Source organism: Butyricicoccus porcorum (assembly GCF_002157465.1).
Taxonomy (GTDB): domain Bacteria; phylum Bacillota; class Clostridia; order Oscillospirales; family Butyricicoccaceae; genus Butyricicoccus_A; species Butyricicoccus_A porcorum.
In genome coordinates this window covers 172,533-403,218 of sequence record NZ_NHOC01000002.1, presented here as the reverse complement: position 1 = coordinate 403,218, position 230,686 = coordinate 172,533, and the positions used below count along the sequence as shown (strand labels likewise).

The window sequence follows — 230,686 nt, the reverse complement described above, 5'->3', positions numbered from 1 at the left end:
ACTCGATCATGGTTGACGGCACCGGCATGTGCGGCGGCTGCCGCCTGACGGTTGACGGTGAAACCAAGTTCGCCTGCGTCGACGGCCCGGACTTTGATGGTCATCTGGTTGACTTCGACGAAGCAATGCGTCGTTCCCGCATTTATAAGCCGCAGGAGCAGTCCGCAATTGAAGCGCACAGAGAGCACTGCAATCTGCTCAAGATGGAGGTAAAGTAAGATGGCAAACATGTCTCCCGTAAAGAATCCGATCCCGGAACAGGATCCTAACGTAAGAAATAAGAACTTTTTGGAAGTTTCCCTCGGCTATGACGAAACAACCGCAGTGGACGAAGCACAGCGCTGCCTGAACTGCAAGAACCGTCCGTGCGTATCCGGCTGCCCGGTCAACGTACAGATTCCGGATTTTATCTCCCTGATCGCAGAAGGCAAGTTCCTCGAAGCCAATGCAAAGATCAAGGAAACCAGCTCTCTGCCTGCTGTCTGTGGTCGTGTCTGCCCGCAGGAGAGCCAGTGTGAGAGCAAGTGTGTCCGCGGCATCAAGGGCGAGCCGGTTGCCATCGGCCGTCTGGAGCGCTTCGCTGCCGATTATGCCATGGCACATCCGACTGACGATGCAGTTGAAGTCCCGGCTCCCAACGGCCACAAGGTCGCAGTTGTCGGTGCCGGTCCGGCTGGCCTGACCTGCGCAGGTGACCTGGCTGCAAAGGGTTATGATGTCACCGTCTTCGAGGTTCTGCACACCGCAGGCGGCGTCCTGATGTACGGCATTCCGGAATTCCGTCTGCCGAAGGCAATCGTACAGAAGGAAATCGATACGCTGAAGGCAAAGGGCGTCAAGTTCGTCCTGAACTTTGTTGTCGGCCGTACTGAGACCATTGACGACCTGTTTGCTGACGGCTTCGAGGCAATCTTTGTCGGCTCCGGTGCAGGACTGCCGAACTTCATGCGCGTACCGGGCGAGGGCTATAACGGCGTTTACTCCGCCAACGAGTACCTGACCCGTGTCAACCTGATGAAGGCATATAAGGAAGAGTCCCCGACCCCGATTTACCACGCAAAGAAGGTCGCAGTCTTCGGCGGCGGCAACGTCGCAATGGATGCTGCGCGCTGTGCAAAGCGCATGGGCGCGGAGGACGTTTACATCGTATACCGCCGCAGTGAAGCAGAGCTTCCGGCACGTGCGGAAGAAGTCCATCATGCCAAGGAAGAGGGCATCATCTTCAAGCTGCTGGCGGCTCCGCTGGAAGTCCTCGGCGATGATGATTTCCATGTCAAGGGCGTCCGCTGCCAGAACATGGAGTTGGGTGAGCCGGATGCATCCGGCCGCCGCCGTCCGGTTCCGATTGAAGGCAGTGAGTTTATTCTCGATGTCGATGCTGTCATTGTCGCCATCGGCACTTCCCCGAACCCGCTGATCCGCACCACGACCCCGGGTCTGGACACCAACCGCAAGGGCTGCATTGTTGCCGACGAAGTCGGTGCAACCTCCAAGGAAGGCGTATTTGCAGGCGGCGACACCGTCACCGGTGCTGCTACCGTTATCCTCGCCATGGGCGCAGGCAAGAAGGCTGCTGCCGCAATGGACGAGTACATTCAGAACAAGAACAAGTAAGACTTCTGTCTGACACAGCAACGCCCGCCCGGGTTAACATCCGGGCGGGCGTTTTTTTCGTCTCAGAAGCAAAAAACGCCGCAGGAAAAAACCTGCGGCGCCTGTTCTTTTGGTTCAATATTCGTAATCCATGTTAAATTTGCGCATTCTTCTGTATTCAACCAGTTGGTCGCAGTAGATACAGCGCTCGCCCTCGCGTGTGCGGTGGGTTTCCATCGGCAGATAGGTCTCCTTGCGCGTGATGCACTTCGGGTTGGTGCAACGCAGATTCGGTCTGCCGGGAATGTTTTTTGGCATATGGATGCGCGGCTGCTTGGACAGCGTCAACAGCAGTGCCATGCGCGCATACATGCCAAAGCGCGCCTGATCGAAATAAACCGCGCGCGGATCGTCGTCGACATCCTGCGCAATTTCATCGACACGCGGCAGCGGATGCATAATGAGCAGATCCTTCTTTGCATCACGCAGCTTCGCCGCAGTCAGGCAGTAGATGCCGCGCAGGCTCTCATATACATCGATATCCGCAAAACGCTCGCGCTGAATGCGGGTCATATACAGAACATCCAGCATCGGGATAACCGGCTCAAGACCGGAAACCTCATAGAACTTCATCTTGTGCTCATTCATAAACTGGCGCAGGTATTCCGGAATGGCCAGCTCACGCGGCGCAATCAGATAAAACTGTACGTTTTCATAATTGGCAAGAAAATGAATCAGGGAATGTACTGTACGGCCATATTTCAGATCGCCGCAGATGCCGATTTTCATGTTATCCGCCGAGCCGCGCAGGCGCAGAATGGTCGTCATATCGGTCAACGTCTGGGTCGGGTGCAGATGTCCGCCGTCACCCGCATTGATGACCGGTACCTCAGAGAACAGCGATGCCGCCTTGGCAGCGCCCTCATTGGGATTGCGCATCACAATAATGTCGGCATAATTGGAGACCATCGTGATGGTATCCTTCAGCGTTTCACCCTTCGCCGTAGAAGAGGAGTTCGGATTGGAAAAACCGACTACACTGCCGCCCAGGCGCATCATTGCTGTGGAAAACGAAAGATTGGTACGGGTGCTGGGTTCATAAAACAGACTTCCCAGAACCTTGCCGCGGCAGGCCTCTGTATAGCCCTCCGGACGGTCAATAATGTTGCTGGTCAGTTTATATAATTCGCGGAATTCCTCCATCGTCAGGTCGCTGAGGTCATTGATATGTCTCATGGATGCGCTTCCCCTTCCTTATATTTACTATTCATTGTAGCACAAATGCTGTCGAAAGAAAAGATAAACTGTATATCGCCGTAAAAGAAAACGGCAAACTCACCGGACAGCCAGCAACAGCATGGCTGCCAGTACTGCGGCAGTGGCCAGCAGGATGATACGATACCGGATCATATGCGTTTCGCGCCCCCTCTCCTGCTGTACAGCATGGACGGCTGCGCCACATTTTATCCGACGAAAAGCGCTGATTCAAACAACCAGCGCTTTTCTGACATACATCGTATTTTACTTATTGAACAAGCCGGTAATATCCAGCGTTGCAAAGTAGTCTGCCGGTGTTTCTGCACGGCGGATCAACTCAGTCGAACCGTCCTCCTTCAGCAGTACCTCTGCGGAGCGCAGCTTGCCGTTATAATTATAGCCCATGGAGAAGCCATGCGCACCCGAATCGTGAATTACCAGAAGGTCTCCCATATCGATCTTCGGCAGCATGCGGTCAACCGCAAACTTATCACAGTTCTCACACAGGGAACCCGTGACATCGTACTTGTGGTCGCACGGCGCGTCTTCCTTGCCGAGCACGGTGATATGATGATACGCGCCGTAAATTGCCGGACGCATCAGGTTCGCTGCACACGCATCGACACCGATATAATTCTTATAGGTATTCTTCTCATGAATGGCACGGGTGAGCAGGCAGCCATACGGGCCAAGCATATAGCGTCCCAGCTCGGTATACAGGGCAACATCGTCCATGCCTGCCGGAACCAGGATTTCCTCATATGCCTTGCGCACGCCCTCACCGATAATGGCAATATCATTGACCGGCTGTTCCGGGCGGTACGGGATACCGATGCCACCGGACAGATTGATAAACGTGATATGCGCACCGGTCTCTTCCTTCAGCTCAACCGCCATCTGGAACAGAATGCGTGCGAGCGCCGGATAGTACTCGTTGGAAATGGTGTTGGATGCAAGGAATGCATGAATGCCAAATTCCTTTGCACCCTTTGCCTTCAGTGTCTTATATGCCTCCGTCATCTGCTCGCGCGTCATGCCATACTTGGCATCACCCGGATTGTCCATGACCTGGAAGCCTTCTTCCGAGCCGCCCAGCTGGAAGACGCCGCCCGGATTGTAACGGCAGCAGATGCGCTCCGGGATATGACCAATCGCATTTTCCAAAAACGGGATATGGGTGATATCGTCCAGATTGATGGTCGCGCCCAGCCGATCCGCCAGAATGAAATCTTCCGCCGGCGTATCGTTGGAGGAGAACATGATTTCCTTGCCGGAGAAACCGCATGCCTCGCTCATCATCAGCTCGGTATACGAGGAGCAGTCAGTGCCGCAGCCCTCTTCCTTCAAAATCTGAAGAATCCGCGGGGTCGGCGTAGCCTTGACTGCAAAGTATTCCTTAAAGCCCTTATTCCACGAAAACGCCTGATACAATCTGCGCGCGTTTTCCCGGATGCCTTTTTCATCGTACAGATGAATCGGCGTGGGATACTGCTTTACAATCTCTTCGGCCTGTTCCTTCGTGACAAATGGTTTCTTTTTGTTCATGTTCTTACCTCATCCTTTTCTATATCTGTCTTGCCAGGCGCTATCTGAAAACCAAGAAAATGACGAATATTTCGCAAAGGCGGGACTGGTTCAAGGCAAAAGCACGCTGGAATCCCTTCAGATTTCAAGTGTTTTTAACGAAAAAGCAGTCCGTATTTGTAGAAATAGTCAAAATTTTCGACTTTTCAAATACGCCCCAGGATAGATGTGTTTATTCGTTGCTGATATGGTCAAGAATCAATGCGAGGACTTCATCGCGTCCAGTGCCCTTTTCCGCGGAAAATGGGATCACCGGAATCTCCTCCGGCAGATGCAGTGTCTCGCGAATGGTTTGCAGACTGCCCTCGAGCTGGCTCTTTTTGATCTTATCATGTTTATTTGCGATGATGGCAAATGGCATGCCGGTCTGTAAAAACCAGTTTGCCATCGTCACGTCATCTGCCGTTGGCTTATGCCGGATATCGACAATCTGGAACCCCAGTGTCATCGTATCCTCACTTGCAAAATATTCATCCATCAGCCGGCCCCAGCGGTCGCGCTCCTTTTTGGATACCTTTGCATAGCCATAACCCGGCAGATCGACAAAATATACCTTTTCATCGATGCGGAAAAAATTGATGTGAATGGTTTTGCCCGGCTCGTTACCGACACGGGCAAAATTTTTGCGGTTGAGCAGACGGTTGATCGTAGATGATTTGCCGACATTGGATTTTCCCGCAAATACAATCTGCGGCAGCGGATCCTGTGGGAAATCCGCCGTTTTTACCGCGGAGCGGACAAATTCCGCCTTGTGTAAATTCAGCATATATCTCCTTGTCTGGTGATCCGTGCCGGAACAGCAGCCGGAACGACCGGCAGGGTCGTGTGCGGCTCTGCCGCACGCACAGTCTCCTGTGCCGGGCGGCGCAGTGCGGTATCAAGCACGGTCTTCATCGTTTCTGCCGTGACAAATTCCACATTTTCACGGACAATTGGGTCGATATCCTGTAAATCCGGTTCATTTTCAGCTGGAACAATGACGGTTTTGATGCCAGCGCGATAAGCTGCCATGGTCTTTTCCTTCAGTCCGCCGATCGGCATGACACGACCGCGCAGCGTCACCTCACCGGTCATCGCCACATCATGGCGTACTGGAATGCCCGTGACAGCGGAGGCAATCGCGGTTGTCATCGTCACGCCCGCAGACGGGCCATCCTTCGGAATGGCAGCTTCAGGGAAATGAATGTGAATGTCGCTGTCTTTGTAGAACATCGGGTCAACACCGAGATCCTTTGCCGAGGAGCGGACACAGGTGACCGCTGCCTTTGCGGATTCCTCCATGACCTTTCCGAGATTGCCGGTAATCTCCAGCTTTCCGGTGCCCGGAATGACATTGACTTCAACCTGAAGCATTTCACCGCCGACCGATGTCCATGCAAGGCCATTGACCACACCGACTTCGTCCTTTTTGCTGACGTTGTCCTGCTTATAGCGCGGTGTGCCGAGAAATTTCTCCATGTTGGAGCGCGTCACGGTGACGCGCTTGCGCGCTTCGGTTGTCCCCTTCGCCTGCTGATCGTCGGCAATGATCTTTGCCGCCTTGCGGCAAACCTGTGCAATCTGCTGCTCCAGGCGGCGCACACCGGCTTCGCGCGTATAGGCGTCAATCAGATATACCATAGTCTCACGCGACAGGCTGAGATTGGACTTTTTCAGGCCGTGCTTTTCCAACTGCTTGGGCAGGAGGTGTCGCATGGCAATTTCCGCCTTTTCCTGTTCCGTGTAGCTGGAAATCTCGATGACCTCCATGCGGTCGAGCAGCGGGCGCGGAATGGTGTCCAATGTATTCGCAGTTGTGATGAACAGCACATCCGACAGATCGAACGGCAACTCAATAAAGTGATCACGGAACGTGCTGTTCTGCTCGATATCGAGCACTTCCAGCAGTGCCGCTGCCGGATCTCCGCGCGAGTCCGCACCCATCTTGTCAATTTCATCCATCAGCAGCAAGCAGTTTTTGCTGCCCGCCTGCGTCAGCGCAGTCATAATGCGTCCCGGCATTGCACCGATATACGTTTTGCGATGGCCGCGGATATCCGCCTCATCGCGCACACCGCCGAGTGACATGCGCGCATATTTGCGTCCCATTGCCTCCGCAACCGAACGCACGATTGACGTCTTACCGACGCCCGGAGGGCCAACCAGGCACAGAACCTGTCCCTTGAGCTGCGGTGCAAGCGACTTGACCGCAAGAAATTCCAGAATACGATCCTTGACCTTATCCAAACCATAATGGCCGCGGTCGAGAATGCGGCGCGCTTCGGCGAGGTTGATGTTTTCCTTCGTGGTAGTATTCCACGGCAGCTCCAGGCAGGTATCGAGATAGGTGCGAATGACACCGCTTTCCGCAGACAACGGCTGCATCTTCTCCAACCGTCCCGCTTCCTTGAGCAGCTTTTCCTCTGACTCCTGCGGCAGCTTCAGCGCGCGAATCTTTTCACGGTATTCCTCTACCTCATTGCCAAAGTCCTGCTCTCCCAGCTCGTTCTGGATCACCTTCATCTGCTCGCGCAGATAATATTCCCTCTGGTTTTTGTCTACCTGTTCTTTGAGCTTCTCCTGAAGATCGGACTCAATGCGCAGGATTTCTATTTCATTTCCGATAATGCGGATGACCTGCTCCAGACGGCGCACATCGCGCAGTTCCTCGAGCAATCCCTGCTTGATCTCAAAACCAAGCGGCGTATTCTGTGCGACATAGTCTGCCAGATAGCCCGGTTCACCGCCGTCCAGCACAGTCAGCACAACATCGCGCGACAGGTGCGACGACAGCGTTGCATAATCCTCGAAGCGTTCCTGCAAGGTGCGCACCAGCGCCTGCTTGCGGCGCTGGGACGTGCGTCCCGGGTCAGTTTCCAGCCGGAACACCCGTGCAAACAGGCAGTCATCCTGCATGGAAAACGCTTCTACAGCCGCACGGTGCGTGCCTTCGACGAGCACACGAATGTTATCACCCGGCAGCTTTAAAATCTGCTTGATCGTGCAGACTGTACCAACGGTATACAGATCGTCCTCTTCCGGCGAATCTGTGCGGATGTCGCGCTGTGCCGTCAAAAAAAGCCGCTGGTTGTCCTTCATGGACTGTTCCAGTGCCTTCATGGAAATCAGTCGGCCGACATCAAAATGTATCAGCATGTCAGGAAATGCGACCAGCCCGCGCAGCGGCAGAACCGGAAGCGTTTCATATTCCAGCTCCAATCCAGTCTCTATTTCTTTGATTTGAGCCATATGTGTGGGTACCTCCTTTCGGCAGCACATGCAGCCGATGAGCGTCAGGCGCTGCACGCCGTTTTTTCCATCCCAATGACGCGAGCGCGCACCGGACTTGCACAAACGGCGTGATGTTATTTCATACTTCCTAAAATTATATAGTATTTGATACGTCATTTCAAGCCCATTTCCGGTTAGAAATGTGGATAAACTACCGAAATCTGACTTCACTTTGCACCGCTTCACCGTGAAAAAGACGAGTCCTGTGCAATTTATACAAATACAGTATGAAAATCCGCAAAAAAAGCGCCCGCAGACACAGTTGCTGTCCGCAGGCGCAGGCCGCTACATCCTCAGAGCTTGAGCAGGTTTTCGTAATAATTGAAATTGTCATCGCTCAACGAGATGATGTTTCCAAACTCGTCAAAGCCGACAACGAGGATCGGGCCATAAAAGGTTTCATTGTAAATCGAACGGTTTTCCTGCATGTTCAGTCGGTCGGAAAAAGCATTGTGAATGACACAAATACCTTCATCAACACCGATTGATGCAATTCTTCCGTCGACAAGATCCTCCATCTGCGCCTCCGTGCCGTTGAGGAATTCCTCCTTCGGCTGTTCGCCCGGACGGACATAGAGGGCACGGATAATATAAGGATTCAATACGTCCATGTTCCGTTCCTCCTGTTATGCAGATTTCGGAGCCTTCTGAGTGACAACCGGCTTGCCGGTTTTGTCAATGACTTCCTTTGTAATACGGACGGATGCAATCGTATCGTCGGACGGGATTTCAAACATGATTTCCGTCATGACATCCTCGATGACACCGCGCAGGCCGCGCGCACCCGTCTTGCGTTCCAGCGCAATATCCGCAACGCGCTCCAGCGCGTCGTCGTCAAAGATCAGCTCAACGCCATCCATGGCGAGCAGCTTCTGATACTGCTTGACCAGCGCATTTTTCGGCTCCTTGAGAATGCGGATGAGCGCCTCTCGGTCGAGCGAATCCAGCGTAACCAGTGCCGGCAGGCGACCGATGATTTCCGGAATCAGGCCGAACTTCATCAGGTCATGCGGCTCGAGATCGTGCAGCACTGTGCCGACATCCTTTTCTTCCTTGGACTTGATCTGTGCGCCGAAGCCCATACTGCTCGTGCCAGTGCGCGCTTCTACGATCTTTTCCAGACCATTGAATGCGCCGCCGCAGATGAACAGGATGTTGGTCGTATCGATCTGAATGAACTCCTGATGCGGATGCTTCCGTCCGCCCTGCGGCGGAACATTGGAAATCGTACCCTCCAGCATCTTCAACAGCGCCTGCTGTACGCCTTCGCCGCTGACGTCGCGCGTAATGGACGGATTTTCACTCTTGCGCGCGATCTTGTCGATCTCATCGACATAGATAATGCCGCGCTGAGCGCGCTCGACATCGAAATCTGCCGCCTGAATCAGGCGCAACAGGATGTTCTCGACGTCCTCGCCGACATAACCGGCTTCGGTCAGCGTCGTCGCATCCGCAATGGCAAACGGAACCTCCAGCGTCTTTGCGAGTGTCTGCGCAAGCAGCGTCTTGCCCGAGCCGGACGGGCCGACCAGCAGGATGTTGCTCTTTTGCAGCTCCACATCATCATCCATATCCTTGTTGAAAATACGCTTATAGTGATTATACACCGCGACGCTCAGCGCGATTTTTGCGCGGTCCTGCCCGATGACATACTGATCGAGCGTTTCCTTGAGCTGGCGCGGGGTAGGCAGCTTTTCCAGAGAAGGCGCATTCTCCTCTGCTGCCGCAGCGGCAAATTCGTCATCGGCAAGGCCAAATTCCTCGTCCAGAATGCTCTGACAAATGTTGATGCATTCGTCGCAAATATATACATTCGGGCCGGCAATCAGCTTGTGTACAGCCGACTGCGGTTTGCCGCAAAACGAGCAGCGAATCTCACGCTTATCGTCGTTTCGTGCCATAATACACCTCGAATTCCCGGGGCGTACCGGATCACGCACCAATGCGCCCCAATAGTAAATAGCCCGCCATCGCGTCCGCAGCGCGCACCCGAAGACAGGATCACATGGCGAAATCACCGGAACGGCTGTACGCCAGCCGTTCCGGTGATCGGGTAACAATTATCTGTGAACCATGACCTGATCGATCAAACCGTATTCCTTCGCCTGGTCGGCATACATGAAGTTGTCGCGCTCGGTATCGCGTGCGATTTCCTCAATCGGTCTGCCGGTATTCTTCGCCAAAATCTCATTGAGGCGGTCTCTGGTGCGCACCAGATGATCGGTGTGAATCTTGACGTCGGTCGTCTGACCGGACAGGCCATTGCCGCCGATCAGCGGCTGATGGATCATGATCTCACTGTTCGGCAGCGCAAAACGCTTGCCCTTTGCACCGGAGGACAGCAGGAATGCGCCCATCGATGCCGCCATGCCGACACAGATGGTCGATACATCACATTTGATGTACTGCATGGTGTCATAAATCATCATGCCGGACGTAATCGAACCGCCGGGCGAATTGATGTAAAACTGAATGTCCTTGTCAGGGTCCTGCGCCTCCAGATAGAGGAACTGTGCAACGATCAGCGACGCGGTGGTGTCGTTGACGTCTTCGGACAGCATAACAATGCGGTCGTTGAGCAGGCGGGAGAAAATATCATACGAACGCTCTCCACGATTGGTCTGCTCTACAACATAAGGTACCAAACTCATAAAAATACTCCTCCTTCCCCATTGGGGGTATGTATCGTCGGAGGGTTGTTTACTCAGCAGCCTTTGCGACGACAACAGCGTTTTCCTTGAGCATTTCCATCGTCTTGGACATGGTCAGGTCGGACTTGATGGAGTCCTCCGGTACGAACTGGCGAACCTTCTCGACCTCGAGACCGTACATCTCAGCCAGTCTGTCGTACTCAGCGTTCATGTCCTCTTCCGACGGCTCAATGTTCTCCAGCTCAGCAATCTTCTTCATTGCCAGCTGAACCTTGACCTGGCGCTCAGCCTGATCGCGGAAGATATTGCGGAATGCAGACATCTCCATGCCCATCTGCTTGACGTAATCCTCCAGCTTGATGCCCTGCTGCTGAACACGGTAACCGTAGTCCTGCATGATGTTATCCAGCTGGCTCTCGTACATTGCTTCCGGAATGTCAGCTTCCATGCCTTCCAGAACCTTGTCCAGAATCTTCTCCTCGAAGTCGCGGTCAGCAGCATTCTTCTTGCTTTCGGCGATCTTGGACTCGGTGTCCTTCTTCAGCTCTTCCAGCGTCTCGAACTCGGAAACGTCCTTTGCGAACTCGTCGTCCATCTCCGGCAGGATGGTCTCCATAACCGACTTAACGGTGCACTTGAAGACTGCCGGCTTGCCAGCCAGCTCCTCAGCCTGATATTCCTCCGGGAAGGTAACATTTACATCGCAGTCCTCGCCGGCAGACTTGCCAACCAGCTGATCCTCGAAGCCCGGGATGAAGGTGCCGGAGCCCAGCTTCAGGTTGAAGTCCTCGCCCTTACCGCCTTCAAATGCCTCGCCGTCAACGAAGCCCTCGAAGTCAATGACAACGGTATCGCCCAGAGCAGCTGCGCGCTCAACGGTCTCCGTGCTTGCAGCGCGCTGTGCCAGACGGTCGAGCTCTGCCTTGATGTCATCCTCGGTTACAGTAGCATCAGCCTTCTCGGCCTCAACGCCCTTGTACTGGCCCATGGTGACCTCCGGCTCAACCGGAACGGTGCAGATGAAGTCGAATCCCTCTGCGGTCATGTTGTCAACGTCAACCGTTGCAGCGCCAACCGGAGTGATGCCAGCTTCCTCAACAGCCTTCGGATAAACTTCCGGATAGACGATGTTCAGCGCGTCCTCCAGGAATACGCCCTCGCCGTACAGCTTCTCGATCACCTTGCGCGGAGCCTTGCCACGGCGGAAGCCCGGAACCTGGATCTGGTTCTTGCTCTTCTTGTATGCGGCGTCCTTTGCCTTATCTAATTCTTCAGCGGAAACAGCGATGGTCAGCTTCACCTGGCTGTGTTCCAGCTTCTCGGTATTCTTGAGTTCCATGTTAAATGACTCCTCCTAATAATATGTCCAATCTATTCTATCAGATAGTTGGCTTTTTGGCTACATTTTTTTCTATTTTTTTAGCAGGACGGGCGTAAAATCAATATAATCGCCCGATACCAGCGTAAAATCGATGCCGTCATGCAGGCCGGTCACGGCGTAGCACAGGCTGTCGGAATGGAGATGCCCGTACACGCACCGTCCGACGCCATAGCGCTGCATCAGCTCAATGATCTCGCCGCAGCGGAAATTCGCATAGATCGGCGGATAATGCAGGAAACAGATGATTTCCTCTGCGCCCTGTGCTCTTGCGGCCTTGAGTGATGCTTCCAGCCGGATCAGTTCCCGCCGGAAAATCTTTTCGTCATGGCATTCCTTAAAGGATTCCTCGAAAAACCATCCGCGGGTTCCACAAATACCAATGTTATCATAAATGAAACAATTATTAAAGAGGAAATCGATATTTTTTATGCCGTTGTCCTCAAAAAATTGCCTCATCTTCCGGACGGTGTTCCACCACAGGTCATGATTGCCCTTCCCGATGATCTTTTTTCCGGGCAGGCTGCTGAGCAGCTGGAAGTCCGGCAGGGCTTCAGAAAGGCTGATGCCCCACGAAATATCCCCGCCGATGACAACCGTATCCTCAGGCGAAATCATCGCCCGCCAGTTCTTTTCAATCTTCTCCATATAGCCCTGCCATCTGCCACCGAAAATATCCATCGGCTTTTCCACGCCGCGTGACAGATGCAGGTCAGAGATTGTGTACAGCGCCATGCTCAGATTTTGTTCAGCAGGTCAACCGTTCCCAGAATGTCCTCGCGGTCAATGACCAGATCAAAGCGCGGCTTAAGACCGGACAGGGCTGCCAGCGGAGCCGGTACCGGTGCGCCGGTCATGTCATGCAGCTGGTCGAGCAGCTCAGTACCGTCGCTTGTGACCTCGCCGCCCAGCGCAGAAATGACGCTCTGGCAGAACTTGAACGGGCTTGCAGTAGACGCAATCACCGTCGGCGTTGTGTCGCCCGTGCGCGCACGGTAATCCTCATAAACCTTGACAGCAACGGCAGTATGCGTATCGGACAGGTACTTGTTTTCCTCAAACAGGCGCGCAATCGTCTGCTTGGTCTGTGCATCGTCACAGAAGCCCGCATCGAACTGGCTGCCGATGTTTGCAAAGACATCCTCCGGTACGGTATACGTTCCGGTTTCTGCCAGCTGTGCCATCAGATCAGCAACCATGGTGTCATTATAGCCGGAAACCAGGAACAGTAAACGCTCCAGGTTGCTGGAAATCAAAATATCCATCGACGGGGAAATTGTCGTGTGAAACGGGCGGACACGGTTATAGGTACCGCCGGAGGTGAAGAAATCGGTCAGGACGTTGTTCTCATTGGAGGCGCAGATCAGCTTTGCAACCGGCACGCCCATCTGCTTTGCGAAATACGCCGCGAGGATGTTGCCGAAATTGCCGGTCGGCACGCAGACATTGATCGGATCGCCCAGCTTGATATCACCGCGGTTGAGCAGGTCGCAGTACGCCGAAACATAATAGGCGATCTGCGGTGCCAGTCTGCCCCAGTTGATGGAGTTTGCAGACGAAAGCGTCATGCCCTGCGCATCCAGCTTGTCAATCGATGCCTTATCGGTAAAAATCTTCTTGACTGCGCTCTGTGCATCGTCAAAATTTCCGCGGATGGCGCAGACCTGTACGTTGCTGCCCTTCTGGGTGACCATCTGGAGCTTCTGAATCGTGCTGACACCGTCCACCGGATAGTAGACCATAATCTTGGTGCCTTCCACATCCGCAAAGCCATCCAGCGCTGCCTTGCCGGTATCGCCGGAAGTGGCAACGAGAATGCAGGCCGTGCGCTGCTCACCGGTCTTGCGCAGCGATGCAGTCAGCAGGTGCGGCAGCATCTGAAGCGCCATATCCTTGAACGCACAGGTCGGACCGTGCCACAGCTCCAGAATATACGTGCCGTCTTCCAGCTTGACCAGCGGCGCAGTATCCGGGCCGCCAAATTTCTCATCCGCATAGGCGCGCGCTGCATAGGTCTCAAGCTCCTCCGCAGTAAAATCGGTCAGAAAGCGGCCAAGGATATCAGCGCTTCTGCCGCGGTAATCCTTCGCGCACAGGGCGGCAAAGTCATCCGCCGTCAGCTGCGGGATTTCCGTCGGGCAATACAGGCCGCCGTCCGGCGCAATGCCTGTTGCAATCGCCTTGGCGGCGCTGACGGTCAGATTTTTGTCTCTTGTGCTTACATAATCCATGATTTGAAAACCTCCCGGGTTGTTTCATTCTCAGAATAAGTATCTATCAAAAGTTCGCTGTCACGAACCGTTTTGCGTTGTCATACATCAGATTGCGAATCTGTATATCGGTATAACCGTGCCGCGCCAGCGCTTCCGCGAGGCGCTCTATGCCGGTTACGTCCGAAATGCCGTCGGGCAGTCGGTCACAGCCATCCCAGTCCGCACCAATGCACAGACTGTCCGCGCCGCCGAGCGCACAGAAATGCTCGATATGGCGCAGAATGTCTGAAGGCTCCGCATGTGCGTTCCGCGTCAGGAACGGCACATACAGATTGATACCAACCAGACCGCCGCGCTGCACAATGGCAGTAAACTGTGCGTCGGTCAGATTGCGCAGATGCGGGCACACTTCCCTGCTGTTGGAATGCGTCGCCAGAACCGGCGCTGAGGTATTTTGCATCAGATCCCAGAAGCCGCGCTCAGACAAGTGCGACACATCGGGAACAATGCCGTGCACCGACAGCTTTTGCACGAGCCAAATGCCTGCTTCGGTCAGTCCGGCATCGTTGTCCGCCGCCGCACCGCAGCCATAGCATGAGCGATGATTCCAGGTCAGTGTGACAATGCGCACGCCCGCGTCAATGGCTGCCTGTATGTCCGCCTCGCTCTGCAAAAGCTCCGCGCCCTCGATGGACAGGAAGGCTGCCACCTTCCCCTGCCGCTCTGCGGCTGCAAAATCGTCTGCCGTTTTACAATGTACCAGCACATCCGAGCAGGAAGCAAAGGCATTCTGCGCCGTTTGCAGCAGGTGCGTAAAGCGCACATGTGCCTCTTCTTCGGTCTGTATAGGCGTCGAACCGCAGAACAGCGCAAACACCTGCGCATAGTGCGCATACCGCGCAGTACGCGCCAGATCGAGCTGTCCGCCATTTTCGCGCAGCGTGCCGCGTGACCGGCGGTACAGGCCGTACTCGCTCAACTCGTAAATTGTGTCACAGTGCAGGTCAAAATAATCCATCAGGACACCTCGAATGCATTGGGGATATGATTGATGCGGCACAGATCACCGGAAACCAACACCTCCACAACATCAAAACGGGGCTGCAACGCTGTGGGATGTTCCAACAGCCACTTCTGTGCTGCGAGTATCATCCTGTGCTGTTTGGACAGCGTGACCGCTTCGCGCGGCGCGCCGAATTTCGTGCTGCTGCGCGTCTTGACCTCGACGAATGCGATGCAGCCCGCACCCGCGCAGATCAGATCAATCTCGCCGTACCGGGTGCGGTAATTGCGGGAGAGCACGGCATAACCGTGCCGCTCCAGAAACTCTGCCGCCCGCTGTTCGCCGCGCTGCCCGGTTGTCATTTGTTCAGCACCTTTTTCAAAAAAGTCTTACGATGCAAGGGGCAGATGCCATACTGTTCAATCGCCGCATAATGCGCTTTGGTGCCGTACCCCTTGTGTTTTTCAAAGCCATATTGCGGGTACTGTTTCGCCATTTCGCGCATGTAATGGTCTCGCGTGACCTTTGCCAGAATAGACGCCGCCGCAATCGACAAAACCTTGCCGTCGCCGCCGATGACGCACTCCGACGGGATATCCAGCCCGCTGATGCGGTTGCCATCGACCAGCGCAAAATCCGCCGAAATTTGCAGCGCATCTACCGCGCGGCGCATCGCCAGAAAGGTCGCCTGCAAAATATTGATCTCATCGATTTCGGCTTCGCTCGCTTCACCGATTCCCCACGCCAGTGCATGTTCTTTGACAAAGTCAAACAGTACCTCGCGCTTTTTCTCGGTAATTTTTTTGGAATCGTTGACGCCGGGCAGTTCGATGCCATCCGGCAGGATGACTGCCGCCGCGACCACCGGCCCGGCGAGCGGACCGCGTCCGGCTTCGTCGATGCCGCACACGGCGGCAAAGCCCTGTGCCCGAATTTCCGCCTCTTTGTCCATCGTGAGCAGGACAGACGGCTTATTCTGTTTCATCGTCCTGTCCCTCCGCGCCAGCGTATTCGTCCGGTGTCTCCAGCGTAATGCGTCCGAGCTTTCCGCCGCGGAACTCGTCGAGCAGAATGCGTGCCATGCGCTCTGTATCGATCTCGCCGCCGGAAATCAGGAAGCCTCGCTTGCGTCCGGCACGCATCAGCAGCTCATAGCCGAGGAAATCAAATTCCTCATCCTCTCCCGGAAGTTCAATTTTATACCGCCCGGTGAGAGACTGCGGTGAATGGTGATAGAGAATCTCCATCAGCTTACACGCCAGTGTTTCGACGTCGAGAATATCGTCTTTGACTGCACCGGTGACGGCCAGGTAAATACCGGTGCGCTCATCGTCCAGCTTTGGCCACAGGATGCCCGGCGTATCCAGCAGCTCAAGGCCGCCTTCAACGCGGAACCACTGCGAGCCGCGCGTCACGCCTGGCTTATCCGCCGCCTTCGCAGATTTCCGGCCGAGCACCCGGTTGATAAATGTGGATTTGCCGACATTCGGAATACCGACAACCATGACACGAACCGGCTTACCGGTCTGCCCTTTCGCGTTCCACTGCGCGATTTTGTCCGCCAGCATTGCGCGCACGGCAGCGGAAAATTTCGCCACGCCGGCACCGCTTCTCGAGTCGGTGGTCAGCACGGCATACCCCTGTCTGCGGTAATACGCCGCCCACAGCTTTGTCGACTCCGGGTCTGCCAGGTCGGTGCGGTTGAGCACAAGCAGGCGCGGCTTACCGGCTGCAATGTCATCCATATCCGGATTGCGGCTGACCTGCGGAATGCGTGCATCAACGACCTCGCACACCGCGTCCACGCGTCGGATATTTTCCGCCATCTGTCGACGGGTGCGCGTCATATGGCCGGGATACCACTGTATATTCATGAATCCTCCTTATGATACCGTTCCAATTTCATTAAACGGATAAATGCGCATCAAAACCTTGCCGATGACATAGCGCGTATCCACCATACCGAGCGCAGCATAGCGGCTGTCAGTCGAATGATTGCGGTTGTCACCCATGACAAAAATGCAGCCCTCCGGCACCGTCTGCGGGAAAGTCACATCGTAAAAGGTCGTTGTCGGCTCCGCAATGTATTCCTCCTCGAGAACCTCGCCATTGACCGTGACAACACCTGTGTCAAAGTCAATATCGACTGTATCCCCCTCTGTGGCGATCACGCGCTTGACAATCGGGCTCTCCATAAAGGAATCCTTCGTCAGAATCACGATATCGCCCTTTTGGGGCGTATAGAACAGGTTGGACACGAGCAGTTGGTTGGCATCCTGAAGGGTCGGCTCCATAGACGAGCCCTGTACGCCGATGATACGGACGCCGAAGACAAAAATCAGGATCACAGTCGCCAGTGAGATCAGCAGGGCCTCGCCCCAATCGAACAGCTCGCTGTGAAACCGGGATGCTTCCTCTTCCGCGGCAGCTTTGTTTTGTTTGCGCATTGGTTCCATCATCCTTTCGTCGGATAAGCATATATATTGTTATAATATACCGCTTTATGGGTACTTGGCAAGTAGTTTTACCTATCCGGGACAAAAACAAAGAAAAAAGGAGAGGAACATAAGCTGTCCTCTCCTTTGTGGTTCTGAATTTAGGCTGAAACTTACAGCTTTTCCTGAACCTTCGCCGCCTTGCCGACTCTGCCGCGCAGGTAGTACAGCTTGGCACGACGAACCTTACCGTTGCGAACAACCTCGAACTTTGCGATGTTCGGGGAATGTACCGGGAAGGTCTTCTCAACGCCGACACCGTAGGAAATACGTCTTACGGTAACAGACTTGTTGATGCCGCTATGCTTCATAGCGATGATGGTACCCTCGAAAATCTGAATTCTTTCACGGTTGCCTTCCTTGATCTTCTGGTGTACCTTGACGGTGTCACCAACCTTGAGCTCCGGCAGGTCGGTCTTGATCTGCTGCTCTGCGAGAACCTTTACTAAGTCCATCGTATTTTCTCCTCTCAATCTTAGACAATCGTGTCTCTCTTAAAACCTCAGATCCCGCCCGCCGTGGAAGAACTCCGGGCACAATGCTGCGCCGCAGCGGACCGGTGGCCACGCCCCGTGACCGGGTGGACAGAGGATTGTCCGGTTTCGGTTAATAAGTCTACCATGAATTCTGCGAAAAAGCAAGAGAAAGATACAAAAAATACCACGACTTTTTGTACAGATTTGTTGTTGCATGTTCACAAATATGGTATAATATGGTGGCAATAGCACTTCACTTTTTCATATCGAGGAGGTCATCTTTCGTTATGTGGGCATATGAGAGCGTTTTTTATCAGATTTATCCGATGGGATTTTGTGGTGCGCCGTGGGAAAACGACGGCAAAACCGTCAACCGTGTGAGCAAAATCGCCACATGGGCGAAGCACATCGCTTCGGTCGGCTGCAATGCACTCTATCTTTCCCCTGTCTTTGAATCGGACAGCCACGGCTATGACACCCGTGACTTCCGCAAAATCGACTGCCGCCTGGGAAGCAATGCGGACTTTGCAGCGGTCTGCGACACGCTGCATGAAAACGGCATCCGTGTCGTGCTGGACGGCGTATTCAATCACGTCGGCCGCGGCTTCTGGGCTTTCCGAGATGTACAGGAAAAGAAATGGGACTCTCCGTACAAGGACTGGTTCCTCATCAACTTCGACGGGAATTCCAACTATAACGACGGCTTCTGGTATGAGGGCTGGGAGGGTCATTATGAACTGGTCAAGCTCAATCTGCGCAATGAGGCAGTCATCCAGCACATCTTCGACTGCATCCGCGGCTGGGTTGAGGAATTTGACATCGACGGCCTGCGCCTCGACGTCGCCTATTCCCTCGACCGCGACTTTATGCGCCGCCTGCGCGCGTTCTGCGACACGCTGAAGCCGGACTTCTTCCTTGTCGGCGAGGTCATGAGCAGCGACTGTTCTCCGTTCCTCGCGGACGGCATGCTGCATGCCTGCACCAACTATGACTGCTACAAGGGCCTGTATTCGTCGTTCAACAGCATGAACATGTTCGAGATCACACATTCGCTCCAGCGCCAGTTCGGCCCGGAATACTGGACACTGTACAAGGGCAAGCATCTGCTGTCCTTCGTCGACAACCACGATGTCACACGTGTCGCTTCCATCCTGCAAAATGAAAAACACCTGCCGCTGATTTACGCACTGATGGTCGGCATGCCTGGCATCCCGTGCATCTATTACGGCAGTGAGTGGGGGGAAAAAGCAGTCAAGCAGCCCGGTTCGGATGCAAATCTCCGTCCGTGCTTCGACGAGCCGCAGAGCAATGAGCTGACTGCATTCATCGCAAAGCTCGCAGAGGCGAAGAAAAACTCGAAGGCGCTGTGCTACGGCAATTTCACCACGCGCCTGCTCACGACCAAACAGGTTATTTTTGAACGTGCATTTGAAGATGAGCGCGTCATGGTTGCAATCAACGCGGATGACCAGCCGTTTACCGCACATTTCAACGCAGAGGCTGGACGCGCCCGCGACCTGATTACCGGTGAAGTTCACGACTTCGGCGGCGGCTCGGAGCTTCCGCCCTATTTCGCCGCTTACTGGCAGGTCTTTTAGGGCGTATCGGAAAAGTCGAAACGTTTGACTAGTCCTACAAATGCAGATCGCTTCATCGTTAAAAACACTTGAAATCCGAACGGATTCCTGCGTGCTTTTGTCTGGAATCGACCTCGCCTTTGCGAAATATTCGTCATTTTCTCGGTTTTCAGATAGCACCTAAACACTTCCCCATCTGAAAAAATCACCGCTCGCTCGGTTCTGTCATACAAATGGCTGTACCGAATGCGGGCGGTTTTTTTCAGGGGGGATTTTTTTGGACTTTTTTATCATCATCGCCGTCACGATGGACGTCATGTTTGCCGCCATGGCCTGCGGCACCTCAGACATCTGGATTCCATGGTACTCGCGCCTCTGCATGGCGGCTGTAAGCAGTGGATTCCTGCTCGTGTCTGCCGCGGGCAAAAATATCCTGTTCGACGACCTGCCGGAGCTGTACATCCGTCTGCTCGGCTTTTTCGCACTCATGTTGATCGGTCTGATGCAGCTCTGCGGCGATCATATCTCTCTCGCCGTTCAGCGAACCAAGAGCCGGTGGCTTGCACCGCTGCGCACCGGTGCGGCAGTCTTTCTCGACCATGCACAAGCGGACAAGGACAATTCCAAGGTTCTTTCCCCGGCAGAGGCCATTGTGCTCGCCGTCCCGGTGTCCATCGACTCACTGATCGGTGGTCTGGGCATCCTGACAGAGGGTCTTGCGTTGCTGCCGCTGTTTGGCATCGCATTTGTGTGGAATTTCTTCGCCGTCTGGTATGGCAGATGGTTCGGCACAAAGCTGCCTATTCCGGGCGAAAAAGCACGCTCGATGGCGTGCGGCTTCGCGCTCATGGCGCTCGGCATATGCAAGCTGGTGCTGTAATCAACTGTTTTGCTGCTCGATGCGTTCTGCCAGTTCCTGTAGCTCCATCCACCGTTCGGTTCGTTCCTCCAGCTTCGCGGACAGTTCTTCGATCTGTCCGGCAAGCTGCTGGAGCGCCACAAAGTCTGAGGTATTCGCCTGTTGCTCCGCCTGCAAGCCCGCAAGCTGCTGTTCCATCGCCTCAATTTCGTCCTCGATATGCTCCAGTTCATACTGATCCTTATAGCTCATGCGCAGCTTTTCGCTCGGCTTTTTACGCGGCTTCGGCGCGGCTTCTGTCTTCTTCGACACCGCTTCCGGCGCATCTCCGCGCTTTTCCAGATAATCGGCATAATTACCCAGGTACTCCCTGACATGCCCATCCGGACGAAATTCAAAAATACGCCCGGCGATTTTGTCGAGGAAGTAGCGGTCATGCGATACTGCAAGCACTGCGCCGTCGAAATGTTCCAGATAGCTTTCCAGAATGGTCAGTGTCTCAATATCGAGGTCATTGGTCGGCTCGTCCAGCAGCAGAATATTGGGCGCACTCATGATAACACTGAGCAGGTACAGGCGCCGCTTTTCTCCGCCGGACAGGCTGCCAATGCGTGTCCACTGTGATTCACCGGAAAACAGGAAGGTTTCCAGCATCTGGGAGGCCGACAATGTGCCGTCTGGTGTGCGCACGGTTTCCGCGATGTCACGAATAAACTCGATCACCTTCTGATTGTCATCCATATGTCCGCAGTCCTGCGCAAAGTATCCAATGCGAACCGTTTCTCCGAATTCAATGGTACCGTTGTCCGGCTGCGCACGGCCGGTCAGCATGCGCAAAAAGGTCGATTTTCCTGTGCCATTTCGTCCGACAATGCCGATCCGGTCCTTCCGCGCCACTGTCAGGTTCAAATCGCGGATATACGTCACACCATCCCAGCCCTTTGTCAGATGGGAAACCTCGATGGTCTTTTTGCCAAGGCGCGTGGAAATAGATTTCAGCTCCAGTGTATCCGCTTCCTGAATTGGATTCCGGCTGGACAGCTCCTCAAAGCGTTCGATGCGGCTGCGGCTCTTGGTGCCGCGCGCACGTGCACCGCGCCGCATCCATTCCAGCTCACGCCGCAGCAGGCTCTGCCGCTTGCGCTCGGATGCAATGGCGCTTGCCTCGCGCTCCGCCTTGCGCGCAACAAAGCCCTCATAATTCTCGTCGTAAAAATACAGCTTCGCATGATCCAGCTCACAGATGCGGTTTGTCACACGGTTGAGAAAATATCGGTCATGCGTGATGATGACAATCGCGCCGCGGTATGCCTTCAGCTGCTGTTCAAGCCATGCCGCCGTTTCGTTGTCGATGTGGTTGGTCGGCTCGTCCAGAATCAGAATTTCACTCGGATTGATGAGTGCGGATGCAATCGCCACGCGCTTTTTCTGTCCACCGGACAACCGGCGCACGGATTTGTCAAATTCCGCAACGCCCAACTGTGTGAGCAGCGTCTTCGCTTCATATGCGCGTTCCTGCGCAAATTCCGTCGATGCACCGCGGAACACCTGCTGCAATACTGTGATATCCTCCGAAAAATCCGGTGCCTGTGGCAGATAACCGATGCGCGCACCGTTCGCCAGCGTCACAGTTCCTTCATCCGCCTCCTGTAAACCCGCGAGAATGCGCAAAAATGTCGATTTTCCTGTGCCGTTGACACCGATGAATCCGACCTTGTCGTGTTCCTCCAGCGCAAATCCAACGTCGTCAAACAGCACCTTTTCTCCCCAGCTGAGTGAAATATGCTCCGCATTGAGTAGTACCATACTGCTCCCTCCCATACACAACAAACCGCCGAACTTGCGTCCGGCGGTTGTGGAATATTTTTCGTAACTTACAGCGAATTGACGATATCTTTAAACCGGTTGCCGCGCTCCATAAAGTTTTTGAAAATATCAAATGATGCGCTTGCCGGAGACATCAGAACAATGTCACCGTCCTGTGCAGCGGCTGCCGCACCGCGTACAGCTGCTTCAAAATCATTGTAGGTTTCAATGACAAGCTGTTCCGGATCAAAATTCTCTGCTGCACGTACCGATGCTTCAATTGCCGGTGCCGTGCTGTCATCCGGATTTGCGTCGATCAAAATCAGTCGTTTGACATGGTCGCATACAATTGGGCCAAAGCTGTCATACGGAATCTTTTTATCATGACCGCCCGCCAGCAGGATCACCTTCTGTTTGAAGGCACGCAGACCTGCCGCTGTTCTCGTCGGGCTGGATGCAATCGAATCGTTATAATAGCGCACGCCATTCAAGGTGCGGACAAGCTCCAGACGATGCTCAACGCCGCCGAACGAACGCGCAACCGTAATGACATCGTTAAACGAAACCTTACCGTGTGTCAGGCAGGTCGCCGCCATATAGTTTGCAATATTGTGCGCGCCCGGAATGCGAATCTCCGAGGCATCCATGATCTTACGGCGGTTACCGTCCTCTGCATACCAGATTACGCCATCCTGAAGATAAACACCATTCTGTACCGGCTCCTTCATGGAAAACTGAAGCAGTTCCACACCATCTGCCGGATGGAAGCTCTGCGAAACAGGATCATCTGCATTGAGCACCAGCTTTGCACCTGGCTTCTGATGCTTAAAGATATTGGTCTTCGCCTGAATATACTCCTCCATATCCTTGTGGACATCCAGATGGTTCGGCGTGACATTCGTGACAAGCGCCGCCGCCGGAGAGCATTCCATATCCATCAGCTGGAAGGAAGATAACTCGACAACTGCAATGTCCTGTTCTGTCATCAATGGGACATCTGCCAGCAGCGGGCGTCCGATGTTGCCGCCGAGATGGCAGGTATACCCTGCCGTCTTGAGAATTTCACAGGTCAGCGTGGTAGTAGTAGTCTTTCCGTCCGAACCAGTAATGGCGACAATCGGGCACGGGCAAACCTGCATGAAGACCTCCATCTCGCTGGTGATCTCGCTGCCCTGCTCGCGCGCCCGTACCAATGCCGGATGGTTTGGGTGCATGCCCGGGGTACGGAAAATAATATCTCCGCCAAGATTTTTCAGATATTCACTTCCGACACAGAAGCGAACGCCCAGATCAGACAGGCCCTCATAAATCTCTCCCAATTCCTCTTCTGTTTTCCGGTCATGTACGGTGACATATGCTCCTGCCTCCAACAGCAGGCTGATCAGTGGCGTATTGCTCACACCGATGCCGATCACCGTGACCTGTTTTTCATTCATCGATTGCAAAAAACGATCATATGCGCTCATTTTCACTTGCCTCCGAATATTCTGCGCACCGAAAAGCGTCCCGCTCTCCTGCCGCACGCAAACATATCATCTTCATTTCATTTTATTATGTCGGGAATGCTTCCTTGCCCGGATGCGTTCCCACAGAAACCCTCGCACCAGCGGGGAGAAAATGCAAAAAGAGTGAGCAAAGAGTAAGCCGGGTTCTGTCATTGGAACAGCCATCTATCTGGGATGCATGTTACCACACACCTCTAGCCACCTTCTCGGGACGGGCCGGGCAAGCCCTGTGTGTCCCTCTGCGGTGTTGCTGCGGATAGAGTTTACAGAGTCGCATAGTTACCTATGCGACTGGTGAGCTCTTACCTCGCCTTTCCACCCTTACCCCGGCAATGCCGTGGCGGTATATCTCTGTTGCACTTTTCCTGGAGTCGCCTCCGGCGGACGTTATCCGTTATCCTGCCCTGCGCAGCCCGGACTTTCCTCATAAACGGCCTTTCGGCACTGTTTACGCGGCTGTTAACTTTACTCACTCCAATTTATTATACAGAAATCCACGATTTTGTCAATCTCCTGCACATCTGAGCTGAGGAAAAGCCTGTTTCAGATACGGGAAGACAAATGCAGCAAATTCACCGTCATGACAGCACCATGCGTCCCGTGAAATGCGGAATGGTACGCCATCCAGCGTCTTTGCCTCAATTTCACGCGCATTTTCCAGCTCCATACGGCAAAATTCCTCCGCACGCACACAGATCATGCGCGCAACCTCCTCCCCCGGTGCAAATGGTGGCGTATCCTGCCGTAACACATAAACATTGGAAGTCTCGCGGTCAAAAAAGCCGGGCAGATGCAGATCCGGCGCACGGTACTGTCCGAGCTTTGTCAGCTGTCCCGATGCAAGCCGCAAACCGGTTTCCTCCCACACCTCGCGGAGCACAGCCTTATCCGGGCATTCCCCTGCGCCAATATGCCCTCCGCACGCCAGATCATAATAATCCGGAAAATCCGCCTTCGTATGTGCACGCTGCTGGAAATACAGCACCGGTTCACTCTCACCAATCATCCAGCAGTGTACAACCTGATGCAGCAGGCCCTCTGCGTGTACACGGCTGCGCGGTGCTGTGCCGATCCAGTCCATCTGTTCGTCAAAAATATCAAGCTGTTCTTCCATGCCAATCACCGTCCTGCATCTATCATACCGCAGAACGATATCGTACGCAAGGCATTCAGCAAATCGTCACGTGATACAGTGCCATCCAATGGTGAAGCTGCAAAAAATAAGCGATGGTCTGCGGTGTCTGCATCAGCTGCCCGTACCACGGTTGTGCGCGGTGCTCAGTGAGCAGCTGCTCAAGTGCCTCTTTTTTGACGATATCGAACATCGGCGATGTCCCGTCATCCAGCACCTGGCGCAGCAGATTGGACACGGCACGCAGATAGGCCGGGTTGTGTGTTTTAGGATACGGGCTTTTTTTGCGCATGCGGATCTCCTCCGGCAGCAACCCGCGTACAGCTTCACGCAGCAATCCCTTTTCCATGCCGTCTAAATCCTTCATGTGCCATGGCACGCTGTACAGATATTCTGCAATACGGTGGTCGCAGAACGGCACGCGTACTTCCAGCCCGCTGAACATACTCATGCGATCTTTACGATCAAGCAATGTCTGCATAAACCAGTTCATATTCAGCCGTGTCATTTCCCGGATTCGGCAGTCATCGACGCCATGTACTCCAATCGGCTGCACTTCTGCAATGGTCTGCTGATATTTTGTATCAACATATGCCGCAGCATCTATTTGTTCCTGCCATTCCCCCCGCAGGAAGGACGCGCGGTATTCTGTCGACTGCGCCCAGGGGAATCCCTGTCTCCGGCGCACATCTGCATCCCGATACCACGGATATCCCCCAAAAATTTCATCCGCACATTCGCCGGACAGTGCCACCGTGCCGATCTTTCTGATCTCGCGGCAGAACAGCAGCAACGAAGCATCCACATCTGCCATGCCCGGCAGGTCGCGCGCTTCCACTGCCTCAAACAGCGCCTGTACCAGCTGCGGCGTATCAATGACAACCAAATGATTTTCCGCACTGATAGCGTCATTCATTTTGGAAATAAATGCATCGTCACTGTTGGGCTGGAAGTGCGATTTCTGAAAATATTTATCATTATCACGATAGGTGACAGAAACGGTATGCAACTTCTGCCTTGCTGCGGCATAGGTGCGCGCAGCAATCGCAGAAATAATACTCGAATCCAAACCACCGGATAAAAACGTACACAACGGAACATCTGACACCAGCTGCCGCTCCACGGCATCACACACCAGTTCCCGCACATGCGCTACAGTTTCCTCTGTGCTGTCCGTATGTTCCCGATCCTTCAGCTTCCAGTACTGCCGCAGATGCACACCCTCCCGTTGGGAATAGGTCCCGCACCAGCCTGCCGGCACTTCATGGATGCCGCAGAATACGCCATAGCCCGGCGTGCGCCCCGGGCCAACCAGCATCAGCTCTGCGACCGCATTCACATCAATCCGCGCGTCGATATCGGGATGGGCAAGCAAGGTCTTGATCTCTGATGCAAACAGAAAATTTCCGTTTTTTTCCGTAAAGAACAATGGCTTTACACCGATGCGGTCACGCGCAAAAAACAGAGATTTTTTACGTATATCCCACACAGCAAATGCATAGATTCCATTAAACAGATCCAGACAGGCCTCGCCCCATTCCAGATACGATGCCAGTACGACTTCAGTATCTGAATGAGTGGAAAAGCTGTGGCCACATGCTTCCAGTCTGCGGCGCAGCTCAGCCGTATTGTATAGCTCACCGTTATATACCATGCAATATTCCTTTTCGCCCGCCCATCGTGTCATGGGCTGCCGTCCGCCCTCGATATCAATAACCGCAAGGCGCGCATGGATCAGTGCCGCACTGTCCCTCTGCCAGATCCCTCCCTGATCCGGTCCGCGCCTCCGCATGGTCTTCCGCATTCGCTCTAATATTGTCCGGGACGGAATATCCCCCACAAGTCCTGCAATTCCACACATGCTCTCTGCCTCCGTTCCGCAGTATCATAGAATCGCTCCGATCATTGTATGCAGCAGCACATCGGGATATGTAAAATAAAACCGTTTCTGTTTATGCGTATATTTACGCACGAACTTCTTATTTTGTAGTATAACACACTGGGGTTCTCTGTCATTTCTGGTGAAATTTTGTATAATATACACGAATCATTGTAATTTTTTTGTTTATATCCGTACTTCCATATACGGCAAAAAATCTTGACAATCCCGTCGGAAACAGCGTACAATATATATAAGCAAAGGTGCTCCAAGATAATTGGAGTGCCTTTTTCTTTTTCCTGTTTTGCAACCTATAGAAAGGGAGAGGTTCCCATGAAAGATATTATCGCCCATGGCGACAACATTAACGTACTTCTCGCACGTTATGGCGTAAAATTCGGAATATATAAGAACGGGACATTTCACGAGCAGCTGTTTCCGTTTGATCCGATTCCCCGCGTCATTCCGGCAGAAGATTTCGACTATCTTGAGCGCGGTTTACGGCAGCGCGTCGATGCGTTGAACCAGTTCCTGGCGGATATTTACAGCCGGAAACGTATTATTGCTGACGGCATTATTCCGGAGGATTTCGTCTTTTCCTCCTCCGGATATCTGCCCGAATGTGAGGGCATCATGCCTCCCGCAGGTATTTACAGCCATATCTCCGGCATTGATCTCGTACAGGCCAAGGATGGCACGTGGTACGTCCTCGAAGACAATCTGCGTATTCCATCCGGTGCCTCCTATCCCTTGATTGCACGAGAACTGTCCCGAAAAGCAAGCCCGGGTGTTTTCCGCTCATATGCCGTGCGCGACAACCGCGACTACGCGAACCTGCTGCGTGAAACGATGGATAATGTCAATCTCGGCGGCATCAATGTCATTCTGACACCGGGACGCTATAACGCCGCATTTTTTGAACATTCCTATCTTGCAGAAAAGACCAACAGCGTACTCGCCATGCCGAACGACCTGTTCGTACAGGACTGCAAACTGTATTACCGCGATGACCATGGCAACAAAAAACGTGTTGGTGCCGTCTATCGCCGCCAGTCGGATGAATTTCTGGATCCATGTACCTTCCGCTCCCATTCCCTTATCGGTGTGCCCAACCTGATGGCAGCTTACCGTGCAGGTAATGTTGCTATCATCAATGCACCGGGCAACGGTGTTGCGGACGACAAGGGTATTTATTACTTCGTCCCCAAAATGATCCGCTATTATCTGGGGGAAGAACCGATTCTGAATAACGCGCCTACCTATCTTCCGATGTACGAAGAAGATCAGAAGTTTGTTCTGGAAAATCTGGAACGCCTGGTTGTCAAGGATGTCGCGGAGGCCGGCGGCTACGGTGTCGTTTTCGGAGATAAAATGTCCGAACAGGAGCTTGCTGACTGGCGCGAGCTTATCCAGCGCGAGCCGCGCCGGTTCATTGCACAGGAAGTCATTGATTTCCGCGATCTGGACATCATCGACGAGGGCAAACAGGTTCCGCGCAAGGCTGATCTCCGTGCCTTTGTGCTCAGCGGCGCGGAAACCAAGGTCTGGGCAAGCGGCCTGACCCGTTTCTCCCGCAACCCCGATTCGTTTATTGTCAACTCATCGCAAGGAGGAGGATTTAAGGATACATGGGTACTATCTCGTTAGAAAAAAGGGACAGCCTGTTCTGGCTGGGACGCTATACCGAACGTGTGTACACAACACTGAAGGCGTTTTACAATTATTACGATCAGATGATTGACCGCCAGGCAGATGCATACAAAAATCTATGCGAACGTCTGGATATCCCAAACATCTATCAAAGTGAGACGGATTTTATCCATCGTTTCCTGTTCGATAAGGATGATCCGAACTCGATCTTTACTTCGCTCAACCGTTCCTACGACAACGGTATTATTCTGCGAAATGAAATCACCAGCGATTCGCTGGCTTACATCCAGATGTCGCTGGATATCTACGCGGCATCCTCCCATTCCGATGTTCCCACAATGGCTCTGCTCCCGGTGCAGGATTACCTGCTCGCTTTCTGGGCAAGTATCGATGACAACGTGCTGGATCAGCGCTGCCGCAGCATTATCAAATGCGGCCGCTATCTGGAGCGTCTCGACCTGTTCCTGCGTCTGAGCTTCCCGACGGCAGATATTGAGCGTGCACTCTGCAAGATGACACCGCGCCTCAGACAGAGCGGCATCGCATACGACGAAGAGGTTCTCGACTTTCTGTACGCCCATGTGCGCGAATCCATGCTGCACACCCCCGGCTGGCGCCGTGAATGTGCCCGTTCGCTCATGACGCTGATTACCGAATAACAAAGGAGACGCGTATGAGAAAGCTGAATTTCACGCACTGCAAAAAGCTGGAATTTGACACACCTGTCATTTCGCACAGCTTTTCCCTGCGGCTTGTTCCCCGCACAGACAGCCGCCAGATTATCTGCGACCTGCACAAAGAAATTACACCTGCCGAGCATCTGGCCAACGTCACCGATGAATGGGGAACAACCATGTATATCGGCGACTGCTACAGTGAACATACTTCTTTTTCGTATTCTGTAGCAGGCATTGCCTGGGTGCGGGATACGCCGTATGTTGACGGCCCGCTGCATCCAATCTACCGCTATCCGTCCGAACTGACACGTCCGGGGGAAGCGATCGAATCCCTGTATGCCGGTGCTGCCATCAGCGGCAAAGAGCCGGTGGAACGTGCACAGCAGTGGATGCATCTGTTGCACAGCATCATGACCTATGAAAAGGGTGTCACCAACATCTGCACCACCGCAGAAGAGGCTGCTGCGCTGAAAAAAGGTGTCTGCCAGGATTTCACGCACATCATGCTTTCCCTGTGCCGCCGCGACGGTATTCCGGCGCGCTATGTAGTCGGTTATCTGTTCGGCGAGGGGGAAACACATGCCTGGGTCGAAGTTTTCGACGGCCGCCGCTGGTGCGGGCTTGACCCAACCAATGACTGCATGATTGACAGCGGCTATATCTGCCTGACAACCGGCCGCGACTACAACGACTGCATCCTTGACAAGGGCTTCTTCCGCACGCCGGGCTACGCCCCCTGCACGGTTTCCCAAAAGCAGAATGTAACTGTGACTGTGCGCGATGTGTAATTCTTACATATTCGCATATAATTAAAAAATATACCACATTGACCGACAAGGAGTATCCCTGCCGGTTATTGTGGCGTTATGGAGGGAATATTCATGATACAAGAAGTTGTGTCCGTCGGCCTGCCGGTCGATGAGCGATGGAAAATCATCAAGAACCGCATTGAGCCGGAATCCGGTACGCGGCCGGACATGAAGCGCATCTGCATTGTCACCGGTACACACGGCGATGAGCTGGAAGGCCAGTATGTCTGCTATGAGGTCGCGCGCCGGATCAACGAACACAAAGAACTGCTGAATGGCATTGTCGACATCTATCCGGCACTCAACCCGCTCGGCATCGACTCGATTACGCGCGGTATCCCAATGTTCGACCTGGATATGAACCGTATTTTTCCCGGCTCAAACACAAGCGCTACAGCGGAATTTGTCGCGGCGCAGATCATGAACGATATGAGCGGTGCTGATATGGCAATCGATATCCATGCATCGAATATTTTCCTGCGCGAGACGCCGCAGGTGCGCGTCAATGAAACAACTGCGGACAATCTTCTGCCGTATGCCAAGCTGCTCAACACGGATTTCGTCTGGGTGCATGCCTCTGCAACTGTTCTGGAAGCGACGCTGGCACACAGTTTAAATAAGACCGGTGTGCCGTGCCTCGTCGTGGAGATGGGCGTCGGCATGCGCATCACAAAGGAATACTGCATGCAGTTGGTAGACGGCATTTTCCGCCTGATGTGCGAACTTGGCATCTGGAAGGGCGAAGCGCCGGCAGTGCGTGAACCGATTGTCTCGCGCGATGGCCATGTCAGCTTTGTCAACGCAGAGGCATCCGGTATTTTTGTCTCCTCAGTCGAGCACTGGCAGCGCGTGAAAAAGGGCGATCATCTGGGCGATATCGTCAACCCGGCGACCGGAGAGATTCTGCACGCCGTACAGGCAGATGTTACCGGACGCGTGTTCACGCTGCGCGAATACCCGGTCGTATATTCCGGTTCACTGATTGCACGTGTACTGGAGGAATATGAGGAGGATGCCGAAAATGACTAAGGAAACACTGTTTACACTGCCCTCGCCTTACCGCGATACACTCAATGTCACCGGCTATCGGTTTGGACGCGGTGAAAAATCGGTCTGCATCATGGGTGCGATGCGCGGCAATGAAGTCCAGCAGCTGTATATCTGCGCACAGCTTGTACACACGCTCGAGCAGTTTGAAAAGCGCGGCATGTTGGTCAAGGGCAATGAAATTCTTGTCGTCCCGTCGGTCAACCACTATTCGATGAACATCGGAAAGCGGTTCTGGGCGATGGACAATTCCGATATCAACCGCATGTATCCGGGCTATGACCGCGGCGAAACCACACAGCGCATTGCTGCCGGTATTTTTGAAAAAGTACAGGGCTACCACTATGGCATTCAGTTCGCCTCGTTCTATATGCCGGGCGACTTTATCCCTCATGTGCGCATGATGGATACCGGTTTTCAGTCCACCTCACTGGCAAACCTGTTCGGTCTGCCGTATGTACTCGTGCGCAAGCCGCGTCCCTATGACACCGGCACGCTCAATTACAACTGGCAGATTTGGGACACGAACGCTTTTTCCATCTACACCAAGGAGACCGACCACATCGATCAGGAATCCGCACGCACGGCAATTGTGTCTGTCCTGCGCTTCCTTTCCCGTATGGGTATTCTGAAATATCACTGCCACAGCGGCTTTATCGCATCTATTATCCAGGATGACGAGCTTCGCCCCGTGCAGTCTCCGTGCGGCGGCATTTTCACGCGCATCAAGCATCCGGGTGATGAAGTCTCCTATGGTGACGAGCTGGCACAGATTACCCACCCACTCGAGGGTTATGTCATGCAGCACATCTATGCCCCGTGTGACGGCATTGTATTCTTCTCTCACTCCGCTCCGCTTATCAACGAGCAGACGACTGCATTCCGCATTATCCGCCGCCTGCACGGTTAACCGCCGAGCTGTGTACGGATTGTTTCCATGCGTTCTTCTCCATATTCCGTATTATAAATCGCGCGGATCGCGCAGTACATCAGCGCCGCATCCCAGTCGGGGTGCGGCGTCTGTAATGCTGCAAATAAGGCGCGTGCCGCCGCTCCCACTGCATCCTGACGGTCGAGCTTGCGGAAATTATCGGTGAAGTCATCCGGATAGTAGCCTTTGCCGAACAGGCACTGACAACCGGGATTGAGGTCATACTTTGACTGGTGCAGGTCAAACAGCAACGCATCGAGCTGCTCTGTGCTGCAATCCTCCCCCAGCGCCGCCAGCGCGCGGCGCACCAGTGCGTTTCTCTCCTCTGTCATCTCAATCGGATACAGTGAATAAGTCAGGCTGATAACAGCGCCCAGCACGCGGTTCTGTTCCTCTCTGTTCATAAATGTTTCCTCCGGTTTCCTTTTTCTATCAGTATATCACAAAAGCAGCGGACTGCATGGCAATCCGCTGCTTTCTTTTTTTCGTTCAGAATTTGCTGTCCAGATATTCTACAGCGCCCTTGAGTGCGTCGTGATTGTTGTCCGGCACGACAACATCGGCAATTTCCAGCACATAATCGCGCGCATTGGCGGGTGCAAAACCGATGCCTGCGTTTTTCAGCATCGGCAGATCATTCTGGCTGTCACCGATGGCGCAGACCATCTCCGGCCTGATACCGAGATAGTCCGCAACGCGGCGCACGCCGTCACCCTTGTGACCGCCCTTGCAGGTCATCTCATAGAAAATCGGCGTGGAGAAGGTCAGATTAAAATACTCCTTCATCGGGTCGACAAAGGCACGCACCGGCTCCATCTCGTCCGGCTGTCCGGTGAAGTTGATCTTTCCCCACTGCTCGCACGGCTCTGGGATGTCATCCAGTGCCATTTCTGTATATGGGATGTCCAGCAGTCGAAAATGGTCGCGCGTGGTATCGTTCATCCGGCAGACATACGAATGGTCGAGCAGATACACCTCGATACCAATATGCGGGAACTCTTTCATCACCTCATGTGCCAGTGCCTTTGCGCGGTCATCCAGACCCTCCATATAGACCATTTTCTCTGTGCTCTCATCACAGATGATTGCGCCGTTCAGATAAACGCCCGGCGCATTGCACGGCAGCAACGTACGATATGCCGCCGTCGCAGGACGGGTGCGGCCGGTTGCGAGCGCAAAGTGTCCACCGTTCTGTGTGAAATAATTCAGCGCTTCGACCGTCGCGCTGCCGATCTCGTGTTTGTCGTTCAGCAATGTGCCGTCCATATCGGATGCAAGTAAAATGCCGTCAAATTTCCCCATATTGATTCCTCAGTTTCTGTAAAACAGTGGTGAAATACGCCGGAAGCGGCGCTTCAAATGTCATGCGTTCTCCAGTTGCCGGATGTGTCAGCGTCAGCTGCCCGGCGTGCAGGCACTGCCCGTCCAGCTTCCATTTGTCTTTGGACGGGCCATACAGCGGATCGCCGATGATCGGATGCCCAATGTGTGCCATATGCACACGAATCTGATGCGTGCGCCCGGTTTCGAGCTGAAACGCCATATAGGTATAGCCGCGATAGCGCTCCAGCACTTCATAGTGTGTAATTGCCTGTCGTCCACCCTCTGTGACCGCCATTTTCTTTCGGTCTACACGATGGCGCGCAATCGGCGCGTTGACTGTTCCTTTGTCCTCGCGCGGTGCGCCGTAAACCACGGCATAATACCGCCGTCCGGCGGAATGTTCCTTGATCTGTTCGGCGAGCGACTGATGCGCGCGGTCATTCTTCGCCACAACCAGCAGCCCGCTCGTGTCCTTGTCAATGCGGTGGACAATGCCCGGGCGAATCTCTCCATTGATACCGGACAGACTGTCCCCACAGTGGTACATCAGTGCATTGACCAGCGTGCCGCTCCAATTGCCCGGCGCGGGATGTACCACCATGCCACGCGGTTTGTTGACCACAACAATGTCATCGTCCTCATAAATGATGTCCAGCGGGATTTCCTCCGGAACAAGTTCAGTTTCCTTCGGCTCCGGCAGCTCAATCCAGATTGTGTCGCCGACAGCGGCCTTTGCATTCTTCCTCAGCGGCGCGCCTGCCAGTGTAACACAGCCCTCCCGCATCAGATTTTGTATGGCGGATCGCGTCAGTTCCGGCAGCTGCTCCGCGAGCAGCTTATCCAGCCGCTGTCCCGCGTCCGCCTCAGTTACTGTAACAATCTGTCTCATTCGCGCTCCGTTTCGTCCGAATCCTTGTGCTGGAACAGGTAATAAATGGCGAACATAACCACACCGACCGTGACATAAATATCCGCAATGTTAAACACTGGGAAGTGGATAAACAGAACTTCAATCATATCCACAACATAGTGGTGTACAATGCGGTCAATGACATTGCCGACCGCACCTGCACAGATAATCAGCAGGCTGATCTTACCCCATGTATTCTGTATCAGGTTTTTGCGGAACGCGTAGACAATCGCGCCTACAACAGCCGCTGCGAGCAGCACAAACAGCCAGATCTGATTTTCCAGCAAGCTGAATGCCGCACCGCGGTTTTCCACATAAGTGAGCTGCAAAATGCCCGGGATCAGTGGAATGCTGCCGATCGGTGCCAGCACCGTAACAGCCCAGTATTTGACAACCTGATCGACCAGAACCATGGCGAGCACCGCCAGCAGCGTCATCAGAATCGTCATCGGGAACGCCCCCTTTCAAAAAATGAGGCAGAGGACGCACCCTCTGCCTCAGCGTGTCTGATAAAATTATCGGCTGATTACAGAAGCGCAGCGTGCGCACAGGCACGGATGCTCTGCATTTTCACCGACCGTCGGATCATAAATCCAGCAGCGGGCACACTTCTCGCCCTCCATGCGGCTGACTGCAATCTTGATGCCGCCGAGTGCTTCGTAATCGTCGCCCTCGCCTTCGCCGCTCTGGACAGAGACAGCGGAAACAATGCACAGCTTTGCCAGATCCTGACCACAGCTGTCCAGGAATTCCTTTCCTGCGTCAGACGCAGTGATGACAACCTTTGCCTCCAGCGGCTTGCCGATCAGCTTTGCACCGCGCGCCTGCTCCAATGCCTTATTGACATCGTCGCGAACTGCGATGATCTTTTCCCACTTAATCATAGCCGCTTCATCAAATGCCAGCGACTCGTCGTAGGACGGCATGTCGTTGAACAGGACATTGTCCAGATCGTCACCCTGCTGATGCGGCATTGCATGCCAAATTTCATCGGCGGTAAAGCAGAGGATCGGTGCAATCATGCGAACCAGTGCATCCAGAATGCGGTAAATCGCAGTCTGTGCGGACAGACGGCTCAGGCCTTCGTCACAGTACAGGCGATCCTTAATGACGTCCAGATAGAAGTTGGACATATCAACAACGCAGAAGTTGTGAATCGCGTGCGTAACGGTGTGGAACTCATAGCTGTCATATGCAGCACGAACGCGGCCAACCAGATCGTTGCACTTCATCAGCGCCCACTGATCCAGCTCGAGCATCTGGTCATACGGTACCATCTGATCGACAGTGAAGCCGTCCAGATTGCCCATGATGTAACGCGCGGTGTTGCGGATCTTGAGATAGTTCTGCGACAGCTGCTTGAACATCTTCTTGGAAATCTTCATATCAACGCGGTAATCCGCAGAAGAAACCCACAGACGCAGGATATCTGCACCGTATTCCTTGGTAATTTCCTGCGGGCTCATACCGTTGCCCTTGGACTTGGACATCTTCTGGCGCTCCTCATCGACAATCATGCCGTGGGTGATGACCGTCTTATACGGAGCGGTGCCCTTGGTCGCAATGGCGGTCAGCATAGACGACTGGAACCAACCGCGGTACTGGTCGTTGCCTTCCAGATAGACGTCAGCCGGATAAGTCAGATCGTCGCGCTCATCCATAACAGCCGCGTGGCTGGAACCGGAGTCGAACCAGACATCCATCGTGTCGGTTTCCTTGGTGAATTCGCCACAGCCGCACTCGCACTTGATGTCGTCGGTCAGGATCTCGCTCGCGTCCATATCGAACCATGCGCTCGTGCCGTGTTCACGGAACAGGTCGGCAACCAGCTTGATGGTCTTCTCGTTGACAATCGGCTTGCCGCACTTCTTGCAGAAGAAGATCGGGATCGGTACGCCCCAGGTGCGCTGACGGGAGATGCACCAGTCAGAGCGCTCCAGAATCATAGAGGTCATGCGATCCTCGCCCCATGCCGGAATCCACTGAATGTCATGGCAGGCCTTGACTGCATCATCCTTCATCGCGTCGACAGAGCAGAACCACTGCTCGGTCGCACGGAAGATGATCGGGTTCTTACATCTCCAGCAATGCGGATAGGAATGTTCAATGGTCTCGACAGCCAGCAGCGCGCCCTGCTCCTTGAGGTCTTCCAGAATGACCGGATTGGTCTTTTCATAGTACATGCCGGCATATTTACCTGCATCCTCAGTTGCATAGCCCTTGCTGTCCACCGGAACAATCATCGGGATCTCCGGATATTTCTGGCAGACAATAAAGTCGTCTGCACCGAAGCCCGGTGCGGTATGAACGCAGCCGGTACCGGCGTCCAGCGTGACATGCTCGCCGACGATGACGAGCGACTCGCGATCCATCAGCGGATGCTGGGTGGTGATATATTCCAGTTCAGAGCCCTGAATCGTGCCGACGATTTCATAGGATTCAATGCCGGCAGCCGCCGCAACAGACGGAATCAGGTCGGTTGCCAGAACGTAAATCTCACCATTCGGAACCTTGACAAACGAATATTCAAAGTACGGATTGACGGAAATGGCGAGGTTGCCCGGCAGCGTCCAGGTCGTCGTCGTCCAAATAACGAAATAGACGTTCTCAGTGGTGCCAAGAATCGCACTGATCTTGCCCTTGTCGTCCTTTACGGCGAACTTGACGTAAATAGACTCACAGGTTGCGTCCTTATATTCGATCTCCGCCTCTGCCAGTGCGGTCTCGTCGTGCGGGCACCAGTAAACCGGCTTCAGGCCCTTGTAGATATAGCCCTTCTTCGCCATCTCGCCGAAGACCTCGATCTGCTTTGCAACGAAGTCATTGGTCAGCGTCAGGTACGGATGTTCCCAATCGCCTACAACGCCGAGGCGCTTAAACTGCTCGCGCTGCGTATTGACATGCTCCAGTGCGAATTCCTTACACTTCTCGCAGAACTCCTTATTGCTGACCTTATGGCGATCCAGACCAAACGCGGCAATCGCCTGACGCTCAATCGGCAGGCCGTGCGTATCCCAGCCCGGAACATACGGTGCCTTGTAACCGGTCATATTCTTATAGCGGATGATAAAGTCCTTGAGGATCTTATTGAGGGCGTGACCCAGATGCAGATTACCGTTTGCATACGGAGGGCCATCATGCAGAATAAACAGGGGCTTGCCCTCGTTTTTCTTCATCAATGTATCATAAATATGATCCTCTTCCCACTTCGCCAAAAACTCCGGCTCGCGCTTGGGAAGACCCGCGCGCATCGGGAAATCAGTCTTGGGAAGATGGATTGTCTTGTTGTAGTCCTGCGGCATTGAACCGTACTCCTTTCTAACTCTGGCGTCAAATCGCCAACCGCCAACGGGCGGCATCTCTATATCGCAAACAGCTGACGCTGTTTATCGTCAAGGGTTATGTATCTGCGCCTGCCTGAGAGCCGCTCACCTCTACGGTGAACTGGGTCTCCTCCATGCCGTTTTTGCGGGAGGCATGGGATGCATCGGCAAATATCTTCAAAATATCGTCCGGAATCTCTGTTCCGGAGGTATGCTGCTCACGCGGCGGAACTGCCGGCTCCGCCGGACCCTCCACATGGCTTTCCAATGTTTCGCTCTGTACAGTCTGTCCGGAAATCGAAGTAAATTCCAGACCAACCTGTTCGGGTATGGACGCAATGCGCTCGCTCTGCTCGCGGAAGGCGCGCGTCATCTTATCGATAAACGCCGCACACTCGCGCTGTGCCAGACGCAGGCGCGCCTGCTCCTGTGAGGCCTGAATCTGATACTGTCGAATCACTGCCTCGCACTGGCTGGACGCATCCGCTTTCATCTGCTCTGCCTGTGCCCGCGCACGGCTGAGCAGCTCCTCGGATTCATCCGTTGCCTTTCTCGTCGTCTGCTCCGCCACATTCTGCGCCGTCATCAGCGCCTGACGGATGCCGCTTTCAACCCTGCGGTATTCCTCGATTTTGTCCACCAGAACCTTGAGCTTTGCCCGCAGCTCTGCATTTTCCTTTTCCAGCGCCTCCATATCGTCTGCCGCCTGATCCAGCAGCGAATCCACGCTTTTGGTATCATATCCGCCAAAGACGGCCTTTTCAATGGAGTACTCCCGCAATTCCCTGGAACTTAACATGTTGACCTCCTGAAATCCGGCAGCACACGACTGGCGGAGAATAACTGGAAAATGGCCGGGCAGAAAACCCGGCCGAATAAAATCTGTGCGAATCAGCAATCAATACAATGCGTACAGCAGACTCTGCGCCATGGCCAGAATGACAAACGCCAAGAGCGTCGAAAAGTCCAGCGGCATGGTACGAAGCGAGCGAAACCGGCTGAGAAAACTGCGGCAGGGCGCAATCATCGGCTCGGTAACTGCATACAGCAGCTCTCCGATGCGCGAGCTCTGCACCTGCGGGAACCACGAGGCAATCGCCCGGAACACAAGCAGCCATTGCAGCAGACTGAGCAGCCTAATTGTCAAGTAAACTATAATCATATCAGCACTATCCTACTCTCTGGCCGGAGAGCAGCAATCATAATTTCATGCCGCTGTTTTCCAGCTCACTGATGAGGTCATCGCCGACAATTTCAACATCCAAAGGCGTAATCAGATATGTGTTGCTCGCAACGCGCTTGATCTTGCCCTCAATGGCATAGGTAACACCGCTGAGGAAATCGAGCATACGCTTGGAAACTTCCTTGTCGGTCGACTCAAGATTCAGCACAACCGTCATCTTATTTTTGAGATGGTCGGCGATATCGGCAACATTGTTGAACTGATCGGCCTTCACCAGCACGACGGCCAGCCGGGTCGTTGCACTGATGTTGACGACTCTATTATTTCTGCGCGGCTGAACCTGCGTGTGCGCCGCCTCAACCGGCGCGGATGCAGCAGACTCCGGGCGGCTGTAATAAGACGGTTCCTCCGGCTCTGTGGACTCCATGGTCTCGTCGTCCAGATCAAAGTCGTCGTCGTCCACTTCTCCGCTCACCCAGCGCTTGAAGTCATTCACTAATCCCATTTTCTGCTTCCTCCTGAATGGAACAATTCTTCCAAATATATCAATAATGGCGGGCGCCAAAAATAGCCGTACCCAGCCGGACGATGGTTGCCCCACAGGAAATTGCCTCTGTATAGTCGGCACTCATTCCCATCGACAAGCAGTCCATGGTAATATTATCGTATTTTTTCGCCGATATGTCAATAAATAGTTTGGACATTCTGTCGAAATAAAGAGTTTTTTCTTGATTTGGCTGCGGTTTTGGTGGAATTGCCATCAAACCGCGAACACGGACATGCTCCAATTCGGCAATTTGCTCGGTAACAGAAAACAGCTCATCCGGATCAATGCCCAGCTTGCTCTCCTCCCTGCCGATGTTGACCTCCAGCAGGATATCCTGACGGATTCCTGCCTTTTCCGCCTCTTTATCGATGACGCGCGCCAGCTTGAGCGAGCTGACGGATTCGATCAGTGAGACCTTGCCGATGAGATATTTGACCTTGTTGGTCTGAAGCGTGCCGATAAAATGCAGCGGGCATCCGTCATACGCGTGCTGTTCATACTTTTCCAGCAGCTCCTGCACGCGGTTTTCGCCGCATACATCCACGCCCGCCGCAATCGCCGCGCGCACGCGGTCCGCGTCGTTCATTTTGGTCGCCGCTACCAGCGTAATATCCTCCGGACGGCGTCCGGCCGCAGCTGCGGCCTCTGCAATGCGCTCCCGTGCCTGCGCAACCTTTTCTTCAATCTGCCTGCGTTCTTCCTCTGTCATTTCATTACCTTCTTGTCATCCAAATCTTTTGCTTCCACAATGATGTCGTCGCCCGCAACCAGAGAATCATTTCCGGTTACATTCTGCTCGACAATATAAAATTCCTCGCCTTCAAACAGTGGCTCAATCTTCTTGTATCGTGCCACATCGTTGGACAGGACATAGACACCCATTTCGTCATCCTGCATGCGGACGGCGGATTTTGGAACCTTGAGGCCGGAATAAGACGCCACAACGACCGTTGCGACCTGTTTGCGCATGGAAATGAGATCCTCATTCATATCCTGAGACTGGAAGATGACCAGTGTATCCTCGCTGTCCGCATCGTCACGGATTGACGCGACGGTTGCCTGCACATCCTGACTGACCTGCGCAAAGCGCAGCTCCACCGTTTTGCCCTGCGTCAGATGCTGTGCATCTGTATCTGACACCCGTGCGGCAAAATACCACGTATAGCTGGAGACAATTTTGCCCTTGTCAGATGCTGCGGATTTCTTTTTGTCCACCAGCTTGTCCAGCCCGGACAGCGTGAGGTCATCGACCACATCCGGTGTGAGCACTTCTTCATAACCATCCACCGACTCGCAGAAATATCCCGCATACGGCGAGGTAATCTCGGAGGTCTTGCCTTCCAGCCGTTCCTCCAGAGATTCCGCCTGCGATTCCAGGCTTGCAATCTCTGCGTCAATGTCATCGCTTCCGTCCTCCAGCGAGCCGCTCTTGAGCGCGAGCTGACGCAGCTCCGAGGTGAGTGAAGCAAGCTGTCCCAGCGACGCGCCTTCCGCCTCGCTGCTGATGGCATTCATCTGCGCAATGATTTTCTGATTGAGCTGGCTGGAATTGGTGCTCGTCGACGACATCGTGCGCAGTGTTTCCAGCTGCTCGATGTTGTCGCGTATATTTTTCAGCTCGCGGCTGACCGTCAGTGCATCCTCATCCTTATATTCCGTGACGAGCGAAGCTCCCTTTGCGACCTTATCGCCCTCGGAATAATTATATTCCACTGTGTCGCCCTCCGCAATATCAATGATGTTTTCATCGCGGATAAAATATCCTGTCGTTGAAAACGAATCATCCATCGTCAGCTGGATTGCCGATGTTGTTCTGACCGGATTGTAGTGGTTGACCACAAAGCTGACCGCACTGTAAACCAGAATCAGCGCGAAAACAATAATCGGCATGCGGAGCGTTTTATTGATTTTTATTTTTCCGATCCGCCACACGCGGTTCGGCTCTTTTGCGGAATTTCTCCGTGAAAACGGAGGCCATTTGAATGCCATAGAAAGCTACTCCTATCGGCAGTTCGGGTTATGCTGTCGCTGTTTCCCTCCGTCCGCCGGACATATCCAGCCTGCGCTGCGGTATCACTGTAGAAATCGCATGCTTGTAAATCATCTCCTGCTTGCCGTCGCAGTCAAACAGGATGATAAATGTATCGAACCCACGCACAATGCCGCGAAGCTGGAAGCCATTGGTCAGGAAGACAGTCAGCGGAACCTTTTCCTGCCGTGCCTTGTTCAAAAAGTTGTCCTGTAAATTGATTTCAGTTTTCATTATAGAGCAATCCTCCCGAGTTGTATAGATACTTTTCATATGGTACACCCCGGGCAGACAAAATTTCTGTCGCTTGTTGGAGAATTGCGGAAAATTCATCGGGAGAATTGTAATACAGCCAGTTGACACGGGTATCGCGCCGCAGCCAGGTGAGCTGCCGCTTGGCGTAATTGCGCGAGGCACGTTTGAGCGTGTCGAGACACGCCTCAAGCTCTGCTTCTCCGCGCAGGTATGGCAGCAGTTCCTTATAGCCAATCGCCTGCCCTGCTGTGCCGGTCAGCCTGCCGTCCTCCCACAGACGGCGCGCCTCTTCCACCAGTCCCAGTTCGACCATCTGGTCAACACGCCGGTCAATGCGATCGTACAGCGTCTGTCGGTCGGTCGGACACAGTCCGAACAGGATTGCGTCATATTTTGGTTCCGGTCGTTTGTTGCGCGCATTCAGCTCACCGATGGTCATGCCGGTCTGCGCATAGACCTCGAGCGCGCGCACGACGCGCTTTACATTGTTTTCGTGAATGCGTTCAGCGGACTCCGGATCGACTGCGCGCAGCATTTCATGCAGCGCATGCGCTCCCTGTTCGCGTGCAATTGCGTTGTATTTCTCCCGCGCCGCCGTGTCGGTCTCGTCGCCGGAAAAGGTGCTCCCCTCGATCAGTGCATCGAGATACAATCCAGTGCCGCCGCAGACAATCGGGATTTTCCCGCGCGACAGGATATCCTGCGCGCAGGCATCTGCCATTTGCTGGTATCGCGCCACGGAAAAATCCTCACCCGGCTCCGCGACATCGAACATATGGTGCACGACACCGTCGCGCTCCGCCATATCCGGCTTTGCCGTGCCGATGTCCATGCCGCGATACAGCTGCATGGAATCGGAGGAAATAATCTCGGTGTGCAGCTGCTTCGCCAGCGCAATCGAAAGTGCTGTCTTACCCGATGCCGTCGGGCCCGCAATACAAATTAGCTTTGGTTTCATCACTGGTTCACCCGCTTAAACATCTTGTCCAACTCGTATTTCGTCAGGCGGACGGTCACCGGTCTGCCGTGCGGACAGCATGTCACAGCCGGGTCGGACAGCACGCGGTCGCACAGCGACTGCATTTCCTGTATGCTTGTCTTGCTGCCCGCCTTGATAGCGGCCTTGCACGACACGGTATGAATGAGGTCATCCAGACGGTCAGGCACAGGCGTGCGCCGATCCATCAGCTTCTGTGCCATTTCGGATACCGTCACGGGAATATCTCCCGCATCCAGATAAGCAGGCGCTTCGCGCACCGCGACGCTGTGCTGTCCGAAGGATTCCATGACAAAGCCGAGCATCTGAATCTGTTCCATGCCATCCAAAACTGCGGCATATTCCTCACCGGACAGATCGACGACGACCGGTGCCAGCAGCATCTGCGTCGGAATGTCCGCCTTTTCACGCAGCTGGTTGAACAGCATGCGCTCATGCGCAGCGTGCTTGTCGATCAGGATCAGCCCGTCGGCGTCCTCCGCAAGGATATAGGTCTCAAAACAGCTGCCGATGACGCGCGCGGACGGCAGGTCAGGAACAAGCGGCTCGGCTTCCTCCTGCTTCGGTTCTGTCCGCTCCGGCATGCTCTGTACAGCCTTCTCTGCTTCTGCCTCAGGCACAGCAAACACCGGTTCCGTCTGTACCGGCTGCTGTGCCTTGGGCATTTCAGGCGCAAACAAATCGATTTTTGCCGGTTTCTTTGTCTCGTGCGGCATGCGCAGCGCCTGTTCGTCGCGGTCATCCACATCGACAAACGGCAAAAATCCGCTGCTGCGCGGTGCAGGCCGTTCCGTGGCACGATAGGCGGGCGGATGGTGCATCGTCCCGCCGGAAACCGCCTTCGGTGCCGCCGACACGGCAGGCGCTGCCGGCTCATGCACCTCTGTTTTGGGCACGGAAAGCACCGTCTGCTCCGCCTTTTCCTGCGGCACAGCGGCAGCCGGACGCACCGGCTTCGCCTGAATTTCCGGAACATTGTCGTCGCCCGCCAATGCATTTTTGCATGCGGCATAGACTGCGGAGAACACCTGTTTTTCCTGTGCGAATTTCACTTCTGTCTTGGCCGGATGAACATTGACGTCCACCTGCGACAGTGGGAGCTGGACGCACACACAGCCGTACGGATACTTGCCCGTAATCATGCTGTTGCGGTAGGCCTCCTCCATCGCCGCCTGAATCAGCTTGGACTTGACAAACCGCCCGTTGACAAAGAAATGCTGATACGTGCGGTTGGCACGCGGCGCATGCGGCTTGGAAATATACCCCCAAACCTTCACGCCATTCAGCTCGTGTTCCGGCATTTCGATCAGATTTTTGGACAACTCCTTGCCGAATACGCTGAATACGGCATTTTTTAGGCTGCCGCCGCCGGGCGAATGAAAGACATCCTTTCCGTCACGGATACAGCGGAACATGATTTCCGGATGGCTCTCTGCCGCATGCTCCACCACCGACAGGACATAGCCCGCCTCAGTAAAGTCTTTTTTCAGGAATTTCATGCGCGCGGGCGTATTATAAAACAGGTCACGGATGACAAAGGTCGTGCCCTCCGGGCAGCCCGCTGGCTCATTCGCTGTAATTTTCCCACCTTCGAGCGACAGATGCGTGCCTTCCACGCAACCGATCTGCTTGGTAAACAGATCGACACGGGACACGGCGCAGATGGCGGCGAGTGCTTCGCCCCGGAAGCCCAGCGTGCCGATGGCTGCCAGATCCTCGCGCGTGCGGATTTTGCTCGTCGCATGGCGGCGGAATGCAACCGGTGCGTCCTCCGGCGACATGCCGCAGCCGTTGTCACAAATGCGCAGATAGGAAATGCCACCGTGCTCCAGCTCAACCGTGATCTGTGTTGCACCGGCATCAATCGCATTTTCCACCAGCTCTTTACACACAGACGATGGGCGCTCCACCACCTCGCCCGCGGCGATCAGATCCGCCATGTGCGAATCCAGTTCATGAATGACTGCCATACGGCGCTGCCTCCTTTCGGTCATTCGACCATTTTCTGCAATTCATATACCAGATTGAGCGCCTCGATCGGCGTCATTGTGTTGACATTGACCGCGCGCAGCTTTTCCGCAACCTCATCCGACTGCATGCCCATCAGAGAAATCTGGTCGTCCTCCGGCTCATCTGCAATCTCATGCAGGTCAATCTTCGGCGCAGTCGATTCCAGTTCCTTCAGGATCTGCTTGGCACGGCGCAGCACGGGCTTCGGAACACCTGCCAGCTTTGCAACTGCGATGCCATAGCTGTCATCTGCGCCGCCCGGCACGATTTTGCGCAGGAATGTGATGTCATCACCGCGCTTTTTGACCGCGATGTTGTAGTTTTTAATGCCGTCAATCAGATCTTCGAGGGCGGTCAGCTCGTGATAATGCGTTGCAAACAGCGTGCGTGCGCCCAGCTTCTTCGGGTCTGCAATAAATTCCACCACGGCGCGCGCAATGCTCATGCCGTCAAAGGTGGAGGTTCCGCGCCCGATTTCGTCCAGAATAACGAGGCTGAACCGCGTCGCATTTTTCAGGATATCCGCGACCTCGCTCATCTCGACCATAAACGTAGACTGTCCGCTCGCCAGATCGTCCGATGCACCGACACGCGTGAACACGCGGTCGGCAATGCCGATGCGGGCAGATTTCGCCGGGACAAAGGAACCCATCTGCGCCATGACGGTAATCAGTGCGACCTGACGCATGTATGTGGATTTACCTGCCATATTCGGACCGGTGATAACCGCGACACGGTTCGCACGGTCGTCCAGCAGCGTGTCGTTTGCAATGAACATCGTATCGCGCAGCATGCGCTCGACCACCGGATGGCGTCCGTCCCGAATATCAATGACGGACGAATATTCGACCTCCGGACAGCAGTAGTTGTACAGGTCTGCCACCTCAGCCAGCGAACACAGGACATCGGTCTGTGCCAGTGTCTGCGCTGTGATCTGAACGCGGTGCACGGCGGCGGAAATCTGCTCACGCACTTCGGTAAACAACTGGTATTCCAAATCGGTGATGCGCTCCTGCGCCTGCAAAACCGTGTTTTCGTATTGCTTGAGCTCATCGGTGATGTAGCGCTCACAGTTGGCCAGCGTCTGCTTGCGGACATAATGTGCCGGAACGCTGTCCGAATACTGGCGCGACACCTCGATATAATAGCCGAATACGCGGTTATAACCGACCTTCAGCTTCTGAATACCGGTCGCCTCACGCTCGCGCTGTTCGATTTCGGCAATCGCTCCCTTGCCGCCGGAAGCAATGTCTCGCAGGCGGTCGAGCTCATCGCTGTAGCCTGCACGCATAAAGCCGCCCTCGCGCAGTGAAAACGGAGGATCGTCGACAATTGCGGACTTGATGAGTGTCTTGACGTCCTCCAGCTCGTCCATCGAGCTGCACAGCACCTGCAACATGGAAGCGCCGCACTGTGCCAGCTCCGCACGGATGGCGGGCACATGCTCCAGCGTCGCGCACATGCTGCGCAGATCACGGCAATTTGCCGTGCCGTAGACAATGCGGCTGATGAGGCGTTCCATGTCAAACACCTGCCGCAGCTCATCAGTCAGCGCACTGCGGCGGACAAAGTCCTCCTTGAGCTCTCCGACCGCCTTCTGGCGCTGAGCAATCTGATTCGGGTTGCGCAGCGGCTTGCTCATCCACTGCCGCAGCAGGCGCGCGCCCATCGCGGTGCGTGTCTTGTCCAGCACCCACAGCAGCGAGCCCTTTTTCTCCTTCGTGCGCATGGTCTCGAACAGCTCGAGATTGCGCCGCGCATTCATATCCAGCTCCAGATACTGCCCCTGATGGTACAGCTGGATGGTGTCCATATTGGACAGGTCGGATTTCTGCGTGTCTGCAAGATACAGCAGCAGCGCGCCAACCGCGCAGACAACAGCGGGATGGTTCTCCCACGCGTCGCCATCCAGATCGGCAAACCGCGCGCGAACCAGCTTCATGCAGGCATCCGGGTCATAATCCGCTTCCCGTATCTCCTCCACGCCGCATTCAATGTTGTCGTGCAGAAACCGCATGAGCTGCTCCTCGTTGGCAGCCGCCGGATTGACCAATGTCTCGCGCGGCAGAAACCGTCCAAGCTCATTCATCGCGTAGGCACTCAGATTGCTGCCGGTCATATCGGTCGCCAGCATCTCGCCCGTCGTAATATCGGCAAAGCATACGCCGACACCGACCGCACTCAGATAGACAGATGCAATATAATTGTTGCAGTCCTCGTCCAGCATGGAGGCCTCGATAACGGTTCCCGGCGTAATCGTGCGGATGATCTCACGCTTGACCAGCCCCTTCGCCTTTTTGGGGTCCTCAGTCTGCTCGCAGATGTGAACCTTGTGCCCGTTTTTGACCAGTTTGGCAATGTAGCTCTCGCACGAATGGAATGGAATGCCGCACATCGGTGCGCGCTCCTCCTGACCGCAATCGCGCCCGGTCAGCACAAGATCGAGCTCCTTCGACGCAATTTTCGCGTCATCGTAAAACATTTCATAAAAGTCGCCCAGCCGATACAGCAAAATACCGTCACAGGTTTTTTTGATGTCAAAATATTGCCGCATCATCGGCGTCAGTTCAGCCATGGTATCCCTTTCCAATTTCCCTGCCGTACAGCGCACGCAGGGAGGTTCGTTCGATTTCCACATCGACAAAATCGCCGATGTGCAGGTCTTCACCGCGCACCAGAACAAGCAGACCGCCGTCGGTGCGTCCACAGTGCGTGTATTCACTTTCCTGCTTGCCGTTGGACAGGCCGTCAATCAACACGGACAGCTTCCTGTCCTGATAGGCATCCTGCCGCTGCTGGTTGATGCTCTCCTGCGTCTGCAACAGGCGGTTGAACCGATCCTGCTTATCCTCCGCGGGCGTATTGTCCGGCATCTCTGCCGCGGGCGTGCCGCTGCGTTTGGAATACAGGAAGGTATACAGCAGATCATACTGTCCCCGGCGCACGACATCCAGCGTACCCTGAAAATCCTCCTCCGTTTCACCCGGGAAGCCGACAATGATATCAGAGGACAGCACGAGGTCAGGCATATAACGCCGCGCCTGTTCGATGAGAGCGAGATAGCCCTCCTTCGTATATCCTCGGTTCATCTTTTTCAAAACCGCATCCGAACCGGACTGGAACGGCAGGTGAAGCTGATGGCAGATATGTTTTCCCTCTGCCATCGCAGCAAACAGCTTTTCCGATGCATCTTTTGGATGGCTGGTCATAAAACGCAGGCGGTATTCACCCGGCACGGCATCCAGCCGAGTCAGCAGGTCGGCAAAGTCCATGCCGATGCCCAGATCCTTGCCGTAGGAGTTGACATTCTGCCCGAGCAGCGTGATGTCCTTATAGCCGTCAGCGACCAGCTGCCGCAGCTCGGCTTCGATGTCCTCCGGCTGGCGGCTGCGCTCCCTGCCGCGCACATACGGCACGATGCAGTATGTGCAGAAGTTGTTGCAGCCGTACATGATGGATAGCCATGCATGGCAACCCGCATCGCGCTGTACCGGCAGACCCTCGGCGATTTCGCCCTTCGGGTCGCCGGAGATTTCAAAGATACGCTTACTGCCGTTCAGCCGCCGCAGCAGCAGCTCCGGGAAACGCCACAGCATGTGCGTGCCAAAGACAATATCGACGCGCGGATAGCTCTTTTTAATTTTTTCCGCAATGTGCTCCTGCTGCACCATGCAGCCGCACATGCAGATGGTCACATCCGGGCGGGTTTCCTTGATGTGCGTATACTGCCCCATGATGCCGAACACGCGCTTTTCCGCATGCTCGCGCACGGCGCAGGTATTGACTACAATGACATCCGCTTCGGCAGCGTCCTGTGTGCGCACATAGCCCATCTCCGCCAGCATGCCTGCGATGCGCTCAGTATCCGCTTCGTTCTGCTGGCAGCCGAAGGTCTGGCAGTAAAAATGCGGCGGCTCAGGGCGCAGCGCATTGCGCCGGTGTATCTGTTCGATGCAATCCAACTGATGCGCGATGTCCGCCTTCGGTATTTGTCTTGAGGTAAAATCTATCATAATATACTTCTATCCCGTATTATCGAAATTCATTCAGCTGCGCGTCGTATACCATCAGGTGATGGTAGTTCGTGCCATCCGGCGCATACTGCGGCAGCTCACGTAAAATCAGTTTGGTCAGATATTCCGGGCTGAGGTTGTTATTGCCCGCGCCCAGAATGGTATACGCACGCACGCAGTCGGTATCCGGCTCCAGCGTGATGCCGCGCATGTAATCGCGGACATTGACTTCCTTCTCACCGCGCTTGGATTTTTTGAGAATGGTCAACTCGTCGCGGGCAAACAGCGCGTTCGCCGCATCGACAAAGCCCTCCGGCACGCCATCATCAAATTCCCATGTGATCTCAAATTTAGAGTAGGCGATGTCGCGCACCTTGCGCCCGCCGTCGTCCAGCGGATAAATCTCCTGCACGGACAGGCCGGATGGCATAACCGCATTCAGACGCTCCACCGCATCCGCCGGGAGTTCCTCTGCCGTACAGTTGAAATCGAGAAATTCCCACTCACCGGAATAGCCGGTGGACAGCGGCAGCGCGACAGAAATATAAATATGCGGGTTAAATCCCTCGGTATACCACACCGGCAGGTGTGCGCGCGCAATCGCACGCTGCATGCAGTGCATCAGATCGAGGTGTGAAATATAAGCGGCTTCGTCCGTCTTGGAAAAGCGCATTCTTGCTTTAAACATGGCAGGCACATCCTTTCATCAGGCTGGCGGCACCGCAGCCCGCACATTTTTCCAGACAGGACGGTGTCGGCTCCGCGCGGCGCGAGCGCTCCCACTCACGCTTCAGGTGTTCCTTGCTTGTGCCGCAGCCGATGTGATCCCACGGGAATACCTCATCCAGCGGGCGCTGGCGGTTGGCATAGAACGCCGGGTCCAGACCACAGGCACGGAACGCATCCAGCCACTTATTGTAATCAAAGCACTGATCCCATCCGTCCATCTTACAGCCGGATTTCCATGCAGTATACAGCGCATCCGCCGTGCGGCGGTCGCCGCGCGCGAATACAGCTTCCAGATAGCTGGTGTCTGAATCGTGCCAGCGGAACGTAACATTTTTGGTCTTCATGACGACGCGCAGATACGCGGTCTTTTCGTCCAGCTCCTCCTTTGTCACCTGTGCATCCCACTGGAACGGAGTCTGTGGCTTGGGCACAAAGCAGGACGCGGACGCAGTGATGCGCACACCGCGCGCCTTGTTCGGTGTATTGCACTTCCAGCAGTATGCGATATCGCGGCACAGCTGCGCCATTTCGTCAAAATCCTCGTTGGTCTCGGTTGGCAGGCCCATCATAAAGTACAGCTTGACGTTGTTCCAACCGCCCTTGAATGCATAGGTGCAGGCATTGAGCAGATCGTCTGCCGTCAGATTTTTGTTGATGACATCGCGCAGGCGCTGACTGCCAGCCTCTGCCGCGAATGTCAGGCCGCTCTTGCGCACCTTCTGTACGCGCTCCATCAGCTCGAGGCTGAACGAATCGGCGCGCAGGGACGGCAGCGACAGGCTGACGCGGCGCGCCTCACAAAAGTCGAGCAGCTTGTCCGCCAGCTCCGGCAACTCGGAATAATCGCTTGTCGACAGCGACGAGAGCGAAATCTCCTCATAGCCGGAATGTTCCAACACGGCCTCCGCCTGTCGGAGCAACGTTTCCGCACTCTTTTTGCGCAGCGGGCGATAGGTATGTCCCGCCTGGCAGAAGCGGCAGCCGCGCGGACATCCTCGGAACAGCTCGACCATCGCACGGTCGAACACAATATCTGTCGACGGTACGACAAAAGATTCCGGATAGTACATGCTGTCCAGATCGCGCACAATACGCTTCTGTATAAATGCCGGTGCGCCGTCCTTCGGCGTCACCGCCTTCACCGTGCCGTCGCCGTTATAGCTGACATCATACAGAGACGGGACATAAACGCCTTCGATATGGCAGGCGCGGCGCAGAAATTCATCTTTGCTCCAGCCCTCCCGCTTCGCCTGACGATACAGGTCAGTAAATTCAATCATGATCTCCTCGCCGTCACCGATCTGGAAGGCATCGATAAACGGCGCAAGCGGCTCCGGGTTATAGGCACACGGGCCGCCGCAGATAACCAGATTTTTCAGTCCTTTGCGCTCACTCGCGTACACCGGAATGCCGCCGAGGTCGAGCATATTCAGAATATTTGTAAACGACAGCTCATATTGCAGCGTGAAGCCGAGGATATCCAGTTCCGCGATGCTGTCACCGCTTTCCAGACCGTACAGCGGGATGCCCGCCGCTCGCATTTCATCCTCCATATCAATCCACGGCGCAAACACACGCTCGCACCACACGCCGTCCTGTGCATTCAGAAGACCATACAAAATGCGGCTGCCCAGATGCGACATGCCGACCTCATAGGTATCGGGAAAGCACATGCCAAAGCGCAGATCGACGCTGTCCCTGTCCTTGACAACAGAGCCCCATTCGCCGCCGACATAGCGTGCCGGCTTTTGCACGCGTGGGAGTATTCGTTTGAGCTTTCGAGAGAGCTTCATATCAGTACCTCATCCATAATTCGTCATTTTCTTTCCAGATAGCGCCTGCTCCATTCCAAAAGAAAGGAGCTCTCCGACCGTTTGACCGAAGAGCCCGCTGTTTGCAGGGTTCAGGCTGATTTGCGCACAGACGCGCGCGGTTTTATTGCGCGTCATCCGGCTGCTGTTCGGGTTCGGATTCTTCCTGTCCCTCTTCCGTGCCGAACAGCTCCTGATGGCGCTCAAAGTCCGTACGCCGCTCGCAGTATGCATGCTCGAGACGCAGTGTTTCCTTGAGCAGAACCTCCAGCTCGGAGGAATATGCATCCAGTTCCTCCGCCGCGTCCAGCTTTGCGAACGAGATAATTTTCAGGTATTTTCCGACTGCCAGGTGCAGCTTGACCTGTGCACGGTTGAGCTCGCCGTATTCCATCTCATTGATGATCTGCTGTAACTCGGCGCGGATACCCAGCGTCATCAGCTGGAAGACGACACGGTCAGCCGGCACAATCAGGCGTGTCTCATAACGCGTCAGCAGCTGCTCGAGCAGCTTGTTGTTCGCCTCATGCATCTTGTGCAGATCTTCCATCTTATAGGAATGCATTTTCAGGCCGACAGATTCCTCCGTCAGGCGGATTTCTTCCATCTCCTCCGGCGTGATGTCCAGATCATCCGGGAAGCCAGTCGAGCTGTACTTGGTGATCGCTGCGCGCATTGCCTTATAGAGGTTGGCCATACAGTAGACCTGCCGCTCACAGTCCTCAAAATAGGTCTTCGCTTTTTTGAGCTTCGCTTCGATCTGCTCCAGCTCTTCCGCAGCCTCCGCCTCACGATCAGCGTACTCCGCCACAATTGCCTCGCGCTCCGCTGTCACCTGCTTGTGAATGGCAATGACAATGTCGTCCTTTCTGGCAATGGTTTCTTCGCGCGCGCGCAGCTCCTCCTGCGCTTCTGTCAGCTTTTCCTCCAGCTCCTGTAACCGGGCTTCCGCGTCTGCAATCTTTGCGTTGGTGGCATTCAGTGACTCACGGGCGCCCAACAGTTCTTTCATGCTCTCAAACATTGGTGTATCTCCTATCCGGACTCAGCCGTTATGTGAAAATCAAAATCCGATTAAAATCAAGGTTATTGTACTACTTTAACGCCATTTCCGCAATAGGTTCCGCGAATTCCGGCAAAAAAGCCGGAGAAATTTCTCCGGCTTTCCGCATCGGCTTTGGCAATATTGCGTGCTTTCGCACATCATCCGCAGTGCGGCGGGCGCTCACAGCGGCAATCATCGTATTCGGGCTGTCTTCCGTTGCGGCCGCCCGAATCCGCATTCTCCCGTCTGGGCGGGAAAAATTCCTCAACCGGGAAATCAAATCGTTCAAACATATCGCACGGGTCTTCCGCACGACCACAGCTCCCGTCATCACCGGTGCAGCTGCAATCCTTTGCAGGCATGCAGATGTCATAGGCAGGCATGAGCAGTTGAATGTCACGTTCCAGGCGGATAATCGAAAACTGTCCGAGCGTGACGTACAGCTTTTTCACATCAGTATCCAGAATAATGTCATCCCCGAACAGGCAGCCAATGCTCTCCGGCACCTTGTTCAGTTCACAGCAGCAGCCGCAGCGGCAGCCCGGATCCACCATCTTTGCCGAAAGAATCAGCGGGTCAAGTGTTTCTGTCTGTGCCGCAATAATCGGAACAATTTTCCTTCCTTTTCCAGAAAATGCGCACCGTCCGATCCTCTGCCACCTCGATGCGGGACAGCAGACGAGTCAGCTGCGCATGCGGCAGTCCATGCACGCAGGACACATCTGACTGGGTGAGATCACGCAGACAGCGTTCCAGCAGGTCAAATACAATCGCTTCCGGGATGCTCACGGCATTCGTGCAGCCGTTTTTGCCGCGGTCATGGTGCCAGCACATCCAGTACCGGCGTCCGCCGCGTGTGCGCGGGGAAAATACGCCGCCACATGTCTCACAGAACAAAAGACCACTGAGCGGCAGCTTTGGTCGGTGAGTTTGGATCCGCTGTCTGCCCGCCGCGATGGTCCGTCGCCGCGTCATCTCCTGCTGTACGGCGTCAAACTGTGCGCGGGGAACAATTGCCCAGTCGGGGCGCTCATGTGAAAACCATTCCCCTTGCGGCAGCGGCTTCACCGTGCCGTCGAGATAATCCACAACGGTACTCCGATGGTTGATCAATGTGCCGCAGTACACCGGGTTGCTCAGGCAGCGGCGCACGCCTCGCGAGTTCCACTGTTTTCCCAACTTGGTCGGCGTACCCATTCGATTGAGCTCCTGTGCAATGCGCGCTGTACCCCAGCCATCCAGATACCGCGCAAACAGAAACCGGACTGTCTCGGCCTCTGCCTCACAAATGCGCAGGGTGAACAGATCGATGCGGTCATAGCCGTACAGCATCGGCGGCACACGCCCCTTTTTCGCATTGATTTCCTTGCCGAATTTGACACGTTTGGACAGATTTGCGCTCTCTTCCTGCGCAAGCGACGCATACACCGTCAAAATAAATTCCGAATCGCCGAGGCTCTCCTGCCCTGATGACAGGAAACGCACAGCAATGCCCTGTTTTTTGAGTGTACGGATCGCCTGCAAACAATCGACAGTATTGCGTGCAAAACGTGAAATATCCTTGACGGCCACCAGATCAAATGCGCTGTGTGCGGCATCGGACAGCATGCGCACAAACTGTTCCCGCCTGCGCAGCTGTCGGCCGGATACACCTTCGTCTGCATAAATTTTGACGAGCTCCATGCCCTCCCGCGCCGCATACTGCTCAAAAAATTCCTTCTGATGTGCGAGGCTATCCATCTGTTCTTCTTTTTTGGTCGAAACGCGGCAATAGGCCGCAAAGCGTACCGGCTTATTGCTCATCCTACCCCTCCTTCAGCTCGCCCAAAACAGTAAGAATCCATTCCCTGCACTGTATATGGTCGGACTGCACGCGGTAATCCGATGCACGCAGACGTTTGCCCATATGCATTCCTCCTCCCTGATGATATATGCAAATAACCGTTGCGTTTTGCCGCAAAACCGCCTACAATAACTACGAAAGGAAGGAATCCCGATGAGAAACACCACGCTGTGCTATATTGAACACAATGGCAGCTATCTGATGCTGCACCGCACCAAGAAAGAAAATGATCAGAGCCATGACAAATGGCTGGGCATCGGCGGTAAATTTGAGGACAGAGAGAGTCCGGAAGAATGTATCCTGCGCGAAACGCGCGAGGAAACCGGCCTGACCCTGACGAGCTACCGTTACCGCGGCATCGTCACCTTTGTCTCGGATATCTGGGAAACGGAATACATGCACCTGTTTACAGCAGACGGCTTCACCGGTACTCTGATCGATTGTGACGAGGGCGACTGCGTGTGGATTTCCCGCGAAAAGCTGCTTTCGCTGCCCATGTGGGAGGGCGACCGCATCTTCCTGAACCTGTTATTTGATCCGGAACATCCGTTCTTTTCGCTTAAGCTGGAATATCAGGGCGATACACTGGTATACGCCGCAAAGGACGGTGTGCCGCTCCCTCTGGACTGATTTATTCCGATTGCTGCGGCACAAGACTCAACCACCGCCTCCGGCTTGTTCGTGCGTTCAATCGTCTGGGCATTGGGGCATCCTGCCTGCGATGAGAAAATGCGTGCAGAGCCCTCGCTGCCGTACAGAATCGCACGTTTGTCATAATAGGCGAGACCGCACAGCTCCTGTGTACAACCGCAGCCTGTGCTGACCTCTGTGAAGACCTTGTAAAAATAGCGTACATCTATGCTGAAAAATCCCCGGTTGAAATCAACCGGCTGTACGTCGATGTCCACCCACAGCAGCTCCGCACGGCGCGGCTTGATGCTCGTCGCACGCTCCAGCAGCTCCTGTGAGCAGCGTGTCAGATACACACGCAGGTCGCGGATACATTCCTTGGATCGGCAGGCATCAAAGATTTTTTTCGTAAGATGTTTCAAGTTACACACAAAGCCTCCATCGGTTATTGCAACTGATGGAGGCTTTCCTGTTTGCGGTGTTAACTTTTCCACTTTTTGAAATACCACAATACCCACGCAAACACAATGCTTGCCGCACATACAACTCCTGCGCCTGTCGTCAGGCTGTTAGCAAACAGATTCGCACACGAACCGAGAGTAAACAGTGTATAAAAACTACAGAACCACAACATACAGGTGTTACCGGAAAATTTATAGATAAATTTATAGGCACAGTAAACGCCCAGCAACGCTCCGGCAGATGCAAAAAACAGTTGGACGGACTGTCCCGGAACCAACAACTATTTGAAACCACAGGTTGCTTACAACATTATTTAAGATGCCTGCAACAATCAACACCCAAACAACATTCCACGCGCCCGTCTTCTCTCGACTTCTTAAATCTTTCATTCGATCAACTCCTTGCATATATCGTACTACGCAGAGTGTGGACTTGCAACAGCAAGATTCTGTGAATTTTGATATTGTGGAAAAAACATGCGGAGGTAACTATATGGTATACGCAATCACATTTGCATTCATTGTGTTGGATTTTGTCACAGGGCTGATTAAGGCGGTCAGTTCCGGTAAGTTCAAATCCTCGATGATGCGCGAAGGGCTGTTTCACAAAATCGGAGAAATCCTGTGCATCGCACTGGGTATTCTCATCCAATACGCGGAGGGGTATCTGGATTTGGGTATCAACCTGCCGGTTGCCGGTGCGATCTGCACCTACATTGTTCTGATGGAAATTGGCAGCGCGTTGGAAAACATTTGCGCGATCAATCCGGATTTGGCAGCGTCCAAGCTGTTGAAAATCATTGGAATTGGAAGAGAGGAGTCGGACGAATGAAAAAATTGTTTATTTCGCAGCAGATGCGTGGCAGAACCAATGACGAAATTCTGACAGAACGTCGACAGGCAGTTCAGGATGTTCAGCGGATGATCGGCGAAGAAGTTGAACCGCTGAATACATTTTTTACGGACTATGACGGTAAGCCGCTGGAGTTCCTAGGTAAGTCGATCATGATGATGGCGCAGGCTGATGTGGTGTATTTCTGCAAAGGCTGGGAAGATGCGCGCGGATGCCGTGTGGAACGCTCTGCCGCAGAAAACTATGATGTGAAGATGGTGGTGTCGGCATGAACTATACAGTCAAATTCCAGACAGAGCCGGAATACAAAAACATCCGCTATGGCGGAAACAGCATCTATAATTCCGCATGCGGGCCTGCCAGCCTGTGTAATGCTCTGAAGGCGCTGGGCATCGCGGATATCAGCATTCCGACAATGTGCAATCTCGCCGTATCGTGCGGTGCGCGTGTGGAAGGCGGCACGGATGAAGCAGTTCTTCTCCGGTCAGCAGCCTCAAAGTATGGGTTTGAATGGCGCAGCACCAGCAAAAATGCTGAACTTCTCTCCCACCTGAAAGCAGGCGGCGCAGCAATTCTGCATGCCGGATCAACGTACAAGCTGTTTTCCAACAGCGGGCACTTTGTCGCAGCTGTAGCTGCATCCGGACAGACAATTACGGTGCTCGACAGCTATTGGTACAGCGGGAAATATACCGCGTCATCCATCCGGCGCAATTATGTCAGCGTCGTGAGCAAGGGCGTAGTCAAAACCAGCCTGACACAGTGCGGTAAGGCGACCATTGACCGCAGTCCGAGTTATTATCTGATTTCCAAGCCCGCACCTGCGAAGAAAACAGAACCGAAGAAGGAGGAAACTGAATTGGTCGAAAAGACAAAGTTTGAAATCGGCGGAGAAAAATTCACGCTGGATGCCATTACAAAAAACGGGACGACCTATGTCTGCTTGAAACAGTACAACAATGTTCTCGGTCTTGACACCGGATATGATGCGGCAACTGATACCCGTGCAGTCAATTTTGACCAGCTGAATATTGCTGTTAACGGGACGGAACACACAGTTCCCGGTTTGATCGCTGGCAAGGGACATTCCTATGCATCGGTTCCCGATTTGCTGAAGCTCACCGGCTGTACAGTCGGCTGGAATGACGGCAGCATTGTTGTTACATCGTCCGAAGGTGATGTCTGATGCTGCACGGAAATCGACTCCGTCAGTGGGACAGCAACCGGAAACTGGAGCTGTACGATCCGGAGGATGTGACGGTTTCCCGCGTGGAATTCTGGCGCAACGGCATGCAGCAGCCGATTCCCATCGAGCCGGATCGCAGTACATCCCCGCCAACGGTGGCAGTGCCGAACATCCTGCTACAGTCCTGCGAACCGATTATCGCCTATGAATGCGTTTCTGAAACAGAATCGTTCCGCACGATACGGAAACAAATTCTGCATGTCGAACCTCGTTGCAGACCGGCGGATTATGTCTGCGAAGAAACGCCGGTCAAACAGTGGGACAATTTAGATGTCCGACTTGATCAGCATGATACCATACTGGAACAGCACAGCAACACGTTGAAGCAGCACAGCACGATGCTGAAAACACAGGAAACAGAAATATCTGACCTGGGCAACGAGCTGAACGACGCCAGTGCAGAATTACAGAAACTGGAACAGGCACAGACATTATCTGATGCTGAAATCGCACAACGTGTAAAAACCGTGAATGGAGTATCTCCGGACAAAAACGGCGCAGTCAGTGTACCAATTGCAAGCTCCGAAGAAATGCAGGGTTTTGTCGACACATACTGCAAGGCGAACGGCGTGCAGGCTGGTGCGACTGCCGCACAGGCGGAGCAGATCGAGAAGAACACACAGGACATCCGTTTATTTACAGAAGAACTTGAAAACAATATCAATTCACTCTCTCTGTGGGAAAGCGGACAGATCAATTCGGATGGAACGAACAATACAAACAACACCCGAATCCGCACGATCAGCTACATACCCGATAATGTCATTCGCGTCAAAGCGGACGATCAGGCAAATGTCAGGGCACAGTTGTATGCCGCAGACGGTACATTTGTGAAGGTGTCCGATCTTGGATTTACACAGGATTTTTTGGTTGCAGATGTGCTGGCAGAAGATGCGCAGGCATCAAAAATTCGGTTGACTGCCAGACACGTAAAAACGACGACGGCGATTGACACAGATTATGCGGAACATATTCAGCTGCTTACTCTGACGGACACGGAACTGACTGCCGCCGGAAAGTCGGCAGACGCAGCGGCAACCGGTGCGGCGATTGCGGCGCTGGAAAAAACAGACAGCGACCAGCAGTCACGAATCTGTAGTATTGACCATATCCTGTCCCCGGTGTGGGAACAGGGTCACATCAAGACTGCGGATGGTACAGACGGTTTGCCGACTGCAAACAGTTTTGCCCTGCGTATCCGAACAGGCTTTCTGCCGGAAGATGTGCAGAAGATCACGACGTCCCGGCTGGGATGGCTGTATCTGTTCCGCTATGACAAAGATGGAAATTTTGTGGATTATATCGATTACGAGGCGTCAGCAGAGGTGACCGATTTCGACCACAGCCAATATTTATACCGTGCGATGCTGCGCGACGGCTTGGATTATGGCGCTGCGACAGATCTGTCCTACACGGCGTATGTCAAAATCGAAAATAAGATCAACCGACCGCTTGTGCGGTTTGAAATCGACCATACTATGCGCGATGTATCCGGCGATTTGTCTGGCGTGGATTTATCTGCCGACACCCTGCCGGAGAAAACGCTGGAGCAGGTGTACAGTCTGTTTGACGGGCTGGTTACAGCATATCCCGACTATGTGACAAAATCAGATGCAGCGGGGCTGTGCAGTATGACATACCCCGATTATGCCAACGGCGTATCGGGCAGCAGCATCTATGCGGATACACCGGCATACAAGACATATCTGTACACCCTTTCTGAATCCAATGCATCTGCCGGAAATGATGGCACGTGCAAAAAGGCAAAGCTGCTGATTGTCTGCGGTGTGCATGGAAATGAATATGCCGCACCATACAATGCCTATCTGTTTGCAAAGCAGCTGTGCGACAGCGTTTTGACAGACGAAAATTTCTTCAAGCTGCGGGCGGCCTTTGATATCTATATCATCCCGTGTCTGAATGGCTATGGCATGTACCACGGACTGCGCGGCAATGCCAACGGGGTAAATATCAATAGAAATTTCCCTGTTGAGGACTGGAAGGTGCGGAGCGAAGATACGAAGGACACAGCAGCGAACAATTACAGTGGCCCATCTGCCGGAAGCGAATTTGAAACACAGCTCGTCATGAACATAACGGATTTGATTCAGCCGGATATGTGCATTGACCACCACAACTACAACAAGGAAAAATGGCAGTTCTATACAACGGTATGTGATTACCGATGGCTTGGGTTGATGTATCAGTCGTTGGTGGACTGTTCGTGCGCATTCAAAAAGAACTATCCGCAGTATTTCGGAACCGGATTTTCCCTTCTGGTAGATAAATCCGGCGCGGCGCCATCCAGCGTGTCGAAGGATAAGACGCTTTGTACGGCGTCCAAATGGTGGTATGAAAGCGGTATGACATTCGCCGCCACAGTAGAAGCAGCCGTGTCAATCAACTATACCGACGGCGTTTATACGGATACCACTACAAATTACTACGGTATGGACACGTTATCCGTCGCGGAATACACGCTGCGCAATGTGGTTTTGCACGCGGGACAATATGTGCTGGATAACAAATAACGCAAAATAGGCGCAGGGGCGAAAACCCTGCGCTTCTTTGTGCCCGTATGTATGCTTGTATGTGGCAGTTGGCACACCGTCAGATAAAATGACTATCAGTCATAAAAGCCGGAGGATGAGTATACGCTCGTCCCCCGGCTTGCTGCTTTGTGGGATATTTTATTTTTATTACCCGCGATTTTTATAATAAAGATCCCACATATAGGTAAATTGATCGTCTGAAAATCCTGCCTTTTTTGCATCGGCACGTTTGGCGTCCTTGGTATATCCGGTGCGCCGGTCGCTGACGATACGGTACATCTGCTGGTAGTCGTCGATATTCCAGCCTGCGGATTTCGCGGCAGGCCAGCGCTTCTGGGCGCTTTCGGACATCTGCGTCGCTTGCATGGTCTCGCTGCTGCTGTAGTCCACATTTGCCTCCTGGTACACGAACTGGTATCGGCTGATGAACATTTCATCCAGCTGCTTCTTCTGCCCGGCAGACAGATCGGTAGACATAATATACTCACGCTGCATCGTCTGCATCTGTGTCCGCTTGGTACCGTCTGCCTGCGCCTGCTGCTCGATTTGCTGCAGGTTGTACCGGATCGCAATGGCAGTTGCCGGATCAATGCCGCTGGCGTTGATTTTCCAAATCCATGATGTCTTCGTGACATTTTCATTCAGGTTGCATTTTGCCAACTCCCGTACATAGTCGTAGCAATCACGTATGAGTGCCATTTTGTCCTCGTCTGCTGCGGATTTGTACGCGGCGGACGAAATCATTTTAGTCAGCAAATTGTAGCTGTTTACGCCGATTTCGCGCTTCAATTGCGTATACTGGTCAGCCGACAGCACAATTGCTGTCCCGTTTGCCAGTGACAGGCGCTTATCCGGCAGGCCGGGGAGTAATGCGGCATTGCCCGTTTTGTCGTACAGTCGCAGCAGCTCCTCGTCTGTTGATGTCTTTTGGATGCGGCTATAATATCCCGGACTGACCATGTTGGCAAACACTCGATACGGCACGCTGCCGTTGCTGGTCGTGCGTCCCCAACTGTCCAGCAGATCTGTGCCTGCCGCAATCGTACAATGGCTGTTGTACCATTTCAGCAGGTTTGCCATACTGTCCGGCGCGGCGTCAATCACAGACTGCGGGATCGCCGGGATTTTATTGCGTGATTTGTACAGGATTTTCTGCGCAAAGGTCGGAATCCAGCTGTCCGGATCGGTGTATGTCGTTTTCGCATTTTCCTGTCCGATGCGCGCCAGTTGTCCGAAAAGCGTCGGCACTGCCTGACTGACATACTGCCCGGTTGCAGATGTCGCAATACTGGCGATTTTATTGTCCGATTGTGCAATCTGGGTCAGCGTGTTTTGCAGACCATCCATCATGGACAGCGATACCAGCGGCTCGCTGATCAGCGACAGACTATCCAGCAGGGTCGCCACGCTGATGCCATCGCCCTGCTCCAGCTGTTCCATGCGGTACAGCTCCGCGCCTACCATAAACGGCATGACGGCAGGCGCCATCCAGTCAATCGTATAGCTGTTATCCCCGATCTGAATGGCATAGTCCTGATATCCAAGCGTGTATTCGTCGTAACCGTCGCGGTCATCGTCCCCGCTGCCGGATGCACGGACAATGCCGGATGCCGCGGCCCACACGCCCAGCGCGACAATCTGCGATCCTACCATGCCAGCAGACAGCCGATCAATGAACTGGGATGCTGTGATGCTGCCGCGCCGCAGATCACGAACACCGCGCGTCGCTGTGTCCAGCAACCCAATCGGGCTGTATTCTACAGCGCGCTTCACGATATTGATCGGGGTTTTCTTAAACGGCATCAGTCCTTCCACGATCAGATTGGCGGCTTTTCCCTGCCTGCTCAGCTGATTCAGCGTAGTTGCCAGCTTAGATGCGTCACGATAGGTTGCACGCTGTGCTTCTGCCGTTGCATAGCGGCGGGCACGGGCAAGATGCGCGGTTTCATGCCCGTCAGGCGTTGTCATATGCCAGCAGGTTGGACAGCGGGACAAGTACTTCGCTCCTGTCTACCCGATAGTACCGGGAGCAGGCGCGGGACAGCGTATAAATGACCGCTGACCCATACAGCACGACCGGATTGACGGACTGTGCCGGAAGCACCGCGCGCGATGCGCGGGAAATCAGATCCTCCAGTTCTCCGGTTGCGTCGCCCAGCAGGTAATCAACCTGCTGGGAAACGGCGAACACATCCGCAATCTCGGACACCAGGGCGTCCTCCGTTAAGGCGCCTGCGCCAAACAGCGCGTCCGCCTGCATGTACTCGCTGACCTCCTCAATGAGCTTGTTCAACTGGGCGTACAGCCCGTAGTGCTGCGCTACTGCAACCCAGCCGGTTGCCTCATTCGTCGGTGTCCGTTTCATGCGTAAGCACCTCCTTCCCTGCAACATCCGCAGAACAGAAGGCACGCATGTTGACATGCTGAATAAAGCTGCCGCCGAATGCTTTCTTTCCATTCAGGAACGCCACATCCTCCGCGTTTTCGCAAGTGAATGTGATGGGACAATATGTATCCTGCGGGTTGATCGTCACGCTCCCGCGAAAGCCGTTGGATTTCATCGCAAGCGCGAGACCTCGCGCTCCGCCAAAAATAAGCTCAAGATTACTATTCATTTTTCGTTCTCCTTTCTCATTCTGCGCTGCTGGAAACGTGCGCAGCTGTAGACAATTGTGGGCGATACGCCTGCGGCAACCTGCTGCTCACAGGCAATGAAGTCAATGGCACCGCGCGTAGCCATCTCTGCACGTGCCATATAACGGCGGTTTTTGTCATCGTATATTCGGCGCTTCAGTACATTGTTACTCGCCACTACAGCTCACCTCACACCAAACGCCCAGCCCCCACGCATATGTCTCATACAGCCAATCCTTGACACAGTCTGCATGCAGCATCCCGTCGAATTCTGCCGGGATGTACGCGGAGTCTCCGGGGTAAATTTCCCCTCCGCAGTAGTCGCAGTATGCGACCGGCTGCTCTTCCTGCGGGTCGGGTCTGCCGTAGATCATTTGGCATCACCTGCCGATGTGCGAACCAGAACGACTGCATCTTTCTCCGGATGGTAAAACGCAGCCACCGGAAAATTTCGTTTTTTAGATACCGCATTGAATCGCGAGGCGTTTGGCGTATATCCACCGGCGTCATAATGCCGTAAAACCGAAACCTCATGTACCGATTCTCCCGATGCGATAAAGCGGGCAAGTTCACCGGTATAATCAAACGGAGCACTTCGCTTCGGAGATTGTGCTGGTACAAGCACCGGTTCAGCTTTCGGTTCAACATCCGGTTCAACCGGCTGGACAGGCTGCACGGACTTCATACTGTCTACCAGCGCCTTCCAGCCGGAAAGCTGTTCCAGCAGGTCTGCGTTCTTCTCGCGGAGCTTGTCCGCTTCCGTCATCGCGCTGATCAGTGCGGTGTTCAGGTCTTCCATATACGAAGCGGCTTCTCGCATCGTCGTTTCTGCATTGTGGTTTCCGGTACGTCCCGCCATGTGGCGCAGTTCCGCAACCTTCTGTCGTGTGGCATCCTGTGTTGCTTTCATTTGCGTTTCTCCAATCTCTGTGATAATTCGTCCTCGTTCGTGCGTTCCTGCGCGGCGAGGGCTTTTTTCGTTTTGCGATACTCCCGCAGGTACTCTTTGCGCTCCTCCATCTTCTCCGGATGGCGCTCCCGGTACCTGCGGCTGCGTTCACGTTCGAGTTCCCGCTGGTGCTCTGTCTGCGGCCCGCGCATCTCGCGCTCAAGTTCGATGTCATCCAGCGCAAGATGCAGCAGCTCCAGTCCGCGGATATGAGAGACACCCGCACTCATGAGTACAAATCCTCCGACAGCTTGCGCACCAGCGCAACCTGATTCAGATAGGTCATGTCCTCGCACTGCCGCAGGTTTTCTGCAAGGCGCGCATGCTGCGCGGCATATCTGCGGCGGTTCTCTGCGGTCAGCTCGTCCAGCGTGGGCGTGCGGCGCGGTGCAAACCGCGCGCGAATCCGATCAAAAAGTTTCATGTTTTCTCCTTCTTTCTTCTCATATGGTTCTGATAAATCCTGCGCGCGGACGCATAGGCCGCTTCCTCGCGCCTGTGCATTTCCTCCTGCGAAACACCACGGAGGTATGTGTCCATCACATAGACATGTGCGCCGTTGTATTCATACTCTCGAATTACATTCCCGTCTTTCATGGGAATTCACCTCCGGTAAATGGTATGCGGTCAGAGGTTGTCAGCTTCAGTGAATACGCCATCTTTGAGTGTGTACCATGTATCCGGCTTGATTTCCACGCCATCCACTTGTGCAGTTCTCACGCACAGTAACGGATAATCTTCCCCATCAAATGCGCCGTATTCTGCGGCAACGAGCCAGCACCCAATTGACCCAAGTACCTTCGAGTTACGGCCCGTTGCGATCGCCACAGAATCGCGCCCTGTAACGCTTGCAGCAGAGCGGTAGCCGGTGTTCGTTGCAGCAGAGCAGTAGCCGGTGTTCGTTGCAGCAGAGTAGTTGCCGGTGTTCGTTGCAGCAGAGCGGTAGCCGGTGTTCGTTGCAGCAGAGCGGTCGCCGGTGTTCGTTGCAGCAGAGCGGTTGCCGGTGTTCGTTGCAGCAGAGCGGTAGCCGGTGTTCGTTGCAGCGCATGTATTATCTATCTTGCTGTTGATATACTCAACATGGGCCTTTACAAGTCCAGGAATACCGATTTCTGCGCCGATCTTGATTTTGCGAGACGCAATTTTAGAATCGTCTGTATCTCTGTCCATATCTCCAGATTGCTCAACCTCGAAAAATCGGCTATCTGCCGGATCGTAATGGCAGAACACATCCAACGGAACTTCGCAAGCATGAAAGCCGTTCTCACAAGCGCAGATTTCACCACTCTGGTTATATTCCTTGCCGACTTCATACTTAAACCCGCCATAACCGGTCATGTTCTGATGTAAGCCCTTATACGATTTGATAATTTTTTCTTCCATTGTTTTCCTCCAGTTTCGTCAATCAGTATGTAACGGTTGTCTCAAAATACCGCCTAAAAATGCGTTGATAAAATACTGCTGTCCCTTGCCGGTAACCTTCGGCGTCTTGTTTATGGTCTGGTGTCCGTCCGCGTGACTGACAACGGTCTCCTTGATCTCAAACAGCTTCAGCTCCATCGCGCGCTGCGTTGGCATGTTGTAATCCGTTCCCTTTCGGCGGATCAGATAGCCGTTGCTGCGCAGCCACTCGAACAGCCGGTTCTGACCCATATTCTCCACGCCGTTCTGCTTCAGAATCTTTGCCAGCTCGCCGATTAAGATACTGGTCTTGCTGGCTGCGACGGAATCTGCAAACAGCGCTTTCGGCTGCATCTCCGCAATGCGCGCATCGCGCTGATTGATCTGTCGCTGTGCAACCAGCAGCGCTTTGGCCATCAGGTCAGCATCTGACATCGTTTCCTGCCCGGATATGTAACCGCCGGTTTTGCGGATGCTGGGAAGCACCTCGCTGGTCACCCAATGTTTGAATTTCTTCGCAGTCGGCAGCTTACTCGACAGGATCAGGCTGTATAAGCCAGATTCGTTGATGATGGTCATATTCTGATTTCCGCCAAGGGTGTAACAATTCGTTACCCCCTTGTCTTCTTCATCGACATGATCTGCAATAGCTTTGCGAGGGTTGCTGTAACCCAATGCTGCCGCCACGTCCTTCCCGACGAACCACGGCTCACCGTCCTTTTGTAGCGTTCGGATACTGCCGAACTCAGGGTTTTCAAAAATTTTGATTTTGTTCATTTGGTCTCCTTCCCTAACGATGCAAGTCACATGCATTCGCTAGCTTAAAGCTAACAATCAGGGTAAAAAAATAAAGTCTATCGGATAATTGTACAGCTTCTCGATCTGCCGAACCAAAGTCCAATCCGGAGTGGTTTTACCAGATTCATAGTTTTGCAACGAAGCAACCGAAATATTGAGCGCTTTTGCCGCTTCTTTTTGGGTAAAATGTGCGTTTACACGTGCCGCTTTCAATGTAATCTTTGGAATCTGCATCTGCAATCACCTCACTTTCTCTGATCATGTATTTAGTATAGCTCGCTTTTAGCTAGCTGTCAAGCTAAAAGCGAAATATTTTTTATTTTATATTGATTTTCTTTCGCTTTTGGTGTAGTATACATATTAACAGGAGGGAGATGAATTTTATGGAGATAAATGAAACAAGAGAAATTTTTGCTCGAAATCTTCGCCGAATTGCAAGCGAAAAGCAAATTACTCAGTCGGATATCGTGTCGGCAACAAATTGTAGTTCTGCGACTGTATCTGACTGGTTCAACGGAAAAAAATATCCACGTCCGAATCGAATGCAACGCATAGCCGATACGTTAGGCGTTTGCATGTCTGATTTAATAGAAGATCAATTTTCAAAATCACCTCTTCCAAAGGATGCGCTTCCCTTTAACCCGACGCACCGCATCCCGATCTTGGGGCGCATCTCTGCCGGGTTGCCGCTGTACGCAGAGGAGCACATCGAAGGCTGGACATATACGGAGTTAAACGGCGGCGCGGAATATTTCGCGCTGCGGGTTCACGGAGACAGCATGGATGCTCTTGGCATCAAAGACGGCTATCTTGTTGATGTCAGACGGCAGGACATGGTGGAAAACGGTGAGGTTGCCATTGTGATGGTTGGAGATGACGAGGCGACCATGAAGCGATTCTATCAGGACGGCGATACCGTCACACTGATGCCTCAGAGCACAAATCCGGCGCACATGCCACAGATATACAATCTGAAGGAAACACCGATCCGAGTCATTGGAAAGGTCGTCAAAGCAGAGTTTCAGGTACTGTAAAACGCCACCACAGAAACGGAGGTATACGATGCGTCAATGCAATGAACTATATCGCCAGCTTGCCGCGCTCGGTCGGAAGTTCGGCGCAGCTCGAATCGTCCTGTTTGGCTCGCGTGCCCGGGGCGATAACCGGGAGCACAGCGACATCGACATTGCGGTTTATGGACTTCCCGAACCGGCATGGTCAGATTTTGAGGATGCAGTCGACGCACTCCCCACTCTCCTTCCTTTTGATTTGATAGATATGAATCGACCAATTTCAGAAGAATTACGCGCCAATATTGAAAGAGATGGTATTGATCTTATGACAAAATTCAATGAAAAATACGCCAAATATTGCATGGCAGTAGATCGGCTCGAAGAAGCGATTTCAGAATATGAGAGCAACCCATCTGATATTATCCGCGACGGCATCATCCAGCGCTTTGAATTTTGCACGGAACTCGCATGGAAAACGACACGAGAATATTTGCTGGAAGAAGGTGCGGAATTTCGCAATACACCAAAGGCAGTCATGCGCGAAGCGTATGCAGCCGGTCTGATCAGTGAAGATTCTTTATGGAGCAAGTTATTGACGGATCGCAACCTCACCTCTCACACATATAACGAAGATACTGCACAGGAGATATTCGGTTGCATATGCACCGATTACAGGCGCTTACTGCGTCGGTTAGCAGATAAATTAAAAGAAACGAATCCGACGGCATAAGCTGTTGAAAACAAAAAAATCCCGCCTCGGTGCGCCAACACCAAGACGGGACAAGGGGTAGATAAACTTTCCACGGTACATCTACCCCTTTATTTTACTATATATTTTTATAAAAGTAAAGAAAGGGGATCAAGTATGGACGCAATGTATCTCAGAAAATCCCGCATTGATCTCGACGCCGAAAGAAGTGGAGAGGGCAACACGCTGCTTCGACATAAAACCACTCTGCTGGAATTGGCAAAACGGCAAAACCGCACAATCGGCGAGATTTATGAGGAAGTCAAAAGCGGGGAGACCATCGCTGCACGCCCGGAAATGCAGAGACTTCTCGCAGATGTCGAAGCTGGCAGATGGGATGCTGTACTGGTCATGGAGGTGGAACGCCTTGCGCGCGGTGACAGCATCGATCAGGGCATTGTATCACAGGCATTCAAATCCAGCGGCACGCTGATCATCACGCCGGCGAAAACCTACGATCCAAACAACGAATTCGACGAGGAGTATTTCGAGTTCGGACTGTTCATGAGCCGCAGAGAATACAAATCCATCCGGCGGCGCATGGAGGCTGGAAAGCGCGCCGCAGTGCGCGAGGGAAAATACATGGGAAAAACCGCGCCGTTCGGTTACCGGCGCGTTCGGGTCGAAAACGGAAAAGGCTGGACGCTGGAAATCGTGCCGGAAGAAGCGGAAATCGTCCGGCGGCTGTATGACATGCATGTCAGGCAGGGCGTCGGATTCCAGCACATGGCACGCATGCTGAACGAGGAAGGCGCACTCACACGGCGCGGCAATCCTTGGTGTCCATACTCTGTGCGTGCAATACTAGACAACGTGACGTATGCAGGATATGTTTATTACGGGCGCGTCAAGACGGTAAAGACATCAACAGGACGGCGCGGAATCAAGCGCAGACCGCTTGCAGATGAAGTCTTGATTTGCAAAGGTATCCATCCACCCATCATCTCAAAGGAACTGTTTGATGCATCGCAGGCGCGGCGCATGAAGTATAGAAGCGCGCCGGTCAGAAACGACGAAGACCTTGTGAATCCGTTCCAAGGCATTCTCTTCTGCCGGGACTGCGGCGCGAGAATGCAACTCAATGTCCGTCCGGCGAAAACACACTCGCTTCTGTGCCGAAACATATCGTGCAGCAATATCTCTGCCCGGCTCCCTGTTGTAGAAGAGCTTCTCCTGCACATGCTGGAAGACTGGCTGGATTCATATCGGGTGGAATGTAATTCGGAGACCTCAGACCTTCTGCGGCAGAGGCTTTCCGAAGCCCAGACATCTTCGCAACGGATAGACTCCCAGATCTCGCAGGAAAATCGGAAGCTGCAAAAAGCCTATGACCTACTGGAATCCGATGTATACACAACCGACGAATTCACCGCACGCCGCGCATCAATACAGGAACGGATTGCAGAGCTTACGCAAAAAAAATCCCAAATAGAAAAAAAGATCAGCGAGTACGAGCAGGCAGTCGAACAACAGGAAGATATTGTTCCGGCGGTTGAACGGCTGGTTATGATGTACAAATACGCTGATACTGCCCGTGAAAAAAACGATATGCTCAAAGCATGTCTGGAACGTATCGAATATAAAAAGACAAAACAATACAATGATTCCAGCATAAAGTTGTGGATTTACCCTCGTTTGGGGCGAAAAAGTTAATGTGTAACATGGAGGGTCTTGTTCGTGTGGGTGCACACAGCTTCCCGAATCTGCGCATCGCTGCATACGGGGCCGGGTGTTACGCGTTCACTCATAACTTCTCCCTCCATGTCGGTATTCTGGACTATACTATGCCGCACAGGGAAAAAGGTGATTTCACAATAAAACTGCTGTCAAGGAGGATGATTTTTATTACTGCACAAGACTATCAGACCTGGACACAGCCGCTGCGCCGCAGGCCGCGCCTGCGGCGCGCCATGCTGTTGCTCAACCGCATTTTGCCGCTGCTGCTTTATGCTCTGTATCCGATTTTGCTTCTCTTTCTGCTGCTGCGGCAAGATGACCGCTTTCTGCGCGTACTGCTGACACCGGGTATCTCCTTTGTTCTGCTCTCGATTTTCCGCGACCGGTTCAACGCGCCGCGCCCCTATGAAGCACTCGATATCGATCCTCTGATCCGCAAAAATACCAAAGGACATTCCTTCCCCAGCCGCCATGTGTTTTCTGTCTCTGTCATCGCCTGTACGTTCTGGTTTGTTTGTCCGCCCGTCGGGATTCTCCTGATGCTCTGTGCCGTTCTGATTGCCATCATTCGTGTGCTCGGCGGCGTGCACTTCCCTCGTGATGTAATTGCAGGTCTGGGCATCGGCATTCTCTCCGGCATCATAGGCTTCGTTCTGTTATAAAGGAGAAATTGATTTCATGTCTGTCTATGTCATGTCTGATTTGCACGGTGATTGGGCACACTTTAAATTGATGCTGCTCAAAATCCGTTTTTCCAAATCAGATCAGCTGTATATCATCGGCGATGTCGTCGACCGTGGCCCGCACAGCATCAAGCTGCTGCAATTCATTCGCCAGCAGGAAAATATGACGCTTCTGATGGGAAATCATGACCTGATGCTGTTGCAGGGGCTCGCGCACTTCGATAACCCGGACAGCGCAGACTGGTTTGACCCGCAGACCTATGCCGAGGTGTGCCAGTTATCCGCAGAGGAACGCGCCGCACTTGCGCAGTATCTTTCCACTCTGCCGCTGTTCCTGACGGTTTCTGCCGGCGGTCAGGACTATTTCCTGGTACATGCGTGTCCCGCACCACAGGGCAGTTCCAACGCGGACGCGCTGGAATACTTCCTCTGGACACGTGTTTCCCCCGACAGCACCTTTGACATGCCTGTCATTGCCGGACACACGCCGACTGCTTATTATCAGGAGAAAATTCCACTGCGCATCTGGCGCAACGGAAACTTTACCGACATTGACTGCGGCACAGCATTCCGTTCGGTTGTCCCCGGCGGCTGTCTCGCCTGCCTGCGCCTGGACGACAACAAAGAATTTTATGTATAACATGGAAATGTTGTACAATATGTGATAGAATAACCATACTGCATCGGTGATAGGATGACCATGAAGGAGAATAGATCATGAGAGAAGTATGTGTAAGAGGCTGCTCCATCGGAACGGGCATGCCGAAAATCTGTGTTCCGATTGTTGCGCGCACCATGCGTGAAATTTTTTCCCAGGCACGTGCCACAAACAATAAAACGTTCGACATTGTCGAATGGCGTGTCGACTGGTTTGAAGAATTTACTAATCCGGATACCGTGCGCCGTGCGGCGCGCGTCCTGCGCGGTATTCTCGGCGAAACGCCAATCCTGTTTACGTTCCGCACAAAGAAAGAAGGCGGCGAGGCAGATATCGACCCTGCGTATTACATGGAACTCAACCACATCGTTGCATCTGAGCATCTGGTTGACCTGATTGACGTCGAGCTGTTTGCGGGCGATGATGTGGTACGCCAGATCATTGCAGACGCCCATGCCGTCGATGTTCCGGTTGTGGTCTCCAGCCATGACTTTGAAAAAACCCCGCCGCACGACGAGCTGGTTGCCCGCCTGCGCCGCGCGGAGGAGCTCGGCGGTGATATCCTCAAGACCGCCGTCATGCCGCACAACAGCCGCGATGTGCTCGACCTGCTCTGTGCGACCGAGGAAGTCTCCCGCACCAGCGAACGTCCGGTTGTCACGATGTCGATGGGCGAACTCGGCATGATCAGCCGCCTGAGCGGTGAGGTCTTTGGCAGTGCGATGACCTTCGGCACGGTCGGCTATGCGTCCGCGCCCGGCCAGATCGGCATCGAGCCGCTGCGCGAGGTGCTCGAGCTACTGCACCACAAGTAACCCCCCATATCCCCGGATGGAAAACGCCGCGGAGCAGTCGCTCCGCGGCGTTGAATTTTATTTGCCTTTCTTTTACAGCTTCAGGCAGCTCTTGGCACTGACATAGATCATGCCGAAATATGCCAGATACATTGCGCCGACAAAGGCTGCTGTCGCCGCAATGCTGCCCGACATATTCCCCATTCCTCCGTCTGCCATCAACGTTTCATTCGCCGCCCACAGGCCGAAGAACGAATGCACCACCGCCAACAGCAGCGGCAGCAGGAAATATACAGCGATCTGCCGGAGCAGTGCACGGCGAAGCATGGGTTTATCTGCACCCAGCTTGTCGCGCCGGAAGGCTGCGAGCTGTTTTTCCTTCATTGCCGTAATATCTGTTCCCCCGATGCAAATCTGTCCGGCCGTCGGGCGGTCAATCGTGGAGATACAGCTGAGCAATGTTGTTTTGCCGCTGCCTGATGCGCCCATAATACCGATAAATCCCCCCTGTTCGACCGAAAAGCTGATGCCGTCGACCGCTTTGGTCAGGTTTCCACTTCCACCATAATATTTTTGCAACTGTTTTACTGTTAAAATCGATGCCATTGCATAGAACCCCCTGTCTGGTTTGCATCATTATTGTACCATTACAGTAATACAATTTCCATCGATTTTCCTTGCTGAAAACGAACAGTTTTGTAAGGTTGGCGAAAAAAATCCGGTGAACCGTTCCCGATTTACCGGATCTCGATACTCTCTTGTATGTTTTGTTATTTCTTTGCAAGATAAACCGTACGGTTTGGAAAGGCTCCGTCCTCGTCCGTCCGGTCTTCTTCGTACACAGTTTCACAGTCACTGTCGGCATATACCTCATATCCATCCGGTGCCTGTACCAGAACCGAAATTCCGTCCGGCACGGCTACAGTATCCGTTGAGCCATCCGGATAGTGTAGTGTAAACGTACGGCTCCAGTCCGCTTCTATGATATCCTCCCGCATGAAATCCGGCAGGGATACAATCTTTTTGTTGTAGGTCATGCAGCGCGAGCGCGTACACTCCTTTACCGTTCCATCGGTATCGGTGAAGCGGTATGTGCGGAAGACATCCAGAATGCGCAGAGTTTCCTTCTCCACATCGTATTCCTGCGTCGTGTAGGTATAGGTTCGTCCGGTGCTGTCTGTGAAGGACATTGCGGAAATATCCGTAATAATATGGTAGGTATCTCCGCTGTCCGTGCAGGAAACCAGCTTTTCCTTGCTGCTATAATCGCCGAAGCTGTACTGATGGAACAGCTTTTCCGCATAGGTGATTTCCTTTTCGCCGCGCTGCTCCGGATCATCGGCCAGAATGGTCAGCACGGTGTCCTCATCCTCTGTAATGGCAGCGGAATAATTCACATCATCGCGTGTAAAATAATACCGAAACGACATATCTGTTTTGCGAAAGCGCGAAACCAGACCAAGGTCTTCCTCCCAGTACAGGGTAAGCAGGGCGTTGGTCTCCCGATTGTCCGGCCCTTCACGCAGGCAAGTGCTCAGGGAAGGCTGGATATTCGCCGCATGATATACCTCCAGCGTGTTTGCCGCATAAATTTCTTCCAGTGTCGGTGTGCCCGCAGGCAGTGCTGCGCTGCCGGTATCGTTGTTCGATGCCGCACCGCAGCCTGCCAGCAGAACAGTCATGCAGGACGCAAACACAAGCGCGGCAATTCGTTTTACATTCATAATCTTATCTCCATTGTTTGCCCAGAATCCCTGTGTAGCCGGCACAGGTTCACTGCATATAGTACCATACTTCCCGCTCCGATTCAAGGAATGTATGCCATTCATGCAAACAAAAAGGCTGCCGCAGCAGCCTTTTGCCGGTATTTTCCTGTTATTCGCCGAAGAAGCGTTTGATTTCAATCGCAGCAGTCTCTTCGGAATCCGAGCCATGGATGAGGTTTTCCGTTGTTGTATTGGCAAAATCGCCGCGAATCGTTCCCGGCAATGCCTCACCGAACTTGGTTGCGCCCATCAGCATGCGCATGCCCACAATGGCGTTTTCTCCCTCAATAATCATCGCCAGCACCGGACCGGAGGTCATATACGCAACCAGCTCAGGGAAAAACGGCTTATCTGCGATGTGTGCATAATGCTCCTTCAAAATCGCTTCATCCAGCATCTTGAGCTCACAGCGCACCATATGATAGCCTTTTTTCTCAATGCGGGAAATAATTTCGCCCGCCAGACCACGCTGCAACGCATCCGGCTTGAGCATAATATACGTCTGCTGTACCATATTCCTCTTTCTCCTCTCAGGTCAGATATGTTCCAAAATGTATTATACCGTTTTTGCACAGGAATTACCAGCAATTTTACAGAAAATTTTCCAAAGCCTGCGGAACGCGAAAGATTTGACATCCTTGCATGACGGTGGTATAGTAATATAGAATGTAAATCAGACAGTTCGTTTGCACCATCCTGTCTCTAAACAAAACCAGGGCTACTGTACCATGATACGCTATCTGTTACAGCAGGCCGTTGTGCCTGCTTTTTTGTTTGCTTTGAAGGAGATTGTATGTTTTATTTGAAGGCGGAATCCAGCTTTGATGCGGCGCATTTTCTCGCCCATTACGAAGGCAAATGCCACAACATCCACGGGCACCACTGGATTGTCCAGCTGCGCGTCTGCGGCGAGGCGCTACAGGACACCGTGCAGGAGCGCGGCATGCTGGTGGATTTTTCCCAGCTCAAGGGTGACCTGAAGGCGATTGTCGAACCAATGGATCACACACTGATTTATGAAGCAGGCACGCTTCGCGCAGGTACGCGCGATGCGCTCGCGGAGGACGGCTTTTCTCTGACGGAAATCCCATTCCGCCCGACTGCCGAGCACTTTGCAAAATACTTTTTTGAGCGCGCTTCGGCGCTCGGCTACCACGTCGCAGAGGCGACTGTATACGAAACGCCGAACAACTGCGCCTCCTACACCGGGGAGGAAGACTGAAACATGGCAGAATTCAACGTAGCAGAAACCTTTGTCAGCATCAACGGCGAGGGAGTGCTCGCCGGACAGCTCTCCGTTTTTGTCCGTTTTACCGGCTGCAACCTGCGATGCTCCTTCTGTGATACGATGTGGGCAAACGATGCTGATGCACCACATACAACCATGACAACCGAGGAAATCTGTGAAGCTGTGCGCAAAACCGGTGTGCACAACGTCACCCTGACCGGCGGCGAGCCGCTGCTGCGCGCGGGCATGGCGGAGCTGCTGCACAGGCTGACAGAAAATCCGGCACAGCGTGTGGAAATCGAAACCAATGGCAGCATCGATCTCACACCGTTTACCGGCATCTCTTCCGCCATTTCATTTACCATGGACTACAAGCTGCCGGGCAGTGGTATGGAATCGCACATGCGCACGGAAAATTTTGCGCTGCTGACCGAACGCGATACGGTGAAGTTTGTCGCTGGCAGCCGCGCTGACCTCGAGCGCGCACTGGAAATCATCCAAACATATGACCTGACCCACCGCTGCCATGTCTACCTCAGTCCGGTCTTCGGGCGCATCCAGCCGGTGGAAATTGTCGAATTTATGCAGGAGCATGTGCTCAATGACATCACTATGCAGCTCCAGATGCACAAAATCATCTGGGACCCCGACCAGCGCGGCGTATAAGCACCGCAGAAAGGGAAAAAATTATGGCTATTGATACCAATGCAATCAAGGAATATATCCGCGGCATCCTCATTGCCCTCGGCGATGACCCCGACCGCGAAGGCTTAAAAGACACGCCTGACCGCGTCGCACGCATGTACAGCGAGGTGTTCGAGGGCATGAATTACACCAACGAAGAAATTGCGCAGATGTTCGACAAGACCTTTGAGGACGAAATGGATTTCGCCAGCGATTCCAAAGACCTTGTCATTGTGCGTGACATCCAGCTGTTCAGCTATTGTGAGCATCACATTGCTCTGATGTATGACATGACCGCGACCGTCGCCTATATGCCGAACGGCAAGGTCATCGGCCTGAGCAAAATCGCACGCATTGCTGATATGGTGTCCAAACGCCTGCAACTACAGGAGCGCATCGGCTCGGACATCGCCCAGATTATGCAGATCGTCACCGGTTCGGAAGACGTCGCCGTGCTCATCGAGGGCAGTCACAGCTGTATGACCGCGCGCGGCATCCGACAGGCAAATGCCCGCACCACAACCACCACCCTGCGCGGACGGTTCCGCACCGATTCCGATTTGCAGATGAGACTGTACCGATAAGGAGATATCACCATGAAGGCTCTTGTTTTATCCAGCGGCGGCGTGGACAGCACCACCTGCCTCGGACTGGCAATTGAAAAATACGGAAAAGAAAACATAGTTGCACTGTCCATCACCTACGGCCAGCTGCATACAAAAGAAGTCGAAGCAGCGAAAAAAATTGCCGACTATTACGGCGTCGAATTTCTGACGCTCGACCTCGCAAAAATCTTCCAGTACGACACCAAATGCTCCCTGCTCCAGGGTTCGCAAAATGAAATCCCGGAGGAGTCGTACGCCAATCAGCTCCAAAAGACCGACGGCAAGCCGGTTTCCACCTATGTGCCGTTCCGCAACGGCCTGTTCCTGTCCTCTGCAGCCAGCATTGCGCTGTCCAAGGACTGCTCTGTCATCTATTACGGCGCACACAGCGACGATGCGGCAGGCAACGCCTATCCGGATTGCAGCAGTGCGTTTCATAACGCCATGCGCGATGCGATTTACATCGGCAGCGGTAACCAGCTGACCATCGAGGCGCCGTTTGTCCATTCCACAAAGGCAGATGTTGTGCGCGAGGGTCTGCGCCTCGGCGTGCCATACGAGCTGACCTGGAGCTGTTATGAAGGCGGTGACAAGCCGTGCGGCAAGTGCGGCACCTGCCGCGACCGCGCAGCAGCCTTTGCCGCCAACGGTGTCGCCGATCCGGCATTGCAGGAGGGATAAGCATGGCAGGAAGAAACACGGAAGAAACGCAGGGCATCACCCTGCTCGGCAATCAGGGCACAAAATACCGCGATGATTACGCTCCGGAAGTGCTCGAAACCTTTGTCAACAAGCACCCGGAAAACGATTATTTTGTCAAGTTCAACTGTCCGGAATTCACCAGCCTGTGCCCGATCACCGGACAGCCGGATTTTGCCACCATTACGATCTCCTATGTGCCGTCCGAGCGCATGGTGGAGAGCAAGTCGCTCAAGCTGTACCTGTTCAGTTTCCGCAACCACGGTGATTTCCATGAGGACTGCGTGAACATCATCATGAAGGATCTCATTCGCCTGATGGATCCGAAATATATCGAAGTCTGGGGCAAATTCACCCCGCGCGGCGGCATCTCCATCGACCCCTACTGCAATTACGGCAAGCCCGGCACACGCTGGGAGGAAGTCGCATGGAACCGTATGGCAAACCACGACCTGTATCCGGAAAAAATCGACAACCGATAACAAACCTGTATCGATAACAAAAGCGGAAGCCGTTGGCTTCCGCTTTTGCGTTTCTCTGGTAAGATGGGATTAAATCATATAGTCATCGCTTGTACTGCTGCGGTAGACAATCCGGCGGAAGGTCTCAAAATGCAGCCAGCGGTTGAGCTTCTTCTCATCCGCCCGTGTATGCGAATCATATGCCACGAGGAACTGCTCCAAATCGTCCTGTGACGGCACGCAGATGGCTGCACCGCGCTCGTTGACAATCGGCAGACCGCTTGTGACATACTGTCTCAGCGGCAGCAGCTGGGCAAACACGCCGTCCCGGATGCGGACAACCGAACGGCTCGCCAGATCAAGGATATCAAAATCCTGTGGGTAATGGTAGCCCTCACCGCTGAGCGGAACGGCATCGCCGATCTGGAAGCGGACACCCTCCGGGTCATAGCTGCCGAGCAGACCACTTTGCAGCTGGACATAAACGGTTTCAAACAGGTGTGTCTTGACAATCTCGTCTCCCTGCTGGAACTGTACTGTGCGGCCGATGTCTGTTTCATGAACAATCGCCTGTACCACGCCGCATGCCGATGTCATATTGGTCACGCGGTCGATCAGCAGCAGCTCGCCCAGCGTCTTGTGATTTTCAAACGTATCAATCGGAATGTTTTCGTCTACTGCAATGTCGCAGTAGGCGATTTCATTTTTCTTCAGGCTGAGCGCAGGAAGCTGCTCACCGGTGTTGACATCCGTCTTGTATCGAATCGCGCGGACTACGCCGGGGATCGTGCGGGTGCCGAGCTTGATAAAGTATTCCTTTCCTTCTGTCAGCTGGCTGTCATCCATCCACAGAAGCGTCGCCTGGAATGCCTTCGCAGAGGAAATGCTGTTGCCGCGCGTCAGAACACGGCCGCGCGAAACATCGATTTCACGGTCGAGCTGGATGGTAACCGGCTGCCCCGCATAGGCGTGATCTACCTGCTTGTCGCCGACCAGAATTGCCTTTACGCCTGCCTTTTCTTCGCTCGGCTGGACGGTAATTTCGTCGCCGATGGCGATTTCACCCGACTCAATCTGACCCTGGAAGCCGCGGAACGTATGATTGGGGCGGCAGACACGCTGTACCGGGAGATAAAAGCCCTCTTCTGACTGTGCTTCGGTAATATCTACAGTTTCCAGATAATCCAGCAGTGTTGTACCCGTATACCACGGTGTGTTGTCCGATTTTGTCGTCAGGTTGTCACCCGCCGTCGCGGAGACAGGAATAATCTGCACGCTGTGCAGGTGCAGCTCTTCGGCGAGCGCATGAATCTCCGCCTCGATTTCGCGGAAGCGCGCCTCACTGTAGCCAACCAGATCCATCTTGTTGAGCGCAAAGACAAAGTAGCGAATGCCCATCAGTGCACAGATACGCGCATGTCGGCGGGTCTGCACCAGCACGCCCTGGGAAGCATCGACGAGGATGATGGCGAGGTCGGCAAACGATGCACCGACTGCCATGTTTCTCGTGTATTCCTCATGTCCCGGCGTGTCCGCAACGATAAAGCTGCGGTTGTCTGTAGTAAAATAGCGGTAAGCGACGTCAATCGTAATGCCCTGCTCGCGCTCCGCCATAAGGCCGTCGAGCAGCAGAGAATAGTCAATTTCACCGCCGCGGCTGCCGACCTTGCTTTCCAGCTCGAGCGCCTGTTCCTGATCGGTGTACAGCTTCTTGGTATCGTATAAAATATGTCCGATCAGTGTGGACTTGCCGTCGTCCACACTGCCGCATGTAATAAATTTTAACAGATTCTTCATCAGAAATACCCTTCTCTCTTTCTGCGTTCCATGCTGCCGGCAGCTTCCTTGTCAATCACACGGCTGGTGCGTTCCGAAGTGACAGCCGACAGCGTTTCCGAAATGACCTCGTCCAGTGTGGTTGCATCCGATTCGACCGCGCCGGTCAGCGGATAGCAGCCGAGTGTGCGGAAGCGAACCTTTTTGATCTGCGGCACTTCGCCCTCGTTCAGGCGCATGCGGTCATCATCGACCATAATCAGGTTGCCGTCGCGCTCAACTACCGGATGCTCCGCCGCAAAATACAACGGCACAATGTCGATGTTCTCGCGCTTGATGTACTGCCAGATGTCCTTTTCCGTCCAGTTGGACAGCGGGAATACGCGGATGCTCTCGCCCTTGTTGATGCGGGTGTTGTACAGCTTCCACATCTCCGGACGCTGGTTTTTCGGATCCCATGCCTGTGCTTCGTTTCGGAACGAGAAAATGCGTTCTTTTGCACGCGACTTTTCCTCATCGCGGCGGCCGCCGCCGAAGGCTGCGGTGAAGCCATATTTCTTCAGCGCCTGCTTGAGCGCCTGTGTTTTCATGATATCGGTATACGCAGCGCCATGGTCAAACGGATTGATGCCCTGCGCCAATCCCTCCGGGTTGGTGTAAACCAGCATCTCAATGCCGAGTTCCTTCGCCTTGCGGTCACGAAATTCGATCATTTCACGGAACTTCCATGTCGTGTCAATGTGCAGAAACGGGAACGGCGGCTTTTCGGGGTAAAACGCCTTCATCGCCAGGTGCAGCATAACCGAGCTGTCCTTGCCGATAGAATACAGCATAACCGGGCGTTCACATTCCGCCGCGACTTCACGCATAATATAGATAGCCTCTGCCTCTAACTGGTCGAGGTGGGAAAATTCACTCATTGTTATTCATCTCCAAACGTTTAATATTTGTTTGCATCACGCGTATCGACCGTGATGGTTTCCGTTGTATGATCCGGGCGGGCAACCGTCCAGTGCAGCAGGCTGTCCTCGCGTCGCACCGTCATGCGGCTGCCCATGCCGCCGATGTCGGCGCCGAGATACAGCGAAATCGCATGAACCGGGCATTCCTTGACGCAGGACACACAGCCCCAGCATTCTTCCGGATAGCGCAGAGACGCCCGTCCATCTGTCATACAGAACAGTGTGCCCGGACAGATATTGGCGCATCGCCCACAGCCGATGCATGTATTCCGGTCAATGTGAATGCTCATATCGCTCGTGCCTCCCTACCAGCTCACGGTGGAGCATGTGGATTTCACCGTTTTCATAACGGGAATTGACATATTTCAGCCAGCTGTCATCACTCTGCGGATGATCCAGATTTTCCGCGAAGCAGTGCCAGCGGGTTTCCTTTCGATCCGCCAGATGCGCGATGACCACGCGGCAGACAAGCAGGCGTTCCCGCAGCTCAAACAGTCGCGTCAGCTCCTGCATATCGGAGACATGAACACTGTCACTCAGGCGGAGCAGCCGCTGAATTTTTCGGTCAGCCAACTGCAAGCCGGATTCGGTAAAGCCGTAATCTGTGCTGATGCCGCCCGCGTAATGATCCATGATGCCCTGCATGGCTTCTTCCAGCTGTTCGGTCGTGAACAGCCCTGTATTTTCAAAATACTTCTGTATTTCTTCTTCGCGCTGCCCGATATATTCCTCAGAAACGCTGCCCATCGGTTTCTGTACATACGCCGCTGCGGCTTCCGCCGCAATCTCGCCTTCGGCCAGTGCGCCGGTGACATATTTCTGTGGGCTTCCGCCCGCTACATCGCCCGCCGCAAACAGGCCGTCAATGGTTGTCATGCGGTCAGCGTCCACCCAATAGCCGCTCGCAGTGTGTCCTCCGACGATATATGGCTCTGTACCCTCAATTTCGACGTTTTCTTCGTCCGGAGAGCTGCCATTTTCCAGCCATTTGAGTGTCTGGGACGGCGCCATGTTCAGATACGCCTTTTTCAGGCTGTCCGCCTGCTCGCGCGTAATGCCCTTTGTGCGCAGATAGCAAGGGCCGCGCCCCTCTCGGTTTTCCATCACAGTGCCATATACACGCTGGGAAGTCGTCAGACCGTATTTCTGTTCATAGACCTCGCCATGTGTATTGACCTGCTTGGCGCCGACGCCCTGTGCGAGTGTACCGGTCGGTGCAATCGTGTCCTTACAGCGCAGCGCGATAAAGCGCATTTCAAATGTCGTCATTTCCGCCCCTGCGCGGATGCCCATCGCATAGCCCGCTCCGGTGTTAAATGGCGGATACCACATCTTGTGCCGTGAAAAGCCCGGATGATTGGGGCGGTACAGTCCCGCCGCGCCGCCGGTCGCGCAGATACATGCGCGGCAACGGATAAAATACAGCTCCTGTTTGCGCACATCGTTGGCGAACACGCCCGCGATACGGCCATTTTCCACAATATAATCCACCGCATTGACGCGGTTCATGACCGTTACATTCGGACATTCCCGCACCGCCTGCGCCAGCAGCGGCTTGATGTTCTCGCCGTTGATCTTCACATTTCGATTGCCGCGCGTGACATAATTTCCCTTTTCATCCTTCAGAATGACAAGTCCGAGCTGCTCCAGACGATGTGTCACCTGGTTGAGCCGCTCGCTCATACTGAGCAATAAATCCTCACGCACAATGCCGTGTGCGTCCTTCTTTGCATAATCGACGTAAAAATCCGGCGTCTTGCCCGGCACAATATAGGCGTTGAGTGCATTGACACCCGCTGCAAGGCAGCCGCTGCGCCGGATATCCGCTTTTTCCAGAATGAGCACCCTTGCATCCGGTGCCTTTTCGCGCAGGGTAATCGCGGCATAGCATCCCGCTGCACCGCCGCCGAGGATGAGAACATCCGTGTCCAGAATTGTTGTTTTCACAGAATGTCCCCCCCTGTTAAATGACGACCGAATCCGGCGAAGTCAACGCCTCATTTTCAATGACATATGCTTTTTCGTTGTCGAAAGCATACAGACGATAGATGAAAACGCGCACTGTTTCACCGACGGAAACCGGTGTATCATCCAGTAAGCGCTTCGCCGTCAGCAGCGTATCCTTGACGCGGATGGTCAATTCGATTTCGCTGCCGCGGAAAGCAGTGCGTTCGACCACGCCGGTCTCGGTATTGACCGGGAACCGGAGCGGTTCGCCCTGTTTGGAAACGCTGATGTATTCCGGACGGACAGCGGCGCGTGTCGCGTTGCTGCCCGCATGTGCAAAGCCTGCGAATCTGCGGAAATCCTCGACAATGGACGACTGCCCGATAAACTGTGCGACAAACGGCGTATCCGGCTGACGATAAATGTCCTTCGGTGTGCCGATCTGTTCAATGTGGCCTTGATTGGTAATGATGATCTCATCCGCAACCTCAATCGCCTCGTCCTGGTCGTGCGTGACAAAAATACTCGTGACGCCGACTGCCGAAATCATCTCGCGCAGCCAGCTGCGCAGTTCCTGCCGCACCTTTGCGTCGACCGCGGCGAACGGCTCGTCAAGCAGAAGCAGCTGCGGCTGCGGAGCAAGTGCACGAGCAAACGCAATGCGCTGCCGCTGTCCGCCGGACAACTGGTTGGGATAACGCTTTGCGGTATCTTCCAGCCCGATCAGACGGAGCATTTCCTCCACACGCGCCCGGATTTTGTCCTTCGGCCACTTCTGTACCTTCAGACCGAATGCGATATTTTCATATACAGTCAGATAGCGGAACAGTGCATAATTCTGAAAGACAAAGCCGATGCCGCGCTTACTTGCCGGTACATCGTTGACCACCTTGCCGTCGATGATAATATCGCCGCTGTCAGCGGTTTCCAGTCCCGCCAGCATGCGGAGAATGGTGGTTTTGCCGCTGCCGCTCGGCCCCAGCAGACCGATCAGCTTGCCTTTTTCTATTCCAAAACTGATATCTTTCGATGCCTGAAAGCTGCCAAAGCTCTTATTGACTCCTTTCAGCTCGACATAATAGTTCTTTTCCATGCTTACTCCTCGTTTTTCCTGCCCCGGTATTCCAATACACTGCGAAGAACCAGAATGATGATCGCCATGACAACCAGAATCGATGATACGGCAAAGGCGCCGGTGAAGTCATAGCCCTGATACAGCAGCTCAATGTACAGCGGCATGGTATTTGTCTTGCCTCTCAGATGTCCGGAGAGAACGGATACCGCACCGAATTCTCCCATAGCACGCGCCGTGCACAGCACGATGCCGTACAGCAATGCCCATTTGATATGTGGGAAGGTGACGCGCCGGAAAATCGTCCAGCCGCCTGCGCCCATCAGCGCTGCCGCTTCCTCCTCGTCCTTACCTGCTGCCGTCAGCACGGGAATAATCTCACGCGAGATAAACGGGAAGGTGACAAAGATGGTTGCGAGTACAATGCCCGGAACGGCATAAATGATCGAGATGTGTGCGCTTTTTAGATATGGATACAGGAAGCTCTGCCGTCCGAAAGTCAGGACATAAATCAGGCCTGCAATAATCGGCGAAACCGTCAGTGGCAAGTCGATCAGTGTGGAGATGATCTTTTTCCCGCGGAACTGAAACTTTGTGATAGACCATGAGGCGAAAAGCCCGAATACTGTGTTGACGATAACCGCAATCACGGTCGCCTCCAGCGTCAGCTGGATGGACTTGAGCGCATACTTATCAGTGACTGCCTCAAGGTAGGGCTGTATGCCCTCGCGGAACGCCGTAATCAGGACATACACCAGCGGCAGAACCAGCATCACCGCCAGAAAAACCGCGCTGAACGCAATGAGCAGCCATTTGACAGCGCCGGACTGTTCGTTCTGTTTCAAAGCAAATCCCTCCTTATCCGATGCCACTGACAATTTTGGAAGCCCTGCTTTGCAGGACTGCGTTGACAAACAAAATCAGGAACGCGGCTGCCAGCATGACCAGCGCAATCGAGGTTGCGCTCGCATAGTCATATTCCTGTAACTGGGACATGATGAGCAGCGGTGTGATCTCCGTTTTAAATGGGGTATTGCCCGCGATAAATACCACACTGCCGTATTCGCCGAGGCTGCGGGCAAATGCCATCGTGAAGCCCGCGACGAGTGCGGGAAAGATTTCCGGGAAGATAATTCGGAAGAAGCTGTAGGTGCGGCCCGCGCCAAGCATGCTCGCCGCCTCCTCGTACTGCGGATCGAGCTTTTCCAGCACCGGCTGGACGGAACGCACAACAAACGGAATGCCGATAAAAACCAGTGCAATCGTGATGCCAATGCGCGTATACGCAATTTCAATGCCGAATTTATGGAAGATACTGCCAACCCAGCCGCTGTCAACTGTCATATGAGTCAGTGAAATGCCGGCAACCGCCGTCGGCAGTGCAAACGGAACCTCAATCAGTCCGTCCATGATGCGCTTGCCCGGGAACTGATACCGAACCAGCACCCATGCAATGATCAGTCCGACCACTGCATTGATGAGCGAAGCAATCAGTGCTGTCTGAAAACTGACCCGATAGCTCGCCAGCACACGCGGACTGGTGATGGTCTCAATAAATTCTGAAAATGATAACTGTGAGGAGAAAACTACCAGTGAACACAGCGGAATGACAACGATCAAGCTGAGCAGCGTGACAGTAATGCCCAGCGACAAACCGAACCCCGGTATAACCCTCCTCTGTTTTCTCTTTTTTTTCAAAGTGATTCATTCCTTTCCGCTGTCTTCACCGGGGGCGGGCATTTCTGCCCGCCCCGTACAGATGAATCTCGTTATTTTTCTTCGTAAATGCTGTCAAATATGCCGCCGTCGACAAAATGCTTCTCGGTTGCTTCCGTCCAGCCGCCAAAATGGTCAATATTGGTCAGCTCAAAGCCATCGGAAACAATCCACTTGTTGTCTTCCGGAATTTCCGTTATGGTTCTGCTTTCGCTGTCCGATGTGTATTCCTTCAGGATTTCCTCATTTGACGGGCGATAGAAGTTCTCTGCCTCTAAGCGCTGTGCCTCGTCGGAGTACAGATAGTTCAGATATTCGGTCGCCACATCGCGCGTACCGCGGCTGTCCACAACCTCATCTACAACCGCTACGGTCGGCTGGCACAGAATGGATACGGATGGAATGACAATCTCATATTCGCCCGGATACTCCTCCAGCGACAGGAATGCTTCGTTCTCCCACGCCAGCAGCACATCGCCCTGCTTGTTTTCCACAAAGGATGTCGTCGAACCGCGTGCGCCGGAGTCGAGAACCAGTACATGAGAGTACAGTGTCTTCATGCTCTCCTTGATCTGCTCCTCACTCTGACCCTGCTTCTCGAAATAGTACCACGCCGCGAGGTAATTCCAGCGTGCACCGCCGGAGGTCTTGGGATTCGGCGTGATGACGCCGACATCATCGCGCAGCAGGTCATCCCAGTCCTGAATGTTCTTCGGATTGCCCTTGCGAACCAGGAAGACAATGGAGGACGTATACGGTGCGCTGTCGTTGTCAAATTCTTCGGTATAACCGTCCTCAATCAGACCGGCATCCTTGATTGCATCGACATCGCCCTCCAGCGCCAGCGTCACAACATCTGCTTCCAAACCGTTTGCAACTTCAAGCGCCTGCTTGCCCGAACCGCCATGCGACTGCGTTACTGTGACATCCTGACCCGTCTGTTCCTTCCAGTGCGCCGCAAATGCCTTGTTGTATGCCTCATACAGCTCACGAGTCGGGTCATACGATACATTGGTCAGCTCAACCGAGCCGCCGTTTTCTCCGGAACCGGAAGCCGAACTGCTGTCCGACGTGCTTCCGCAGCCCGCCAGCACGCCGACGGTCAGTGCGGATGCCAGTAAAATAGCAGATACTCTCTTTTTGTATGTCATCATAGATTCCTCTTTCTTTTATTCGATATCGTTGTGTGTGCGTCTGTCTGTCATCCACAACATCGCATTCGCAGAAGAGGGAGATTCTGTCGGTCGGTTTCGTACTGCATAAACAATCATCCCTTTCATTTTCTTATTCCTACTTATTCTGTAGGTTTAGTAGATTTAATGTGGCTATTATATCTGTCCCCTGCTCGAGATGCAACCCCTTTTCCAGAATTATGAAATTTTTCATGGATTTTGGCAGATTCCTGAAAAATTTACCGTATTTTCCTGTTTTTCCGCGTAACGCGCTGTGTCTGCACATAAAAAGCACCCCCTCGGGAAAATTCTTCCTTTGGAGGTGCCCTGATTCAAATTTGATAATCCTGTGTCTGCTGCCGGTACTGCGAGAGCGGAACGCCATAGCGCTGCCGGAAAATACGGGAAAAATAATTCACATCCCGGTAACCCAGTTGCGCGCTGATTTCATATATCTTCTGGTCGGTGTATTGGAGCAGATACTGTGCGCGCAGCATCTTGATATCCGTAACATAGCTGCGATATGACCGTCCCAACTGACTGCGGAACAGCTCACTGAGCGCCGTATTGCTGAGATAATGCGCTGCCGCCACATCCTTTTGCAGGCAGCCGCCATCCACATTGTCCAACAGATAGAGCAGGATGCTGTCCAGCTTGGCGCAGCCCGTCTTTGGATACAGGATGGCAATCCTGTCACTCAGCTCTCCCAGCCTTCTCCTGCAATAATCGCGCACCATACTCGGGCTGCCGGCGCCCATCCAGTCGATGGTATCATATGCCTCCGGCTGCTCAAAGCGCGACAGCCACGGGCGGTCTGCGAAGGTGCGCTCCACGACAGCTCGGTAAAGTGTGCGCACCATGACATCGATACGGGCATCGTTTCCCTGTTGAATCCCGGCAAGTGCCTGTACCACCTCGTCAAAACGCTGCGGGAGCTGCGGTGAACCCATCTCTTCCGCCAGCGCAACGCTCTCCTGCTGCAAAACCGAATCTGCCTGTCCCATGCGGTCGCGCACGCGCAGCAGGACAGGCAGCAGCGTTTCCTCCGTCAGCGGGCGCAGCAGATAATCAAACGCGCCATATAAAATCCCCTGCTGCGCATACCGGAAATCGGGAAATTCGCTGGTCAGTACGACAAACCCGCACAGTTCCTGCTGCCGGATGCGCCGCAGCAGTTCCAGACCATCCAGTCCGCTCAGCATCAGGTTGAGAAACACAAGGTCAAACTTCTGCTCACACAGCAGGTGGTACGCACATTCGCCGTCACGCACTGCCGTCACCTCAGCATATTCCTGAAATCGATCCCAAATGGAATCGCGCGGTTGGTCAACCGCTTCCAAAATCCGGAGTCGTGTTTCCATCGTTTCCTCTTTCCCCATTCATTTCACAGTGGAAGAGTATGGTATCATATTTCTGCCATTCTGTCAAATTGATACCTGCGCAGCGTCCTCAGCTGCGCATACGCTTTGCTACCTGCTGTCCGGTTGGGGTTGTTGCAAGCCCCTCCTGGCTTGTCTCGCGCAGGCAGGCGGGCAGCAGTCTGCCGATGCGGCGCATGGAATCGATGACCTCATCCGGCGGAATGACACTGCGGACGCCGGCAAGCGCCATCTGGGAACTTGTCACCGCATTGACCGCACCGGAAACATTTCGCTTGATGCACGGTACCTCTACCAGACCCGCAACCGGGTCACAGGTCAGACCGAGCATGTTTTTCAGCGCCAGTGCCGCCGCATGCACAATGTCTTCTTCCCCGCCGTTTTCCAGATAAGCGACCGCCCCGGCAGCCATGGCGCTTGCAGAGCCGATCTCCGCCTGACAGCCGCCCTCCGCACCCGCAATGCTCGCACTGGCGGCGATCACCTCGCCGATGCCTGCCGCGACAAACAGTGCTTCAACCATGCGATTCTCTTCTGTTCCCTTCTGTTTTTGATATGTGAGCAGTACAGCGGGGATGACACCGCAGGAGCCTGCGGTCGGTGCCGCGACAATGCGGCGCATGCAGGCATTGGACTCCGCCATTTTGACAGCCTTTTCCATAACCTCGGACAGATAGTCGCCGACCAGATGATTTCCCTGCCTGCGGAACTGCTCGAGCTTCGCACCGTCGCCGCCCGCCATGCCGCTGGCAGAACGCAGCTCTGCGTCGTAGGCTGTGTCGGCTTCCTTCATTGCGCGGTACATATGGCGCATGGTCTCAAAGGATTCCTCTTCGGACACGCTTCGCTCCGTGCAGTCATCTTCCAGAATGACTTTCCAGAACGGAATGTGCCGTTCCTGTGTGCAATCCAAAATTTCCTGTAATTTTTCAAAGCTCATTGTCATTCACCGTCCTTCAGGCTGTAATAGGTGACCTTCTGTACACCCTCGAGGTGTTCCAGCCATGCGATAGACTCCTTCGGCACCTCCTGGTCACATTCGATGACCATAACAGCATAGCCGCCGCGCGAAGCACGGTACAGCTGCATCGTGGCAATATTGACCGACTTATGTGCCAGCATGCTCGTGACCTCCGCGACATGCCCGGGCTGGTCGAGGTTGTGGACAATCAGCGTCGGATAATCGCCGGAAAAGTTTGTGGAAATGCCGTCGATCCCCGCAATATTGATGCGCGAGCCGCCGATGGATTCCCCGACAACCTCCAGCTTTCTTCCGTCAATGCCAGTCAGGATGAGCTGGACGGAATTCGGGTGCGCGTCGCGCAGCTCCGCCTCTCCGAAGGTGATTTCAATGCCGCGCTCCTCCGCAATGCGCATGCTGTCCGGAATGCGGCTGTCATCTGTCTTCATGCCGAGCAGTCCTGCGACAAGCGCGAGCGTTGTGCCATGTCCTCTGCCGGTCGCCAGAAAGGAACCGTACAGCAGGATCTCTGCCTTTTTCAGCGGTTCTGCCAGCAGCTTGCGCGAGACATATCCGATTTTTACCGCGCCCGCTGTGTGTGAGCTGGACGGGCCAACCATTACCGGCCCGATGATATCAAATACATTCATGTTTTCTCCTTCCATTTTTCTATGCTGAGTGAAAACATTGATAAAAAAAGATAACGACAGTTTTTTCAGACGCCGTTATCCTGTTCCTATTATATCCACCCGCAGTCGTTTTTTCAATATCCCGGTATCGCTTTATACAGCAGATTTTTGTCTGGACAGAGAAACGGAGCCCGGCGAATCTGCTGTACGCCCACGCACCTTTTAACCGAGTTTGAATGTAAATGATTTTTTATGAACGATATACAAAAAATATCCTGCATTTTTGTGAATTAGTTTGATTGATTTTGACCGTCTGCTGTTATATACTATAGTCAAGAAAAACGAAAGGAGAGAGAACATGATTTACACAGTAACGTTTAATCCATCGCTGGATTATATTGTTGCGGTAGATGACTTCCAACTCGGCATGACAAACCGGACGACCTTCGAGCAGATCCTTCCCGGTGGAAAGGGCATCAATGTTTCGATTGTCCTGAATAACCTCGGTCTGGAGACCACGGCGCTCGGTTTTGTCGCAGGCTTTACGGGAGAGGAAATTCGCAGGCGTGTGGAAGGAATCGGCTGCCTGTCGAAATTCATCCCGATTGAATCCGGTATTTCCCGCATCAACATGAAGCTCCGCTCCATTGAGGGCACGGAAATCAACGGCATGGGACCCGCTATCTCCGCCGAAAAGATTGAAGAACTGATGCGGCTGCTGGATGATCTGACTGACACTGACATGCTGGTGCTTGCGGGCAGCATTCCATCCTCCATGCCGGATTCCATGTATATGGATATCATGAAACGGCTCAAAGATAAGCATGTTCTGATTGTGGTCGATGCAACACGGGAGCTTTTGGTGAATGTCCTGCGGTACCATCCGTTCCTCATCAAGCCGAACAATCATGAGCTGGGTGAAATTTTCGGCGTTGAACTGAAAACCCGCAGCGCCGTAGTACCATATGCAAAAAAGCTCCAGGAGATGGGGGCGCGTAATGTTCTCATTTCGATGGCAGGAGAAGGCGCGGTTCTCGTCGCGGAGGATGGCAGCTTTTATGAAACGCACGCGCCAAAGGGAACGCTGGTCAATGGTGTTGGCGCAGGTGATTCGATGGTAGCGGGCTTCCTCGCGGGATGGCTGGAGACAGGAGACTACAGCCATGCATTTAAAATGGGTGTCGCCGCCGGCAGCGCCAGCGCATTTTCCGAACTGCTGGCAACAAAAGCAGAAATCGAGCAGCTATATGCCACATTATAAGAGAATGGTATACTATGTAAGAAGGAGGATTTTATGAGAATCACAGATTTGCTGGACGCACGCAGCGTGGAACTCCATGCGGCTCCCTCATCCAAGAAGGAAGCACTGGATATGGCCATCGATCTGATGTGCAAAAGCGGAAAAATCGACGACCGGGAAGCGTATCGCAAGCTGGTTTACGCCAGAGAAGAGGAAAGCACAACCGGCATCGGTGAAGGCATTGCCATTCCGCACGGCAAGGGTGCTGCTGTAACCCGTCCGGGGCTCGCGGCAATGGTCATTCCGAACGGTGTGGACTTCGACTCCCTCGACGATGAACCGGTACACATTGTCTTTCTGATCGCCGCCCCCAACACAAAGGATAACATCCATCTGGATGTACTGAGCAAACTGTCCATGATGCTGATGGACGAAGAATTCATTGAAAAGCTGAAAAACGCAAAAACCGTCGAAGAATTCCTTGCAATCATCGACAAAGCGGATGAGGAACGCCCGGATCTGGACGCATCCATCGAGACAACGCAGTCCATGACAGACGCATCGTTCAAAATTCTGGCGGTTACTTCCTGTCCGACCGGCATCGCTCACACCTATATGGCAGCCGAAGCACTTGAAAAGGCCGCCAAGGCACACAACTGCTTCCTGAAGGTCGAAACCCGCGGTTCGAGCGGCGCAAAAAATGTTGTGACTGCACAGGAAATTGCAGACGCGGACTGTATTATCATCGCAGCGGACGCAAAGGTGCCGATGGATCGGTTCCACGGCAAAAAGCTGATTGAATGCCAGGTATCCGACGGCATCAGCAAGGCGGACGAGTTGGTTTCACGCGCCATGAGCGGCAATGTGCCGGTCTATGAATCCGCAAGTGGCGGCGCACATACAGACACATCCGCAAAGAGTGGCGGTTCGATTGGTCATCAGCTGTATGTCCATCTGATGAGCGGCGTCTCCCACATGCTCCCGTTCGTTATCGGCGGCGGTATTCTGATTGCACTCGCCTTTCTGATTGACGGTTTATGTGTCGATATGACCGCGCTCTCCGAAGAAGCGCGCGCCAACTTCGGTACCATCACTCCGATTGCCGCAACGCTGAAAAGCATTGGCGGAATTGCCTTCGGCTTCATGCTGCCGGTACTCGCGGGCTACATCGCAATGAGCATCGCGGATCGTCCGGGACTCGCGCTCGGCTTTGTCGGCGGTGCAATTGCCGCCAACGGCAAATCCGGCTTCCTCGGCGCGCTGGTCGCAGGCTTCCTCGCCGGTTATGTCATTCTCCTGCTCAAAAAGCTGTTTGAAAAGCTCCCACAGTCGCTTGAAAAAATCTCGTCCGTCCTGTTCTATCCTGTATTCGGCATCCTGATTGTCGGCGTCATCATGACCTTTGTCGTTGAGCCGCCGGTAGGCGCCCTGAATACACTGCTCAATACGACATTGACAAACATGAACGGTTCCGGTAAAATTTTCTTAGGCCTGATCCTCGGCGGAATGATGGCAATCGATATGGGCGGCCCGTTCAACAAGGCAGCATATGTATTCGGTACGGCCTCTATCGCCGCAGGCAATTACAACGTTATGGCAGCCGTTATGATCGGTGGCATGGTTCCGCCGTGTGCAATTGCTCTGGCATCGCTGCTGTTCAAAAAGAAATTTACAAAGGAAGAGCGTCAGTCCGGCCCAACCAACTTTATCATGGGACTTGCGTTCATCACGGAAGGTGCTATCCCGTTCGCTGCCTCCGATCCGTTACATGTCCTGCCGTCCTGCATTATCGGCTCGGCTGTTTCCGGTGCGCTGTCCATGATGTTTGACTGCACTCTGATGGCGCCGCACGGCGGTATCTTTGTCTTCCCGGTTGTCGGAAATGCCCCGATGTATGTCATCTCTCTGGTTGTCGGCACGGTAGTCAGCGCCGTCCTCCTCGGCATACTCAAGAAAAATGTAGAAGAATAATACACCGTTGTATTTTCCCTTCAACAGCACGGCTCACAGTTCGACCCTCTTCCTCACACACAGAGGGCAGCTGTGAGCCGACTTTTATTTCCCGCGGCGCACCCCGCCCATATCTGTCACGAAAGGAAGGATCTGCCATGCTCCCGGAGCAGCGCCATTCAAAAATATTGCAAATGCTGGAGGAAAAGGACAGCATTACTCTTCAGGAAATCAAGGATCGCCTCGGTATCTCTGAATCCACAATCCGTCGGGATCTGAATACGCTGCACGAACAGGGGCAGCTGGTTAAAGTTTTCGGCGGCGCCGTCGCGCCGCATATCAAAAGCAACGTACTGACCCGCGAAGACGCAGTCTCTCTGCGTGAAGAAATTCACAAGGAAGAAAAAGTGCGGATTGCCCGCTATGCCGCCGGACTTGTTTCGGAGGGTGATTTTGTCTATCTGGATGCAGGAACAACAACGGGCAGCATGATTCCATTTCTCCCGGTCAACGAGACCACCTATGTTACAAACTCTGTCTCGCACGCCCGGCTGCTGGCCCTGCGCGGCGCACAGGTACGCATCATCGGCGGCGAGATCAAAGCGGTCACAGAGGCTCTCGTCGGCAGCGAAGCCTATATGAATCTGAAAATGTACCATTTTACATTGGGATTTTTCGGCAGCAACGGCGTCGATTTTGAGGCGGGCTTTACCACGCCGGATGTCAATGAAGCTCTCATCAAGCAGTGCGCGATGGAGCACTGCCACAGATGCTATGTTCTGTGCGACGCCAGCAAGTTTGGCCAGGTTTCCTCTGTCACGTTCGGCAGCTTCGCATCCGCCTCTATCGTCACAGACGATCTGCACAACGAGGCATATCAGCAATGTGAAAACATCATCTGCGCCCCCAAAGAATAAAAAAAGACAAAAAGAAGAGAATGGCGTGTGCCGGAAAACCGACCATACCATTCTCTTTTTCAGTTACAACAAATGCAGCAGTTGGCGGATATCGTAAATTTGCAGCACCAGCACCGCAAAGGTAATCGCAGAAACAGCAAAACCCACAGAAAACAGAATCCGGTTGACCAGTCCCTTGGACGAGCACACGCCAAAGCTCAGCCCCCATTTCAGCGGGTACAGAAGGCGTTCATCCCTCCGGTTACACAAATCGAGTGCGAGGTGCGAAACAAATCCAACCGCAAAATACGGCGCCGCGAGCGGAAAAATAATCTCCACACACCCCGTCAGCAAGACCAGCGCCGGAATCGAATGCATAAACGAGCGGTGCGGCTGTTCCTTCCCAAACGCACAGAGCAGCAGGAATGCTGCCACGCCCGCCAGAATCCGCATCAGGCTGCTGTTGCGCATCAGCCTGTCATAAATGCCGAGATGCATTGTGGCTTCCGCCGCAGCAACCGCAAAGCATGCCAGCCCAGCGAGTGCAATGATCTTATCTGCCTCTTTGTGGGAATCCGAGGTGCCGATGTCAATGTCGCTGATGACCGAGCCAACGGCAAGCGTTCCTGTGCCGACAATCAGCTCCTGTATGTTCTGCGGATGCATGACCACCAGCCCGGCGGCCACGCCAACCGCCATATGTGTCTTTCCAAGCATATACTTTTTCCTTTATTCCTACATTTTTTGATAAGCATTGCCTATTTTAACGCAAATGCAGAAAAAAGTAAAGCGTTGAAATACAGCAGATATCTTTCCTGCTGTATTTCCAGTATGCGACGGCAATGCCGATGACAGCATACAGCATGCCCGGCAGTACCATTTTCATGTCCAAACAGCCGTTTGTAACAATATCTGCGCCCTCCGTATATCCGAACGGCGTGATATATTTCAAAAACTCCGCCCGATCGGAGAGATTGGCGATGAGATTTAAAAAGTATGCAATGGCAGCAATGCCCAGCCCAAGCCCCAGACCACCGCGGCGCAGGAATGCGGAAATACCAAAGCTATTGTATTACATCAAAAAAGGCCGCCTTCCGGCGACCTTTTGTTTTCTTCGGGCAATCCTGTTGCATCACAGCACCTTGCTGCCATTGGCTGTCAGCTTGAACTTGGCACCCAGCATTTCCGCGGCTCGTCTGCACATCACCATGCGTCCGAGGAAGATTTCAAAATATTCGTACATCGTACAAATATGCTCGTCAATCTGCAAATTGAGTGCAACAGTAGACTTTTTGGCATTTACCTTTAATTTTGCTTCGGTAACTGCATAATTGACGCGGTCATGGATATCAAATGCCGCCTGTTCCTTCTCCCGGACACGATTCCGGCGCACATCGGTTTTACGTGCTGATCCATGCCGTGATAGCAGAGATGCCGCGGCGGCCGAATTCCTCGTTCAGGACTGCCGGATTTCTCGGATACTGGCATCCGATTTCTGTGCCGACATAACCGCTCAGTGCGATTTCACTGATGGTCTGGAGAAAGCTGTTCTCCGCGCCCATCTCCGGCATGTCATCCTCCGTCCATGCAATCGGAGCAATGCCGATTTTTACTTTCTTCGGGTCTAACATGATTCTCTCCTCTCATGTGCTGTGTTGATATGGATTTGCTTTTTATCCCAGGAACGGGCGGGTGGTATCCGCGCCCATCTTGATGACAGCTTCTGCGTCCATTGCCCAGTACTCCGGACGGAACAGCTCAAGGCAGGCCGGGCCATCATATCCGACAGCCTGTACTGCGTCTGCAACCTCCTGCACCGGAATAGCGCCGAGACCCGGCATCAGGCGGTGGCAGTGGTCGAGAATACCGAGCGGCAGGTCTTCGCAGTCATTGATATGGAAGACAAACAGCTTGTCCTTCGGAATCTTGCGGATATAGTCGACATCCGCACACTTGTCGTGCAGATAAACATTGATGCAGTCGACAGTCAGGCCAACGCTGTCACGGTTAACTGCCTGTACAATTTCCAGCGCCTGACGGACGCTGTTGCAGCACCACTTTCTGTCGCCGATCGGCTCAAAGGACAGCTTGACACCATACGGCTCTGCGATATCTGCAAGCTGGTTCAGAACCTTGACGGAATCCTCAAAGACTTCCTTCTCGTTCTTCGTGCAGATTTCATCGGTAACCGTTGGAACAACGATGATGTACGGGTTGCCAATCTGCTGTCCGATTTCGCAGCCGAATGTAAACAGCTCTACGAGCTCCTTCCATTCCTCCGGCGTGCAGAAGTTGATGTTTTCAATCGAATTGAACGCAAACGGCTTGAGGTGGCTCTTTGCAAAGAATGCCTTGAGGTCATCAACCGTATGTGTCTTCAGGTATTCCTTCAGCATATCGAGACGCAGCTCGATGTAGTCATAGCCATACTTTTCGCACAGTTCGAGATCTTTTTCGACCGAGGAATTTTCCTTGCAGGTCGCTTCGTTATAACCTAATTTCAACATGGGAATGTACTCCTCCTTACATGCTTACATTTCGCCGCGTGCTTCGCGCTCCGCCAGCTCCTTGATAATGGCAGGATACTTATTGTCCAGCTTGTACAGTGCCAGTACAACGACTGCAATGACCCAAACCAGAATCGGACCCCAAATGTAAATGTTCTGAATCATAGCCAGTGCCGAATCCGGCTGTACAACCGAAGTACCAGACGAGCTGATGTAGCCAGCTGCATCCAGCAGCTTGGAGATAATCGCACTGGTGATGCCGTTGCCCAGCTTAAATCCAACTGCGCCGCCGGCAAAAATCAGAGATTCCTGACGAATATGTGTTTTCCACTGACCGAATTCTACAACGTCACCCAGCATGCCGAAGACAACTGCCGTCAGCGGTGCCTCGCCCAGTGCACGGATGATGCAGGTAACCAGTGCCCAGGTAAAGCTGCCGGGATTCAGCAGGAATGCCGCATGGGCAACGACTGCCACAATCGCACCGACCAGAGAAATCTGCCGCTTGCCGAACCGGCGCAGCAGGAACGGGCAGAGCATTGCGCCAACAACCAGCGTCAGCGTTTCGCCCAGATACAGGACACTGTACATCCAGGTATCGTTGTGGAGCAGATACTTGCAGTAATACGGCAGTGCGGTGCCGACGATGGTACCGTGTACACAGGTAACAGTCCACAGAATCAGGCATGCCCAGAAATACTGGTTGCCCAGCAGCGCCTTGAGCGACTTGCCGAGGGATACCTTGCTGTCCTTGCTTTCCTGTGCTTCAATATGTACGGTTTCCTTGCAGCGTACAAAGCAGATCATCAGCATGATGAACGCAAGGATAACCCACATGGTCATGGCCTTAACCCAGGCTGCCTGATCGTCACCGAACAGCTTGACAACCGGCTGGGTGAAGGTTACGGCAATGATGCGGCCAATCGGTGCCAGCGACATGCGGAAGATGGACAGCATATCGCGCTCGTGAGAGGAACGCGTCATCATCGTGGACAGCGTACCATACGGTACGTTAATTGCGGTATAGAATACCGTTGTTGTCAGATTGTAGGTGATAAAGATGTACCAGAACTGCAGGGAGCCCTGCGTCTGCGGTACCGTAAACAGTGCGATCGCAGAAACACAGTAGGGAATGGACATCCACAGAATCCACGGACGTGCCTTGCCCCATTTGCTCTTGGTCTTGCTGACGATGACGCCCATGATTGCGTCGCTCGTTCCGTCAAAAATACGGGAAATCAGCATAACCAGACCAACTGTTGCGACCGAAACGCCGGCATAGTCCGTATAGAACAATACCAGCAGTGCGGAAATCATGCCGTAAACAATGTTACAAGCTGTATCGCCGAATCCATAGGCAATTCGTGTGCCAACGGTCAGCTTCGGTTCATTTCCCAGAACCGGCGTGCTGTTTTCATTCATAACTCTCTCTTTCCTTTCTGCCGCCCACTTCCATTGGAACAGCATATGATTGTTTCTGAAAAATAGCAGCACTCTTCTCACATTGTTTTTCTGCTCCGGATGATTTCCCACCCGGAGCAGCCCAATAGATAAATTACTCTACTTCGCTGATCTTAACCGGACGGCCTTCCTTCAGAGACTTCGCAGCAGCCAGTGCGATCTTGACCGGCTGGATGCCGTCGATGCCGGTTACCGGAGTCTCGGTGTCGTTCAGGACAGCCTCGGTGAATTCCTTTGCCTCGGAGATGAACGCATTGTTGTAGCGCTCCAGGAAGAACCAGGTCGGCTTTGCGATTTCAACGCCCTCTGCCGTGGAGATCATGGACATATCGTTCAGGTCGTTGGAAACCTGTACGCAACCCTTGTCGCAATGAACTTCCGTGCGCTGATCGTAGCCGTAATGTGCGGCGCGGCTGTTGTCAATGACGCCGAGTGCGCCGTTTTCAAACTTCATCATGATGATAGCCGTATCAACATCGTCGTACTGGTCATAGCCTGCGCCGGACAGAGCTGCACCGTATGCAGTTACCTCAGTAACCTCGCTGCCTGCCAGATAGCGAACCATATCGAAATCATGAATGGTCATATCCATGAAGATGCCGCCGGAAACCTTGATGTAATCCATCGACTGATGATCCGGGTCGCGGGAGGTAACCTTGACGATGTGCGGTGCACCCAGCTTGCCGGAAGCAACGGTATCACGAACCATCTTATGGTTGTGGTCAAAGCGGCGGACAAAGCCTACCTGCAGCTTGACACCTGCCTCTTCTACAGCAGCCAGTGCCTCACGGATCTTGTTCAGATCGGTGTCAATCGGCTTCTCGCAGAAGATATGCTTGCCAGACTTTGCAGCGCGCATGATGAACTCTGCATGGGTGTTGGTGGAAGAGCAGATGAAGACTGCCTCGATGGACGGATCAGAGAAAATCTTTTCCGGATCATCATAGCATTTTTCAATACCCATGGATGCTGCCCACTCACGGGTTGCGTCGTTCATAAACGGATCTGCAACCGCATACAGCTCTGCGCTCGGAACAGCGTGCGCCAGATTTTCACCGTGCAGCTTGCCAATGCGGCCTGCACCCAGAAGACCAATACGTACCTTTTTCATAATCATTCTCTCCTTTTTTGTGGCTGAGATGCCACGAATTTACGTGTTGTATCTGTCCCTGTACTGATTTACAGCAGCCAACAGATGGTTTCCCGCGAAGCGGCTGAATCGGCATTTCTACCCTGATTCCGCACCAAACAGCACGGATATTCTGTCGTCCGCAGCTCTCAACTTCATGCCTAAATTATAGCAAAACAGCGTAAAAATCCGTTAACCGATTATTGCTGAAAAAAACGCCTTTTTCGGGGCTTTTTTCGCGTTTTCACAAAATGACTTGCATATTATTGCTATTTCCGGTCAGATAGCACAATTTTTCTTTGTCTTTCACAATATCACCAAAATGTAATCATAAAGTTGTTATACGTGATAAATCGCAATAATTTGACAATTTTTCCGTACATTTAACAAGACGTTGTAAAGAAATTATCTGTAAATCATGGTAAAATTCCTTTCGAGATGAGTGGAAGGTTTTATGCGTCAGTCAAATTTTCTGAAAAGCCGCCTGCGCGGCGAGTGTATTCCCCAATGCATCAACAGTCACTTTATCAACGAGGAACACAGCAGCAAACATGTGTTTTTGCCTCACGCGCACAAGAATTATCTCGAATTGTTTTTGTCTACCAGGGCGAAGGACAATACATGGTTGACGGACAATATTACAACATCCGCAAGGGGGATATTGTTATCATCAATGCCGGTCTGCTACACAGCAAGAGCTGTGCCTTTGCCAAGAATCTCCGTTCCTACAGTGTAGGGATCTGTGATCTGGCCCTGTCTGGTCTCCCGGACAACTGCCTTTGCGCAAAAGGTGAACCCCCAGTGGTTTCCTGCGGTTTGATCTCCGATCAGATCGGCGAAATGTTCCGCCTCATCTATTTATTGCATTCTGATAAAAAGCATCTGAGCGATATCTGTGACTGTATGGCGCTGTCTCTGATTCTTCTGATCTATGAAATGCTCAACAGCCGCAGCCAGAACGAATCAAAAAAGCCGCGTTCTTCCGCTTCCGCTACAGCAGACCGCATCCGCAATTATCTGGATGAACATTACCGCGAATCCCTCACGCTGTCCGCCATTGCGCGCGAGCTGAATGTCAATGAATACTATCTCTCCCATATTTTTAAAGATGAATTCGGTATTCCGCCGATGCAGTATGTCATGCGGCGCCGCATCGGTGAAGCACAGAGTCTGCTGATGGACACTTCTATTCCCATCGGTGACATTGCAGACATGCTTGGCTTCAGTTCGATCAGCCATCTGAACACCATGTTCAGCAAATATGTCGGGCTTCCTCCCGGCAAATACCGCCAGTCACTCCGTAATATGGAGGAATAACTCTCCACTCACATTGTATATACCGTCTCTCAGGCAAAACCCGGTTCCGATTGTGGAATCGGGTTTTTGTCTGCCTGTCCAACTGCATAAAAAACAGCGCCGGAAAACGGGAATATAGTCCTGCTCTCCGGCGCTGCGGCCGTCTGTATTCACAATAGCTTAAACTGATTTTTGTAAAAATCAATTTTTCCCTCCCTGCGCAGCCTGCCCAGTTCCGCAGACATTGCGCTGCGCTCCACGCCGAGATAATCGGCAAGTGCCTGCCTGTCATACGGAATGGAAAACATCCGGCTGTTGTGCTGCTTTGCCTGCACCAGAAGGAATGCCATCAGTTTTTCCTTTGTGGTGCGTTTGGAGATAACTTCGATTTTCTGATTCAGCATCAGATTTTTCTCCGCGACAATGTGCAGGAGATTATGAATCACGCGCGTGTGAAATGCACAGCAGTTCGCACACGCGGTTATCATCCGTTTACATGGGATCAGCATAACCTCACTGTCCTGTACGGCGGTCACACTGACCGGCAGCCGCTGTACTCCGGCACAGGCAAACGCCTCTCCGAACAGCTCCGGCGGCTCGAGCCGGGCGAGCAGCGTGCGGTTGCCATTATAGTCGTTTTTTTCCACCTGTATCCTGCCCGAAAGGACAATACCGACGGTTCCCACCGGGTCACCCTCGCGCAAGATTGTCTGATTTTTTATATAGGCAGATACATGCGCCTCTATGCAGTTCAGCATGCCGGGCAGCTCTGATTGTCCGATCCCATCAAATAACGGACAGGTCTTCAGCGATTCAAAATATTGTTCCATCTTTCGCTCCGTTCGTTGGAATTCCAACATATAGTCTTCCCTCAACCGTGTAAGATATCCTCAGTAAGTGAATCGCTCACAAATTTCAGGAGGTAATAACGATGATTCGCAAGATTATCAAAATAGATGCAGAAAAATGTAACGGCTGTGGCGCATGCGCCAGTGCCTGTCATGAGGGCGCCATCGGCATGGTAAACGGCAAGGCACAGCTGCTGCGCGAGGATTACTGCGACGGTCTGGGCGACTGCCTGCCCGCATGCCCGACCAATGCAATTTCCTTTGAGGAACGCGAAGCTCCCGCTTATGACGAAGCCGCTGTGCAGGCGGCAAAGGCACAAAAGGCAAATGCACTTCCGTGCGGCTGTCCGGGCACACAGTCACGGGCAATTCATCATGGGGAGTCATCCGGCATCCGTCAGACAGCAGCGCCTGTCGTCAGCCGACTGTCCCAGTGGCCGGTACAGATCAAGCTCATTCCGGTGAACGCGCCATATTTTGACGGCGCTGACCTGCTGATTGCCGCCGACTGTACCGCTTATGCCTACGGTGATTTCCACAACACATTCATCAAAAACAGCATCACACTCATCGGCTGTCCCAAGTTGGACAGCGTCGATTATTCCGACAAACTGACACAGATCATTGCGGGCAACAACATCCAAAGCGTGACAATCGTCCGCATGGAGGTACCCTGCTGCGGCGGCATGGAGCACGCAGTCAGACACGCGCTGCAGGCGAGCGGCAAATGTATTCCCTTGCAGGTTGTGACCATCTCCACCGACGGAATGATTCTGGAATAACCCCCTCTCACATCAGCCAGCTTTGCAAGGAGACTCTCCCGCCCGTTGACAACTGCTTTTGTCACGCAATCGTGGTAATGCCCTTCCGGTGCATTCACATCCTGCGGATATACTGTGTATTCATTGCACGACGTTCTGCGGGTGTCCGTCCAGATAGCACCGAATATTTTCGTAGACAATGACCGCACGCTTTTCAAACGCTTGCTTTGTGGCAAAGGCGACATGTGGCGTTGCGATGACATTGGGCGCATGCAGCAGCGGATGTGACGGGTCAAGCGGCGGCTCATCCTCAAAGACATCAATGCATGCCCCGGCAAGACGGCCTTCCGTCAGCGCTGCGGCAAGCGCTTCGGAATCGACAACCGGGCCGCGCGCGGTGTTAATCAGAATTGCCCCCGGCTTCATCAGCGCGAGGTTGTCCGCATTGATAAGTCCCTTGGTTGCCGGAGTAGACGGAACATGCAACGATACGATATCACAGGTTGCCATCAGTTCATCGAGCGATACGTAAGTAATGCCCGGAATGTCCTTCCTGGTACGGCTGTAGGCATAGACGTTGCAGCCAAACGCCTGTGCGATGGAAGCCACACGCAGGCCGATGGCGCCCGTGCCAACAATACCAAAGGCCTTGCCTTCCAGCTCGAAACCGACCAGACCGTCCTTCGTGCCGCCCTTGCGGACAACCTCGTTACATGGGATGATATTTCTCGCCAGCGTAATCAGCATGCCGAACACGAGATCAGCGACAGCCGAGGTAGAATAGCCCGCACAGTTGCAGATCATAATGCCGCGCTCCTTACAGCATGCCGCATCAATGTGATCAACGCCTGTAAACGCGACACAGATCATTTTCAGCTTTGGGCATGCCTCGATGACCTCACGCGGGTACTTGAAATTAGACAGTACGACGATATCTGCGTCTTTGCTGCGTTCAATCAGGGTCGGAACATCAGTCACGCGGTCAGGATAAAAGACCAGCTCCGCGCGGTCACCGATCACAGTCTTGGCATCTGCGGTAAACTTTTCCATTGCCACGCCAAGCGGTTCCAGAAATACAACTTTTATCACAAAAACTCCTCCTTATTTCAAAGTACCTGCAAGACAGGCAGACCGTCTGCTGTCGACAGCAATTCCGTCGAAGCATCTGCTTGTACTTCTTTCTACCATATGGTTTATCACATTACAGCCGACTTTGCAAGCCGCTGCGGGATATTGGAGCATCCGATTTCACACACACAAATGAGGCCATCGGGAGATGGCCTCATTTTTACACAGCGCTCTTTTCACATCGCAGTTCCTCTGTTTCTGCCGATTTTCCTCACCCGCTCCATGTTTTTGCGCAGCTGAATGCCTGCGAAAATCAGCGCACAGGCTTCTGAAATCCAGAAAGCAAACCAGATTACATCGATTCGTCCCAGCTTTCCGAAGAGCAACACAACAGGAATCAGCACGATGCACTGGCGGATTGCTGTGGAAATCATATTCACTATTCCATTTCCCAGTCCGGAAACCGTATAGCCAATCATCATTGTGACCGATGCCGGAAGGAAACTGATACAGATAATCCGCAGAGCTGGAATGCCCATTTGTTTCATAACATCGCTTGCGGAAAAGGCATCCAAAAGCAGGCCTGGGATTGTCATGAAAATGACAGCGCCAATGCATGCGATAACCAATCCATATCTGATCGTAGTGCGATAGGTTTCCTCCACCCGTTTCAGTCGGTTTGCTCCGTAATTGTACCCGACAACCGGAAGCGATGCCTGTCCCATGCCATTGAGCGGCATAAACAGGAAGTTCTGTAATTTAAAGTATACGCCAAAAAATGCCACAGCAGTCGAAGAAAATACGATGAGTACCATATTCATCAGTGCAATCATCACACTGCCAAATGCCTGTGTGACGATAGTCGGAATGCCAACCTGATAAATTGTCAGCACATTGGCAGCTTTCATGCGAAAGCCTTTCCAGGCAAACCGCAATTCCTTGTTCTGTATCACCTGTAGCAAAATACCACACAATGCCGAAGCCCACTGCCCGATGACAGTGGCAATTGCCGCTCCCGCGATCCCCATTGCGGGACAGCCAAAATATCCAAAAATCATAATGGGATCGAGAATCAGATTGACAACCGCACCTGCCAGTTGGGCAAACATGCTGGAAACAGTTCTTCCTGTCGCCTGCAAAATTCTCTGGAAAAATGTCGCGAGAAAAATACCGGTCGCATACGTCTGGCAAATCTGTAAATACGTGGTGCCATAGTCCAGAATTGCCGGATCATCCGAAAACAGCACGATAAACGACCTGCTTCCACAGATTCCCCACAGGACAAAAATCAAAGAACTGAGCATGGTCAGAATCAGCCCGGTAGTAGCGGCCTCATTTGCTTCCCGATACTCTTTTGCGCCCAGCCTTCTGGAGACCAATGCATTGACACCGACACCGGTTCCCACTGCCACAGCAATTTGCAGCATCTGGGCGGAATATGCCAGCGAAGTCGCTGTCAGTGCCTGTTCGTTGATTCGCGCCACAAAAATGCTGTCCACGATGTTATACATGGATTGCACCACCATGGAAATCATAATCGGCACCGCCATGGATAACACCAGTCTGGGCACAGGCATGACGCCCATTTTATTTTCTTTCTGCATATCGTACCTCTTTCTTTTTGCCAAAACAAAAAGCGTGAAAATACAGAGGACTAGCAATCCTCAATACTTTCACGCAAAAATGCCGGCTAATCATTTTTAATTCATCTGCATTTTATCATAGAAAATTTCAAAAATCAATCTTTTCTTGCTCAAATTCTCCGCAATCTGCCATTTATCGGATATCGTTTCTGCGATGCTCCCGTCAGATCTTTCTGTTCACTCTACAGTCAAGTATCCTCTTTTTTTCTACTTCATCACAACCGAAACGGTAAACTGTTCTGCGCTGATGAGCATTTCCCTCCTGCACTTTGGACAAAACAGGGGGAAATTTTTCAGCACGTTTTCCGGCAACAGCTTCAGCCGCGTTTTTCCCCGGTAAAGCGGGCAGAGTACCCACTCAGATCGTTTCACAGTATCTTTCATACCAACTGCCCCTCATCAACAGAAAATTTACCCTTACTTATCAGAGAAATACTGCGGAATTTTAAAACATAAGTTTTAAAACCATTGTTTTGAATCATTTGTTTCATTATAGAGCATTGACATCGGACTGTCAACGGGCAGAAAAAAGAGGAAACCGTAACGCATTGCACGTTCCCCTCTCTTCGTTTTCTTTGCTGCATTCATATCCCGGTGTTGTACAGCGGAATGACATTGATGACCGGTTCTTCATACGGATGTACCGCTTTGATTGCCTGCATGGTCTCTTCCAGTCTTTCCGCCTTACAACAGACCTCAACCTTCAGTTCCGGCTCTTCACTGATTTCATTTTGTACGCCGATATATGGATCGGTGCCCGCCAGCGGCCGCCAGGTACCGGTGACCCGGCTATATGAAAGGCAGCTGTCATAATTTCCGATGTGCCCGGCATCCACCTGCTGCAATGTTGTTTGCAGTGCATGAAAATGTGTCTCCGGAATAAAAATTTCCAGTTTAAAATATTGAAATTGCATTCTGTCACCTGACCTTTTGGCATGCCCTGCACTATTTTTTTCAGTATAACGCGGCACAAATTCCCCGTCAAGGGTTTCTGTCCTGTATCCGCAGGATATCATCAGATGGAATAGTAATCTGCCATCATCTGGTTGCGCCCGACCAGATCTTCCAACGTGATGCGATCTACCACACTGTTGATTGCATCGTTCAACTCCTGCCAGACAGTCATAATGACACCGCTGTCGGCTTCCGAAGCCGGCTCGCCGTCCTCCACACAGGCCACCGGTGCAAGAGAGCCCTCGGTCAGGCGCAAAATGGCACCCACAGTATACTCTTTCGGTTGCTTTGCCAGCCGATAGCCACCGGAAGAGCCGCGTACACTTTTGACAAAACCCGCCTTGGTGAGCACACCAACGACCTGTTCCAGATATTTTCCGCTGAGATTCAGCCGTTTTGCAATTGTTTTAATCGAGATATTTTCTCCTGTGTCATAAATCGACAAATCCAGCATAACTGCAAGTGCATATCGCCCCTTTGTCGAAATTCTCACTGCAAATCATCTCCCTCATAGTTCAGATAACCTGTTCAGCGTCAGCGTTTCTTCCAGCAATCTGCGCCAGACAGCTGCCCCCTGTTATTGTTCCTTTTTTTCTGATTTTATCGACCTGCATACATCACCGCGATCACAGACAATGCGATACCCTGCTCCGCGCACGCGCCCTTCCTGGCACGCCCTGCACTTTGCTGCTTCCTCATCCATACAGATTTTATTGTCATACAGATCATAATACTGTCTGACCCGACGCGGCGTCAGATTTGGCATCATGACATTCGCACCTGCCTTGAGTCCCAGTTCCCGACCGATGGGACTGATTGTTCCCAATGCTGTCGTCGCCGGCAGCAGGACATATGGAAACATCAGCCGAAGAATGGCCAGCATGCGCAATGTCAGCTTCAGCGTACCAGCTTTTTCATGTAAAAATGGGGTGTTATGATGCGGGATAAACGGTCCGATACCAATCATATCCGGTTGTAGCTGCTGCAAAAAGCGCAGGTCTGCAATCAGCTCGCGTGTTGTCTGTCCGGGCGAGCCGACCATAAAACCAGCGCCGACCTGAAACCCGACTTCCTTCAGGTCATACAGGCATCGCTTCCGGTTCGTAAGGCTCAACTCCGGCGGATGCAGCTTTCTGTAATGAGCCTCACTCGCAGTTTCATGCCGAAGCAGATATCGGTCTGCTCCTGCATCAAAATAGGCCTGATAACTGCTGCGCGGCTTCTCGCCGATGGACAGGGTTACGGCACAGTCGGGGAATTGTGTCTTGATTGTATTGACCAGTGTACAGATAAAATCATCTGTACAGTGCGGGTCTTCTCCACCCTGCAGCACAAACGTGCGGAAGCCCATACGATAGCCGCTTTCACAGCTCTCCAGAATCTCCTCTGGCGTCAGGCGATAGCGCATTTCTTTGGTGTTATCCCGCCGGATTCCACAGTAATAGCAATTGTTTTTGCACACATTGGTGAACTCGATCAAGCCGCGCAGATAGACATCCGTGCCGTACTGTGCACGGCGCACCGCATCCGCCGCAGCGAACAGGGCATCATCCGGCTCATTGCTCTCGATCAGATCAGCCAGCGCGCCATCACACAGGTCGTGATCTTCTTTCAATTGTTCAATCAATCTCTTCATCATTTCATAGAAAAAAGCCCCTCGGTCAGACCCCTGGAGAAGTTCCGTGAAGTCTGGCCATGGGGCTTATCTGTTTCTGTGTGGGTTATTCCGCAAACAGCGCAGTCGACAGATAGCGCTCGCCGGTATCCGGCAGCAGGGCAACAATCGTCTTGCCCGCATTTTCCGGACGCTTTGCCAGCTCAGTCGCCGCATACACTGCCGCACCGGAGGAAATGCCGACCAGAATGCCCTCTGCCTTGGCGATTGCACGGCCAGTTTCAAACGCTGCTTCGTTGTCTACCGCAATGACTTCGTCATAAACGTCCGTATCCAGCGTATCCGGCACAAAACCTGCGCCGATGCCCTGAATCTTATGCGGGCCTGCGGTGCCCTTGGACAGAACCGGAGAGGTTGCAGGCTCAACCGCGACAACCCGGACATTCGGATTCTGATCCTTCAGATATTTGCCCGTACCGGTGACTGTACCGCCGGTGCCGACACCGGCGACAAAAATATCAACCTTGCCTTCGGTATCCTTCCAGATTTCCGGGCCGGTGGTCTCATAATGCACCTTCGGGTTTGCCGGATTGACGAACTGACCGAGAATAACTGCACCGTCGATGGACTTCTCCAGCTCTTCTGCCTTTGCGATGGCGCCCTTCATACCGGCAGAACCCGATGTCAGGACAACCTCTGCACCATAGGCTGCAACCAGCTTGCGGCGCTCAATGCTCATCGTTTCCGGCATGGTCAGAATGACATGATAACCCTTCGCCGAACCGACAGCCGCCAGACCGATGCCGGTGTTGCCGGAGGTCGGCTCAATGATGGTCGCGCCCGGCTTGAGCACGCCCTTTGCCTCTGCATCCGCAATCATCGCATTGGCAACGCGATCCTTGACACTGCCTGCCGGATTAAAATATTCCAGCTTGGCGACAATATGTGCGTTGAGATTGTTGGCTTTTTCATAATTGACAAGCTCGAGCAGCGGTGTCCCGCCGATCAGCTGTGTAATACTTGTTTTCACAGACATAATAGCATCCTCTTTTCCGAAATAAAAACAGAAAATTATGTTGGGAAGAAATGCACAGCACCCTTCTTTTTCATGGTACTACTCTCAGAACAAAAAATCAATGCCAGCTGCCGCGAATGGGGAAAGCTGCGGCAGGTGAACGGTTTACTCGTTGACTTTCCGGAACGCCTGATCGAGATCCCAGATAATGTCTTCATAATGCTCGGTGCCGATGGACAGACGAATGGTGTTCGGGTAAATGCCCTGATCTTCAAGCTCTGCCTCGGTGCACTGGCTGTGGGTCGTAGTTGCCGGATGGATGACCAGCGACTTGACATCCGCGACATTGGCGAGAATGGAGAAAATCTGAAGCGAATCGATGAACTTCTTCGCTTCCTTCTCGCCGCCCTTGATGCGGAAGGTGAAGATAGAGCCTGCACCGTTCGGGAAATATCTGTCATACAGGTCTTTATATTTCGGGTCGAGCGACGGATGGTTGATGGACTCAACCAACGGCTGGGACTGGAGATATTCCAGAACCTTTTTGGTGTTCTCTACATGGCGTTCACGCGCAGAGAGAGCGTTTCCAGACCCTGTAACAACAGGAATGCATTGAACGGGGACAGTGTTGCACCGGTGTCGCGCAGCAGAATCGCACGAATCTTGGTGGTGAATGCCGCCGGGCCGCACGCGTCGACAAAGCTGATGCCATGATAGCTCGGATCCGGATCGACCAGCGACGCAAACCGGCCGGATGCCTTCCAGTCGAACTTGCCGCTCTCGATGATGACGCCGCCGAGCGTCGTGCCATGGCCGCCGATGAACTTCGTCGCGGAATGGACAACGATATCCGCACCGTAATCAATCGGGCGCAGCAGGTACGGCGTTGCAAATGTAGAATCGATGACAACCGGAACACCCTGTGCATGTGCGATGTCCGCAACGGCCTGAATGTCAATCAGGTTGGAATTCGGATTGCCCAGCGTCTCAAAGAAGACTGCCTTGGTATTTTCGTCGATGGCATCGGCAAAATTCTGAATGTCATCCGGATCGACAAACTTGGTGGTCACGCCGTCCTTCGGCAGCGTGTGCGCCAGATAGTTATACGTACCGCCGTAAATCGTCTTCGCCGCGACGATGTTGTCGCCATTCTGCGCGAGCGTTTTGAATGTATAGCTCAGTGCGGCTGCACCGGATGCAACTGCCAGTGCGGACGAGCCGCCCTCCAGCGCCGCAATGCGCTTTTCAAAAACATCCTCTGTCGGATTGGTCAGTCTGCCATAAATATTGCCCGCATCGGAAAGGCCGAAACGTGCCTGTGCGTGGTCGCTGTTATGGAACACATACGATGTAGTCTGGTAAATCGGCACCGCGCGTGCATCGGTTGCCGGATCGGCCTGCTCCTGGCCTACGTGAAGCTGTAACGTCTCAAAGTGGAAAGTTCTCTCGCTCATTGTAATAAACTCCTTTTCAAACAAACATGGGATGGATTTCGGATTCAATCAACATCGGCACATTCGTCCGTAAGCAGTATACAGTCTTTGAATAAAAATTTTATGTTTCATGATATCCTCTGTTTCATATAATACATATTAGTTAAGTAGGATTTATTGACTAAATACAGAATACCATGTTTCTATCCAGCTGTCAAGCATTGATTTTTCAATTGCCGTATTTTTTATCTGAGCCCGGGCTTCACCAACGGTCAGCCGTCCACTTTTGGGCGCGGCTGCACAGTAGGATCATTCTGCTTCCCTGAGCGGATCAGCAACATCATTGCAGTAAAATCCTGACCCAGCAGGTCGTTGATTTCCTGCTCAGAGAAATGACACACATGCGCTGCGCACAGCGCGCCAATCCCGAACGTATAAATCCATACCTGCTGGAACAGCGCTCTGGCTTCCTCAGCATCCAAGTCATAGTCCTTTTGAATGACATCGACACACACCACTGCGGTTTCACCCAGATCGTCAAATACATCGTCAAAATTGCGATGACCGATGTTCTCTGCCATAAACAACAGTTGATACAGCTTCGGTTCCTCCATCGCAAACAGAATCATCTGCATCCCGAACTGTTTGAAGGCAGGCGTATAGTGAATGGCTTTTTCCGAAAACGCTTCAAACCGCTTCATCGCGGCAATGCGCACCTCCCGCTGCAATTCCTCCATATTCTGAAAAACAGTAAAAATGGGGCGGGCAGAGCTGCCCAGCCGTGCACCGAGGTCGCGGGAGGTCAGCGCCTCCATTCCCTTTTCGCTGACAATCTCCAACGCAGCGTCAATAACTTCTTCCCTTGTAAATTTCGGTTTCGGTGGCATATGGCTTCTTCCCTTCTGAATGTGGCATATTTCAAATCAAGTGTTTTGCATCATTTGATTTATTATAGCGTCTCGTACCATTGATGTCAATTGATCGGGTTGAAACATCGCATTTTACCGTCCAAACAGGTTCCCTTCCGGCAAAAATCCCGCGGCATACGCCGCGGGATTCGGGTGAACTGTATTTTTATTAAGAGATATAATCTCCCGTATCATGATGATTATACTGCTTGCGAATCTTGATAACAATCGAGCCGTCCGGCTGCGTGGTCTCCTCCGTAATCTGGTACTTCGTATTGCTGCGGTCGAGCTGTGCCTTATACTGTGCAACCTCTCCCTTTACGGCAGTCATTGCGGCATCATGCGGCATATCTTCCTTCAGCAGAAAATGTACCGTTTGCAGAAGGCACGCGGCTTTAATTCGTTTCATGGTAGAAAACCCTCCTTTTCTATATGGATATTATACCATTTTTGAATAAACGCGTGCAAACGAAATTTTCCGGCTTCAGAAAAATTCGTTCATTTCGCGCATACCATCCGGCTTTGATTTTGTGCAGTTTTCTTATCTTCCGACAACCGCAATCTGACACATCTCCATGGCACGCAGCGCATTTTCATGGCTCTCCGGTGTCACGCCCGCACAGCACGAGGCGTCCACGATGATCGGAACCTCCGGCAGAAATGCTTTCAGCAAAAGCGCATTGGAAATGACACAAATATCGGTACACAGCCCCACCAGCGTAATGCTGTCGACGGTATGATCGGAATGGCATTTCGCCAGCAGCTTTGCCAACTCTGTACTGCCGAACGTCGGCTTGTCAATTGGTCTGCGGGAAATCAGCGCCGCAACATCGGGATGCAGCTGCCAGCCATCCGTTCCCTGAATACAGTGTACAACAGGGAGCTTTTTCCCCTCTGCGGTTTGCAGATAGTTTTCCCCGTGCGTGTCGCGCGTTGCGATCACCCGCCCGTCGAAGTTTTCAATTTTTTCCACAACCCGTGGAACAATGGCCTGCGCTTCTTTTGTGCCCAGCGCGCCATCGATAAAATCCTTCTGCATATCTACAACAACCAATACATGCATGTGCAGCACCTCTTTTCCGTTTTATTATCATCAGTATACCACAATAACGGGAACTTTCTCAAAAAACAAGCTTTTATTTTTCAAAGCCCCCGCTGACTGCATGCACAATCAGTGTCGCCGCATTTCTGATATCAGAAATGCTTGCCATTTCATTTGGCGAATGGATATAACGCGTCGGGATGCTGACTGCACCAGCCTTGACACCGCCTGCCGTGCGCTGAATCACGCCGGTATCCGTACCGCCAAATTCCATGATTTCGCGCTGAACCGGAATGCCTGCCTGCTCTGCCGCATGGTACAGTGTATGCTTCACATCATGGTCGCAGATGACTGAGCGATCCATGACCTTGACAGCCGGGCCTTCACCGAGACGGACTGCCATCGGGTATTTGCGCTCCGGCATATCACCGGTATCCGTGACATCGACCGCAATTGCATATTCTGGCTGGACGGCAAACGCCGCAGTCTGCGCACCGCGCAGGCCGACCTCCTCCTGCGCCGTGAACGCGACATACAGGTCGCAGTCAGTCTGTTCGATCTGCGCCATTGCGGCGATCAGCGTCAGGCAGCCGATGCGGTTGTCAAGATACGGTCCGCACAGGATATCACCCTGGGCAAACGGTTCGCCGTCAAATACAGCAAAATCGCCGACTTGAATGCTGGCTTCCGCCTGTGCTTTGTCCTTTGCACCGATGTCGAGGAACAGATTGTCGAAGCCGAGATTTTTATATTCCGTCTTTTCTTCAAAGGAAATCACACCGCGCGTGCCGTTGGCAAAGCGCACGCGGCAGTCGATCAAATCGCCCAGCATCAGCCCACCGACCTGCGCGAAGCGTGCGAAACCGTTGTCGTTAATGTGTGTCACAACAATGCCGATGGAGTCCATATGTGCCGCGAGCAGAACCTTCTTTCCCTCGCCGGAACGGTGGTAAATCAGATTGTTCATCGCATCGGTGTGATGATCCCAGTCGCCTATGTGGGGGACGACCTCTGCAATTATCTCGGTGATTGTCTCTGCAATACCATGCTCCCGCCCGGACGGCCCAAAGGTCATGGACAGTGTGCGAAATGCTTCAAAAATATCAAATTTCATGGTGATCCTCCCCCATATATTCCAGGAACCGGCGGCTGAGTGCCAGCATGCCGTTCATATCGTCAATTGCTGCCACGCAGGACGGCGAATGAATATAGCGTACCGGTGCGGCGAGCGCGCCGGTTACCACGCCGTCACGCGTCAGATGAATGCGTCCGGCATCTGTACCGCCCGCAACACGGTGCTTGGTCTGCCATGGAATGCCGTTTTCCTCTGCCAGCTTGCGCAGTGTTTCAAACATGCCCTGATGGTAAATCGTCGCACGATCCATAAACGGAATGACAACGCCGCGGCGCAGGCCGCAGACCTGCTTTGCTCCGTCGACCTCTGCCAGATCTGCCGCTGTCGTGCCCTCCAGCACAAGGCAGATATCCGGATTCAGGTCAAACGCCGCACACCGCGCACCACGCAGCCCTACCTCTTCCTGTACAGAGAACACGAACCAGGTATCTACAGCAGGCTGTTCGAGAAGCAGTGTCAGCAAAACAGCACAGCCAACGCGATCATCAATCGCCTTTGCCTTGAGCAGTCCATCGCCGAACGGCACGCACGCAGAATCAAACACGCCGTATGTGCCGAGCGGCACGCGTTTTTCCGCTTCTTTTTTGTCCGATGCACCGATGTCGATATACAAATCTTTGGTTTTCGGCATGGTTTTGCGCTCCTCACGCGTGGTCAGGTGCACCGCCTTGATACCCACTACGCCGCGCACATCGTCAAACAGCACGCGCCGCCCGATGACAACGCGCGGGTCTACACCGCCGACAAAGCCGAATTTCACACAACCATCTTCTGTATAGCCTTTACAGATGATACCGACTTCGTCCATATGTGCGGCGAGCATGATTGTCTTTCCGCAGGATTTTTTTCCCTTTCGGAACACCATCAGATTGCCGATGCTGTCCTCCCGAATCTCGTCCGCAACCGGCTCCGCCAGTGCGCGGATGTAATCGCGCACTGCGTCCTCACAGCCGGACGGGCCGGGCAGGCTGCACAGCTTCTGTAATACTTCTATCATACCCGTGCCACCTCCCCGGTAAATTCGCGCAGAAATGCTGCAATCAGTGTGCTGACCGCCTCAACATCCGAGAGCTGGATGTTCTCAATCGGCGTGTGCATGTATTTGAGCGGGATGGAAAGCAAACCCATTGCAATGCCGCTGCGTACAACCTGCATATCCCATGCATTTGTACCTGTGTTGCCCTCCATGACCTCGATCTGGTGCGGGATTTCCTCTGCGCGCGCCGTGCGCAGCAGCATATTGGTCAGTCCGCGGTGCAGGTTTGGCCCCATGCCAACCAGCACACCGCCGCCAAACGCAAACGCCTCATCCGAACCGCTGTCCGGCGTCTTTGCATGGCTGACGTCAACGGCAATGCCATAATCCGGCCGGACGCGGTATGCCGCTGTCAGTGCGCCCAGCGAATCGGTCTCCTCATGTACCGAACCGCACACGACAACATCCACAGACAGGTCCACATGCTCCAGCCTGCGCATTGCATCCACAATGGCAGCAAAGCCCGCGCGGTCATCGAGGCATTTGCCCGTCATCTGTCCCTCTGTCAGCGCATATGGCGGCTGTGCAAATACAACCGGCGTGCCGATTGGAATAACCGCCTTCGCGTCCAGCAGGCCTGTATCGATCAGCATCTCATGCATCGGAACGGCGTTGTTCTCTTCTCCCGCCTTCAGCAGATGCGGCGGCATGCATGCAATCACGCCGTACCGCGGCGTTTCGGTCAGAATGGTCACCTCCGCACCGAGCAGCATGCGCGGATCAATGCCGCCCACCTGTGTAAAGCGCAGGAAACCTCCTTCCAGTACATCCGTGACCATAAAGCCGATCTGATCGAGATGTGCATCCAATAAGACGGTCTTTGCATTCGGTTTGCCGCAGCGTTTCCAGCCAAGTACGCTTCCGCAGCGGTCGATTTCCGTGCGGTCACAGTACGGTGCCAGCAGTTCTCGTGCGACAGCGACAGCGTTTCCCTCAAAACCGGTCACACCGTCTGCACTGCAAAGCCGTGTCAGCATATCATTCACATTTTTTCCTCCTGTCTAAAACAGATTGCCCGGTTCTATTATACGCGCCCACGCCGTTTTGTACAAGCGGATTGCGGTTTCGCACAAAATATGCTACACTTTTTTGTATGATACGGACAAGAATACAATATGAAATTTCCGCACAGGAGGAAGGCCGCACGGTCGAACGCTTCCTGCGCGCGCAGGGCTTTTCCCGCCACCTGCTCATTCAAACCAAATATACGGAAAACGGTCTGCTGCTGGACGGCGCACCGGTGCACACCAATGTCAAGCTCAAAGCCGGCCAGTGCCTGTCCGCCGCCATTGTCAATGGAGCACAAAACGAACGCATGCAGCCGATCCGGCTGCCGCTGTCCATTGTCTATGAGGATGAAGATATGATCGTCATCGACAAACCCGCAGGCATGCCCGTGCACCCGTCACAGGGTCATTACGACGACACGGCGTCCAATGCGCTCGCGTATTATTTTGCACAGCAGGGCGAGCCGTTTGTTGCACGCTCCGTGGGTCGGCTCGACCGTGACACCTCCGGCCTTGTGCTGTTCGCACGACATGAGCTCTCCGCCTGCATCCTCGCGGAGCAGATGCGCCGCCGCGAAATCCACCGCGAATACCGTGCCATTTGCACCGGCACGCTGCCGGAATGCGGTATAATCGATGCGCCGATTGCCCGTGCACATGGCAGCACCATCGAACGGATCATTGACTCGGAGCGCGGTGATCGCGCCGTCACTCATTACACCCGCCTCACTGTCAAAAACGGTTTTTCCCTCGCCGCCGTCCGGCTCGAAACCGGGCGCACACACCAGATTCGTGTTCATATGAAGCACATCGGCCACCCGCTGCCGGGAGACTTTTTATACAATCCCGATTACAGCGTAATCCAGCGGCAGGCGCTGCACGCATACCGTCTTGCCTTCCACCATCCAATCACCAGGCAGCAGATGGAATTTACTGCGCCCATCCCACAGGACATGATACAGATTCTGGCATAGAAAAAGAGCAGCCCTCGCTGCTCTTTTTTGCGTGTCATTGTTTCCTTGCTCTCAAAATTCCTTTTTCGCCCGAATGCGAACCGAAGCGCTGACCGATACGGGCAGCAACGCGAACACAACGGCCGCACTGCCCATGGTGATATATTTCATCGAGAGCTCCAGTGCGGCTGCCTGCTCCATCGTTGCTTCCTCTGCAATCGTTCCCACTACGCTGAGTGCCGCAAACAGCGCGACAAACAGAATCAACATCACAATGCGGCCTTTTTCCGCGCCAAAACGATACATCATCGGGATTAAAATCTCCATATATAATACGGCACACAGCATGCTCTGAATCAGCATCAGCAGCCAGTCCATTCCGGTAATCGCCGCATGTCCCGCCACAAAGGAAATGATACCCAGCAGTGCACTCGCCACAATGCCTGCGGCAACGCAGATACTGACCGAGCCATACCGCGCCAATACCAACTGACGAACGCTCACCGGCAGCGACGCAGTATAGCGATTCCAATGGTAATTTTCCTCATAGCTGAACGAGGCAATGCCGAACATCGCGCTGACAAAGACAAAAATATAGGAAAACATGCTGCCAACGTCGTTTACAATGCCCAAAACAGCCATAAAGACGAGATATAAAGCGACAAAACCGCCCTTTACGCCGCTGCAAATTTGCAGCAAATCATACTTGATGAGACCTGTCATTTTTGTTCGCTCCCTTCCAGCAGCACAAGAACCTGTTCGATATCCGTGCGGTCACACACGAGTGCCGGATATTTTTCTGCCATCGCCGCACGGTTCTTGCACAATGCTTCAAACGAATAGGCATTCCGCCTGAAACCAAGAATTTCATCTCTGTCCAGCAAATCCAGCTGGTCGGGACTGCCACGGAGCACACAATATTCATCCAGCAGGACATCCTTGCTCTCGTCCAGTTTCAGCTGTCCGTCCGAAAGAATCAGGATGCGGTCGGCGATGCGGTCGAGATCGGTCGTGATATGTGTCGACAACAGAACCGCATGCTGTCCATCCTCGATAAATTCCCAGAGATCATCCAGAATTTCGCCGCGCGCGACCGGGTCAAGTCCGCCGGTCGGCTCGTCGAGCAGCAACAGCTTCGGACTGTGCGCCAGCGCCGCCGCAATCGACAGCTTCTGTTTCATACCGCGTGAAAACGTCTTGATTTTTTTGTTCAGCGGCAGGCCGTACCGTTCGCACTGACCCAGAAACAGGTCAGGTGACCAGTTGTGATAAACCGAACCCAACACAGAATTCATATTTTTTGCCGTCAGAATTTCGCTGAAACAGCACTCATCATACACAATACCGACATCCTGCATCACATTCGTGCCGAGTTCCTGTCCCAGAATGCGGACACTGCCGCCATCCGGATGCACCGTACCGACAATGCTCTTGAGAGTCGTTGTCTTTCCTGCGCCGTTGCGCCCGACGAGGCCGGTAATCGTACCCATCGGCAGCGAAAAACTGATGTTTTCCAGTGTAAAACCGGGATACGTTTTGCAGATTCCGTTCAATTCCAATGCGTTCATGCATCTCCACCTCCATACAGCTCATGCAGACAGCCGGTCAGCTCTTTCTCGGTGATGCCCGCCCCCTTTGCAATTTCAACAGCCTCCAGCAGCTTTGCCTCTGCCCGCCGATACTGCTCCTCCCGCAGTGCCTGCCTGTTTTGAAGCGCCACATACGTTCCGCGTCCCGGCACGGTTTCCACAAACCCATCGCGCTCCAGCTCCTCATAGGCGCGCTTGGTGGTAATTACACTCACGCGCAGATCCTTCGCCAGCGTGCGGATGGATGGCATCTGTTCTCCCGCCTGCCGCACGCCCGTCAGAATCTCCGATTTGATCTGTTCGGTGATCTGTTCATAAATCGGCTTTCCGCTGGAATTTGACAGTACAATCGCCATGCGCACTCACCTCCGTGTTCACTGTTTATATTCTATATATACAGTATATACGTAGTCCACACCGTTGTCAACCCGTCCGGGCAAAAAAATACAGCTGCACCCAAACGTACAGCTGTATGCGGATTTTTTGTTATTTTTTGCGATTTTTAAGCCAAATTCGATGCAATCCGTACAGCACCATGTCATCCATGCACCGCACCTGTTCCCGCATGCGCCCCGCGATAAGTGGTGCGTCCATACCGGTCAGATATACAGTCAGGCTGTCGCCCAGTTGTTCGCGGCATCTGCCAATCATACCATCGACCATACTTGCCGCGCCGTTGAGCACGCCGGATGCCATCGCATCGACCGTATTTTTGCCGAGCAAACGGTTTTCCGGCAACGTCAGGCTGATGGACGGCAGCTGTGCTGCCTTTTCACGCAGCGCCTCCAGTCCGGTGCGCACGCCGGGCGCAATCACCGAGCCAACCAGCACGCCGCGGCTGTCCAGCGCAGTGAATGTTGTTGCTGTGTTCATATCCACAACAAGCGCGGGCAGACGGTTCTGTGCCGCCGCTTCCACCGCCACGCACACGAGGTCGCTGCCCAGTGCACGCGGATTTTCTGTCTGAATGCTCAACCCGGTTTTGACACCGGAAGACACGCTCACCACCTCACAACCGCACAAAATCTTCACCGCATCGTGCAGCACAGCGTTGAGCGACGGTACGACCGAACAGAGCACTGCACCGTAAATCTCCGTCGACGAATAGCCGCGCAGGTGCAGCACACTGTCGATCTGGCAGGCATACTGGTCTGCCGTATGGGTTGCCTCCGCCGCAATGCGCGCCACCGCGCGCAGGTGTCCGTCCTCGTCAAAGCAGCCGAGGGCAATGGCCGAATTTTGTGCATTGATTGCAAGCAGCATGCTGTCTCATCCCTTCGTTGTTTCTGCCTGTCATTATATGCTGATTTTCTCCCGGTTGCAAGAGGAAAGCGCGCGTGTATTCGGTTTACTTCCGCGCACAACAAGCAGATCGGCCAATCCCATCAGCGGCGCACTGAGGAAAAACCAAAGTACACTGTACCGCGCACACACCTGTCCTGCAATGTTGAACAGCTCGCCGGAATAGTCCCAGACATGCATGCCCAGCCCGAGATTGAACACGCAGCCGAAGAGAAATTCGACACCCGTAATTGCCGCCGAACCCGCTGCACAGCGCACCGGCAGACTTTTCCCTCGCAGCCTGTCCGAAATTCGTCCGAGCAGACCGAAGCACACACCGCCCGCCAGTGCCATCGACCAATGCGACCATCCCCGCCAGAGATATTCCAGCAGCGGATAACCCCAGCAGCCGAAAGAAACCAGAATCGCTGTTTTTTCCGTTTGTTTCACGCTATATCACCCGCAGACAGTGTGCGCAAAATACTTCCGGAATATTCGGCGGAATTTTGGATATGATACTATGGGTGAAAGCAATTGAAACAACAGCACAATTTGGGAGTAAAATATGGTACATTTGGCGGACTGTTTGTCCGTCCGAGATATCGTCTGCGCCGTGCAAATGCTGCGTTCAGGCTGCGTTACGGCTCTCTCGCACAGCAGCGCCTCCGATAATCCGATCTTTACGGCCCAGTCATTCCGTTGTATAATAGAGAAAACTTGAAATTACGAGGTGATTACAATGGGACTGAATGCCACTCCTTCGGCTGAACGCGTACATATCGGTATTTTTGGCAAGCGAAATGCCGGAAAATCCAGCTTAATCAACGCCCTGACCGGTCAGGATCTCGCGATTGTATCCGACATCGCGGGTACAACGACTGACCCGGTTTCCAAGGCAATGGAGCTGCTCCCGCTCGGCCCGGTTGTCATGATCGACACGCCGGGACTGGATGACGAGGGCGAGCTGGGCGCTCAACGCGTGCGCAAGGCAATGCAGGTGATGAACAAATGTGACCTTGCTGTCGTTGTTGTCGATGCCGCCGAAGGGCAGACAAAAGCGCATGAACAGCTGCTCGCGCGCCTGACGGCAAAAAACATCCCGCATGTCGTCGCTATGAACAAATGCGACCTTCTGGCTTCTGTCCCTGCGGACACCGAGGAAGTGCGTTATGTCAGCGCGGCAGACGGCACGGGCATCTATGAGCTCAAAGAGAAAATCGCACACCTTGTTCCGTCAGGCGACAGCGGGCGGCGCATCGTCGCGGATCTGATCGCGCCGAACGATTTTGTCGTGCTCGTCGTGCCGATTGACTCCGCTGCCCCCAAGGGCCGCCTGATCCTGCCGCAGCAGCAGACCATCCGCGATATCCTGGAAGCAGGTGCAACCTCTGTTGTCTGTCGAGAAACAGAGCTCGCCGAAACACTCGCAAAGCTCGGCCAGCCGCCGCGCATGGTCATTACTGACAGCCAGGCGTTTGCGTCCGTTTCCAGAGATACGCCGGAGGAAGTCCCACTGACATCATTCTCCATCCTGTTCGCGCGCTACAAGGGCCGTCTGGAGCAGGCAGTCCGTGGTGTCAAGGCATTGGATACTCTTCAGGAAGGCGATTCCATCCTGATCTCGGAAGGCTGCACCCATCACCGCCAGTGTGACGACATCGGCACGGTCAAGCTGCCGCGCTGGATTGAGCAGTACACCGGCAAAAAATTCGATTATCATTTCACAAGCGGCGGCGCATTCCCGGATGATCTCTCACCGTACAAGCTCATCATCCACTGCGGTGCCTGCATGCTCAATGAGCGCGAGATGAAATACCGCCTCGCCTATGCAGAGGACTGCGGCATTCCGATGACCAACTATGGTATTCTGATTTCGTATATCCACGGCATTCTGGCGCGCGCGGTCGAACCGCTTGGACTGGAGCTGTAAACAGTATAGATTCTTTGCGCAGAAATGTGACATAGCAGAAAACAAAAAGAGTGAAAAGCAGCCTTGTTTTTCACTCTTTTTTGCTAACCGACAAATCAACGCTGTTTTTCCATCATAACATTGGTCAAAACAATTTCGTCGCGGATCATCTGCTGTTCTCTGACCAGACGGTATCCCCGGCTCAGAAAAAACGGCTTTGCCGTAATAGGACAGTCTGATAAAACCATTGCGCACAATCGGATGACTGATATAGTCTGATAATCATACATTTCCTCTGTCATGTCAGTCGGTTCCTCCACTGCCGCGCATATATCCGGCAGCGTACAAAAAGGGCACGCTTTCGCGCGCCCTCTGTCTGTCAGACAATGGTGTTTACGGGTTGGCGAGTACACCAATGCCGAGCAGTCCAGGACCGGTATGTACCGCCAATGAAGCTGCAATCTGGCTTTCCGCCATGAGCTTTCCCTTCGGAATTGCCTCCTGCATTTTCGGTTTCACCTGTGCCGCGGTCTCCGCAGCTGCGCCGTTCATCAGTGCCAGCCATGCCGACCCGTTTCCAGCCTTTGCAGCTGCATGCTCAATCAGCTTGCTGACGCCCGCCTTCGCGCCGCGGATTTTTTCTACTGTATAATAAATGCCCTCTTCATTGCACGAGATGATCGGTTTGATCTTGAGCAGACTGCCGACAACCGACGTCACCGCGCCGATGCGTCCGCCCTTGCGCAGGTACTCCAATGTGTCCATGTAGAAAAAGACCTTGGAATCCGCGACCTTCGCCGGGAGCTTTTGACATACCTCCTCGAACGAAACACCCTGTTCCAACTGAACTGCTGCCCACATGGCGAGCAATCCCGCGCCAATGGAAATATTTTTGGTATCCAGCACGAAGGAATTGAGCTCCGGGTGCTCGTCCAGCACCATCTTTGCCGTCTGGCAGGTGCTGCTCAGGTTGCTCGAAATGAACACGCCGAGCACATTTTCATATCCCTCTGTCTTGAGCTCTTCGACTACATTATAAAAATCCTGCATAACCGGCGTAGAGGTATGCGGGATTTCCTGCGGGAAACGCCGATAAACCTCAGAAGCAAGCTCCACGCTGTCCACAAGACTCTCTGTCTCGTAGGAGACACGCAGCGGAAGCACCCTGATCTGATATTGTTTTACAAATGACTGCGGAACATCGCAACCCGAATCCACAAGAATTGCCGTCTTTTTCTCTATCATCGTCCGTCCCTCGCACAAAATAGTTTTCATAACCATATTCAATAGTATTACATAACACACTGTATTTGTCAAGAGCAATTCCCGGCCGCACATCGATATTTCCTGCCTCTTGCCGTATGTGCCGTTTCATGGTAAAATGACAGCACCCAAAGGAGTTGATATTTTATGGATACCATCGGTTCCTCTTTTACCGCGGAAGAGCTGGAATTCTGCATCTCTGCACTCCAGCTGCAAATCGAGGACATAGAGCGGGATTTGAACGAAAACAAGTACAGTAAGGACGAGCGCATCGAGCTGACCACCTACATCAAAAAACTCGATGAAATTCAGGATCAGTTCCTGCTCGAAAACAACGCTTTCAAATCCGCAGACCTGCTCCAGGTCAGCGACCTTGTTGAAAAAGAGCGCGACTATCTCAATACCATTCTCGATCAGGACGATATCGTCGGTGAAATGCGGAAGGAAGCACAGCGCCATCTGCGCACGGCAAACAGCCTGCTTCGCAAGCTGAAAAAATACTTCCAGTCGTTCGATATCACAGTATAAGACTGTACAAGGCACAAACTCACCCATCATTTTGTCCAAAATCCATCAGAATGCCGTACAAGTCTGATCGATTTTGGACTTTCTTTTGTTATATCTTGCAGATTTTCCGCATTTGTACTAAAATAGATTTGTCTAATTTATACAACCAGGAGGAACCCATGAAAAAACACAAGCTCGGCTTGCTCTCCCGGCTTCTACTCGGCATTGTCTGTGGCATGCTGCTCGGCTCACTGGGAGACCTGCTTCATATGCAGGACAACCCTGCCTTTGTGGGGATGGTGCGTCTGTTCGCCACCTTTACCACATTGTTCAGTACATTTTTGAATTTTATCATCCCACTGCTGATTATCTCATTCGTCTCGATTGGTCTGGCTGATCTCGGCAAAAAGGCAAATCGTCTGTTCGGCATCACGCTGCTGCTCGCCTATGGTTCGACCGTTATCTCCGGTCTTCTGGCATACTGCACAGGCAAAGCCATCCTGCCGAATCTCATCAGTGAAATTACAGACAGCGCAACCGACTCCGCTGCATTTGAAACACTGTTCACGATTGAAGCAGAACCGGTCTGCGGTGTCATGACGGCGCTGATTCTCGCGTTTCTGCTCGGCCTTGGCATTGCGAACAGCAAGAGTACAACCCTGCTCGGATGCATCCGCGATCTACAGGACATCATCACGCTGGCACTGAACAAAATCATCATCCCACTGATCCCGTTTTATATCGCCGGCCTGTTCTGCAAAATTGCCGCTGAGGGAGAACTTCTGTCCACCATTCAGGTGTTTATCAAGCTGTTCATCCTGATTCTGGTCTGCCAGTGGATTTATATTGCACTCCAGCATCTGACCGCTTCCCTGATTTGCCGCGACAACAAGTTCAAAGGCATCAAAAATCTTGCCCCGGCATATTTCACCGCACTTGGCACACAGTCCTCTGCCTCAACCATCCCGGTCAATCTGGACTGCACGAAGAAAAACGGCGTGCGCAATTATATTGCGGATTTTGTCATCCCACTATGTGCGACTATCCACCTCGCGGGTGACACCATCTGCCTTGTGCTCGGCTCGATGGGAATCCTGCTGGCAAACGGCATCACGCCGACCCTGTCCATGTTTATCCCATTCATCCTTATGCTGGGCATCACAATGGTCGCAGCCCCCGGTGTCCCGGGCGGCGGTGTCATGGCAGCACTCGGTCTGATTTCCTCCATGCTCGGCTTCACCGAACCGATGCAACAGCTGATTATCTCGCTGCATTTCTCGCAGGACAGCTTCGGTACTGCATGTAATATCTCCGGAGACCAGGCTATTGCCTATATTGTCGACCACGTTGACCGCCGTGTCGAACGGAAATAATCCCCTTAGACGCAAACAGGCGTATCCAAATTTGGATACGCCTGTTTCTTTTAGCCAATGGAGCGCGCATAACGTCCCCATCTGCCGGAGCCGCTCAGTGCCGCGAGCAGCGCGAGCAGAGAAAATGCAACCCAGACCCAGATGGCGGACGTCCAGCCAAAGCTGTCCGCAACGGCACCAATACCGAAGCTGGACAGTGCCGAGCCGACATAAGCCGCACAGTTGAGAATGCCAGTGACTGAGGACGCACGTCCAATTGCACCGAAATGAATCGGCATCAGATTGACCAGCATGATGTTCGCGCCAACCATGCAGGTGCTTGCAACGGTCAGCAGCAGCAGCGATGCGACTGCACTGCTGTCACACACAAACCCGAGCAGCGACAGCGCCACAATCGTGACGGCAAAGAATCCCGCTGAACCCTTCAGCTCATTTTTAATATGATTTTTCGCAATTGCCTTGGTGATAAAGACGCCCGAAATATTGACCAGCGGAAGAATGATATCCAGCGCGACCGAAGCCGAGGTGCCGAAGTGGAAGTTCTCCGTCATCAGCGACGGCAGCCAGGTCTGAATGCCGTCACGCAGCATGCCGTGCGTCATGGAAGAGATGGAAGCGAGCAGAATGCCCGACACAATCATCAGATGAATCAGTCCGTCCTTCTGCTTGCTGTTCGCCTGATGATGCAGCTCAATGGTTTCCATTTCACCGTGCTCTGCAATCGTGCGCTCAAACCAACTCATGCGCACAAACCAGAATGCAGCAGCAGCCACCATGACAATACCGGAAATCAAAAACACACTGCGCCAGCCCAAAAATGCAAGCATGACCGAAGCAAGCAGATAGGTCAGCACTGTCGCCAGCGGATAGGTTGCCGCCGCATTGCTGCACGCGCGTTTGCGCTGGTCTGGCGGCAGCTGTTCCGCAAAGATGCGCGCAACCGGAGACCAGATGAGCGACTGGAACACGCCATTGAGCGACCACAGTACAACCATTACACCATAGGTTCCCGTCAGCCCCATGCCCAGATTGATGACAGCCGAACCGAGCACGCCGGTAAACACCAGCTTTTTCGGGCTGATGTGGTCGCCGATCAGGCCGCTGAAAATCTGGCAGACACCGTACACAATAAACAGTGCCGTACCGACCAATCCCGCCTGCGTCTTGTCCATGCTGCCGGATGAAATCAGATCAACCATGACGGCTGAATAACTGAGGCGTCCAAACAATCCGATAATATACGTCGCAGCGCACAGCAGGAACAGTCTCTGTGACAGTGCATGCGGGCAAACGCGGCGCCTGATAACCTGTGTCATAATAAATTTCCCTCGTTTTCCCGTAATCTGTAAAACCTCACCCAGTATATTCCCTTGCAGTAAAAGAATCAATCCGCATTGATACCATGTTTCCATGTTTTGAACTGCCTTTTATAGGCAAAATGCCCACCTCTTCCCAATGGAAAAAGGTGGGCAACCCGTCCTGTTTACAGATTCTTGCGGTGCTCAATACACCAGATTGTCCGGATTCAGGCCAGACCAGCCGCAATCCGTCAGTGCACTGATCCGCGCCATGTCCTGCGGCTCCAGTTCAAAATCAAAAATCCTGCTGTTTTCCGCAATGCGTGACGGCGTGACGGATTTCGGCAGCGGGATAACGCCGCGCTGGACATGCCAGCGCAGGACAACCTGTGCGACGGTGCGGTTATATTTCGCCGCCAGCTCCTGTACCTCCGGGACGGAGAAAATGCGTCCGGTTGCCATCGGGCTCCAACCCTCCACGACCATGTCGTGTTCACGGCAGTAGGCAAGCATATCGTCCTGTGCCATGCCCGGATGAATTTCAATCTGGTCAACCATCGGCTTAATCTCACAATTGTTGAACAGATTCTCCAGATGACGCGGACGGAAATTGCTGATGCCAATTGCCTTGATGCGACCATCGTGATACAGCTTCTCAAATGCGCGCCAGGTCTCGATGTTTTTCTCTTCCCAATTGTCGAAATACTTGCGGTCATGCGGCCAGTGAATCAGATACAGGTCGAGATAATCGGTCTGTAACTTTTCCAGCGAGCGTTCAAATGCGTCCAGCGTGCTCTGGTAGCCCTGATGTGGGTTCCACAGCTTACTGGTGAGGAAGATTTCCTCACGCGGAATGCCGGACTCCGCAATCGCCTTGCCCACACCTGCTTCATTTCCGTAAGCTGTCGCTGTATCGATGTGGCGATAACCCACGCGCAAGGCTTCTGCGACCGACGCAGCCGCCTCATCGTTGGGCGTCTTCCATGTACCAAAGCCGACGCACGGGATGGATGTCCCGTTGCAAATCGGAATGCGTGTCTGTAAATCCATACAATTTCCTCCCATTGTTTGCTGTTGCAGATATATTTAGTATATCATATTCCTGCATGCTTGCAAAGCAAAACAACCAGACAGTTATGACACCCGCGGCAGGTTCCATCGGTAATGTGCTGCCAGAATTCGGATGGCAATGACCGTTCCGGCTCCCAGGAGCATCCCGACAATTTCCGGGACATGCCGATAAAACAGCACAAATACCAGTGCACCTGCCAGAGAAGCTACAGCATAGATATGCTTCACAAAAATATATGGCATTGTTCCGGTCATGATATCACGCATCATGCCGCCTCCCACGCCGGTCACGACGCCTACGAAGCACAGAAGAAAATAGTTGTCGCCATAGCCTGTCTGAACGGCCGTGTTCATGCCCACAACCGTGAAAACACCGAGTCCCACCGTGTCAAAAAGGTTCATCACCTTATCGTACCAGATCAGAAAGTTCCCGGAGAAAAGCTGTCTGCGCAGGCACATCAATGTAAAAATCACGAGAGAAGTCACGATTGCCATGAGGGCATACTTGAAATCACGAAACATAGAAGGAGGAGTTATTCCGAGAATCAGATCCCGGATAACCCCTCCGCCAACTGCTGTCGTTACTCCCAGTATTGTCACACCAAAGACATCCATCCGCCGCTGGATCGCCAGCATAGCACCGGAAGACGCGAAAGATACCGTTCCCAGGATTTCCATCATCAAAATGAAATAATCTGAATAATTCATACACATCTTTTTTACCGGAAAAGCTCCGGTATCTCCACATTTTTTCTTTTCAATGCATTCTATCACAGTCAATACGGATATGCAAGTCTCAAATGATCCATTTTTCTTTTCATTCAGGCGTTACCTGAAACAAAAAATGACGGTTCGGCATACGCCGAACCGCCTGTATTATGCGAGATATTTTCCGATTTTCGGAATTTTCCGGATGAGATACGCCAGCGCACCTGACACAATCAGAAGGCCGATTGCCGCGACCGGAATGAACACGCCTGCCGGAAGGACAACGCCTGCGCGGTTGAGCATATAGCAGAGAACTGCCAGCAGAATCGGATGAATCAGGTAAATGCCAAAGCTGAGCTGAGACAGCGCTGCAATCGGGCGCAACACCCTGCGCGACAGGCGCATACCGGACAGCGTATTCTTGACAACCAGGAACAGCGCCATGGCGATGAGCACCGCGTCAGGCGAAACAATCATCATTGCCGGATCGGTGGTGAACGCCGTCGAGCCAAACCAGAAGCCGCGCAACGTCAGCAGCAGACAGATGCCACCGAGCAAGTAAATGACGCGCAGCTGCCTGCGCGTGAACATCGCGCTGCGCAAATACCAGCCTGTGACAAACACAGCGATCAGGCCAAAGCCCAGCATTGCGTAATCTGCCAGATGGGTCGTGCCCAGCAGGATCTGGAAAAACGGGTACACACATCCAATCAGATAGCCAAAGATAACGACAAACTGTAATTCCTTCGGCTGTGCCGCGCGTGTAAATACGCGCAGAACCGGGGAAATGGCATACAGGATAATCATGACAAACAGGAAGTTCAAATACAGTCCCTGTCCGCTCAAAATGCCTTGGAGCACGCCGCCGGTGGCCTGATTGACGACCGCCGCGACAACAAACCAGACGATGTACGAAGCCAGCAGCCGCATGGCATATTTCCGCGCCATATCACGCGGACTGATGTACCAGCTGCCGTCGAGGAAAAACATACCGCTGAGCATAACAAACAGCGGAACCGCCCATGTCAGCAATCCACTCAGCGCCGTGCTGCCCGCCGCCATGGATACACTGAGGAAAACGACCGCGATACAGCTGAGCGCACGCAGGACATCAGGATAAACCATTCTTCGTTTCATTGTGTGCAGATCAACTCTCTTCTGAAAATTTCATCAATTGGGTTTTTTCGCTATATTCACGCACAAAACCCATGCATACATCATACCACATTGGAAAAACTATGAAAACACATATGCATCAATTTTTTATGAAGGAAGTGTGAATTTTGACAAATTCCCGAAAATGTGGCATCATCGGCTGCGGCAGCGTGGGGGCAGCGGCAGCCTATACACTCGCCACACACGGCCTGTTCTCCGAGCTTGTCCTCATTGATATGAACCAGAAGCGTGCACATGGCGAGGCGATGGATATCAGCCACGGTGTTTCATTTTCTCAACCGTGCCGCGTCATGGACGGCGATTATGATGACCTGAAGGACGCCGCCATGGTCATCATCGCTGCGGGCGTCGGACAGCGGCCCGGCGAGAGCCGTCTTGACCTGCTGACACGCAACGCCGCTGTCATGCGCTCGATCATCACAGAGATCACGCGCGTCTGTCCGGATGCGATCCTCCTGATTGTCTCCAATCCGGTTGATCTGCTGACCGGCATTGCACTGCGTATCTCCGGCTTTCCCTCTGAACGCGTCATCGGCACAGGCACCGTGCTGGATACCGCCCGCCTGAAATTTCTGCTCGGTCAAAAGCTCGGCGTAGATGGCAGAAATGTACACGCTTTCGTCATCGGTGAGCACGGCGACAGTGAGCTTGCCGTATGGTCGAGTGCGAATATTTCCGGCATTGATCTGGACGATTACTGCATCGGGCGCGGACTTTCAGATGATTTTTCCGGTCTGTTCGAGTCCGTGCGCCATGCCGCCTATGAAATTATCGAGGGCAAGGGTGCAACCTACTACGGCATTGCCATGTCCGTGCTGCGCATTGCCACCTGCATCATGCGCGGCGAGCACAGCGTACTCCCCATCTCCTGTTATGCCGAAGGGCATTACGGGCTCGGCAAGGTCTGCATCGGTCTGCCATGCGTTGTCGGACGCGGCGGCGTCGAAACCGTTCTGGATATCCCGCTCAGTCCCGACGAAATGCAGCAGCTGCACCGCTCGGCTGAAACACTGCAAAATGCCCTCGACCAGCTCCAACTGTAGCCTGCACATTGTCTTCAATCCACTGCCTGCGTGCAGTGGATTTTCTTTGCCCGCGTTGACTTCTTCTGCCGGAATCGCTATACTGAACGTATGGAAACCTGCACCACGGGAGGGATATCCTCATATGAAATCTATCACGAAAATCGTTATCACCGGCGGCCCGTGCGGCGGCAAATCCACTGCCATGACCTGGATTGAAAGCAACCTGTCCAAACGCGGCTATAAGGTGCTGTTCATTCCGGAAACCGCGTCCGAACTGATTTTGGGCGGTGTCGCGCCGTGGACGGTCAGCTCAAACTATGAATTCCAGAAGGCGCTGGTTTCGCTGCAAATCCAGAAGGAACGCGTGTTTGAAATGGCAGCGCGCAACATGGATGACGAAAAAATCCTGATTGTCGCTGACCGCGGCATTCTGGACAACAAAGCCTATATGACTGATGAGGAGTTCCAATCTCTGTGCCGTGAGCTGGGCGGCAGCGAGATCTCGTTCCGCGACAACTATGATGCAGTGTTTCATCTCGTTACGGCGGCACAGGGCGCAACCAAATTCTATACGCTCGCCAACAATCAGGCGCGCACCGAAACGCCGGAACAGGCGATTGCGATGGATCAAAAGCTGATTTCCTGCTGGACGGGGCATCCATACCTGCGTGTTATCGACAATTCCACCGATTTTAACACCAAAATGAAACGGCTGGTCAATGAAATCACACAGTTTCTGGGTGAACCCGACCCATATGAAATTGAGAGCAAATTTCTCATCCGCATGCCTGACCTCGAACATCTGGAACGCATGCCGAACTGCAAAAAGGTAGAAATCATCCAGACTTATCTCATCAGCAGTGACAGCAATGTAGAGCTACGCATCCGCCAGCGCGGACGGGATGGCAGCTATATCTACATCAAAACAGCCAAGAAGACCGTCGCAAACGGCAAGCGCATTGAAACAGAGCAGCGCATTACCAAGGATGAATATCTGAGCCTGCTCATGGATGCAGATACCTCTCTGCGGCAGATCCGCAAAAACCGCTACTGCCTGACAGAAAACAACCTATACTTTGAAATTGATGTGTACCCATTCTGGAAGCATCAGGCAATTCTCGAGGTTCAGCTGAACACCCCGGAACAGCATGTTATCTTTCCACCCTATCTGATTGTTCTTCGTGAGGTTACGAATGACAGCACCTATAAAAACCACAGCCTTGCACGCAGCATCCCGCCGGAGGAAATCGAAGCCGGGAGGAATTGACAAGCGCGCGCGAAACGGGTATACTAAAGATAGAAAAAGGGCGCGCCGCCTGTAGACGGTTATCCCCTAAACATTGTCAAAAGAATTTGACCGCATGTCTTTGGAAGGATGGCGGTCATTTTCTTTTGCATATCTGAATAATCAGATCGGCAAATGCGACAAGAAACGTCAGAAGAAGAAATAACCCTTCATAAGTAACCATTTCGCACCACCTCCCCTCTGTAAAGGTTCGGTGGGAATAACCGCCTACCGCAGGGCAGGACGACGCGCTGAAAAACAAAGTTTTCCTGTTCGACAGGATAGCATATCCCCTCACGAATTTCAACAAAAAATCCCGCCCCGGCAGACCAATACCGGGACGGGACAGGAGGGAACGATTCCCTGTCGCAGGAAAACTGTTCGCTCTTTTCTTTTGCTGTCATCTGTTATTTAGGCAGCCAGACACGGATTTCTGTTCCGACTCCCAATGTGCTGTCCAGCTCTACACGTCCGAGGTGGTATTCCACCACATGCTTGACGATGGAGAGACCGAGGCCTGTGCCGCCGATTTGCTTGGAACGGCTTTTATCCACGCGGTAAAAGCGCTCAAAAACACGCACTTGCGACTCCTCCGGAATGCCGATGCCAGTGTCTTTCACCTTCAGCTCGATCTCGCCGTCATCATCGGTGAGCGTAACCCAAACATCGCCGTCCGGGCGGTTATATTTGATGGCATTCTCGCACAGGTTATACACCATTTCACTGAGCATGGCCTCTGCGCCGGAAATTGGCGGCACAGAGCCGTCCAGATGCAGGCATACCTTCGCTTTCTTCGCGACCGGATCGAGAGATTCCAAAACGGCCGCACACAGCTCGTTCAGATCAACCGATTCCATTTCATCTGCCTGTCTGGGCGATTCCTCAATGCGCGACAGGCGGATGATATCTTCAATCAATGCAATTAACCGCAGCGCCTCCTTGTGGATGCTGCCGGAAAACGTGCGGATATCATCCATGCTGGAAACCATGCCATTTTCCATCATCTCGGCATAGCCGGAAATCGAAGTCAGCGGTGTTTTCAGCTCATGTGAGACATTTGCGGAAAATTCCCGGCGGCTGCGTTCGGCAAGACGCTGCTGGGTCTCGTCCAGTACAATGACAACAACGCCCTGCACCTCCGCCAGCCGGATCATCGGGCTGGCATAGACGTGATAAATTTTCCCGTACATCGAGAATACCGCATCGCGGCTGTTGCCTTCCAGCGCCGCAGTGACACATTCGTGCATCTCGCGTGTACGGTTGACAATCAGGTAATTGTGTCCCTGGAATTCATATACATCTGCCTTCCGGCCGGTCAGCATATGAATGGCACTCGGATTGATGGATACGACATTTTTATCCTTCGATATCAACAGCAGACCCTCGCGCATACTGTTCGTGATGATGCCGAGTGTTTCACGCTCCTGCTCCAGTGTTGCTTTCTGGTCATTGATCTGCTGATCCTGCGCCCGGATGTGCGAGACAAACGGCGTCAGTTCATCATAGGTCGCGCCGCTCTCCTCGTCGTGATCCAATGCGCGTGCCGCCCGCTCGACCGGGCGGATCATCCACTTTGTCAGCCTGCGCGACAGGAAGAGCGCCAGTCCGAACAGCACAATCAAAATCACGGCAATGCCCGGAATGGTATTCAAAACCATACTGCGGATGCTGGCATAGCTGCGCGACAGGCGCAGGACACAGCCATCCGGCAGACTGACTGCATAATAATACGTGGATGTATTCATTGTGGCGGATTGCCGGATATCCTCGCCCTTGCCATCCTGCATTGCCTGCTGAATTTCCGGGCGGCCGAGGTGATTTTCCATCTCCGATGCAGCCGCATCGGAATCATAAAGCACTGTGCCGTCCTGTGTGATGAGCGTGGCACGTGTATTATCCGGCAGATGTGCGAGCATCTTCGTATACTCATCCTGTGTCATGTAGGAATATGACTCGCTGATGGTATCCGTCAGATCGCAGATCATCTGCTCTGCCTGCCGCATGGAATACTGCATGGCAACTGTCAGTGTCAGGATGCAGGCACTGACAACGCCAACCGCACTGAGCAGCAGCAGTACCCAGTAAATACGTTTTTTCATCTGTGTATTAAATTGCTGTTTATTGTTACTCATTTTCCGATCTTATAGCCTACGCCGCGCACGGTCTGAATCATCGTGCCGTCATCGCCCAGCTTTTTCCGCAATGTATTGATATGAATGTCTACTGTGCGCGTTGCGCCGCCATAATCAAAGCCCCATACCTGTTCCATAATCTGGTCGCGCGTCAGCACACGCCCCTGATTGCGCATGAGGTCGCACAGCAGTTTGAATTCCTTGCGCGTCAGCATGACCTCCGCGCCATCCACTGTGACGATATGGCTCGCTTCATCGACACGGATATTCTGGTATTCAAAGATACCGTTTCCCTCTTCCGCAGTCTGTCTGCCGGATTCCACCGTGCGGCGCGCCACGGCGCGAATGCGCGACAGCAGCTCCAGAATGCCGAACGGCTTTGCCACATAGTCGTCTGCACCCATATCCAGCCCGCGCACCTTATCCATTTCCGTAGATTTCGCCGTCAGCATAATGGCGGGAATGCGTGCTGTCTTTGGCGTGCTGCGCAGGCGCTTCAGGATGGAAAGCCCATCCTCACCTGGCAACATGATGTCCAGCAGCACGAGATCGGGGGCTTTTTCATCTACTGCCTGAAAAAAAGCCCGGCTGTCTGAGAACCCTCTCGCCACATAACCGCTTCCGTTCAGCGCATATACTACCATCGTGCGGATGCTCTCGTCGTCCTCTACCACGTAAATCGACAGATTGTCCATAGTTTCCTCCGTCTTTGAAAAAATCTTAATCTCATTTCTTATTATAGCAGATTCCCACCGACCCCAACGTAAAATGTATGTAAAGTCTCAAAGAAAAAGCAATCCCCGGCGCTGTTTGCCGGGGATTGTCATGCTATATCCGATTTTATAAAAACAGTTCGATCTCTGCCCGGCGGGTATACCCCTCCTCCAGCTCATGCTGGTGGTACAGATAACCGGCGTCATCATAGTACCGTGCCTGCTGCGGACATTTTTTGATGCACGCGCCGCATTTAATGCAGATTCCGGTATACTTTCGCACATCTGTGCGGTCAATGGAACCCATCGGGCAAACCTCCGTGCACAGGCCGCAGGCATCACACCGGTCATTCACCTTTGGCTTTACCTTGAGAATATTGACCGGATTGCCCTGCCGGTCGCGCGGCGTGTAATACGGTCGGATCGGAGTCTGTCCGTTCACAGGAACCGGCTGCTCCGGCACACATTCCAGTGTCCGCACTTTATGCGCAAGCGCGTGTGCAAATTCCTCTGCGCGCTTCAAATCCGCCGCATCCGGGCGCCCCGCCGCCAGTATATCCGAGAACGAATGCTCTCCGACAAAGGCCGCGCCACCCACTGTACGGAAACCGGCTGCCTCCAGCAAATCGCGCAGCTCAATCAGCGCATCGTCATAATTCCGGTTGCCGAACAGTACAATCGGAACGGCGGGTGCTCCGCTGCCCGTGAGCTGTCCCTTCAGATAGGGCAGCAACACATTCGGCACGCGCCCGGCATATACCGGCGTGCCGACCAGCGCGAGTTCATCCGGCATACATGCTACCGTCTGCTCCCGCGCCGCCGGAAGCGTAAAATCGTCCTCCTGCACCGCAGCCCCCAGCTCCTGTGCCAGTGTTTCGCCCATACAGCGCAGCACCTTCTGTGTCGTGCCCGTCGCACTGAAATAAATCAGCCGAATGCGCTGAATTTTCATATCCTTCCCTCCACTGTCTGTAATAATTATAGTATATCACAAACAGTCGAATAACCCAACGACTTTCTTGCGGTCTGGCGGCAGGCATCAACAAATGCCTGAAAAATCCGACGGCTGCTCGCATCCTTTTCCCACGAAAATTCCGGGTGCCACTGAGTTGCAAGGAAAAACGGCTGCTTTCTGTCCTCTACGGCTTCTACCAGCCCATCCGGTGCCCATGCGCAGGCCGTCAGCACCGGGGACAGGTCGCGTACACCCTGATGATGATAGCTGTTAACGCGCAGGCTGGATTTGCCGAGAATCCGATACAGCATGCTGTCCTCATCGACCGTAACCGGATGCACCGCGCGGTCATACGGCGGAGTCATATGGTGCTCCACCTCGCTCGGAAGCTCGTCCGGAATATGCTGATACAGTGTGCCGCCCAGTGCGGCATTGAACAGCTGAATGCCGCGACAGATACCATAAGCAGGTTTGCGGCGCACGCGGCACAGGCGCAGCAGCTCCCATTCCATCTCGTCACGTTTGCGGCAGATTTCTCCACAACTGTCCTGCATCTGCTGTCCATAGCGCGCAGGATCCACATCCTGACCTCCGGTAAACAGCACACCGTCCACACGGTCGAGCAGCTGCTCCAGCTTCTCTCTGTCGCATGTCAGTGGAAAAATAACAGGCAGACCGCCCGCCTGCACAATTCCCTCCATATAGCCGGGAACCATCCAAAGACTTTTGCGCTGCTTGTCATAGAGCGGTACAATGCCAATAATTGCTGGTCGATTCATAGTTATTTCCTCCAAAATGGCAAAAAAATAGAACGGATACCTATCGCATCCGCTCCATTGCTGCATTTATTTCGTATTTGATTAAAATTCCATCTTCGAATGGCCCATGCTTGCCACGCTGACTGCTACAATTGCTGTTCCCAGCATAGTAATCAATGCGCCAAGGGAAAGGGTCGCAATACTCAGACCTCTGTTCATGGTTATTCACCCCGCATTATCTGAAATCTTCTCTGTTAGTATACCACAACGATCCAAAGATTTCATTCTTTTTCTGAAAAATATACAGAACAATATTTTTGAATGACACGCAGGATTGCTTTCGACTCTTTTTTTGCCCTGCCGTCTGCACCTGCAACCGCCTGCACCTCATCCTCTGTCTGCGGCAATGCGTGCACCAGTGCCTCCAGTGTCCGGTCGGAAAAGACACTGTGCGGTGGAATGCCATGCCGTGCCGCTGATTTCTGCCGGTATTTGCGCAGCTCGCGTGACAGCTCAGGCCGCTCAGACTGGCTGGATGCACGCGCCAGCCGCGCCTCCTTCTGCGAGACACGCACGCGCATCCTCACTTTTTCGCCGTGAAACAGCACATTTTTTGCCCCCGCACTCAGCCGCAGGCGAATATGGGGATTTTCCTGCCGTATCAAATATCCGCGGCTGATGAGGTGACTGATGACCGCTGCAATGTCCTCCGGCTCAGCATCGCGCAGAATGCCATAGGTAGACAGCGCATCATACCCGGCCGCGCAGATATCCACATCCGCACAACCGCGCAAAATACGGCAAAGCATGTCTGCGCCGCACTGCTCCTTTGTGCGGTAGACGCACGACAGGATTTTCTGTGCGTCTACCGTGACATCCTTTTCAATGCTGGAGGCCTCACAGTTGCCGCACTGCCCACAAAAGTCCGGTGCCTCCTGTCCAAAATACCGCAGGATATGCTGCCGCAGGCACTGATCTGTAAACACGTATCGTTTCATCTGGGACAGTCGTTCCAGTCTGCGCTTTTTGAGCCATTCGACCTCCTCGTCGGTCAATGCGGGGTTCTCCGGATCGAGCCCAATCAAATATTCATGCAATGCAATGTCCGACTCGTCGAACAGCAGCAGGCAGCGTGCCGATGCGCCATCCCGCCCGGCGCGTCCCGCCTCCTGATAATAGCTCTCGATGTCGCGCGGCATGCCATAATGCACCACAAAGCGCACATCCGGCTTATCAATGCCCATGCCAAACGCATTGGTTGCGACGATGACAGGAATGCTGCCACCGACAAAATTCTGTTGTACTGCCCGCCGTGCCATCGGCTCCATACCTGCGTGATATGCCGCCGCCCGAATGCCGTTATCACACAGATAACGTGCCATCTCCTCCGTCTTTTTGCGCGTCAGGCAGTAGACAATCCCCGATGAACCGTCCTGTTCTGCAATAAACCGTACCATTTGTGCTTCACGGTCATAAACACGCCGCACCTCATAATGCAGGTTCGGACGGTCAAAGCTGGTCACCAGCCGTTCCGGTGCATGCAGCCCCAGTGCCTGCGCAATATCCTCACGCACCTGCGCTGTCGCCGTTGCGGTAAAGGCGGAAATGACCGGCCGTCTGGGCAGGCTTCGGATAAACTCCGGTATCTTCCGATAGCTCGGACGAAAATCATGTCCCCACTGCGAAATACAGTGCGCTTCATCTACCGTAACCATGCCGATGGGCAGGTGGTTGACCAGCTGGGCAAAATCCGGCTGCATCAGCCGTTCCGGTGCGACATAAATCAGCTTGCAGCGCCCCATGGCAGCCTGCCGGATTGCCAGCCTGCGCTCCTCCGGTGTCTGTGCGCTGTTGAGCAGGCAGGCGGAAAGCCCGACCCGGCGCAGTGCCGCAACCTGATCCTGCATCAAAGAAATCAGTGGAGAAACCACCAGTGTCACGCCCGGCAAAAGCATGCCGGCAATCTGGTAACAGATGGATTTGCCCGCGCCGGTCGGCATAACACCGAGCACATCGCGTCCCGCGAGCATCGCATCAATCAGCTTCTGCTGTCCCGGACGGAACGACGCATAGCCAAATGATTCCTGTAGCAATCTGTGCTTTAAATCCATCCGTTTCCCTCCTTTTCCGGCTTCTGTGTATCAGTATGCCATATTTTCTGCCATCCTGCAAGCCACAGCCTTTACTTTTGCAAACAGATACGGTATACTGATACCAATCGTTTTTTTGAACACACAAAGGAGACAGTTATGTTTATCGAACTCATCAAATCATTTGTTCTCGGTATTGTCCAGGGCATTACCGAGTGGCTGCCGGTCTCCTCGACCGGACATATGCTGCTGTTCGATGAATTCCTTCAGCTGGACTTCCCGAAGGAATTTACCGACATGTTCTTCGTCGTCATCCAGTTCGGCTCTATTCTCGCCGTACTGGTGCTGTACTTCGACAAGCTCAATCCGTTTTCCGCCAAAAAATCACCGGCGGAAAAGAAAAGTACATGGACACTGTGGAAAAAAGTCATCATCGGCTGCATCCCGGCAGGCGTCATCGGCATCCTGTTTGACGATCTGATTCACGATCTGCTGTATGGCCCGCTGGTCATCGCAATTGCACTGATTGTTTACGGTATTCTGTTTATCGTCCTCGAAAGCACACACCACACCCCGACAACGACTTCGCTCGAATCGCTGTCTTACCGCAAGGCGCTGCTCATCGGCGTCTTCCAGACGCTGTCCCTGATTCCGGGCACCTCGCGTTCTGGCTCGACCATCCTCGGTGCGGTTTTCCTCGGTTGTGCGCGTCCGGTCGCCGCTGAATTTTCATTCTTCCTCGCTATTCCGGTTATGCTGGGTGCGAGCGGACTGAAGGTTCTCAAATATGGCCTGAACTACACCGCCGCACAGGTCGGTGTCATGATTGTCGGCATGGTCACGGCCTTTGTCGTTTCCCTGTTCTGTATCCGATTCCTGATGAATTACATCCGCAAACACGATTTCAAAGTGTTCGGCTGGTACCGCATTGTGCTGGGTATCGTCGTCCTGCTGTACTTCGGACTGTTTGCATCATAAGCCAAACGAGCCAAACGCAACAGCGCTCCCCAAATATTTCTAAGGCAAATTGTTCAAGCAGCCGAAAGGGCTTGCTGTCTGTGAATTGCAGGCGGTAAGCCCTTTCGTCTTGCCTTAATCCTGCGGTTGTTGTAGTAATCCAGATATTCAATTAGTTCCTGCTTGAAGTGTTCCATAGATTGAAACTCCTGTAAATATAGAAGTTCGCTCTTGAGCAATCCAAAGAAATTCTCTATCACTGCGTTGTCCAGACAGTTGCCTTTCCGGCTCATGCTCTGGCGGACTATAATGGTCTCATAAATTAAGACACTTTTTCGGACAGATTTTAATGAATCTGATATACTTAAACCAGTATGTAAGAAAGGAGCCATTATCATGTCCAGACAGAGAAGAAGTTTTAGTGCCAAATTCAAATCAAACCTTGTAATTGAGCTGCTTAAGGGTGAGAAAGATCTCAATACCCTGGCAGCTGAAAATAGCATCCAACCAAATCTGCTCCGTAACTGGAAAAAGGAGTTCCTGAACAATGCTTCGGTTGTGTTCGACGACAAGCGCGAGGAAAACCTCAAAGAAAAGCTTGCCGAAGAGCGAAAAGAGAAAGCGGAGTATGCCAAAAAGGTTGGTCAGTTAACCATGCAGGTTGACTGGCTCAAAAAAAATCTGAAGAAATTTGTGGACCTGACTACGAGAGTAAGTTTAGTCCAAAACCTTTTGACGACTAAGGAAATTCCGGCTTCCGTTGGTGCCAGGTTGCTTGACATCAACCGTACAAGCATTTATTACAAGTGCGCCCCTATTTCAGATGAGGAACTGGCCTGCAAAGAGATCATTGATCATCTCCATACAGATAATCCCACTTGGGGCGCAAGACAAATGTCTGCACAGTTAAAAGCCCRTGGTTACCWGGTTGGGCGCCGCAAGGCAAGACGCTACATGAATGAGATGGATATTTACCCGATCTATCCAAAGATGAATCTTTCCAAGCGAATGCAGCAGGCGAAAGTATGTCCATATCTTCTTCGTAATGCGGTCATAGACAAGCCAAATCAAGCATGGTCTATTGACATTACATATATCCCGATCAAGCGCGGATTTCTGTATCTGACAGCCGTGATCGACTGGTATAGCCGTTGTATTGTCGGCTGGGAAGTGGATGACACACTTGATACCAGAATGGTTATCAGTGCCCTGAAAAAAGCTTTCAAAGTGGCAAAACCTCAAATCCTGAATTCAGATCAGGGTTGTCAGTTTACAAGTCAGCAATACATTGACTTTGTAAAGGAAAACGGCATCCGTAGAGTATGGATGGAAAAAGTCGCTGGGCAGACAACATCATGATTGAACGCTGGTTCCGCAGCTTCAAGTATGAGGAAGCCTATCTGACACAGTACAACAACATCAGGGAAGCAAGAGCTGCTATCGGACAGTATATCTACATCTACAACTTTGAGCGGCGCCCATTCTGCACTTGATTACCAAACACCGGCTGAATGCTACTATCCGGCAATGTTGATGCCATATGTAGCTTAGCATATATTGAATCTGGGGAGTGCTCCACTGTTCTCCACATGTTCCTTGTAACTTGTCCACTATATCAGTTCATTATAAAAATCTTAGATTTTTGTCTTGACAACTGAGCCACTATAGACGCCCTTCTTCTTGAGCATCCGCTGATATTGTTTGTGCTGGTACTGCCAGCCCTGATCGGAATGAAGGATCAAGCCTGTGTCATCCGGAATTTTCTCAAAAGCCTTGTCCAGCATGGAAGTAACCATGCCTAATACCGGGCGATCTGAGATTGTGTAGCTGACCAGATCTCTGCTGTGCAAATCGAGAATTGGAGACAGATAGAGTTTCTCTCCGAATAAGCTGAACTCTGTTACATCGGTGACCCACTTCTGGTTCGGCTTCTCAGCGTGGAAGTCCCGATTCAGGAGACCCCTGAAAATTTCGTGTAAACGACAAGCTTCGGCAGTATGATTGAACTCCAATCCGTCAAGAATGGAAGCAACCACCTAAACGGAAAAGGAGACAATAATCATGCAGAGAGTACCACAGGATTTATTACGGGAATACGTGAAAAGCCAACACTTTACCAGCACAGCCGACATCATGCAAGCTATGAAAGAGATGTTCCGAGACGTCATTCAGCAGGTGATGGAAGTGGAGATGGAGGAGGAACTCGGTCATGAAAGATGCCAGCGTTCTGCCCCTACAGCAGGAGATCAACCCAGGAATTACCGCAACGGCTATTCCCGGAAGAAAGTAAAAACCCAGTTAGGCGAGATTGACATCAGGGTCCCGCGTGACCGCAACGGCAGCTTTGAGCCAAAGATTATTGGCAAGTATAGTCGGAATGCGGAGGGGATGGAGGACAAGATTCTGGCCCTATACGCCTGCGGGATGAGCCAGCGGGATATTGCAGAGCAGATCAAGAGCCTGTATGACGTGGACATTTCTCCTGAGTTGGTCACAAAGATCAGTGAGAAAATTATGCCAGAAGTTACAGCCTGGCAAAATCGCCCGCTGGAACCGGTCTACCCATTTATCTTTATGGATGCTATCCACTACAAGGTCAAGGAGGATCACCGATATGTGACCAAGGCTGCCTATGTAGTGCTGGGTATCACGATGGACGGTCAGAAGGATATCTTAGGTGTCTGGATTGGAGAGCACGAGAGCAGCAAATTTTGGCTAAATGTGTTGAATGACCTGAAAAGCAGAGGAGTTTTGGATGTTTATCTGTTCTGCACCGATGGTCTCTGTGGAATGCCCCAGGCGATTGAGGCGGTCTATCCCAAGGCAAGGCTGCAGCGCTGCATCGTGCACCAGATTCGCAGTTCTACCAAATATGTTAGCTACAAAGACATCCGTCAAGTCGTTGCCGATCTGAAGAAAATCTACACGGCAGTGACAGAAGACGAGGCCATACAACAACTGAAAAACTTTGCAGAAAAATGGTGCAGCCAATATCCTTCCTGCGTCAAGAGTTGGGAAGAGAATTGGGACGTGCTCAGCACCTTCTTCGAATATCCCATGGAGATTCGGAAGATCATATACACGACGAACATTATTGAGGGGCTGAACCGCCAGTTCCGGCAAATGACGAAGAACAAGCCGTCGTTCACCAACGACGATTCCTTGCGCCGGATGCTTTATCTGGCCTCACAGCGGATTGTGAAGCACTGGCATCCCCGGTGCCAGAACTGGGATCTGATTCTGAGCCAGTTGGAGATCATGTTCGCCGACCGCAGCGTTACCTGATTCCCAGGCTGTAGGCTTCCCGGCAGGCTCTGGCAGCATTCACGCCCTGCGGGCGCGCATATTGCAGAGCCTGCACGGGAGAACGGTAGCCAAGGGAATTCAGGCCAGCACATGCGCAGAAAACTGCACCATTCTTGACATTTGTCGAATATCGCTTACACAAAATTCTACGGAGTACCCGATTCAGCAGATTCGGTGCAATTTTGCCGACTTCACCCTTATAAGAATGATATTTCTTCATTCTGACACGACAAACCAAGCCCCGTTCTCGCATAAGGCGCTGGACGGTCTTGTGATTCAGAGAAAAATTGCGCTTATGAAGCTCTGCTGTAATGCGGCGATAGCCATATCTTCCTTTGCCATCTATCTGGCATGGTGCCAGCCCGCACGCCTGCTATATCCCCAGAAATGGCTGTATCCTGCCGCCGCCAGGCATTTTTTTGTGGCTGTTTCTGAAATTACACGCAGTATTGCCGGCGTTATGAATTCCATATGCCAGCGGAATCCATCCTTTGGCAAATGCTTTGAAAAACTTTCCTGTGCACAATTTATCAAGCTGGTCATCAGCCAGATACCGTCTGAAACGGCGGCATAAAAAAGACAGGGCAATCCATATTGTCCCTGTCTTTTCTTTGTGTTCATGATGTAAATCTGATATTGTTTTTCTGTTGCCCAAAACAGAATACCATCTGCATATTAAACCGATGATTTTCGGTTTTGCCTGTATTGTTTTCGATTGTATTTTTGTTTTGCTCCAGTATCCCGGATATGTGCACAGAAAAAATGCTTATCCTTTCACCATATTGGCCCGATATTCCGCATTGATTTCAGAAATCTCCTTTTCTCCGTCGATATACGGCTGGTAAATCGCTTCGATTCTACCACCGCCCAAATTGTCACATCCGTTGCAGAAATCGCATGAGCTGCCACAAACGGCAAGCGACTGATTGATAATCTGAATGCGCTCCTCACGCGTCGTGTCTTTGATTAAAATAGATTTCATTGTATCAATCCTCCTTAGATGGCATGCCTCTGAAAAATAGCAAAAACCGCCCGTTTTATACAAAACAGACGGTTTATATGGTGGAGATAAGCGGGATCGAACCGCTGACCTCTTGAATGCCATTCAAGCGCTCTCCCAGCTGAGCTATACCCCCATACGGATACAGATTATGTAACATTGACTTAACGATACTAATTTACCATATGCACCTATTCCTGTCAACTGTTTTTTCACAAATGCGGTGTAAAATTTGCGGTATGCATTCCTTGTACTTCTTCCCCTTGTTTTTTCTCCATGCTATGTTAAACTAGAATCAATACAATTCCTCTCGATCAGGCGAAACGCATCATAAAATGAGGTGGATGACATGAGTATTTTTACAGAATACAGAAGCAAACTGCGCACACCGGAAGAAGCTGTCCGTGTGGTCAAAAGCGGTGACTGGATTGATTACACTACATCCCTTGGCAAGCCGATTCTGCTCGATCAGGCGCTTGCAAAACGGCGGGATGAACTGTTTGATGTCAAAATCCGCGGCAACCTGATTAACGGACCCATTGAAGTTGCAGAATGTGACCCTTCACAGGAGCATTTTATTTATAATTCGTGGCACTGCTCCACATATGAGCGCAATCTGTGTGACCGCGGGCTGTGTTATTTCATCCCAATGGTATTCCACAACAACTCAGCCTATTACAAGCACTTTCTTGACGTCAACGTTGCCATGATGAGCGTCACACCGATGGATAAACATGGTTTTTTTAACTTTTCCACTTCTACCGGTGTCTGTGCACAGATTCTGCGCAAGGCAGATATTGTGATTCTTGAAATCAATCCAAACCTGCCCAAGCTGTACGGCGGCTATGATGAATGTATTCATATCTCTGATGTCGATTACATCGTTGAGGGCGAACATGAGCCATTTCCGGAGCTTCCGATTCCTGTCCCCACAGAAACAGACCGGTTGATTGCCGCCAATCTCATGCCGCATCTGAGCAACGGCATCACCTTACAGCTCGGCATTGGCAGCCTGCCCAACGCAGTCGGGCAGCTGATTGCCCAGTCTGACCTGAAGGATCTCGGTATGCACACCGAACTGTGTTCCGATGCCTATCTTGAGCTGCACAACGCAGGCAAGCTGACAAACAAATATAAAACCATCAACCGCGGAAAGAGTGTGCTTGGCGTCGCCATTGGATCGCGTTCCCTGTATGAATGGATTGATGAAAATCCCTCTGTAGCGGCCTATCCACTGGAATATGTCAACAGCCCAACCGTCATCGAACAAATCGACAATATGGTTTCCATCAACAGCTGTATTTCTATTGATCTGTTCGGTCAGGTCTCATCTGAGACCTCCGGCATGCGACACATCAGCGGCACAGGAGGACAGCTGGATTTCCTGATCGGTGCATCCGCATCGCGCGGCGGAAAGGCATTCATCTGCATGAGTTCCACATTTTCCGATAAGAACGGAAAGCGGCATTCACGCGTACTGCCGCATTTCAACGGTGAAATTATCACGTCCCCCCGCTCGCAAGTGTATTATCTCGCGACGGAATATGGCGTTGTCAATATGGAAGGGCGTTCCACCTGGGAGCGTGCCGAGCTGCTTATTTCCCTCGCACACCCGGATTTCCGCGAAGACCTCATCTGTGCCGCAGAACAACAGCACATCTGGCGGCGCTCTAACAAACGATATTGATATAAAAGACCTTCGGACGATTCATCCGAAGGTCTTAAACTGCGTGGATACAGCGACTCTGTCCGAGTTCGATCAAGTGGTTGTTTTGTCCGCTGTTCGGTCGGAAATGGAAGCAATTGCCTTGCGGAACTGGAAGAAAAACAGAATAGCAGTAAAAGTAACGGCAATTGCATCCGCAATCGGTTCCGCCATATAGACCGATCGCGTCGGATTATCCGGCAGCAGATGCGGCATGATATAGATCAGCGGCAGCAACAGGATAAACTTTCGCGTGATCGCAACAATGATGGACGAGGCTGCTTTTCCCAAAGCGGTAAATGTCATCTGGCATGCAATCTGGATGCCGAACAGGAACATCGAAGCGGCATAAATGCGCAGAGCAGATTTGGTAAACTCCAGCAGCGCCGCATCTGCGGTAAACATACCTGCAAATACCTGCGGGAACAGCATGATACATGCCCACAAAATAACAGAATAAGTCAGACTCGCCCGCAGCAGCAGCCAGAATGTCTGCTTCACGCGCGCACTGTTGTGTGCGCCGAAGTTATAGCTGGTGATCGGCTGTGCGCCCTGTCCAAGGCCCTGAAGCGGAAGCATGGCAAACTGCATGACGCTGGTGAGAATGGTCATCGCGCCGACTGCGATATCACCGCCATACTTGAGCAGCGATGAATTGAAGCACACCGAAATAACACTTTCACTCGCCTGCATGATGAATGTTGCCGAGCCGAGTGCCAGACACGGCAGAAAAACAGAGGGCTGTAACAGCGTATTGCTCAGACGGATGCGCAAAATCGTCTTCTTTCCAAACAGAAACGACAGCACCCAAATACAGGATACCATCTGCGACAGTACGGTTGCCAGTGCTGCGCCGCGCACGCCCATGCCAAAGACAAAGATAAAGATCGGATCGAGCACAATATTGCACACTGCACCGATGACCACAGACAGCATGCCGGTTTTCGCAAAGCCCTGCGCCGTAATAAATGCATTCATGCCGAGCGTCAGCTGGACAAAAATCGTACCGACCGCATAGATATTCATATAGCTGAGTGCAAAGCCAATGGTATTTTCACTCGCACCGAATGCCATCAGGAAATCTTCATTCCAGTAAAGCAATACCGCTGTCAGAACAATCGACACAATAATCTGCAAGCCGAAGCAGTTTCCCAACGTTTTTTCCGCCGCCTTTATGTCCTTCTGCCCCATAAAAATAGAAGCACGCGGCGCACCTCCACTGCTGACAAGGGCGGCAAATGCCGCGACAATCATGATAAGCGGCATACAGATGCCGACACCAGTCAGTGCAAGTGCACCGTCACCCGGAATATGTCCGATATAAATGCGGTCGACGATGTTGTACAGCATATTGATGAGCTGTGCCGTAACCGTTGGCACTGCAAGCTTTACCAACAGCTTTCCAATCGGATCTGTTCCCAGAAATTCATTTTTTTGTTCCATTTTTACCTTTACATCCTTTGCAGCTGTTCTCTCTGAACAAGCTTTTTCTTTCACAAACCCCACATTTTCTCTGTGTATTTGTGCAATTATATTAAATAGATTATACTATATCTATTGTAGGTGTCAATGCTCTGCCAATGTACTGTCAGGCAAAAAACGGGACTGCCACCGGTGTGAAATGCACCCCATTTGTTAGACAGTATGATATACTATCTAACAAGTGGGGTGTTTTATTATGCCAAAAGGAATACCAAACAAGAGGTATACGCCAGAGCTTAAACAACGGGCAGTGGAAGCGGTTGTCAAGGAAGGGTTAAGCTATAAAGAAGCTGCCAGGATTTATGAAATTGACGGGCATAGCCGCATTCAAAGCTGGGAACGGATCTATCTGACAGAAGGACCTGAAGGTCTGGCTGTAGAGCGTCGTGGTCGTCGCAGCACCGGCAGGCCAAAAAAGCTGCCTGAAGCTGTGGAGGAAGATCTGTTGTCAGAAGTCCGGCGGCTGCGTGCAGAGGTCGACTACCTAAAAAATCTGCAAGCCTTGGTTTTGGAAGACGAGCGACGCCAGCACAAAAAACGCAGGTAGTTCAGAAACTAAGGCAAAAACATTCCCTTGCTATCCTTCTCTCAATCGCTCAACTGTCCCGTTCAACTTTCTACTATCATCTGAAACAGATGAAGAAAGCAGACAAATATGCATCTGTTAAAGAAGAAATCACTGCAATTTACCACGAAAACAAAGGAAGATATGGCTATCGCCGCATTACAGCAGAGCTTCATAAGCGCAATTTTTCTCTGAACCACAAGACCGTCCAGTGCCTTATGCGAGAACTGGGCTTGGTTTGTCGTGTCAGAATGAAGAAATATCATTCTTATAAGGGTGAAGTCGGCAAAATTGCACCGAATCTGCTGAATCGGGACTTCCACGCTGAGAAGCCGAACCAGAAGTGGGTCACCGATGTAACAGAGTTCAGCTTGTTCGGAGAGAAACTCTATCTGTCTCCAATTCTCGATTTGCACAGCAGAGATCTGGTCAGCTACACAATCTCAGATCGCCCGGTATTAGGCATGGTTACTTCCATGCTGGACAAGGCTTTTGAGAAAATTCCGGATGACACAGGCTTGATCCTTCATTCCGATCAGGGCTGGCAGTACCAGCACAAACAATATCAGCGGATGCTCAAGAAGAAGGGCGTCTGCCAGAGCATGAGCCGGAAAGGCAACTGTCTGGACAACGCAGTGATAGAGAATTTCTTTGGATTGCTCAAGAGCGAACTTCTATACTTGCAGGAGTTTCAATCTATGGAACACTTCAAGCAGGAACTAATTGAATATCTGGATTACTACAACAACCGCAGGATTAAGGCAAGACGAAAGGGCTTACCGCCTGCAATTCACAGACAGCAAGCCCTTTCGGCTGCTTGAACAATTTTCTCTTTGAAATATTGTCTAACTTTTTGGGGTCACTTCAAAATCCGGCGCTCGTTTCGTTGTGAAAGATATCAGATGAAAAAGAAAAACCAGCAGCGGATGCTGCTGGTTCTTAACTGGCGGAGAAGGTGGGATTCGAACCCACGGACGGTTTTACCCGTCAAACGATTTCGAGTCGTTCTCGTTATGACCACTTCGATACTTCTCCATATGATGGATCAAAACGATCCCTCTTGCGGAACTGCTAAAATAGTATACAACAGTTTTGGCAATCCGTCAAGAGGGAATTTTTTATCTTTTTTCGCGGAGAACCTCGCGCATCCGTTCGACGGTCAGCGGACTTACGATATGTTCGATGCGGCAGGCATCGGTTTCGGCAGTCACAGCGTCGAGCGAGAGGATTGTCATCAGAAATTCTTTAATCAGAACATGGCGGCCATAAACCTCGTTGGCGCGTTTGCGTCCGGCGTCCGTCAGACGGATGGTTCCATATGATTCCTGATCGACATATCCGGCTTTTTTCAGTACACCCATGGCGCGGGTAACACTGGGCTTGGAGTATCCGAGCTCATTGGCGATATCAACTGCACGTACAGTACCGTTGCGCATCTCCAGCAAAAGGATCGTTTCCAGATAGTTTTCACCGGATTCTTGAATTTTCATGAATTCACCGCCTTGCTTGATTGTATAGAAAGTAGAAATATTATAGCATAGTTTTTGGAAGATGACAACAAAACAACCTGATTTTTGCTGCATAACATTGCGAAAATGGCAAAACTATGGTATGCTTATAATTGTTTTTGAGCAACCACATTCTATGGGGCCCAAATGAGACAAGATAAACCGCGGGGGAGCAGTCTCCTGCGTTACTGGAGAGGAAAAATGATGGATTATAATCGTTTGGCTGAACTACTGTTTCCAAATGTTACGGAAACGCCGGAACAGGTAGAAGCCCGTTATCCTGCCCGTGATTTGCCGGAGGGCGCAAAGGTTACCCGTATGGCACCCAGCCCGACCGGATTTATGCATCTGGGCAATCTGTTTGGTGCTGTTGTCGATGAGCGTCTGGCACATCAGTCCGGCGGTGTGTTTTATCTTCGCATCGAGGACACCGATAAAAAGCGCGAGGTAGAAGGCGGCGTTCAGCTGATTCTCGAAACTTTTAAGACCTTCGGTTTGCCGTTTGATGAGGGCGCAACCATTGATGGCGACAACGGCGCCTATGGCCCATATCGTCAGAGCCAGCGCGCGGCTATTTACCATGTATTCGTCAAGGATCTGGTCAAGCGCGGCTATGCCTATCCATGCTTCTGCACGGAGGAGGAGCTCGCGGAAATGCGTGCCCAGCAGGAAGCAAACAAAGAAAACTTCGGCTATTACGGAAAGTACGCAAAATATCGTGACTGCCCGCTCGAGGAAATTGAAAAGCGTCTGGCAGAGGGACAGAGCTATGTTGTCCGCTTCCGTTCGCCCGGCAGCATTGAGCATAAGGTGCGCCATACCGATCTGGTCAAGGGCAATCTGGAGCTGACCGAAAACGATCAGGACATCGTCCTGCTCAAGTCGGACGGCATTCCGACTTATCATTTCGCACATGTCGTTGACGACCATCTGATGCATACCACGCATGTTGTCCGCGGCGAGGAATGGCTGGCAACCCTGCCGGTACATCTCCAGCTGTTTGACGTCATGGGCTGGAAACGTCCGAAGTATGTGCATACAGCACAGCTGATGAAGATGGACGGCGGATCCAAGCGTAAGCTGTCCAAGCGCAAGGACCCGGAGCTTGCACTGACTTATTATTATCAACAGGGCATTCCGGTTCCGGCAGTTATGGAATATCTGATGACGCTGCTCAATTCCAACTTCGAGGAATGGCGCCGCGCCAACCAGACCGCTTCCATCAACGATTTCCCGTTCAGCCCGAAGAAAATGAGTGTTTCCGGCTCGCTGTTCGATATGGAAAAACTGCGCGATGTCAGCAAAAATGTTATTTCCCGCATGACAGCGGAAGAAGTATATGACTTTGTTTCCGCCTGGAGTGCGGATAACGACCCGGAATTCCATGACCTGTTTGTCCGTGATCCGGAAATGACCAGAAAATTCCTCGCCATCGGACGCGGCGGCAAAAAGCCGCGCAAGGATCTTGCGTTCTGGAGTGAGACAAAAGCATATATGGACTTTATGTTCCCTGAGCTGTTCCAGCCGGATTATTCCGGCATGCCGGAGAGCACAAAGGACGATGCCAAGGCGATCCTGACCGAGTATCAGGATATCTATGATCCGGCAGATGACATGTCCGCATGGTTTGACAAGGTCAAGACACTGGCAGATCAGCACGGCTTTGCACCGGAAACCAAGCTGTATAAAAAGAATCCGGATGCCTACAAGGGCCCGGTCGGTGATATTTCGATGGTTCTGCGCGTTGCGATCTGCGGCCGCACCAATGCACCGGATCTGTATTCCGTCATGCAGCTGATGGATCAGGACGAAATCAATCGCCGCCTGACTGCTGCCTGCGACGCTCTGTAATACCATATTCCAAATTTAAATCAATACAGCGACAACGGAGTCGAAACCTGTTCAAAAAGGTGCAGGCTCCGTTGTTGTACCTTTTTATTAGGTTCAAGACTCCGAAATTTTTAAAAGAAAAGGGGAACACCGATGGAATTTGCATCTAATTTTCTGCATGAAATCATCGATGAAGACATCAAAAACGGCATGACCGAGCGGATTCATACCCGTTTCCCGCCCGAACCGAACGGATATCTTCACATTGGCTCTGCCAAGGCGATTTATATCAACTGGTCGATTGCGACCAAGTACAACGGCCTGTTTAATCTGCGCTTCGACGATACCAACCCGGTGCGCGAAGATGACGAATATGTACAGTCCATTTTGCAGGATGTCGAATGGCTGACCGGCACCAAGCCGACCGGCGGCGTTTTCTATGGCTCGGATTATTTTGAAAAGTGCTATGAATGTGCGGTACATCTCATCCGTGAGGGCAAGGCATATGTCTGCGATCTGAGTGCAGATGAAATGCGCGAATACCGCGGCACGCTGACTGAGCCGGGCAAAAACAGCCCGTACCGTGACCGTTCAGTTGAGGAAAACCTGCGTCTGTTTGAAGAAATGCGCAATGACAAATATCCGGACGGATCAAAAACGCTGCGTGCAAAAATCGATATGTCCTCGCCGAATATGAACATGCGCGACCCGGCAATTTACCGCATCGTGCATGCGACTCATCACCGCATCGGCAACAAGTGGTGTATTTACCCGCTGTATGATTTCGCACATCCGATTCAGGACGCAATGGAGCATATCACGCATTCTATGTGTTCGATTGAATTTGAGAACCACCGTCCGCTGTATGAGTGGGTCGTGGACAACTGTGCGCCGTGTCTGCCGTCGCATCCGAAGCAGAGAGAATTTGCCCGCCTGAATGTGACGCACACGGTTATGTCCAAGCGCTATCTGCGCGAGCTGGTCGAGACCGGTAAGGTCGACGGTTGGGATGACCCGCGTATGCCGACGCTGTGCGGCCTGCGCCGCCGCGGTTATACGCCGTCCTCCATTTTGGAATTTGTCACCCGTGCAGGTGTCGCAAAGACTGACAGTCTGGTTGACATCAAGCTGCTGGAATACTGCATCCGCGACGAGCTGAACAACACCGCACTGCGCCGCATGGCGGTCACCGAGCCGATCAAGATGGTTATTACCAACTATCCGGAGGATAAGGAGGAGACATTCACCGTCACCAACAATCCGAAGGATGAGGCCGCAGGCACGCGTGAGGTTCCGTTTACCCGCGAGTTGTGGATTGAAAAGAGCGATTTTGCCCTCATTCCGCCTCCGAAGTTCCAGCGCCTCAAGCCGGACGGTGAGGTTCGCCTCGTGGGCGCATATATTGTCAAGTGCAACGAAGTCATTCAGGACGAGGACGGCAACGTTGTCGAGCTGCACTGCACAGCAGATCTGGAGTCCGGCAACGGCAAGCCGATTGATGGACGCAAGGTACGTGGCACGATCCATTGGGTATCTGCAAAGCATGCGATTGACGCAGAGCTCAATCTGTACGACAACCTGTTTACGCTGGAAAATACGGCAGCTGTACCGGAGGGCAAGACCTATCTGGACTTCCTCAATCCGGAGTCGCGCAAGGTGCTGACCGGCTGCAAGCTGGAACCGTCGATTGCCGATGTTCCGGCAGGTACGCGCATGCAGTTTGTCCGCATGGGCTATTATATTCAGGACAGCAAGCCGACAGAAGACGGCACGCTGCGCTTTAACCGCATTGTCTCGCTGAAGGACAGCTTCAAGCCGGACAAGAAGTAAATCTGTTTACCTCACACCAGCCGGAGGCCATATGGCATCCGGCTGGTGCTTTTTGATACAGAAACCGGTATGTTAACGGAAGCTGGTAGCGGTACAGGCAAAAAACAGCGCTCCCAATATTTGTCTAACTTTTTGGGGTCACTTCAGTGAAGTGCAGTCCCATTTCCCCTGTTTGTTGTCAAGTGTTCGGTATAATTTGGCTTTATTTTTGTAAGCAGCGCATATGCTATGGATCGAAAATCAGCCTGCGACCGCTGCGCCAAGCGCCCGGCACGCCGCAAGGCCGTCTTCATCCGGCATTTCGTTGCAGATCACGCTGTCGCAGACAAGGTTGATGCCGACATCACCGCACTCCTCTTCCCAGCTGCGCATCCAGTCACCGGTACCCCAGCCATAAGAGCCGAACAGTGCAACGCGCTTTCCGCCCAGCTTCGACTTGCAGGAGGAAAACATCGGCTCGAATTCCGCTTCTTCCAGCACCTCTGCGCCCATCGCCGGGCAACCGAAGGCGATTGCATCGTACTGGTCAACCATATCCGCGCTGAAGGCTGAGCAGAAAAGAACCGAAGTCTCTGCTCCCTTCTCCTTTGCGCCTTCCGCAACTGCACCTGCCATTGCCTCCGTATTGCCGGAAGCACTCCAATAAACAACTGCTACCTTACTCATATCTGTGTACCAACCTTTCTTTTGGATAGTTTGTCACTCAGCCCGCATACTCTTCCAGAATGCTCCGCAAGGCGGACATTGAACTGGAATGCGACCGCGCGACGATCATGTTCTGTCCCTTGGTCTCGTTCAGCGCACACCGCACCATCTTATGCGACATGGTGCTTGTGAACAAAACGAGCAGATCAGGACATCCGATTTTGTTTTTCAAGCCATCCTTCATCTGTGTGAATACCTTTGCCTGACACTGGTATTCCTTGCATACGTCTTTATAGCGGCGAACCATGCAGTCGTTTCCGCCTACGATTACTACGCTCATCAGTTGCTCCTTTCGAATTAGCATATGCTAACTATTTATCGAAAAACATGCGCCTTCCGGCGCCTGTTTTCCTGTATGTTCTGTGGTGTATTCGCGGTTAGTTTCCGCTAACTGCATCAGTATAATACGGGATTCTCTTTCCGTTGTCAAGGGGTTTTCTGAAAAAAGTGGATAGAATTTGTATGCATTCCATTTTTCCAGTCATATCACACAGCAGTGTGCGTATACTGAAAGAAAACCATGACCCGAGGTACCGTTTATGGAGAATGAATTCTATCCGTTTATCAACCTTCCTCTGCCGTATGATTATGGCGCACTTGAGCCAAATATCGATACCCAAACCATGCATCTGCATCACGACCGACATTTACAGACTTACATCGACAACCTCAACGCGGCACTACAGGGACAGCCGAATTTACAGCGGCTTTCGCTGACCGAGCTGATTGAAAACGCCTTCCGCATGCCGGGCAGTATGCAGACCACGATACGCAACAATGCCGGCGGTGTATATAACCACCGCTTTTATTTCGATGGGATGCAACCTGCCGCAGGGCAGCAGCCCACAGGTGCGCTTGCCGAAGCCATTGACCGTGACTTCGGCAGCGTTGACCATTTCCGGGAGATATTCGACCAGGCGGCGCTTTCCGTATTCGGCTCCGGTTACGCATGGCTGGTATACGACGGCATGCGGCTCCGTATCATCACAACACCCAACCAGAACTGTCCTCTGGAAGCCGGTCTGTGTCCTGTGCTGACCGTCGATGTCTGGGAACACGCATATTATCTCAAGCATTTTAACAAACGAACTGATTATCTGACCGACTGGTTCCCCATCATCAACTGGGAGCAGGCAGATCAGCGATACCGCAAATGCGCCGGAATACAGGCAGACAATGCATAACATTGCCTTGCCATTCCAGTGCAAACGGCAAAAAACCGTGTGTCCCGTTTTTCCGGGAACACACGGTTTTGCTTTTATTCTTCGCAGGTTCGCATGGCAAGAATCGTCTTTTCGATCAGCTCATCCAGATCCCAGCCCAGCATATCCGCACCGCGCTGGATGACCTCACGCGAGCATCCTGCCGCAAATTTTTTGTTTTTGAACTTCTTCTTGACCGATTTTGTCTCCAAATCCTGTACGCTTTTGGATGGGCGCATAATCGCCACCGCGCCGATCAGGCCGGTCAGCTCATCGGTCGCATACAGCACTTTTTCCATCTGGTGCTCGGGTTCAATGTCCACAGTGATGCCATAGCCATGGCTCGCCGTCGCATGGACAATGGATTCCTCTACCCCGTGTGCGCGCAGCAGCTCCTGCTCCTTGATACAGTGTTGGTCAGGATACTGCTCAAAATCCAGGTCATGCAGAATTCCGACGATTTCCCAGAAATCCGCATCGTCCGCATAGCCCAACATTTCGGCAAAATACCGCATGACACCCCCGACTATGCGCGCATGCTGACGATGAAAATCATCCTGATTATACTGATACAGCAGCTCCAGCGCGCTTTCGCGCGTCAAACTGGTCTCCATGCAGGATTCCTCCTTTTGTCAGTCAGCAAACAGCGCAGTCGACAGATAGCGCTCGCCGGTATCCGGCAGCAGGGCAACAATCGTCTTGCCCGCATTTTCCGGACGCTTTGCCAGCTCAGTCGCCGCATACACTGCCGCACCGGAGGAAATGCCGACCAGAATGCCCTCTGCCTTGGCGATTGCACGGCCAGTTTCAAACGCTGCTTCGTTGTCTACCGCAATGACTTCGTCATAAACGTCCGTATCCAGCGTATCCGGCACAAAACCTGCGCCGATGCCCTGAATCTTATGCGGGCCTGCAGTGCCCTTGGACAGAACCGGAGAGGTTGCAGGCTCAACCGCGACAACCCGGACATTCGGATTCTGATCCTTCAGATATTTGCCCGTACCGGTGACTGTACCGCCGGTGCCGACACCGGCGACAAAAATATCAACCTTGCCTTCGGTATCCTTCCAGATTTCCGGGCCGGTGGTCTCATAATGCACCTTCGGGTTTGCCGGATTGACGAACTGACCGAGAATAACTGCACCGTCGATGGACTTCTCCAGCTCTTCTGCCTTTGCGATGGCGCCCTTCATACCGGCAGAACCCGATGTCAGGACAACCTCTGCACCATAGGCTGCAACCAGCTTGCGGCGCTCAATGCTCATCGTTTCCGGCATGGTCAGAATGACATGATAACCCTTCGCCGAACCGACAGCCGCCAGACCGATGCCGGTGTTGCCGGAGGTCGGCTCAATGATGGTCGCGCCCGGCTTGAGCACGCCCTTTGCCTCTGCATCCGCAATCATCGCATTGGCAACGCGATCCTTGACACTGCCTGCCGGATTAAAATATTCCAGCTTGCCGACAATATGTGCGTTGAGATTGTTGGCTTTTTCATAATTGACAAGCTCGAGCAGCGGTGTCCCGCCGATCAGCTGTGTAATACTTGTTTTCACAGACATAATAACATCCTCTTTTCCGAAATAAAAACAGAAAATTATGTTGGGAAGAGATGCACAGCACCCTTCTTTTTCATGGTACTACTCTCAGAACAAAAAATCAATGCCAGCTGCCGCGAATGGGGAAAGCTGCGGCAGGTGAACGGTTTACTCGTTGACTTTCCGGAACGCCTGATCGAGATCCCAGATAATGTCTTCATAATGCTCGGTGCCGATGGACAGACGAATGGTGTTCGGGTAAATGCCCTGATCTTCAAGCTCTGCCTCGGTGCACTGGCTGTGGGTCGTAGTTGCCGGATGGATGACCAGCGACTTGACATCCGCGACATTGGCGAGAATGGAGAAAATCTGAAGCGAATCGATGAACTTCTTCGCTTCCCTCTCGCCGCCCTTGATGCGGAAGGTGAAGATAGAGCCTGCACCGTTCGGGAAATATCTGTCATACAGGTCTTTATATTTCGGGTCGAGCGACGGATGGTTGATGGACTCAACCAACGGCTGGGACTGGAGATATTCCAGAACCTTTTTGGTGTTCTCTACATGGCGTTCTACGCGCAGAGAGAGCGTTTCCAGACCCTGCAACAGCAGGAATGCATTGAACGGGGACAGTGTTGCACCGGTGTCGCGCAGCAGAATCGCACGAATCTTGGTGGTGAATGCCGCCGGGCCGCACGCGTCGACAAAGCTGATGCCATGATAGCTCGGATCCGGATCGACCAGCGACGCAAACCGGCCGGATGCCTTCCAGTCGAACTTGCCGCTCTCGATGATGACGCCGCCGAGCGTCGTGCCATGGCCGCCGATGAACTTCGTCGCGGAATGGACAACGATATCCGCACCGTAATCAATCGGGCGCAGCAGGTACGGCGTTGCAAATGTAGAATCGATGACAACCGGAACACCCTGTGCATGTGCGATGTCCGCAACGGCCTGAATGTCAATCAGGTTGGAATTCGGATTGCCCAGCGTCTCAAAGAAGACTGCCTTGGTATTTTCGTCGATGGCATCGGCAAAATTCTGAATGTCATCCGGATCGACAAACTTGGTGGTCACGCCGTCCTTCGGCAGCGTGTGCGCCAGATAGTTATACGTACCGCCGTAAATCGTCTTCGCCGCGACGATGTTGTCGCCATTCTGCGCGAGCGTTTTGAATGTATAGCTCAGTGCGGCTGCACCGGATGCAACTGCCAGTGCGGACGAGCCGCCCTCCAGCGCCGCAATGCGCTTTTCAAAAACATCCTCTGTCGGATTGGTCAGTCTGCCATAAATATTGCCCGCATCGGAAAGGCCGAAACGTGCCTGTGCGTGGTCGCTGTTATGGAACACATACGATGTAGTCTGGTAAATCGGCACCGCGCGTGCATCGGTTGCCGGATCGGCCTGCTCCTGGCCTACGTGAAGCTGTAACGTCTCAAAGCGGAAAGTTCTCTCGCTCATTGTAATAAACTCCTTTTCAAACAAACATGGGATGGATTTCGGATTCAATCAACATCGGCACATTCGTCCGTAGGATGTATATAATTTTTCGATAAAAATACGGTTCATTGTCTCGTACTCCAATTTCATATAACTCCTATTATTTAACTAGGATTTTTTGACTGCATATAGATTACCATATTCCCCCTGCCCTGTCAAGTGGAATTTCCACAATTCCCAGTAAATTGAAAGAATTTCTTTTTCTGCACGAAAAAGACCGGAGAACTGCCCTCTCCAGGAACAATCCTCCGATCTGCGTGATCTGTTCTGTCAATCAGCTTATGCCATGTCCGGCTTGTCCCACAGGTGCAGCGGGGTACCGATGCCCATCTCAAGTGCCTTTTGATAGCAGGTATAGCCCCACGCAATGTCTTCCGTTGGCATACCGCCAACGGCATAGACGATAACCTGATCTTCCGATTCACGCCCGGTCGCATAGCCGTTCAAAATATCGCCGATATCAGTGATATCCTCGCGCTTCATCTTGCCGGAAGCAACCAGATCATAAAAGCGCATGCCAATCAGCGAGCTGACGGTCTTCTGGGTCGGATATTCGCGGCCGACGCCCCAGCCCTCGTACATCTTATAGTTGTCGGAGATCAGCTTGCACTTGGTTTTATCTGCCATGAACGCCTCATCCATCAGCATGGCAGAGGTTGCCATAACCAGACAGCCCGGCTTGAGCCATTCGCCATTGACATACGGGTTATCCTCAAAGACTGGCGCATTGGTCGTGCCGCAGCAGATAATATCGGAATCACGGCATGCCTGCTCCATGTTTTCACAGACGATGAAGTTCTTCAGCGTCGGATGCGTCTGCTTGCAGTAATTGATAAAGGCTTCGATGCCGCTCTGGCTTCTGCCCTTGATCTTGACGGTGTCAATGGTGGGCTGTGCCGTTACAAATCCGTCGATTGCTGTACGACCCATCACACCCGGACCGACAATGGTTGCAACCTTCGGGTTCTTTGCGCTCAGATGGCGCGCGCCCAGTCCCGGTACCGCACCGGTACGCATGGCACTCAGCACATTGGCGGACATATACGCAATCGGCACGCCGGTCTCCAGATCCATCAGTGTCAGCATCAGGATTGAGCGCGGCAAACCTTTGCCGCGGTTGCGCTGATCGGAGCCATAGCATTTGATGCCGCACAGATGGTACTTGCCGCCCAGATAAGCCGGCATGGCGACAACACGGCGATCCGGGCCGTCCAGCGGCATACCTTCAACATTTGAGGTCTTGGGGAACATCATCTTGATGCCGTGCTCATTGCCGTTCGGGCCACCCATCATATAGTCACCCTTACTCATCAGAGAGAACACATCCTCCATTGCGTCGATGCAGCCCGCCATGTTCTTGACACCGGCCTGAATCATATCCGGCTCGCTCAGATATAAAAAGTCAACCTTGGGAAGTTCCATTATCTTTTCCTCCAAATTTATAGATATTTATTCGCCCATTGCCTTTCGGTAGAGCTGTTCTACATCCGCCTGTGTCGATACGCGCGGATTGCAGTGAATATTGCCGGATTTCATGGCATCTGCGGCCATTGCCGGAATTTTGTCCGCCTGCACGCCGACCTCCGCCAGCGTCTTCGGAATACCGATACTCACGGCGAGATGACGCAGCTCATCTGCCAGCATCTCCGGAGAAAATTCCGCTTTCGGCACCGTGGCAATGCGACGGTAAATGTTCTCGTATTTTCCGTCGTGATCGGCAATTGCATTGTATTCAACGATGACCGGCAGCAAAATCGCGTTGGCAACGCCGTGCGGCACATTGAAAAAGCCGCCGAGCGGATGTGCCATCGCATGCACATTGCCGAGACGCGCCCATGAAAACGCAATGCCCGCAAACAGGCTGCCTGCCAGCATATCCGATGCCGCGTCCAGATTGGCACGGTCGGCGACAAACGCGCGCAGGCTGCGTCCGATCAGCTCCAGTGCCTTTTCTGCCATCGCATCAGAGAACGGCGATGCCGCACGGGAAACATATGCTTCCAGCGCATGCACCAGTGCATCCATGCCGCACGCCGCTGCGACACCCGCCGGTGTCGTCACCAGCAGCTCGGGGTCAAGAATCGCACCGCGCGGAATCAGATCATAACTGCCGACGCTGAGCTTGTAATTTCTCGCATGGTCAGTGATGACGGAAAATGCCGTGACTTCCGAGCCGGTGCCCGCCGTGGTCGGAATCGCAATCAACGGGACAATCGGGCCGGGCACCTTACCCATACCTTCGTAATCGGCGATGTTGCCGCCATACGTGACCAGCACACCCGCTGCTTTGGCGACATCCATCGGAGAACCGCCGCCCATGGCGACAATGGCATCGGCGCCAAAGTTTTGATATGCAGCTGCCGCCTTTTCCACGGTCTCAATCGACGGATTTGCCTCAACATCAGTGAACACTTCGCAGGCAATGCCTGCGGCTGCGATGCTGTCCCGGATGCGTCCGACGATCCCCATCTTGTTCAGATGCGGGCCGGAAACCAGCAGGACACGCGCCGCTTTCTGCTTTTTCAGCAGCTCCGGCAGCCTGTTCAGGCTGCCGGAACCGAATAAAATTTCCTGCGGTACAGAAAATGTAAAGTCTTTCATATGTGCATTAGTCCTTTTCCATCAGGCTCTCATCCAGCATGACATCGATGTGTCTGCCAAATTCCGCGCCGAACTTTTTCTTGCAATACGCGAAGAAGACGACACCGAGCGCAATCCACAGGCCTGCTACGATCCATTCCTGCCAAACCAGCGCAGTGCTTGCAAACGGCAGCGGAACGATGTACAGAACCGTGAAGAAGCCGGACATGATGACTGCGAGCACACCGACCAGCTTGCCGTGCTTGACACGGTACGGGCGGTTCATCTCCGGTTCCTTTTTGCGGAGAATCAGGAAGGACAGAGAAACCATCAGGTAAGCAACACAGACGCCGAGGGAGCCCGCATCAACGATCCAGACGAGCATCTTTCTGCCGAAGAATGGAGCGATTGCAGAAGCAATGCCAATGAACAGGATTGCATTGGTCGGTGCCTTGGTCTTCGGATTCAGCTTGGCAAATGCTTCCGGCAGCATCTTGGATTCTGCCATGGAGAACATAGCGCGGGAGCCGCCGATAATGAAGGAGTTCCAGGAGGTAATCATACCTGCAATGCCGCCGATGACCATGACCTTTGCCATTGCCGGAATGCCAAAAGCGAGTTCCATTGCAGAAGCCGTCGGCAGGTCAGAACCGGCCATATCGCCGACCGGCAGGATGTAGCCGACGCCGAAAACAACCAGTGCATAGAAGACAACTGCCATGATGATGGAAAGCAACATGATTTTGCCGAGCTTCTTGTACGGGATGTTGATCTCCTCCGCAACCTGCGGAATAACGTCAAAGCCGACAAAGTAGAACGGGGTCATGACAGCAATGGTCAGGATGCCGCCGAGTTTGGAGCAATCGGTGAAATCTGCACCGGCAAACGGATACGACATCAGCGTGTTACCATTGCCATTGACAGCAGAAGCTGCAACCAGCGCAATGCCCGCTGCGGCAATCAGGACAGTGAACACGGTCTGAAGGATAGCAGCTGTCTTGACGCCTCTCAGATTGATATAAGTAATAATAATCGCTGCGATAACTGCAACGGCAACCCAGGACGCATAGACATCAAAGCCCGCAATCGTGTACATATACCCCTGAAGGAAATTCGGGAAAATATAAGTGATGACCGTCGGCATGGCGCATGCCTCAAACGCTGCAACCGATGCATAGCCGAGGACAATCGCCCATGTGCAGACAAAGGATGCATTCGATCCCATCGCACGATAACTGAATACATGCTCGCCGCCGCACTGTGGCATAGCTGAGGTCAGCTCCGCATACGTCAGGCTGACAAAGAATACCATGATGCCGCCGATGATAAATGAAAAGATTGCACCGATGGTGCCCGCCGTGCTGATCCAGTCGCCGGTGCTGACAACCCATGCCCAGCCGATCATGGCACCGAAGGCAATGACCAGTACATCTGACATGCCCAGCACCTTGTTGAATTTGGATTTTTCCATAACCAATCACTTCTTTCTTACGTTGTTGTGATTTCCGCGCAGCGCGCGATTTTTTATACAATAAAACAGCACCCAAATCTTCCTGTCCGGAAAATCTGAGCGCCGTTGCTCTTCCTGTCTGAATTTTAACTGTATATTATGCCAGCCGGTCTTTCGCCACAAAACGGTCATACCGCAGTGCGTCCATGTTGACGGAAAGCTCCTGTCCGGTCGCCATCTCCGAGAGCAGCTTGCCAACTGCCGGAGCCGTTCCGAAGCCGTGTCCGGAGAAGCCGCATGCCGCAATCAGACCCGGCACCTCGTCAATCGGGCTGATGACCGGGACACCGTCCGCACACTGGTCATGCCAGCCCGCCCAGGTGCGGACAATTTTCGCATCCTTCAGCGCCGGGAAATAGCCCAAGATCGCACGGCACAGATAGGACGGATGCAGACTGGTTGTCTGCGGAACACCAATGCCGTCCGTGCGGAACTTGTTAAACGTGTCGTAGCCCGCCGTACCGCCGAAAACGAACGAACCGTGCGGTGTCTGATGACCGTAAAAGTCAGCTGCTGCCGTACCGAGCATCTGCCAGAACATCGGCGGCTGTGCCTCCGTGACCAATGTCTCGCCGTTGCGCACAACCATGGGGATATCGACGCCGACCGTATTGAGAATCGCGCGGCTCTGATAGCCCGCCGCGACCACAATGGACTCTCCCTCAAACACTGTGCCGTCGGTCAGCACAACCTGACGCGCCTTGCCGCGGATGGTTTTGATTGCCGCAACGCGGGCATCCGTGTAAAACTGTGCGCCCAGCTGACGCGCCCTGCGGAAAAAGGCCAGTGTGGTGCGCATCGGATTCGCATGTCCATCGGTCGGACACCAGCTCGCACAGGTGACCTCTTCTGACAGGTACGGATTGATCTCTCGCGCCTCATCACCGGAAATCATGCGGACATCCAGCCCCACAGCGCTCGCCTTGTCCGCAAGCTGTTGCAGCTTTGCACGATGTGCATCGTTCTTGCCGAGCCGCAGGTTGCCCTTCTGATAATATTCAACGTCGGCACCCAGTTCCTCAGACAGCGTCGGCCAAAGCTCCCGAATGCCCCACATCGCATATGGAAGCTCACGCGGGTCACGTCCAGACTGACGGACACCACCGCCGTTGCGGGAGGAACCGCCGTTGCCGATGTAATCACTGCCTTCAAGAACGATAACGCTCACGCCCTGCTTTGCCAGATAATACGCGGTTGCACAGCCGTTGACGCCACCGCCGATGACGATGACCTCTGCATTTTTCTTCATGCTTCTCCGCCTCCTTTTTCGTTGGCGAGAATTTCCATCTCGACCGGGCGCATCGGTGCGCGTGCCGTCGCAGATTCCAGCTCCATCGGCGAAACACCAAGCTCCTTTGCAATAATTCCCTTGACCAGCCGTCCGCAGGTTTGTCCCTGACAGAGACCCATGCCGGTGCGCAGATAGCGCCGCACCTCTGTTATCGTATACATGCCGTCGTGAACTGCCTGTCGGATTTCTCCCTTGGTGACCTCTTCACAGCGGCAGATAATTCTGTCATCATCCGGTTCAGGGACATATTCCCCGATATCACGGAACCGATTGCTGAGTTCATTCATTGTTCTGCCCTCCGCTTATGCCCGAAAAAATCTTGCACGGTATGCCATATCCAACGGAACCTTTATTGTCAGCAGGTTGGTATGGTCAAACGCCGGCATACTCTTGACACCGACAACCTCGGCATCACAGACCGGCTTGCCGCTGCGATCCAATGCCGTTCCTTTTTCTCCCGTTTCCGGAAGCGGAAGGAATTCATACGGCATGGTAACCGTCGCATAATCCGGCTCATAGCCTTCATCGACGAGGAAAATCGCCTGACCGGAGCACGATGCCACACACATGCCGCAGCCGATGCAGGTCGCCTCCGGGTCTACCACCGGCAGCGAGGTGATATTTTCTCCGATCTTGATGCACTTTTTCGGGCAGGCATCCTGACACGGGTTGCACGGGATGTTCTGCGTGCATTCCATAACCGGATGGATGCGTGCGGAATGTGTGACACCCGGATAGCGTTCTATTTCATCCTCCGCTACATAACCCTTTTCGAGCAGGTTCATCGAAACCGCAATTCCCTCTTCCGTTTCTTTGACCAGCTTGCCTCGGTTTTTCGGGGCAAACATGCCCTGTCGCAGGCTTTCCAGCGCGGCCTCCTGTGCCTGAACGCCGCTGTTGCGTTCTTCCTCGGACAGATATCCGAGTGTGTATGCGGCGGAAATGCCCGCGATGCGACCCTCGATCATCGCCGAGCTCGCTTCCTCTATGCCGGAAACGTCGCCCGCAACAAAAATACCGTCCATACTGGTTTCACCGTATTCATTGCACGCGGGGACGGTGCCGCCCTTGCTCTCGATCATCTTGCAGCCCGCCATTTTCGCCAGCTGCGACATCGGAGACAAACCAACTGCCAGACAGATCGTATCGACATCAAAATGCTTTTCCGTACCGGCAATCGGCTGGAATTTGCTGTCGACCTGTGCAATGGTCACGCCGGTGACGCAATCCCCGCCGTCTGCTTTGACAATCGTATGCGACAGATAAAACGGCACGCCGCAGCGCGCAACCTTTGCCGCATGCACACCATAGCCGCCGACGCGCGGTGCGGCATCGACCAACGCGACGACCTCACAACCCGCCTGCAACAGCTGAAAGCTGACAACCAGACCGACATTGCCGGTGCCGAGCATCAAAACACGCTTGCCCGGCTGGATGCCATGCAGGTTCATCATCGTCTGTGCCGCGCCTGCACCGATGACACCCGGCAGTGTCCAACCATCAAAGGTCACCATGTTCTCCGACGCGCCGGTTGCAATAATAATCGCATCCGCTTTGTAATGGCGGACACAGTCGCCCTGCTTGACTGTCACCTCTTTGTCAGTATACAGTCCCATGACGACCGAATTCAGCTCAACGCGGACGCCAAGGCGATTTGCCTCGTCCAGCAGCTCGCGTCCGATACGGAAGCCGCGTACCTTTGCCTTGTGCTCTTTCGAGCCGAAAAATTTATGAATCTGCTTGAACAGCTGTCCGCCCGGCTTTGCATTCTCGTCAAAGACCAGAACATCCATGCCGGTTTTTGCCGCCTCAATCGCCGCAGAAAGCCCCGCCGGGCCTGCGCCGATGACAATCAAATCATGTCTTTCCATCGTTTCACCCTCTCATTCCTGCGGCTTTGCACTGACACCATACTGCGTCTGTACGGTCATGCCTTCTTCGAGCGGCGTGACACAGGTGCGCACATTCGGTTTTCCGTTGACTACCATAACGCAGTCGGTACACCGTCCGATTGCACAGAACACGCCGCGCGGCCTGTCATACTTTTTGGTATGCCGGTGAACCATCACGCCTGCCGCCTTCAATGCGACTGCAATCGGTTCCCCTTCATACCCCTGCATGGGCCTGCCGTCGTAGAAAAAGGTGACGAGCCGTCCCTTCTCGGGTTCGCCGAGGATTGGATGCTGACTGATTCTCATTGTCGGAGTTCCCTCTTTTCTTTTGTCAAACCAATAAAAAAGAGCCCTGTCGAATCTCCCATCTGAAAAGGAAGACTGACAAGACTCCGTCGTCTGAATTCACTGATCTGATTTTCTTCATTCCGGTGTTTTCCACCGCTTTACAGGTGTTATTATACACAGAAAGTTTATTTCTTTCCAGTAGAGAATGCACCAAAATCGACTGTAGTTCAGACTAATTCTTTTGCCGTTTTTTACAACACAAGCCGTTCATATACCCCTTATTTTTTATATTTTTACCCAGTATCTGCAACATTTTCTCCTTCTATATGTTTTCACACCTCTTTTATCCCCTGTGTACATTCTTTCTGTCCTGTTTATACCACTTTTCGCTTCCTGTTCTACTCCCCCTGTACGGTATCGTGTTGAAAGATCCACCGATTGCATCTGGACAACCACTCGCATTTTGCCCTATAATGAAAGAAAATCCACGCCCTGCTCCAGGGGAGGTGTCCGCAATGGTTCATTCGGAGCTTTCACAAACCGAGCGGTTGTTCTGCCAGCTGGAGACTGCATTCCAGAAGCAGGTAACCGACTTTACATTTCATGAGAAGGAAGCGATGTTCTGCAGCTTCAGCCGTGCCACACATGAGAGCAATGACAGCCTGCTGTCCTGCATCACGGGAAGCATTGTCTTTCCCGGCTTTCGCCTGTGTGTGATGTTTGAGCCGCGCCATCCCCGCCTGCTCACCGGCGTATTGCAGCTTCATATTCGCTTTGGACTGCGCGCAGATGCGCGCGCGTATCCGATTTACGCCGTCCTGCCCTATCTCGACCCGGATGATTTTTCCTGCTATACGCTGTCTGCCGTCACAACGCCGGAACAGCTGGAGGCGGGTATGCAGTATCTGTTTCGCGCATTCCTGCGGCACTATGACGCGCTGAGCCGCCTGTGCGGTGATCCGGAACGGCTTGCACAGATGGACAAAGCATTTTGCGACGACGTAACCGCCTACTTTCAGGATGATGTATTTTCCCGGTGTGCCCGGCACCCGGAACAGCTCTCCGTCTTTCTCGGCTGGTACAGTGACGCACTCACGCGGCGGCTGTGCTCGAACGCATATCTCCTGTTTTTGCTGGGCAATTTCTCCGCCGCACGGCGCGCCTATCGAAATCGTTCCCGTTACAGCCGACTTCTGGCACATGAACAGCGTCTGTATGCGTTTCTTCAGAACTTGCTCGCAGAAAACCGGACATATACCAGCCTGCCGCGCGCACTCTGGTTTTTCGTGCCGGAAACCGCGGCGGAAAAACAGCGCACAGAGCGTGCCCGGTCGCGATCGCTGGCGCTCGGTGCCGCACTGACCTATGCGCTGCTGTGCGTGCTCACGCAGGGCGCTTACACAGTATTCTGCCGCGTGTTCGCACAGCATCATCTGCTCGTGCTGTTCCCCAGCCGCGCCGGGCTGTTCGTCTTTGCCCTGCTGCCTGCCCTGCTGCTCTGCATCCTGCTGCGGCATTCGTTTTACCACTGGTTCGCTGGAACGGAAGAAGCCGCACTGCTGGAATCTGACCACATGCCCGGCTCTGCCGTGCGCACCTGGGGTTCTCGTGCCGTCATTACCGCCTGCCTCGTCTTTTCGCTATTTTATGCAAACAACAACATCGTATTCGACGCCGCCGGCGTATCAGACAACCGTGCCTTCGGTATAGACGGTTCCTATACACGCTACGAACAGGTTGTTCTGCAACAGACTGACAGCCAATATCTGTTGTGCTGCGGCAGCGCGGAACCATTCGTGCTCAATCGCATGGCGGACAGTAACGAAATCCGGTCACGCATCGTGCCGATTCTAACCCGGGGCGGCAGCACAGTGCAGCTCTCATAAATTCCATATCAGGACGGACGGTTCCCGTCCTGATTTTTTTTGCAACATCCCACATACTGTTTGACTTTCATCCTTCTGCGTGCTTTAATGATGATATTATGATTATTTCTGTATTTTTTCAGTTGTATTTCCGCAGATACCACAGATTTTCTCCCTTGTTTCACGCAAAAGAAGCATATATGCAAGCAAAAAGGAGCATCCCGGAAATCTGACTGACAAGCAAGCAAAGAAGGTATGCATATGCCCCTCAAAAAGTCTTCTCATTTCGGACCGTTTATGATGCTGTGTGCAGCACTGCTGTTTTCCACCGGCGGCCTGCTGTGCAAGTTTATCCCGTGGTCGCCGCTGACCATCAACGGTGTGCGCAGCCTGTTCAGCACGTTGGTGTTCCTCATCTATTTCCGGGCGACCCATCATAAACTAAAATTCAACCGTACCGTGTTGTTCGGTGCGCTGTGCATGACCGGCGTGACCACGCTGTTTATCATCGCAAACAAAATGACCACTGCCGCCAATGCAATTATTTTACAGTATACGGCACCGGTCTGGATTATCCTGTTCATGGCGCTGCTGTTCCATGTCCGCCCGACAAAGCTGGACATTGCGACCTGTGCCATCGTCTTCGCAGGCATCCTCTGCTTCTTTCTGGACAGCCTCGGCTCAGGCAGCATGGTCGGCAACGTCATCGCTGTCCTGTCGGGCGTGTTTTACGGCGGGCTGTTCCTGCTCAATCAGTTTCCGGAGGGCGACGCCGTTTCCTCCATGGTGCTTGGACAGATTATCTCCGCCGTGCTGATGGCACCGATGATCGTGCGCGAAACCGTGTTTACGCCGTCGGTTCTGCTCGCCGTCTTTCTGCTTGGCTTCTTCCAGGTCGGCGTAGCGTATCTCTGCTTTTCCATCGGGACAAAGTACACACGCCCGGTTTCCGCATCACTGATTGCCGGAATCGAACCGATTCTCAATCCGATTCTGGTCGCTGTATTCTGGGGTGAAACCATTGCGCCGCTGTCGATGGCAGGCGCTGCTATTGTCGTCATTGCCATTCTGTCGTACAATATACTTGGTGCATCTGCCCCGTCGGCGGAGGCGCATCCCGCCTCGGATATTTCACAATAATGCTACTTTTACCGCCCCCGCGGCAAATATTTTATCATACCCTGTTTAGGAGGACACAAAAATGGATCTCACTTATCGTCCCAGACGCCTGCGTTCCAGCATGCGCCTGCGCAAAATGGTACGTGAAACGCGCATGGACAAATCGTCCCTCATCTACCCGATGTTTGTCACCGAAGGCACAAACATCAAGGAGGAAATCCCCTCCATGATGGGACAGTATCGCTACAGCGTCGACCGCATGGAAGAAAAGCTCATCGAGCTGGCAGAAGCCGGTGTCGGCGGCGTCATGCTGTTCGGCATCCCGGATCACAAGGATGAAGTCGGCAGCCAGGCCTATGCCGAGGATGGCATTGTGCAGAAGGCATTCCGCAAGGCAAAGGAAGCCTGCCCGGAGCTGTACATGATCGGCGACGTCTGCATGTGTGAATACACCTCGCATGGTCACTGCGGCGTGCTGTGCGGCCATGATGTCGACAACGACAAGACGCTGGAACTGCTCGCAAAGACCGCACTTTCCCAGGTGCAGGCAGGTGCGGATATGGTCGCACCGTCCGACATGATGGATGGCCGTGTTGAAGCAATCCGCTCGATCCTTGATGACAACGGCTTTATCAACACGCCGATTATGGCGTATTCCGCCAAGTTTGCCTCTGCGTTTTACGGCCCGTTCCGCGACGCAGCTGACTCCGCACCGTCGTTCGGCGACCGCAAAACCTACCAGATGGACTACCACAACCGCCGGGAAGCGCTCAAGGAGGTTTTGCTCGACGTGGACGAAGGCGCAGATATCATCATGATTAAGCCTGCCATGGCTTACGGCGACCTGATCCGCGAGGCAAAGGACAATACCTGCCTGCCGATTGCGGCTTACAGCGTCAGCGGCGAATACTCGATGGTCAAGACAACCGCCGCCGCAGGCTTCCTTGACGAAGCAGCAATCGTCTGTGAAATGGCGGCCTGCGCGTACCGCGCGGGCACGGACATCTACATCACCTACTTCGCCCAGGAACTGGCGAAGTACATGGATGAAGGCCGTCTGGGATAATTTCATCTAAAATCGTCAAGAGGCTCAGATTCCCTTTAGGGGGGGATCTGAGCCTCCGTTTTTTTTGACTGGCGCTATCTGAAAACCAAGAAAATGACGAAAATTTCGCAAAAGCGAGGCTGATTCAAGACAAAGACACGCAGGCATCCGTTCGGATTTCAAGTGTTTTTCACGATGAAGCAGCCCGCATTTGTAGAAATAGTCAAAGTTTTCGACTGTTCAAATACGCCCTTGTTTTACAGCAGTGTGTATTCCAGCAAAATGCGCTGCACGCGGCTGCCGTCAGAAATCCCCTCCGGCAAAAGAGCCAACGCGACCTGTGCGAGCGGCGCTTCCGGCTCGCTTTCATTTTGCAGCATTGCATAATCGCCGTCAATCGTGACGACCGTGTAATTGACCGGGTCTGCATATCCCATGGTTGCTTCCTCCTCTTTTTTTCTGTATCTTCATTCGGAACAGTTCGCTGCATCGATGGCAATAACCAGCAACAATCCCATTTTCTCATCCGCAGGGTCGGCAAAATTGAGTACATAGGTGTCTCCCCAGTGCAATGGTTCCTTCGAGATGTGGATGGCTGCGCTGCACCCGGCATACACATCATAATCCCAGCCGAGGAAATCACCCTCTACACGCCAGCCGTTACAGTCAACCTCATATTTCGGGCGCAGGAATGTGAACTTTTTCTGAATGCTGCCGCATTCCACACCATCCATTTCAATGCGGAATTCCGGCAGCAGCGTCAGAAGCTTCTGCCGGATGCAGCCGACCTCGCGGTTTTGCATGTCATACACATGAATCTGATGTCCCAGCGTTAGAAATTCCGCTTTGACAAAGTATTTCCGATTGCCGTACTCATCATAGACATCATAGGAATCCGTCCATGAAAAGACACGCTGTTTGATGAGCAGACGCATGCAGCCGCCTCCTTTTCCTGTGTTCTGCCGGTTAATCCGACAAATGCATGTATGTTCCGATGACAATTGCCGATGCATCCGCCGCATGCCCAATGTCTTCGGTCTTTGCAATCGGAAGCTGTCCGGCAAACTGCTGTACCAGCGGTTCTATCCGCTGTCCCTCGCGCTCCAACTGCGTAAATGTACCGAGCAGAATGCCGCTGATCTGTTCAAAAATGCCCATCTGCTGCATCTGGCTGAGAAAGGCAATCATCTGCGGCTGCAAGCCGCTGCGCGCCTCGAGCAACAGGAGCTTGCCGCGCAGGTCAGGAAAAAATTTCGTTCCGGCGAGCTTGAGCAGACAGCGGATGTTGCCGCCCGCTACAATACCGGACATTTCATTTCCCTGTACAAACGAATACCGGAACGAAAACAGCGTATCCGCCCGTTCCGGTGTGAAGTACCGCATCTGATACAGCACGCCCGGATTTCCGGTCTCCGCATAAACCGCATTGAGCAAAACCGTCAGGTCACTGTATCCCCACAGTTGTTTGGGCTCACCGCGACGATTTTTTGCCTTGGCTATCGCAGCAAAATCCAGATACGGCAAAATCTCATTCGCAATATCGCCACCGGACACATCAAAAATCGCATCGATTTCCGGATCGTTGTAAAAGGCCATCAGACGTTCCGCCCGCTGCACCGCGCTGCCGCTGCGCACGCCGTCCTTTGCATACAAATACGGGCTACACACGGTTTCAATCCCGCAATCCGCAAGCACGCGTTGCAGGCGCTCCAACTCCGCCGCCGCAGATGCCGGCAGCCCGTTTGAGCAGCAGACCAGGCCGGCAGTTTGGATTCCCGCAAGCGGCGCATGCTGTCCGCAACAGCTCTGACGTTCCATTTGCACCGCCTCCTTTTCCTTTCCATTATAACACAGCGATGTATAGAATTCCATTGTCCCCTCTGTTTTGCCCCGGCTTTCCTTTTTCGCCCTGCTATGGTATAATTTTATATTATACCCCTCGAAAAGCAGTACATCCCGGAAGGAGGAAGTGCATATGCTGGCAGACATCGGCGTTCTGCCCGGCTCCAGCCGTTATTACCATGAGGCGGACTCATTCACGGAAAGCTGCCTGTATTTTACCCCGCATGCAGGGGATTACCGCTGCAACCGCGAGTATGAGGTCGCACGCGACCATCTGGACGTGTGCCAGCTCATTCTGGTGGAGGAGGGACAGCTGTACGTCGAATACAACGGAGAAAGCTATGTCGCTCCCGCAGGCTCACTCGTCCTGCTCGACTGCCGCAGACCACACCGATATACCGCCGGTTCGGATGAGCTGCATATGCGCTGGTTCCACTTCGTCGGTGCGGGCAGCGAAGCATATACGAATCTTATCCTGCAAACCCGCGGCGTTGTCCTCCCTGTCGATCCGGAGGGAAAAATCCAGGCCTGTATGTCTGATATCCTGGCTGCCGCACAGCAGCAGGATATGAATGTCCACATGACATCTGTTCACATCCACACACTGCTCGCATTGCTGGTGCAGTTGCCCGGACAGCTGCACAGAAGCGACATCGAACAGGTCATCGACCGCTCTGCCGCCTATATTGAAACACATTACGGTGACGCTGACCTGTCAAATGAAAGCCTTGCACACATGTCTGCACTCAGCTCATGTTATTTTATCCGTCAGTTTAAAAATATCCGCGGCATCACGCCGCACCAGTATATCCAGGCGGTGCGGATCCGCAGTGCACGGCAAATGCTCACTACCACCTCGCGCAGCATCGAAGACATCGCGGATATCTGTGGTTTCAGCAATGCCTCGCATTTCATTATGGTATTCAAACGGATGACCGGCATCACGCCGCTCCAGTTCCGGATGATGTGGAGATAGGAACCGTCATGAGATGCACGCATCGAACGGCAGCCACGCATATATGCAGCTGCATGCAAAACAGGTATCCACTCAGTCTGTGCTGAACGGATATCTGTTTTTTTCATCGCATAAATACGCGAACCAACTTTTCGTACAGCCGTGTGTACGGCTGGTAGCGCATCGGCAGGTCAAGCCATGTTTTTTTATCCACGATGCTTTTATGGTGGGAAAATGCATCAAAGCCCGCCTTGCCGTGATACGCGCCCATGCCGCTTGCACCGACGCCGCCAAAGCCCATGTTCGTCGTCGCAAGATGAATGATTGTGTCATTGATGCAGCCGCCGCCAAACGCACAGGTTTCTGTGACATGACGTGCCGTCTTTTTGTCCTCTGTAAACAGATAGAATGCAAGTGGGTGCGGATGCGCATTGATCTCATCGAGTGCGTCCTCCAACCGGTCATAGGTCAGTACCGGCAGCACCGGACCGAAAATTTCCTCCTGCATGGCGGGATCATCCCAGTCGGCGGGACACAGGACCGTCGGCTCGACGCGCAGGGATCCGGCATCTGTCCTGCCGCCGCAGACGACCTTTTCCTGTGAAATCAGTCCGCTGATGCGGTCAAAATGCGTCCGGTTGATAATCTTTCCGTAATTGTCATTGGAAAGTGCATCCGCACCAAACTGCCGTTTGATTTCACGGCGAATGGCAGATATCAGCTCGTCCCGGATCGCAGCGTCGCAGTAGATATAATCCGGCGCAACACAGGTCTGCCCGCAGTTGAGGAATTTGCCGAACACAATGCGGCGCGCGGCGAGGTTGATTTTTGCCGTTTTATCCATCACACATGGGCTTTTTCCGCCCAATTCGAGGGCAACCGGTGTCAGATGCTCTGCTGCGCGGCGCATAACCTCCCGGCCGACCGCCTGGCTGCCTGTAAAAAAGATAAAATCAAAGTGTTCATTGAGCAGGCAGGCATTCTCCTCCCGCCCGCCGGTGACCACGGCGACATATTCGGGCGAAAAGCATTCCGTGAGGATGTCCCGCAGCACTTCGCTGGTATGGGGGGAATAGGCACTCGGCTTGACGACTGCCGTATTGCCCGCCGCAAGTGCATCAACCAGCGGGTCCAGGGTCAGCATAAACGGGTAATTCCACGGGCTCATAATCAGCGTGATGCCATACGGCGACGGCTTGACATAGCTGCGCGAGACAGATTGCGCCAGCGGTGTGCGCACACGCTGCTCGCGCGCGTACTGTCTGACATGTCTCGTCATATATGTCAGTTCGCTGTACACCATGCCGATCTCACACATATAGCTCTCCATCCGGCTCTTGCCCAGATCCGCATGCAAGGCCTGTTCAATTTCGTCCTCATGCCGCACAATGGCATCCTTCAGCTGATTCAGCGCCGCAATGCGACGGTCAACCGGCAGTGTTTTTCCGCTCGCAAAGTACGCCCGCTGTGCCGATACAATTTGCTGAATTTCTTCCGGCTTCATATGCATCCTCCATAACAGAATAATAAAATGCTTCCAGCTTCGCTGCATCCATCAGCACAGGGACAGGATACAGTGGATTTGCCTCGCGCTCCGCTGTACGGGCGAGCGCCGGGATATCCTCCGCACGGATTTCCGGTATCGTTTTCGGGATATCCAGCCTGCGCTGCATATCGCGGACAGCACACAGAAATGCCCGTGCGCCTGCCTGCGGGGTATCGGATGCAGACGCCACTCCTGCGGCAACCGCAAGCCGATGCAGCTTGCCATGGATCTTTGAGCCATATGCTTCGAGCACATACGGGAGCAGTACCGCATTGGCAAGCCCATGTGGAACATTATACCGTCCGCCGAGCGAATGCGCAACTGCGTGCACATAGCCGACATATGATTTGGAAAATGCCGCTCCCGCCAGATAGGCGGCTCGAAGCATATTGCGGTGCGCTGCTATATCATTTCCGTCTGCGCAGGCACGGAAGTGACAAAGGCTTCAAATCTCTGGTTCATGGATTCCTCCCGATCATCGAAGGTGAAAAACTGCTGCTCTTGATGGTAACACGACGATGTTGATTCATCAACATCTTATGCCATAAAAGTTTGTCTCTCAAAAAACTCTGAGCAATCGCCACTGCCGTTTTTTCAAACCGCAAAAAACAGAAAGTCTCAAAACGAATTACAATTTCTTGTTTTCTTTTGTTTTTTCATATATAATTGATTTATTATATATAAAACCATTATTTATTCATATTTTACACCTAAAAACACACCAATTTTTAAAAATATTTCGCAGGATATTGTAAGACATTGCGACTGGATCGTATTACAATAATGAACAGAGGAAGGAGAGAGGATGTATGAATTCAATCAATCCGCTGTCCTCGCATCTGCGTGACAGCCGTATCCCGCAATACTGTACCAGCCACTTTATCAACGAAGAGCACAGCAATAAGCATTCCAGACTGCCCCATATTCATGACAATTTTTTGGAGCTGTTCTATGTATACAGCGGCAAGGGACGCTATATGGTGGACAGTCAGTTTTATGATATTCAGGAAGGCGATATCATCATCTGCAATGCCGGTATCCTGCACGGTGAAAATCCGGCTGATACGCGGCATGTGCGCTCGTACAGCATCGGCATTTCCAATGTCGCCCTGCTCTGTCTGCCCGACAACTGTCTGTGCGACGAGGAAACTACTCCCGTCATCTCGTGCGGCATGCTGTCGGAACACATCGGCTCGATTTTCCGTCTGATTCACCTGCTCTCCTCTGACGAGAAAAATCTCGGAGAGACCTGCAACTGTCTGTCGCAGTCGCTGCTGCTGTTGACCTATGAAATGCTGCTCAGTCGCAGCCGCAATCTGTCAATCCGCGCGCGCACAACAGCCTCTGCCACAGCAGACCGTATCCGTCGATATCTGGATGTGTATTACCGCGAACCGCTCACACTGCCTTCCATCGCCAGCGCCCTGCACATCAGCGAATACTATCTCGCGCATGTGTTCAAGGACGAGTTCGGCGTGCCGCCCATGCAGTATGTCATGAAGCGGCGCATCGGTGAGGCTCAGGGCTTGCTGATGGATACCTCTATTCCCATCGGCGATATCGCCGACCACCTCGGCTTCAGCAGTATCTGCCACTTAAATACCATGTTCAACAAGTATGTCGGTATCCCACCCGGAAAATACCGGCAGTCGATGCGTGAAATGAAGGAATAAAACAAAAGGGCCGCAGGAAATCCTGCGGTCCTTTTTCATATGACAGAATTATTTATCTATATATTCATCCACATTGCTTTGATCGATCCAGATGCATTCGGTGTAATTGAACGGTTCAATTTCTTCGCCATTCAAGTACTTGACCATATTCTCAACACCAATTGCACCCTGTCCATATGCGTCCTGAGAAACCGTACCTGCCAGCCGTCCGGCCTTGATTGCCGCCAACGCGTCATCAACTGCATCCAGTCCAAAGCAGGGAATGTCCTTCCCGGCATCTTCACAGGCTTTCAGTGCACCCAGTGCCATGGAGTCGTTCTGTGCTACAACTGCATCGATCTGCGTGCCCGTCTGAATCCATGTCTCCATCTTGGACAGTGCTTCTTCGGTCGTCCAGTTTGCGGTATCTTCAAACGCAATCTTGACATCCGGATAATTTTTCAGCACTTCGTCATAGCCTGCCTTGCGGGACAGCTGTGCGTCGGAACCCATAGGGCCATACAGAACAACGATGTTGCCCTTTCCGCCAATTGCTTCCATGGCTTTTTCCATCTGCATTTTGCCTGCCTTGCTTTCATCTCCGCCGCAGTACGAAACCGCCATATCTTCCTGGTTTTTCATCTGCTGTACGATGGTCATAACCGGCATCTCTGCCTCATTTGCCGCCTTGACAGCCGGAACAATGGCATCTGCGGAAATCGGCTCTACAAGTACTGCGTCATAGCCCTGTGCAATACAGGTTTCAATCTGGGAGGCCTGCGTGTTCGGATCCTGCTTGCCGTCGAGAATATCCACGGTCACTCCCAGTTCCGTTCCCTTATCCTTTGCGCCGGAAGATACCGCAGTGGTAAACGCATTGGTCTGATGGCTCATCAATACAGCAATCTTATAATTTTTGTCGCCCTCCGCATTCGCTGCACTTCCTTCTGTGCTGGTTTCTCCGCTTCCGCCGCAAGCTGTCAGCGTAACGGCTGTCACTCCTGCCATCAGCATGGCAATCAGCTTTCTTTTCATTTTCATTGTTTTTCTCCTTTCAGCCTTTCAAACTGTTTTATATTCAAGGTATATCTGAAGCATCGGGAATTTTTTCATTTTCCCAATCCTCCGATATTACCCTGCATTCAGCGACTGCGCCGTTTGCTCCGGATATCCAGCAATACAGCCAAAATAATAATCGCACCCTTAATAACCGGCTGCCAGTTGGAATCAACTCTCATAATATCAAGACCATTGGCAATGACAGCAATCATGAGCGAACCAATCACAACGCCGTGCCATTTGCCGGAACCTCCCGACATGGATACACCGCCGATGACAACCGCTGCAATGGCATCCATCTCATAGCTCTGTCCGGCTGTCGGCGCACCGGTAATGGTTCGTGACGCTGTCAGCAGGCCGCAAAAGCCTGCCAGAAGCCCGGCAATTGTGTAAACCATCACCTGATTTTTCTTGACATTGATGCCGGAAACGCTGGCTGCCACCGGATTGCCTCCAATTGCATACACACGCCGTCCATATACTGTCTTTTGCAATACAAAGGCACAGATTGCAACGACAACGACAAGATAAATTGCCAGAATCGGAATGCCGAAGATTTTTATGGATGCGATTGCCTCGAAGCCGGAGGTAACACCAAATACCGGAGAGCCACCTGAAATAATCAGAGCCAGTCCGCGTACAATTGTCATCGATCCCAATGTAACAATAAAGGCCGGAATATCGCCATATGCAATTCCAACACCATTCAGTGTTCCAATCAATGCTCCGATCAGCAGTGCTGCAACAATCGGAACAATCAGTGGGAATTGTCCTCCCTCTCCGGACGCTGCCGGATGTGCCAGCATGCAGGCGATGACACCTGTGAGTCCCACAATTGAGCCAACCGAGAGATCAATTCCCCCGGAAATAATGACAAATGTCATACCCATCGCCAGAATCCCGTTGACCGCCGTCTGTTTGAGAACGCTGATTAAATTTCCGGGTTTAATAAATGCACCACCGGAAACAGCGGTCAGCAACGCAACGAGCACAACAAAAATAATAATTAGGCCAAAATTCTTTAAAATCCCTTTCGATTTCATCGTTTTTTCCATCGCAGTTCACTCTCCAAACTGTGCAGCATAGGTCATAATGCGTTCCTGTGAAAACTCCGAGCGTTCCAGCTCACCGGTCACACGCCCCTCGGCCATAACCAATATGCGGTCAGCCAGACCCATGACCTCAGGAATTTCAGAAGAAATCACAATAACAGCCTTTCCCTGCTGCACCAATTCACCAATCAACAAATAAATATCACGTTTTGCACCGACATCAATTCCGCGCGTCGGCTCGTCCAAAATGATAACATCCGGTTCAGAAAGTAACCATTTGGCAATTACAACTTTCTGCTGATTTCCGCCGGACAGATTGGCAATCTGCTGCTGTGCATTCGGCGTCCGAATGGACAGTTTATCAATATATATGTCTGCAATTTCTCTTTCTTTTTTCCGGTTAATCAGGCCGTTGCGGAACAGTCTGCCAAGATTGACAATCGTGATGTTCTCTGCAACAGTTCCAATCAGATTCAGCCCGGTAAACTTCCGATCCTCTGTAATCAACGCGATTTTATTGCGAATTGCATGCCGCGGATGATTGATCTGCACCGGCTTTCCATCCACAAAAATTTCACCGCCGGATTTTTTCCGCATACCAAAGATTGTTTCAACCAGTTCGGAACGCCCCGCACCGACCAGACCGGAGATTCCGAGAACCTCACCGCGCCGAAGCTGAAAGCTGACATTTTTGACCCGGTTTCCGTAGGACAAATTTTTAACCTCCAGAATAACCTGTCCCATGTCTGCTTCTGTCTTCGGAAAGACCTCTGTGATGTCACGGCCTACCATCATGTGAATCAGCTGATTTTCTGTCATATTGGCCGCTGCATCCGTTCCGATAAATTTTCCGTCTCGAAGCACGGTAATGGTGTCACAAATCTGAAAAATTTCGTCCATTTTATGCGAGATATAGATAATTGCGACGCCCGCCTTCTTCTGTCTGCGAATCTGTTCAAAAAGCGTTTCCACTTCCTTATCCGTAATCGCAGAAGTCGGCTCATCCATGACAATCACCTTGGAAGAAAGTGAAATGGCTTTGACAATTTCAATCAGCTGGCACTGTGCAACACTCAAATCACGCATATATGCAGTTGGGGAAATGTCTATATCGAGCTCATCCATCAGAGCCTGTGTTTCCCGGATCATCTGATTTTTGTCAACGCAAAGACCTCGCTTTTTCTCCCTTCCTACAAATATATTTTCATATACCTGCATGTCCAGAATCGGGTTCAGCTCCTGATGAATCATTGCAACGCCCTTTTCCATCGCGTCCTTCGGCCCGCGGGCATGATACGGCTTGCCATCCAAAAGCATTTCGCCTTCATCCATCGTATAAATTCCCATCAGAATTTTCATAAGCGTGGATTTGCCCGCACCATTTTCTCCCATCAGCGCATGAACCTCTCCGGGTTTGATTCGAAGTGTAACATCGTCCAGAACGCGAACACCCGGAAAGCTCTTTGCAATGTGCTTCATCTCAAGAACATATTCCGACATGAGTCATCCCTCCTATCTGAAAGCACCCGGCGGAAACCAATATTTCGCCGGGTGCCCTGTTCTTTTCAAAATAAATGCCTGTGCAATTAGCCCTTGCGTGCAATTGCCTTTTCAGCAGCTGCAACGATATCCGCTGCCAGCAGGTGGTACTGCTCCATCAGGAAGTCCTGCGGGCCGACCTGTCCGAACTGGTTCTGGATGCCGATGCGCTCCTGCGGAACGAGGCATTTTTCCGTCAGCAGGTTTGCAACTGCCGAGCCGAGGCCGCACGAAACCTGGTGGTTTTCTGCGGTGACAATCGCACCAGTCTCAGAAGCTGCCTTGAGAATCAACTCCTCATCGAGCGGCTTCCATGTGTGCATGTCGATCACGCGTGCAGAAATACCCTTTGCTGCCAGCTGCTCCTCAGCCTTGAGTGCTTCATCGACCAGAATGCCGGAAGCGATGATGGTGACATCCGTACCATCACGCAGCGTGACACCCTTGCCGATCTCAAATTCGGAGCCATCCGCATAGACCGTGGTAAAGCCCTTGCGGATCAGGCGCATATAGGTCAGTCCCGGCTGCTTTGCCAGCTGTTTGGTCAGCGCATTGGTCTGCGCATAGTCGCAGGAATCAATGACAACTGCATTCGGCACAGTCATGTACAGTGCACAGTCCTCAAACGGCATATGAGTTGCGCCGTTGAACGCTGCGGTCACGCCAGGGTCAGAACCGATGACATGTACCGGCAGCTGGGAATATCCTGCGGACAGGAATGCCTGGTCAAAGGCGCGGCGGGATGCAAAGCAACCGAACGAATGGATAAATGCCTTCAGTCCGGTTGCCGCCATACCTGCGGCAACGCCCATGGCGTTCTGCTCAGCAATACCTGCGTTGAAGGTCTGCTCCGGGAATGCCTTCAGCAGCTTACCCGTATTGATGCAGCCCATCAGGTCACAGTCGATATGAACAATGCTCTTGTCCTGCTCCATCAGTTCGAGCATTGCGGATACATAACCGTCGCGGTTTGCACGGCTGTCCTTTTCATGCTTTCCAATCAAAGTGTAGCTCATTGGTATTCCCCTCCTTTACTTCTGCGCACGGATGGCTGCGAGCTCTGCCTCGGATGCCGCAATGGCTTCGTCCCACTGCTCCTGCGTCGGCTGGGAGGAGTGTGCGCCGGACGGCTCCGCAAAGGTTGCGCCCTTGCCCTTGGTGGTGTTCAGAATCAGGCAGGTCGGCTGACCCTTGACCTGATAAGCTGCCTGGATGGCATCATAAATCTGCTCGACATCGTTGCCGTCCTCAATATTGATGACATTCCAGCCAAATGCGTCAAACTTCGCGCCGATGCCCTTGCCATGACCCATGACGTCGGCAACCGCACCGTCCAGCTGACGCTTGTTGTCATCTACCAGACAAACCAGATTGTCCAGCTTATAATGTGCTGCAAACTGTGCTGCCTCCCAGATCTGGCCCTCGTCGCATTCGCCGTCGCCAACTGCAACAAAGACATGGTTATTTCTGCCCTGCGCCTTGTTGCCGAGCGCTGCGCCGACTGCCTCACTCATGCCCTGACCCAGAGAGCCGGTTGTCAGATCGACGCCGACTGTCTTCATGCGATCCGTATGGGACGGGAAGTCTGTACCCGGCTGGTTGAGCGTATATGCGCTCTCCATCGGATAATAACCCTTGAGGCCGAGGGTCGCGTACATAACCGGGCCGCCATGACCCTTGGACAGAACGAACCAGTCACGATCCTCCCAGCGCGGGTTTTTCGGGTCGATGTTCATGACCTCACCGTACAGAACTGCCATGGCATCTGCCATCGACATCGAGCCGCCGACATGTCCGAAGCCGCGCGAAGCGATAACCTTCAGCGTTTCCAGACGGATTTCCGCAGCAAAAACGCGCAGCTGCTGCATCTTCTGCTTTTTATCCATGCTTACCTCCTGTTTTGACAGAACAGAAGCCGTCCAAATGCGATATGCACAGGACGGGCTTCCATTCTTTATTCGTCCAATTGCTTTTCGTATGCTTCGAGAATCATTTCTGCCAGCCTGACAGCACCGGTGCAGTCGCCTGCGGTTGCGCTGACGGACTGCTCTCCGGCCTGTACTTCATTGACAAACTGCTGCATCTCCTGATAATACGCTTCACCCCAGCGGTCAAGGTAATGGTCGATACATTCATGTACCTCACCGCCACGGGTAAACTGTGTTACGCGGGCACGGCGCGGGGATTCACAGATGCGCAGCGTTCCCTTCGTGCCGATGATCTCGCTTTCCACATGGGAACCGTGCGGCGCTGTACGTCCGCAGTAGAAAAAGGCTGCGGCATTGTTGTCAAACTGGACAAGCGAAAAGCCGTTGTCGACGTCGTGATTTTTTGCAAAATCTCCGAACACATAGGCACCTCCGCAGGCATATGCTTTCTTCGGCTCTGCGCCGAGCAGCCATCGCGCAAGATCATAATCATGTACGCCCATGTCGAGAAACCACTTGCCGTTTGCTTCCGCGCGCGCGACCTGTGCCTCACCCTGCCAGACCGGGTCAAGGCTGTATCCACGGAAGAAAACTGGTGTGCCAATCTCCCCCGCCTCGATGCGGCGCTTTGCATCGGCATAAGATGCATCGAACCGGCGCATAAATCCCACGGCAAATATCTTGCCTCCGGCAGCCGCCAGACGCTCAATTTCAGCGCATTCTGCGGCATCCATACCGGTCGGCTTCTCAATGAACACATGCAGACCTGCCTCCACCGCCAGGCGCACATGTTCCAGATGTACATTTGTCGGCGAAATGACCGCAACGGCATCCAGCTTTGCCTTCTCCAGCATTTCCGCGTAATCGGTATAGACCTCCGGGGTCTCCCATTCGCGGCGCACCTCATCCAGCTTTGCCTGTGTCCGGGTGCAGACTGCCGCCAGCTCAGCATTGGGAATGCGGAACATTAAATTCTCTGCATGTACCCTGCCGAGCGGGCCCAGACCGACCAGACCAACGCGAACCTTTTTCATACGATGTTCCTTTCTGCGGATCAGTTGATGCGGGCAATTGCCTTAGCCAGCTGCTTCTTCATCTCGAGGTTGCCCTGACGTGCAATCATGATGCGCTGTGCCTGCGGAGAGCCTGCACCGTGCATGGACTCCGGCAGATAGCCGACAGCTGCGGTACCCATGGTCATGTTCTCGATCAGGCGCAGGACGCGCATACGATCCTCCGTCGGAACAGAAGCAACACCCTTGAGGTACTTCTCGATGTAGTCATGCGTTGCCGGATTGCGGTAATCTGCCTCGGACGGCTGCGTTACCATCAGGCCGCCTGCCAGATCCTGTGCCAGGCGCGCAATGTCATACGGGAAGCGGGTGACGTTCTGCTTGCAGACGTTTGCCAGCAGCAGATCGATCAGATAGTTGCCGGACTTGGTCTGCGTGCCCTGAGAGGAACATGCAATGCCGCAGGCATACAGGGTCTCATTCAGGTGAGTCATCTCGATGATCTTGTCCTTGACATGAGATGCCTTTGCACAGCCTGCCATCTCAACAGCCAGAGCGGTAGCACCGATCAGAACGTCGCCGACGCCGACCTTGCAGCCGCCGTAGGACTGTCTGTGATAACCAGCGAAACGCTCTACCATCATGCCTGCGAACTGAGTCTCGCCGTTCAGGAAGATCATGTCATTCGGGATAAAGACGCGGTCGAAGATAACCAGAACTTCATGGCCGCCGTATACCTTGTTGCCGACATCGATATCGTTGTATTCCTCGGTCTTGCGGGTGTCACAGGACTGACGGCCGAGAATCAGGGTGATGCCCTCTGCATCGGTCGGGCATGCGAAGGAAATTGCATAGTCCTCATCGCCCTCACGCATGGAGATGGTCGGCATAACGAGTACATAATGGCTGTTCAGGTAACCGGTCTGATGTGCCTTTGCGCCGGTGACATAAACGCCGTCCGCAGTGCGCTCGACAACATGCAGGAACAGATCCGGATCTGCCTGCTTGGACGGAGACAGGCCGCGGTCGCCCTTGACGTCGGTCATTGCGCCGTCAACAGCGAGGTCTTCCTCCTGAACCATTGTCCAGAATTTCTTAAAGTTTTCAAAATAATTGGTTCCGCATGCCTCATCGGTCTCATACGTCGTGGAATAGACAGCATTGGCTGCGTCCATGCCGACACAGCGCTGGAAGCAAGCTGCGGTCTTCTGACCGAGCAGGCGCTGCATCTTTACCTTGCGGATCAGGTCATCCGTGGACTGATGCAGGTGCGTAAAGCGGTTGACCTTCTTGCCGGTCAGGTTGGAGGTCGCAGTCATCAGATCTTCATACTGCGGATCCTCTGCCAGCTCATAGGTTGCTGCAAACGAGTTGAGCGACGGGCGGACAATCGGGTCGTCCACAACATTTTCAACCTTCTGGCCGAAACGATACAGATTCAGATTCAGCTTGCGCAGGGATTCAATGTACTGTTCTTTTGTCATCATGACAATCTGCCTTCTTTCTCTTTCTATTTTCTTTTATATGTCAAGCGTTTCTCCAAAACGCTTTGCATACTCCTCCGCCAGTTCCGCACGGAACTTCGGATGCGCAATGGCAATCAGGCGCTTGGCACGCTCGCGCAGTGTCTGTCCGCGCAGCTGGGCAACACCGTATTCCGTAACGATGTAATTGACATCGCAGCGGCTGGTAGTTACCGGGCCACCGGTCGTGATGGTCGGAACGATTTTAGACTCTGACTCATTCTTGGTTGCAGAATGCAGTGCAATGATCGAACGACCGCCCTTGGACAGGTTTGCACCGCGGACAAAGTCCATCTGTCCGCCGATACCGGAAATCTGGCGCAGACCGATGGCCTCCGCACATACCTGACCCTGCAAGTCAACCTGTACGCACGAGTTGATGGAAACAACGTTGTCGTTCTGCGAAATAACTGCCGGATTGTTGCATACATCGACCGGAAGCATTTTGATGACCGGGTTGTTGTCGACAAAATCATACAGCTTGCGCGTACCCATCAGGAAGGTCACACAGATGCGTCCGATATCGCGCTGTTTGCACTGACCGTTGATGACGCCGCTTTCAATCAGCGACAGAACGCCATCGGATACCATCTCGGAGTGAATACCGAGGTTCTTTTTGTCGCCGAGGAACGAGCACACAGCGTCCGGCACCGCACCGATGCCGAGCTGGAGGCAGTCGCCATCGCGGACAAGGTCTGCGATGTATTTGCCGATTTTCTGATCTTCTTCGGTGATCTTCGGCGGCTTGGATTCCGGCAGCGGCTCCCACGACAGCAGGAAACCGTCGATGTCAGTGACATGCACGAAGCTCTCGCCGAAGGTACGCGGCATATTCGGATTGACTTCGGCGATGACTGTCTTAGCGGACTTGATTGCCTGCCAGCCGTAATCGCACGAAAGTCCGATAGAAACATAGCCACGCTCATCCGGAGGCGAGCAGGTGAATGCAAAGACATCTACCGGCAGCTCGCCGTTGCGGAACATGTGCGGGACGTCGGAAAAGAATACCGGGGTGTAATCCGCACGGTTTTCCGCGATTGCCTTACGCGCAGGACCGCCGACAAACAATGCATTATGGCGGAAATGCTCCTCCATGCCCGGCTGTAAATACTCGCCGGAGCCGAGATATACCATATGTGCTACTTCAACGCCGTGAAACTGCTCCGCCATACGTGCCATGGTGCGCTGGAAAATAATCGGCTCGCCGACAGCGTGACCGAATACCACACGGTTACCGTCCTTGATGACCGAGACAGCCTCTTCCGGCGTCATGGTATGTTCTTTATAGTAATCTGTCCATTCCATAATCGATTCTCCTCATGTGTTTCGGTCGTGTGTCAGTACACCGGAACATACTGTTCCGGCAGATATCCGAGCCGATAAGAAGACGAGACCCAGACCGCAATAAAAATCAGCAGTACTATGACCAGTATCCAGACTTTTCTCCGGCTCTGCATCCCGTCTTCCTCCTTATATTATGTCAAACCGCAATCAGAACGCGTTGCGGTAAATGTCCAGAATGTCTTCCTCGCTCAGCTCGACATAGTTGTTGCCGAGCAGACGCTGCTGAGTCTCCAGTACGCTCTTTGCGTAAACCGGAAGCTCATCCGCCGTTACGCCATTTTCACGCAGCGGGGTCTTCTTCAGCACGTCGTCCATCAGCTTGTACAGCTCTTCCAGTGCGAACACCGGCTCGCAGCCCAGCTCCGCGCTCAGGATTTCCTCCAGCTGATTGAGCTTGCCGACCGGCTTTTTCTCCTGATACTTGCGCATAACATCGGCAAACATCAGCTGATTGGCCTGTCCGTGCGGGATGTGGTGTACACCGCCGAGCGGATAGCTGAGTGCATGAACTGCTGCACAGCCCGCATGGCCAAATGCGATACCTGCAAAATTGGAAGCGCGCAGGAATTCCGGTGCGTTCTTCTTCCATGCATCCTTGGTGCCTTCTGCGACAGCAGCCTTCCAGCCGCGCAGAATCAGCGACAGCGCACGCTCGGAAAACAGCTCGCTCAGTGCGCAGGCATTCGGGCTGAGATAGGACTCAACCGCATGGATCATGGCATCAATCGAAGAGGTTGCAAATACACCGTACGGCAGGCTTGCCAGCATACCCGGAATCAGGGCAGCTTCATTCGCAAACATTGCCGGGGAAACGATACCCTGCTTGACGCCCTTGGTGGTGCGGTTGATGATAGAGATATTGGTCACTTCACTGCCTGTACCACAGGTAGTCGGAACAATAACCAGCGGATGAACCTTGGTCAGACCGTCCGGCATGCGGTCATACAGATCGTCTACCTTGTCCTCTGCGGTTGCGACTGCAAGAACCTTTGCGATATCGATGATCGTACCGCCGCCAACTGCAATAATGCGGTCATAGTTCTTGCCGCGCAGCTCGTCAAGGATGGCATCAACCATCACATCGGTCGGCTCGCCTGCGCCATACTTCTCCTGGAACAGCGTCTGACAGCCCAGATCCAGCTTGGAAATAGCAGGCTCATAAATATATTCATTTGTGAGAATCAGGTCGTTTGCGCCGAGATTTGCTTCCTTTGCATAATCCGCAAACTGCGCATATTCTGCGACAGCGGGAATCAGCTGAAATGCCTTCATGTCGTGTGCTCCTCTCTCAGATGTCCGGGAAATACTTTGCGTCCGGTGCGGTTACCCACTCATACTCCGGTACGACAGTTGTGACAATATTCTTATCGTCCTGAAGACGGATGCACCACAGGTAATACTCTGCATAGCCCGGTGCAGCAGCCTGAGAATGGGTGACATTTTCCGGCATACCGGTCAGATCGTTGTTCTTCACCTTGAATGCGTCATCGCCGTACTCAGCCAGACCATAACCGTTCTCCGGCAGGAATTTATAGTAATACAGCTCCGGCTCAACATGCTGATGCGGCGGATAAGAGGACCACTTGCCCGGGAAATGTACAACCTCGCCGATGAAGAAATTGGTCTCCGGGCAGTTGGAACGGTCGAAAAAGGTGCGGACAAGGCGGGTGGATGCCTCGTTCATCTGGCCTGCACCGCGCTCCTCATTTGCACACAGACAATCCTCCGGACGCATCAGCTTTGCCTCAAAGCTGCGTGCATTTTCGGTGCGTGCAACAGCGATTTCCGCGTCAGCCGTGCAGGTAATGGTGACTGCCGTGTTCTGCGGAACATGCAGCAGAATCGCGCCCTCATGGAAGCAATCGGTGCGGAAAACAGTCTCCACGCCGCCGTCCCATGCGAACGTAACGCCGCCGCTTATCAGATCGTATACGACCTCCTGCGGATAGTTGAAGCTCATCACATCGCCCGCTGCCATGGAAACAACGCCGAACTCCATGCCCATCATTTCCGGATTCTCAACTGCGGAAACCATTTTGTTATAGCCCTTCTCAAACGGGCCCTTTGCAGTATATTTCATCGTTTTACTCCTTTTTTGGATATGACAAAGCCGCCCGCTCTGTTATCGGGCGGCTTTGCCGAATTAGGTGTGTGATAGGTGTTATGAATAAAGGAATATAACCAAAGTATTGAACCACTTTCTCTGCACTTCTGAGGGTGTCCCCCACCGCGGCTTTCGCCGCGATGGGGCAATGTGAGAAAATAAGTGCATGAGAATGAAAGTCACAATGTCATGTAAAAGAGAAATGCAGAGGAAATTGGAAGTGTTGTGATCAATACATTCTCGCTTCGCTGATGTGCTGATCCAGGCGCTTGCGTGCTTCCTGAACCGCCTCGGACTTGGAGGTGGAAGCAACACCGATGTGCCACCAGGACTCATAGCCTTCTGCCATGGTCTTCGGCAGTACCTTTGCGTCGATGATGCAGGAGCCAGTTTCCTTCTTTGCGTCCTGAACTGCCTTGCGGAATTCATCCGGGGTCTTGGCATAGAATGCCTTCATGCCGTAGCCTTCGCCAACCTTGCCGAAGTCAGTGTAGCAGTAGTTGCCGTCCAGCTTGCCGGTCTCCTCGTTGCGGTAACGCATCTCGGTTGCCAGAGAGCCAACGCCGTTGCCCATCTGGAGGTTGTTGATGCAGCCGAATGCCGTGTTATCGAATACGACAACGGTGATCTTTGCGTTCTCCTGGATTGCAGTCGGGATTTCAGAGTTCAGCATCATGAACGAACCGTCGCCGACCAGTGCATAAACTTCCTTGTCCGGCTCAGCCAGCTTGGAGCCGAGGGCACCTGCGATCTCGTAACCCATGCAGGATGCGCCGTATTCCATATTGTAGGAATCCTTTGCATCGGTAACCCACAGACGCTCGAGGTCTGCCGGCAGGGAACCAGCTGCTGCAACAACGATTGCATCGTCGTCGATCTCTTCACGGAGGATGCCAACTGCGTTGGACTCGGTGATGGTGCCGCCGATGTCACGAACGAAGTCATTCATGATCTTTTCTGTCCAGGACGGTACACACGGAACGAACTTGCCTTCGCCGAAGCCTTCACCGTGGTACTGGACGCCCAGAACGCTCAGGCGCTCCTTCTCCCATACTTCGCGGATTTCCTGAATCTCGGTGGTGTAACCGGACTTGTAGCCCTCTGCCTTCAGGCGCTTCATGATCTCTTCCAGCGTTACCTTTGCATCGCCGACACAACGGGTTGCATCCAGCTTTTCCGCATGGAATTCAGAAGTGTTGATTGCCAGAACCTTGATGTCCGGATTGCGGAACAGAACCCACTTGGAACCGGTAACAAAGTCATTGAAACGGGTGCCGACGCCGATAACCAGGTCAGCATCCTTGCACAGCGCATTCGCTGCGAGGCCGCCGGTGACGCCTACGCCGCCAACAGAAAGCTCAAAGCTGTCCGGCAGAGCGGAATGACCTGCCTGCGTCTGGGAAACCGGGATGTTGAATTCCTTACAGAATTCCATGACGGTCTCACCTGCTTCGGAGTAACGAACACCGCCGCCGGAGATGAACAGCGGCTTCTTGGAAGCCTTAATCATCTCAACTGCCTGCTGGATTTCGTACTCATCTGCACAACGGCGTGCGATGTGGTGAACGCGCTTCTGGAAGAAGTAATCCGGGAACTCAAAGGACTCGCCCTGTACATCCTGCGGCAGGCTGATGCAGACAGCGCCACAGTTTGCAGTGTCGGTCAGAACGCGCATTGCGTTAATCATAGCCGGCATCAGCTGCTCCGGACGGGAAACACGATCCCAGTACTTGGTAACCGGCTTGAAGCAATCGGAAGCAGTGATGCTCAGATCGCTCGGAACCTCCATCTGCTGCAAAACCGGATCCGGCTGACGGGTTGCAAAGGAGTCAGACGGGAACAGCAGCAGCGGGATGTGGTTGATGGATGCCGTGAGCGCTGCGGTTACCATGTTTGCTGCGCCCGGTCCGATGGACGAAGAGCACGCGATAATCTTACGGCGATTATGCTGCTTTGCATAGGAAATCGCGACATGTGCCATGCCCTGTTCGTTGCGGCCCTGGTATACTCTCAGGTGTCCCGGATCCTCATCCAGCGCCTGACCCAGGCCAACGACCATGCCGTGACCGAAAATTGTGAAAATACCATCTACAAACGGCTCTACCTTGCCGTCCATCTCGATGTACTGCTGGTTCAGGAACTTAACGACTGCCTGACCGACTGTCATCTTAGTCTTGCTCATTGTTGCATCCTCCTTAAATATTGCATTTCATCTGGAGACTGTCTGTACTGACATCCTCTCGTCTTTTCTTGCTCATATTATAGCATTCTGTCCAAAAACCGTCTTCTATCTTCTTGCTTTTTTGTGCATATATGGTGTCTATCCCCCATTTACACATCCTTGCTGTGAATTTGCCCATTTCCGCCGGATATGGAACGTTCGTTTTCAAATTTTTGCTGTCCGCTCGGTTTCCGCCTGATTTTCCAACCTTCAGCTTTATCTAAAATCCTGCGAAACGCACCTGATTTTTCCATATTCCCACGCTGCACACAAAAAAGCGGCAGCCCTGCAAATTCCTGCAAGGCTGCCGTTTTCGTCGCAAACTGTATGTCCTGACTGGTATCTTTACCTGTTTTCACACACTGAATAGCTCTGAATCTGTACTTTTTCCACATATTCCTGCTTCAGCCCGGACAAAAGCCGATAATGTGCGGTATTTCCATGCTGCTTCTGTGCTTCCGCATCTGCCCAGATTTCCAGCAGGCAAAGGTCATTTTCCGAATCCACCGGATAATAAAACTCATATTTCAGGTTGCCTGCTTCCCCTCTCGACGCTGCGTCAATGCCCAATTCCACAGCCTTCCGATAAAATTCTTCGCGTTTTCCTTCTTTCACCGTGTAACGCACAGTCGCCAAAATCATGGTATTCATTGATCTCATCCTTTCGCCGTGCCGCCGCAGAACAGGCGGCAGCCTGTATTGAAAACAGGCAGAGTATACCACAGCTTTTGAAAAAGGTAAATGCCTCCACCGGAAATTTCCCTCTGTTTTTCCATGCAGCAAAAAAGCAGCCTTTTCCGGCTCCCTCTGCCCAAGGACTGCTTTTCTGTTTTGTTCCCTGAAAACCCGAGAGCGGATCCGCCCCTCTCAGGTGCCCCGAGTGCCTTTCACCCCTGTTGGCCTCATCCCGTTTGTATTGTAACACAATCCGGTGGATAACAGGGAGAATGTGCAAAATCAACCCTTTCAATGTAACGATTGGGTGTGTTTCCCCGTATAGCAGGCTACAGCTGTCCCTCAATATACCGGTAAAAGCCCTCCCGTGTCGCTTTCTGCCGCTGCTTGCTCACCGGGATTTCCATACCGCTGTACAGCTCGAAATGATCGCCCTCAAACCGACGCACATAATCCAAATTAACCAGAAAGCTCTGATGGCAGCGCAGGAAATTTTCCGGCAGCTGTTCTGCCAGCACATTCAGTTTCTGATACACCTCCACGACATCACCCGCTCGGATGACAATGCGCACAATGCGTTTTTGGCTCTCCAAATACTGAATATCTCTGGTCAGGATGCGCAGCATGTGTTTCTGTACCTGCACATCAAGGCAGCTTGTCCGCTCCTGCTCCACTTCCTCTGCCACGCGCTCCAACGTGCTGCGCAGGCGGTCAGCCTCGACCGGCTTGAGCAGAAATCCGGACGGCTTTCCATCAAAAATGCTCTGACAATATTCGATATAACCGGTAAAATATACAATTTTCAGATATGGACAGCTTTCTGCAATCCGTCTGGCAAGTGCGATGCCGTTGGTATCGTTCAGTTGGATATCCAGAAACAATACATCCAGCTCTCCCCGAAGGTCATCCATCAGGCAGGATTCCATCTCTTGCACATTTGACCATGTATAAACGCGATACTCGGAATCCCACACTTCATCAATCTTGCGGGTGAGGCTCTGTACCATCTGGGCATCATCGTCATAAATGCCTATTTTCAGCATGTTCTGTTCTATCTCCCATACAGTATAGAATTATTATCAGTTTACCGTATTATCCCGCTAATTTCAACAAAACCCAGCTTTTTACCGGTTGTTTTATCCGTATATACGAAAAAACAGTCCGGTCTGCACTGCGCAGCCCGGACAATATCCTGTTTTCTGTCAGAATCCAAACGCCTGATAATCCTTATCTGTAAAGCGGTGATAGATCGCATGTCCCATTTCAAGCCGGATGCAGTACCGGTAAGAATCCGGCCTGCCGTCCGCAAAATAGACCAGATAATCAAACTCTTCGTTGTCGATTTTCTGGCAGACCACGTGCGTGGAATACTGCCGGAACACTGCCAGCAGATCATCCAGCCCACAGGGATGCGTTCCAATCTGTTGGATAAATGCCCGCAGGAATGCATTGTCCCCGCAGCTGTCGTGCACATAGGCAGCACCTTCTTCTGATATTGTGATACAGAACAGCTCGCCATCGCGCGTCACAGTGATTTCACCGAGCGGATCTTTTGCATATCCACAGAATCGCCTGAGCGAATCCTCCATTTCATCTGCGCTCTGCTCCGCGCCCAGCAGATGATTCAGTGAATCCAGCGGATAATACAATCCCACTGCATTTTTTGTATATCCGACCTTGATCTGGGATTCCTGTACCAGATCGATCAGTCCCTGTTTCAGGGCTTCAAAATCAAGTGTCTGATCCATATTCCAGCTCCTAACCTCATGATTTGCTGTTTTCCTGCTGATATTTGCGATCAAGCAGATATCGTCTGCGATATTTCAGCATTGCATAGTCCGAAATGCGTTTGAGAACAGTCACATCTGTCGCGCCGCCGACTGCGCCGACAACCGGTGCGCCCTGCAAAAATTTGGCGTACAGCATATCGTTCGCAAGTGCCTTGGCTGTGCGGTGAATCTGGTCATCCAACCGCCCGGTCAGGCGTTCGGTTTCTTCCGACGTGCGCTGCTTTGCGCCGCGGATGCTCCAGCACATTGTATTCATATCGTCATCGCGCTGCTGCATCTCCGCACCGTTGTACAGCGCGGTTTCAATCAGCCGAAGCTGGAACAGGCGTTCCTCCATGGAATCGTAGTCATATCCAAAGCTGAGGGAAATCTCATAGAGATTTTTCAAAACGACACTGACAAACAGCGGGATATCCGGAAGTCCCACGCCGAGCAGACCAAGCCCGATGCCCTCGACAGAGGAAACCAGCAGATTCAACCGCGCACTGTTCCCTGCCCTGCGGCGGAACGCGCGCACATGCCTGCGATCCTCGCGCACCTTCGCCGCATATTCCGCAATTTCATAATCCTCCTGCCGCTTCTGCTTGTTATAGGTCTTCTCAATGACAACGGTTCCCTTTTCAAAAATCAACTGGAATGCCTTGACAAAGGCTGCATCCAACTTGCTTTGTAGGCCGTTCGGAACGAACCGCTGTAGTTTTTCCAGCACGCTTTCTTTTTCCGTGCTGTGCTTCTGGACATATTTCTCCTGTTTTCGGGTGAGGTCGTTCCATTCCTTCTCCCAGAGATCACGTTTCATGCTATCACTCCATCTGACGCTTATATTGCAGTAATTTCCGTCCGGCACACTGATCGGCATCGATGCGCCATCGGCAGACAGAACAGTCCAGGCACTTGCCCGTATCGCGTCCCGCGAGTGCATCTGCCGCCCATGCCGGATTGACCAGTGTGCTGCGGCCGATGTCCACCATATCCACATCGGTTTGCGCAAGCACACCGCGCGCATCTTCCGCCACACGCATGCCATTGACCGCAAATACCGGAACAGATACCTGCCGCTTCATTTCGCCCGCCGCATAAATAACATCTTTATACGGGAAATCCGCCGGCTTTTCCGGTTCAGCCTCGCCGGTAAAGCCGTAGGAAATATCAAGGAAGTCAATACCATGCGCCTCCAGTGCCTTTGCATGACGGATGCCGTCCGCCAACGTCGGCTCAAACGCGCCGAGACGGATGCCCATAACAAAATCCTCCGGGACAATGTTGCGGATACCATCCATGATTTCCGTGATAAACAGCTCCGGATTTTTACCATACCGATCATCCCGATGGTTGACACGGCTGTTCAGGAACTGACACATCAGATAGCTGTGACAGCCATGCAGCTCCACACCGTCATAACCGGCTTCATATGCGCGCCGCGCCGCATCGATAAACGCCTGCTGGATGCGTGCAATGTCTTCCTGCTGCATTTTTACGCCAGTCTTTTCCGTCCCGCCCTGGCGCAGGGTGTAGGCATCCGGACAGAGCGCATGCTCCGCAATGCCGACGATCCCTGCATGGTGAATCTGGACAAAAATCGGGCAGCCCTCCGCATGCACGGCCTCCGTAATGCGGCGCAGGCCTGCGATCTGGCTGTCATCCCAGATACCGAGCTGGCTGTCCGCCAACCGGCCTTCCTGCGTAATGCAGGTCGCCTCCTGAATAATCAATCCCGCACCGCCGCGCGCCATCGCACGATAATGCTCCACATGGCGGTCGCTCACGATACCGCTGTCATCCGTCCAATGATAGCATACCATGGGTGGAACGCAAATGCGATTGCGAATGCGTGTGTTCCGAATAAAAAAATGATCCTGTAATACTTTCTTCATGATTTTCCTCCCTGCGGCCTGCCGCCGCTGTCGCGCCCCCGTGCAGCACATGCAAAAAAGCCCGGCGAAGCTGCTTCGCCGGGCCGGGGGATCAGTTTTCCTGCCGCAGCTGTTCGAGAATCAGCTGCTTGCAGCGTGCAAAATAATCGTCAAGTGCAAAAGCATTTTTATCTACCAGATATTGCAGCGTTGCGCCTTCCATCATGGAAACCATCAACGCGCTGAGGAAGCTGCGCTGCTGTGGCGAAACCCACGGCGCGTAGCGCGCAATCACGCGGCTGATTTCCTCGCGCCACTTGCGGAATGAAACAGCAAACTGTTCACGGATTTCCTCATCCAGATGTGCCTGTGTCCAGAAATCAATTTCCGCATAGTCGTATTTGGTTTCATGCAGGATGAACTGCTTTTTCTGTTCAAAAAAGATATCCAGCTGGGCATCCAGCCCCGCATCTGCCTGCTCGCGCAGTTCTGCGCGGATATCCAGACAGCGCCGTTGCAGCCGATGCAGCACAGCGAGCAAGAGATCTCGTTTGGACTTAAAATAATAGTGGATATTCGACTGGAAACATCCGGCATATTCCGCCACAAGGTGGATGCGCGTGCCGCTGATGGTGTGCTCCTGCACGACGTCAAGTGCAGCATCGAGAATTTTGTCCTCTGTCGACATCGCCTTGTCACTTTGTAGTTTCATATATATTGCAACTCTTTCTTACATCACATCCGTACTGAGCACCGGCGGACGCAGACCGCCGGAAATCTGTGCATTCTTGCGGGCAATACGGACGATGTTGTTGGAATGGTCACCGACGCGCTCATAATCATGCAGAGCCTCGGCAAAGATAATGCCGGGCTGGGTGCTGCACTGTTTCGCACGCAGGCGCGCAATGTGGTTGTTCTCCGACTGCTGGGTGAGTGTATCTATCTCATCCTCCAGATGATGCAGCTCCAGCGCATCCTGTTCGCTCAGATTATGACACAGGAAGCCGCTGAAGGCGCGGTCATACAGCAGCAGATCGACCTCATAGATTTTTTTCAGTTCTTTCCGCGCTTCGTCGGAATAAATCAGATTGTTCTGTACACACTGTTCGGTCTTTTCGAGCAGGTTAATGGCATGATCGCCGATGCGCTCAAGATCTCCGACCAGATGGAACATATTTGCCACAATCTGCGGCACATGAGCCGGCAGGTTGTGTCCGCTGAATTCAACCAGATAGTCTGTAATGCCATGGTTTAGGAAATTGATGACATTTTCCCGCTCACGAATTTCGTCCGCATGACTGGTATCGTTGTCCAGCATGCCCTCTGCTGCCAGAATAAAGTTCTGACGGACAAGGCCTGCCATGCGCTCCAGCTCCTTGTACAGCTGGCGCGTGGTGACGCTCGGCGCAACAATCTGCTTCGGGTCGATATAAGTAAAGCGATACGCGCTCTCGTGCACCTTCTTCGGTACAAAGAAATACGAGAGATTGACCAGTTGTTTGACAAACGGCAGCAGCACGAGCGCTGTCACCAGCTTGAAGGTGATGTGGAACATCGAAATCTGTACGACCGGATTGTCCGTCACCAGTGAATAGACATTGACAAACGGTGTCAGCATCGTCAGCGGGACAAAGAGAATGCCGCCGATGACGTTATAGGCACAGTAAATGACAGCCGCACGCTTGGTATTGTTCTTTGCGCCGATGGACGACAGGAACGGCGTGACAGACGAGCCGATATTGATACCACAGACCAGAAATGCCGCGAACCGAATCGGCATCAGACCCTGCATTGCGAGTGCCTGCAAAACACCGACCGCTGCGGACGAGCTCTGAATGACCGCACACAGCAGAATACCGACCAGAACGCCGATAATCGGATTGGTTGCGGATGCAATAAAGCTCTGGAATTCTGGGATATCCTTCAGGCTGGACATCGAACCGCTCATCGTGTGCAGTCCCTGGAACAGGATACCAAAACCAAGTATAATCTGTCCGATGTTTTTCTGCAAGTCTTTTTTGCAGAACATCTGCATAATCGAGCCGACAAAAATACATGCCGGTGCGAGACCGGATACATCGAGCGCGATCAGGATGCTCGTCATGGTTGTACCGACATTTGCGCCCAGGATGACGCCAGCCGCTTGTACCAGATCCATAATCCCGGCATTCAAAAAGCCCATACACATGATAGTGGTCGCCGAAGACGACTGAACAACGGCAGTGACCAGAACACCGAGAAGAAATCCCATGACAGGATTTCGCGTCAGTTTTTCCAGCAGGCTGTTCAACTTCGGACCTGCCGCGAGCTCCAGTCCGGCGCCCATATAGCGCATGCCGAACAGGAACAGGCCAAGTCCGCCGCACAGCGACAGAATGTTGTTAAATCCCATTGTATTCTCCTCATAACAGCAGTATTCGCCCCAAACCATTCCTTTTTCGGGTAATAAGCCGAAAATCGTCATAATCTGTAAAGCGACTTCCAGGGAATATTATAACACTTCTGTTCTGTATTTGCACCTGCTTTTTTACATTCTTTTATAGTTTCTATTACATGAATTTTACATTTGTTATGCAGAACGCACAAAGCCCGCCCCCGTATTATCCCGGGAAGCGGGCAAAGCATGTAAAAACAGATTAAAGAATCTGATCTTCCGTACACAGTTCGCCGGAATAGCGCGTGACACAGAACGGTTCGGTTCGGCTGTCGGCATGAATGCCCAGCTCACTGAGCAGCGAAACCATCTCATTGCACACATCAAAATCCTGATCCTTGTGTGCGATGGAGACACGCATGGTGCCGTTGTACGAGCTGATGAGCAGTGCATAGGTCTGCGCGGCACTCGGCAGGATCGCGCCATATTCCTCAACATACGGCAGCATGGAATCAGGAAGTGCGAACCGGCCGACATTGGTGACGAGGAAACTGTCCTGAAGGACAAAATTGCGCGCAACCTCGATGCCTTCCTTTACCTTGTCCGCCAGCGGCATTTCACGCTCATGCAGCTCCAGACAGACCTCACTCGCTGCCTTTCCGCGGTACAGCAGCTGCTCCGGCACGAGCTGGGTCATAAGGAAATCATGTGTCTTACGGCACGCCTCCTCCAGCGGGAGCGATTCATACTCCGACAGATACGGCAGGTCGAGGAAACAGATAAAATAGCGCGTAGTGCTGCTCGGAATCACCTGGCGCAGGTCGACCGGAATCTGCGAGATGACCGGCTTATCCACGCCTTCGCCGTACTTGTGGTAAAAGGCACGGCTGAACACCGGCGTGAGCACGGTCAGCGGGCTGACACCCAGCTTCTTTGTAACCGCATGCAGCTCAGAAAACGGGAACGTAATATCGGTTACGACCTCTGCCACATCGCCGAGGTTGGTCAGCCCCTCTGCATGCACAGCCTCCGGCTTCTGATAAATGCCGTCCGCCTTCGGCTCCATCTCCTGCAAAGCACGGAACGCATCTTCACTCTCCTCGCGGGTGTACATGGTATCCAGCGCGCGGATGCTGCCGTCATTCCTGACCGGCTTGCCGCATTCCTGCAAATACAGGAACAGCACGCAGCGGATAAATTCTTCAAAGCCTCTGCCGTCGCTGATGCTGTGCTGATATTCCATGTAAATATTGTTGCCGCGGTAGCCGACGAGGAACAGATAATGGTGTGTATCCGCCGAACCGATGGCATATCGGTGCTCTACCCCCGCCGGATCAAACGGCAGAACAACCGGATCCTCGCCGTTAACATAGCACTGATACGAAGTTTCGGTCTTTTCAATGCCGATGCACATATGCGGGAAACGCAGCAGCGCAATGCGTACTGCCTTGAGCAGGCATTCCGGGTCAACCGGCTCGCTCATGCGGATGGTATGGCGTGGCACGCACGCCACGGTGGATTCTGTATTATAAAGAAAAATTTTTCCATAGCTATCCGTCATTGTCAGCGGATTGATTCGTAAATCAGTCATAATTACCTCCGATGGAAAATTATCAAACGAAAAATACCTAATATGTCTCCTATTATCATATTTTCCTCTCCAAGTCTATTATATTTACTTTCCATCCGCATGAAAATAGCTGGAATAAACAAATTTTGCTCTCAGATGTATAAAATTTTGTCCGACTAACTATATTTGTGCATCAATTGGCAATATGCTGTACCGCAGGCACAAAAAATCCCCCAGTTTCGACAAAAAGCGAAACCGGGGGATTCGAGGGGATCAATTTACTTGTTTTCCTCGATGTACTTGACAATGTCACCGATGGTGTTCAGCTTCATTGCTTCCTCATCCTCGATGGTGATGTCGTAGTTTTCCTCGAGATCCATCATCAGCTCAACGATGTCCAGGGAATCCGCCTTCAGATCTTCCTTAATGCTGGTGTTCTCGCTCAGCGTGCTGACATCTACGTCAAACTTTTCTGCAAGCAGTTCGCAAATCTTTTCGTACATAACTTAATTCTCCTTCATGTTTTATAAATTTGTATCGTTGAAAACTCCGATTTTGCGGAATTTATCATACCGTTGCTGACGCAGGGCGTCGCCGGACATGACGTCCAGCCGCTTCAGTGAATCGGTCAGAGCGGATTTGATGTTGCGGAAATACGATGCACGGCTTCTTCCTTCGCTGATAATGCCCTCAATCATGCCAAAGCGGTACAGATCGCGCGCTGTAATTTGCAGCGCCTCCGCTGCCTCGAGCTCGCGCGAAGCATCCTTCCACAGGATGCTGGCGCAGCCGCGCGGTGAAATGACCGAATAAATCGCATTCTGCATCATGTACACTTCATTTGCTACAGCAATGGCGAGTGCACCGCCGCTGCCGCCTTCACCGGTAACAATGGATACGACCGGCGTGCGCAGTCCCATGAATTCATACAGATTGCGTGCAATCGCCTCGCCCTGTCCGCGTTCCTCGGCGCCAACGCCACAAAAGGCGCCTGCCGTATCGACAAAGCAGATGACCGGACGATGGAATTTTTCCGCCTGACGCGCCAGGCGCAGCGCCTTGCGGTAACCCTCCGGATGCGCCATGCCGAAATTGGCCGCAATGTTCTCCGCCGTGGTATGCCCCTTCCGCTGGCCGATTACCGTCACCGGTGTGCCATTCAGACGCGCAATGCCGCCGAGCATTGCGTGATCGTCACCGTACAGGCGGTCACCGTGCAGCTCCATAAAGTCGTGAAAGACTTCATTTACAATATCATCTATGTTCGGACGCGCGGCATCGTGGATGACGCGCAGCTGTTTTTCCATGTTCTGTTCCATGCTCATTCCCCCCGCTTTGCTTTGCAGCCATGCACGGAAAGCAGATCGGCAAGCGTCTGCTTCATGCGGCTGCGCGGTACAATGGCGTCGCAGAAGCCGTGTTCGAGCACAAATTCTGCGGACTGGAATTCGTCCGGCAGCTTTTCACCGATGGTGCCCTCAATGACACGTCGTCCGGCAAAGCCAACCGTCGCGCCCGGCTCTGCCAGAATAATGTCACCCAACATGGCAAAGCTCGCCGTCACGCCGCCCGTCGTCGGATCGGTCAGCACGGTGATATACAGGCCGCCTGCCTCAGAATGTCTGGCAGCCGCACCGCTGACCTTCGCCATCTGCAACAGGGAAAACATGCCCTCCTGCATGCGTGCGCCGCCGGAACAGGTAAACAGGATGACCGGGAGTGCGTGCTCCGTGGCATATTCAAACAGCCGCGTCAGCTTTTCGCCGACAACACTGCCCATCGATGCCATCATGAAATGGCTGTCCATTACGCCAATGCAGGTTTTCATACCGCCGATGCGGCACGTACCGGTCACAACCGCGTCGTTCATACCGGTCTTTTCGCGCAGGGCGGCAATTTTTTCCGCATAGCCTTCAAAATTGAGCGGGTCGGCGGTTTGCAGCGAGCCAAACAGCTCGTGAAATGAATCGCGGTCTGCAATCTGCCGGATGCGCGTGCGCGCCAGCAGGCGGCCATGCGCGCCGCAGGTCGGACATACATACAGATTTTTGCCATATTTCGCGGCAGAAAGCTGCGCGCCGCACTTTTTGCATACCACAGAAACGGGGCTGTCCTTCTCTCCCGCTTTGGACTTGATCTGTCTGGAATTTTCCCGTGTTTTCGGAAATAAATCAATCAGCACTGTGAGCCCTCCAAACAACGCTGTACATCAGCGTTTTGTATCAAACGTGCCGTCTTCTATCGAATTCGTATGAAACTGAGCCGTTTCAAACGCTTCCGACAGCAGGATAGACAGCTGATAATCCGTGTTGGTCACAATGCCCTCAAACAGCATTTCCGACAGTGCGCGCTTCATGCGCGCCAGCGCCTGCGCGCGGTCGCAGCCGAACGCAATCAGCTTCCCTATCATACTATCATAAAACGGCGGAATTGTATACCCCTGATAGACGGCGGTATCCACGCGCACGCCTGCGCCGCCCGCCAGATGCATCGACTGGAGGGTGCCCGGCTGCGGGCGGAACTGTGCATCCTCCGCATTGATGCGGCACTCGATGGCATGTCCGCACCGCGGCACATCCTCCTGCACGATGTCCAGCTTTTCGCCGGATGCAATGCGCAGCTGCCATGCGACAAGGTCGATACCCGTAATCGCCTCGGTAATCGGATGCTCGACCTGAATGCGCGTGTTCATCTCGCAAAAATAAAAATTCTGCTGGCTGTCTACAAGGAACTCGACTGTTCCCGCGCCGACATAGCCCGCACGCTTTGCCAGACGAACAGCACAGTCGCACATGCTGCGGCGGTGCTCCTCGTCCAGGAACGGCGACGGTGCTTCCTCAATCAGCTTCTGATGACGGCGCTGAATGGAGCATTCCCGGTCATACAGGTGGATGACATTGCCTTCGTTGTCTCCCAGCACCTGTACCTCGATGTGGCGCGGCTTGGAAATAAACTTTTCCATATACAGCCGTCCGTCGCCAAAATTGACGACAGCTTCGCTGGAAGCGGATTCAAATGCCTCCTTGAGCTGGGTTTCGTCCTCTGCGACACGGATGCCCTTGCCGCCGCCGCCGGCAGATGCCTTGAGCATGACCGGATATCCGATTTTCTCTGCCCAGTGCGCCGCATCCTCGATGGTTTCGACAATGCCGTCCGAGCCCTCCGCCAGCGGAACGCCCGCCTCGCGCGCCATGTCACGGGCGGACGTCTTGTCGCCCAGCGCACGGATGGTTTCTTCCTTCGGCCCGATGAACACCAGACCATTTTCTGCACAGGCGCGTGCGAAATCCGCATTCTCCGACAGGAAGCCGTAGCCCGGATGAATCGCCTGTGCACCCGCGCCGATCGCCGCTTCAATGATGTTGCTGATATTCAGATAGCTGTCCTTTGACGGAGCAGGGCCGATGCAGACCGCTTCATCCGCAATCTGTGCATGCAGCGCCTCTTTGTCTGCCTCCGAATACACGGCGACGCTGAGAATGCCGAGGTCACGGCAGGCACGGATGACGCGCACCGCGATTTCGCCGCGGTTGGCAATCAATACCTTTGTAAACATGGGGCTCAGTCCCCAATCGCACAGGTAAACGTACCCTGTGCCGCCTTTTCGTCGCCGACATAGGCGACGCCGTCCGCGACGACGATCTTGCCGCGGATCTTAACCAGCTGAACCTTGAGCGTCAGCGTATCGCCCGGCAGCACCTTGCGGCGGAACTTGATTTTATCCCACGACGCAAAGTAACCGGTCTTGCCGCGGAATTCCTCGCGCGACAGGATCGCGGTAGCACCGGTCTGTGCGAGCGCTTCAATGATAAATACGCCCGGCATGACCGGATTTCCCGGAAAATGCCCGGCAAAGAACATCTCGTCGCCGGTCAGATGCTTGATTCCGGTCACGGTTCCCGCTTCCAGATCCATCTCCTCTATTGAATCGACCATCAGCATCGGGTCACGATGCGGAATGATCGCCTTAATCTGTTCTGTATCGAGCAGCAATTGCCGTACCTCCTTACGCAATCACGATAAGCGGCTGGTTGTATTCCACAAGATCGCCGTTCTGCACGAGAACACGGCTGACCTTGCCGTCACACGGGCATTCAATCGTGTTCATTGTCTTCATCGCTTCGATGATGCACAGCGTTTGTCCCTTGCGGACGCTGTCGCCCACCTCGACCAGCGGCGGCTCCTCCGGCGCATTCGCCGCATAAAAGGTGCCGACCAGCGGGGCAAATACGACAGTTCCGTCGAACTTCTCCTCCGGCGTCTCCTGCTTCTGTGCAGCTACCTCCGCCACTTGTGCGGCAGGGACAGCTGCGCCGGCAGAGACAGGGGCATGTGTCTCCACGGTGATGGAAAACTCATCGGTCTTGACCGCCAGCTTTGCCAGATTTTTCTGTGCTGCCTTGTCCGCAAAGGCAAAGGCGAGCTCCTTCAGATCATTGATCTCCATGCGAAATGCCTCCTCAGTCCTGATACTTGCGGATCAGGATTGTCGCATTGTGCCCGCCGAAGCCCAGCGAATTGGAAATCGCCGCGCTCACCGGGCAGCTGACCGCCTGATTGGGGACATAATCGAGGTCACATGTCTCATCCGGCTGTTCGTAATGGATGGTTGGCGGGATTTTATCTTCCTTCACCGCCATAGCGCATGCAATTGCCTCAATTGCGCCCGCCGCGCCCAGCAGATGTCCCGTCATGGACTTGGTCGAGGAAATCTTGACGCGCTGTGCGCTTTCGCCGAATGCCATCTTGATGGCATCGGTCTCACACTTGTCGTTGACCGGCGTGGATGTGCCATGCGCATTGATGTAATCGATGTCCGCCGGGGTCAGACCCGCATCCTCGATTGCCATGGTCATTGCACGTGCCGGGCCTTCTCCCGTCGGATCGGGGCTGGTGATATGATACGCATCGCTGGTCGTACCGTAGCCCGCGACCTCTGCAAGGATTGTCGCGCCGCGCGCTTTGGCGTGCGACAGGCTCTCCAACACCAGAACGCCGGCACCCTCGCCCATGATGAAGCCGCTGCGGCGCGCATCGAACGGGCAGCAGGCTGCTTCCGGGTCGGATTCCGTGCTCAGTGCATGCATATTGGCAAAGCCCGCGACCGCAATCGGGACAATGCTCGACTCTGCGCCGCCGACCACTGCGATATCGAGATAGCCGTGACGAATGGCACGCATGCCTTCGCCGACTGCATGGGTGCCGGATGCACATGCGCTGACCACCGAAAGGCTCGAACCCTTCAGGCCATAGGTCATCGAGATATGAGCAGACGCCATATTGCCGATCATCATCGGGATGCAGAACGGTGAAACACGGCGCGCACCGCGCTCATTCAGCTTGGTCTGCTCGTCGCTGAAGGTCTGGATGCCGCCGATGCCGGAGCTGACCAGAGTGCCCGCGCGGAACGGGTCAAAGCTGCCTTCCTTCAGGCCCGACTGCTCCATCGCCTGTGCTGCCGCCGCCAGTGCATACTGGCAAAACCGGTCCATGTGCTTTGCTTCACGCTTATCGATATATGCCGTCGGGTCAAAGTCCTTTACCTCGCCCGCGACGCTCGCTTTATATCCCTCGGTATCAAACCGTGTAATCGGCGCAATGCCGTTTTTGCCCGCGAGCAGGCCGTCCCAGTATTCCTGTGCAGTGTTGCCGATCGGCGTAACGGCGCCGATGCCGGTGATGACAACGCGTTCCATGTAATTTCCTCCTTAGACCGGCGGAGCCAGCCGTCCGCGCTTACAGCGCGGTGTTGCCGTCCACCGAGAGTACCTGCCCGGTGATGTACGACGCCTTATCTGACGCCAGAAAAGCAACTGCCTCCGCAATTTCTTCCGGTTTTCCAAACCGCCCGAGCGCAATGCGCGCACGCGCGTTTTCCTTGATTTCATCCGACAGTTCGTTTGTCATATCGGTCTCCGTAAAGCCCGGCGCAACCGCATTGACGCGGATGCCGCGCGCGCCCAGTTCCTTCGCCGCCGTCTTGGTCAGGCCAATAACGCCTGCCTTTGCCGCGGTGTAGTTGACCTGTCCGAAGTTGCCGAACATGCCGGAAATGGATGTAATGTTGACAATGCTGCCCGTCTTCGCACGCACCATCTGTGCGCCGACCAGACTGGTCATATTGAATACGCTGCTCAGGTTGGACTGGATGACAGCGTTCCACTGCTCCGCCTTCATGCGGATCATCAGGCCGTCGCGCGTAATACCCGCGTTGTTGACCAGAACGGCGGGGACACCAATTTCGTCCTTGATCTCCTTAACTGCCTGCTTGCATGCCTCGTAATCGGATACGTCCCAGGCCTTTGCGTATGCCTGTACGCCCATAGCACGGCATTCCTCCGCGACAGCCTCCGCCTTTGCGACATTAGACACGCAGTTGATGACGATATCATAGCCGTCAGAAGCCAGCTTTCTGGCAATCGCCGCACCGATTCCGCGCGAAGCGCCTGTTACAATTGCAAGTTTACCCATAATCAATCGACTCCTTCATCTCCGGACAGTGCCGGTGCGCCGCGCAGCAGTGCGTCAGCGTCCTGCACCATCGTTTTGATAATATCATAACAGGTTGAGGGATGATTTACCATACCCGCAATCTGACCGGACATGAAGGTGCCTTCCTCAAAATTGCCGTCCTGTACTGCCTTGCGCAGCGAACCGGCGGTCATCGCCTCGATTTCCTCCAGCGTGCGCGTCTCGATGTGTCCTTCCATCTCCATGAGCTTGCGGGACAGCGGCGTCTTGAGCGAGCGCACCGGATGGCCGGACGCCTTGCCGGTCACAACGGTGGAAATATCGCTCGCCTTATAAATCAGGTCTTTATATTTCGGTGCAATGCTACATTCTTCTGCCGACAGGAACACGGTGCCGCACTGGACGCCCTCCGCGCCCATGATGCGTGCGGCAGCCAGTCCACGGCCGTCCGCAATGCCGCCTGCGGCAATGACCGGAATGTTTACGGCATCGACTACCTGCGGCAGCAGTGCCATCGTCGTAGTCTCGCCGATATGTCCACCGGACTCCATGCCTTCGGCAATGACGGCATCCGCGCCGACGCGCTCCATGCGCTTGGCGTACGCCACCGACGCGATGACCGGAATAACCTTGACACCGGCTTCCTTCCACTGCTTCATGTACTTCGCCGGAGACCCTGCACCCGTCGTGACAACCGGCACGCCCTCATCAATGACGAGCTGTGCAATGTCGTCCGCCGTCGGGCTGAGCAACATGATGTTGAGTGCAAACGGCTTATCCGTCAGCGATTTTGCGGTGCGCACTTCGTCGCGGATTACTTCAACCGGCGCTGCGCCGCCTGCAATAATGCCCAGACCGCCCGCATTGGACACCGCTGCTGCGAGCTTTCCATCTGCAATCCACGCCATCGCGCCCTGAAAGACCGGATAGCGGATATTCAATAACTCTGTAATTTTTGTACGCATATATTGTCCTCTTTCCTCATTACAGGCGGATGAGCACAGCGCCATAGGTCAGGCCGCCGCCGAAGCCGACAAAAATCGCGGTCTGTCCGTCCTTCAGCAATCCCTGCCGCCGCATTTCATCCAGACAGATGGGTACAGACGCGCTGGACGTATTGCCCACGCGGTCGAGATTGCTGAATACCTTCTCGGCCGGCAGTCCGTAGCGGCGAATGACCATATCCAGAATGCGCATGTTCGCCTGATGCGGCACGATCCAGTCCACCTGTGAGATATCCATGCCTGCCCGGTGCAGTACGCCGTCAATGGCATCCGGCACCGCACGCGCGGTAAAGCGGAATACGGTCTTGCCGTCCATGTGCAGGTAATGGTTTGTGTTGGCTTCGCGCGGCATGGCAAGCGGGTTCTCTGCTGCAAAAGCCGGCGCAAACAGCGCATTGCCGTTTTTGCCGTCCGAGCGCATATAGGTTCCCAGAATGCCGTCTTCCGCGTCACTCCATTCGTACACCGCAGCACCCGCACCATCGCCGAACAGGCAGCAGACCGTGCGGTCGGTGTAATCGATCAGGTGGCTGAGCACCTCCGCACACACAACGAGCACACATTTTGCCTTGCCGCAGCGCAGATAGCTGTCCGCAACGTCGGTCGCATATACGAAGCCGGAGCACGCCGCCGACAGGTCAAACGCAAACGCATGCGCTGCACCGAGCCTGTCCTGCAACGCGCAGCTGAGCGTCGGCGTGAAGCTGTCCGGGGTCACCGTACAGGCGATAATCAGGTCGATGTCCTCCGCCTTTCGTCCGGCGTCGTCCAAAGCCCGCTGTGCTGCGGGCAGCGCCACATCAATCGCCTGCATGTCCACGGCAACGCGCCGCTCGCGGATGCCGGTGCGCTGCACAATCCATTCGTCCGATGTGTCCACCATCTGTTCCAGCATCTGATTGGTCAGGCGTGTTTCCGGCAGAAAGCTGCCTGTTCCCGTAATTCTGCTGCCGATTGCGATCACTCCCATCCGATTTTATTTTGCCAGATAAATGTTTAGATTGACAAACTTATCGAAGCCTATTATAATTTATGGCAGTTAAGTTGTCAATCATTTTTTAGAAAATTATCTAATATCAGACATCTATAATTTAGCATGGAGGTTATTTCCTATGATTTGTACCGCTTTTTTCCCCGGTCAGGGTGCACAGCACCCTGACATGGGACATTCCCTGTACGACAACAGCGCGGCGGCACGTAATATTTTCGACCGCGCCAGTGAAATTGTCGGTTACTCTGTTTCCGACCTCTGTTTCCGCAGTGATAAGGAAGAGCTGTCGCGCACAGTAAACAGCCAGATTGCCATCTTTACCTGTTCGATGGCGGGTCTCGCAGCCCTGCGCGAGCGCGGTGTACAGATAGATGCCTGCGCGGGCTTCTCTCTCGGTGAATATACCGCACTGGCAGCATCCGGCGTGCTGTCGCTCGAGGATGCCATCCGTCTGGTACAGCGCCGCGGTGAGCTGATGCAGCAGGCAGCGGACAGCACCGATGGCTGCATGGCTGCCGTACTCGGACTGGACGATGCAACGGTCGAGCAGATTTGCGCACAGATCGAGGGGATTGTCCTGCCGGTCAACTACAACTGCGACGGCCAGCTGGTCATCGCAGGAGAACGTGAAGCGGTCACCGCTGCCGCTGCCGCCTGCAAGGAGGCCGGCGCGCGCCGTGCCGTGCCGCTGGCAGTTTCCGGCGCATTCCATACGCCGATGATGGAATCCGCTGCTGCACAGCTGCGCACCTTCGCCGAGGACCTGACATTCCATGCTCCGGAAATCCCGCTGTACACCAATGTCACAGGCGAGCTGCTGGATGTGCCGCAGTATCCGGAATATCTGGAGCGCCATATGGTCTCCCCGGTTCGCTGGAAACATCTCGTACAGAATATGATGGCGGATGGACATACAAACGCGCTGGAAATCGGCATCGGCAAGACGTTGACCGGCTTTGCGCGCCGCATCTCCCGCGACCTGACCTGCCGCGTCGTCGAAACAATGGACGATGTCACCGCGGTCACCGAATAACTGCAATCATACATACCTGCGCCCGGTCTGTCCACAGGCCGGGCGTTTTTTCATATCAATGGAGCAGGATTCATGGATTCTGCACCTCTGTCCTCGTGGAATCTATGAAAAACGTCATTTCTGTAACCAGATGAAACAATTTATTTGACTATTGTGCAAAAAAAGCATATACTGAAATAGGCAGGGAAGCTCTTCCTGCCTTTTCTTTTTGCTTAATTTGATTCAATTTTTCGATTGAACTGTTTATAGGAGGAATATTTTGTCTACTCACACAAATGAAGCGGCAGAAACTGCCGTTACCTTTGACCAACTGGGCCTTTCCCCGGCTGTCCTGCGTGCCATCGGTGAAATGGGCTTTGAACAGCCGACTGAAATTCAGGCGCGCGCCATCCCCGCAGTCCTGTCCGGCGGCGACATCATCGGCCGCTCACATACCGGTACAGGTAAGACGATGGCGTTCGGCGTTCCCGCAGTGGAACGCTGCCTGCGCCATGCCGACTGCCGGGAAACACAGGTTCTCGTGCTGTGCCCGACACGCGAGCTCGCCATGCAGGCATGTGATGAAATCCGCAAGCTGACACGCTATACCCAGGCCATCCGCGCGGTTGCACTGTACGGCGGCCAGCCGATTCAGAACCAGATTCCCCAGCTGCGCCGCGGTGCAGAAATTGTCATCGGCACGCCGGGACGCATCATGGACCACATCCACCGCCACACGCTGAAGCTGGACAATCTTTCCATGGTTGTCCTGGATGAGGCAGATGAAATGCTGAACATGGGCTTCCGCGAGGATATTGAGAGCATTTTGTCGTATATGCCGGACGGACACCAGACTCTGCTGTTCTCCGCGACCATGCCGCAGGCGATTCTGGACATCACCGACCAGTACCAGCACGACCCGCTGATGATCGAAACCCAATCCGGCCCGGAACGCACGATGGATACCATCGAGCAGTATTACTATGAGGTGCCGCTTGGCAGCAAGATGGACGCACTCGCGCTGCTGCTGCACACGCACGAGCCGAAGCTGTCCATCATCTTCTGCAATACCAAGAAGATGGTCGAGGAGCTCAACCGTTATCTCAGTGAGCACGGCTTCCATTGCTCCATGCTGCACGGCGATATGAAACAGGAAGCGCGTACCGCGGTTATGCAGGCATTCAAGTCCGGCCGCACGCCGATCCTGATTGCGACTGATGTCGCCGCGCGCGGCATCGATGTCGACGATGTGGACGCGGTTTACAACTTCGACATTCCGCAGGATTATGAATATTATATCCACCGCATCGGCAGAACCGGCCGTGCGGGCAAATCCGGCATGTCCTATACACTCGCCGCCGGACGCCGTCAGGTGTTCCAGGTGCGCGATATTTCCCGCTTCATCGGCGCGCCGATTGCGCACAAGCCGCTGCCCTGCACGCAGGATATCATTGACCGCAAAAAGGACGAGCTGGTTGCGGAAATCCGCGGACAGCTGCAAAAGCCCGGCTCCTCCGACTGCAATCCGCTCATCGTCGAGCTGATGGAAGAGGGCTACAGCCCGGAAAAGCTGGCAGAAAGCATGATGGAGCTGCTGCTCCAGCGCGAGATGACCGATGTTCCGGTTCTGGCAATCCCGCGTCCGGTCGGCGGAAAGCAGAGTGGCAGCCCGCTGCCGCCCCCGCCGGAAGGCTATATCCGCCTGCGCTTCAGTGTCGGACGCTATCAGCGCGTCGCACCGAATCACATCGTCGCAGCGATTGCAGAGGCGACCCGCATTCCGGGCAAGCAGATTCAGAAAATCTACTGCTATGGCGAATACAGCCTCGTCGAAGTGCCGAGCAAATACAAAAATGTCATTATCCAGAAGGTTTCCGGCACAAAAATCGGTGGACACAAGGTGGATGTGCGCCTGTATGACTCGAAGAATCCAAAGGCAGCCTCTCAGGGCAGCCGCCGAAGCAATGCGGAAAAACCGTCTTCCCGCGGCAAACGCCCCGCAGAAAACCATCGCCGTCTTCCCTCCCGCAGTCCTGCCCGCCGGAAAAAAGCAGGACATTCACACTGATTTCTTACGTTGTGTCTAAAATGCATCGTATCATGTGCAAATATGCACACAATGTGCAATATGATAGACTTTTTCGTCGTTTTTACTCCTATGCCTGCAATTCCCTCTTGTTCTTTTGTTTCTTTTCCCCTATAATAAGCGTATAATTCCGTTTTCCCCAGAAAGGAGTGTTCCGATATGTCCGATCATACCGCCCATATCCCGCAGGTCTCTGAGTACTATGATGGCCTCTATGTACTAAACGGCGCTGTTATGGATAAAGACAGCTACGAAAAGCACACGGCCGCCGCACCTGAAGTATCACCGGAAGCTGATACGGCTGCGCCTGCCGCATCGCCGGAAGCGGATACCGCTGTGGCGAGCGATCCGTTCAGCGTCCCGCAGGATCTCCGCCAAATGGCTGCACAGGCCTTTGAAGCGGATCGGCAGGCGGAATACCGCCCTGAAACTGCTGTCTTTGTGCCATATACGGTTGAAAATGGCGAATATTACGAATATATCCCGACCAATGAGACGGTCTGTGAGAATGAGTTCCGTATTCTGCTCGGCGCGCCGATGCTGGTGCGCTGCGGCTCCGGATCATACCGTACCTCCGGTTCCTACCGTCTGTCGTCCGGCTCCTACCGCCTGACCTCCGGCTCGTATCGGCTCACTTCCGGTTCCTATCGCATATCGTCCGGCTTTTATCGGCTTTCCAGCGGTTTGCACCGGCATCAACATGAATATGAGTACCGTGTATCCTCCGGCTCGTTCCGCCGTTCGTCCGGCTCGTTCCGGCTGACTTCCGGCTCCTATCGCCTGTCGTCCGGTGCGCTGCGCATGCCGATACAGGAGGAACCTGTTCCCGGCGATACCTTCTGTCCGCCGGAAGCACTGGAAGTCGCGGACAAGCCATATATGGGCAGCTTCCTCTGGGGTATCGATGCCGGCGGCTACGGCCTGAATCTGATCTGATGCGTGCGTTTGCCTCGAACTGGACGCGTCCCTATGCCATGCAGCATCCGGGACGGCCGTATGATGTTGCGGACTTTGAGCTGCTGACAACCATCCTTTCCGCACTGACCTGGCAGCAGAAAAACGGCAGCATCCGTATGATTACTGACCGCGTTGGCGCGCGGTATTACCGCTCGCTCGGCCTCGAGACCGTCTGGGATGGCGGCATTTCCTGTGAACTGGACGAAGTGCCGTATACCGTTGATCCCTCGACGTTCTGGGCAGCGGGCAAGCTGTATGCGCTCGCACAGGTTTCCGCACCGTGTGCCATGATTGATACAGATTTTATCGTCTGGTCAGATCTGCACGACAGACTGACGGATTCCGCCCTCGCGGTTATCCACCGCGAGGAACTCGCACCGGATATTTATCCCGATCCGTCCGCCTTTTCTCTGTCTCCGCGCTACTCCTTCCCGACAGGGTGGGACTGGACGGCTCCCGCCTGCAACACGGCGTTTACCTGGTTCGGCAGCGATGCCCTGCGCCAGTCCTATCTGTCCGAAGCGTTTGACTTTATCCACGCCACACGCGGACGCGACGGCTTGATTTATATGGTGTTCGCCGAGCAACGCCTGCTCGCCATGTGTGCCGGGGAACACGGTGTTCCGATCGATGCATTGTCGTCGCCGGAACATCTGTTCCATCCCGCACAGACTGAGTTTACACACATCTGGGGCTTCAAGCAGGCGATGGCACAGCATCCCGAGCTGCGGGAGGCATTCTGTCGGCGCTGTGCTGCGCACATTGCACGCGACTTCCCCACCTATCACAGCATCTGCGCCAATATTCCCTCACTCCGCAAATACTTCTGAATGAATGGCGGCCATCCGGCCGTCTTTTTCTTTTTTCGGCGCCGGTTTTTCCGGAATTTTTGCTCGCCGCATTCGTTTTTTTCGTCGATATGCAACGAAATTGCGAATTATATTCCGATTTTTGGTTATTTTGAACAAAATTCTATCTGGCATTTTGTGCGCGAAGGTTGCCCTGTATCGATTGACATTATGTGAAATTCGTTTATCATTAAAAGAGAGCGTTTTATTCGGGGGCGAATCAAACGGTTTTCTCTCCCGTTTTTAACGGAAGAACACAACCAACATCCTAATATTGAGGTGGAAAACACATGATTTATACTGTTACTTTTAACCCGTCTTTGGACTACACCATCCGCATCAAGAATTTTGAAGTCGGCACGCTGAACCGCACCAACTACGAGGAGATCCGTGTGGGCGGCAAGGGCGTCAATGTTTCGATCGTCCTGACTTCTCTGGGTGTTGAAAATATCGCGCTTGGATTCATTGCGGGCTTTACCGGCGATCAGATCGAATCCGGCATGCAGCAGTTGGGCTGCAAGACCGAGTTCATCCGTCTGCCGCAGGGCTTCTCCCGCATCAATATCAAGCTCCAGGACGAGACGGAAACCGAAATGAACGGCATGGGGCCGGCGGTTTCCATCTCAGAATGTGAACGGTTTATGATGAATATCAAGCGCCTCAAGCCGGGCGACACGCTGGTGCTCTCCGGCAGCATCCCCAGCTCCATGCCGCAGGATATGTATGAGCAGATTCTCGACGCCGTTGACACCGACAAGATCCGCGTCGTCGTCGACACCTCCAGCAACCTGCTGCGCCGCACGCTCGCATATCACCCGTTCCTCATCAAGCCGAATCTGATCGAACTCGGTGAGCTGTTCGGCCGCTCGCTGATCGACTACGATGACATTGTCGGCTGCGCCAAGCACTTGCAGGAAGAGGGCGCGCGCAACGTACTCGTTTCCATGGGCAGTGCAGGTGCCATCCTCGTCACGGATGAGGGTCAGGTTTTCTCCGCTCCGGCACCGTCCGGTGATCTCGTCGATTCCATCGGCGCAGGCGACGCCATGGTCGCAGGCTTCCTCGCCGGCTACCTCGAGCGCAACAGCATGGTCGACGGCTTTGCCAAGGGTCTCGCCGCAGGCAGTGCTACCGCGTACAAGCAGGGCCTCGCGACCAGAGAGGAAATCATCGCCATCGCACAGCGCATGTAATTCAACCAAACTTCAAGAGGATGTGTATTTTTACACATCCTCTTTCTTTTCGTCTAAAAACTATTGTCATTCTGACGCGGGCGTGCTATACTGATGGTAGATTTTATTTAGATTGGCAAACAAATTCACAGAAAAAGGAGAACTCATCTTGAAACTTCCAGAATTGAACATCGGTGGATTGTCTGCCCGACACCCTGTCATTCAGGGCGGCATGGGAATCGGTATTTCTCTGTCCGGACTCGCGTCTGCTGTCGCAAACGCGGGCGGTATCGGCATTATTTCCGGCGTACAGATCGGCTTCCGTGACCCGGAATTCCGTAAAAACCCGGTTGCCGCCAACCTGCGTGCCATTGGCAGCGAGCTGCGCCGCGCGCGGGAGCTTGCGCCGGACGGCATCATTGGCATGAATTTCATGTCTATCGACGCGCATTACGACGAATATGTGACTGAAGCAGTCAAAAACGGCGTTGACCTCATCATTTCCGGCGCAGGACTTCCGCTGTCCCTCCCCGGGCTGGTCGAAGGAAGCAAGACACGCATTGCGCCGATTGTCTCCTCCGCGCGCGCCTGCCGCCTGATTCTGACCAAGTGGCTGAAAAAATTCAACCGCTTCCCGGATGCCATTGTCGTCGAAGGGCCGCTCGCCGGCGGACACCTCGGTTTCCATCTGGACGACCTGCTCGCCGGAACCAACCAGACGCTCGAGCAGGCGCTGTCGGATGTTGTCGCATATGTGCGCGGCTTCTGTGAAAAGCACGGCGTCGCCATCCCGGTCATCGCCGCAGGCGGTATCCGGTCGCACGACGATGTATGCCGTATGTTTGACCTCGGTGCCTCCGGTGTACAGGTCGGCACCCTGTTCGCCGCCACGGAGGAATGCGATGCAAGCGACCGCTTCAAGCAGACCTACATTGATGCGCGGCCGGAGGATGTGCGCATCATCAAAAGCCCCACCGGCTTCGCTGCACGCGCAGTCAACACGGACTTCGTCCAGCGCGCTTACGACCGCGGCGGCATTCCGGTCGAACACTGCTTCCGCTGTATGCCGGAAATCTGCAATGCTGCGGAAACACCGTTCTGTCTGTCTCAGGCTCTGTTTGATGCGGCAACCGGAGAAAAGGACGGCCTTGTGTTCTGCGGCGGCCGTGTCGGTGAAATCACCGAAATTTCAACCGTTCCCGAAGTAATGCACAAGCTGTGCGAAGCGTAAAAAAACAGTCCTGCATGCGTCTGCATGCAGGACTGTTTGCATGTTAAACCAAATACCGGTTGACAACCGGAATGTGCGAAAGAATCAGATATACCACATAACTGAGCGCAAAATTCAGGCACACCAGCAGCGGTATCGACACAATGCACGGCAGAATCGAAACTGTCAGGCCGTGGTTGTGGAATATGCAGTTAAAACACACATGCACCAGATAGATACAAAACGACGCCTTAGAAACATGCGCTGCAATCGCACAGCTTTTGGCGCCATATTTCTTTTGAATCAACAGGCCGAAAATGCCAATGGCCAGCAGGCACACGCCCGGTGTCATGCCTTCCAGAAACTGCGTATACAGCTCTCCATGTGTAATGGTAAGCAATGTTGTCATGCCGTAAGTAATCGCAAAGCCCAGACCGGCGCACAGCACACACAGCCTTTGCGGCAGCGGATACTTTTTCAGATAATAACCCGCAGCGGCATAGCCGATTGCCGCATATTGCATTGTGAGACCGAACTGGCTCATCGATGTCGGCAGCAACCGCAGCGGCCAGTAATGCCGCAGCAATGGATAGACAATCCCCAGTAAAAACCAGACCAGCAGCAGATATTGAAATTGCCGTTTGGAGGCGTGCTCTATTACCAGCCGCACGACCGGAATAAAAATATATACCAAAATCATCATTGGAATATAATACAGATGAAATTCGTGGTTGAACAGCACGACCTCCCTGAGCGCCTGGAGTACACGGCTCCAGGTGAGGGAATCCTGCTCTATCAGATGATAGAGCTTGTAAAATACCGCCCAGCAAAACAGTGCGACGACAAGTCGCCAGATATTATGTGTATACAGCCGTTTGACTGACAGTCTGCGGTGCGGGTCGAGCAGGAGCGCGCCGCTGCACATCAGAAACAACGGTACAGCGGCCCGCGTCAAACAGCCCCAAAACAGCGATGCCCACCAGTCAAAACTCCGGATCGGGCTGCCATATCCGCCCGTGCTGGCGTGAATGGTCAGCACGCAAACAATAGCGACCGCTTTGAGCACATCGATTGCATACTCTCTCCGCGGTCGCAACTCAATTTCCGCCGTATTCGTATTCTTCCCCCTTATTGTCATATTTCTGTGCCTTTGGAATCAATATGCTTCATGCGCATCAGCTCTTCCATAAACGAATGCACATCCTGAAAATCGCGGTATACCGAAGCGAAGCGGATATAGGCGACTTCGTCAATATGCACCAGACGCTCCAGCACCATCTCGCCAATTGTTTCCGACGACACCTCATTTTCCAGTCTGCCATACAGTTTCTGCTCCATATCTGCGAGCAGAGAATCCATCTGTGCGGTTGTAACCGGGCGTTTTTCACACGCCTTGACAATGCCGCGCATCAGCTTATCGCGGTCAAACTGCTGACGCGAACCGTCTTTTTTGATGACCATGAGCGAGCTGGTCTCCACGGTCTCATAGGTTGTGAACCGCTTGCCGCAGTGCAGGCACACACGACGGCGGCGGATGCTCTCACCGTCGACGGTCGACCGCGAATCGATGACCTTGCTCTCGGTATGCTTACAATATGGACATTTCATTTCAAAAGCCCCCTTTGTGCTGCGGACTGCAAAAACAGCCTGCTCTGTTCCAGCTCCGCCAGACGGGTATAATCGTCGCTGTACACCTCGACCATCGCACTGCCGCAGCCAAGTGCCTCCATCCTGCCAAACAAAGCGGAAAAATCCACCTTTCCCTGTCCAGGCAGCAGGCAGTCCGACTGCGTGTCGTAGTCACTGATGTGCAGATTGACAGTGCGGTCACCGACCGCATCGGCGTAATCGCTCCAATCCAGACCGGCGCGGCGCGCCTGCTTGATATCCAGCGTAAACCGCAGCTCCGGGACATGGTCATACAGCGCGCGCAGGAACGCCAGATCGCTCGATTTACACCACGACACATTTTCCTGTGTAAAGGCAATGCCGCACGCAGACGCGCGTTCACACAGCTTATGGTAGGTTTCAAACCGCTGCTCATCCGCCCGCGCAGGCGGCAGGCCGCGGGAACGCAGCAGCTCGCCATGGAACGTAAAATACTTCGCGCCGAGATCGGCGGCGGCTTCAAAATATCGTGTATACTGGTCGAGTGCATCGCGCGTGCGCCGCGCATAGTCAGAAAATAACAGATGCCCTTCCATTGCAGACGTAAACGGGTGCACCGACACGACCGCAAGCCCCAGTTCCCGCAGCTTCTGTTTGAGCATCCTGCGGAACGGCACGCCATATTCGCTTTCCGAATTGATAAACAGCTCCACGCGCCGGTAGCCGAGCTGTGCCGCATATTCTATGCCGTGTTCCAGTTCCTTTGGATAAAAGGATGCCGTTGAAATTCCAATCTGCACCAGAGTCCCTCCTGTCTGATTTCAGCATACCATATTTTTTTCCAAAAAGAAAGACCGGGCAGTGCGAAACTGCCCGGCCGATGTTATCCGTGTTTGCGCTTTTTGCGCTTTTTCTTTGAACCGGAGGAAACCTTTTTCGGGGTAACCGTCTGCGGCTGCTTTGCCGGCTGAGCGGTTTCCGTCGAAGACTCTGCCTTCGGCTTCTCCGCGGCCTGCGGGGCAGCCTCCGGTGTGGAAGCCTTGCTCTCCTGCTTTGCGCGCTGCGCCTTGATCTGTGCCTTCTCACGCTTGTTCTTGCGGAGCAGACCGCGATACTTCGCCCAGAGCGTACCTGCCAGGAACAGCGAAGAATATGCGCCCGCGATGATGCCGATGATGATCGGCAGAGTGAACTGACGCAGGCTGGTGACACCCAGAATGAAGATCATGCCGACTGCCAGCAGCGTTGTGATCGATGTGTTGACCGTACGTCCCGCAGTCTGCCACAGGCTCTTCTCTACCGTGTCCTCGAACAGTTCGCGGCGTGCAAACTTGCGGTTTTCGCGCACGCGGTCAAAGACGATAATACTGGAGTTGATGGAATAGCCGAGGATTGTCAGCGCAACGGCAATAAACGTCGTGTTGAATGGGATGCGGAATACAAGATATGCGGACAGCACAACCAGCAGGTCATGAGCCAGACAGGTGATTGCCGCGAGACCGGAGGTCAGCTCAAAGCGGAAGGTGATGTAGATCAGCATCAGGATGACCGCAACAAGCGCTGCCATAATTGCCTTGCCCTGCATCTCCTTGCCGATGGTCGCATTGACATCGGAAATATTCTGCGTATCGTCGTCCGTAATGCTGAATTTCTCCTGCATGGCAGCGACAATCGCCTTCTGCTGGTCATTGTCCAGCTTGGTGCTCTTAATCAGTACCTGCTCGCCGTTGTCGCCCGTCTTCTGTACGGAAGATGGCGCAATGCCGGCCGCCTCTTCGACGAGATCCGGGATGACATTGCCCGAAAGGTCACTTGTGACCTCCTGATGGATGTCAAACGTCATGCTCGTGCCGCCGACAAAATCAACGTCCATATTGAACAGGTTCAGGCCAAACGGCAGCGTAATCAGTCCGATCAGGCCCGGGGCGATGAGAATCAGGGAAATAACCGCAAAAATCGGAAATTTCTTTACAATAGAAAATCTGCTCTTCATTGGTCTCACGCCTCCTTTTTCTTTCTCACGCCGTAGAATTTCGGATCAGTAAGCCGGAAATCCGCCATGCGGTTGAGCAGGAAATGCGTGACCGTAACTGCCGTGAACATTGACAGAACAACGCCGATGCCCAGCGTGAGGGCAAAGCCCTTGACCGTGCCGGTGCCCATGAAATACAGGACAAATGCCGCAATCAGTGTCGTAATATTGGAGTCCAGAATTGCGGAGAATGCACGGTGGAAACCGGAATCAATCGCCGCACGGATGGTCTTGCCGTTGCTCAGCTCGTCCTTCATGCGCTCGAAGATGACAACGTTTGCGTCGACCGCCATACCGATGGACAGGATGATACCTGCAATGCCCGGCAGCGACAGGTTGACATGTGCCACCGACAGGATGACCAGATCAAGCGCCGTGTAGAACAGCAGCGCGATGGATGCAACCAGACCCGGCAGACGATAGAACAGGATCATGAAGAGCATAACCAGCAGGATGCCGATTGCGCCCGCCTTGACGCTGGTGGACAGCGCCTTTTCACCCAACTGCGGGCCGACAGAGCTCATGCTGACCTCTTCCAGCGAGAACGGCAGCTGACCGATGTTGATCTGCTCTGCCAGTGTCTTCGCAGTCTCTGCCGTGAAGCTGCCCGAAATGACACAGGTATCGCCGGTGATGCCGGTCGCCGCATATTCCGAGCTGACCGAAGGCTCAGACAGAACCTCATCGTCCATCATAATCTTGATGGTGTTCTTGCCATCCTCTGCGTTTGCCGCAGCCTTAGTGGCCTCGGCCCACGTTTCGACCGCGTCTTCCTTAAATGTAACCTCGACATAATGCTGGCTGGAAAAGTCAGACTCAGAGAGCTGACCATAGCCGGATTTCGCGGACTTGATGCCGGAACCATCGAGAATGGTATTGCCGTCCGCATCGACGAACTTCAGCTGTGCCGTCGCACCGAGCGTGGAAACGGCTTCCGCCGGATCATTGATCGCCGGAATGTCCACCTTGACGCGTCTGTCGCCGACCAGCTCAACCGTTGCTTCGGTGTAGCCCAGCGAATCCAGACGCTTCTGCATCATGGCCTGTACGGAAGCCATGTCGGTTTCCAGATTCGCAGTATCGTAGCCGTCCTCCAGAACAGCCTCAAAGGTAATGGAAGAACCGCCGACCAGGTCAAGGCCACGCCGGATGCCGTCTTCCTCATCCAATGCACTGGGGACTGAGACCGGTCCCACGGTGAGTCCAAAGACAGCTGTGCAGCAAAGCAGTGCAATCACTGCAATCACAGCCACAAAGGACAGGATACTTTTTTTCAAATTACTCGCCTCCTATGTGACAATAAGCAAGCTAATTATATATGATTGCAGCAATAAAGTCAATTTTATCCCACGGATTTCATGAAATTTTCATCAATTTAGCCAATTTTGCTGCGCAATTTGCTCATGATACCGGTTGTGCGACCACTTTTATCCGTCATATGGCGCAAAAAAATGCCGCAGAACAAATGTCTGCGGCATTCGATTTTATATGTTCAGCATTACAGGTTGATTTCAACCTTGATGTCGTCATCATTCAGATACTTCTGAATGCGCGGCATAACATCGTTGGCGATAAAATCCTCAACCTGCTGCGGTGCACGGCCGACATATTCCTTCGGATCCATCTCCGCAAGGATTTCCTCCTTGGTCAGGCCGAACATCGGATCAGCTGCAATGCGGTCGATCAGGTCGTTGTCCAGACCCTCCTCCTTGACGCGCTTGCCAGCCGCCATGGAGTGCTCACGGATGCGCTCATGCAGCTCCTGACGGTTGCCGCCGCGCTTAACCGCGCTCATCATGATGTTCTCGGTTGCCATAAACGGCAGCTCGCCCATCACGCGCTTCTCAATGACCTTCGGATAAACGACAATGCCCTCAGAAATGTTAATCATAATATTCAGGATCGCATCAATGCCGAGGAATGCCTCCGGTACGGAAATACGCTTGTTTGCGGAGTCATCCAGCGTGCGCTCGAACCACTGCGTTGCAGTGGTGACAGCCGGATTGAGGGTATCCACAATGACATAGCGTGCCAGCGAGCAGATACGCTCGGAGCGCATCGGATTGCGCTTGTACGGCATCGCGGACGAACCGATCTGATGTGCCTCAAACGGCTCTTCCAGCTCCTTCAGGTGCTGGAGCAGGCGCATATCGGTTGCGAACTTGCTTGCGGACTGTGCAATGCCGCCGAGTGTTGCGACAACCTGTGCGTCGATCTTTCTGGAATAGGTCTGACCGGAAACCGGAACGACACCCGGGAAACCGAAGTCATCCGCAATCATCTGCTCCATCTTGCGGATCTTTTCATGGTCGCCGTCGAACAGCTCCATGAAGCTCGCCTGTGTGCCGGTCGTGCCCTTGGAGCCCAGCATGCGCAGGTTTTCAATACGGAACTCGATCTCGTCGAGATCCATCAGCAGCTCGTTGATCCACAGCGTCGCGCGCTTGCCGACGGTGGTCAGCTGTGCCGGCTGGAAATGCGTGAAGCCCAGCGTCGGCATATCCTTATACTGCTGTGCGAAGTCGGACAGGCGGCGAATCACCGCAACCAGCTTCTTGCGGACAATCTTCAGGCCCTCGCGCATCTGGATGATATCGGTGTTGTCGCCGACATAAGCACTGGTCGCGCCCAGATGGATGATGCCCGCTGCCTTCGGTGCAACCTTGCCGAAGGTGTATACATGCGCCATGACATCATGGCGGACTTCCTTTTCGCGCTTTCTGGCAACCTCGTAGTCGATGTTGTCAATGTTTGCTTCCATCTCGTCGATCTGCTCCTGTGTAATCGGCAGACCGAGCTCCTTTTCCGCCTTGGCGAGCGATACCCACAGGCGGCGCCAGGTGGAGAACTTCATGTCCGGGGAGAAGACATACAGCATCTCCGGGCTGGCATATCTGGAACAAAACGGGCTTTCGTATATGTTGTTGCTCATAAACAAATTCCTTTCCCGGCGCCGCGGGGACGCCGATTCCGTCACGGTACTATTCTTCTATTGTAGTATGCGGGGGGAATTTGTGTCAAGCGTTTGCGATAAATTCTTCCAGACGGTCGATGCCCTTGTCAATCTGCTCCATCGAGGTCGCATACGACCAGCGCAGGTAGTTCGGCGCCGCGAAGCTCGTGCACGGAACGGTTGCAACCAGATTCTTTTCCAGCAGCAGCTGTGCGAAGTCGCCGTCGTTCTCGATGACCTTGCCGTACATTGTCTTGCCGACAAAGCTGGACATATCCATCATAACATAGAACGCACCCTGCGGCTTGATGCAGGAAACACCCGGCACCTTGTTCATACGCTCAACCAGATGGTCGCGGCGCTTCTCGAACTGCTGGCGCATCTCCTCAACCGATTCCTGCGGGCCCTCGAGTGCCTCGACCGCAGCCCACTGTGCCATGGTTGCCGGTGCACCGGTGGAATGGCTGGCATAGCTGGACATTGCCTTGGCAACCGTCGGATTGGCCAGCGCGTAGCCGACTCTCCAACCGGTCATTGCATAGGTCTTGGATACGCCGTTGATGACGATGCACTGCTCCTTCATTGCCGGGGAAACCGAAGCGATGGAGGTGTATTCGATTCCATCGTATACCAGCTTATAATAGATATCATCGGCGAGGACATAGATACCGTGCTTCTCACAGACAGCAGCCAGTGCCTCCAGCTCCTCCTTTGTGTAGACCATGCCGGTCGGGTTGGACGGGGAGTTGAGCATGAACATCTTGGTCTTGTCGGTAATCGCCGCTTCCAGCTGCTCTGCGGTGATCTTGAAATGTGCAGAAGCCTCTGCGCGCACTTCAACCGGAACTGCGCCTGCCATGCGGATCATTTCCGCGTAGCTCAGCCAATACGGAGCGGCAACAACAACCTCATCGCCCGGATCGCAGCAGGTCATGATAGCAAGATAGACATTGTGCTTTGCACCGGATGCAACGACAACCTGGCTCGGCTCGTACTCCAGGCCGAGGTCTTCCTTCATGCGGTTGCAGATCGCGCGGCGCAGTTCCATGATGCCTGCTGCCGGGGTGTATCTGGTTTTATTCGCACGGATTGCGGCAATGCCTGCCTCTTTGATCGTCTCCGGGGTATTAAAATCCGGCTCGCCTGCACCGAAGCTGACGACATCAATGCCGTCTGCCTTCATCTGCTTTGCCAGCGCGCTGATAGCCAGCGTCGCGGACGGTGCGATTGCGGATGCAATTTTTGAAATCGGTTTAACCATAGTAATCGTTCATCCTTTCCGGGCGATCCTTCAACTTGGAGGAATCCGCCGACGCGGCTGCGTTCCGCCGCGTATCATCTTTCTGTTCAATGGTATTTATTATAGATATATTTCCCCTCTTTTTCAACCATAAACCGCTCTTTTTATACCATTTTTTAAATTTTCCATACTTTGAACAAAAATTTTCTGTTCTCCGCGCCTTCCGCGTCATTTTGCACAAATTGCAGCATGTTCTTTTGCAACTTGCATTTCATTTTTTCGACGGACAACAAAAAAATGAATTTTTACCCCGCAAAAATTCATTTTGTACGTGTTCCGCCCACACCTGACCGCCGTGCACACACAAAAAGGCAGGGCTGCCAATTGACAGCCCCGCCTGTGTGTTGCGATGAATTACTGCCCTGCCTGCTCCAGTGCCCGTGCAATCTGATCCGGGCAGGAAGTGCCGCGGCCGCCGCAGTCGACGCCCTTAAACGCCTTGATGACCTGCTCCACCGGCATGCCCTTAATCAGACGGCAGATGCCTGACAGATTGCCCGCGCAGCCACCGACAACCTCAATGTTCTCAACAACGCCGTCTTTGACACTGTAGCGAATTTCTCTCGAACAGGTGCCTTTTGTCTTATATACGTTCATTTCAAAATCCTCCGTTCTGTTCTTTTATTTATCCTTGCTTTCAATTACCAGCGAGCGCCCTTCCCGAACAGATATCATATATTCCGGCGCTGCCGGCTCGTTGGATATCGTAATCATCTGTGCGCGCAAAACTGTCGCATCCGTGAGCGGATATTTCAATCCGCGCAGCGTGACGCCGATCAGCTCCGCGTCCAGCGGAATAATGCCGACATAGCGGTAAGACGCATCTGCCTGATACCACACTGCACCGCCCGGATGGAATGTCACGCGGTTGCGGCTGTCGCACAGCATGCCGTGCACGCCGCAGCTGTGCAGATATTCGAGCAGCGACAGATTACACAGGAAATGGTCAATGCGCCCGCCGGACGCACATGCATACGTAATATCATCCGCACCGCGCCGAATGGCCTCCTTTGTGCAGCACATCAGGTCACTGTCGTCCTTTTCCGGCCGGAGCGCGATGACTTCGACGCCGTCCGGACGCGCACCCGAATCGAAATCGCCGATCACCAGATCCGGCCGAATGCCGCATGCCGCCGCATGCCGCGTGCCGCCGTCCGCACAGATAATATACTCCGCCTGCTGTGCCAGCTGCCTGACATAGTCGTATTCGGTCTCAGGTGCGGAAGCCAGAATCAATGTTTTCACTTCAGCTCCCACTCCTTGAGATTTTTTACACTTTCATACAATTTACAGTAGCTTTCATGGCGCTCACGCGGAATTTTCCCGTCCTCTACCGCCGCACGGATGGCACAGCCCTTTTCCTTGACATGTGCACAGCCGGTAAAGCGGCACTGGTTGATATACGGCTCAAATTCGGGAAATGCATATTGCAAATCGTCCTTGCGGATCAGATCCATTTTTTCCGTGTCAAACGCCGAAAACCCCGGTGTATCTGCGATACAGCCGCCGCCCGGCAGCTCGACCAGCTCCACGTGGCGCGTGGTGTGGCGGCCGCGCTCAGTCTTAGGACTGATGGAGCCTGTTTTCATGTTAAATTCCGCATCAATGCAATTGAGCAGGCTGGATTTTCCGACGCCGGAATTGCCTGCAAAAGCAGAAACCTTTCCCGCCAATGCAGCGCGCAGCGCGTCAACGCCCTCACCTGTCTCCGCGCTGACGCGGAACACAGAAAAGCCCGCCTGCGTGTAAATCTGATACAGCCGGTCGCCGCGGTCGAGATCACACTTGTTGATGACAATCAATGTATCGATGCCCTTGTGTGCGGCAATTGCCGTCACCTTGTCGATGAGCAGCGTCTCCGTCTTCGGCGGAGCAGCGCTGCACACCACAACCAGCTGATCGACGTTCGCAACTGCCGGTCGCAGCAGCTGGTTTTTGCGCGGCTCAATGGACATCATATAGCCGGTGCCGTCGTCCTGCACCTCAATGGTCACGCGGTCACCGATCACCGGCTTTTCCGCTGCCTTGCGGAACCTGCCGCGCGCCTTGCATTCAATGACGCCGGACTGTGTGCGGACATAATAAAATCCACCGATTCCCTTGAGAATGATTCCTGTTTCTGTCATCATCAGCCGAAATTATAATCCTGGTCGTAGACCGTAGCGCCATCAACCGTGACAACAATGCGGTGCGTACCGCTGCCATACGACAGCTTGCAGGTTGCCGTCAGGTTACCCTCACGAACAGTGTGGTTATAGAGCTGGTTTCCGTCAACACTTATGGCAACCTGACAGTCCTTGTGATTAGACGGAAGCGTCACAACAACTGCCGAGTTGGTGACGGAGACGGAGGTTCCGGAACCTCCATCTCCACCATTGTTTCCGTCGTCGCCGTCGCCGCCGTTATCACCCTTCGCCTTGGCAATGGTAATACCGACGCTGGTGCCTTCTGCGACTTCCGTACCCGAAGCAACAGTCTGACCAATGACGGTTCCCTCCGGCTTGTCGCTTTCCTCCTGCGTGACCGCGCCGAGCTTCAGACCCATCGACTCGAGCAGCGACTTCGCCGCACTCTGCGTCATGCCGGTCAGGTTAGGTACCGTCTTGTTTGTGTTTGCCGGGCCGGAGGACACGATAACCGTGACCGTCGAACCGGTTGCAATTTCCTCGCCCGGCTCCGGGTCGGTGCTTATGACATAACCAGCCTGAACCGATTCAGAGCTCTCCTCCTTGCGGCTTGCGGTCAATCCGCGCGCGCGCAGGGCACTCTGTGCGTCTTCAAACGTCTTGCCAATGACCGACGGAACCTTGACCAGCTCCTCGCTGTCGTTCTCCTCGACAGAGATGACCGTCAGCGTAATAGTCGAACCCTCTTCGACCTGCTCACCTTCCAGTGGGTCCTGATCGACGATTTCGCCGTCCTCATAGTCGCCGGACGAATCCTTGCGCGTTTCAACATCAAAGCGGAATGCGTCGTAGTCACTGTTGTTGCGAACGTCTTCCTCATAGTTGAGGGAGATAAAGTTCGGAACCTCAATCATCTCCTTGCTGCTCTCGCCCATCAGGCCAGAAGCCATGTAGGCAATTGCCGCAAGCAGAGCGACAATGATGACACCGACGACAATCTTGCCGCCGTTGCCCTTCTTCTTTTTCGTCTTGACGCGCTTGACCTCATGAACCGGTTCTTCCTGCTCATATTCGTCATCCACATCGTTGACCGGCTGATAAACACGGCGCTGCTGCTGTGCCGGTGTTTCCTGCTGCGGACGCGGGACATACTTCGTTGCCTGCTCTTCGTCCACCGGACGAAGCAGCTGGGTCGCATCCTCATCGTCATAACGGATTGCACGGGTCGCGTCCAGATCACTGTTGTGTCCGGAATAATTGAGCACCAGATTCGGGTTGGTGCGCAAGCGCTCCATATCACGGTACATATCCAATGCGGAGCTGTAACGCTGGCTGGCATTGGCACACATCGCGTGCATGACAATTTCATCCATCGCCTTCGGGATTTCCGGTACAATGGAGCTCGGAACCGGCGGAACCGTGTTCAGATGCTGCATGACAACAGCAACCGCCGTGTCACCGCGGAACGGCAGCGTGCCGGTCAGCATCTCATACATGACCACGCCGAGGGAATACAAGTCCGTGCGGAAGTCTGCCGTGATGCCCTTTGCCTGCTCCGGCGAAATATAATGCACCGAGCCAATCGCCTCAGAGGACACCTTGCGTGTCTCCTGGCTGTTTGCAAAGCTCGCAATGCCGAAGTCCATCACCTTTGCCGTGCCGTCGCGCAGCAGCATGATATTCTGTGGCTTGATATCCTGATGAATGATGCCGCGGCTGTGCGCATGGTCGAGCGCGCGCGCCACCTGCTGCGCGAAAAACAGCGTCTCCTGCCAGGTCAGATGGTGCTTTTTACGCAGGTAATCCTTGAGCGTCACGCCCTCACACAGCTCCATGACGATGTATTCCGGGCCGTCGCCGTCCTGACATACATCGTAAATGGATACGATGTTGTTCTGCGACAGCTTGGCAACCGCCTGTGCCTCGTTGTAGAAGCGCTTGCGGAATTCGTCATCCGATGCATACTCCTCCTTGAGAACCTTAATGGCAACATATCGATTCAGAACAGTGCAGTAGGCCTTGTAGACGATCGCCATACCGCCCGTTCCGATCACCTCGCGGACCTCATAGCGGCCCCCGAGCGTCTGTCCAATGTAATTTTCCATTCTATTTTCTCCTACTTGGTATATAAAACAACCGTGATATTGTCACTTCCGCCGGCGCTGCACGCCAGCTGAATCAACCTGTCGCACGCTTCCTCCTGCGAAGCCGACTGCACAACGGCGGCCGCAATTTCCAGATCGGTCACCAGACCGCACAGTCCGTCCGAACAGAGCAGCAGCGTCTGTCCGTCATGCAGGGTAATTTCATAATAATCCGCTTCCACTTCGCTGTCTACACCGACTGCGCGCGTAATCAGATTGCGTCCTGGATAGTACTTTGCCTCCTCACTGCTCAGCCGTCCGGTGCGCACCATCTCCGCCACGAGCGAATGGTCCGCTGTCATCTGTGCGATTTTCTCTCCGTCGATGACATAGGCGCGCGAATCGCCGACATTTGCGAGCACCACGCGATCACCGGCACAAATGCAGCCGACCAGCGTTGTACCCATGCCATTGTAGGCGGGCGAGGACTGCGACAGCTCATAAACCTCGGAATTTGCCGCCGTGACAGCCCGCTGGGCAATGCGGGAAAGCGTTTCCGTATCAGCCTGCTCCGGATCCGCCGTGCAGGCCTGCTCCATAAACCGCTCCGCTGCGCGCACGCTTGCGATATTTCCGGCGCGCGCACCACCCATGCCATCGCACAGAACCAGGAACCCCAGCCCGTTTTCCCTTATATCGATGCGGAATGTGTCCTGATTGCTGGCGCGAACCAAGCCCTTATCGGTTTTGCCAAATGCGTTCATTCTATCACTCTTTCCCGAACGTTTCACCGATGTGCCTGCGGCGCAGCTGCCCGCAGGATGCGTCAATATCCGGCCCCAGCGTGCGCCGGACAGTCGCAGTGACTCCGTTCTTTTCCAAAATATTTTGAAAAGCCGCGACATGCTCCTTCGTCGAGGTATGCAGTCCGCTCTCCGTGACATGGTTCAGGGGAATCAGATTGACGTGCGCCGGACGCCCGCGCAAAAGCGCCGCGAGCTTCCTCGCCTGCCAGGGGCGGTCACTCACGCCGTCGATCATGGTATATTCATACGAGATACGTCGCCCGGTCATGTCAAAATAACGCCGGCAGGAGGCGAGCAGCCGCTCCACCGGATAGCTCCGGTTGACCGGCATGATTTCACTCCGGCTCTCGTTGTCCGGCGAATGCAGCGAAATGGACAGGGTAATTTGCAGCTTTTCCTCCGCCAGCCGGTCGATCTGGTCAGCCAGACCGGAGGTAGAAAGCGAAATATGCCGCTGTCCGATGTGCAGCCCTTCCTCCGCGCCGACCAGCCGGATGAAGCGCAGCACATTGTCATAGTTATCCAGCGGCTCGCCCGTGCCCATCAGCACGATATTGGAGATACGCTCGCCCGTGTCCTTCTGCATAAACAGGATCTGGTCGAGAATCTCGCCGGCTGACAGGCTGCGCACCAGCCCGCCGATGCCGGAAGCGCAGAACTTACAGCCCATCCGGCAGCCGACCTGCGAGGATACACACGCCGAATTGCCGTGATGATAGCGCATGAAGACACTCTCGATGCAATTGCCATCGTACAGCTCCCATAAGTATTTGATCGTACCGTCTACCTGCGAGACCTGTTTCCGCAAAATCTTCGGCGCGGTGAGCAGGTAGTGCTCATCCAGCTTCGCGCGCAGCTGCTTGGAGACATTGGTCATCTCGTCAAACGAGCTCACGCCCTGATGCAGCCATTGGAAAATCTGCGCCGCACGGAACGGCTTTTCGCCCATCTCAGACAGCTCCGCCTTCAGTTCCGGCAGGGTTCTGCATTTGATCTCAGGTTTTATCATAAACATTCTCCGATGCATGCGCGCCTGTTTTCCGTTCCGGTATTTCCGCCGGTTTCGTTCCCGCGCGCAGGATCATCTTCATAGTAAGCCATTTTACGGAATTTTGCAACAAAAAATCCATCCGTGTCATGGATATGCGGAAGCAAAGTGACACTGCCTTCCACATTCTGTTCACAAACTGGTATAGAAAATAGAGTTTTTTGGAACATTGGATGCGTTTGTGCGAACCAATCCACAATTTCTTCGTTTTCCCGCCGCAGCAGCGTACAGGTCGAATAAACCAGAATACCGCCCGGCCGGACATACCGGCACGCATTGTCCAATATCGCGCGCTGGATTCCCGGCAGCCCGCGCAGCTCCTTCTCATCCTTGTAGCGGATCTCCGGTTTCTTGCGAATAATGCCCATGCCGGAGCACGGCACATCACACAGCACACGGTCGAATTTCCCCTCCCATTCCGGGCGGAATTCTGACGCATCCTGCAATTCGGTCTGTATGTTCGTCAAACCGAGCCGCTCTGCGCCTGCCTGAATTTTTTCCAGCTTGTGGCCGTATACATCGCATGAGACCACAGTTCCGGTATTTTTCATGCGCTCGGCAATGAAAAAGCTCTTGCCCCCCGGCGCTGCACAGCAATCAAGCACCCGGTTCCCCGATTGCGGGTCGAGTGCATAAACGCTCATCTGGCTTGCGCCATCCTGCACAGTCACACGCCCTTGCGCAAAGGCAGACAGCTTTTCAATATTTCCCGTTCCGGATACCGTCAGACAGTTTGGGATGCAGGCGTGCGGCGTGACACGGATCCCCTGCGCCGCCAGTTCGTCCTGTACCTGCTGCATCTGTGCACGCAGCGTATTGACGCGCAGCACGGTCGGTGCAGGCGCATTGTCCGCCTCGAGCAGCAATCTTGTCTGCTTCAACCCGAATTGCTCCAGATACAGCTCGGTCAGCCACTGTGGGTGGCTGTACCGCAGCGAATAATATTCCGCCTTGGTCGCGCAGTCCGGCTGAGGCAGATGGTCGATGCTGCGCGCCAGCGCACGCAGCACGCCGTTGACATAACCCGCTGTACGCTTGTCCGCATGGCACAGAGAGCGCGCCAATGCCACGCTCTCATTGACCGCCGCCGCATTCGGAATGCGGTCGAGCCAAACCATCTGATACACGGCCAGCCGCAGCAGATCCAAAATCCGCGGCTGTACCTTTTTGAGCCGAATGCTGGAAAAATGCGCGAGATAAAAATCACACATCGCGCGGTTTTGCAGCACGCCGCCCGTCAGCGCCGTTGCAAGCGCCGCATCGCGCGCGGACAGCCCGGCGGCATATCTGCGCAGTGCAGGCGCACTCCAGGCACCCTCCTCGCGGACGGCAAACAGTGCGCGTGCCGCAGCTTCACGCGCCGAACGAGCTTCAGTCACGGCGGTGCCCTCCTCCGTTGGAGAGATAAATGAGCACCAGACGAAGCAGCTGTACCAGCGAGGTCGCCAGCGCCGCAACATAGGTCATCGCCGCGGCAAACAGTGTTTTGCGCGCCATCGGCAGCTCATCAGCCGTCAGCAATCCCTCCTGCTCCAGTGCCTGGAGCGCACGACGGGAAGCATTGATCTCCACCGGCAGCGTCACGACCTGAAACAGCGTCGCAAGCGCATACAGCGCGACGCCCAGCCCCATGACCGACGTTGCGCCCAGCACAAGCCCGATGAGCAGCATTGGCCACGAAAGGCTTGAGCCGAAATTGCACAGCGGAATAATTGCATTGCGCAGGCGGATTGGTGCATACCCCTTCGCATACTGTACCGCGTGCCCCGCCTCATGTGCGGCAACACCAACTGCCGCAACCGAGCTGACATCACAGACACTGCCCGACAGACTGATGACATTGGTGCGCGGGTTGAAGTTATCCGTCAGATTGCCGCTGATGCGGGCAAACTGTACGCCCGTCACGCCGTTGGCACGCAGAACCGCCTGTGCCGCCTGTGCGCCGGTCAGTCCACGCCGGGTCATAACGCGCGAATACTTTTTAAAATTGGAAGACACAGAAACCTGTGCCCACGAAGCGAAAGCAAAACAGGCCACCATAAGGATAATCCACAGAGTATACCAACCGCCTCCGCCGCCGTAGCCATAATTGTAATACATCAAAGCCCTCCCCGGAGTACTTACATTAGCCGCCGAGTACGGTTCCCGGCTGCATGGCGTGCCCGCGCAGGTAATCGCCCGCAGGCATGCGCTTTTTGCCGACCATTTGCACCTCCAGAATCTGGAGAACACCGCCGTCACCGCAGGCGACGAACAGCCCGCTCTTCGGATCGGCCTCTACAACGGTGCCCGGTGCAGCCTGTGCTGTGCGTCCGGTCAGGCGCGACTGGAACAGCTTGAGCCGTCCGCCCTCACGCGTCGTCAGTGCGACCGGCCACGGATCGAGCCCGCGGATGAGGTTGTGCACCTCCTGTGCTGATTTTGTCCAGTCAACCACCGCCATGCTCTTGTCGAGGACAGAGACATAGGTGGATGCGCTGTCATCCTGCGGCGTGCGCGCAATGCCTTCCGGCAGCCGCGCGAGCGTCTCGGAAATCAGGTCGGCGCCCATCGCAGCCAGACGGTCAAACAGCTCGCCCGCGGTCTCATTCTCCCCGACTTCGGTCTCACGCATCAGCAGAATGTCACCGGTATCCAGCCCGCGATCCATATACATCGTCGTGACGCCTGCGGTCTGTTCCCCGTTGAGCACCATCCACTGCACCGGCGCTGCGCCGCGGTATTTCGGCAGCAGTGAGCCGTGTACGTTGATGCAGCCGTATTTCGGCAGATCGAGCACATAACCCGGCAGCAGCTTGCCATACGCGACAACCACAATGACCTCCGGGTTCAGCTCCTGCAACAATGCCAGCTGGCTCTCATTTTTGAACGTATCCGGCTGATAAACCGGAATGTCGTGCTGCATGGCGAGCTGCTTGACCGGCGGGGGCGTCAGCTTCATCTTGCGCCCCTGCGGCTTGTCCGGCTGGGTAAATACGGCGGCAATGTCATGTCCATCCGCAATCAGCCGTTCGAGCGACGCGACCGCAAAGTCCGGCGTGCCCATATAAACGATTCTCATTCTTCCTCATCCTCTTCGCCCGCCGGCTCGATGAACTTCGACACTTTTTCGGTGAAGACATGGCCGTCCAGATGGTCGATCTCATGCAGGAATGCACGCGCGGTCAGACCCTGTCCGGTGATGGTAAACCATTCGCCGTTGCGATCCTGTGCGCGGACAGTGACGACATTCGGACGAGTGACAATGCCAAATTTATCCGGAAAGCTCAGGCAGCCTTCGGAACCGGTCTGGGAACCCTCAGTCGCAATCACCTCCGGATTGACCAGTTCGATGATCCTGTCATTGTTGTTGGTATCCAGCACAACGCACACGCGGCGCACCATGCCGATCTGCGGGCCGGCAAGACCGACGCCATTTGCCGCAAGCATGGTCTGTGCCATATCCTCCAGCAGGGACGCAAGTCTCTTGTCAAATTTTGTGACCGGATGGCATTTTTTATACAGCACCGGATCGGGATCGGTAAGAATCTGACGTACAGGCATAAAAATCCTCCTTTATATTCCAAACAAACATGTAACTTTCTTTTCTGGGGCGTATTGATCGCTTACACCTGCATCGGATTGATATCCGCATACAGCGTGACCGGACGAAATTTGCTGTTCGCAGCAAATTCCCGCAGCACACCGCCGATCAGCTCACGGCGGCGCCTGCCCTCCGGGCAGCGGATGGACAGATGATAGCGATACCGGTTTTGCACGCGCACAACTGCGGCAGGTGCCGGGCCGAGCACCGGATAACAGAAATCGGCAAACTGCCCCGCCATCAGGCTCTCCAGACGCGCTTTCACGGCAACCAACGCTTCGAGCACATCACGCTCGCGCTCCGCGCTCGCCGTCAGCACAACAATCTGCGCCGCAGGCGGACACTGCAATGCGCGGCGCATCTCAATTTCTTCCTCATAAAACCGCTCGTAATCCTGCCGGGCAGCGTTCAGAATGACCGGATTTTCCGGGCTGTAGGTCTGAATGACCGCATGCCCCTGTATCCCACGCCGTCCCGCGCGTCCGACCACCTGCGTCAGAAGGGAAAACGTCCGCTCCCGCGCGCGGTAATCCTGCGCAAACAGCGCCTGATCCGCATCAATGATGCCGACCAGAGTCACATTGTCAAAATCCAGACCTTTTGTGACCATCTGCGTGCCGAGCAGGATGTCAGCTTTTCCATCGGCGACCTGCGCGAGCAGCTTCGCATGCGCACCCTTTGTCGCAGTCGTGTCGGCATCCATGCGCAGCACAGAGGTCTCCGGGAACAGCTCGTGCAGCTCCTGCTCCAGCCGCTGCGTGCCGATGCCGTCAGTTTTCAGGTGCGTGCACCCGCAGGACGGGCATACGCGCGGCAGCGGCTCGGTATGCCCACAGTAATGGCAGACCAAACGGTGGTTGACCGAATGATAGGTCATTGATACACTGCACGACGGACATTGCGGCGTCCAGCCGCAGGCGGTACACACCACCTGCCGGGCGGCACCGCGCCGATTGAGGAACAAAATACACTGGTGTCCCTGCGCGAGACAGGTGTCAATCGCCTGCCGCAGCACCGGGCCGACTGCACCGGTATAGCCCTGCCGTATCAGCCCGCGCATATCCGCAATGGTGACCTCCGGCAGCTGCGTGCCCGCATAGCGCTCGCGCAGCAAAAACATCGGGTATTTTCCGATTTCCGCACCGTAAAAGGTCTCGATGGACGGCGTCGCAGAGCCGAACACAACAAGTGCATTCTCCTGCATTGCCCGGTATTTTGCGACGTCCCGCGCATGATAGCGCGGGTTATTTTCCGATTTATAGGCATCGTCCTGCTCCTCGTCGAGGATCAGCAGGCCGAGATTTCGTGCCGGGGCGAACACTGCCGAACGTGTACCGACGATGACACGTGCCGCACCCGAACGGATGCGTTTCCAGCTGTCATAGCGCTCGCCGACCGACAGCGCCGAGTGCAGCACCGCTGTGATTTCGCCGAACTGCGCCATAAACTTGCGAATCAGCTGCGGGGTCAGGCCGATTTCCGGCACGAGCACGATGGCACTTCTGCCCTCGCGCAGCGTGCGCTCAATCAGCCGCAGGTAAACCTGCGTCTTGCCGCTGCCCGTCACGCCGAATAACAGTGCCGCCTCCGGATGACCGGAGAGCAGCAGCGGCTCCATACCATCATATGCGGCCTGCTGCTGCGGGCTGAGCACAAAATCCTGCCTCGGCGGCAGTTCCTCCTGCTCCGGCAGGCGGAAAGCCTCCTCTTCCCACTGGCACAGCATGCCCTTTTTGACCATTGCGCGCAGCACTTCGTTGCTCGCGCCGCTGAGATACTGCAAATCATGACGGCTGAGTGCGCCCTCATGCATCAGCGCGCTGACAACCTCCATGCGCACCGGGCTTCTGCCGCGCTCTGCGAGACGCATCGCCTCGTCATCCGGCATCGCCAGCCCGTACATTGTCACGGTCTTGTCGCTGACACGGCGGTCAAATTCACTCGAAAAGGTCAAAACCCCGCGCGTACACAGCGCATCCAGCTGTTCTGCGGGCAGTTCGCTGCATTTTTTTGCGATTTCCTTTGCTGTTGCCGTACGCTTGCGTCTGGTAAACACGGACAGTGCCGGATACTCCTGCGCCAGCTGTGCGCGCTGTGCTTCGGGGATCTCCTCCGCCAGCGTGTACCGCTCGACCCGGCGGAACCACAGCCCCGCCGGAAGCATGGCGCGCGCGCAATCGTAAAACGTGCAGAACAGCGTCGAACACAAATGCGCTGCCAGCCGAAGCAGATGTGCATCCATAACCGGCTCCGCATCCAGCACGCGGCAGATCGACTTGCGCGCATATTCGGCTTTCGGATCGCAGCCCATGCGCACGACAATCGCCTCACAGGTGCGGCTTCCCTTGCCAAACGGCACGATAACACGCACACCCGGCTGTACTTTTCCGCGCAGCTCTTCGGGAATATCGTAGTCATACAGCCGGTCAAACGCATAATTTGCGGCGGACACCGCAACGCGGCAAACCGACTGCATCACGACTGCTTGCTCTTCCACAGCGCGAGCAGGCGGTCAAGCAGGATATCCGCCACATCGCCCTTGCCCATCAGCTCAAGCGGCTCACGCGTGCCGTCGCGGTACAGCAGTGTCACCACGTTGGTGTCACCCGCAAAGCCCGCGCCTTTTACCTTCAGATTATTCGCAACAATGACATCGCAGTTTTTGCTCTTCAGCTTTTTGGTTGAATTTTCCACCAAATCACGAGTCTCCATCGAAAATCCACAGATTACCTGATCGTCCCGGCGTTTCTGGCCGATTTCTGCCAGAATATCCGGGTTGCGCACGAGTGCAACGCTCATATCATCGTCGTGTTTTTTGATTTTATCGTCCTGAAACTGCGCCGGGCGGTAATCACCGACCGCCGCCGCCTTGATGACGAAATCCGACTGCGGCAGCGCATCTATGACCGCCTGCCGCATGTCACAGGCAGAGGTGACCGACACCATGTTCACGCCATCCACCGGCGGCAGTGCCACCGGGCCGGAAACCAGTGTCACCTCTGCGCCGCGCATTTTCGCGCTGCGCGCGATGGCATAGCCCATCTTTCCGGTCGAATGGTTGGACAGGAAGCGTACCGGGTCGAGCGCTTCGCGCGTCGGGCCCGCCGTGACTGTCACGCGCATGCCCTTCATATCCTTTTCGGTCAGTGCGTCCAGAATTGCCTGTTCGATGACCTCGACATCTGCCAGCTTGCCGCGCCCGGTATCCCCGCACGCCAGATGTCCGCACGCCGGTTCGACAAACAGACAGCCGCGTGCGCGCAGCGCCGCAATGTTATCCTGCACCGCAGGATTTTCATACATTGCGGTGTTCATTGCGGGCGCAAACAGCACCGGAGCGCGCGTTGCAAGCAATGTCGTCGACAGCATATCATCTGCAATGCCATGCGCATATTTGCCCAGAATATTTGCGGTCGCCGGGACGACGGCAAAGACATCCGCCGCCTTTGCCAGTGAAATATGTTCGACCTCCCATGGGAAATCGCGGTTAAACTGGTCGGTCACGGCGCGCGCGCCGGACAGTACCTCGAACGTCAGCGGCTGAACAAATTCACAGGCGTGTTTTGTCAGGATAACATGAATTTTGATATCCTTTTTCCGCAGCCGGCTCACCAGATCGCATGCCTTATAAGCGGCAATGCCCCCG

At 53.5% G+C, this 230,686-nt stretch carries 230 protein-coding genes, 2 tRNA genes, 1 other RNA gene and 6 pseudogenes (2 of these 239 only partly in view); 57 read left to right on the top strand and 182 right to left on the bottom strand.

The genetic code is table 11. The features are described 5' to 3' along the window. Window positions 1–218, top strand: the end of a protein-coding gene (locus tag CBW42_RS03380) for a sulfide/dihydroorotate dehydrogenase-like FAD/NAD-binding protein (protein ID WP_087017740.1). It extends 634 nt beyond the left edge of the window; only the last 218 of its 852 coding nucleotides appear in the window; the start codon falls outside the window, past its left edge; its stop codon occupies window positions 216–218. Window position 219: 1 nt separating this feature from the next. Then, window positions 220–1,614: an NADPH-dependent glutamate synthase gene (gltA, locus tag CBW42_RS03375; protein WP_087017738.1), complete on the top strand. Its 1,395-nt coding sequence runs from the start codon at window positions 220–222 to the stop codon at window positions 1,612–1,614. Window positions 1,615–1,728: 114 nt separating this feature from the next. Here the strand turns inward: gltA and pyrB are convergent, their stop codons facing one another. The 16 genes from pyrB to rplS all read right to left on the bottom strand — a co-directional run bounded on the left by pyrB (window position 1,729) and on the right by rplS (window position 17,899). Beyond that, the gene (gene pyrB / locus CBW42_RS03370) at window positions 1,729–2,829 is read right to left on the bottom strand and encodes an aspartate carbamoyltransferase (RefSeq protein ID WP_087017736.1); all 1,101 of its coding nucleotides are present in this window, start codon (window positions 2,827–2,829) and stop codon (window positions 1,729–1,731) included. Between the two features lie 285 nt (window positions 2,830–3,114). Further along, window positions 3,115–4,395, bottom strand: coding sequence for a diaminopimelate decarboxylase (locus CBW42_RS03365; RefSeq protein WP_087017734.1), 1,281 nt, complete (start codon window positions 4,393–4,395; stop codon window positions 3,115–3,117). 211 nt (window positions 4,396–4,606) lie between these two features. Beyond that, window positions 4,607–5,200: a ribosome biogenesis GTP-binding protein YihA/YsxC gene (yihA, locus tag CBW42_RS03360; protein ID WP_087017732.1), complete on the bottom strand. Its 594-nt coding sequence runs from the start codon at window positions 5,198–5,200 to the stop codon at window positions 4,607–4,609. Further along, on the bottom strand, window positions 5,194–7,662 hold the full coding sequence (gene lon, locus CBW42_RS03355; protein ID WP_087017809.1) for an endopeptidase La: 2,469 nt from the start codon (window positions 7,660–7,662) through the stop codon (window positions 5,194–5,196). Before lon ends, yihA begins: the two co-directional genes overlap by 7 nt. Window positions 7,663–7,997: 335 nt before the next feature. After that, window positions 7,998–8,315, bottom strand: a complete 318-nt coding sequence (locus CBW42_RS03350; RefSeq protein WP_087017730.1) for a DUF3846 domain-containing protein — start codon at window positions 8,313–8,315, stop codon at window positions 7,998–8,000. Between the two features lie 15 nt (window positions 8,316–8,330). Next, the gene (gene clpX / locus CBW42_RS03345) at window positions 8,331–9,605 is read right to left on the bottom strand and encodes an ATP-dependent protease ATP-binding subunit ClpX (RefSeq protein WP_087017728.1); all 1,275 of its coding nucleotides are present in this window, start codon (window positions 9,603–9,605) and stop codon (window positions 8,331–8,333) included. 159 nt (window positions 9,606–9,764) lie between these two features. Further along, a complete protein-coding gene (clpP, locus tag CBW42_RS03340) occupies window positions 9,765–10,355 on the bottom strand; it encodes an ATP-dependent Clp endopeptidase proteolytic subunit ClpP (protein ID WP_087017726.1) in 591 nt (196 codons plus the stop codon). 49 nt (window positions 10,356–10,404) lie between these two features. Then, on the bottom strand, window positions 10,405–11,694 hold the full coding sequence (tig, locus tag CBW42_RS03335; protein ID WP_087017724.1) for a trigger factor: 1,290 nt from the start codon (window positions 11,692–11,694) through the stop codon (window positions 10,405–10,407). Window positions 11,695–11,766: 72 nt separating this feature from the next. After that, window positions 11,767–12,468, bottom strand: coding sequence for a metallophosphoesterase (locus CBW42_RS03330; RefSeq protein ID WP_087017722.1), 702 nt, complete (start codon window positions 12,466–12,468; stop codon window positions 11,767–11,769). A 2-nt stretch (window positions 12,469–12,470) separates the two neighbouring features. Next, entirely contained in the window at window positions 12,471–13,964 is a 1,494-nt protein-coding gene (gene thrC / locus CBW42_RS03325) for a threonine synthase (RefSeq protein WP_087017720.1), read from the bottom strand. Between the two features lie 46 nt (window positions 13,965–14,010). After that, entirely contained in the window at window positions 14,011–14,964 is a 954-nt protein-coding gene (locus CBW42_RS03320; protein ID WP_087017717.1) for a dipeptidase, read from the bottom strand. Beyond that, window positions 14,964–15,311: a YraN family protein gene (locus CBW42_RS03315; protein WP_087017715.1), complete on the bottom strand. Its 348-nt coding sequence runs from the start codon at window positions 15,309–15,311 to the stop codon at window positions 14,964–14,966. The genes CBW42_RS03320 and CBW42_RS03315 overlap by 1 nt, the downstream gene beginning before the upstream one ends. Further along, entirely contained in the window at window positions 15,308–15,934 is a 627-nt protein-coding gene (locus CBW42_RS03310) for a ribonuclease HII (protein WP_242969772.1), read from the bottom strand. The genes CBW42_RS03315 and CBW42_RS03310 overlap by 4 nt, the downstream gene beginning before the upstream one ends. Next, a complete protein-coding gene (ylqF, locus tag CBW42_RS03305) occupies window positions 15,921–16,823 on the bottom strand; it encodes a ribosome biogenesis GTPase YlqF (protein WP_087017713.1) in 903 nt (300 codons plus the stop codon). Before ylqF ends, CBW42_RS03310 begins: the two co-directional genes overlap by 14 nt. Window positions 16,824–16,832: 9 nt before the next feature. Then, a complete protein-coding gene (gene lepB, locus CBW42_RS03300) occupies window positions 16,833–17,396 on the bottom strand; it encodes a signal peptidase I (RefSeq protein WP_087017711.1) in 564 nt (187 codons plus the stop codon). 161 nt (window positions 17,397–17,557) lie between these two features. Continuing rightward, window positions 17,558–17,899 carry a 50S ribosomal protein L19 gene (rplS, locus tag CBW42_RS03295; protein ID WP_087017709.1) on the bottom strand — a complete coding sequence of 114 codons (342 nt, stop codon included), beginning with the start codon at window positions 17,897–17,899 and terminating at the stop codon, window positions 17,558–17,560. Between the two features lie 308 nt (window positions 17,900–18,207). Between rplS and CBW42_RS03290 the strand changes: the two genes are divergently transcribed. Both CBW42_RS03290 and CBW42_RS03285 read left to right on the top strand, forming a co-directional pair. Then, complete coding sequence (locus CBW42_RS03290; protein ID WP_087017707.1) at window positions 18,208–19,518, top strand: alpha-amylase family glycosyl hydrolase; 1,311 nt, start codon at window positions 18,208–18,210, stop codon at window positions 19,516–19,518. 256 nt (window positions 19,519–19,774) lie between these two features. Next, window positions 19,775–20,377 carry an MntP/YtaF family protein gene (locus tag CBW42_RS03285; RefSeq protein ID WP_087017705.1) on the top strand — a complete coding sequence of 201 codons (603 nt, stop codon included), beginning with the start codon at window positions 19,775–19,777 and terminating at the stop codon, window positions 20,375–20,377. On the opposite strand, the gene CBW42_RS03280 is transcribed toward CBW42_RS03285, so the two are convergent. From CBW42_RS03280 to asnB, 5 genes are all read right to left on the bottom strand, one after another. After that, window positions 20,378–22,162 carry an ABC-F family ATP-binding cassette domain-containing protein gene (locus CBW42_RS03280; protein ID WP_087017703.1) on the bottom strand — a complete coding sequence of 595 codons (1,785 nt, stop codon included), beginning with the start codon at window positions 22,160–22,162 and terminating at the stop codon, window positions 20,378–20,380. 68 nt (window positions 22,163–22,230) lie between these two features. Then, window positions 22,231–23,628, bottom strand: a complete 1,398-nt coding sequence (gene murD / locus CBW42_RS03275) for a UDP-N-acetylmuramoyl-L-alanine--D-glutamate ligase (protein ID WP_087017701.1) — start codon at window positions 23,626–23,628, stop codon at window positions 22,231–22,233. Between the two features lie 159 nt (window positions 23,629–23,787). Next, window positions 23,788–24,139, bottom strand: an RNA gene (rnpB, locus tag CBW42_RS03270) — RNase P RNA component class A. A gap of 33 nt (window positions 24,140–24,172) precedes the next feature. Next, window positions 24,173–24,781 carry an NUDIX hydrolase gene (locus CBW42_RS03265; RefSeq protein WP_087017699.1) on the bottom strand — a complete coding sequence of 203 codons (609 nt, stop codon included), beginning with the start codon at window positions 24,779–24,781 and terminating at the stop codon, window positions 24,173–24,175. A 55-nt stretch (window positions 24,782–24,836) separates the two neighbouring features. Beyond that, entirely contained in the window at window positions 24,837–26,660 is a 1,824-nt protein-coding gene (asnB, locus tag CBW42_RS03260) for an asparagine synthase (glutamine-hydrolyzing) (protein ID WP_087017697.1), read from the bottom strand. Between the two features lie 351 nt (window positions 26,661–27,011). Between asnB and CBW42_RS03255 the strand changes: the two genes are divergently transcribed. The 5 genes from CBW42_RS03255 (at window position 27,012) to CBW42_RS03235 (ending at window position 31,771) form a co-directional block, all read left to right on the top strand. Beyond that, entirely contained in the window at window positions 27,012–28,325 is a 1,314-nt protein-coding gene (locus CBW42_RS03255; protein ID WP_087017695.1) for a circularly permuted type 2 ATP-grasp protein, read from the top strand. Then, window positions 28,307–28,987 (top strand): alpha-E domain-containing protein, encoded by a 681-nt coding sequence (locus tag CBW42_RS03250; protein WP_087017693.1) that lies wholly within the window; start codon window positions 28,307–28,309, stop codon window positions 28,985–28,987. The genes CBW42_RS03255 and CBW42_RS03250 overlap by 19 nt, the downstream gene beginning before the upstream one ends. A 14-nt stretch (window positions 28,988–29,001) precedes the next feature. Beyond that, the gene (locus tag CBW42_RS03245; protein WP_165761030.1) at window positions 29,002–29,793 is read left to right on the top strand and encodes a transglutaminase domain-containing protein; all 792 of its coding nucleotides are present in this window, start codon (window positions 29,002–29,004) and stop codon (window positions 29,791–29,793) included. Window positions 29,794–29,886: 93 nt separating this feature from the next. Beyond that, window positions 29,887–30,843, top strand: a complete 957-nt coding sequence (locus CBW42_RS03240; protein WP_087017689.1) for a M14 family metallopeptidase — start codon at window positions 29,887–29,889, stop codon at window positions 30,841–30,843. Beyond that, window positions 30,836–31,771 carry a M14 family metallopeptidase gene (locus tag CBW42_RS03235; RefSeq protein WP_087017686.1) on the top strand — a complete coding sequence of 312 codons (936 nt, stop codon included), beginning with the start codon at window positions 30,836–30,838 and terminating at the stop codon, window positions 31,769–31,771. Before CBW42_RS03240 ends, CBW42_RS03235 begins: the two co-directional genes overlap by 8 nt. Here CBW42_RS03235 and CBW42_RS03230 read toward each other — a convergent pair. The 20 genes from CBW42_RS03230 to CBW42_RS03135 form a co-directional block, all read right to left on the bottom strand. After that, a complete protein-coding gene (locus CBW42_RS03230) occupies window positions 31,768–32,196 on the bottom strand; it encodes a hypothetical protein (RefSeq protein WP_087017684.1) in 429 nt (142 codons plus the stop codon). The two genes, CBW42_RS03235 and CBW42_RS03230, sit on opposite strands and share 4 nt — an antisense overlap. 85 nt (window positions 32,197–32,281) lie before the next feature. After that, window positions 32,282–33,094 (bottom strand): Cof-type HAD-IIB family hydrolase, encoded by an 813-nt coding sequence (locus tag CBW42_RS03225; protein ID WP_087017682.1) that lies wholly within the window; start codon window positions 33,092–33,094, stop codon window positions 32,282–32,284. After that, window positions 33,081–34,004 carry an RluA family pseudouridine synthase gene (locus CBW42_RS03220; RefSeq protein ID WP_087017680.1) on the bottom strand — a complete coding sequence of 308 codons (924 nt, stop codon included), beginning with the start codon at window positions 34,002–34,004 and terminating at the stop codon, window positions 33,081–33,083. Before CBW42_RS03220 ends, CBW42_RS03225 begins: the two co-directional genes overlap by 14 nt. Continuing rightward, complete coding sequence (gene lspA / locus CBW42_RS03215) at window positions 34,001–34,474, bottom strand: signal peptidase II (protein WP_242969771.1); 474 nt, start codon at window positions 34,472–34,474, stop codon at window positions 34,001–34,003. The genes CBW42_RS03220 and lspA overlap by 4 nt, the downstream gene beginning before the upstream one ends. Window positions 34,475–34,540: 66 nt before the next feature. Continuing rightward, entirely contained in the window at window positions 34,541–37,327 is a 2,787-nt protein-coding gene (ileS, locus tag CBW42_RS03210; RefSeq protein WP_087017678.1) for an isoleucine--tRNA ligase, read from the bottom strand. 97 nt (window positions 37,328–37,424) lie between these two features. Next, the gene (locus CBW42_RS03205) at window positions 37,425–38,147 is read right to left on the bottom strand and encodes a DivIVA domain-containing protein (RefSeq protein WP_087017676.1); all 723 of its coding nucleotides are present in this window, start codon (window positions 38,145–38,147) and stop codon (window positions 37,425–37,427) included. A gap of 99 nt (window positions 38,148–38,246) precedes the next feature. Continuing rightward, window positions 38,247–38,510: a YggT family protein gene (locus CBW42_RS03200; protein WP_087017674.1), complete on the bottom strand. Its 264-nt coding sequence runs from the start codon at window positions 38,508–38,510 to the stop codon at window positions 38,247–38,249. Between the two features lie 37 nt (window positions 38,511–38,547). Further along, entirely contained in the window at window positions 38,548–39,036 is a 489-nt protein-coding gene (locus CBW42_RS03195) for a cell division protein SepF (RefSeq protein WP_087017672.1), read from the bottom strand. A gap of 40 nt (window positions 39,037–39,076) precedes the next feature. Next, window positions 39,077–39,787 carry a YggS family pyridoxal phosphate-dependent enzyme gene (locus tag CBW42_RS03190; protein ID WP_087017670.1) on the bottom strand — a complete coding sequence of 237 codons (711 nt, stop codon included), beginning with the start codon at window positions 39,785–39,787 and terminating at the stop codon, window positions 39,077–39,079. Then, entirely contained in the window at window positions 39,784–41,067 is a 1,284-nt protein-coding gene (locus tag CBW42_RS03185) for an HlyD family efflux transporter periplasmic adaptor subunit (RefSeq protein ID WP_087017669.1), read from the bottom strand. The genes CBW42_RS03190 and CBW42_RS03185 overlap by 4 nt, the downstream gene beginning before the upstream one ends. A gap of 28 nt (window positions 41,068–41,095) precedes the next feature. Beyond that, a complete protein-coding gene (gene hfq, locus CBW42_RS03180) occupies window positions 41,096–41,341 on the bottom strand; it encodes an RNA chaperone Hfq (RefSeq protein ID WP_087017667.1) in 246 nt (81 codons plus the stop codon). Continuing rightward, window positions 41,331–42,320 (bottom strand): tRNA (adenosine(37)-N6)-dimethylallyltransferase MiaA, encoded by a 990-nt coding sequence (gene miaA / locus CBW42_RS03175; protein WP_087017665.1) that lies wholly within the window; start codon window positions 42,318–42,320, stop codon window positions 41,331–41,333. The genes hfq and miaA overlap by 11 nt, the downstream gene beginning before the upstream one ends. Next, window positions 42,320–44,329, bottom strand: a complete 2,010-nt coding sequence (gene mutL, locus CBW42_RS03170) for a DNA mismatch repair endonuclease MutL (protein ID WP_165761029.1) — start codon at window positions 44,327–44,329, stop codon at window positions 42,320–42,322. The genes miaA and mutL overlap by 1 nt, the downstream gene beginning before the upstream one ends. Before the next feature lie 20 nt (window positions 44,330–44,349). Further along, window positions 44,350–46,944: a DNA mismatch repair protein MutS gene (gene mutS / locus CBW42_RS03165; RefSeq protein ID WP_087017661.1), complete on the bottom strand. Its 2,595-nt coding sequence runs from the start codon at window positions 46,942–46,944 to the stop codon at window positions 44,350–44,352. Further along, window positions 46,937–48,382 carry a tRNA (N6-isopentenyl adenosine(37)-C2)-methylthiotransferase MiaB gene (miaB, locus tag CBW42_RS03160; RefSeq protein WP_087017659.1) on the bottom strand — a complete coding sequence of 482 codons (1,446 nt, stop codon included), beginning with the start codon at window positions 48,380–48,382 and terminating at the stop codon, window positions 46,937–46,939. The genes mutS and miaB overlap by 8 nt, the downstream gene beginning before the upstream one ends. Before the next feature lie 19 nt (window positions 48,383–48,401). Continuing rightward, window positions 48,402–49,070 carry a TIGR03936 family radical SAM-associated protein gene (locus tag CBW42_RS03155; RefSeq protein ID WP_087017657.1) on the bottom strand — a complete coding sequence of 223 codons (669 nt, stop codon included), beginning with the start codon at window positions 49,068–49,070 and terminating at the stop codon, window positions 48,402–48,404. After that, window positions 49,063–50,904: a TIGR03960 family B12-binding radical SAM protein gene (locus CBW42_RS03150; RefSeq protein WP_087017655.1), complete on the bottom strand. Its 1,842-nt coding sequence runs from the start codon at window positions 50,902–50,904 to the stop codon at window positions 49,063–49,065. The genes CBW42_RS03155 and CBW42_RS03150 overlap by 8 nt, the downstream gene beginning before the upstream one ends. A 142-nt stretch (window positions 50,905–51,046) precedes the next feature. Next, entirely contained in the window at window positions 51,047–51,946 is a 900-nt protein-coding gene (locus CBW42_RS03145; protein WP_087017653.1) for a hypothetical protein, read from the bottom strand. Between the two features lie 179 nt (window positions 51,947–52,125). Beyond that, a complete protein-coding gene (locus CBW42_RS03140; RefSeq protein ID WP_087017651.1) occupies window positions 52,126–52,521 on the bottom strand; it encodes a hypothetical protein in 396 nt (131 codons plus the stop codon). A gap of 22 nt (window positions 52,522–52,543) precedes the next feature. Next, window positions 52,544–53,770, bottom strand: a complete 1,227-nt coding sequence (locus tag CBW42_RS03135; protein WP_087017649.1) for a recombinase family protein — start codon at window positions 53,768–53,770, stop codon at window positions 52,544–52,546. Window positions 53,771–53,963: 193 nt separating this feature from the next. On the opposite strand from CBW42_RS03135, the gene CBW42_RS03130 reads away from it, so the two are divergent. Beyond that, complete coding sequence (locus CBW42_RS03130) at window positions 53,964–54,440, top strand: NUDIX hydrolase (protein WP_087017647.1); 477 nt, start codon at window positions 53,964–53,966, stop codon at window positions 54,438–54,440. On the opposite strand, the gene CBW42_RS03125 is transcribed toward CBW42_RS03130, so the two are convergent. Next, on the bottom strand, window positions 54,383–54,862 hold the full coding sequence (locus tag CBW42_RS03125; RefSeq protein WP_087017644.1) for a hypothetical protein: 480 nt from the start codon (window positions 54,860–54,862) through the stop codon (window positions 54,383–54,385). The genes CBW42_RS03130 and CBW42_RS03125 overlap by 58 nt on opposite strands. A gap of 243 nt (window positions 54,863–55,105) precedes the next feature. Continuing rightward, window positions 55,106–55,291: a hypothetical protein gene (locus tag CBW42_RS14600; RefSeq protein WP_165761028.1), complete on the bottom strand. Its 186-nt coding sequence runs from the start codon at window positions 55,289–55,291 to the stop codon at window positions 55,106–55,108. Here CBW42_RS14600 and CBW42_RS03120 point away from each other — a divergent pair. Genes CBW42_RS03120 through CBW42_RS03105 form a run of 4 tightly spaced genes read left to right on the top strand, consistent with a single transcriptional unit; the run spans window position 55,221 to window position 59,531 of the window. Further along, window positions 55,221–55,733 carry a phage holin family protein gene (locus CBW42_RS03120; RefSeq protein ID WP_087017642.1) on the top strand — a complete coding sequence of 171 codons (513 nt, stop codon included), beginning with the start codon at window positions 55,221–55,223 and terminating at the stop codon, window positions 55,731–55,733. The two genes, CBW42_RS14600 and CBW42_RS03120, sit on opposite strands and share 71 nt — an antisense overlap. Then, complete coding sequence (locus CBW42_RS03115; protein ID WP_087017640.1) at window positions 55,730–56,026, top strand: DUF4406 domain-containing protein; 297 nt, start codon at window positions 55,730–55,732, stop codon at window positions 56,024–56,026. Before CBW42_RS03120 ends, CBW42_RS03115 begins: the two co-directional genes overlap by 4 nt. Continuing rightward, complete coding sequence (locus CBW42_RS03110; RefSeq protein ID WP_087017638.1) at window positions 56,023–56,940, top strand: hypothetical protein; 918 nt, start codon at window positions 56,023–56,025, stop codon at window positions 56,938–56,940. The genes CBW42_RS03115 and CBW42_RS03110 overlap by 4 nt, the downstream gene beginning before the upstream one ends. Further along, window positions 56,940–59,531: a M14 family zinc carboxypeptidase gene (locus CBW42_RS03105; protein ID WP_087017636.1), complete on the top strand. Its 2,592-nt coding sequence runs from the start codon at window positions 56,940–56,942 to the stop codon at window positions 59,529–59,531. Before CBW42_RS03110 ends, CBW42_RS03105 begins: the two co-directional genes overlap by 1 nt. Window positions 59,532–59,699: 168 nt before the next feature. Here CBW42_RS03105 and CBW42_RS03100 read toward each other — a convergent pair whose 3' ends face one another. The 12 genes from CBW42_RS03100 to CBW42_RS03050 are packed head-to-tail and all read right to left on the bottom strand — an operon-like array spanning window position 59,700 to window position 65,568. Continuing rightward, window positions 59,700–61,547: a hypothetical protein gene (locus CBW42_RS03100; RefSeq protein WP_133058246.1), complete on the bottom strand. Its 1,848-nt coding sequence runs from the start codon at window positions 61,545–61,547 to the stop codon at window positions 59,700–59,702. After that, a complete protein-coding gene (locus tag CBW42_RS03095) occupies window positions 61,507–61,917 on the bottom strand; it encodes a nucleoside triphosphate pyrophosphohydrolase family protein (RefSeq protein ID WP_087017632.1) in 411 nt (136 codons plus the stop codon). Before CBW42_RS03095 ends, CBW42_RS03100 begins: the two co-directional genes overlap by 41 nt. Next, window positions 61,895–62,167 carry a hypothetical protein gene (locus CBW42_RS03090; RefSeq protein ID WP_087017629.1) on the bottom strand — a complete coding sequence of 91 codons (273 nt, stop codon included), beginning with the start codon at window positions 62,165–62,167 and terminating at the stop codon, window positions 61,895–61,897. The genes CBW42_RS03095 and CBW42_RS03090 overlap by 23 nt, the downstream gene beginning before the upstream one ends. Beyond that, on the bottom strand, window positions 62,164–62,364 hold the full coding sequence (locus CBW42_RS03085) for a hypothetical protein (protein ID WP_087017627.1): 201 nt from the start codon (window positions 62,362–62,364) through the stop codon (window positions 62,164–62,166). The genes CBW42_RS03090 and CBW42_RS03085 overlap by 4 nt, the downstream gene beginning before the upstream one ends. After that, a complete protein-coding gene (locus CBW42_RS03080; RefSeq protein ID WP_087017625.1) occupies window positions 62,354–62,560 on the bottom strand; it encodes a hypothetical protein in 207 nt (68 codons plus the stop codon). The genes CBW42_RS03085 and CBW42_RS03080 overlap by 11 nt, the downstream gene beginning before the upstream one ends. Continuing rightward, complete coding sequence (locus tag CBW42_RS03075; protein ID WP_087017623.1) at window positions 62,557–63,096, bottom strand: hypothetical protein; 540 nt, start codon at window positions 63,094–63,096, stop codon at window positions 62,557–62,559. Before CBW42_RS03075 ends, CBW42_RS03080 begins: the two co-directional genes overlap by 4 nt. Further along, a complete protein-coding gene (locus CBW42_RS03070) occupies window positions 63,093–63,365 on the bottom strand; it encodes a hypothetical protein (RefSeq protein WP_087017622.1) in 273 nt (90 codons plus the stop codon). Before CBW42_RS03070 ends, CBW42_RS03075 begins: the two co-directional genes overlap by 4 nt. Further along, window positions 63,362–63,559 carry a hypothetical protein gene (locus CBW42_RS03065; protein ID WP_087017620.1) on the bottom strand — a complete coding sequence of 66 codons (198 nt, stop codon included), beginning with the start codon at window positions 63,557–63,559 and terminating at the stop codon, window positions 63,362–63,364. Before CBW42_RS03065 ends, CBW42_RS03070 begins: the two co-directional genes overlap by 4 nt. Continuing rightward, on the bottom strand, window positions 63,556–63,732 hold the full coding sequence (locus CBW42_RS14595) for a hypothetical protein (RefSeq protein WP_165761026.1): 177 nt from the start codon (window positions 63,730–63,732) through the stop codon (window positions 63,556–63,558). Before CBW42_RS14595 ends, CBW42_RS03065 begins: the two co-directional genes overlap by 4 nt. 30 nt (window positions 63,733–63,762) lie before the next feature. Next, entirely contained in the window at window positions 63,763–64,518 is a 756-nt protein-coding gene (locus CBW42_RS03060) for a DUF7666 domain-containing protein (RefSeq protein ID WP_087017617.1), read from the bottom strand. A gap of 18 nt (window positions 64,519–64,536) precedes the next feature. Further along, window positions 64,537–65,313: a phage antirepressor gene (locus tag CBW42_RS03055; RefSeq protein ID WP_087017615.1), complete on the bottom strand. Its 777-nt coding sequence runs from the start codon at window positions 65,311–65,313 to the stop codon at window positions 64,537–64,539. A gap of 57 nt (window positions 65,314–65,370) precedes the next feature. Next, window positions 65,371–65,568 (bottom strand): helix-turn-helix transcriptional regulator, encoded by a 198-nt coding sequence (locus tag CBW42_RS03050; RefSeq protein WP_087017613.1) that lies wholly within the window; start codon window positions 65,566–65,568, stop codon window positions 65,371–65,373. Between the two features lie 149 nt (window positions 65,569–65,717). On the opposite strand from CBW42_RS03050, the gene CBW42_RS03045 reads away from it, so the two are divergent. From CBW42_RS03045 to aroD, 6 genes are all read left to right on the top strand, one after another. Next, window positions 65,718–66,368, top strand: coding sequence for a LexA family protein (locus CBW42_RS03045; protein WP_165761025.1), 651 nt, complete (start codon window positions 65,718–65,720; stop codon window positions 66,366–66,368). Between the two features lie 28 nt (window positions 66,369–66,396). Further along, the gene (locus CBW42_RS03040) at window positions 66,397–67,077 is read left to right on the top strand and encodes an HI0074 family nucleotidyltransferase substrate-binding subunit (protein ID WP_087017609.1); all 681 of its coding nucleotides are present in this window, start codon (window positions 66,397–66,399) and stop codon (window positions 67,075–67,077) included. Between the two features lie 135 nt (window positions 67,078–67,212). Then, window positions 67,213–68,748 (top strand): recombinase family protein, encoded by a 1,536-nt coding sequence (locus CBW42_RS03035; protein WP_087017607.1) that lies wholly within the window; start codon window positions 67,213–67,215, stop codon window positions 68,746–68,748. 182 nt (window positions 68,749–68,930) lie between these two features. Next, the gene (locus CBW42_RS03030) at window positions 68,931–69,434 is read left to right on the top strand and encodes a phosphatase PAP2 family protein (protein ID WP_242969770.1); all 504 of its coding nucleotides are present in this window, start codon (window positions 68,931–68,933) and stop codon (window positions 69,432–69,434) included. Between the two features lie 16 nt (window positions 69,435–69,450). Next, window positions 69,451–70,095: a fructose-bisphosphatase class III gene (locus CBW42_RS03025; protein ID WP_087017605.1), complete on the top strand. Its 645-nt coding sequence runs from the start codon at window positions 69,451–69,453 to the stop codon at window positions 70,093–70,095. A 77-nt stretch (window positions 70,096–70,172) separates the two neighbouring features. After that, window positions 70,173–70,928, top strand: coding sequence for a type I 3-dehydroquinate dehydratase (gene aroD, locus CBW42_RS03020; RefSeq protein ID WP_087017603.1), 756 nt, complete (start codon window positions 70,173–70,175; stop codon window positions 70,926–70,928). 318 nt (window positions 70,929–71,246) lie between these two features. Here the strand turns inward: aroD and CBW42_RS14920 are convergent. From CBW42_RS14920 to ndk, 3 genes and pseudogenes are all read right to left on the bottom strand, one after another. After that, a pseudogene (locus tag CBW42_RS14920) lies at window positions 71,247–71,513 on the bottom strand (ATP-binding cassette domain-containing protein); the annotation flags it as partial. Window positions 71,514–71,677: 164 nt separating this feature from the next. Next, a complete protein-coding gene (locus tag CBW42_RS03010; RefSeq protein WP_087017599.1) occupies window positions 71,678–72,631 on the bottom strand; it encodes a hypothetical protein in 954 nt (317 codons plus the stop codon). Window positions 72,632–72,782: 151 nt separating this feature from the next. After that, window positions 72,783–73,187, bottom strand: a complete 405-nt coding sequence (ndk, locus tag CBW42_RS03005; protein WP_087017597.1) for a nucleoside-diphosphate kinase — start codon at window positions 73,185–73,187, stop codon at window positions 72,783–72,785. A 279-nt stretch (window positions 73,188–73,466) separates the two neighbouring features. Between ndk and queD the strand changes: the two genes are divergently transcribed. The 5 genes from queD to queF are packed head-to-tail and all read left to right on the top strand — an operon-like array spanning window position 73,467 to window position 76,371. After that, entirely contained in the window at window positions 73,467–73,895 is a 429-nt protein-coding gene (gene queD, locus CBW42_RS03000) for a 6-carboxytetrahydropterin synthase QueD (RefSeq protein ID WP_087017595.1), read from the top strand. A gap of 3 nt (window positions 73,896–73,898) precedes the next feature. Continuing rightward, on the top strand, window positions 73,899–74,567 hold the full coding sequence (queE, locus tag CBW42_RS02995; RefSeq protein WP_087017594.1) for a putative 7-carboxy-7-deazaguanine synthase QueE: 669 nt from the start codon (window positions 73,899–73,901) through the stop codon (window positions 74,565–74,567). A 23-nt stretch (window positions 74,568–74,590) separates the two neighbouring features. After that, window positions 74,591–75,169: a GTP cyclohydrolase I FolE gene (gene folE, locus CBW42_RS02990; protein WP_087017592.1), complete on the top strand. Its 579-nt coding sequence runs from the start codon at window positions 74,591–74,593 to the stop codon at window positions 75,167–75,169. Between the two features lie 12 nt (window positions 75,170–75,181). Further along, window positions 75,182–75,871 carry a 7-cyano-7-deazaguanine synthase QueC gene (queC, locus tag CBW42_RS02985; RefSeq protein ID WP_087017590.1) on the top strand — a complete coding sequence of 230 codons (690 nt, stop codon included), beginning with the start codon at window positions 75,182–75,184 and terminating at the stop codon, window positions 75,869–75,871. A gap of 2 nt (window positions 75,872–75,873) precedes the next feature. Next, window positions 75,874–76,371 (top strand): preQ(1) synthase, encoded by a 498-nt coding sequence (queF, locus tag CBW42_RS02980; protein ID WP_087017588.1) that lies wholly within the window; start codon window positions 75,874–75,876, stop codon window positions 76,369–76,371. Between the two features lie 69 nt (window positions 76,372–76,440). On the opposite strand, the gene CBW42_RS02975 is transcribed toward queF, so the two are convergent. From CBW42_RS02975 to sdaAB, 11 genes are all read right to left on the bottom strand, one after another. Then, the gene (locus CBW42_RS02975) at window positions 76,441–78,147 is read right to left on the bottom strand and encodes a sulfate adenylyltransferase subunit 1 (RefSeq protein WP_087017586.1); all 1,707 of its coding nucleotides are present in this window, start codon (window positions 78,145–78,147) and stop codon (window positions 76,441–76,443) included. Continuing rightward, window positions 78,147–79,046: a sulfate adenylyltransferase subunit CysD gene (gene cysD, locus CBW42_RS02970; RefSeq protein WP_087017584.1), complete on the bottom strand. Its 900-nt coding sequence runs from the start codon at window positions 79,044–79,046 to the stop codon at window positions 78,147–78,149. Before cysD ends, CBW42_RS02975 begins: the two co-directional genes overlap by 1 nt. 20 nt (window positions 79,047–79,066) lie before the next feature. Further along, window positions 79,067–79,378, bottom strand: a complete 312-nt coding sequence (locus tag CBW42_RS02965; protein WP_087017582.1) for a 4Fe-4S dicluster domain-containing protein — start codon at window positions 79,376–79,378, stop codon at window positions 79,067–79,069. After that, window positions 79,362–81,035: an adenylyl-sulfate reductase subunit alpha gene (locus CBW42_RS02960; RefSeq protein WP_087017580.1), complete on the bottom strand. Its 1,674-nt coding sequence runs from the start codon at window positions 81,033–81,035 to the stop codon at window positions 79,362–79,364. Before CBW42_RS02960 ends, CBW42_RS02965 begins: the two co-directional genes overlap by 17 nt. 16 nt (window positions 81,036–81,051) lie before the next feature. Next, a complete protein-coding gene (locus tag CBW42_RS02955; protein WP_087017578.1) occupies window positions 81,052–82,128 on the bottom strand; it encodes a sulfate/molybdate ABC transporter ATP-binding protein in 1,077 nt (358 codons plus the stop codon). Window positions 82,129–82,130: 2 nt separating this feature from the next. Next, window positions 82,131–82,952 carry a sulfate ABC transporter permease subunit CysW gene (cysW, locus tag CBW42_RS02950; protein WP_087017576.1) on the bottom strand — a complete coding sequence of 274 codons (822 nt, stop codon included), beginning with the start codon at window positions 82,950–82,952 and terminating at the stop codon, window positions 82,131–82,133. A 13-nt stretch (window positions 82,953–82,965) separates the two neighbouring features. Next, on the bottom strand, window positions 82,966–83,805 hold the full coding sequence (gene cysT, locus CBW42_RS02945; RefSeq protein WP_087017574.1) for a sulfate ABC transporter permease subunit CysT: 840 nt from the start codon (window positions 83,803–83,805) through the stop codon (window positions 82,966–82,968). A gap of 71 nt (window positions 83,806–83,876) precedes the next feature. After that, window positions 83,877–84,977 carry a sulfate ABC transporter substrate-binding protein gene (locus tag CBW42_RS02940; RefSeq protein WP_087017572.1) on the bottom strand — a complete coding sequence of 367 codons (1,101 nt, stop codon included), beginning with the start codon at window positions 84,975–84,977 and terminating at the stop codon, window positions 83,877–83,879. 350 nt (window positions 84,978–85,327) lie between these two features. Beyond that, a complete protein-coding gene (locus CBW42_RS02935) occupies window positions 85,328–86,356 on the bottom strand; it encodes a response regulator transcription factor (RefSeq protein ID WP_165761024.1) in 1,029 nt (342 codons plus the stop codon). 88 nt (window positions 86,357–86,444) lie between these two features. Continuing rightward, the gene (sdaAA, locus tag CBW42_RS02930; protein WP_087017803.1) at window positions 86,445–87,314 is read right to left on the bottom strand and encodes an L-serine ammonia-lyase, iron-sulfur-dependent, subunit alpha; all 870 of its coding nucleotides are present in this window, start codon (window positions 87,312–87,314) and stop codon (window positions 86,445–86,447) included. 2 nt (window positions 87,315–87,316) lie between these two features. Next, a complete protein-coding gene (gene sdaAB / locus CBW42_RS02925) occupies window positions 87,317–87,985 on the bottom strand; it encodes an L-serine ammonia-lyase, iron-sulfur-dependent subunit beta (RefSeq protein WP_087017568.1) in 669 nt (222 codons plus the stop codon). A 337-nt stretch (window positions 87,986–88,322) separates the two neighbouring features. Here sdaAB and pfkB (CBW42_RS02920) point away from each other — a divergent pair, with 337 nt between their 5' ends. The 3 genes from pfkB (CBW42_RS02920) (at window position 88,323) to CBW42_RS02910 (ending at window position 92,071) form a co-directional block, all read left to right on the top strand. After that, window positions 88,323–89,225, top strand: a complete 903-nt coding sequence (pfkB, locus tag CBW42_RS02920; protein WP_087017566.1) for a 1-phosphofructokinase — start codon at window positions 88,323–88,325, stop codon at window positions 89,223–89,225. Between the two features lie 33 nt (window positions 89,226–89,258). Beyond that, window positions 89,259–91,175, top strand: coding sequence for a PTS fructose transporter subunit IIABC (locus CBW42_RS02915; RefSeq protein ID WP_087017564.1), 1,917 nt, complete (start codon window positions 89,259–89,261; stop codon window positions 91,173–91,175). Window positions 91,176–91,312: 137 nt separating this feature from the next. After that, window positions 91,313–92,071 carry a DeoR/GlpR family DNA-binding transcription regulator gene (locus CBW42_RS02910; protein ID WP_087017562.1) on the top strand — a complete coding sequence of 253 codons (759 nt, stop codon included), beginning with the start codon at window positions 91,313–91,315 and terminating at the stop codon, window positions 92,069–92,071. Window positions 92,072–92,134: 63 nt separating this feature from the next. Here the strand turns inward: CBW42_RS02910 and CBW42_RS02905 are convergent, their stop codons facing one another. From CBW42_RS02905 to iolG, 7 genes are all read right to left on the bottom strand, one after another. Then, window positions 92,135–92,767 (bottom strand): metal-dependent hydrolase, encoded by a 633-nt coding sequence (locus tag CBW42_RS02905; RefSeq protein ID WP_087017560.1) that lies wholly within the window; start codon window positions 92,765–92,767, stop codon window positions 92,135–92,137. Between the two features lie 46 nt (window positions 92,768–92,813). After that, a complete protein-coding gene (locus tag CBW42_RS14795) occupies window positions 92,814–93,002 on the bottom strand; it encodes a hypothetical protein (RefSeq protein WP_205703602.1) in 189 nt (62 codons plus the stop codon). A gap of 180 nt (window positions 93,003–93,182) precedes the next feature. Then, entirely contained in the window at window positions 93,183–93,443 is a 261-nt protein-coding gene (locus CBW42_RS02895) for a hypothetical protein (protein ID WP_407922948.1), read from the bottom strand. Between the two features lie 7 nt (window positions 93,444–93,450). Beyond that, window positions 93,451–93,681 (bottom strand): IolE/MocC family protein, encoded by a 231-nt coding sequence (locus CBW42_RS02890; protein WP_242969768.1) that lies wholly within the window; start codon window positions 93,679–93,681, stop codon window positions 93,451–93,453. Window positions 93,682–93,723: 42 nt separating this feature from the next. Beyond that, the gene (locus CBW42_RS02885; RefSeq protein ID WP_242969767.1) at window positions 93,724–94,557 is read right to left on the bottom strand and encodes a sugar phosphate isomerase/epimerase family protein; all 834 of its coding nucleotides are present in this window, start codon (window positions 94,555–94,557) and stop codon (window positions 93,724–93,726) included. A gap of 24 nt (window positions 94,558–94,581) precedes the next feature. Further along, on the bottom strand, window positions 94,582–95,979 hold the full coding sequence (locus CBW42_RS02880; protein WP_087017558.1) for an MFS transporter: 1,398 nt from the start codon (window positions 95,977–95,979) through the stop codon (window positions 94,582–94,584). Between the two features lie 133 nt (window positions 95,980–96,112). Beyond that, window positions 96,113–97,129, bottom strand: coding sequence for an inositol 2-dehydrogenase (iolG, locus tag CBW42_RS02875; protein ID WP_205703601.1), 1,017 nt, complete (start codon window positions 97,127–97,129; stop codon window positions 96,113–96,115). A 456-nt stretch (window positions 97,130–97,585) separates the two neighbouring features. Here iolG and CBW42_RS02870 point away from each other — a divergent pair, with 456 nt between their 5' ends. Then, a complete protein-coding gene (locus CBW42_RS02870; protein ID WP_087017556.1) occupies window positions 97,586–98,464 on the top strand; it encodes an AraC family transcriptional regulator in 879 nt (292 codons plus the stop codon). A 149-nt stretch (window positions 98,465–98,613) separates the two neighbouring features. Here CBW42_RS02870 and CBW42_RS02865 read toward each other — a convergent pair whose 3' ends face one another. Next, window positions 98,614–99,273, bottom strand: coding sequence for a Crp/Fnr family transcriptional regulator (locus tag CBW42_RS02865; RefSeq protein ID WP_087017554.1), 660 nt, complete (start codon window positions 99,271–99,273; stop codon window positions 98,614–98,616). Window positions 99,274–99,374: 101 nt separating this feature from the next. On the opposite strand from CBW42_RS02865, the gene CBW42_RS02860 reads away from it, so the two are divergent. Then, window positions 99,375–100,073, top strand: a complete 699-nt coding sequence (locus CBW42_RS02860; RefSeq protein ID WP_087017552.1) for an ATP-binding protein — start codon at window positions 99,375–99,377, stop codon at window positions 100,071–100,073. Window positions 100,074–100,193: 120 nt separating this feature from the next. Here CBW42_RS02860 and CBW42_RS02855 read toward each other — a convergent pair whose 3' ends face one another. The 14 genes and pseudogenes from CBW42_RS02855 to CBW42_RS02790 form a co-directional block, all read right to left on the bottom strand. After that, window positions 100,194–101,138 (bottom strand): 2-hydroxyacid dehydrogenase, encoded by a 945-nt coding sequence (locus CBW42_RS02855; RefSeq protein ID WP_087017798.1) that lies wholly within the window; start codon window positions 101,136–101,138, stop codon window positions 100,194–100,196. 218 nt (window positions 101,139–101,356) lie between these two features. After that, on the bottom strand, window positions 101,357–102,724 hold the full coding sequence (locus tag CBW42_RS02850) for an MATE family efflux transporter (RefSeq protein ID WP_087017550.1): 1,368 nt from the start codon (window positions 102,722–102,724) through the stop codon (window positions 101,357–101,359). Between the two features lie 246 nt (window positions 102,725–102,970). Further along, window positions 102,971–103,147, bottom strand: a complete 177-nt coding sequence (locus CBW42_RS02845; protein WP_330395835.1) for a cysteine-rich KTR domain-containing protein — start codon at window positions 103,145–103,147, stop codon at window positions 102,971–102,973. A gap of 200 nt (window positions 103,148–103,347) precedes the next feature. Beyond that, the gene (gene cutA, locus CBW42_RS02840; RefSeq protein WP_087017548.1) at window positions 103,348–103,677 is read right to left on the bottom strand and encodes a divalent cation tolerance protein CutA; all 330 of its coding nucleotides are present in this window, start codon (window positions 103,675–103,677) and stop codon (window positions 103,348–103,350) included. A 101-nt stretch (window positions 103,678–103,778) separates the two neighbouring features. Next, complete coding sequence (locus CBW42_RS02835) at window positions 103,779–104,210, bottom strand: RrF2 family transcriptional regulator (protein ID WP_087017547.1); 432 nt, start codon at window positions 104,208–104,210, stop codon at window positions 103,779–103,781. An 84-nt stretch (window positions 104,211–104,294) separates the two neighbouring features. Next, window positions 104,295–105,353, bottom strand: coding sequence for a [FeFe] hydrogenase H-cluster radical SAM maturase HydE (gene hydE, locus CBW42_RS02830; protein ID WP_087017794.1), 1,059 nt, complete (start codon window positions 105,351–105,353; stop codon window positions 104,295–104,297). Window positions 105,354–105,438: 85 nt separating this feature from the next. After that, complete coding sequence (gene cysK / locus CBW42_RS02825; protein ID WP_087017545.1) at window positions 105,439–106,368, bottom strand: cysteine synthase A; 930 nt, start codon at window positions 106,366–106,368, stop codon at window positions 105,439–105,441. 144 nt (window positions 106,369–106,512) lie between these two features. Continuing rightward, a pseudogene (locus CBW42_RS02820) lies at window positions 106,513–107,801 on the bottom strand (O-acetylhomoserine aminocarboxypropyltransferase/cysteine synthase family protein). Between the two features lie 251 nt (window positions 107,802–108,052). Then, on the bottom strand, window positions 108,053–108,667 hold the full coding sequence (locus tag CBW42_RS02815) for a TetR/AcrR family transcriptional regulator (protein ID WP_087017543.1): 615 nt from the start codon (window positions 108,665–108,667) through the stop codon (window positions 108,053–108,055). A gap of 190 nt (window positions 108,668–108,857) precedes the next feature. Further along, the gene (locus CBW42_RS02810; RefSeq protein ID WP_087017542.1) at window positions 108,858–109,097 is read right to left on the bottom strand and encodes a hypothetical protein; all 240 of its coding nucleotides are present in this window, start codon (window positions 109,095–109,097) and stop codon (window positions 108,858–108,860) included. A 132-nt stretch (window positions 109,098–109,229) separates the two neighbouring features. Beyond that, the gene (locus CBW42_RS02805; protein ID WP_087017540.1) at window positions 109,230–109,751 is read right to left on the bottom strand and encodes a cysteine hydrolase family protein; all 522 of its coding nucleotides are present in this window, start codon (window positions 109,749–109,751) and stop codon (window positions 109,230–109,232) included. Window positions 109,752–109,824: 73 nt separating this feature from the next. After that, on the bottom strand, window positions 109,825–110,844 hold the full coding sequence (locus CBW42_RS02800) for a M42 family metallopeptidase (RefSeq protein WP_087017538.1): 1,020 nt from the start codon (window positions 110,842–110,844) through the stop codon (window positions 109,825–109,827). After that, window positions 110,834–111,862 (bottom strand): M42 family metallopeptidase, encoded by a 1,029-nt coding sequence (locus tag CBW42_RS02795; RefSeq protein WP_087017536.1) that lies wholly within the window; start codon window positions 111,860–111,862, stop codon window positions 110,834–110,836. The genes CBW42_RS02800 and CBW42_RS02795 overlap by 11 nt, the downstream gene beginning before the upstream one ends. Continuing rightward, window positions 111,859–112,878, bottom strand: a complete 1,020-nt coding sequence (locus tag CBW42_RS02790; protein WP_242969773.1) for a M42 family metallopeptidase — start codon at window positions 112,876–112,878, stop codon at window positions 111,859–111,861. The genes CBW42_RS02795 and CBW42_RS02790 overlap by 4 nt, the downstream gene beginning before the upstream one ends. Before the next feature lie 116 nt (window positions 112,879–112,994). Between CBW42_RS02790 and CBW42_RS02785 the strand changes: the two genes are divergently transcribed. After that, window positions 112,995–113,882 carry an RluA family pseudouridine synthase gene (locus CBW42_RS02785; RefSeq protein WP_087017531.1) on the top strand — a complete coding sequence of 296 codons (888 nt, stop codon included), beginning with the start codon at window positions 112,995–112,997 and terminating at the stop codon, window positions 113,880–113,882. A gap of 51 nt (window positions 113,883–113,933) precedes the next feature. On the opposite strand, the gene CBW42_RS02780 is transcribed toward CBW42_RS02785, so the two are convergent. The 5 genes from CBW42_RS02780 to CBW42_RS02760 all read right to left on the bottom strand — a co-directional run bounded on the left by CBW42_RS02780 (window position 113,934) and on the right by CBW42_RS02760 (window position 117,181). Next, on the bottom strand, window positions 113,934–114,584 hold the full coding sequence (locus tag CBW42_RS02780; RefSeq protein WP_087017529.1) for an ABC-2 transporter permease: 651 nt from the start codon (window positions 114,582–114,584) through the stop codon (window positions 113,934–113,936). Continuing rightward, on the bottom strand, window positions 114,581–115,429 hold the full coding sequence (locus tag CBW42_RS02775; RefSeq protein WP_087017527.1) for an ABC transporter ATP-binding protein: 849 nt from the start codon (window positions 115,427–115,429) through the stop codon (window positions 114,581–114,583). Before CBW42_RS02775 ends, CBW42_RS02780 begins: the two co-directional genes overlap by 4 nt. Further along, window positions 115,426–115,806, bottom strand: a complete 381-nt coding sequence (locus CBW42_RS02770; protein WP_087017524.1) for a GntR family transcriptional regulator — start codon at window positions 115,804–115,806, stop codon at window positions 115,426–115,428. Before CBW42_RS02770 ends, CBW42_RS02775 begins: the two co-directional genes overlap by 4 nt. A gap of 130 nt (window positions 115,807–115,936) precedes the next feature. Continuing rightward, window positions 115,937–116,713 (bottom strand): type III pantothenate kinase, encoded by a 777-nt coding sequence (locus CBW42_RS02765; RefSeq protein WP_087017521.1) that lies wholly within the window; start codon window positions 116,711–116,713, stop codon window positions 115,937–115,939. Between the two features lie 33 nt (window positions 116,714–116,746). Then, window positions 116,747–117,181, bottom strand: coding sequence for a putative ABC transporter permease (locus CBW42_RS02760; RefSeq protein WP_242969766.1), 435 nt, complete (start codon window positions 117,179–117,181; stop codon window positions 116,747–116,749). A gap of 289 nt (window positions 117,182–117,470) precedes the next feature. On the opposite strand from CBW42_RS02760, the gene hydF reads away from it, so the two are divergent. Further along, complete coding sequence (hydF, locus tag CBW42_RS02755; RefSeq protein WP_087017519.1) at window positions 117,471–118,661, top strand: [FeFe] hydrogenase H-cluster maturation GTPase HydF; 1,191 nt, start codon at window positions 117,471–117,473, stop codon at window positions 118,659–118,661. Between the two features lie 95 nt (window positions 118,662–118,756). On the opposite strand, the gene CBW42_RS02750 is transcribed toward hydF, so the two are convergent. Further along, window positions 118,757–118,942 (bottom strand): GNAT family protein, encoded by a 186-nt coding sequence (locus CBW42_RS02750; protein ID WP_087017517.1) that lies wholly within the window; start codon window positions 118,940–118,942, stop codon window positions 118,757–118,759. A gap of 91 nt (window positions 118,943–119,033) precedes the next feature. Further along, complete coding sequence (locus CBW42_RS02745; protein ID WP_242969765.1) at window positions 119,034–119,885, bottom strand: DegV family protein; 852 nt, start codon at window positions 119,883–119,885, stop codon at window positions 119,034–119,036. A gap of 165 nt (window positions 119,886–120,050) precedes the next feature. Between CBW42_RS02745 and CBW42_RS02740 the strand changes: the two genes are divergently transcribed. Together CBW42_RS02740 and CBW42_RS02735 are read left to right on the top strand one after the other, a co-directional pair. Further along, on the top strand, window positions 120,051–120,431 hold the full coding sequence (locus tag CBW42_RS02740) for a hypothetical protein (protein ID WP_087017514.1): 381 nt from the start codon (window positions 120,051–120,053) through the stop codon (window positions 120,429–120,431). A gap of 158 nt (window positions 120,432–120,589) precedes the next feature. Beyond that, window positions 120,590–121,783 (top strand): dicarboxylate/amino acid:cation symporter, encoded by a 1,194-nt coding sequence (locus tag CBW42_RS02735; protein WP_087017512.1) that lies wholly within the window; start codon window positions 120,590–120,592, stop codon window positions 121,781–121,783. Window positions 121,784–121,833: 50 nt separating this feature from the next. On the opposite strand, the gene CBW42_RS02730 is transcribed toward CBW42_RS02735, so the two are convergent. From CBW42_RS02730 to CBW42_RS02715, 4 genes are all read right to left on the bottom strand, one after another. Beyond that, a complete protein-coding gene (locus tag CBW42_RS02730) occupies window positions 121,834–123,099 on the bottom strand; it encodes an MFS transporter (RefSeq protein WP_165761022.1) in 1,266 nt (421 codons plus the stop codon). Between the two features lie 186 nt (window positions 123,100–123,285). Beyond that, a complete protein-coding gene (locus tag CBW42_RS02725) occupies window positions 123,286–124,131 on the bottom strand; it encodes an aldo/keto reductase (protein ID WP_087017508.1) in 846 nt (281 codons plus the stop codon). A gap of 84 nt (window positions 124,132–124,215) precedes the next feature. Then, window positions 124,216–124,860, bottom strand: a complete 645-nt coding sequence (locus CBW42_RS02720; RefSeq protein WP_087017506.1) for a trimeric intracellular cation channel family protein — start codon at window positions 124,858–124,860, stop codon at window positions 124,216–124,218. A gap of 168 nt (window positions 124,861–125,028) precedes the next feature. After that, window positions 125,029–125,997: an acyltransferase gene (locus CBW42_RS02715; protein WP_087017504.1), complete on the bottom strand. Its 969-nt coding sequence runs from the start codon at window positions 125,995–125,997 to the stop codon at window positions 125,029–125,031. A gap of 146 nt (window positions 125,998–126,143) precedes the next feature. Here CBW42_RS02715 and CBW42_RS02710 point away from each other — a divergent pair, with 146 nt between their 5' ends. Further along, complete coding sequence (locus CBW42_RS02710) at window positions 126,144–127,079, top strand: L-lactate dehydrogenase (RefSeq protein WP_087017502.1); 936 nt, start codon at window positions 126,144–126,146, stop codon at window positions 127,077–127,079. Window positions 127,080–127,203: 124 nt separating this feature from the next. Beyond that, on the top strand, window positions 127,204–128,328 hold the full coding sequence (locus CBW42_RS02705) for an AAA family ATPase (RefSeq protein ID WP_087017500.1): 1,125 nt from the start codon (window positions 127,204–127,206) through the stop codon (window positions 128,326–128,328). Window positions 128,329–128,753: 425 nt separating this feature from the next. On the opposite strand, the gene CBW42_RS02700 is transcribed toward CBW42_RS02705, so the two are convergent. From CBW42_RS02700 to recQ, 5 genes are all read right to left on the bottom strand, one after another. Further along, complete coding sequence (locus tag CBW42_RS02700; protein WP_087017498.1) at window positions 128,754–130,478, bottom strand: sensor histidine kinase; 1,725 nt, start codon at window positions 130,476–130,478, stop codon at window positions 128,754–128,756. Further along, a complete protein-coding gene (locus tag CBW42_RS02695; protein ID WP_087017496.1) occupies window positions 130,475–131,173 on the bottom strand; it encodes a response regulator transcription factor in 699 nt (232 codons plus the stop codon). Before CBW42_RS02695 ends, CBW42_RS02700 begins: the two co-directional genes overlap by 4 nt. Window positions 131,174–131,318: 145 nt before the next feature. Then, window positions 131,319–132,143, bottom strand: a complete 825-nt coding sequence (locus CBW42_RS02690) for an EFR1 family ferrodoxin (RefSeq protein ID WP_087017494.1) — start codon at window positions 132,141–132,143, stop codon at window positions 131,319–131,321. A 26-nt stretch (window positions 132,144–132,169) separates the two neighbouring features. Continuing rightward, a complete protein-coding gene (locus CBW42_RS02685; protein ID WP_087017492.1) occupies window positions 132,170–132,925 on the bottom strand; it encodes a gamma-glutamyl-gamma-aminobutyrate hydrolase family protein in 756 nt (251 codons plus the stop codon). Between the two features lie 260 nt (window positions 132,926–133,185). After that, window positions 133,186–135,015, bottom strand: coding sequence for a DNA helicase RecQ (gene recQ / locus CBW42_RS02680; RefSeq protein ID WP_087017490.1), 1,830 nt, complete (start codon window positions 135,013–135,015; stop codon window positions 133,186–133,188). A gap of 138 nt (window positions 135,016–135,153) precedes the next feature. Here recQ and CBW42_RS02675 point away from each other — a divergent pair, with 138 nt between their 5' ends. Next, a complete protein-coding gene (locus tag CBW42_RS02675; RefSeq protein ID WP_087017488.1) occupies window positions 135,154–135,972 on the top strand; it encodes an undecaprenyl-diphosphate phosphatase in 819 nt (272 codons plus the stop codon). Between the two features lie 53 nt (window positions 135,973–136,025). Here CBW42_RS02675 and CBW42_RS02670 read toward each other — a convergent pair. Next, window positions 136,026–136,250 (bottom strand): annotated as a pseudogene (locus tag CBW42_RS02670) (IS3 family transposase); the annotation flags it as partial. Between the two features lie 97 nt (window positions 136,251–136,347). Between CBW42_RS02670 and CBW42_RS14310 the strand changes: the two are divergent. Together CBW42_RS14310 and CBW42_RS14915 are read left to right on the top strand one after the other, a co-directional pair. After that, window positions 136,348–137,310, top strand: a complete 963-nt coding sequence (locus tag CBW42_RS14310; RefSeq protein WP_242969764.1) for an IS3 family transposase — start codon at window positions 136,348–136,350, stop codon at window positions 137,308–137,310. Then, window positions 137,307–137,444, top strand: coding sequence for an IS3 family transposase (locus tag CBW42_RS14915; RefSeq protein ID WP_242969763.1), 138 nt, complete (start codon window positions 137,307–137,309; stop codon window positions 137,442–137,444). The genes CBW42_RS14310 and CBW42_RS14915 overlap by 4 nt, the downstream gene beginning before the upstream one ends. Window positions 137,445–137,618: 174 nt before the next feature. Here CBW42_RS14915 and CBW42_RS02655 read toward each other — a convergent pair. Beyond that, window positions 137,619–137,909, bottom strand: a pseudogene (locus CBW42_RS02655) (transposase); the annotation flags it as partial. Window positions 137,910–138,012: 103 nt separating this feature from the next. Here CBW42_RS02655 and CBW42_RS02650 point away from each other — a divergent pair. Next, the gene (locus CBW42_RS02650; protein ID WP_087017483.1) at window positions 138,013–139,236 is read left to right on the top strand and encodes an IS256 family transposase; all 1,224 of its coding nucleotides are present in this window, start codon (window positions 138,013–138,015) and stop codon (window positions 139,234–139,236) included. A gap of 178 nt (window positions 139,237–139,414) precedes the next feature. Here the strand turns inward: CBW42_RS02650 and CBW42_RS14910 are convergent. The 4 genes and pseudogenes from CBW42_RS14910 to CBW42_RS02630 form a co-directional block, all read right to left on the bottom strand. Further along, a pseudogene (locus CBW42_RS14910) lies at window positions 139,415–139,594 on the bottom strand (IS3 family transposase); the annotation flags it as partial. Between the two features lie 5 nt (window positions 139,595–139,599). Next, window positions 139,600–139,878, bottom strand: a complete 279-nt coding sequence (locus CBW42_RS14425) for a hypothetical protein (RefSeq protein ID WP_133058245.1) — start codon at window positions 139,876–139,878, stop codon at window positions 139,600–139,602. 145 nt (window positions 139,879–140,023) lie between these two features. After that, window positions 140,024–140,239 carry a hypothetical protein gene (locus tag CBW42_RS02635; RefSeq protein WP_087017477.1) on the bottom strand — a complete coding sequence of 72 codons (216 nt, stop codon included), beginning with the start codon at window positions 140,237–140,239 and terminating at the stop codon, window positions 140,024–140,026. 78 nt (window positions 140,240–140,317) lie between these two features. Then, window positions 140,318–140,393, bottom strand: a tRNA-Ala gene (locus CBW42_RS02630). Window positions 140,394–140,606: 213 nt separating this feature from the next. Between CBW42_RS02630 and CBW42_RS02625 the strand changes: the two genes are divergently transcribed. Continuing rightward, window positions 140,607–141,944 (top strand): acetyl-CoA hydrolase/transferase family protein, encoded by a 1,338-nt coding sequence (locus CBW42_RS02625; protein ID WP_087017475.1) that lies wholly within the window; start codon window positions 140,607–140,609, stop codon window positions 141,942–141,944. Between the two features lie 72 nt (window positions 141,945–142,016). On the opposite strand, the gene CBW42_RS02620 is transcribed toward CBW42_RS02625, so the two are convergent. After that, on the bottom strand, window positions 142,017–143,405 hold the full coding sequence (locus tag CBW42_RS02620; protein ID WP_087017473.1) for an MATE family efflux transporter: 1,389 nt from the start codon (window positions 143,403–143,405) through the stop codon (window positions 142,017–142,019). Between the two features lie 235 nt (window positions 143,406–143,640). Between CBW42_RS02620 and CBW42_RS02615 the strand changes: the two genes are divergently transcribed. Together CBW42_RS02615 and CBW42_RS02610 are read left to right on the top strand one after the other, a co-directional pair. After that, complete coding sequence (locus CBW42_RS02615; RefSeq protein ID WP_087017471.1) at window positions 143,641–143,991, top strand: helix-turn-helix domain-containing protein; 351 nt, start codon at window positions 143,641–143,643, stop codon at window positions 143,989–143,991. 20 nt (window positions 143,992–144,011) lie between these two features. Next, window positions 144,012–144,830: pseudogene (locus tag CBW42_RS02610) on the top strand (IS3 family transposase); the annotation flags it as partial. Window positions 144,831–144,953: 123 nt separating this feature from the next. Here the strand turns inward: CBW42_RS02610 and CBW42_RS02605 are convergent. Together CBW42_RS02605 and CBW42_RS02600 are read right to left on the bottom strand one after the other, a co-directional pair. After that, window positions 144,954–145,044, bottom strand: a tRNA-Ser gene (locus CBW42_RS02605). An 83-nt stretch (window positions 145,045–145,127) separates the two neighbouring features. Beyond that, on the bottom strand, window positions 145,128–145,499 hold the full coding sequence (locus CBW42_RS02600; RefSeq protein ID WP_087017466.1) for a metal-dependent transcriptional regulator: 372 nt from the start codon (window positions 145,497–145,499) through the stop codon (window positions 145,128–145,130). A gap of 222 nt (window positions 145,500–145,721) precedes the next feature. Here CBW42_RS02600 and gltX point away from each other — a divergent pair, with 222 nt between their 5' ends. Both gltX and CBW42_RS02590 read left to right on the top strand, forming a co-directional pair. Further along, on the top strand, window positions 145,722–147,368 hold the full coding sequence (gene gltX / locus CBW42_RS02595; RefSeq protein WP_087017789.1) for a glutamate--tRNA ligase: 1,647 nt from the start codon (window positions 145,722–145,724) through the stop codon (window positions 147,366–147,368). Between the two features lie 132 nt (window positions 147,369–147,500). Beyond that, window positions 147,501–149,177 (top strand): glutamine--tRNA ligase/YqeY domain fusion protein, encoded by a 1,677-nt coding sequence (locus tag CBW42_RS02590; protein WP_087017465.1) that lies wholly within the window; start codon window positions 147,501–147,503, stop codon window positions 149,175–149,177. A gap of 240 nt (window positions 149,178–149,417) precedes the next feature. Here the strand turns inward: CBW42_RS02590 and CBW42_RS02585 are convergent, their stop codons facing one another. Further along, a complete protein-coding gene (locus tag CBW42_RS02585; RefSeq protein ID WP_087017462.1) occupies window positions 149,418–149,843 on the bottom strand; it encodes a flavodoxin in 426 nt (141 codons plus the stop codon). A gap of 37 nt (window positions 149,844–149,880) precedes the next feature. After that, a complete protein-coding gene (locus CBW42_RS02580) occupies window positions 149,881–150,162 on the bottom strand; it encodes a DUF2325 domain-containing protein (protein ID WP_087017460.1) in 282 nt (93 codons plus the stop codon). Window positions 150,163–150,421: 259 nt separating this feature from the next. Between CBW42_RS02580 and CBW42_RS02575 the strand changes: the two genes are divergently transcribed. Then, window positions 150,422–151,066, top strand: a complete 645-nt coding sequence (locus tag CBW42_RS02575; protein WP_087017458.1) for a superoxide dismutase — start codon at window positions 150,422–150,424, stop codon at window positions 151,064–151,066. 74 nt (window positions 151,067–151,140) lie between these two features. On the opposite strand, the gene CBW42_RS02570 is transcribed toward CBW42_RS02575, so the two are convergent. From CBW42_RS02570 to CBW42_RS02525, 10 genes are all read right to left on the bottom strand, one after another. Then, on the bottom strand, window positions 151,141–151,698 hold the full coding sequence (locus tag CBW42_RS02570; protein ID WP_087017455.1) for a hydrolase: 558 nt from the start codon (window positions 151,696–151,698) through the stop codon (window positions 151,141–151,143). 18 nt (window positions 151,699–151,716) lie between these two features. Continuing rightward, the gene (gene cysK / locus CBW42_RS02565; protein ID WP_087017452.1) at window positions 151,717–152,646 is read right to left on the bottom strand and encodes a cysteine synthase A; all 930 of its coding nucleotides are present in this window, start codon (window positions 152,644–152,646) and stop codon (window positions 151,717–151,719) included. Window positions 152,647–152,790: 144 nt separating this feature from the next. Next, window positions 152,791–154,080: an O-acetylhomoserine aminocarboxypropyltransferase/cysteine synthase family protein gene (locus CBW42_RS02560; RefSeq protein ID WP_087017450.1), complete on the bottom strand. Its 1,290-nt coding sequence runs from the start codon at window positions 154,078–154,080 to the stop codon at window positions 152,791–152,793. A 318-nt stretch (window positions 154,081–154,398) separates the two neighbouring features. Then, window positions 154,399–155,541: a tyramine oxidase subunit B gene (locus tag CBW42_RS02555; RefSeq protein WP_087017448.1), complete on the bottom strand. Its 1,143-nt coding sequence runs from the start codon at window positions 155,539–155,541 to the stop codon at window positions 154,399–154,401. 27 nt (window positions 155,542–155,568) lie between these two features. Then, window positions 155,569–156,720 (bottom strand): iron-containing alcohol dehydrogenase family protein, encoded by a 1,152-nt coding sequence (locus CBW42_RS02550; protein WP_087017446.1) that lies wholly within the window; start codon window positions 156,718–156,720, stop codon window positions 155,569–155,571. Between the two features lie 7 nt (window positions 156,721–156,727). Further along, window positions 156,728–158,170, bottom strand: coding sequence for an APC family permease (locus tag CBW42_RS02545; RefSeq protein ID WP_205703600.1), 1,443 nt, complete (start codon window positions 158,168–158,170; stop codon window positions 156,728–156,730). A gap of 136 nt (window positions 158,171–158,306) precedes the next feature. After that, window positions 158,307–159,458: an NAD(P)/FAD-dependent oxidoreductase gene (locus CBW42_RS02540; protein WP_087017441.1), complete on the bottom strand. Its 1,152-nt coding sequence runs from the start codon at window positions 159,456–159,458 to the stop codon at window positions 158,307–158,309. Then, on the bottom strand, window positions 159,455–159,787 hold the full coding sequence (locus tag CBW42_RS02535) for a (2Fe-2S)-binding protein (protein WP_087017439.1): 333 nt from the start codon (window positions 159,785–159,787) through the stop codon (window positions 159,455–159,457). Before CBW42_RS02535 ends, CBW42_RS02540 begins: the two co-directional genes overlap by 4 nt. A gap of 15 nt (window positions 159,788–159,802) precedes the next feature. Beyond that, complete coding sequence (locus tag CBW42_RS02530; RefSeq protein ID WP_087017437.1) at window positions 159,803–161,371, bottom strand: FAD-dependent oxidoreductase; 1,569 nt, start codon at window positions 161,369–161,371, stop codon at window positions 159,803–159,805. A 12-nt stretch (window positions 161,372–161,383) separates the two neighbouring features. Next, complete coding sequence (locus CBW42_RS02525; protein ID WP_087017435.1) at window positions 161,384–161,698, bottom strand: (2Fe-2S)-binding protein; 315 nt, start codon at window positions 161,696–161,698, stop codon at window positions 161,384–161,386. A gap of 497 nt (window positions 161,699–162,195) precedes the next feature. On the opposite strand from CBW42_RS02525, the gene CBW42_RS02520 reads away from it, so the two are divergent. The 3 genes from CBW42_RS02520 to hemB all read left to right on the top strand — a co-directional run bounded on the left by CBW42_RS02520 (window position 162,196) and on the right by hemB (window position 165,730). After that, on the top strand, window positions 162,196–163,566 hold the full coding sequence (locus tag CBW42_RS02520) for a hypothetical protein (protein WP_087017433.1): 1,371 nt from the start codon (window positions 162,196–162,198) through the stop codon (window positions 163,564–163,566). 240 nt (window positions 163,567–163,806) lie between these two features. Continuing rightward, on the top strand, window positions 163,807–164,685 hold the full coding sequence (locus CBW42_RS02515; RefSeq protein WP_165761020.1) for a DMT family transporter: 879 nt from the start codon (window positions 163,807–163,809) through the stop codon (window positions 164,683–164,685). A 61-nt stretch (window positions 164,686–164,746) separates the two neighbouring features. After that, on the top strand, window positions 164,747–165,730 hold the full coding sequence (gene hemB / locus CBW42_RS02510; RefSeq protein ID WP_087017429.1) for a porphobilinogen synthase: 984 nt from the start codon (window positions 164,747–164,749) through the stop codon (window positions 165,728–165,730). 236 nt (window positions 165,731–165,966) lie between these two features. On the opposite strand, the gene CBW42_RS02505 is transcribed toward hemB, so the two are convergent. The 3 genes from CBW42_RS02505 to CBW42_RS02495 are packed head-to-tail and all read right to left on the bottom strand — an operon-like array spanning window position 165,967 to window position 167,527. After that, window positions 165,967–166,146 carry a hypothetical protein gene (locus CBW42_RS02505; RefSeq protein ID WP_087017427.1) on the bottom strand — a complete coding sequence of 60 codons (180 nt, stop codon included), beginning with the start codon at window positions 166,144–166,146 and terminating at the stop codon, window positions 165,967–165,969. 30 nt (window positions 166,147–166,176) lie between these two features. Further along, a complete protein-coding gene (locus tag CBW42_RS02500) occupies window positions 166,177–166,644 on the bottom strand; it encodes an LURP-one-related/scramblase family protein (protein ID WP_087017425.1) in 468 nt (155 codons plus the stop codon). Window positions 166,645–166,675: 31 nt separating this feature from the next. Next, window positions 166,676–167,527, bottom strand: a complete 852-nt coding sequence (locus CBW42_RS02495) for an LD-carboxypeptidase (protein ID WP_087017787.1) — start codon at window positions 167,525–167,527, stop codon at window positions 166,676–166,678. 157 nt (window positions 167,528–167,684) lie between these two features. On the opposite strand from CBW42_RS02495, the gene CBW42_RS02490 reads away from it, so the two are divergent. Then, window positions 167,685–168,527, top strand: a complete 843-nt coding sequence (locus CBW42_RS02490) for a helix-turn-helix transcriptional regulator (RefSeq protein WP_087017423.1) — start codon at window positions 167,685–167,687, stop codon at window positions 168,525–168,527. Window positions 168,528–168,630: 103 nt separating this feature from the next. On the opposite strand, the gene CBW42_RS02485 is transcribed toward CBW42_RS02490, so the two are convergent. Further along, window positions 168,631–170,010: an aldehyde dehydrogenase gene (locus CBW42_RS02485; protein ID WP_087017421.1), complete on the bottom strand. Its 1,380-nt coding sequence runs from the start codon at window positions 170,008–170,010 to the stop codon at window positions 168,631–168,633. Next, window positions 169,934–170,440 carry a dehydroquinate synthase/iron-containing alcohol dehydrogenase family protein gene (locus tag CBW42_RS02480; RefSeq protein ID WP_087017419.1) on the bottom strand — a complete coding sequence of 169 codons (507 nt, stop codon included), beginning with the start codon at window positions 170,438–170,440 and terminating at the stop codon, window positions 169,934–169,936. Before CBW42_RS02480 ends, CBW42_RS02485 begins: the two co-directional genes overlap by 77 nt. 421 nt (window positions 170,441–170,861) lie before the next feature. On the opposite strand from CBW42_RS02480, the gene CBW42_RS02475 reads away from it, so the two are divergent. Further along, window positions 170,862–171,725, top strand: a complete 864-nt coding sequence (locus tag CBW42_RS02475) for a helix-turn-helix transcriptional regulator (protein WP_087017416.1) — start codon at window positions 170,862–170,864, stop codon at window positions 171,723–171,725. A gap of 48 nt (window positions 171,726–171,773) precedes the next feature. On the opposite strand, the gene CBW42_RS02470 is transcribed toward CBW42_RS02475, so the two are convergent. The 30 genes from CBW42_RS02470 to CBW42_RS02325 all read right to left on the bottom strand — a co-directional run bounded on the left by CBW42_RS02470 (window position 171,774) and on the right by CBW42_RS02325 (window position 202,194). Beyond that, window positions 171,774–172,745 carry a sugar ABC transporter substrate-binding protein gene (locus CBW42_RS02470; RefSeq protein ID WP_205703599.1) on the bottom strand — a complete coding sequence of 324 codons (972 nt, stop codon included), beginning with the start codon at window positions 172,743–172,745 and terminating at the stop codon, window positions 171,774–171,776. A gap of 101 nt (window positions 172,746–172,846) precedes the next feature. Further along, window positions 172,847–173,818 (bottom strand): ABC transporter permease, encoded by a 972-nt coding sequence (locus CBW42_RS02465; protein ID WP_087017414.1) that lies wholly within the window; start codon window positions 173,816–173,818, stop codon window positions 172,847–172,849. Between the two features lie 6 nt (window positions 173,819–173,824). Next, complete coding sequence (locus tag CBW42_RS02460; RefSeq protein ID WP_087017412.1) at window positions 173,825–175,315, bottom strand: sugar ABC transporter ATP-binding protein; 1,491 nt, start codon at window positions 175,313–175,315, stop codon at window positions 173,825–173,827. 86 nt (window positions 175,316–175,401) lie between these two features. After that, window positions 175,402–176,370 carry a transketolase family protein gene (locus tag CBW42_RS02455; RefSeq protein ID WP_087017410.1) on the bottom strand — a complete coding sequence of 323 codons (969 nt, stop codon included), beginning with the start codon at window positions 176,368–176,370 and terminating at the stop codon, window positions 175,402–175,404. A gap of 15 nt (window positions 176,371–176,385) precedes the next feature. Beyond that, window positions 176,386–177,240 (bottom strand): transketolase, encoded by an 855-nt coding sequence (locus tag CBW42_RS02450; RefSeq protein ID WP_087017407.1) that lies wholly within the window; start codon window positions 177,238–177,240, stop codon window positions 176,386–176,388. Window positions 177,241–177,308: 68 nt separating this feature from the next. Continuing rightward, complete coding sequence (locus tag CBW42_RS02445; protein WP_087017405.1) at window positions 177,309–178,316, bottom strand: Gfo/Idh/MocA family oxidoreductase; 1,008 nt, start codon at window positions 178,314–178,316, stop codon at window positions 177,309–177,311. 20 nt (window positions 178,317–178,336) lie between these two features. Continuing rightward, on the bottom strand, window positions 178,337–179,788 hold the full coding sequence (locus tag CBW42_RS02440; RefSeq protein WP_087017403.1) for a 4-hydroxyphenylacetate 3-hydroxylase family protein: 1,452 nt from the start codon (window positions 179,786–179,788) through the stop codon (window positions 178,337–178,339). A gap of 27 nt (window positions 179,789–179,815) precedes the next feature. Continuing rightward, window positions 179,816–181,123 carry an acetyl-CoA hydrolase/transferase family protein gene (locus CBW42_RS02435; RefSeq protein WP_087017401.1) on the bottom strand — a complete coding sequence of 436 codons (1,308 nt, stop codon included), beginning with the start codon at window positions 181,121–181,123 and terminating at the stop codon, window positions 179,816–179,818. Window positions 181,124–181,309: 186 nt separating this feature from the next. After that, window positions 181,310–182,434, bottom strand: a complete 1,125-nt coding sequence (locus tag CBW42_RS02430; RefSeq protein WP_087017400.1) for an iron-containing alcohol dehydrogenase — start codon at window positions 182,432–182,434, stop codon at window positions 181,310–181,312. A 16-nt stretch (window positions 182,435–182,450) separates the two neighbouring features. Next, window positions 182,451–183,242, bottom strand: a complete 792-nt coding sequence (locus CBW42_RS02425) for a 5-deoxy-glucuronate isomerase (protein WP_087017398.1) — start codon at window positions 183,240–183,242, stop codon at window positions 182,451–182,453. 253 nt (window positions 183,243–183,495) lie between these two features. Beyond that, entirely contained in the window at window positions 183,496–185,448 is a 1,953-nt protein-coding gene (iolD, locus tag CBW42_RS02420) for a 3D-(3,5/4)-trihydroxycyclohexane-1,2-dione acylhydrolase (decyclizing) (RefSeq protein ID WP_087017396.1), read from the bottom strand. A gap of 149 nt (window positions 185,449–185,597) precedes the next feature. Continuing rightward, on the bottom strand, window positions 185,598–185,846 hold the full coding sequence (locus CBW42_RS02415) for a hypothetical protein (protein ID WP_087017393.1): 249 nt from the start codon (window positions 185,844–185,846) through the stop codon (window positions 185,598–185,600). Further along, a complete protein-coding gene (locus CBW42_RS02410; protein WP_165761019.1) occupies window positions 185,833–186,138 on the bottom strand; it encodes a putative quinol monooxygenase in 306 nt (101 codons plus the stop codon). Before CBW42_RS02410 ends, CBW42_RS02415 begins: the two co-directional genes overlap by 14 nt. Before the next feature lie 353 nt (window positions 186,139–186,491). Next, complete coding sequence (locus tag CBW42_RS02405; RefSeq protein WP_087017389.1) at window positions 186,492–187,205, bottom strand: LytR/AlgR family response regulator transcription factor; 714 nt, start codon at window positions 187,203–187,205, stop codon at window positions 186,492–186,494. 159 nt (window positions 187,206–187,364) lie between these two features. Beyond that, on the bottom strand, window positions 187,365–187,910 hold the full coding sequence (locus tag CBW42_RS02400) for a DUF3877 family protein (RefSeq protein ID WP_087017388.1): 546 nt from the start codon (window positions 187,908–187,910) through the stop codon (window positions 187,365–187,367). A gap of 16 nt (window positions 187,911–187,926) precedes the next feature. Next, window positions 187,927–188,751 carry an EcsC family protein gene (locus CBW42_RS02395; protein WP_087017386.1) on the bottom strand — a complete coding sequence of 275 codons (825 nt, stop codon included), beginning with the start codon at window positions 188,749–188,751 and terminating at the stop codon, window positions 187,927–187,929. A 4-nt stretch (window positions 188,752–188,755) separates the two neighbouring features. Then, window positions 188,756–189,826, bottom strand: a complete 1,071-nt coding sequence (locus CBW42_RS02390) for an oxidoreductase (protein WP_087017384.1) — start codon at window positions 189,824–189,826, stop codon at window positions 188,756–188,758. A gap of 91 nt (window positions 189,827–189,917) precedes the next feature. Beyond that, window positions 189,918–190,517, bottom strand: coding sequence for a TetR/AcrR family transcriptional regulator (locus CBW42_RS02385; protein ID WP_242969762.1), 600 nt, complete (start codon window positions 190,515–190,517; stop codon window positions 189,918–189,920). An 18-nt stretch (window positions 190,518–190,535) separates the two neighbouring features. Then, window positions 190,536–192,197, bottom strand: a complete 1,662-nt coding sequence (locus CBW42_RS02380) for a Na/Pi cotransporter family protein (RefSeq protein WP_165761018.1) — start codon at window positions 192,195–192,197, stop codon at window positions 190,536–190,538. A gap of 244 nt (window positions 192,198–192,441) precedes the next feature. Then, on the bottom strand, window positions 192,442–193,770 hold the full coding sequence (locus tag CBW42_RS02375) for a hypothetical protein (protein ID WP_087017379.1): 1,329 nt from the start codon (window positions 193,768–193,770) through the stop codon (window positions 192,442–192,444). A gap of 257 nt (window positions 193,771–194,027) precedes the next feature. Next, window positions 194,028–194,252 carry an acyl carrier protein gene (gene acpP, locus CBW42_RS02370; protein WP_087017377.1) on the bottom strand — a complete coding sequence of 75 codons (225 nt, stop codon included), beginning with the start codon at window positions 194,250–194,252 and terminating at the stop codon, window positions 194,028–194,030. Window positions 194,253–194,273: 21 nt separating this feature from the next. Then, window positions 194,274–195,074 carry an acetyl-CoA carboxylase carboxyltransferase subunit alpha gene (locus CBW42_RS02365; RefSeq protein WP_087017375.1) on the bottom strand — a complete coding sequence of 267 codons (801 nt, stop codon included), beginning with the start codon at window positions 195,072–195,074 and terminating at the stop codon, window positions 194,274–194,276. Continuing rightward, window positions 195,071–195,931: an acetyl-CoA carboxylase, carboxyltransferase subunit beta gene (accD, locus tag CBW42_RS02360; RefSeq protein WP_087017373.1), complete on the bottom strand. Its 861-nt coding sequence runs from the start codon at window positions 195,929–195,931 to the stop codon at window positions 195,071–195,073. Before accD ends, CBW42_RS02365 begins: the two co-directional genes overlap by 4 nt. Before the next feature lie 27 nt (window positions 195,932–195,958). Beyond that, window positions 195,959–197,305: an acetyl-CoA carboxylase biotin carboxylase subunit gene (gene accC, locus CBW42_RS02355; protein WP_087017371.1), complete on the bottom strand. Its 1,347-nt coding sequence runs from the start codon at window positions 197,303–197,305 to the stop codon at window positions 195,959–195,961. A gap of 5 nt (window positions 197,306–197,310) precedes the next feature. Next, complete coding sequence (gene fabZ / locus CBW42_RS02350) at window positions 197,311–197,742, bottom strand: 3-hydroxyacyl-ACP dehydratase FabZ (protein ID WP_330395834.1); 432 nt, start codon at window positions 197,740–197,742, stop codon at window positions 197,311–197,313. Between the two features lie 13 nt (window positions 197,743–197,755). Then, window positions 197,756–198,196 (bottom strand): acetyl-CoA carboxylase biotin carboxyl carrier protein, encoded by a 441-nt coding sequence (gene accB / locus CBW42_RS02345; protein ID WP_087017369.1) that lies wholly within the window; start codon window positions 198,194–198,196, stop codon window positions 197,756–197,758. A 13-nt stretch (window positions 198,197–198,209) separates the two neighbouring features. Then, on the bottom strand, window positions 198,210–199,445 hold the full coding sequence (gene fabF / locus CBW42_RS02340; protein WP_087017367.1) for a beta-ketoacyl-ACP synthase II: 1,236 nt from the start codon (window positions 199,443–199,445) through the stop codon (window positions 198,210–198,212). Between the two features lie 40 nt (window positions 199,446–199,485). Beyond that, a complete protein-coding gene (gene fabG / locus CBW42_RS02335; RefSeq protein ID WP_205703598.1) occupies window positions 199,486–200,220 on the bottom strand; it encodes a 3-oxoacyl-[acyl-carrier-protein] reductase in 735 nt (244 codons plus the stop codon). A 2-nt stretch (window positions 200,221–200,222) separates the two neighbouring features. Continuing rightward, window positions 200,223–201,185, bottom strand: coding sequence for an enoyl-[acyl-carrier-protein] reductase FabK (gene fabK / locus CBW42_RS02330; RefSeq protein ID WP_087017363.1), 963 nt, complete (start codon window positions 201,183–201,185; stop codon window positions 200,223–200,225). A 19-nt stretch (window positions 201,186–201,204) separates the two neighbouring features. Beyond that, on the bottom strand, window positions 201,205–202,194 hold the full coding sequence (locus CBW42_RS02325; RefSeq protein WP_087017361.1) for a beta-ketoacyl-ACP synthase III: 990 nt from the start codon (window positions 202,192–202,194) through the stop codon (window positions 201,205–201,207). A 142-nt stretch (window positions 202,195–202,336) separates the two neighbouring features. Here CBW42_RS02325 and fabD point away from each other — a divergent pair, with 142 nt between their 5' ends. The 6 genes from fabD to CBW42_RS02290 all read left to right on the top strand — a co-directional run bounded on the left by fabD (window position 202,337) and on the right by CBW42_RS02290 (window position 209,521). Then, window positions 202,337–203,248: an ACP S-malonyltransferase gene (gene fabD / locus CBW42_RS02320; protein WP_087017359.1), complete on the top strand. Its 912-nt coding sequence runs from the start codon at window positions 202,337–202,339 to the stop codon at window positions 203,246–203,248. Between the two features lie 259 nt (window positions 203,249–203,507). Continuing rightward, complete coding sequence (locus CBW42_RS02315) at window positions 203,508–205,295, top strand: DEAD/DEAH box helicase (protein WP_087017357.1); 1,788 nt, start codon at window positions 203,508–203,510, stop codon at window positions 205,293–205,295. A gap of 177 nt (window positions 205,296–205,472) precedes the next feature. Continuing rightward, on the top strand, window positions 205,473–206,249 hold the full coding sequence (locus CBW42_RS02310; protein ID WP_087017354.1) for a hypothetical protein: 777 nt from the start codon (window positions 205,473–205,475) through the stop codon (window positions 206,247–206,249). Beyond that, a complete protein-coding gene (locus CBW42_RS02305) occupies window positions 206,249–207,100 on the top strand; it encodes a DUF6734 family protein (RefSeq protein ID WP_087017352.1) in 852 nt (283 codons plus the stop codon). The genes CBW42_RS02310 and CBW42_RS02305 overlap by 1 nt, the downstream gene beginning before the upstream one ends. A gap of 308 nt (window positions 207,101–207,408) precedes the next feature. Continuing rightward, on the top strand, window positions 207,409–208,311 hold the full coding sequence (gene pfkB, locus CBW42_RS02295; RefSeq protein WP_087017347.1) for a 1-phosphofructokinase: 903 nt from the start codon (window positions 207,409–207,411) through the stop codon (window positions 208,309–208,311). A gap of 148 nt (window positions 208,312–208,459) precedes the next feature. Continuing rightward, a complete protein-coding gene (locus CBW42_RS02290; RefSeq protein WP_087017345.1) occupies window positions 208,460–209,521 on the top strand; it encodes an NAD(P)H-dependent flavin oxidoreductase in 1,062 nt (353 codons plus the stop codon). Between the two features lie 43 nt (window positions 209,522–209,564). Here the strand turns inward: CBW42_RS02290 and CBW42_RS02285 are convergent, their stop codons facing one another. From CBW42_RS02285 to coaBC, 19 genes are all read right to left on the bottom strand, one after another. Continuing rightward, window positions 209,565–210,638 (bottom strand): acyltransferase, encoded by a 1,074-nt coding sequence (locus CBW42_RS02285; protein WP_087017343.1) that lies wholly within the window; start codon window positions 210,636–210,638, stop codon window positions 209,565–209,567. Continuing rightward, a complete protein-coding gene (nrdR, locus tag CBW42_RS02280; protein WP_087017341.1) occupies window positions 210,635–211,108 on the bottom strand; it encodes a transcriptional regulator NrdR in 474 nt (157 codons plus the stop codon). Before nrdR ends, CBW42_RS02285 begins: the two co-directional genes overlap by 4 nt. After that, window positions 211,105–211,908, bottom strand: a complete 804-nt coding sequence (locus CBW42_RS02275) for a sugar phosphate isomerase/epimerase family protein (RefSeq protein ID WP_165761017.1) — start codon at window positions 211,906–211,908, stop codon at window positions 211,105–211,107. The genes nrdR and CBW42_RS02275 overlap by 4 nt, the downstream gene beginning before the upstream one ends. A gap of 83 nt (window positions 211,909–211,991) precedes the next feature. Then, window positions 211,992–213,101 carry a protein translocase subunit SecF gene (secF, locus tag CBW42_RS02270; RefSeq protein ID WP_087017337.1) on the bottom strand — a complete coding sequence of 370 codons (1,110 nt, stop codon included), beginning with the start codon at window positions 213,099–213,101 and terminating at the stop codon, window positions 211,992–211,994. 5 nt (window positions 213,102–213,106) lie between these two features. Continuing rightward, on the bottom strand, window positions 213,107–214,417 hold the full coding sequence (gene secD, locus CBW42_RS02265) for a protein translocase subunit SecD (protein WP_087017335.1): 1,311 nt from the start codon (window positions 214,415–214,417) through the stop codon (window positions 213,107–213,109). Window positions 214,418–214,638: 221 nt separating this feature from the next. Then, window positions 214,639–216,072 (bottom strand): adenylosuccinate lyase, encoded by a 1,434-nt coding sequence (purB, locus tag CBW42_RS02260; RefSeq protein WP_087017333.1) that lies wholly within the window; start codon window positions 216,070–216,072, stop codon window positions 214,639–214,641. An 85-nt stretch (window positions 216,073–216,157) separates the two neighbouring features. Continuing rightward, window positions 216,158–217,354 carry a pyridoxal phosphate-dependent aminotransferase gene (locus tag CBW42_RS02255; protein WP_087017332.1) on the bottom strand — a complete coding sequence of 399 codons (1,197 nt, stop codon included), beginning with the start codon at window positions 217,352–217,354 and terminating at the stop codon, window positions 216,158–216,160. Window positions 217,355–217,747: 393 nt separating this feature from the next. After that, entirely contained in the window at window positions 217,748–217,990 is a 243-nt protein-coding gene (locus tag CBW42_RS02250) for a TIGR03905 family TSCPD domain-containing protein (RefSeq protein ID WP_087017330.1), read from the bottom strand. 24 nt (window positions 217,991–218,014) lie between these two features. Further along, window positions 218,015–218,638 (bottom strand): thiamine diphosphokinase, encoded by a 624-nt coding sequence (locus tag CBW42_RS02245; RefSeq protein WP_165761016.1) that lies wholly within the window; start codon window positions 218,636–218,638, stop codon window positions 218,015–218,017. Continuing rightward, a complete protein-coding gene (rsgA, locus tag CBW42_RS02240; protein WP_330395833.1) occupies window positions 218,635–219,522 on the bottom strand; it encodes a ribosome small subunit-dependent GTPase A in 888 nt (295 codons plus the stop codon). Before rsgA ends, CBW42_RS02245 begins: the two co-directional genes overlap by 4 nt. Next, a complete protein-coding gene (pknB, locus tag CBW42_RS02235) occupies window positions 219,522–221,624 on the bottom strand; it encodes a Stk1 family PASTA domain-containing Ser/Thr kinase (protein WP_087017326.1) in 2,103 nt (700 codons plus the stop codon). The genes rsgA and pknB overlap by 1 nt, the downstream gene beginning before the upstream one ends. A gap of 11 nt (window positions 221,625–221,635) precedes the next feature. Beyond that, window positions 221,636–222,367, bottom strand: a complete 732-nt coding sequence (locus CBW42_RS02230; RefSeq protein WP_087017324.1) for a Stp1/IreP family PP2C-type Ser/Thr phosphatase — start codon at window positions 222,365–222,367, stop codon at window positions 221,636–221,638. A gap of 4 nt (window positions 222,368–222,371) precedes the next feature. Then, window positions 222,372–223,418: a 23S rRNA (adenine(2503)-C(2))-methyltransferase RlmN gene (gene rlmN / locus CBW42_RS02225; protein WP_087017322.1), complete on the bottom strand. Its 1,047-nt coding sequence runs from the start codon at window positions 223,416–223,418 to the stop codon at window positions 222,372–222,374. Beyond that, window positions 223,415–224,836, bottom strand: coding sequence for a 16S rRNA (cytosine(967)-C(5))-methyltransferase RsmB (rsmB, locus tag CBW42_RS02220; protein ID WP_165761015.1), 1,422 nt, complete (start codon window positions 224,834–224,836; stop codon window positions 223,415–223,417). The genes rlmN and rsmB overlap by 4 nt, the downstream gene beginning before the upstream one ends. After that, on the bottom strand, window positions 224,829–225,557 hold the full coding sequence (locus tag CBW42_RS02215; protein WP_087017319.1) for a zinc metallopeptidase: 729 nt from the start codon (window positions 225,555–225,557) through the stop codon (window positions 224,829–224,831). Before CBW42_RS02215 ends, rsmB begins: the two co-directional genes overlap by 8 nt. Before the next feature lie 25 nt (window positions 225,558–225,582). After that, window positions 225,583–226,518, bottom strand: coding sequence for a methionyl-tRNA formyltransferase (fmt, locus tag CBW42_RS02210; protein ID WP_087017317.1), 936 nt, complete (start codon window positions 226,516–226,518; stop codon window positions 225,583–225,585). Further along, window positions 226,515–227,000 carry a peptide deformylase gene (def, locus tag CBW42_RS02205; protein ID WP_087017315.1) on the bottom strand — a complete coding sequence of 162 codons (486 nt, stop codon included), beginning with the start codon at window positions 226,998–227,000 and terminating at the stop codon, window positions 226,515–226,517. The genes fmt and def overlap by 4 nt, the downstream gene beginning before the upstream one ends. A 62-nt stretch (window positions 227,001–227,062) precedes the next feature. Then, window positions 227,063–229,516 (bottom strand): replication restart helicase PriA, encoded by a 2,454-nt coding sequence (gene priA, locus CBW42_RS02200; protein ID WP_087017314.1) that lies wholly within the window; start codon window positions 229,514–229,516, stop codon window positions 227,063–227,065. Further along, on the bottom strand, window positions 229,516–230,686 hold the 3' portion of the coding sequence (coaBC, locus tag CBW42_RS02195) for a bifunctional phosphopantothenoylcysteine decarboxylase/phosphopantothenate--cysteine ligase CoaBC (protein WP_087017312.1). The gene runs 38 nt beyond the window's last position; the window shows 1,171 of its 1,209 coding nt (coding positions 39–1,209); its start codon lies beyond the right edge, outside the window; the stop codon is at window positions 229,516–229,518. Before coaBC ends, priA begins: the two co-directional genes overlap by 1 nt.

Coding starts and splice junctions, on each gene's coding strand:
- CBW42_RS03365 (WP_087017734.1), bottom strand. CDS start 4,395: ATGAACAAAAAGAAACCATTTGTCACGAAGGAACAGGCCGAAGAGATT.
- CBW42_RS02615 (WP_087017471.1), top strand. CDS start 143,641: ATGCCAAAAGGAATACCAAACAAGAGGTATACGCCAGAGCTTAAACAA.
- CBW42_RS02325 (WP_087017361.1), bottom strand. CDS start 202,194: ATGGGAGTGATCGCAATCGGCAGCAGAATTACGGGAACAGGCAGCTTT.
- yihA (WP_087017732.1), bottom strand. CDS start 5,200: ATGCTGAATTTACACAAGGCGGAATTTGTCCGCTCCGCGGTAAAAACG.
- CBW42_RS03240 (WP_087017689.1), top strand. CDS start 29,887: ATGATACAAGAAGTTGTGTCCGTCGGCCTGCCGGTCGATGAGCGATGG.
- CBW42_RS02400 (WP_087017388.1), bottom strand. CDS start 187,910: ATGGATCAGACACTTGATTTTGAAGCCCTGAAACAGGGACTGATCGAT.
- CBW42_RS02310 (WP_087017354.1), top strand. CDS start 205,473: ATGTCCGATCATACCGCCCATATCCCGCAGGTCTCTGAGTACTATGAT.
- CBW42_RS02775 (WP_087017527.1), bottom strand. CDS start 115,429: ATGAACGCATTGGAATTGAACGGAATCTGCAAAACGTATCCCGGTTTT.
- CBW42_RS02905 (WP_087017560.1), bottom strand. CDS start 92,767: ATGCTTGGAAAGACACATATGGCGGTTGGCGTGGCCGCCGGGCTGGTG.
- CBW42_RS02635 (WP_087017477.1), bottom strand. CDS start 140,239: ATGAAATCTATTTTAATCAAAGACACGACGCGTGAGGAGCGCATTCAG.
- CBW42_RS02810 (WP_087017542.1), bottom strand. CDS start 109,097: ATGAAACGAATTAAAGCCGCGTGCCTTCTGCAAACGGTACATTTTCTG.
- acpP (WP_087017377.1), bottom strand. CDS start 194,252: ATGTACGAAAAGATTTGCGAACTGCTTGCAGAAAAGTTTGACGTAGAT.
- CBW42_RS02575 (WP_087017458.1), top strand. CDS start 150,422: ATGGAGAATGAATTCTATCCGTTTATCAACCTTCCTCTGCCGTATGAT.
- CBW42_RS03245 (WP_165761030.1), top strand. CDS start 29,002: ATGAGAAAGCTGAATTTCACGCACTGCAAAAAGCTGGAATTTGACACA.
- CBW42_RS02780 (WP_087017529.1), bottom strand. CDS start 114,584: ATGACAGGTCTCATCAAGTATGATTTGCTGCAAATTTGCAGCGGCGTA.
- CBW42_RS03140 (WP_087017651.1), bottom strand. CDS start 52,521: ATGGTGGATCCGGGCTGCCGCTGCGGCTGCTGCTGTGAACTGAACAAG.
- CBW42_RS02530 (WP_087017437.1), bottom strand. CDS start 161,371: ATGGAAAGACATGATTTGATTGTCATCGGCGCAGGCCCGGCGGGGCTT.
- CBW42_RS02410 (WP_165761019.1), bottom strand. CDS start 186,138: ATGAATACCATGATTTTGGCGACTGTGCGTTACACGGTGAAAGAAGGA.
- CBW42_RS03030 (WP_242969770.1), top strand. CDS start 68,931: ATGATTTTTATTACTGCACAAGACTATCAGACCTGGACACAGCCGCTG.
- CBW42_RS02485 (WP_087017421.1), bottom strand. CDS start 170,010: ATGAAGCCGGAAGAAATTCAGCAAATTGTATCGGCACAGCGGGCGTAC.
- CBW42_RS02750 (WP_087017517.1), bottom strand. CDS start 118,942: ATGACAGAGGAAATGTATGATTATCAGACTATATCAGTCATCCGATTG.
- fabK (WP_087017363.1), bottom strand. CDS start 201,185: ATGCGTACAAAAATTACAGAGTTATTGAATATCCGCTATCCGGTCTTT.
- CBW42_RS02685 (WP_087017492.1), bottom strand. CDS start 132,925: ATGAATCGACCAGCAATTATTGGCATTGTACCGCTCTATGACAAGCAG.
- CBW42_RS02535 (WP_087017439.1), bottom strand. CDS start 159,787: ATGAATGAACTCAGCAATCGGTTCCGTGATATCGGGGAATATGTCCCT.
- cysK (WP_087017452.1), bottom strand. CDS start 152,646: ATGTCTGTGAAAACAAGTATTACACAGCTGATCGGCGGGACACCGCTG.
- CBW42_RS02580 (WP_087017460.1), bottom strand. CDS start 150,162: ATGAGCGTAGTAATCGTAGGCGGAAACGACTGCATGGTTCGCCGCTAT.
- CBW42_RS02475 (WP_087017416.1), top strand. CDS start 170,862: ATGAATTCAATCAATCCGCTGTCCTCGCATCTGCGTGACAGCCGTATC.
- rplS (WP_087017709.1), bottom strand. CDS start 17,899: ATGGACTTAGTAAAGGTTCTCGCAGAGCAGCAGATCAAGACCGACCTG.
- CBW42_RS03070 (WP_087017622.1), bottom strand. CDS start 63,365: ATGAGTGCGGGTGTCTCTCATATCCGCGGACTGGAGCTGCTGCATCTT.
- hfq (WP_087017667.1), bottom strand. CDS start 41,341: ATGAAAACTGAAATCAATTTACAGGACAACTTTTTGAACAAGGCACGG.
- CBW42_RS02735 (WP_087017512.1), top strand. CDS start 120,590: ATGAAAAAACACAAGCTCGGCTTGCTCTCCCGGCTTCTACTCGGCATT.
- CBW42_RS03250 (WP_087017693.1), top strand. CDS start 28,307: ATGGGTACTATCTCGTTAGAAAAAAGGGACAGCCTGTTCTGGCTGGGA.
- CBW42_RS03040 (WP_087017609.1), top strand. CDS start 66,397: ATGCGTCAATGCAATGAACTATATCGCCAGCTTGCCGCGCTCGGTCGG.
- CBW42_RS03010 (WP_087017599.1), bottom strand. CDS start 72,631: ATGAATGTAAAACGAATTGCCGCGCTTGTGTTTGCGTCCTGCATGACT.
- iolG (WP_205703601.1), bottom strand. CDS start 97,129: ATGAAAAAGGTACGTATTGGTCTTCTGGGTGCAGGCCGCATTGGCAAG.
- CBW42_RS02505 (WP_087017427.1), bottom strand. CDS start 166,146: ATGGGATATGCAGACCCGGTCAATTACACGGTCGTCACGATTGACGGC.
- CBW42_RS02955 (WP_087017578.1), bottom strand. CDS start 82,128: ATGGAAAAGAACTATTATGTCGAGCTGAAAGGAGTCAATAAGAGCTTT.
- miaB (WP_087017659.1), bottom strand. CDS start 48,382: ATGATAGATTTTACCTCAAGACAAATACCGAAGGCGGACATCGCGCAT.
- CBW42_RS03150 (WP_087017655.1), bottom strand. CDS start 50,904: ATGAAGCTCTCTCGAAAGCTCAAACGAATACTCCCACGCGTGCAAAAG.
- CBW42_RS03230 (WP_087017684.1), bottom strand. CDS start 32,196: ATGAACAGAGAGGAACAGAACCGCGTGCTGGGCGCTGTTATCAGCCTG.
- CBW42_RS03265 (WP_087017699.1), bottom strand. CDS start 24,781: ATGGAAGAACAGCTTGATATTTTTGACGAACAGATGGACTGGATCGGC.
- CBW42_RS02865 (WP_087017554.1), bottom strand. CDS start 99,273: ATGGAACAATATTTTGAATCGCTGAAGACCTGTCCGTTATTTGATGGG.
- CBW42_RS02845 (WP_330395835.1), bottom strand. CDS start 103,147: ATGAAAGATACTGTGAAACGATCTGAGTGGGTACTCTGCCCGCTTTAC.
- CBW42_RS02715 (WP_087017504.1), bottom strand. CDS start 125,997: ATGAAACGAAGAATGGTTTATCCTGATGTCCTGCGTGCGCTCAGCTGT.
- CBW42_RS03055 (WP_087017615.1), bottom strand. CDS start 65,313: ATGAACAAAATCAAAATTTTTGAAAACCCTGAGTTCGGCAGTATCCGA.
- CBW42_RS03035 (WP_087017607.1), top strand. CDS start 67,213: ATGGACGCAATGTATCTCAGAAAATCCCGCATTGATCTCGACGCCGAA.
- CBW42_RS02305 (WP_087017352.1), top strand. CDS start 206,249: ATGCGTGCGTTTGCCTCGAACTGGACGCGTCCCTATGCCATGCAGCAT.
- fabD (WP_087017359.1), top strand. CDS start 202,337: ATGATTTGTACCGCTTTTTTCCCCGGTCAGGGTGCACAGCACCCTGAC.
- CBW42_RS03110 (WP_087017638.1), top strand. CDS start 56,023: ATGAACTATACAGTCAAATTCCAGACAGAGCCGGAATACAAAAACATC.
- pfkB (WP_087017347.1), top strand. CDS start 207,409: ATGATTTATACTGTTACTTTTAACCCGTCTTTGGACTACACCATCCGC.
- CBW42_RS02250 (WP_087017330.1), bottom strand. CDS start 217,990: ATGAACGTATATAAGACAAAAGGCACCTGTTCGAGAGAAATTCGCTAC.
- CBW42_RS02570 (WP_087017455.1), bottom strand. CDS start 151,698: ATGGAGACCAGTTTGACGCGCGAAAGCGCGCTGGAGCTGCTGTATCAG.
- CBW42_RS02540 (WP_087017441.1), bottom strand. CDS start 159,458: ATGAAGAAAAATGCAGAGGTCATCGTCATCGGCGGTGGCGTCAACGGC.
- lon (WP_087017809.1), bottom strand. CDS start 7,662: ATGGCTCAAATCAAAGAAATAGAGACTGGATTGGAGCTGGAATATGAA.
- CBW42_RS03130 (WP_087017647.1), top strand. CDS start 53,964: ATGAGAAACACCACGCTGTGCTATATTGAACACAATGGCAGCTATCTG.
- CBW42_RS02720 (WP_087017506.1), bottom strand. CDS start 124,860: ATGAATTATTCAGATTATTTCATTTTGATGATGGAAATCCTGGGAACG.
- CBW42_RS02455 (WP_087017410.1), bottom strand. CDS start 176,370: ATGAGCTACACTTTGATTGGAAAGCATGAAAAGGACAGCCGTGCAAAC.
- CBW42_RS02545 (WP_205703600.1), bottom strand. CDS start 158,170: ATGGAAAAATCCAAATTCAACAAGGTGCTGGGCATGTCAGATGTACTG.
- fabG (WP_205703598.1), bottom strand. CDS start 200,220: ATGGGTAAACTTGCAATTGTAACAGGCGCTTCGCGCGGAATCGGTGCG.
- CBW42_RS02385 (WP_242969762.1), bottom strand. CDS start 190,517: ATGAAACTACAAAGTGACAAGGCGATGTCGACAGAGGACAAAATTCTC.
- CBW42_RS03315 (WP_087017715.1), bottom strand. CDS start 15,311: ATGACAACCGGGCAGCGCGGCGAACAGCGGGCGGCAGAGTTTCTGGAG.
- thrC (WP_087017720.1), bottom strand. CDS start 13,964: ATGGATTATGTAAGCACAAGAGACAAAAATCTGACCGTCAGCGCCGCC.
- pyrB (WP_087017736.1), bottom strand. CDS start 2,829: ATGAGACATATCAATGACCTCAGCGACCTGACGATGGAGGAATTCCGC.
- secF (WP_087017337.1), bottom strand. CDS start 213,101: ATGAAGAGCAGATTTTCTATTGTAAAGAAATTTCCGATTTTTGCGGTT.
- CBW42_RS02525 (WP_087017435.1), bottom strand. CDS start 161,698: ATGAGAATCAGTCAGCATCCAATCCTCGGCGAACCCGAGAAGGGACGG.
- CBW42_RS02745 (WP_242969765.1), bottom strand. CDS start 119,885: ATGATAGAGAAAAAGACGGCAATTCTTGTGGATTCGGGTTGCGATGTT.
- cutA (WP_087017548.1), bottom strand. CDS start 103,677: ATGCAATTTCAATATTTTAAACTGGAAATTTTTATTCCGGAGACACAT.
- mutS (WP_087017661.1), bottom strand. CDS start 46,944: ATGGCTGAACTGACGCCGATGATGCGGCAATATTTTGACATCAAAAAA.
- CBW42_RS03280 (WP_087017703.1), bottom strand. CDS start 22,162: ATGGTACTACTCAATGCGGAGCATATTTCACTCAGCTGGGGAGAAAAG.
- CBW42_RS02590 (WP_087017465.1), top strand. CDS start 147,501: ATGGAATTTGCATCTAATTTTCTGCATGAAATCATCGATGAAGACATC.
- clpX (WP_087017728.1), bottom strand. CDS start 9,605: ATGGCACGAAACGACGATAAGCGTGAGATTCGCTGCTCGTTTTGCGGC.
- CBW42_RS03310 (WP_242969772.1), bottom strand. CDS start 15,934: ATGAAACAGAATAAGCCGTCTGTCCTGCTCACGATGGACAAAGAGGCG.
- CBW42_RS02365 (WP_087017375.1), bottom strand. CDS start 195,074: ATGAGCATGGAACAGAACATGGAAAAACAGCTGCGCGTCATCCACGAT.
- CBW42_RS03060 (WP_087017617.1), bottom strand. CDS start 64,518: ATGGAAGAAAAAATTATCAAATCGTATAAGGGCTTACATCAGAACATG.
- CBW42_RS03105 (WP_087017636.1), top strand. CDS start 56,940: ATGCTGCACGGAAATCGACTCCGTCAGTGGGACAGCAACCGGAAACTG.
- gltA (WP_087017738.1), top strand. CDS start 220: ATGGCAAACATGTCTCCCGTAAAGAATCCGATCCCGGAACAGGATCCT.
- ylqF (WP_087017713.1), bottom strand. CDS start 16,823: ATGAATATACAGTGGTATCCCGGCCATATGACGCGCACCCGTCGACAG.
- CBW42_RS02515 (WP_165761020.1), top strand. CDS start 163,807: ATGCCCCTCAAAAAGTCTTCTCATTTCGGACCGTTTATGATGCTGTGT.
- CBW42_RS03185 (WP_087017669.1), bottom strand. CDS start 41,067: ATGGCATTCAAATGGCCTCCGTTTTCACGGAGAAATTCCGCAAAAGAG.
- tig (WP_087017724.1), bottom strand. CDS start 11,694: ATGGAACTCAAGAATACCGAGAAGCTGGAACACAGCCAGGTGAAGCTG.
- CBW42_RS02480 (WP_087017419.1), bottom strand. CDS start 170,440: ATGCTTCGAGCCGCCTATCTGGCGGGAGCGGCATTTTCCAAATCATAT.
- CBW42_RS02470 (WP_205703599.1), bottom strand. CDS start 172,745: ATGAAAATGAAAAGAAAGCTGATTGCCATGCTGATGGCAGGAGTGACA.
- CBW42_RS02585 (WP_087017462.1), bottom strand. CDS start 149,843: ATGAGTAAGGTAGCAGTTGTTTATTGGAGTGCTTCCGGCAATACGGAG.
- CBW42_RS02705 (WP_087017500.1), top strand. CDS start 127,204: ATGAAATCTATCACGAAAATCGTTATCACCGGCGGCCCGTGCGGCGGC.
- gltX (WP_087017789.1), top strand. CDS start 145,722: ATGGATTATAATCGTTTGGCTGAACTACTGTTTCCAAATGTTACGGAA.
- fabF (WP_087017367.1), bottom strand. CDS start 199,445: ATGGAACGCGTTGTCATCACCGGCATCGGCGCCGTTACGCCGATCGGC.
- CBW42_RS02805 (WP_087017540.1), bottom strand. CDS start 109,751: ATGCATGTATTGGTTGTTGTAGATATGCAGAAGGATTTTATCGATGGC.
- cysD (WP_087017584.1), bottom strand. CDS start 79,046: ATGAGTGAATTTTCCCACCTCGACCAGTTAGAGGCAGAGGCTATCTAT.
- CBW42_RS02695 (WP_087017496.1), bottom strand. CDS start 131,173: ATGGACAATCTGTCGATTTACGTGGTAGAGGACGACGAGAGCATCCGC.
- CBW42_RS02620 (WP_087017473.1), bottom strand. CDS start 143,405: ATGGAACAAAAAAATGAATTTCTGGGAACAGATCCGATTGGAAAGCTG.
- CBW42_RS02850 (WP_087017550.1), bottom strand. CDS start 102,724: ATGCAGAAAGAAAATAAAATGGGCGTCATGCCTGTGCCCAGACTGGTG.
- CBW42_RS03190 (WP_087017670.1), bottom strand. CDS start 39,787: ATGACAGAGGAAGAACGCAGGCAGATTGAAGAAAAGGTTGCGCAGGCA.
- CBW42_RS02885 (WP_242969767.1), bottom strand. CDS start 94,557: ATGTTGAAATTAGGTTATAACGAAGCGACCTGCAAGGAAAATTCCTCG.
- recQ (WP_087017490.1), bottom strand. CDS start 135,015: ATGGATTTAAAGCACAGATTGCTACAGGAATCATTTGGCTATGCGTCG.
- CBW42_RS03200 (WP_087017674.1), bottom strand. CDS start 38,510: ATGATTATAGTTTACTTGACAATTAGGCTGCTCAGTCTGCTGCAATGG.
- CBW42_RS03155 (WP_087017657.1), bottom strand. CDS start 49,070: ATGTTTAAAGCAAGAATGCGCTTTTCCAAGACGGACGAAGCCGCTTAT.
- lepB (WP_087017711.1), bottom strand. CDS start 17,396: ATGCGCAAACAAAACAAAGCTGCCGCGGAAGAGGAAGCATCCCGGTTT.
- CBW42_RS03135 (WP_087017649.1), bottom strand. CDS start 53,770: ATGAGCAATAAGCCGGTACGCTTTGCGGCCTATTGCCGCGTTTCGACC.
- def (WP_087017315.1), bottom strand. CDS start 227,000: ATGCCTGTACGTCAGATTCTTACCGATCCCGATCCGGTGCTGTATAAA.
- CBW42_RS03095 (WP_087017632.1), bottom strand. CDS start 61,917: ATGAAACGGACACCGACGAATGAGGCAACCGGCTGGGTTGCAGTAGCG.
- CBW42_RS02430 (WP_087017400.1), bottom strand. CDS start 182,434: ATGAAGGCATTTCAGCTGATTCCCGCTGTCGCAGAATATGCGCAGTTT.
- CBW42_RS02965 (WP_087017582.1), bottom strand. CDS start 79,378: ATGAGCATTCACATTGACCGGAATACATGCATCGGCTGTGGGCGATGC.
- CBW42_RS02880 (WP_087017558.1), bottom strand. CDS start 95,979: ATGAATGAAAACAGCACGCCGGTTCTGGGAAATGAACCGAAGCTGACC.
- CBW42_RS03235 (WP_087017686.1), top strand. CDS start 30,836: ATGACTAAGGAAACACTGTTTACACTGCCCTCGCCTTACCGCGATACA.
- CBW42_RS02495 (WP_087017787.1), bottom strand. CDS start 167,527: ATGGAACGTCAGAGCTGTTGCGGACAGCATGCGCCGCTTGCGGGAATC.
- CBW42_RS02975 (WP_087017586.1), bottom strand. CDS start 78,147: ATGAAGAATCTGTTAAAATTTATTACATGCGGCAGTGTGGACGACGGC.
- CBW42_RS14600 (WP_165761028.1), bottom strand. CDS start 55,291: ATGAAAGATTTAAGAAGTCGAGAGAAGACGGGCGCGTGGAATGTTGTT.
- CBW42_RS02285 (WP_087017343.1), bottom strand. CDS start 210,638: ATGACAATAAGGGGGAAGAATACGAATACGGCGGAAATTGAGTTGCGA.
- CBW42_RS03350 (WP_087017730.1), bottom strand. CDS start 8,315: ATGGACGTATTGAATCCTTATATTATCCGTGCCCTCTATGTCCGTCCG.
- CBW42_RS03080 (WP_087017625.1), bottom strand. CDS start 62,560: ATGATCTACGGCAGACCCGACCCGCAGGAAGAGCAGCCGGTCGCATAC.
- CBW42_RS03225 (WP_087017682.1), bottom strand. CDS start 33,094: ATGGGGAAATTTGACGGCATTTTACTTGCATCCGATATGGACGGCACA.
- asnB (WP_087017697.1), bottom strand. CDS start 26,660: ATGTGTGGAATTGCAGGACTTGTGGGGGATATTCCGTCCCGGACAATA.
- CBW42_RS03145 (WP_087017653.1), bottom strand. CDS start 51,946: ATGTTTGAGAGCATGAAAGAACTGTTGGGCGCCCGTGAGTCACTGAAT.
- CBW42_RS03255 (WP_087017695.1), top strand. CDS start 27,012: ATGAAAGATATTATCGCCCATGGCGACAACATTAACGTACTTCTCGCA.
- CBW42_RS02785 (WP_087017531.1), top strand. CDS start 112,995: ATGATACGGACAAGAATACAATATGAAATTTCCGCACAGGAGGAAGGC.
- mutL (WP_165761029.1), bottom strand. CDS start 44,329: ATGGCAGTCATTCATGAACTGGATTCGCACATGGCGGATCTGATCGCC.
- CBW42_RS03045 (WP_165761025.1), top strand. CDS start 65,718: ATGGAGATAAATGAAACAAGAGAAATTTTTGCTCGAAATCTTCGCCGA.
- hemB (WP_087017429.1), top strand. CDS start 164,747: ATGGATCTCACTTATCGTCCCAGACGCCTGCGTTCCAGCATGCGCCTG.
- CBW42_RS02450 (WP_087017407.1), bottom strand. CDS start 177,240: ATGGATAAAAAGCAGAAGATGCAGCAGCTGCGCGTTTTTGCTGCGGAA.
- CBW42_RS02395 (WP_087017386.1), bottom strand. CDS start 188,751: ATGAAACGTGATCTCTGGGAGAAGGAATGGAACGACCTCACCCGAAAA.
- sdaAA (WP_087017803.1), bottom strand. CDS start 87,314: ATGAGCTTTGAAAAATTACAGGAAATTTTGGATTGCACACAGGAACGG.
- CBW42_RS02795 (WP_087017536.1), bottom strand. CDS start 111,862: ATGATAGAAGTATTACAGAAGCTGTGCAGCCTGCCCGGCCCGTCCGGC.
- purB (WP_087017333.1), bottom strand. CDS start 216,072: ATGAGCAACAACATATACGAAAGCCCGTTTTGTTCCAGATATGCCAGC.
- CBW42_RS02690 (WP_087017494.1), bottom strand. CDS start 132,143: ATGAAAATTCAGCGCATTCGGCTGATTTATTTCAGTGCGACGGGCACG.
- fmt (WP_087017317.1), bottom strand. CDS start 226,518: ATGAGAATCGTTTATATGGGCACGCCGGACTTTGCGGTCGCGTCGCTC.
- pknB (WP_087017326.1), bottom strand. CDS start 221,624: ATGGAAAATTACATTGGACAGACGCTCGGGGGCCGCTATGAGGTCCGC.
- CBW42_RS02815 (WP_087017543.1), bottom strand. CDS start 108,667: ATGCCACCGAAACCGAAATTTACAAGGGAAGAAGTTATTGACGCTGCG.
- CBW42_RS03075 (WP_087017623.1), bottom strand. CDS start 63,096: ATGAAAGCAACACAGGATGCCACACGACAGAAGGTTGCGGAACTGCGC.
- CBW42_RS03115 (WP_087017640.1), top strand. CDS start 55,730: ATGAAAAAATTGTTTATTTCGCAGCAGATGCGTGGCAGAACCAATGAC.
- CBW42_RS02435 (WP_087017401.1), bottom strand. CDS start 181,123: ATGGAATGGACAGATTACTATAAAGAACATACCATGACGCCGGAAGAG.
- aroD (WP_087017603.1), top strand. CDS start 70,173: ATGAGAGAAGTATGTGTAAGAGGCTGCTCCATCGGAACGGGCATGCCG.
- CBW42_RS03330 (WP_087017722.1), bottom strand. CDS start 12,468: ATGGCGCTGTACACAATCTCTGACCTGCATCTGTCACGCGGCGTGGAA.
- CBW42_RS02555 (WP_087017448.1), bottom strand. CDS start 155,541: ATGGAACTTCCCAAGGTTGACTTTTTATATCTGAGCGAGCCGGATATG.
- CBW42_RS02560 (WP_087017450.1), bottom strand. CDS start 154,080: ATGAGCGAGAGAACTTTCCGCTTTGAGACGTTACAGCTTCACGTAGGC.
- CBW42_RS02230 (WP_087017324.1), bottom strand. CDS start 222,367: ATGAACGCATTTGGCAAAACCGATAAGGGCTTGGTTCGCGCCAGCAAT.
- CBW42_RS03065 (WP_087017620.1), bottom strand. CDS start 63,559: ATGAAACTTTTTGATCGGATTCGCGCGCGGTTTGCACCGCGCCGCACG.
- CBW42_RS03320 (WP_087017717.1), bottom strand. CDS start 14,964: ATGGATTATTTTGACCTGCACTGTGACACAATTTACGAGTTGAGCGAG.
- queE (WP_087017594.1), top strand. CDS start 73,899: ATGGCAGAATTCAACGTAGCAGAAACCTTTGTCAGCATCAACGGCGAG.
- CBW42_RS14595 (WP_165761026.1), bottom strand. CDS start 63,732: ATGAAAGACGGGAATGTAATTCGAGAGTATGAATACAACGGCGCACAT.
- CBW42_RS02490 (WP_087017423.1), top strand. CDS start 167,685: ATGCTGGCAGACATCGGCGTTCTGCCCGGCTCCAGCCGTTATTACCAT.
- accC (WP_087017371.1), bottom strand. CDS start 197,305: ATGTTTACAAAGGTATTGATTGCCAACCGCGGCGAAATCGCGGTGCGC.
- ileS (WP_087017678.1), bottom strand. CDS start 37,327: ATGCCGCAGGACTACAACAAGACAATCCATCTTCCCAAGACTGATTTC.
- CBW42_RS02625 (WP_087017475.1), top strand. CDS start 140,607: ATGAGTATTTTTACAGAATACAGAAGCAAACTGCGCACACCGGAAGAA.
- CBW42_RS02800 (WP_087017538.1), bottom strand. CDS start 110,844: ATGAAATTTGATATTTTTGAAGCATTTCGCACACTGTCCATGACCTTT.
- CBW42_RS02935 (WP_165761024.1), bottom strand. CDS start 86,356: ATGGAAACACGACTCCGGATTTTGGAAGCGGTTGACCAACCGCGCGAT.
- clpP (WP_087017726.1), bottom strand. CDS start 10,355: ATGAGTTTGGTACCTTATGTTGTAGAGCAGACCAATCGTGGAGAGCGT.
- CBW42_RS03090 (WP_087017629.1), bottom strand. CDS start 62,167: ATGAATAGTAATCTTGAGCTTATTTTTGGCGGAGCGCGAGGTCTCGCG.
- folE (WP_087017592.1), top strand. CDS start 74,591: ATGGCTATTGATACCAATGCAATCAAGGAATATATCCGCGGCATCCTC.
- CBW42_RS02550 (WP_087017446.1), bottom strand. CDS start 156,720: ATGAAAGACTTTACATTTTCTGTACCGCAGGAAATTTTATTCGGTTCC.
- CBW42_RS02500 (WP_087017425.1), bottom strand. CDS start 166,644: ATGCGTCTGCTCATCAAACAGCGTGTCTTTTCATGGACGGATTCCTAT.
- lspA (WP_242969771.1), bottom strand. CDS start 34,474: ATGACGATTCTGATGACGCTGCTGGCGGTGCTCGCCATGGTTCTGGTC.
- CBW42_RS02890 (WP_242969768.1), bottom strand. CDS start 93,681: ATGTTAGACCCGAAGAAAGTAAAAATCGGCATTGCTCCGATTGCATGG.
- CBW42_RS02600 (WP_087017466.1), bottom strand. CDS start 145,499: ATGAAAATTCAAGAATCCGGTGAAAACTATCTGGAAACGATCCTTTTG.
- CBW42_RS14425 (WP_133058245.1), bottom strand. CDS start 139,878: ATGAACACAAAGAAAAGACAGGGACAATATGGATTGCCCTGTCTTTTT.
- CBW42_RS03195 (WP_087017672.1), bottom strand. CDS start 39,036: ATGGGATTAGTGAATGACTTCAAGCGCTGGGTGAGCGGAGAAGTGGAC.
- priA (WP_087017314.1), bottom strand. CDS start 229,516: ATGCAGTCGGTTTGCCGCGTTGCGGTGTCCGCCGCAAATTATGCGTTT.
- CBW42_RS14915 (WP_242969763.1), top strand. CDS start 137,307: ATGATTGAACGCTGGTTCCGCAGCTTCAAGTATGAGGAAGCCTATCTG.
- CBW42_RS02700 (WP_087017498.1), bottom strand. CDS start 130,478: ATGAGTAACAATAAACAGCAATTTAATACACAGATGAAAAAACGTATT.
- CBW42_RS03290 (WP_087017707.1), top strand. CDS start 18,208: ATGTGGGCATATGAGAGCGTTTTTTATCAGATTTATCCGATGGGATTT.
- ndk (WP_087017597.1), bottom strand. CDS start 73,187: ATGGTACAGCAGACGTATATTATGCTCAAGCCGGATGCGTTGCAGCGT.
- CBW42_RS02425 (WP_087017398.1), bottom strand. CDS start 183,242: ATGAAATATACTGCAAAGGGCCCGTTTGAGAAGGGCTATAACAAAATG.
- CBW42_RS02375 (WP_087017379.1), bottom strand. CDS start 193,770: ATGACTGATTTACGAATCAATCCGCTGACAATGACGGATAGCTATGGA.
- iolD (WP_087017396.1), bottom strand. CDS start 185,448: ATGAGCAAGACTAAGATGACAGTCGGTCAGGCAGTCGTTAAGTTCCTG.
- CBW42_RS02215 (WP_087017319.1), bottom strand. CDS start 225,557: ATGTATTACAATTATGGCTACGGCGGCGGAGGCGGTTGGTATACTCTG.
- hydF (WP_087017519.1), top strand. CDS start 117,471: ATGGGACTGAATGCCACTCCTTCGGCTGAACGCGTACATATCGGTATT.
- CBW42_RS02910 (WP_087017562.1), top strand. CDS start 91,313: ATGCTCCCGGAGCAGCGCCATTCAAAAATATTGCAAATGCTGGAGGAA.
- CBW42_RS02790 (WP_242969773.1), bottom strand. CDS start 112,878: ATGCTGACACGGCTTTGCAGTGCAGACGGTGTGACCGGTTTTGAGGGA.
- CBW42_RS02405 (WP_087017389.1), bottom strand. CDS start 187,205: ATGCTGAAAATAGGCATTTATGACGATGATGCCCAGATGGTACAGAGC.
- queC (WP_087017590.1), top strand. CDS start 75,182: ATGAAGGCTCTTGTTTTATCCAGCGGCGGCGTGGACAGCACCACCTGC.
- CBW42_RS02460 (WP_087017412.1), bottom strand. CDS start 175,315: ATGTCGGAATATGTTCTTGAGATGAAGCACATTGCAAAGAGCTTTCCG.
- CBW42_RS02725 (WP_087017508.1), bottom strand. CDS start 124,131: ATGGATTTACAGACACGCATTCCGATTTGCAACGGGACATCCATCCCG.
- CBW42_RS02520 (WP_087017433.1), top strand. CDS start 162,196: ATGGTTCATTCGGAGCTTTCACAAACCGAGCGGTTGTTCTGCCAGCTG.
- cysK (WP_087017545.1), bottom strand. CDS start 106,368: ATGTCTGTGAAAACAAGTATTACACAGCTGATCGGCGGGACACCGCTG.
- CBW42_RS02255 (WP_087017332.1), bottom strand. CDS start 217,354: ATGGTTAAACCGATTTCAAAAATTGCATCCGCAATCGCACCGTCCGCG.
- CBW42_RS03205 (WP_087017676.1), bottom strand. CDS start 38,147: ATGTTAAGTTCCAGGGAATTGCGGGAGTACTCCATTGAAAAGGCCGTC.
- rsgA (WP_330395833.1), bottom strand. CDS start 219,522: ATGATGACAGAAACAGGAATCATTCTCAAGGGAATCGGTGGATTTTAT.
- miaA (WP_087017665.1), bottom strand. CDS start 42,320: ATGAAACCAAAGCTAATTTGTATTGCGGGCCCGACGGCATCGGGTAAG.
- CBW42_RS02465 (WP_087017414.1), bottom strand. CDS start 173,818: ATGGAAAAAACGATGAAATCGAAAGGGATTTTAAAGAATTTTGGCCTA.
- CBW42_RS02915 (WP_087017564.1), top strand. CDS start 89,259: ATGAGAATCACAGATTTGCTGGACGCACGCAGCGTGGAACTCCATGCG.
- CBW42_RS03120 (WP_087017642.1), top strand. CDS start 55,221: ATGCCTGCAACAATCAACACCCAAACAACATTCCACGCGCCCGTCTTC.
- queD (WP_087017595.1), top strand. CDS start 73,467: ATGTTTTATTTGAAGGCGGAATCCAGCTTTGATGCGGCGCATTTTCTC.
- CBW42_RS02380 (WP_165761018.1), bottom strand. CDS start 192,197: ATGGGATTTAACAACATTCTGTCGCTGTGCGGCGGACTTGGCCTGTTC.
- CBW42_RS02870 (WP_087017556.1), top strand. CDS start 97,586: ATGAGTGGAAGGTTTTATGCGTCAGTCAAATTTTCTGAAAAGCCGCCT.
- CBW42_RS02390 (WP_087017384.1), bottom strand. CDS start 189,826: ATGAAGAAAGTATTACAGGATCATTTTTTTATTCGGAACACACGCATT.
- accB (WP_087017369.1), bottom strand. CDS start 198,196: ATGGAGATCAATGATCTGAAGGAGCTCGCCTTTGCCTTTGCGGACAAG.
- CBW42_RS02730 (WP_165761022.1), bottom strand. CDS start 123,099: ATGACACAGGTTATCAGGCGCCGCGTTTGCCCGCATGCACTGTCACAG.
- rlmN (WP_087017322.1), bottom strand. CDS start 223,418: ATGATAAAACCTGAGATCAAATGCAGAACCCTGCCGGAACTGAAGGCG.
- CBW42_RS02650 (WP_087017483.1), top strand. CDS start 138,013: ATGCAGAGAGTACCACAGGATTTATTACGGGAATACGTGAAAAGCCAA.
- CBW42_RS02940 (WP_087017572.1), bottom strand. CDS start 84,977: ATGATGACATACAAAAAGAGAGTATCTGCTATTTTACTGGCATCCGCA.
- murD (WP_087017701.1), bottom strand. CDS start 23,628: ATGAGCGCATATGATCGTTTTTTGCAATCGATGAATGAAAAACAGGTC.
- CBW42_RS02740 (WP_087017514.1), top strand. CDS start 120,051: ATGGATACCATCGGTTCCTCTTTTACCGCGGAAGAGCTGGAATTCTGC.
- CBW42_RS03025 (WP_087017605.1), top strand. CDS start 69,451: ATGTCTGTCTATGTCATGTCTGATTTGCACGGTGATTGGGCACACTTT.
- hydE (WP_087017794.1), bottom strand. CDS start 105,353: ATGAAGAGATTGATTGAACAATTGAAAGAAGATCACGACCTGTGTGAT.
- sdaAB (WP_087017568.1), bottom strand. CDS start 87,985: ATGAATGTATTTGATATCATCGGGCCGGTAATGGTTGGCCCGTCCAGC.
- CBW42_RS03220 (WP_087017680.1), bottom strand. CDS start 34,004: ATGAGACAGATTGTTACAGTAACTGAGGCGGACGCGGGACAGCGGCTG.
- CBW42_RS02860 (WP_087017552.1), top strand. CDS start 99,375: ATGATTCGCAAGATTATCAAAATAGATGCAGAAAAATGTAACGGCTGT.
- CBW42_RS02770 (WP_087017524.1), bottom strand. CDS start 115,806: ATGGCGATTGTACTGTCAAATTCCAGCGGAAAGCCGATTTATGAACAG.
- CBW42_RS02445 (WP_087017405.1), bottom strand. CDS start 178,316: ATGAAAAAGGTTCGCGTTGGTCTGGTCGGTCTGGGCCCGCTCGGCAGG.
- pfkB (WP_087017566.1), top strand. CDS start 88,323: ATGATTTACACAGTAACGTTTAATCCATCGCTGGATTATATTGTTGCG.
- CBW42_RS02765 (WP_087017521.1), bottom strand. CDS start 116,713: ATGCTGCTTGCAATCAATGCACAAAATTCGGCCATTGCCCTCGGCTGC.
- CBW42_RS02675 (WP_087017488.1), top strand. CDS start 135,154: ATGTTTATCGAACTCATCAAATCATTTGTTCTCGGTATTGTCCAGGGC.
- CBW42_RS03050 (WP_087017613.1), bottom strand. CDS start 65,568: ATGCAGATTCCAAAGATTACATTGAAAGCGGCACGTGTAAACGCACAT.
- queF (WP_087017588.1), top strand. CDS start 75,874: ATGGCAGGAAGAAACACGGAAGAAACGCAGGGCATCACCCTGCTCGGC.
- nrdR (WP_087017341.1), bottom strand. CDS start 211,108: ATGAAATGTCCATATTGTAAGCATACCGAGAGCAAGGTCATCGATTCG.